General features: G+C 49.4%; 203 protein-coding genes and 1 other annotated feature (2 of these 204 only partly in view). Of the genes, 130 read left to right on the forward strand and 73 right to left on the reverse strand.

The genetic code is table 11. The features are described from left to right. A protein-coding gene (locus GW590_RS13925) for a TraB/GumN family protein (RefSeq protein ID WP_169403655.1) crosses the window boundary here: on the reverse strand, positions 1-1,192 show its 5' end (the start). It extends 1,376 nt beyond the left edge of the window; the window shows 1,192 of its 2,568 coding nt (coding positions 1-1,192); the start codon lies at positions 1,190-1,192; the stop codon falls past the left edge of the window. 537 nt (positions 1,193-1,729) lie between these two features. On the opposite strand from GW590_RS13925, the gene fusA reads away from it, so the two are divergent. Further along, complete coding sequence (fusA, locus tag GW590_RS13930) at positions 1,730-3,835, forward strand: elongation factor G (RefSeq protein WP_169403656.1); 2,106 nt, start codon at positions 1,730-1,732, stop codon at positions 3,833-3,835. Positions 3,836-3,893: 58 nt separating this feature from the next. Here fusA and GW590_RS13935 read toward each other — a convergent pair whose 3' ends face one another. After that, positions 3,894-4,808: a LysR family transcriptional regulator gene (locus GW590_RS13935; protein WP_328803075.1), complete on the reverse strand. Its 915-nt coding sequence runs from the start codon at positions 4,806-4,808 to the stop codon at positions 3,894-3,896. Between the two features lie 417 nt (positions 4,809-5,225). On the opposite strand from GW590_RS13935, the gene GW590_RS13940 reads away from it, so the two are divergent. The 3 genes from GW590_RS13940 to GW590_RS13950 all read left to right on the forward strand — a co-directional run bounded on the left by GW590_RS13940 (position 5,226) and on the right by GW590_RS13950 (position 7,681). After that, positions 5,226-6,005, forward strand: coding sequence for an SDR family NAD(P)-dependent oxidoreductase (locus GW590_RS13940; RefSeq protein WP_211186779.1), 780 nt, complete (start codon positions 5,226-5,228; stop codon positions 6,003-6,005). 288 nt (positions 6,006-6,293) lie between these two features. Further along, positions 6,294-6,563 carry a metal-sensing transcriptional repressor gene (locus GW590_RS13945; protein WP_169403657.1) on the forward strand — a complete coding sequence of 90 codons (270 nt, stop codon included), beginning with the start codon at positions 6,294-6,296 and terminating at the stop codon, positions 6,561-6,563. An 8-nt stretch (positions 6,564-6,571) separates the two neighbouring features. Then, the gene (locus GW590_RS13950; protein ID WP_169403658.1) at positions 6,572-7,681 is read left to right on the forward strand and encodes a nickel/cobalt efflux protein RcnA; all 1,110 of its coding nucleotides are present in this window, start codon (positions 6,572-6,574) and stop codon (positions 7,679-7,681) included. Here the strand turns inward: GW590_RS13950 and GW590_RS13955 are convergent. Then, positions 7,678-8,625 carry a LysR family transcriptional regulator gene (locus tag GW590_RS13955; protein ID WP_169403659.1) on the reverse strand — a complete coding sequence of 316 codons (948 nt, stop codon included), beginning with the start codon at positions 8,623-8,625 and terminating at the stop codon, positions 7,678-7,680. The two genes, GW590_RS13950 and GW590_RS13955, sit on opposite strands and share 4 nt — an antisense overlap. Positions 8,626-8,746: 121 nt before the next feature. Here GW590_RS13955 and GW590_RS13960 point away from each other — a divergent pair, with 121 nt between their 5' ends. Both GW590_RS13960 and msrA read left to right on the forward strand, forming a co-directional pair. Further along, complete coding sequence (locus GW590_RS13960) at positions 8,747-9,955, forward strand: MFS transporter (RefSeq protein ID WP_169403660.1); 1,209 nt, start codon at positions 8,747-8,749, stop codon at positions 9,953-9,955. 167 nt (positions 9,956-10,122) lie between these two features. Beyond that, positions 10,123-10,668: a peptide-methionine (S)-S-oxide reductase MsrA gene (gene msrA / locus GW590_RS13965; RefSeq protein ID WP_169403661.1), complete on the forward strand. Its 546-nt coding sequence runs from the start codon at positions 10,123-10,125 to the stop codon at positions 10,666-10,668. Positions 10,669-10,678: 10 nt separating this feature from the next. Here the strand turns inward: msrA and GW590_RS13970 are convergent, their stop codons facing one another. After that, positions 10,679-11,098, reverse strand: coding sequence for a winged helix-turn-helix transcriptional regulator (locus GW590_RS13970; protein WP_169403662.1), 420 nt, complete (start codon positions 11,096-11,098; stop codon positions 10,679-10,681). Between the two features lie 134 nt (positions 11,099-11,232). Here GW590_RS13970 and GW590_RS13975 point away from each other — a divergent pair, with 134 nt between their 5' ends. The 4 genes from GW590_RS13975 to ansP all read left to right on the forward strand — a co-directional run bounded on the left by GW590_RS13975 (position 11,233) and on the right by ansP (position 15,296). Beyond that, positions 11,233-12,093: an SDR family oxidoreductase gene (locus tag GW590_RS13975; RefSeq protein WP_169403663.1), complete on the forward strand. Its 861-nt coding sequence runs from the start codon at positions 11,233-11,235 to the stop codon at positions 12,091-12,093. Positions 12,094-12,196: 103 nt separating this feature from the next. Further along, positions 12,197-13,030 (forward strand): AraC family transcriptional regulator, encoded by an 834-nt coding sequence (locus GW590_RS13980; protein WP_169403664.1) that lies wholly within the window; start codon positions 12,197-12,199, stop codon positions 13,028-13,030. Positions 13,031-13,085: 55 nt separating this feature from the next. Then, a complete protein-coding gene (locus GW590_RS13985) occupies positions 13,086-13,523 on the forward strand; it encodes a DUF2000 domain-containing protein (RefSeq protein WP_169403665.1) in 438 nt (145 codons plus the stop codon). A 303-nt stretch (positions 13,524-13,826) separates the two neighbouring features. Beyond that, a complete protein-coding gene (gene ansP, locus GW590_RS13990; protein ID WP_169403666.1) occupies positions 13,827-15,296 on the forward strand; it encodes an L-asparagine permease in 1,470 nt (489 codons plus the stop codon). A 222-nt stretch (positions 15,297-15,518) separates the two neighbouring features. Here the strand turns inward: ansP and GW590_RS13995 are convergent, their stop codons facing one another. The 4 genes from GW590_RS13995 to GW590_RS14010 all read right to left on the reverse strand — a co-directional run bounded on the left by GW590_RS13995 (position 15,519) and on the right by GW590_RS14010 (position 20,436). After that, positions 15,519-16,217 carry a fumarylacetoacetate hydrolase family protein gene (locus GW590_RS13995; protein ID WP_169403667.1) on the reverse strand — a complete coding sequence of 233 codons (699 nt, stop codon included), beginning with the start codon at positions 16,215-16,217 and terminating at the stop codon, positions 15,519-15,521. Positions 16,218-16,390: 173 nt separating this feature from the next. Further along, positions 16,391-17,296: a helix-turn-helix transcriptional regulator gene (locus GW590_RS14000; protein WP_169403668.1), complete on the reverse strand. Its 906-nt coding sequence runs from the start codon at positions 17,294-17,296 to the stop codon at positions 16,391-16,393. 165 nt (positions 17,297-17,461) lie between these two features. Continuing rightward, entirely contained in the window at positions 17,462-18,658 is a 1,197-nt protein-coding gene (locus GW590_RS14005; RefSeq protein WP_169403669.1) for an MFS transporter, read from the reverse strand. 359 nt (positions 18,659-19,017) lie between these two features. Continuing rightward, on the reverse strand, positions 19,018-20,436 hold the full coding sequence (locus tag GW590_RS14010; RefSeq protein ID WP_169403670.1) for an aminotransferase-like domain-containing protein: 1,419 nt from the start codon (positions 20,434-20,436) through the stop codon (positions 19,018-19,020). A 153-nt stretch (positions 20,437-20,589) separates the two neighbouring features. Here GW590_RS14010 and GW590_RS24365 point away from each other — a divergent pair, with 153 nt between their 5' ends. Further along, positions 20,590-20,850 (forward strand): DUF1127 domain-containing protein, encoded by a 261-nt coding sequence (locus tag GW590_RS24365; protein WP_235955950.1) that lies wholly within the window; start codon positions 20,590-20,592, stop codon positions 20,848-20,850. A gap of 116 nt (positions 20,851-20,966) precedes the next feature. Here the strand turns inward: GW590_RS24365 and GW590_RS14020 are convergent, their stop codons facing one another. The 6 genes from GW590_RS14020 to csgD form a co-directional block, all read right to left on the reverse strand. Next, positions 20,967-21,914, reverse strand: a complete 948-nt coding sequence (locus GW590_RS14020; protein ID WP_169403671.1) for a glycosyltransferase family 2 protein — start codon at positions 21,912-21,914, stop codon at positions 20,967-20,969. Further along, positions 21,911-22,273 carry a GtrA family protein gene (locus tag GW590_RS14025; RefSeq protein ID WP_169403672.1) on the reverse strand — a complete coding sequence of 121 codons (363 nt, stop codon included), beginning with the start codon at positions 22,271-22,273 and terminating at the stop codon, positions 21,911-21,913. The genes GW590_RS14020 and GW590_RS14025 overlap by 4 nt, the downstream gene beginning before the upstream one ends. 173 nt (positions 22,274-22,446) lie before the next feature. After that, positions 22,447-23,277, reverse strand: coding sequence for a curli production assembly/transport protein CsgG (gene csgG, locus GW590_RS14030; RefSeq protein WP_169403673.1), 831 nt, complete (start codon positions 23,275-23,277; stop codon positions 22,447-22,449). A 23-nt stretch (positions 23,278-23,300) separates the two neighbouring features. Beyond that, positions 23,301-23,705, reverse strand: coding sequence for a curli production assembly/transport protein CsgF (gene csgF, locus GW590_RS14035; protein WP_169403674.1), 405 nt, complete (start codon positions 23,703-23,705; stop codon positions 23,301-23,303). A 10-nt stretch (positions 23,706-23,715) separates the two neighbouring features. Further along, positions 23,716-24,102 (reverse strand): curli production assembly/transport protein CsgE, encoded by a 387-nt coding sequence (gene csgE, locus GW590_RS14040; protein ID WP_169403675.1) that lies wholly within the window; start codon positions 24,100-24,102, stop codon positions 23,716-23,718. A 4-nt stretch (positions 24,103-24,106) separates the two neighbouring features. Next, positions 24,107-24,757 (reverse strand): biofilm master transcriptional regulator CsgD, encoded by a 651-nt coding sequence (csgD, locus tag GW590_RS14045; RefSeq protein WP_169403676.1) that lies wholly within the window; start codon positions 24,755-24,757, stop codon positions 24,107-24,109. A 688-nt stretch (positions 24,758-25,445) separates the two neighbouring features. Between csgD and GW590_RS14050 the strand changes: the two genes are divergently transcribed. The 3 genes from GW590_RS14050 to csgC are packed head-to-tail and all read left to right on the forward strand — an operon-like array spanning position 25,446 to position 26,818. Beyond that, the gene (locus tag GW590_RS14050) at positions 25,446-25,913 is read left to right on the forward strand and encodes a hypothetical protein (RefSeq protein WP_211186780.1); all 468 of its coding nucleotides are present in this window, start codon (positions 25,446-25,448) and stop codon (positions 25,911-25,913) included. Positions 25,914-25,967: 54 nt separating this feature from the next. Next, entirely contained in the window at positions 25,968-26,432 is a 465-nt protein-coding gene (locus tag GW590_RS14055; protein ID WP_169403677.1) for a curlin, read from the forward strand. A 59-nt stretch (positions 26,433-26,491) separates the two neighbouring features. Beyond that, positions 26,492-26,818, forward strand: a complete 327-nt coding sequence (csgC, locus tag GW590_RS14060; RefSeq protein ID WP_169403678.1) for a curli assembly chaperone CsgC — start codon at positions 26,492-26,494, stop codon at positions 26,816-26,818. Between the two features lie 256 nt (positions 26,819-27,074). Here csgC and metG read toward each other — a convergent pair whose 3' ends face one another. After that, complete coding sequence (gene metG, locus GW590_RS14065; protein WP_169403679.1) at positions 27,075-29,102, reverse strand: methionine--tRNA ligase; 2,028 nt, start codon at positions 29,100-29,102, stop codon at positions 27,075-27,077. A gap of 151 nt (positions 29,103-29,253) precedes the next feature. Between metG and apbC the strand changes: the two genes are divergently transcribed. From apbC to asmA, 4 genes are all read left to right on the forward strand, one after another. Further along, positions 29,254-30,366 carry an iron-sulfur cluster carrier protein ApbC gene (gene apbC, locus GW590_RS14070; RefSeq protein ID WP_169403680.1) on the forward strand — a complete coding sequence of 371 codons (1,113 nt, stop codon included), beginning with the start codon at positions 29,254-29,256 and terminating at the stop codon, positions 30,364-30,366. A 180-nt stretch (positions 30,367-30,546) separates the two neighbouring features. After that, the gene (gene udk / locus GW590_RS14075) at positions 30,547-31,188 is read left to right on the forward strand and encodes a uridine kinase (protein WP_169403681.1); all 642 of its coding nucleotides are present in this window, start codon (positions 30,547-30,549) and stop codon (positions 31,186-31,188) included. A 133-nt stretch (positions 31,189-31,321) separates the two neighbouring features. Then, positions 31,322-31,906 (forward strand): dCTP deaminase, encoded by a 585-nt coding sequence (gene dcd, locus GW590_RS14080; protein ID WP_169403682.1) that lies wholly within the window; start codon positions 31,322-31,324, stop codon positions 31,904-31,906. A 176-nt stretch (positions 31,907-32,082) separates the two neighbouring features. Then, positions 32,083-33,930 carry an outer membrane assembly protein AsmA gene (gene asmA, locus GW590_RS14085; protein ID WP_169403683.1) on the forward strand — a complete coding sequence of 616 codons (1,848 nt, stop codon included), beginning with the start codon at positions 32,083-32,085 and terminating at the stop codon, positions 33,928-33,930. 59 nt (positions 33,931-33,989) lie between these two features. Here asmA and GW590_RS14090 read toward each other — a convergent pair whose 3' ends face one another. Continuing rightward, positions 33,990-35,576: a TerC family protein gene (locus GW590_RS14090; protein WP_169403684.1), complete on the reverse strand. Its 1,587-nt coding sequence runs from the start codon at positions 35,574-35,576 to the stop codon at positions 33,990-33,992. Positions 35,577-36,054: 478 nt separating this feature from the next. Between GW590_RS14090 and galU the strand changes: the two genes are divergently transcribed. The 21 genes from galU (at position 36,055) to GW590_RS14195 (ending at position 62,635) form a co-directional block, all read left to right on the forward strand. Continuing rightward, positions 36,055-36,942 (forward strand): UTP--glucose-1-phosphate uridylyltransferase GalU, encoded by an 888-nt coding sequence (gene galU / locus GW590_RS14095; RefSeq protein WP_169403685.1) that lies wholly within the window; start codon positions 36,055-36,057, stop codon positions 36,940-36,942. Between the two features lie 860 nt (positions 36,943-37,802). Further along, complete coding sequence (gene rfbB / locus GW590_RS14100) at positions 37,803-38,870, forward strand: dTDP-glucose 4,6-dehydratase (protein ID WP_169403686.1); 1,068 nt, start codon at positions 37,803-37,805, stop codon at positions 38,868-38,870. A gap of 2 nt (positions 38,871-38,872) precedes the next feature. Further along, on the forward strand, positions 38,873-39,736 hold the full coding sequence (gene rfbA, locus GW590_RS14105; RefSeq protein ID WP_169403687.1) for a glucose-1-phosphate thymidylyltransferase RfbA: 864 nt from the start codon (positions 38,873-38,875) through the stop codon (positions 39,734-39,736). Between the two features lie 21 nt (positions 39,737-39,757). Next, entirely contained in the window at positions 39,758-40,630 is an 873-nt protein-coding gene (gene rfbD, locus GW590_RS14110) for a dTDP-4-dehydrorhamnose reductase (protein WP_169403688.1), read from the forward strand. A gap of 4 nt (positions 40,631-40,634) precedes the next feature. Then, a complete protein-coding gene (rfbC, locus tag GW590_RS14115) occupies positions 40,635-41,183 on the forward strand; it encodes a dTDP-4-dehydrorhamnose 3,5-epimerase (protein WP_169403689.1) in 549 nt (182 codons plus the stop codon). Between the two features lie 31 nt (positions 41,184-41,214). After that, positions 41,215-42,069 carry an ABC transporter permease gene (locus GW590_RS14120; RefSeq protein ID WP_169403690.1) on the forward strand — a complete coding sequence of 285 codons (855 nt, stop codon included), beginning with the start codon at positions 41,215-41,217 and terminating at the stop codon, positions 42,067-42,069. A 10-nt stretch (positions 42,070-42,079) separates the two neighbouring features. Next, entirely contained in the window at positions 42,080-42,826 is a 747-nt protein-coding gene (locus tag GW590_RS14125; protein ID WP_169403691.1) for an ABC transporter ATP-binding protein, read from the forward strand. Continuing rightward, a complete protein-coding gene (locus GW590_RS14130; RefSeq protein ID WP_211186781.1) occupies positions 42,823-44,196 on the forward strand; it encodes a phenylacetate--CoA ligase family protein in 1,374 nt (457 codons plus the stop codon). The genes GW590_RS14125 and GW590_RS14130 overlap by 4 nt, the downstream gene beginning before the upstream one ends. Continuing rightward, positions 44,193-45,767 carry a polysaccharide deacetylase family protein gene (locus GW590_RS14135; RefSeq protein ID WP_169403692.1) on the forward strand — a complete coding sequence of 525 codons (1,575 nt, stop codon included), beginning with the start codon at positions 44,193-44,195 and terminating at the stop codon, positions 45,765-45,767. The genes GW590_RS14130 and GW590_RS14135 overlap by 4 nt, the downstream gene beginning before the upstream one ends. 319 nt (positions 45,768-46,086) lie before the next feature. Beyond that, complete coding sequence (locus GW590_RS14140; RefSeq protein WP_169403693.1) at positions 46,087-47,268, forward strand: glycosyltransferase; 1,182 nt, start codon at positions 46,087-46,089, stop codon at positions 47,266-47,268. Continuing rightward, positions 47,265-48,242 carry a glycosyltransferase family 4 protein gene (locus tag GW590_RS14145; RefSeq protein WP_169403694.1) on the forward strand — a complete coding sequence of 326 codons (978 nt, stop codon included), beginning with the start codon at positions 47,265-47,267 and terminating at the stop codon, positions 48,240-48,242. The genes GW590_RS14140 and GW590_RS14145 overlap by 4 nt, the downstream gene beginning before the upstream one ends. 1 nt (position 48,243) lies before the next feature. After that, positions 48,244-50,361 carry a glycosyltransferase family 2 protein gene (locus tag GW590_RS14150; RefSeq protein ID WP_169403695.1) on the forward strand — a complete coding sequence of 706 codons (2,118 nt, stop codon included), beginning with the start codon at positions 48,244-48,246 and terminating at the stop codon, positions 50,359-50,361. A 16-nt stretch (positions 50,362-50,377) separates the two neighbouring features. Beyond that, positions 50,378-52,120, forward strand: coding sequence for an HAD family hydrolase (locus tag GW590_RS14155; protein ID WP_169403696.1), 1,743 nt, complete (start codon positions 50,378-50,380; stop codon positions 52,118-52,120). An 11-nt stretch (positions 52,121-52,131) separates the two neighbouring features. Continuing rightward, the gene (locus GW590_RS14160; RefSeq protein WP_169403697.1) at positions 52,132-54,867 is read left to right on the forward strand and encodes a glycosyltransferase family 4 protein; all 2,736 of its coding nucleotides are present in this window, start codon (positions 52,132-52,134) and stop codon (positions 54,865-54,867) included. Next, positions 54,851-55,903 (forward strand): glycosyltransferase, encoded by a 1,053-nt coding sequence (locus tag GW590_RS14165; protein ID WP_169403698.1) that lies wholly within the window; start codon positions 54,851-54,853, stop codon positions 55,901-55,903. Before GW590_RS14160 ends, GW590_RS14165 begins: the two co-directional genes overlap by 17 nt. Before the next feature lie 15 nt (positions 55,904-55,918). After that, the gene (locus tag GW590_RS14170) at positions 55,919-56,887 is read left to right on the forward strand and encodes a glycosyltransferase (protein ID WP_169403699.1); all 969 of its coding nucleotides are present in this window, start codon (positions 55,919-55,921) and stop codon (positions 56,885-56,887) included. Continuing rightward, positions 56,884-57,501 carry a histidine phosphatase family protein gene (locus tag GW590_RS14175; RefSeq protein ID WP_169403700.1) on the forward strand — a complete coding sequence of 206 codons (618 nt, stop codon included), beginning with the start codon at positions 56,884-56,886 and terminating at the stop codon, positions 57,499-57,501. The genes GW590_RS14170 and GW590_RS14175 overlap by 4 nt, the downstream gene beginning before the upstream one ends. A 3-nt stretch (positions 57,502-57,504) precedes the next feature. Further along, positions 57,505-58,545 carry a glycosyltransferase family protein gene (locus GW590_RS14180; protein ID WP_169403701.1) on the forward strand — a complete coding sequence of 347 codons (1,041 nt, stop codon included), beginning with the start codon at positions 57,505-57,507 and terminating at the stop codon, positions 58,543-58,545. Between the two features lie 104 nt (positions 58,546-58,649). Then, complete coding sequence (locus tag GW590_RS14185) at positions 58,650-60,062, forward strand: mannose-1-phosphate guanylyltransferase/mannose-6-phosphate isomerase (protein WP_235955951.1); 1,413 nt, start codon at positions 58,650-58,652, stop codon at positions 60,060-60,062. Between the two features lie 15 nt (positions 60,063-60,077). Next, a complete protein-coding gene (locus GW590_RS14190; RefSeq protein ID WP_169403897.1) occupies positions 60,078-61,457 on the forward strand; it encodes a phosphohexomutase domain-containing protein in 1,380 nt (459 codons plus the stop codon). An 89-nt stretch (positions 61,458-61,546) separates the two neighbouring features. Then, complete coding sequence (locus GW590_RS14195; RefSeq protein WP_211186782.1) at positions 61,547-62,635, forward strand: glycosyltransferase; 1,089 nt, start codon at positions 61,547-61,549, stop codon at positions 62,633-62,635. A 113-nt stretch (positions 62,636-62,748) separates the two neighbouring features. On the opposite strand, the gene GW590_RS14200 is transcribed toward GW590_RS14195, so the two are convergent. Then, positions 62,749-63,639 carry a hypothetical protein gene (locus GW590_RS14200; protein ID WP_169403704.1) on the reverse strand — a complete coding sequence of 297 codons (891 nt, stop codon included), beginning with the start codon at positions 63,637-63,639 and terminating at the stop codon, positions 62,749-62,751. 598 nt (positions 63,640-64,237) lie between these two features. On the opposite strand from GW590_RS14200, the gene gndA reads away from it, so the two are divergent. Next, positions 64,238-65,647 carry an NADP-dependent phosphogluconate dehydrogenase gene (gene gndA, locus GW590_RS14205; RefSeq protein WP_169403705.1) on the forward strand — a complete coding sequence of 470 codons (1,410 nt, stop codon included), beginning with the start codon at positions 64,238-64,240 and terminating at the stop codon, positions 65,645-65,647. Between the two features lie 92 nt (positions 65,648-65,739). On the opposite strand, the gene hisIE is transcribed toward gndA, so the two are convergent. The 8 genes from hisIE to hisG are packed head-to-tail and all read right to left on the reverse strand — an operon-like array spanning position 65,740 to position 72,907. After that, positions 65,740-66,354 (reverse strand): bifunctional phosphoribosyl-AMP cyclohydrolase/phosphoribosyl-ATP diphosphatase HisIE, encoded by a 615-nt coding sequence (gene hisIE / locus GW590_RS14210; protein ID WP_169403898.1) that lies wholly within the window; start codon positions 66,352-66,354, stop codon positions 65,740-65,742. Between the two features lie 35 nt (positions 66,355-66,389). Then, positions 66,390-67,163: an imidazole glycerol phosphate synthase subunit HisF gene (gene hisF, locus GW590_RS14215; protein WP_169403706.1), complete on the reverse strand. Its 774-nt coding sequence runs from the start codon at positions 67,161-67,163 to the stop codon at positions 66,390-66,392. Continuing rightward, positions 67,145-67,882: a 1-(5-phosphoribosyl)-5-[(5-phosphoribosylamino)methylideneamino]imidazole-4-carboxamide isomerase gene (gene hisA / locus GW590_RS14220; RefSeq protein WP_169403707.1), complete on the reverse strand. Its 738-nt coding sequence runs from the start codon at positions 67,880-67,882 to the stop codon at positions 67,145-67,147. The genes hisF and hisA overlap by 19 nt, the downstream gene beginning before the upstream one ends. A 5-nt stretch (positions 67,883-67,887) precedes the next feature. Further along, positions 67,888-68,478, reverse strand: coding sequence for an imidazole glycerol phosphate synthase subunit HisH (gene hisH, locus GW590_RS14225; protein WP_169403708.1), 591 nt, complete (start codon positions 68,476-68,478; stop codon positions 67,888-67,890). Further along, positions 68,478-69,545 (reverse strand): bifunctional histidinol-phosphatase/imidazoleglycerol-phosphate dehydratase HisB, encoded by a 1,068-nt coding sequence (hisB, locus tag GW590_RS14230; RefSeq protein ID WP_169403899.1) that lies wholly within the window; start codon positions 69,543-69,545, stop codon positions 68,478-68,480. The genes hisH and hisB overlap by 1 nt, the downstream gene beginning before the upstream one ends. 11 nt (positions 69,546-69,556) lie before the next feature. Further along, positions 69,557-70,690, reverse strand: coding sequence for a histidinol-phosphate transaminase (hisC, locus tag GW590_RS14235; protein WP_169403900.1), 1,134 nt, complete (start codon positions 70,688-70,690; stop codon positions 69,557-69,559). Further along, positions 70,690-72,003, reverse strand: coding sequence for a histidinol dehydrogenase (hisD, locus tag GW590_RS14240; RefSeq protein ID WP_169403709.1), 1,314 nt, complete (start codon positions 72,001-72,003; stop codon positions 70,690-70,692). Before hisD ends, hisC begins: the two co-directional genes overlap by 1 nt. 4 nt (positions 72,004-72,007) lie before the next feature. Next, entirely contained in the window at positions 72,008-72,907 is a 900-nt protein-coding gene (gene hisG, locus GW590_RS14245) for an ATP phosphoribosyltransferase (protein ID WP_169403710.1), read from the reverse strand. Positions 72,908-73,008: 101 nt separating this feature from the next. Continuing rightward, positions 73,009-73,132: a sequence feature (His leader region), on the reverse strand. A gap of 323 nt (positions 73,133-73,455) precedes the next feature. On the opposite strand from hisG, the gene GW590_RS14250 reads away from it, so the two are divergent. From GW590_RS14250 to GW590_RS14335, 18 genes are all read left to right on the forward strand, one after another. Further along, entirely contained in the window at positions 73,456-74,283 is an 828-nt protein-coding gene (locus GW590_RS14250; protein ID WP_169403711.1) for an SDR family oxidoreductase, read from the forward strand. Between the two features lie 1,408 nt (positions 74,284-75,691). Then, positions 75,692-76,036: a flagellar transcriptional regulator FlhD gene (flhD, locus tag GW590_RS14255; RefSeq protein WP_169403712.1), complete on the forward strand. Its 345-nt coding sequence runs from the start codon at positions 75,692-75,694 to the stop codon at positions 76,034-76,036. A 2-nt stretch (positions 76,037-76,038) separates the two neighbouring features. Beyond that, positions 76,039-76,620 carry a flagellar transcriptional regulator FlhC gene (gene flhC, locus GW590_RS14260; RefSeq protein ID WP_169403713.1) on the forward strand — a complete coding sequence of 194 codons (582 nt, stop codon included), beginning with the start codon at positions 76,039-76,041 and terminating at the stop codon, positions 76,618-76,620. A 157-nt stretch (positions 76,621-76,777) separates the two neighbouring features. Then, complete coding sequence (motA, locus tag GW590_RS14265; RefSeq protein WP_169403714.1) at positions 76,778-77,659, forward strand: flagellar motor stator protein MotA; 882 nt, start codon at positions 76,778-76,780, stop codon at positions 77,657-77,659. Next, entirely contained in the window at positions 77,656-78,804 is a 1,149-nt protein-coding gene (gene motB, locus GW590_RS14270) for a flagellar motor protein MotB (protein WP_169403715.1), read from the forward strand. Before motA ends, motB begins: the two co-directional genes overlap by 4 nt. Before the next feature lie 10 nt (positions 78,805-78,814). After that, positions 78,815-80,875 (forward strand): chemotaxis protein CheA, encoded by a 2,061-nt coding sequence (gene cheA / locus GW590_RS14275; RefSeq protein WP_211186789.1) that lies wholly within the window; start codon positions 78,815-78,817, stop codon positions 80,873-80,875. A gap of 40 nt (positions 80,876-80,915) precedes the next feature. Next, a complete protein-coding gene (gene cheW, locus GW590_RS14280; protein ID WP_169403717.1) occupies positions 80,916-81,413 on the forward strand; it encodes a chemotaxis protein CheW in 498 nt (165 codons plus the stop codon). 231 nt (positions 81,414-81,644) lie between these two features. Beyond that, the gene (locus GW590_RS14285) at positions 81,645-83,327 is read left to right on the forward strand and encodes a methyl-accepting chemotaxis protein (RefSeq protein ID WP_169403718.1); all 1,683 of its coding nucleotides are present in this window, start codon (positions 81,645-81,647) and stop codon (positions 83,325-83,327) included. Between the two features lie 105 nt (positions 83,328-83,432). Beyond that, complete coding sequence (locus GW590_RS14290) at positions 83,433-85,112, forward strand: methyl-accepting chemotaxis protein (protein WP_169403719.1); 1,680 nt, start codon at positions 83,433-83,435, stop codon at positions 85,110-85,112. A 196-nt stretch (positions 85,113-85,308) separates the two neighbouring features. After that, positions 85,309-86,175, forward strand: a complete 867-nt coding sequence (gene cheR, locus GW590_RS14295; protein WP_169403720.1) for a protein-glutamate O-methyltransferase CheR — start codon at positions 85,309-85,311, stop codon at positions 86,173-86,175. Further along, positions 86,175-87,224: a protein-glutamate methylesterase/protein-glutamine glutaminase gene (locus GW590_RS14300; protein WP_169403721.1), complete on the forward strand. Its 1,050-nt coding sequence runs from the start codon at positions 86,175-86,177 to the stop codon at positions 87,222-87,224. Before cheR ends, GW590_RS14300 begins: the two co-directional genes overlap by 1 nt. Positions 87,225-87,286: 62 nt before the next feature. After that, complete coding sequence (gene cheY / locus GW590_RS14305; RefSeq protein WP_169403722.1) at positions 87,287-87,676, forward strand: chemotaxis response regulator CheY; 390 nt, start codon at positions 87,287-87,289, stop codon at positions 87,674-87,676. Positions 87,677-87,684: 8 nt separating this feature from the next. Next, positions 87,685-88,329, forward strand: coding sequence for a protein phosphatase CheZ (cheZ, locus tag GW590_RS14310; RefSeq protein WP_169403723.1), 645 nt, complete (start codon positions 87,685-87,687; stop codon positions 88,327-88,329). Between the two features lie 211 nt (positions 88,330-88,540). Continuing rightward, on the forward strand, positions 88,541-89,692 hold the full coding sequence (gene flhB, locus GW590_RS14315) for a flagellar biosynthesis protein FlhB (RefSeq protein WP_169403724.1): 1,152 nt from the start codon (positions 88,541-88,543) through the stop codon (positions 89,690-89,692). Beyond that, positions 89,685-91,766, forward strand: coding sequence for a flagellar biosynthesis protein FlhA (gene flhA / locus GW590_RS14320; protein WP_169403725.1), 2,082 nt, complete (start codon positions 89,685-89,687; stop codon positions 91,764-91,766). Before flhB ends, flhA begins: the two co-directional genes overlap by 8 nt. 4 nt (positions 91,767-91,770) lie before the next feature. Continuing rightward, positions 91,771-92,196: a flagellar protein FlhE gene (locus GW590_RS14325; protein ID WP_169403726.1), complete on the forward strand. Its 426-nt coding sequence runs from the start codon at positions 91,771-91,773 to the stop codon at positions 92,194-92,196. Positions 92,197-92,390: 194 nt separating this feature from the next. Continuing rightward, positions 92,391-94,988, forward strand: a complete 2,598-nt coding sequence (locus tag GW590_RS14330) for a dermonecrotic toxin domain-containing protein (RefSeq protein WP_169403727.1) — start codon at positions 92,391-92,393, stop codon at positions 94,986-94,988. A 144-nt stretch (positions 94,989-95,132) separates the two neighbouring features. After that, positions 95,133-95,912, forward strand: coding sequence for an ABC transporter ATP-binding protein (locus tag GW590_RS14335; protein WP_169403728.1), 780 nt, complete (start codon positions 95,133-95,135; stop codon positions 95,910-95,912). A 54-nt stretch (positions 95,913-95,966) separates the two neighbouring features. Here GW590_RS14335 and GW590_RS14340 read toward each other — a convergent pair whose 3' ends face one another. The 7 genes from GW590_RS14340 to flgA all read right to left on the reverse strand — a co-directional run bounded on the left by GW590_RS14340 (position 95,967) and on the right by flgA (position 101,894). Continuing rightward, complete coding sequence (locus tag GW590_RS14340; protein ID WP_169403729.1) at positions 95,967-96,824, reverse strand: transporter substrate-binding domain-containing protein; 858 nt, start codon at positions 96,822-96,824, stop codon at positions 95,967-95,969. A 93-nt stretch (positions 96,825-96,917) separates the two neighbouring features. Further along, complete coding sequence (locus GW590_RS14345) at positions 96,918-97,643, reverse strand: ABC transporter permease (RefSeq protein WP_169403730.1); 726 nt, start codon at positions 97,641-97,643, stop codon at positions 96,918-96,920. Next, on the reverse strand, positions 97,643-98,359 hold the full coding sequence (locus GW590_RS14350) for an ABC transporter permease (protein ID WP_169403731.1): 717 nt from the start codon (positions 98,357-98,359) through the stop codon (positions 97,643-97,645). Before GW590_RS14350 ends, GW590_RS14345 begins: the two co-directional genes overlap by 1 nt. Positions 98,360-98,395: 36 nt before the next feature. After that, entirely contained in the window at positions 98,396-99,865 is a 1,470-nt protein-coding gene (locus GW590_RS14355; RefSeq protein WP_169403732.1) for a M20 family metallopeptidase, read from the reverse strand. Positions 99,866-100,084: 219 nt separating this feature from the next. Next, on the reverse strand, positions 100,085-100,522 hold the full coding sequence (gene flgN, locus GW590_RS14360; protein WP_169403733.1) for a flagellar export chaperone FlgN: 438 nt from the start codon (positions 100,520-100,522) through the stop codon (positions 100,085-100,087). Between the two features lie 6 nt (positions 100,523-100,528). Beyond that, positions 100,529-100,831 (reverse strand): flagellar biosynthesis anti-sigma factor FlgM, encoded by a 303-nt coding sequence (gene flgM, locus GW590_RS14365; protein ID WP_169403734.1) that lies wholly within the window; start codon positions 100,829-100,831, stop codon positions 100,529-100,531. Between the two features lie 364 nt (positions 100,832-101,195). Continuing rightward, positions 101,196-101,894, reverse strand: coding sequence for a flagellar basal body P-ring formation chaperone FlgA (gene flgA, locus GW590_RS14370; protein ID WP_169403735.1), 699 nt, complete (start codon positions 101,892-101,894; stop codon positions 101,196-101,198). Between the two features lie 273 nt (positions 101,895-102,167). Here flgA and flgB point away from each other — a divergent pair, with 273 nt between their 5' ends. The 12 genes from flgB to GW590_RS14430 all read left to right on the forward strand — a co-directional run bounded on the left by flgB (position 102,168) and on the right by GW590_RS14430 (position 114,833). Further along, complete coding sequence (flgB, locus tag GW590_RS14375) at positions 102,168-102,581, forward strand: flagellar basal body rod protein FlgB (RefSeq protein ID WP_169403736.1); 414 nt, start codon at positions 102,168-102,170, stop codon at positions 102,579-102,581. A 6-nt stretch (positions 102,582-102,587) separates the two neighbouring features. Further along, positions 102,588-102,992, forward strand: coding sequence for a flagellar basal body rod protein FlgC (gene flgC / locus GW590_RS14380; RefSeq protein ID WP_169403737.1), 405 nt, complete (start codon positions 102,588-102,590; stop codon positions 102,990-102,992). Between the two features lie 12 nt (positions 102,993-103,004). Further along, positions 103,005-103,703, forward strand: a complete 699-nt coding sequence (gene flgD / locus GW590_RS14385) for a flagellar hook assembly protein FlgD (protein WP_169403738.1) — start codon at positions 103,005-103,007, stop codon at positions 103,701-103,703. Between the two features lie 46 nt (positions 103,704-103,749). Next, a complete protein-coding gene (gene flgE / locus GW590_RS14390; protein WP_169403739.1) occupies positions 103,750-104,991 on the forward strand; it encodes a flagellar hook protein FlgE in 1,242 nt (413 codons plus the stop codon). 56 nt (positions 104,992-105,047) lie between these two features. Beyond that, entirely contained in the window at positions 105,048-105,803 is a 756-nt protein-coding gene (locus tag GW590_RS14395; RefSeq protein WP_169403740.1) for a flagellar basal body rod protein FlgF, read from the forward strand. A 72-nt stretch (positions 105,804-105,875) separates the two neighbouring features. Further along, positions 105,876-106,658: a flagellar basal-body rod protein FlgG gene (gene flgG / locus GW590_RS14400; protein WP_169403741.1), complete on the forward strand. Its 783-nt coding sequence runs from the start codon at positions 105,876-105,878 to the stop codon at positions 106,656-106,658. 255 nt (positions 106,659-106,913) lie between these two features. Then, a complete protein-coding gene (locus GW590_RS14405; RefSeq protein WP_408014942.1) occupies positions 106,914-107,558 on the forward strand; it encodes a flagellar basal body L-ring protein FlgH in 645 nt (214 codons plus the stop codon). A gap of 9 nt (positions 107,559-107,567) precedes the next feature. Then, positions 107,568-108,698 (forward strand): flagellar basal body P-ring protein FlgI, encoded by a 1,131-nt coding sequence (locus GW590_RS14410; RefSeq protein ID WP_169403743.1) that lies wholly within the window; start codon positions 107,568-107,570, stop codon positions 108,696-108,698. After that, positions 108,698-109,648 carry a flagellar assembly peptidoglycan hydrolase FlgJ gene (flgJ, locus tag GW590_RS14415; protein ID WP_169403744.1) on the forward strand — a complete coding sequence of 317 codons (951 nt, stop codon included), beginning with the start codon at positions 108,698-108,700 and terminating at the stop codon, positions 109,646-109,648. Before GW590_RS14410 ends, flgJ begins: the two co-directional genes overlap by 1 nt. A 217-nt stretch (positions 109,649-109,865) precedes the next feature. Next, on the forward strand, positions 109,866-111,521 hold the full coding sequence (gene flgK / locus GW590_RS14420) for a flagellar hook-associated protein FlgK (protein ID WP_169403745.1): 1,656 nt from the start codon (positions 109,866-109,868) through the stop codon (positions 111,519-111,521). 49 nt (positions 111,522-111,570) lie between these two features. Beyond that, the gene (flgL, locus tag GW590_RS14425) at positions 111,571-112,533 is read left to right on the forward strand and encodes a flagellar hook-associated protein FlgL (protein WP_169403746.1); all 963 of its coding nucleotides are present in this window, start codon (positions 111,571-111,573) and stop codon (positions 112,531-112,533) included. Between the two features lie 623 nt (positions 112,534-113,156). Then, positions 113,157-114,833, forward strand: coding sequence for a ShlB/FhaC/HecB family hemolysin secretion/activation protein (locus GW590_RS14430; RefSeq protein ID WP_408014940.1), 1,677 nt, complete (start codon positions 113,157-113,159; stop codon positions 114,831-114,833). A gap of 43 nt (positions 114,834-114,876) precedes the next feature. Here GW590_RS14430 and GW590_RS14435 read toward each other — a convergent pair whose 3' ends face one another. The 5 genes from GW590_RS14435 to GW590_RS14455 form a co-directional block, all read right to left on the reverse strand. Further along, the gene (locus GW590_RS14435) at positions 114,877-115,572 is read right to left on the reverse strand and encodes a CidB/LrgB family autolysis modulator (protein WP_328803079.1); all 696 of its coding nucleotides are present in this window, start codon (positions 115,570-115,572) and stop codon (positions 114,877-114,879) included. After that, positions 115,569-115,964, reverse strand: a complete 396-nt coding sequence (locus tag GW590_RS14440) for a CidA/LrgA family protein (RefSeq protein WP_169403749.1) — start codon at positions 115,962-115,964, stop codon at positions 115,569-115,571. Before GW590_RS14440 ends, GW590_RS14435 begins: the two co-directional genes overlap by 4 nt. A gap of 212 nt (positions 115,965-116,176) precedes the next feature. Next, positions 116,177-117,007: an ABC transporter permease gene (locus GW590_RS14445; RefSeq protein ID WP_169403750.1), complete on the reverse strand. Its 831-nt coding sequence runs from the start codon at positions 117,005-117,007 to the stop codon at positions 116,177-116,179. Between the two features lies 1 nt (position 117,008). Then, positions 117,009-117,857, reverse strand: coding sequence for an ABC transporter ATP-binding protein (locus GW590_RS14450; protein WP_169403751.1), 849 nt, complete (start codon positions 117,855-117,857; stop codon positions 117,009-117,011). Next, the gene (locus GW590_RS14455) at positions 117,841-118,890 is read right to left on the reverse strand and encodes an ABC transporter substrate-binding protein (RefSeq protein WP_211186783.1); all 1,050 of its coding nucleotides are present in this window, start codon (positions 118,888-118,890) and stop codon (positions 117,841-117,843) included. The genes GW590_RS14450 and GW590_RS14455 overlap by 17 nt, the downstream gene beginning before the upstream one ends. A gap of 210 nt (positions 118,891-119,100) precedes the next feature. Between GW590_RS14455 and GW590_RS14460 the strand changes: the two genes are divergently transcribed. Then, a complete protein-coding gene (locus GW590_RS14460) occupies positions 119,101-120,261 on the forward strand; it encodes a PQQ-dependent sugar dehydrogenase (RefSeq protein ID WP_169403752.1) in 1,161 nt (386 codons plus the stop codon). 53 nt (positions 120,262-120,314) lie between these two features. Here the strand turns inward: GW590_RS14460 and GW590_RS14465 are convergent, their stop codons facing one another. Beyond that, on the reverse strand, positions 120,315-121,601 hold the full coding sequence (locus GW590_RS14465) for an MFS transporter (protein ID WP_169403753.1): 1,287 nt from the start codon (positions 121,599-121,601) through the stop codon (positions 120,315-120,317). Then, entirely contained in the window at positions 121,598-123,037 is a 1,440-nt protein-coding gene (locus GW590_RS14470; protein ID WP_169403754.1) for a M20 family metallopeptidase, read from the reverse strand. The genes GW590_RS14465 and GW590_RS14470 overlap by 4 nt, the downstream gene beginning before the upstream one ends. Positions 123,038-123,191: 154 nt before the next feature. On the opposite strand from GW590_RS14470, the gene GW590_RS14475 reads away from it, so the two are divergent. Next, positions 123,192-124,115, forward strand: a complete 924-nt coding sequence (locus GW590_RS14475) for a LysR family transcriptional regulator (protein ID WP_169403755.1) — start codon at positions 123,192-123,194, stop codon at positions 124,113-124,115. Between the two features lie 8 nt (positions 124,116-124,123). On the opposite strand, the gene GW590_RS14480 is transcribed toward GW590_RS14475, so the two are convergent. Then, positions 124,124-124,462 (reverse strand): GlpM family protein, encoded by a 339-nt coding sequence (locus GW590_RS14480; protein ID WP_169403756.1) that lies wholly within the window; start codon positions 124,460-124,462, stop codon positions 124,124-124,126. A 285-nt stretch (positions 124,463-124,747) separates the two neighbouring features. Between GW590_RS14480 and GW590_RS14485 the strand changes: the two genes are divergently transcribed. After that, positions 124,748-126,013 (forward strand): serine hydrolase, encoded by a 1,266-nt coding sequence (locus GW590_RS14485; protein ID WP_169403757.1) that lies wholly within the window; start codon positions 124,748-124,750, stop codon positions 126,011-126,013. A gap of 215 nt (positions 126,014-126,228) precedes the next feature. Here GW590_RS14485 and ybjG read toward each other — a convergent pair whose 3' ends face one another. Together ybjG and GW590_RS14495 are read right to left on the reverse strand one after the other, a co-directional pair. Further along, entirely contained in the window at positions 126,229-126,834 is a 606-nt protein-coding gene (gene ybjG / locus GW590_RS14490; RefSeq protein ID WP_169403758.1) for an undecaprenyl-diphosphate phosphatase, read from the reverse strand. Between the two features lie 268 nt (positions 126,835-127,102). Further along, the gene (locus GW590_RS14495; protein WP_169403759.1) at positions 127,103-127,657 is read right to left on the reverse strand and encodes an isochorismatase family protein; all 555 of its coding nucleotides are present in this window, start codon (positions 127,655-127,657) and stop codon (positions 127,103-127,105) included. A 382-nt stretch (positions 127,658-128,039) separates the two neighbouring features. On the opposite strand from GW590_RS14495, the gene GW590_RS14500 reads away from it, so the two are divergent. Beyond that, positions 128,040-128,582, forward strand: a complete 543-nt coding sequence (locus tag GW590_RS14500) for a DUF1003 domain-containing protein (RefSeq protein ID WP_169403760.1) — start codon at positions 128,040-128,042, stop codon at positions 128,580-128,582. Between the two features lie 29 nt (positions 128,583-128,611). Here the strand turns inward: GW590_RS14500 and GW590_RS14505 are convergent, their stop codons facing one another. Then, complete coding sequence (locus GW590_RS14505) at positions 128,612-128,905, reverse strand: YciI family protein (protein ID WP_169403761.1); 294 nt, start codon at positions 128,903-128,905, stop codon at positions 128,612-128,614. Between the two features lie 151 nt (positions 128,906-129,056). Here GW590_RS14505 and GW590_RS14510 point away from each other — a divergent pair, with 151 nt between their 5' ends. The 4 genes from GW590_RS14510 to GW590_RS24375 all read left to right on the forward strand — a co-directional run bounded on the left by GW590_RS14510 (position 129,057) and on the right by GW590_RS24375 (position 133,168). Continuing rightward, complete coding sequence (locus GW590_RS14510; protein ID WP_169403762.1) at positions 129,057-129,407, forward strand: metalloregulator ArsR/SmtB family transcription factor; 351 nt, start codon at positions 129,057-129,059, stop codon at positions 129,405-129,407. A 57-nt stretch (positions 129,408-129,464) separates the two neighbouring features. After that, on the forward strand, positions 129,465-130,748 hold the full coding sequence (locus GW590_RS14515; protein WP_169403763.1) for an arsenic transporter: 1,284 nt from the start codon (positions 129,465-129,467) through the stop codon (positions 130,746-130,748). 43 nt (positions 130,749-130,791) lie between these two features. Continuing rightward, positions 130,792-131,220: an arsenate reductase (glutaredoxin) gene (arsC, locus tag GW590_RS14520; protein WP_169403764.1), complete on the forward strand. Its 429-nt coding sequence runs from the start codon at positions 130,792-130,794 to the stop codon at positions 131,218-131,220. 373 nt (positions 131,221-131,593) lie between these two features. Next, positions 131,594-133,168, forward strand: coding sequence for a methyl-accepting chemotaxis protein (locus GW590_RS24375; RefSeq protein WP_169403765.1), 1,575 nt, complete (start codon positions 131,594-131,596; stop codon positions 133,166-133,168). 297 nt (positions 133,169-133,465) lie between these two features. On the opposite strand, the gene GW590_RS14530 is transcribed toward GW590_RS24375, so the two are convergent. After that, positions 133,466-134,026 carry a hypothetical protein gene (locus GW590_RS14530; RefSeq protein ID WP_169403766.1) on the reverse strand — a complete coding sequence of 187 codons (561 nt, stop codon included), beginning with the start codon at positions 134,024-134,026 and terminating at the stop codon, positions 133,466-133,468. Positions 134,027-134,381: 355 nt separating this feature from the next. Here GW590_RS14530 and GW590_RS14535 point away from each other — a divergent pair, with 355 nt between their 5' ends. Continuing rightward, complete coding sequence (locus tag GW590_RS14535) at positions 134,382-134,981, forward strand: hypothetical protein (protein ID WP_169403767.1); 600 nt, start codon at positions 134,382-134,384, stop codon at positions 134,979-134,981. Between the two features lie 414 nt (positions 134,982-135,395). Here the strand turns inward: GW590_RS14535 and GW590_RS14540 are convergent, their stop codons facing one another. After that, the gene (locus GW590_RS14540; RefSeq protein WP_169403768.1) at positions 135,396-137,075 is read right to left on the reverse strand and encodes an aspartate:alanine antiporter; all 1,680 of its coding nucleotides are present in this window, start codon (positions 137,073-137,075) and stop codon (positions 135,396-135,398) included. 298 nt (positions 137,076-137,373) lie between these two features. Here GW590_RS14540 and ybjM point away from each other — a divergent pair, with 298 nt between their 5' ends. Beyond that, a complete protein-coding gene (gene ybjM, locus GW590_RS14545; protein ID WP_169403769.1) occupies positions 137,374-137,748 on the forward strand; it encodes an inner membrane protein YbjM in 375 nt (124 codons plus the stop codon). Positions 137,749-137,852: 104 nt separating this feature from the next. Here ybjM and GW590_RS14550 read toward each other — a convergent pair whose 3' ends face one another. Next, a complete protein-coding gene (locus tag GW590_RS14550; protein WP_169403770.1) occupies positions 137,853-138,119 on the reverse strand; it encodes a GrxA family glutaredoxin in 267 nt (88 codons plus the stop codon). A 330-nt stretch (positions 138,120-138,449) separates the two neighbouring features. On the opposite strand from GW590_RS14550, the gene cho reads away from it, so the two are divergent. The 9 genes from cho (at position 138,450) to rlmC (ending at position 147,876) form a co-directional block, all read left to right on the forward strand. Then, complete coding sequence (cho, locus tag GW590_RS14555) at positions 138,450-139,298, forward strand: excinuclease Cho (RefSeq protein ID WP_169403771.1); 849 nt, start codon at positions 138,450-138,452, stop codon at positions 139,296-139,298. Positions 139,299-139,423: 125 nt separating this feature from the next. Further along, a complete protein-coding gene (gene nfsA / locus GW590_RS14560; RefSeq protein WP_169403772.1) occupies positions 139,424-140,146 on the forward strand; it encodes an oxygen-insensitive NADPH nitroreductase in 723 nt (240 codons plus the stop codon). 17 nt (positions 140,147-140,163) lie between these two features. After that, the gene (rimK, locus tag GW590_RS14565; protein WP_169403773.1) at positions 140,164-141,066 is read left to right on the forward strand and encodes a 30S ribosomal protein S6--L-glutamate ligase; all 903 of its coding nucleotides are present in this window, start codon (positions 140,164-140,166) and stop codon (positions 141,064-141,066) included. A 239-nt stretch (positions 141,067-141,305) separates the two neighbouring features. Then, a complete protein-coding gene (locus GW590_RS14570) occupies positions 141,306-141,788 on the forward strand; it encodes a type III secretion system chaperone family protein (RefSeq protein ID WP_169403774.1) in 483 nt (160 codons plus the stop codon). 499 nt (positions 141,789-142,287) lie between these two features. After that, on the forward strand, positions 142,288-143,397 hold the full coding sequence (potF, locus tag GW590_RS14575) for a spermidine/putrescine ABC transporter substrate-binding protein PotF (RefSeq protein ID WP_169403775.1): 1,110 nt from the start codon (positions 142,288-142,290) through the stop codon (positions 143,395-143,397). 276 nt (positions 143,398-143,673) lie between these two features. Continuing rightward, on the forward strand, positions 143,674-144,822 hold the full coding sequence (gene potG / locus GW590_RS14580; RefSeq protein WP_169403776.1) for a putrescine ABC transporter ATP-binding subunit PotG: 1,149 nt from the start codon (positions 143,674-143,676) through the stop codon (positions 144,820-144,822). Between the two features lie 17 nt (positions 144,823-144,839). After that, positions 144,840-145,793, forward strand: a complete 954-nt coding sequence (potH, locus tag GW590_RS14585) for a putrescine ABC transporter permease PotH (protein WP_169403777.1) — start codon at positions 144,840-144,842, stop codon at positions 145,791-145,793. Then, positions 145,790-146,635 (forward strand): putrescine ABC transporter permease PotI, encoded by an 846-nt coding sequence (gene potI, locus GW590_RS14590; protein WP_169403778.1) that lies wholly within the window; start codon positions 145,790-145,792, stop codon positions 146,633-146,635. Before potH ends, potI begins: the two co-directional genes overlap by 4 nt. Before the next feature lie 110 nt (positions 146,636-146,745). Continuing rightward, positions 146,746-147,876 (forward strand): 23S rRNA (uracil(747)-C(5))-methyltransferase RlmC, encoded by a 1,131-nt coding sequence (gene rlmC / locus GW590_RS14595; RefSeq protein WP_169403779.1) that lies wholly within the window; start codon positions 146,746-146,748, stop codon positions 147,874-147,876. A gap of 543 nt (positions 147,877-148,419) precedes the next feature. Here the strand turns inward: rlmC and fliR are convergent. From fliR to fliF, 13 genes are all read right to left on the reverse strand, one after another. Beyond that, entirely contained in the window at positions 148,420-149,202 is a 783-nt protein-coding gene (gene fliR, locus GW590_RS14600) for a flagellar biosynthetic protein FliR (protein ID WP_169403780.1), read from the reverse strand. Between the two features lie 48 nt (positions 149,203-149,250). Then, positions 149,251-149,520, reverse strand: a complete 270-nt coding sequence (gene fliQ / locus GW590_RS14605) for a flagellar biosynthesis protein FliQ (RefSeq protein ID WP_169403781.1) — start codon at positions 149,518-149,520, stop codon at positions 149,251-149,253. Between the two features lie 18 nt (positions 149,521-149,538). Further along, positions 149,539-150,324, reverse strand: a complete 786-nt coding sequence (gene fliP / locus GW590_RS14610; protein ID WP_235955952.1) for a flagellar type III secretion system pore protein FliP — start codon at positions 150,322-150,324, stop codon at positions 149,539-149,541. Positions 150,325-150,326: 2 nt separating this feature from the next. Then, a complete protein-coding gene (gene fliO, locus GW590_RS14615) occupies positions 150,327-150,764 on the reverse strand; it encodes a flagellar biosynthetic protein FliO (protein WP_169403782.1) in 438 nt (145 codons plus the stop codon). Then, entirely contained in the window at positions 150,764-151,180 is a 417-nt protein-coding gene (gene fliN, locus GW590_RS14620) for a flagellar motor switch protein FliN (RefSeq protein ID WP_169403783.1), read from the reverse strand. The genes fliO and fliN overlap by 1 nt, the downstream gene beginning before the upstream one ends. Continuing rightward, the gene (gene fliM, locus GW590_RS14625) at positions 151,173-152,183 is read right to left on the reverse strand and encodes a flagellar motor switch protein FliM (protein WP_169403784.1); all 1,011 of its coding nucleotides are present in this window, start codon (positions 152,181-152,183) and stop codon (positions 151,173-151,175) included. The genes fliN and fliM overlap by 8 nt, the downstream gene beginning before the upstream one ends. 7 nt (positions 152,184-152,190) lie before the next feature. Continuing rightward, positions 152,191-152,685, reverse strand: coding sequence for a flagellar basal body-associated protein FliL (fliL, locus tag GW590_RS14630; RefSeq protein ID WP_169403785.1), 495 nt, complete (start codon positions 152,683-152,685; stop codon positions 152,191-152,193). A 457-nt stretch (positions 152,686-153,142) separates the two neighbouring features. Continuing rightward, on the reverse strand, positions 153,143-154,603 hold the full coding sequence (locus tag GW590_RS14635; RefSeq protein WP_169403786.1) for a flagellar hook-length control protein FliK: 1,461 nt from the start codon (positions 154,601-154,603) through the stop codon (positions 153,143-153,145). Then, positions 154,600-155,043 carry a flagellar export protein FliJ gene (gene fliJ, locus GW590_RS14640; protein WP_169403787.1) on the reverse strand — a complete coding sequence of 148 codons (444 nt, stop codon included), beginning with the start codon at positions 155,041-155,043 and terminating at the stop codon, positions 154,600-154,602. Before fliJ ends, GW590_RS14635 begins: the two co-directional genes overlap by 4 nt. A 151-nt stretch (positions 155,044-155,194) precedes the next feature. Further along, entirely contained in the window at positions 155,195-156,559 is a 1,365-nt protein-coding gene (fliI, locus tag GW590_RS14645) for a flagellar protein export ATPase FliI (protein WP_169403788.1), read from the reverse strand. Continuing rightward, a complete protein-coding gene (fliH, locus tag GW590_RS14650) occupies positions 156,559-157,284 on the reverse strand; it encodes a flagellar assembly protein FliH (protein ID WP_169403789.1) in 726 nt (241 codons plus the stop codon). Before fliH ends, fliI begins: the two co-directional genes overlap by 1 nt. Then, complete coding sequence (gene fliG / locus GW590_RS14655) at positions 157,277-158,269, reverse strand: flagellar motor switch protein FliG (RefSeq protein WP_169403790.1); 993 nt, start codon at positions 158,267-158,269, stop codon at positions 157,277-157,279. The genes fliH and fliG overlap by 8 nt, the downstream gene beginning before the upstream one ends. Next, positions 158,266-159,966: a flagellar basal-body MS-ring/collar protein FliF gene (fliF, locus tag GW590_RS14660; RefSeq protein ID WP_169403791.1), complete on the reverse strand. Its 1,701-nt coding sequence runs from the start codon at positions 159,964-159,966 to the stop codon at positions 158,266-158,268. Before fliF ends, fliG begins: the two co-directional genes overlap by 4 nt. A 312-nt stretch (positions 159,967-160,278) precedes the next feature. Between fliF and fliE the strand changes: the two genes are divergently transcribed. From fliE to GW590_RS14680, 4 genes are all read left to right on the forward strand, one after another. Continuing rightward, positions 160,279-160,593, forward strand: coding sequence for a flagellar hook-basal body complex protein FliE (gene fliE, locus GW590_RS14665; protein WP_169403792.1), 315 nt, complete (start codon positions 160,279-160,281; stop codon positions 160,591-160,593). Between the two features lie 19 nt (positions 160,594-160,612). Continuing rightward, entirely contained in the window at positions 160,613-160,876 is a 264-nt protein-coding gene (locus tag GW590_RS14670) for a hypothetical protein (RefSeq protein WP_169403793.1), read from the forward strand. A gap of 118 nt (positions 160,877-160,994) precedes the next feature. Further along, the gene (locus GW590_RS14675) at positions 160,995-162,527 is read left to right on the forward strand and encodes a GGDEF domain-containing protein (RefSeq protein ID WP_169403794.1); all 1,533 of its coding nucleotides are present in this window, start codon (positions 160,995-160,997) and stop codon (positions 162,525-162,527) included. Positions 162,528-163,375: 848 nt separating this feature from the next. Then, a complete protein-coding gene (locus GW590_RS14680) occupies positions 163,376-163,723 on the forward strand; it encodes a hypothetical protein (protein ID WP_169403795.1) in 348 nt (115 codons plus the stop codon). Between the two features lie 106 nt (positions 163,724-163,829). Here GW590_RS14680 and GW590_RS14685 read toward each other — a convergent pair whose 3' ends face one another. From GW590_RS14685 to fliD, 5 genes are all read right to left on the reverse strand, one after another. Next, positions 163,830-164,006, reverse strand: a complete 177-nt coding sequence (locus tag GW590_RS14685) for a GhoT/OrtT family toxin (RefSeq protein WP_072156493.1) — start codon at positions 164,004-164,006, stop codon at positions 163,830-163,832. Between the two features lie 162 nt (positions 164,007-164,168). After that, on the reverse strand, positions 164,169-164,990 hold the full coding sequence (locus tag GW590_RS14690) for a helix-turn-helix transcriptional regulator (protein WP_169403796.1): 822 nt from the start codon (positions 164,988-164,990) through the stop codon (positions 164,169-164,171). A 206-nt stretch (positions 164,991-165,196) separates the two neighbouring features. Further along, the gene (gene fliT / locus GW590_RS14695) at positions 165,197-165,559 is read right to left on the reverse strand and encodes a flagella biosynthesis regulatory protein FliT (protein ID WP_169403797.1); all 363 of its coding nucleotides are present in this window, start codon (positions 165,557-165,559) and stop codon (positions 165,197-165,199) included. Next, on the reverse strand, positions 165,534-165,971 hold the full coding sequence (fliS, locus tag GW590_RS14700; protein ID WP_169403798.1) for a flagellar export chaperone FliS: 438 nt from the start codon (positions 165,969-165,971) through the stop codon (positions 165,534-165,536). The genes fliT and fliS overlap by 26 nt, the downstream gene beginning before the upstream one ends. Before the next feature lie 2 nt (positions 165,972-165,973). Then, positions 165,974-167,395, reverse strand: a complete 1,422-nt coding sequence (gene fliD, locus GW590_RS14705; RefSeq protein ID WP_169403799.1) for a flagellar filament capping protein FliD — start codon at positions 167,393-167,395, stop codon at positions 165,974-165,976. A gap of 252 nt (positions 167,396-167,647) precedes the next feature. On the opposite strand from fliD, the gene GW590_RS14710 reads away from it, so the two are divergent. The 8 genes from GW590_RS14710 to tcyN all read left to right on the forward strand — a co-directional run bounded on the left by GW590_RS14710 (position 167,648) and on the right by tcyN (position 175,436). Beyond that, entirely contained in the window at positions 167,648-168,967 is a 1,320-nt protein-coding gene (locus GW590_RS14710) for a FliC/FljB family flagellin (RefSeq protein WP_169403800.1), read from the forward strand. Positions 168,968-169,085: 118 nt separating this feature from the next. After that, positions 169,086-170,291 (forward strand): flagellin lysine-N-methylase, encoded by a 1,206-nt coding sequence (gene fliB, locus GW590_RS14715; RefSeq protein ID WP_169403801.1) that lies wholly within the window; start codon positions 169,086-169,088, stop codon positions 170,289-170,291. A gap of 140 nt (positions 170,292-170,431) precedes the next feature. After that, complete coding sequence (locus GW590_RS14720) at positions 170,432-171,154, forward strand: RNA polymerase sigma factor FliA (RefSeq protein WP_169403802.1); 723 nt, start codon at positions 170,432-170,434, stop codon at positions 171,152-171,154. A 54-nt stretch (positions 171,155-171,208) separates the two neighbouring features. After that, positions 171,209-171,745: a flagella biosynthesis regulatory protein FliZ gene (fliZ, locus tag GW590_RS14725; RefSeq protein WP_169403803.1), complete on the forward strand. Its 537-nt coding sequence runs from the start codon at positions 171,209-171,211 to the stop codon at positions 171,743-171,745. 206 nt (positions 171,746-171,951) lie between these two features. After that, entirely contained in the window at positions 171,952-172,944 is a 993-nt protein-coding gene (locus GW590_RS14730; protein WP_169403903.1) for a D-cysteine desulfhydrase, read from the forward strand. A 242-nt stretch (positions 172,945-173,186) separates the two neighbouring features. Next, on the forward strand, positions 173,187-173,990 hold the full coding sequence (gene tcyJ, locus GW590_RS14735) for a cystine ABC transporter substrate-binding protein (protein ID WP_169403804.1): 804 nt from the start codon (positions 173,187-173,189) through the stop codon (positions 173,988-173,990). A gap of 28 nt (positions 173,991-174,018) precedes the next feature. Further along, on the forward strand, positions 174,019-174,687 hold the full coding sequence (gene tcyL, locus GW590_RS14740) for a cystine ABC transporter permease (RefSeq protein ID WP_169403805.1): 669 nt from the start codon (positions 174,019-174,021) through the stop codon (positions 174,685-174,687). Then, a complete protein-coding gene (gene tcyN, locus GW590_RS14745) occupies positions 174,684-175,436 on the forward strand; it encodes an L-cystine ABC transporter ATP-binding protein TcyN (RefSeq protein WP_169403806.1) in 753 nt (250 codons plus the stop codon). The genes tcyL and tcyN overlap by 4 nt, the downstream gene beginning before the upstream one ends. Before the next feature lie 73 nt (positions 175,437-175,509). Here tcyN and putA read toward each other — a convergent pair whose 3' ends face one another. After that, positions 175,510-179,481 (reverse strand): trifunctional transcriptional regulator/proline dehydrogenase/L-glutamate gamma-semialdehyde dehydrogenase, encoded by a 3,972-nt coding sequence (gene putA, locus GW590_RS14750; protein WP_211186785.1) that lies wholly within the window; start codon positions 179,479-179,481, stop codon positions 175,510-175,512. Between the two features lie 363 nt (positions 179,482-179,844). Between putA and putP the strand changes: the two genes are divergently transcribed. From putP to efeB, 4 genes are all read left to right on the forward strand, one after another. Then, complete coding sequence (putP, locus tag GW590_RS14755; protein WP_169403807.1) at positions 179,845-181,329, forward strand: sodium/proline symporter PutP; 1,485 nt, start codon at positions 179,845-179,847, stop codon at positions 181,327-181,329. Positions 181,330-181,640: 311 nt separating this feature from the next. Beyond that, a complete protein-coding gene (gene efeU, locus GW590_RS14760) occupies positions 181,641-182,489 on the forward strand; it encodes an iron uptake transporter permease EfeU (protein WP_169403808.1) in 849 nt (282 codons plus the stop codon). A gap of 58 nt (positions 182,490-182,547) precedes the next feature. Next, positions 182,548-183,684: an iron uptake system protein EfeO gene (gene efeO, locus GW590_RS14765; protein ID WP_169403809.1), complete on the forward strand. Its 1,137-nt coding sequence runs from the start codon at positions 182,548-182,550 to the stop codon at positions 183,682-183,684. Positions 183,685-183,738: 54 nt separating this feature from the next. Next, positions 183,739-185,070: an iron uptake transporter deferrochelatase/peroxidase subunit gene (efeB, locus tag GW590_RS14770; RefSeq protein ID WP_169403810.1), complete on the forward strand. Its 1,332-nt coding sequence runs from the start codon at positions 183,739-183,741 to the stop codon at positions 185,068-185,070. 61 nt (positions 185,071-185,131) lie between these two features. Here the strand turns inward: efeB and GW590_RS14775 are convergent, their stop codons facing one another. After that, positions 185,132-188,311, reverse strand: a complete 3,180-nt coding sequence (locus tag GW590_RS14775) for a hypothetical protein (protein WP_169403811.1) — start codon at positions 188,309-188,311, stop codon at positions 185,132-185,134. 1,110 nt (positions 188,312-189,421) lie between these two features. On the opposite strand from GW590_RS14775, the gene phoH reads away from it, so the two are divergent. Continuing rightward, complete coding sequence (gene phoH / locus GW590_RS14780; RefSeq protein ID WP_169403812.1) at positions 189,422-190,210, forward strand: phosphate starvation-inducible protein PhoH; 789 nt, start codon at positions 189,422-189,424, stop codon at positions 190,208-190,210. Between the two features lie 101 nt (positions 190,211-190,311). Here phoH and chaA read toward each other — a convergent pair whose 3' ends face one another. After that, entirely contained in the window at positions 190,312-191,412 is a 1,101-nt protein-coding gene (gene chaA / locus GW590_RS14785) for a sodium-potassium/proton antiporter ChaA (RefSeq protein ID WP_169403813.1), read from the reverse strand. Between the two features lie 474 nt (positions 191,413-191,886). Here chaA and chaB point away from each other — a divergent pair, with 474 nt between their 5' ends. The 8 genes from chaB to GW590_RS14825 all read left to right on the forward strand — a co-directional run bounded on the left by chaB (position 191,887) and on the right by GW590_RS14825 (position 201,613). Beyond that, the gene (gene chaB / locus GW590_RS14790; protein ID WP_169403814.1) at positions 191,887-192,114 is read left to right on the forward strand and encodes a putative cation transport regulator ChaB; all 228 of its coding nucleotides are present in this window, start codon (positions 191,887-191,889) and stop codon (positions 192,112-192,114) included. Positions 192,115-192,544: 430 nt separating this feature from the next. Beyond that, complete coding sequence (locus tag GW590_RS14795) at positions 192,545-193,249, forward strand: gamma-glutamylcyclotransferase (RefSeq protein ID WP_169403905.1); 705 nt, start codon at positions 192,545-192,547, stop codon at positions 193,247-193,249. 514 nt (positions 193,250-193,763) lie between these two features. Further along, complete coding sequence (locus tag GW590_RS14800; RefSeq protein WP_169403815.1) at positions 193,764-196,313, forward strand: bifunctional diguanylate cyclase/phosphodiesterase; 2,550 nt, start codon at positions 193,764-193,766, stop codon at positions 196,311-196,313. A 256-nt stretch (positions 196,314-196,569) separates the two neighbouring features. Further along, positions 196,570-198,138 (forward strand): ABC transporter substrate-binding protein, encoded by a 1,569-nt coding sequence (locus GW590_RS14805; RefSeq protein ID WP_169403816.1) that lies wholly within the window; start codon positions 196,570-196,572, stop codon positions 198,136-198,138. Further along, positions 198,138-199,190, forward strand: coding sequence for an ABC transporter permease (locus GW590_RS14810; protein ID WP_169403817.1), 1,053 nt, complete (start codon positions 198,138-198,140; stop codon positions 199,188-199,190). The genes GW590_RS14805 and GW590_RS14810 overlap by 1 nt, the downstream gene beginning before the upstream one ends. Positions 199,191-199,198: 8 nt before the next feature. Next, positions 199,199-200,065, forward strand: a complete 867-nt coding sequence (locus GW590_RS14815) for an ABC transporter permease (protein ID WP_169403818.1) — start codon at positions 199,199-199,201, stop codon at positions 200,063-200,065. A gap of 46 nt (positions 200,066-200,111) precedes the next feature. Next, a complete protein-coding gene (locus GW590_RS14820) occupies positions 200,112-200,936 on the forward strand; it encodes an ABC transporter ATP-binding protein (RefSeq protein ID WP_235955958.1) in 825 nt (274 codons plus the stop codon). After that, positions 200,933-201,613, forward strand: coding sequence for an ABC transporter ATP-binding protein (locus GW590_RS14825; RefSeq protein ID WP_169403820.1), 681 nt, complete (start codon positions 200,933-200,935; stop codon positions 201,611-201,613). The genes GW590_RS14820 and GW590_RS14825 overlap by 4 nt, the downstream gene beginning before the upstream one ends. Positions 201,614-201,736: 123 nt before the next feature. On the opposite strand, the gene GW590_RS14830 is transcribed toward GW590_RS14825, so the two are convergent. After that, positions 201,737-202,486 (reverse strand): SDR family oxidoreductase, encoded by a 750-nt coding sequence (locus GW590_RS14830; RefSeq protein WP_169403821.1) that lies wholly within the window; start codon positions 202,484-202,486, stop codon positions 201,737-201,739. A 95-nt stretch (positions 202,487-202,581) separates the two neighbouring features. Between GW590_RS14830 and GW590_RS14835 the strand changes: the two genes are divergently transcribed. Continuing rightward, complete coding sequence (locus GW590_RS14835) at positions 202,582-203,499, forward strand: AraC family transcriptional regulator (RefSeq protein WP_169403822.1); 918 nt, start codon at positions 202,582-202,584, stop codon at positions 203,497-203,499. Positions 203,500-203,522: 23 nt separating this feature from the next. Here GW590_RS14835 and GW590_RS14840 read toward each other — a convergent pair whose 3' ends face one another. Beyond that, positions 203,523-204,461 carry an Rpn family recombination-promoting nuclease/putative transposase gene (locus tag GW590_RS14840; RefSeq protein ID WP_169403823.1) on the reverse strand — a complete coding sequence of 313 codons (939 nt, stop codon included), beginning with the start codon at positions 204,459-204,461 and terminating at the stop codon, positions 203,523-203,525. 311 nt (positions 204,462-204,772) lie between these two features. On the opposite strand from GW590_RS14840, the gene GW590_RS24550 reads away from it, so the two are divergent. Next, complete coding sequence (locus GW590_RS24550) at positions 204,773-205,045, forward strand: putative quinol monooxygenase (protein ID WP_169403824.1); 273 nt, start codon at positions 204,773-204,775, stop codon at positions 205,043-205,045. On the opposite strand, the gene GW590_RS14850 is transcribed toward GW590_RS24550, so the two are convergent. Together GW590_RS14850 and GW590_RS14855 are read right to left on the reverse strand one after the other, a co-directional pair. Continuing rightward, complete coding sequence (locus GW590_RS14850) at positions 205,046-205,696, reverse strand: DsbA family protein (protein WP_169403825.1); 651 nt, start codon at positions 205,694-205,696, stop codon at positions 205,046-205,048. Continuing rightward, entirely contained in the window at positions 205,684-206,565 is an 882-nt protein-coding gene (locus tag GW590_RS14855) for an MBL fold metallo-hydrolase (protein WP_169403826.1), read from the reverse strand. The genes GW590_RS14850 and GW590_RS14855 overlap by 13 nt, the downstream gene beginning before the upstream one ends. A gap of 107 nt (positions 206,566-206,672) precedes the next feature. Between GW590_RS14855 and GW590_RS14860 the strand changes: the two genes are divergently transcribed. The 12 genes from GW590_RS14860 (at position 206,673) to GW590_RS14915 (ending at position 222,510) form a co-directional block, all read left to right on the forward strand. Continuing rightward, complete coding sequence (locus tag GW590_RS14860) at positions 206,673-207,581, forward strand: LysR family transcriptional regulator (RefSeq protein WP_169403827.1); 909 nt, start codon at positions 206,673-206,675, stop codon at positions 207,579-207,581. Between the two features lie 491 nt (positions 207,582-208,072). Continuing rightward, on the forward strand, positions 208,073-210,133 hold the full coding sequence (locus GW590_RS14865; protein ID WP_169403828.1) for a sensor domain-containing protein: 2,061 nt from the start codon (positions 208,073-208,075) through the stop codon (positions 210,131-210,133). A gap of 641 nt (positions 210,134-210,774) precedes the next feature. Then, a complete protein-coding gene (locus GW590_RS14870) occupies positions 210,775-211,407 on the forward strand; it encodes an RraA family protein (protein ID WP_169403829.1) in 633 nt (210 codons plus the stop codon). 69 nt (positions 211,408-211,476) lie between these two features. Then, positions 211,477-212,817 (forward strand): MFS transporter, encoded by a 1,341-nt coding sequence (locus tag GW590_RS14875; protein WP_169403830.1) that lies wholly within the window; start codon positions 211,477-211,479, stop codon positions 212,815-212,817. Between the two features lie 51 nt (positions 212,818-212,868). After that, positions 212,869-214,956: a hydantoinase/oxoprolinase family protein gene (locus GW590_RS14880; protein ID WP_169403831.1), complete on the forward strand. Its 2,088-nt coding sequence runs from the start codon at positions 212,869-212,871 to the stop codon at positions 214,954-214,956. After that, a complete protein-coding gene (locus tag GW590_RS14885; protein ID WP_169403832.1) occupies positions 214,956-216,638 on the forward strand; it encodes a hydantoinase B/oxoprolinase family protein in 1,683 nt (560 codons plus the stop codon). Before GW590_RS14880 ends, GW590_RS14885 begins: the two co-directional genes overlap by 1 nt. A 1-nt stretch (position 216,639) precedes the next feature. Continuing rightward, positions 216,640-217,470 (forward strand): SDR family oxidoreductase, encoded by an 831-nt coding sequence (locus GW590_RS14890; RefSeq protein WP_169403833.1) that lies wholly within the window; start codon positions 216,640-216,642, stop codon positions 217,468-217,470. A gap of 35 nt (positions 217,471-217,505) precedes the next feature. Next, the gene (locus GW590_RS14895) at positions 217,506-218,663 is read left to right on the forward strand and encodes a pyridoxal phosphate-dependent aminotransferase (RefSeq protein ID WP_169403834.1); all 1,158 of its coding nucleotides are present in this window, start codon (positions 217,506-217,508) and stop codon (positions 218,661-218,663) included. A 77-nt stretch (positions 218,664-218,740) separates the two neighbouring features. Then, on the forward strand, positions 218,741-219,358 hold the full coding sequence (locus GW590_RS14900) for a TetR/AcrR family transcriptional regulator (RefSeq protein ID WP_169403835.1): 618 nt from the start codon (positions 218,741-218,743) through the stop codon (positions 219,356-219,358). A 186-nt stretch (positions 219,359-219,544) separates the two neighbouring features. Next, positions 219,545-220,816, forward strand: a complete 1,272-nt coding sequence (locus tag GW590_RS14905) for a Glu/Leu/Phe/Val family dehydrogenase (RefSeq protein ID WP_169403836.1) — start codon at positions 219,545-219,547, stop codon at positions 220,814-220,816. A gap of 122 nt (positions 220,817-220,938) precedes the next feature. Continuing rightward, on the forward strand, positions 220,939-221,820 hold the full coding sequence (locus GW590_RS14910; RefSeq protein WP_169403837.1) for a DMT family transporter: 882 nt from the start codon (positions 220,939-220,941) through the stop codon (positions 221,818-221,820). A 270-nt stretch (positions 221,821-222,090) separates the two neighbouring features. Then, on the forward strand, positions 222,091-222,510 hold the full coding sequence (locus tag GW590_RS14915; RefSeq protein ID WP_169403838.1) for a hypothetical protein: 420 nt from the start codon (positions 222,091-222,093) through the stop codon (positions 222,508-222,510). Between the two features lie 66 nt (positions 222,511-222,576). On the opposite strand, the gene GW590_RS14920 is transcribed toward GW590_RS14915, so the two are convergent. Continuing rightward, positions 222,577-225,582, reverse strand: a complete 3,006-nt coding sequence (locus tag GW590_RS14920; protein ID WP_169403839.1) for a bifunctional diguanylate cyclase/phosphodiesterase — start codon at positions 225,580-225,582, stop codon at positions 222,577-222,579. A 193-nt stretch (positions 225,583-225,775) separates the two neighbouring features. Continuing rightward, complete coding sequence (locus tag GW590_RS14925) at positions 225,776-226,759, reverse strand: sensor domain-containing diguanylate cyclase (protein WP_169403840.1); 984 nt, start codon at positions 226,757-226,759, stop codon at positions 225,776-225,778. A gap of 705 nt (positions 226,760-227,464) precedes the next feature. Here GW590_RS14925 and GW590_RS24555 point away from each other — a divergent pair. Continuing rightward, entirely contained in the window at positions 227,465-229,408 is a 1,944-nt protein-coding gene (locus GW590_RS24555; RefSeq protein ID WP_169403841.1) for a methyl-accepting chemotaxis protein, read from the forward strand. Positions 229,409-229,820: 412 nt separating this feature from the next. Then, a protein-coding gene (locus GW590_RS14935; RefSeq protein WP_169403842.1) for a bifunctional diguanylate cyclase/phosphodiesterase crosses the window boundary here: on the forward strand, positions 229,821-230,686 show its 5' end (the start). The gene runs 2,194 nt beyond the window's last position; 866 of the gene's 3,060 nt are visible here — the first part of the coding sequence; its start codon is at positions 229,821-229,823; its stop codon lies beyond the right edge, outside the window.

The following is a 230,686-nucleotide window of genomic DNA, read 5'->3' on the forward strand; positions in this document are numbered from 1 at the left end:
CCTCCCGTAATTCGGCAATTCCCTGGAGAAAGGGAATAAAGCCCGTGGCAAAATTCAGCGCTTTTTCGGCGATCTGCTCGGTAGTGGTTGGCTGCATTGCCGCCTGTAATAAAGGGTCTGTCAGGCGATCAACTTCTCGTTGTGCCGTTAATAAGGCAATTTGCCCGATATTATCGCTGGCAGAAAAAGCCTCTCCCGCAGCAATCAACCTAATGCGCGGGCCAAGTCCGGTTTTTTGCTTAAAGAGTTGTGAAAAAAAAGCCTGGGTTTCGTTCTCACTGGAGAAAACGCGCAGCTTTGGCTCGGTGGCATTTTGTGGTGCGAGCGGCATTACAAACCAGCGTGTTTGCCCCGGCCTGGCGGCTTTAACCACCAAGTGGCGATCGTTAAGGCTGGTGCCGATATCTGGATAACCGGCTTGCTGCGGGGACAGGCCAGTTGGGAGACGGTTAGCGGCGTACCTGAGATGGGGGGTGAAAATTTGTAACTGGCCGGCGCGTAACAGGGCAGACTCAGACGCCGGCAGGGGGGCGATCAGTTGTTCAAACCTGGCGTCATAGTTGCGAATCACCCCCGGGTAAAGCTTCTGGGCGCGCTGCTGGATAAATTCCTCTCTGAATTTGGCCGGATCGGTGCTTGAGCGCACAATATCATGTTTAAACAGTCGGCCAATCAGCGTGAAGTCGCGGAACAGACGGCCGACCAGCGAGTTATTTTGGAAATTTATTGCCCCGTTTAACAGTTCCTGGATAAAGGAAGGCTCACGCTTGGGTAATGCTTGTATATTTTGCTTAACAGGGGAAAAGCTGCGTTGTACCAGCGCGTACTTTTTTGCCAGCGTTTGTAATTGCCGAAAACTCCCCTCTGGATCGTTGAATTGCGGATGATCTTTTTTTACGCTGTTAAGAATTTCATTGCCCAGGGCGGTATGTCGGGGGCGCGCCGCCCGCCATTCTCTGGCGGTCATCGGCGGACGGTCACGCGTCAGTTTTTTGTACTGTGAATAGTCCCAATAGCGAAACAGCAGAAACTCCAGCGTCAATGCTTGTAGCTGCTGTGAACTATACTGCAACGGATGGTCACTGTTTCTGGCGACCAGGGCTCTGCCTAGTTGGACGGACAGCGCCGCCAGACTGTCAGGCGCCTGGACCGCGTTGTCCGTAGTGGGCGTATTGGCAGCAGCAGGTCTCACCGCTGCGGGACTGGTTTGTCTGCCTGGCGCTATTTTTGCGGGAGGGCTGGCTGTCGTTGCCGGGTAGGACGCTGAGGGTTGGGTTGCAGGTGAAAGTAATATCATGTTGTTAATGAATGCATCCTGTTTGCCGCAGGTCGTGAATACTGACGTCAATCTTTCTGCATCCACCCTTTTTATAAGCATAATTAATGTTCAGCACCTAACGGTCAGCAACGGCGGCGGCTAAGGCTGTTATCGGTAAAGTAACCCGCCAACCCAGATTTTTCTGGCGTGTTACAGCAGGTGAGTGATGTTCGCTGGTTGCCCGGTTCCTTTTAAATTCAACAATAAAACTGCCATCAGGCGAACACCGATCAGGTGATTTAATGCGAACAGTGATCATTGATTCATCGCTTAGACTTATTATTTAAATAGAAAAGCACTATTGTACGTATATACTCGTACAATTGTAGTATAATGGCGTTTTAGCAACACAGACAGACGAGAAAATAGTTTCCGTCTTATACCTTGGCCATCCTCTATTAAGGACATTATATGGCTCGCAAAACTCCTATTGAGCGCTACCGCAATATCGGTATCTCAGCACACATCGACGCCGGTAAGACCACCACCACCGAGCGCATCCTGTTCTACACTGGCATGAACCACAAGTTGGGTGAAGTGCATGACGGTGGGGCAACGACGGACTGGATGGAGCAGGAGCAAGAGCGGGGCATTACCATTACGTCGGCAGCGGTGACCTGCTTCTGGCGGGGGATGGATCATGGTTTTGAGGCGCACCGCATCAATATTATCGATACCCCGGGACATGTGGATTTCACCATTGAGGTGGAACGTTCCATGCGTGTACTTGACGGCGCGGTGATGGTTTATGACGCGGTGGGCGGCGTGCAGCCGCAGTCGGAAACCGTCTGGCGGCAGGCCAATAAATATAAGGTGCCACGCCTGGCCTTTGTGAACAAGATGGACCGCTCGGGTGCCGATTTTTTCCGCGTGCGACAAATGATGGTCGATCGCCTGAAAGCCAATCCGGTGCCGATTGTGATCCCGATTGGCAGTGAAGAACATTTCACCGGCGTAGTCGACTTGCGCAAAATGCGCGCCATCCTGTGGGACGATGCCACGCAGGGTATGACCTTCAGCTATGAACCTATTCCGGCTGCGTTACAGGCCAGCGCCGAAGAGTGGCGAGAGAAAATGGTGGCCGCAGCGGCGGAAGCCTCTGATGAACTGATGACCAAATACCTCGAAGAGGGGGAGCTAAGCGAAGACGAGATCACCGCCGGTTTACGTCAGCGTACTATCCGTGGCGAGATCCAGCCGATGCTGTGTGGCAGTGCATTTAAAAATAAAGGCGTGCAACGCATGCTGGATGCGGTGGTGGAACTGATGCCTTCGCCGCTGGATATCCCACCGGTGGTGGGTACGGATGAAGACGGTAATGAAGTCCATCGTCATGCCGATGACAGCGAGAACTTCTCGGCGCTGGCATTCAAACTGATGACTGACCCCTTTGTCGGCCAGTTGACCTTTGTGCGGGTCTATTCGGGGGTTCTCTCTAAAGGCGACAGCGTCTATAACCCGGTGCGCGGTAAAAAAGAGCGCATTGGCCGTATCGTACAGATGCATGCCAATGAGCGTCATGAAGTGGATGAGATCCGCGCCGGGGACATCGCTGCCTGTGTCGGACTGAAAGAGGTGACTACCGGGGAAACACTTTGCGATCCCAAGGCGATTATTACCCTGGTGCGCATGGAGTTCCCTGATCCGGTTATTTCGCAGGCTATCGAGCCCAAGACCAAAGCGGATCAGGAGAAAATGGGTATTGCCTTGCAGCGGCTGGCGTCTGAGGACCCATCGTTTCGCATTCGCACCGATGAAGAGTCGGGGCAGACTATTATCTCCGGGATGGGCGAGTTGCATCTGGAGATTATCGTCGACCGCATGCGACGGGAATTTGGCGTAGAGGCCAATATCGGCAAGCCACAGGTAACATACCGTGAAACCGTGCGCAAGAAAGTCGAAGACGTCGATGGAAAATTTGTTCGCCAGTCCGGGGGCAAAGGCCAGTATGGTCATGTTGTGTTTACCCTCGAACCGCAGGAATCGGGTAAAGGCTTTGCCTTTGTTGATGCAACCAAAGGTGGTGTCGTGCCACGGGAATTTATTCCGGCGGTGGAAAAAGGCGTTAACGAAGCCTTGAACAACGGTGTGCTGGCGGGTTATCCGGTGGTGGATGTCAAAGTGACGCTGACGTTTGGTTCCTACCATGAGGTGGACTCCTCCGAAATGGCGTTTAAAATGGCGGCAATTTTTGGTTTTAAAGAAGCCGCCAAATTGGCCAGTCCGGTGATCCTCGAACCGATAATGCGTGTTGAAGTCGAAACGCCGGAAGATTATGCCGGTAGCGTGATGGGCGACCTCTCTTCCCGCCGTGGTACGGTGCAGGGGATGGAAGAGATCCAGGGCGGCGGCGGTAAGCTGATCAAAGCCGAAGTGCCGCTGTCGGAGATGTTTGGCTATTCCACGGTACTGCGTTCCATGTCACAAGGGCGCGCAACCTACTCGATGGAATTCCATCATTATGCCGAAGCCCCACGCAATGTCGCCGAGGATATTATTGCCTCTCGTGGCAAATAATGGGCTAACAGCCTGATAGACAAACGGCCTGTTATTATGCAGGCCGTTTTTTTTTGTATTAACGCAGTGAAATATTGGCAGTTGCGGTGCCTATTCGTTCGACAATAAAGTCGACAAAGGCTTTTATTTTTGGCAACGGTTGCCGACTCGAAGGCCACAGTATGCACACACTGCGATAGTCATGGATAAACTTATCCAAAAGTGCCACCAGACGTCCTTTGGCAATGGATCTGGCAACAATAAAGTCTGGTAACAAAGCAATGCCCAATCCGGCTTCGGCCATGGCTTTGAGCGGATCAATGGCATTGGCGACGGAGGATTGCGGAAGCTCAATGCTAAAAGGGTTGCCGTTTTCCATTAACGGCCAGTGGTCAAGTTTGCCGCTGCTGGGGAAACGGTAGCGCAAGCAGGCATGAGAGGTTAAATCATGCGGGTGTGCCGGTAGCCCCCATTTCGCCAGATAGCCAGGTGTCGCGACCAGCCGGTGCTGGTAACCGGCCAACTGGCGTATTGTCAGGCGTGAGTCGTGGATCATACCAATACGGATCACGGCATCGAATCCCTCATCAATAATATTGACCAGACGATCGCTAAAATCCAACTCCAGTTCTATCTGCGGAAATTGCTGCTGAAACTCCACAAGATAGGGCATCAGATAGATGCCAAGCTGCGGCAGGGCAACGCGTAATTTCCCCTGTGGCTCAGCCCTGGCCTGATTTAACTCATCCCTGGCAACTTCAAACTCGGCTAATATCCGTTGGCAGCGATCTTCGAATAGCTGTCCTTCGGCTGTCAGGGTCATGGCCCTTGTTGAACGGTGAAATAATCTGACGCCCAATTCCTCTTCCAGTCGCACCACGGCTTTGCCCACCGCGGAGGACGAAATTCCCAGTCGGCGACCCGCCTCGGTAAAACTGCGTGTTTCGGCGGCATGAACAAAGGCTCCTAACGCACTAAAATAATCCATTGCCATTTGACATCCTTATTACAGCTTATTATTCCGATATATTGTGAATATAAGCCTATTTTTCTTTACATGAAAGCGCATTACAGTTTCTAGCTTGTAACTTGTGAAAATCTCCTTTTACACCAGCGTTACTTATACTTCTGCCTTGCTTAATACAGACCTCTCGCTGGGCGCGCCGGCCACTTTATTAATTTGATGAATAATATCATGAAGATTTATTGATTGCGGAATATCAGGAATAAATGTTCGGAGGGTTACCCGTGTTATCTGACGATCGGCGATGGGATATTCTTGAGTTAACGCATTCAGTAATAGCGTTAATAGTGAGGGACCTGCCGTATCCTGCTTTATGCAGCGAAAAGGCCGCTGTGCGTTACGCGTTTTCCTCACTTAACAAATAATTAATTTTATTTTAAGGAGAGCATGATGTCTCTTGAAGGGAAAAAAGCACTGGTAACCGGTGCTTCTCGTGGGCTGGGCCAGGCAATCGCGATTGCTTTGGCTCGCGCCGGTGCTGACGTCGCCATTGCCGATATTTCGCTGGATTCTATCACCGAAACGGCTTCGCAAATTCGCGCACTGGGCAGAAAAGTGGTCGAGCTGACCGTTAACGTTGTCGAGTACGACCAGGTACAGGCGATGGTGAAAAAAGCCGCCGCAGAACTTGGTACCCTGGATATTGCCGTCAACAACGCCGGTGTCCTCGGTTTATATAAAGTCAGCGATATGCCACCGGAAGAGTGGGACCGCGTGATGAATATTAATGCTCGCGGTGTGTTCTATTGCTGCAAGGCCGAACTGGAAGTCATGCAACCACGTAAATTTGGCCGCATTATCAATACTGCTTCCATTGCCGGTAAGGTGGGCTTGCCGGATCTGGCGCATTATTCCGCCTCCAAATTTGCTGTAATTGGTTTTACCAATGCTCTGGCCAAAGAAGTCGCCCACGAAGGCATTACCGTCAATGCGGTTTGCCCTGGTATTGTCGGCACCGGTATGTGGCGTGGACCTCAGGGTATTGCCCAGCGATGGGCCAATCCTGGCGAAACAGAAGAGCAGGCCTGGGTGCGCTTACAAGGATCTTTATTGCCCCAAGGGATTGCACAGACCCCGGAAGACATTGCCGATATGGTGATTTACCTGACAACAGCGGCCCATGTCACCGGACAGGCGCTGGCCGTTGACGGCGGTTTCTCTCTCTAAGTCCTCTTTTGCAGGTTAGTAAGCTAACGCGACGACCAATGCTGGTTTTCCAGATGCCAGGTTGTCGCGTTAACTGTTGTTTTTCGTATTTTCCTTTTTAAATAATCTGTTGTGTTGATTCCGTTATCTCGATTTTTTGGAGATAACATGCTCTTTATGTGCTTGCTCTGCTCTGCGGGAGCATTAATCAAGCGATCCACTTAGTGGTTAAGCGGGCAGTTAATAATTTTTTGCCAGCGGCCCCCCAACTCAGTATGCTTATCCTATCCCCCCCGATAGGATATCTTTATGCATGCTCATACCAAACACCCCGAGATTATCAAACGCCTTAAGCGCGCCACCGGCCATCTTAATAGCACCATCAAAATGCTCGAAGATCAGCGCAGTTGCCTGGATATTGCCCAGCAGTTGCAGGCGGTAGAAAAAGCCGTAGCCAATGCCAAAAAAGTGCTGATCCACGATCACCTCGATCATTGTCTCGATCACGCCATTCTTGCTGACGGGCAGGTTTCCCCTGATGTTATTCGCGAATTTAAAGAAATTACCAAATATCTCTGAGGTTATGCATGCCTGATTTCACGGTTTTACTGCAACAAGGCGGGGCCAATGCCTGGCTATTTATTCCCAGCGCCATTTTGCTCGGCGCATTGCATGGGCTGGAGCCGGGTCATTCCAAGACCATGATGGCGGCCTTTATTGTTGCGGTTCGCGGGACGATCAAACAGGCGATACTGCTTGGCCTGGCGGCGACCTTTTCCCATACCATTATTGTTTGGGTGATTGCCTTTGGCGGTATGATGATCAGTCGTAAATTTACCGCCGACGCCAGCGAGCCTTACTTTCAGCTGATCTCGGCGCTGATTATTATCGCCACGGCAATATGGATGTTTGGGCGCACCTGGCGCGGTGAGCGGCAGTGGAAGAGAGAGCAACAGTTGGCGGCAGAACACGCCGCCGAGCACGATGCGCGGGTGATCGATACCGGCCACGGCCAGGTAGCCTTGTCCATTTATGAACAGGGCATGGCCCCGCACTGGCGTCTGGCCACCTTAAGCGGCCAGTCCTGGTCGGCGAAATCAGCAACGGTTACCGTCTTTCGCCCAAAAGGTTTTGCGCAGATTTTTGAGTTTGAGCAGCATGACGGTTTTCTGCAATCAGTGCGTAGTATTGCCGAGCCTCATCAGTTTAAAGCCAGGCTGTCACTGGGACACGGCGGCCATTCGCATGATTATGATGTGGAATTTCATGAGCACGACCATGCGCAGCTTGCCGGGTTGGATCCCGCTTCGGCGGAGTATCAGGACGCCCATGAAAAGGCCCATGCCAATGATATCCAAAAGCGTTTTAGCCATCGTGAAGTGACCACCGGACAAATTGTACTGTTTGGACTGACCGGTGGGCTGATCCCTTGTCCGGCAGCGATCACCGTCCTGTTGCTGTGCCTGCAGGTGAAGGCATTTACTCTGGGAGCGGCGCTGGTACTGTGCTTTAGCATTGGCCTGGCATTGACCATGGTCACCGTTGGCGTTGCCGCCGCCTATAGTGTGCAGCAGGCCAGCAAGCGTTGGGGTGGCTTTAGTACCCTGGCGCGCCGTGCTCCTTACTTCTCCAGTCTGTTGATTGCCGCTGTTGGCCTGTATATGGGCATTCACGGCTGGACCGGCTTGATGCGTTAACGGCTGGCTTTACCCGGCGGCTGCGTGCCGCTGAGTTCGGGCATGATTTTGCGGATCAGTTCCAGAAACTTCAGCAGCCGCGCCGGGTAGTAGCTGGCATAGGGATAGAACAGATAGACCGGCAGAGGTTTGGCGCGCCACTGCGGTAAAATATTCACCAGGCTGCCGTCGGCAATGTTGTCATTGACAATCCAGGCGGAAACGATGGCCGCACCCAAGCCTGATTCGGTGGCCTTGCGCGCTGCATACAGGCTATCGGTGCTCATTTTCGGGGCGATTTCGAACTGATAGTTTTGCTGGGTAGTAGCATGGTGCAAAGTGACTTCATTACGATAATAGGTGCTGAGCGCCACCCAGGGCAGTGCGGCGAGATCCTCAACCTGGCTGATTTGCGGATAGCGGGCCAGCAGGGCAGGAGAGGCCACCACAATGCGCGGGACCTCGGCCAATAATATCGCCACCATCGAGGGATCGGTGATTTCACCGACCTGGATCGCACAATCAATATGTTCGGAAATAAACTCCGGGGTGCGGTCGTTCAGCATCCAGTCTACCGACATATTGCTGTAGCGCTGCAGATACTCGGTCAGTGGTGCAATCAACTGGTCCTGGCCAAAGGCATGAGGCGCCCGCACGCGCAGAATACCCGCAGGTTGATCGCCAGCTCCCCGCAGTTCATCTTCCAGCGCTTCCCAGCGTTCAATCAGCAGCTTGGCATGGCGGTAACAGCGTTCACCGTCGTCGGTAAGCTTCATCTCGTGGGTGGTACGCATAATCAATTTACAGCCAAGCAAACGCTCCAGCGTCTGCAACCGTCGACTGACGGTAGGCTGGCTGGTGGCCATTTGCGCGGCAGCAGACGACAGGCTACCGCTTTCTTTGATGCGCACAAAAGTTTGCATCAGCTCTATGCGGTCTATGCCGCCGGAAGAAGGTAGGTTCATACGTAATACGTATAACAGTTTTACCTTTCAGCTGGCTACCACTTATTACCGCTTCGGATAAAAATGCCTGCATTGAAACGACGGCCATTACGGCCATCTTATGACCAGCAGGGCACATATCATGTCAGAACAAAGTATTCAGGGTGTGACAGTACGGGAACCGGCAGCACTTCCGGCTAAAATGGTTTTTACCCTGGCGGCCGGGGCCGGGCTCAGCGTGGCTTCTATCTATTACAGCCAACCGATGTTGGGCATTATGGGTAGCGGGGTGAACGCCAGCCTGAGTCAAACCGGTATGGTACCGACTTTGACCCAAATCGGTTATGCACTGGGGATCCTGTTTCTGGTCCCGCTGGGCGACCGTTTTGATCGTCGCAATATTATTTTATTTAAAAGCCTGTTGTTGACGCTGGCTCTGCTGCTGTGTGGCTTTGCTCCCGGCATCCACAGTCTGCTGATCATCAGCTTACTGATTGGTGCCGCAGCGACGTTGGCGCAGGATATTGTCCCGGCATCGGCAACTCTGGCACCGGTGGCGGTGCGCGGTAAAACGGTAGGCACGGTGATGACCGGTCTGCTGGTGGGGATTTTGCTCTCGCGGGTGGTCAGCGGTGTCGTGGCGGAATACTTCGGCTGGCGAGCTATGTACCAATTGGCAGCACTGAGCGTAGCGTTGATTGGTCTGGCGTTGTGGCGGGTATTGCCACGTTTTACCCCCGGTACCGAGATGTCATATCCCGCGTTGCTGCTGTCGATGCGTCATCTGTGGCTGCGTTATAAAACGCTGCGCCGTGCTGCACTGTCGCAGGGGCTGCTCTCTGTGGGCTTTAGCGCCTTCTGGTCTACGCTGGCGATTATGCTTAGTGACACATATCATTTGGGCAGCGGCGTGGCCGGGGCTTTTGGTCTGGCCGGTGCCGCCGGTGCTCTGGCTGCCCCTCTGGCCGGTAAACTGGCTGACAAACAAGGTCCGGCTCGTGTCACTCAGTTGGGTTCGGCGCTGGTAATGGTTTCCTTTGCCGCCATGTTCCTGCTGCCCTGGTTATCTCCCCATGCGCAGCTGGCGCTGATCGTGCTTAGTGCCATAGGTTTTGATCTCGGGGTGCAGGCAACGCTGGTTTCTCACCAGACGCTGGTTTACGGACTGGAACCTGCCGCTCGCGGTCGTCTAAACGCCTTGCTGTTTACCGTGGTATTTATCGGTATGGCCGTTGGCTCGGCGCTGGGCAGTAAAGCGCTGGAGTTGGGCGGCTGGTCTGGCGTGGTTGCCCTGGCAACCCTGGCCGGTGCCGCCAGCCTGCTGGTGCGGATGATGAGCCGCAAGCTTTAAAGCAGTTCAGGTAGTGAACAGGGCGCAGGCGTTTAACGGCTGCGCCCTTTGTTATTTAGCAGCGCAAGGCACAGAGTGATCATGCCCGAGCTGGTTCAAATTGTTTTAAAAGTGTAGCCTGTTGCCAGGGTGGATCCACCACTGCTTTTTTAGAGAAGGAAAAGAGAATGACCATCGAATATGCAATCATCGCGGGTGGCTGTTTCTGGTGTACAGAAGCGGTGTTCAAAGATGTTATTGGTGTCGAAACCGTAGAAAGTGGTTATACCGGCGGTAAAAATGCCAATCCAACCTATGAACAGGTGTGCAGTGGCGAAACCGGCCACGCCGAAGCTATCCGCATTGGTTTTGATGCCGACAAGCTAAAATACGGCGATTTGCTGGATATCAGTTTTGCTACCCACGATCCAACGCAGTTAAATCGTCAGGGGAATGATATCGGCACTCAGTATCGTTCAGCGATATTTCCAGCCAATGAGCAGCAGAAGCAAGAGGCCGAAGCGGCCATTGCTCGTGCGCAGGCGGATCTCGCTGAGCCTGTCGTGACCACCATTGAACCGCTGGGCGCATGGTATCCTGCGGAAAATTATCATCAGGATTACTGGGACGGTGCCGGTCAGCGCAATGGTTACTGCCTGGCGGTGATCCCACCAAAATTGCAGAAGCTGCGCAAGAGCTTCGCCAAACGCAGTAAAACCCTGCAAGATCAGTAAACCTTCGCTGTTATTCAGCCAATGCCGTTTCACGCGGCTGGCGCTGAGCCATAATACGATGCAGGTTGCTTTCGAGCCAATCGGCCAGCCCGACAACCTGCTCTTTTACCTCGCTGCCCAGTGGCGTCAGACTATAGTCGACGTGCGGTGGCACCACCGCATGCGCCACGCGATGGATAAAGCCGTCCTCTTCCAGCGCCTGAAGGGTTTGCGCCAGCATTTTTTCACTGACCCCGCCAATTTTTCTGCGTAGTTCGCTAAACCGCAACGTCTCTTCACTTAAGGCAATGAGTACCAACAGGCCCCAGCGGCTGGTGATATGGCGCAATATCTCCCGCGAGGGGCAATCGGCGCTCATCAGTTCACCGCGGCGCATCTGTTCAATCAGCGAAGGGGCAGCGGGTTGGGCAGGCAATAAATTATTTTTCATACTAACCTTTAGGTACGTACTTACGTAAAGTTAGTATATCGCATAACATGATCTTAAGGACGACTTTTACTACTGATTTTAAGAACGCTTGGTCCTGAAAGAACATTGCTTATAACCTGATTTGGAGAATAAAGATGATTGCAATTACCGGTGCGACCGGCCAGCTTGGCCGTTTAGTGATTGAGACACTGTTAAAAACCCTGCCTGCGGATCAGCTGATTGCTGCGGTGCGCAACCCGGAAAAAGCCAAAGATCTGGCGGCACTGGGCATTGAAGTGCGCAAGGCAGATTATAGCCAACCCGCTACCCTCGACAGCGCATTTCAGGGTGTGGACAAGCTGTTGCTGATCTCCTCCAGTGAAGTTGGCCAGCGTGAAGTACAGCATCAGGCGGTAATTGATGCGGCCAAACGCGCTCAGGTCAAGCTACTGGCGTATACCAGCCTGCTGCATGCCGATACCTCTCCGTTGGGATTGGGCGTTGAGCACCGCGCCACTGAAGCGGCATTAAAGGCCTCGGGCTTACCGGTTGTCTTGCTGCGTAATGGCTGGTACACCGAAAACTATGCAGCCAGCATTGCTCCGGCCCTGGCACACCATGCCTTTATTGGTGCTGTAGGGGAAGGGCGCATCGCTTCTGCTGCTCGCGCCGACTATGCCGCTGCTGCCGCTGCCGTACTGCTACTCGATGATCAGGCAGGCAAAGTTTACGAACTGGCAGGGGACCAGGCCTATACGCTGACCGAGTTTGCTGCCGCCATCTCCAGCCTGTCGGGGGAAACGGTAAACTACGTCAACCTGCCAGAGGCCGAATTTGCCAAGGCGCTGATTGGCGCAGGTTTGCCGGAAGGGCTGTCGTTGATGCTGGCTGACTCTGATGTGGGTGCCAGCAAAGGCGGCCTGTTTGATGACAGTCATAGTCTTAGCAAACTGATCGGTCGCGCGACCACCGACTATCAGACGGTGATTGCCGACACCCTGGCCGCACTGCGCTAAGATGCGATCGCCACAGGGTGCCGTTTATTTGCCCGGCCCCCTGTTATAGTATGGACGTTATCCTGGCTTTCGGGCCGCTAACGTCCTGCTACTGAGGTGCAAAATGAGCAATGACTGGATCGATGTTCGCCATTCGGCGAAATACCAGATCGAAACCATTCAGGCGCATTTTGAAGGTCATGCCTATGATGCCCACTGGCACGACAGTTACCTGGTAGGCTTGACGCGGCAGGGAACGCAGCAGTTTCACTGTCGACGCCACAAAATAACCAGTCAGCCAGGTGATATTTTTTTGCTGGAACCTGGCGAAATTCACGATGGCGATGCGCCAACCGCCGGCGGTTTTACCTATCAAACCTTCTATCTGAGTCCGGCCTGGCTGGATAGCCAGATGCGTCAGCTGTTTCACGACACGCCAAGTAGTTATCAACTGTCATTTGCCAAAACCCTGAATAACGATCGCCCGCTTGCCAGGCAAATTGCCAATGCTTTTCAGTCTGTGCATTTTGGCGAATTGACGATGGTACAGCAGAGCGCGCTGGATAACCTGTTGGCCAGCCTGGCCGTACATAGCCATTGGCGTGCCCGGGTGGATAATGCCCGCTTGCCTTTGGCCAGCGCTCATCGGGCGCGTGAGGTGATCCATAGCCAGTTTAATGAAGATCTCTCATTACAGGATCTGGCCAACGCGGTGCAAACCGATCGCTTTAGCCTGACCCGGGCGTTTAAAAAAGCCTTCGGTATCGCGCCCCATGCCTATTTAATCCAATTGCGTCTGGCGCAAGCGCGTATTCGTCTTGCCCATGGCGAGCGTCCTGCACAGGTTGCCGCCGAGCTGGGTTTTGCCGACCAGAGCCATCTCGGGCGCTGGTTTCGTCGCGCTTATCGTTTATCCCCGGCACAATATCGGCAAATCTGCACAAATCTTCCAGACTGAGCGCTGCCCTTCACTGACAATCAGCTTTTATCCCGTTAAATGGAGTCCTGCTGCTATGTCAGTTTCACCTGCAATTATCGCAACACAATTACCCGACCGTATTGTCATTGTGCTTAATCAGCATTTGCCCGCCGGCAAGGCCGCCAACGCCGCTGCGGTATTGGCCATGACCTTGGGTCAGCGCCACCCGGATCTGATTGGTGAGCCGTTGCAAGATGCCGACGGGCAACGCTACCCTGGGCTGATCCCTTTAGGTATCAGTGTGCTCAGCGCAGCGGATGAGGATCTGAAACTCCTGCTACGGCAAGGTGCCGAACGCGGCTGCGATATCACTATCTTTCCGGTTGACGGGCAACAGACCACTAATTATGCCGATTTTCGTCAGGCAGTCGCTACCCAGTCAGAGCAACAGCTGCAATTGCTGGGCATTGCCGTGGCGGGGGAGAAGAAGACGGTAAGAAAACTGGTGGCCAGTCTTAAGCTTTTTGCCTGATACCGGCAAAGGAACGCTGACCTCCCCAAGAGAATTGGGGAGGTTTTGCTTAATTATTAGCCTAATTGGCAAGATATTGTACTGATAAGGGGAGGGAGAGCGATTTAAAATGAGGTTTTTTTTGCCAGGCTCCAAGAGAATAGGGTAGCATCTTTCGCCGTTAGCGGTGTTAACCAACACTAAACGCCAGACAGGTTAAAAATAATACAGTGACGAAAAGTCACGAAAGGCATCGGCAGTTGCAATCGTTTGCTTGTATTGGACGTCGAATGCGAAAGATTTCTTTTGGAGAACAGGAACGAAATGAAACGACATAAAAAAACTGCGGAAGAACAGCACGCAGCGAAACGGCGTTGGCTGGATTCTCACGAAGACGGTTATCACAAAAGCATGGGCAATCGCCAGGTTCAGATGATTGCCATCGGCGGGTCTATCGGTACCGGTCTGTTTTTGGGTGCCGGGGCACGTCTGCAAATGGCTGGGCCGGCATTGGCCCTGGTCTATCTGGTTTGCGGCATTTTCTCTTTCTTTATCCTTCGCGCATTGGGTGAACTGGTTCTGCACCGTCCAACCAGCGGCAGCTTTGTCTCTTACGCTCGCGAATTCCTCGGTGAGAAAGCGTCTTATGTTGCCGGTTGGATGTATTTTCTTAACTGGGCAATGACCGGTATTGTCGATATCACTGCCGTAGCGCTGTATATGCACTACTGGGGTACGTTCGGCGATGTGCCACAGTGGATGTTCGCCCTCGGTGCTTTGGCGATTGTCGCGACCATGAATATGATCGGCGTGAAATGGTTTGCCGAAATGGAGTTCTGGTTTGCGCTGATCAAAGTTGCCGCCATTGCCATTTTCCTGATTGTCGGTGTGATATTCCTTGGCACCGGCAAAGAGCTGGCGGGTAACCCGACCGGTTTACATCTGATCACCGATAATGGCGGTATCTTCCCGCACGGTTTGCTGCCTGCCCTGGTACTGGTGCAAGGGGTAGTCTTTGCCTTTGCCGCCATTGAGCTGGTGGGTACTGCCGCAGGCGAAACCAAAGAACCGGAGAAAGTGCTGCCTAAAGCCATTAACAGCGTTATCTGGCGTATTGGCCTGTTCTATGTCGGCTCTGTGGTACTGCTGGTGCTGTTGCTGCCATGGAATGCCTATCAGGCGGGGCAGAGCCCGTTTGTAACCTTCTTTAGCAAGCTGGGTGTGCCTTATATCGGTACCATTATGAATATCGTGGTGCTTTCTGCTGCCTTGTCGAGCCTGAACTCGGGCCTCTATTCTACCGGCCGTATCCTGCGCTCGCTGTCCATGGGCGGTTCAGCTCCTAAATTTATGTCAAAAATGAGCGCGCAGCAGGTGCCTTACGCCGGCATCCTGGTTACCGTCGGTATCTATATCATCGGTGTGGTGCTCAACTATTATGTCCCATCACAGGTGTTTGAAATTGTACTGAATATCGCCTCGCTGGGTATTCTTACCTCCTGGGGCTTTATTGTGGTTTGCCAGATGAAGCTGCGCAAGGCAATCAAGGAAGGCAAAGCGAAACCTGTCTCCTTTAAAATGCCGGGTGCCCCGTTCACTTCCTGGCTGACGTTGCTGTTTTTGTTTAGCGTGTTGGTGCTGATGGCCTTTGATTTCCCGAATGGCACCTATACCGTGGCTACCATTCCGGTGCTGGTCATTTTACTGATGCTGGGTTGGTTTGGTCTGCGTAAACGGGCAGAGGAAGTGAATGCCCTGAAAGCGGAACACGAAGAGAATTTTATCGGTAAGTAATCTTTGCCTGTAATATTTGACCGGCCTCCTGGTAACAGGGGCCGGTCAAACTGCTGACAAAGTCCGTTATTAGGGAGAGTGCACCGTTGGGGTCGTAGCGGGCTTGCCCGCCGGAGCGCCCCTAGGTGTGCTATGCCCGGGTATCTCGATCATCAAGACGACTTTGTCATCAAACGCAACGGCCTCCTGGTAACAGGGGGCCGTTTTTTATTGCGCGCAACTTTAGGCTTTGGCACCCAGCGTAAAGCTGAATTCACTCAGTCCGGCAATACCACCGGTGATCACATCCCCCGGATTGATCGCCCCGACACCCGCCGGTGTTCCGGTATAGATCAGATCGCCGGGTTTCAGTTCGATAGCCTGGGACAGATGGCTGATTACCTCGGCGACCTGCCAGATCTGATCGGATAAATCACCGCGCTGACGGGCTTCACCATTGACGTCGAGCCAGATTTTACCTTTTGCCGGATGACCGATTTGGCTGACCGGCAACAGGGGATTGGCCGGGGCAGAATCATCAAAGCCTTTGGCAAAATCCCAGGGACGACCCAATTTTTTTGCTGCGGCCTGCAAATCACGACGGGTTAAATCGACACCCACGGTGTAACCCCAGACATGCTCCAGCGCTTGTTCAGCGGCGATATTTTTGCCCCCTTTGGCGATGGCCACCACCAGTTCCACTTCATAGTGCAGGTCAGCGGTCAAGGTAGGGTAAGGCACCACACCGCTGGCGGGGATCACCGCGTCTGCCGGCTTGGAGAAAAAGAATGGCGGTTCGCGATCGGGATCGTGGCCCATTTCACGGGCATGTTCAGAATAATTACGGCCTACGCAATAAACGCGACGCAGTGGGAAACGGGCCTGTTGACCGGCAATGGCCAGCGAAGGCGCGGCCGGTGCGGGAATAACGAATTCAGTCATATTCACTCTGCCATGGGTTGATTTAAAAAACGGAGGTGCCTGTCTCGATGCTACTCGAATGACTGCGGATATCAAATACCCTCCCTCCTCACTGCTATTCAGTGTGGCAGAGCCGCGCGGTTTTGGGTTTGGACAAAACCACGCAGTTTCTGGATAAAACCCTTTTCTGCCTGTTATTCAGCCCGCTGCTCACGACGATACTGGCCCGGCGGCATACCGTAGGTTTGGCGAAAGCGCCGTGAAAAATAGGCATCATCGGTATAGCCGCAGCTGCGCGCGACGCTGGCAATGCTGTCGCCGGTATTAAGCAAGCGGGTACAGGCCAGGCGCATACGGCGCTCAAGTACCAGCTCCGAAAAGCTTTTGCCGACCGATTTGCGCAGCAGATGGCTAAGATAATTCGGTGACAGAAAGGTAGCGGCAGCAGTATCGGTCAGATTGAGGTCGGGGCTGGCCAGGTGCTTGCGGATATAGCGCAGCGTACGCTGTAATGCCGCCTGCTGGCCGCGTTTTTCGGCGCGGTTGGTGACCATTTCACTCAGCGGTTGCTGATAGCGCTGGCATACCAGGCCAAAAAGTTGCAGCAACAAGCCGCGTAACTGCAGCTCGACACCAAATTCCCGTTGCCGATCGACCTGATGCATTTGCGCCAGCAGCGCTTTGACCTGAGCAAAATCCTGGTTATCCAGCCGGAAATCGATAAACTCCTGAAAGCGAAACAGCGCCAGTTCCGGAGCAACATCCAGCGGGACATCATCGAGATCCAAAGCATCATAGGGCAGATGACGCAGCAAAAAACCGCTGGAGAAATTGATCACCATAAAGCGGCCTTGTGGCGGGTGGGGAATAAAGTGCAGGCGGTGGGGCTGAATAAAGGCCAGCGTCTGGCAAGCAAAAGGTCGCACCGCACCGCCAATATGCTGCACGGTATCGCCACCAAAATTGATTTGCACCTGAAAATAGTCGTGGCGGTGGGGCTGCATCAACGCCGGGCGCTCCGACTGATCGCGGATATAAAAATCCGCCCGGTCGCTGCGTTGGTGCATGGCATAAGTCACATTGGCCGAGGATGCGGGCATGGATCTGCGCCTGAAATAGAGTTAATGAATTGTTATTGTTCCAAAGCCTTGCCCACAAGGCCAGCACTATTCACCAATTTGTTATAAATACCTGTGTTCAGGTAAATCATTTTGCGCCGGGAAATCCCATACACCATGAAATGTTTATCATCTAAAAAATTTATCTCACTCATTTTCGGTGGGTTTTTCATAGTGTTCACTGTTTTGTTTAGAAAAAAATAACATATAGACAAAGGTCATCAGTAATAAAAATAAAATAATACTGGTTAGTTGAAAAGTAATGTTAAGTGAGTACGCGCTGGCAATATAACCGCCCATAAGCGGCATAGTTACAGCCACCACTGAAGACAGCATCTGTATCATTCCGGTAGCTTTTCCTACATTCTGATACCCGATAATTTGACGAACGCCAAATCTTATGGCAAAGAATGTGATACCAGATGACATTCCTACCATAATAACTCCACCGTAGTATATAAAAATAGAGGTTAATTCGTGCTTTATAAAACCGAATATAAAGAATGCGAATGTGTTTATCATCATTGAAGTCATCAGTATTGCAACCGGTCGTAAGGTTGTATTTAATATTGAAGCGATTTTTGTTCCAATAACTCCACCTACACCCAGTAAGGAAATAATCATCCCAATACTGTTTTCGCTCTCACCCGCAGCTTTAAAAAACAGGCCAAGCATATCATTGCTCAGAAAGAATGCAAAATTAGCAATGGTATAGCCTGCCACTAAATAAAAGAGATCTTTATGCTTCTTTATCTCAAGGATAAATGAGTAATGCTCTTCCGATTTTTCAACCAATTCAGTCTTCTGAATGAGTGAATTACCTTGTAACTTGAGACTTATCTGTGAGGTGGTGAGACTGATAAGGTTTAGTGCGGAAGAGAAAATAATTATCATCCAAATTCCTGATAAATCATAAAGATATATAACGGCAATCGGCGCGAGCACTCTGCTGAAATTAATTAAATAACCATAAATTTCGAAAAACCTTTTTGAATCCTCATCATTTTCATTAAGTTTGACGTTTGATATGTTTAAGCCGCATCTTGACCATGTTTTAATAAAAGCGATTGCGAATAAACCATATACATTTCCAGTGAGAATGAATATTGGCGTGGTTATAGTGTTTATTCCAAACAAGAATGTTCGCCATTGATATAATTTCCCACTATCAAATATTTTGCCAAAAAAGTGACTTGAAAATAAAAATGGTAAGGCAAAGCAAGCTCCTATCCCACCCATCTCAGAGGGGGTTGCATTATACATATATATTGCAACTATACTTACAAGAGCATAGTCAAGATATGTGTCGAGCTCATTGGTTGCCAGGCTAATATATTTTATCATAATAATTCTTCCTGAATTACTTATCAAACAGCCGGTGGTTGATACTCCATAAATCCTCCTGATTGAATAGTTGGTATTTTTTATCTGCTGCCTTGCAAGGTGATTAAAACATAGCAGCAGTGTTGACCGCTGTAAAATATTTTTTATAATTACTGGTAAATGGTCAGTAGCATGAACGTATATATATTCAGATGTTACATCCCTGGCCTTGTATTAGTTGCGGCAATTATTAATGTTGCTAATTATTGTTTTTGTATGCCATCTTATTATTAGCATCATCGGTAAGATGGCAGATTTAGTTATTTTACTATTAATCGACAAAAGTTTGTCGGGCTGTGAGGCAGCCTGTTATTGCCGCCTTAACTGTTGGCCATTAACTGATGGATCAACTCTCCCATGCGTTTGATAGCCGGTTTATGAATTTGGCTATCAAGCTGGGCATAATTGAGGCGTAAACAGTTACGATACTTGCCCGAGGCAGAAAAAATCGAGCCCATGGCAATATGAATATTTTCCGGCTCCAGCAGACGGTTAAGGCGCTGGGTATCCATTTTTTCATCCAGTTCGACCCACAGCATAAATCCACCCTGCGGACGACTAACGCGCACCCCGGCGGGAAAGTATTCCCTCACCCAGTCAGTGATCAGGCACAGGTTTTGCTGATACTGATAACGCATGCGACGCAGATGGATCAGATAGTCCCCCTGACGGATAAAGTCGGCAATGGCCAGCTGCGGCAGGGTGGCGGTGGCACCGGTGCCGATATACTTCATATGAATGGCGCGGTCGCGGTAACGTCCGGGGGCGATCCAGCCAATACGCAAGCCGGGGGCCAGCGTTTTGGAAAATGAGCTGCACAACAATACGCGGCCATCGTCATCAAAAGAGGTAATGGTTCTTGGTCGCGGATATTGATAGGCCAAATCGCCGTAAACGTCATCTTCGATAATGGCGATATCATAGGCCTGTGCCAGCCGCAGCAACGCGCGTTTGCGATCGTCAGGCATATTATAACCGAGCGGGTTATTACAGTTTGGCGTTAACTGTATGGCTTTGATCGGCCACTGTTCCAGTGCCATCTCCAGCGCCTCGAGACTGATACCTGTCACCGGGTCGGTGGGGATCTCCAGCGCCTTCATCCCAAAACCCTTCAGAGTTTGCATGGCGCCATGAAAGCTCGGTGAGTCGACGGCGACAATATCTCCTACCTGACAGACCGAACGTATGGCAATAGACAGGGCTTCATGACAACCGGTGGTGATCACCAGATTCTCGGCACCCATATGGCTACCGCTGTCGATCATCAAGCGGGCAATTTGGTCACGCAGGATTTTTGAACCATCAATACTGTCATAGCCCAGGGTGCTGAGATCCTGGCGCTGCGCCATTCTGGCCAATGCCCGTGTTAATGGTTTAAGACTGGCCGGGCTAATATCGGGGGTGCCACCACCAAAAACTATCACTGCGGGGTTGATACGGCTGTTAATCAGTGCCAGCACCGGTTCCCACTGCGAGATATCTACCGGACGCTGTGGGGTGCGGCATACCGCGGGCAGCGCCGCCTGGGGTTTACTGGCAGAGACAAAATAGCCGGATTTGGGGCGCGCCTCCACCAACAATCGATCTTCCAATACGCGATAGGCTTGCTGGACGGTACTGACGCTAACGCCATGTTCACTGCTTAGCATTCTTACCGAAGGTAAACGCTGGCCGACAGGGTATAAACCCTGCTCAATACGACCACCAAGGATATTGGCCAACTGTTCATAACGATTCATTTTTTTACCTATCACCGATACAGATGCCGTTAATTTACCCTTAAATCTGTACTTATGGCTATATCTGTATGCTTTAAATAATCAATGACTGAATCTGTACTGTTTTTGGTAATTATCTCATCCTGTAGCTCACGGGTTAAAGGAGAGTTCATCATGAAAAGAATCAGCGAAAGCGAACAATTTACCGGCTATCTGCCGTCTGCTGTAGCGGCGCAATGCAATGGCGGGGAAGCGCCACAACTCACAGTGGAACCTTTGCTTCCGCCGCCAGCAACCATCAACTGGAAACGTAGCGCCATTGCTATGTTTCAGCACTGGTGGCAGCGCCGGAAAACCGTGAAAATTTTGCGTGCATTAAACAGCGATCAGCTCAAAGATATCGGACTGTCCCGCAACGATATCGATAAGCTGTAAGCAGGGTGCGGACAATAAATAGCGAACGGGCGGTGGCAGCAGGGCGCGGCCGTCCCTTGTAGCACTGCCGCAAGCAGCGCTACAAGGTGAGGCAATAAGAGGGGGGACTGTCGCGATCAGTTATCTGTTTTATTATTACGACCAACCGCGTTGGTACGCTTAACGATATAGCGTGGGCGATGTTTGCTTTCCATATAGATCCTGCCGATATATTCCCCCAAGATGCCTATGCCGATCAACTGTACCCCGCCGAGAAACAGGATGGCGGTGATCAGCGACGGATAGCCTGGCACGCTATTACCAAACATCAACTTGTCGATCACCATATATCCGGCATATATCAGCGAAAAGAAAGCTATAGTGCTGCCGATATAGGACCATAAACGCAGGGGCAGGGTGCTGAAAGAGGTGATCCCTTCCAGTGCCAGATTCCACAGTTTCCAGATATTGAACTTGCTATTGCCCGCCAGTCTTTCAGGGCGGGTGTATTCAATAATGGTTGGTGTAAAGCCGACCCAGGCAAAAATACCCTTCATAAACAGTTTATTTTCCGGCAGCTGCTTTATTGTTTCTACGACTTTTCTGCTTATCAGACGAAAATCACCGACGTTTTCTTCGAGGGTGATATCAGCAATCTTGTTATGGAAGCGATAGAACAGGGAGGCGGAAATTCGTTTGAAACTGCCGTCTGCAGAACGGTCAACGCGTTTCGCCAACACCACTTCCGCGCCTTTCTCCCACTCCTGGATCAGCAAAGGCACAATATCGATAGGATCTTGCAGGTCAACGTCAATTGGGATAACCGCATCACCGCTGGCGTAGTCGAGTCCGGCAAACAATGCCGGCTCCTTGCCAAAATTACGGCTGAAATGGATAACAACCACATCAGGATCGTGCTGGGCAAGCCGATCGAGTACCGACTCGGTGTTGTCGGTGCTGCCATCATTGATAAAAACCATCTCTATCGGATAACCCTGCAACGCCGTTTCGTTCTTTACCGCCTGATAAAAAAGATCGATAGCCTGTTCTTCGTTAAAAACAGGAATAATCAAGGAGATTGTCATGAGTTGTTTTCCCTGAAAATGACCAGTTTTGAGTACAGAAAGCCGAGGGTCAGGCTGACTGCCGAAAAAATAACTAATGTCACAAACGAGTTTAGTGCAAGTTTATCACTCATATAGCCAATGCTTAGGCTCATCAGGCCCATAAAAATGACAAACAGAAAATACTTGCGGCCTGTTAACTGGCTATTAAAGTTGTAGCGGGCGTTGGCCCAAAAGGAAAAGCTGACGGCAATCAAAAACGCAACGGTATTGCTGGATGCCTGACTAAAGGCGAACCCGTTATGCATGATCAGAAATAATGACCAGTGGATAGCGGTATTGACGACGCCGATTGAAACGTATTTCCAAAAGTGTTGCATATAAAATCTTTAATCCGGTTTCTGGTTTGCTGCACATGATAAAAGGATAGTCACTCAATGCAACTTTTATATCGGCGAGTGCGGGGAGCTTGCGCGGGAGGTGACGGTGATCACAGATCCTTTGCCTTTCAACCCGCTGAAAGGCAAAGTTTATCACTATGTCATGGCTGCATTTACGATGCCGGTGCCACCATATGCTTATATTGTTCAAGAATAGGCGAGTTGGCATCTTGCGGGTTCTGCAATTGCCATAAATTACGCGAAATACCGTCATTAACCAGATAAATGACCCCGGTTTCAATTGCCGACATCAGGCAGAGCATAACCGGTTCATTGGTGGTATAACCGACTTCTCCTTCCAGCAGCCGCTGATAGTCAATAAAGCGAAAGACCCCTGCTTGTGCTTCATAAGATAAAATGGTTTTGCTGGTGTTAACGGAAGACAACACTTCGCCGGTATTGACATCTACCGCACGCAAATTCACGGCAATCTGGTCTAGTTGATATTGCGTACTGGCCCCGATCCCAAAATATCTGGCACCGACGCCCCCGGATTTCACGTTACTTTCATAGCCGATAATTGACCCCTCAATTAAGATATTGGCGGCGACCAGTGACGAGAGTGGGCGCAGATTATTGACTGCGACGCTGCCATTTTCCTGTGCGGATCGAATGATTTTTCTTTCATTCAATAAATTCTGTAATCCTTGCCTTTCCAGCGGAATAAACCATTTGGAGTCTTTTAGCGCTGTCACCAGCATGGCTGTGGCACTTTGTGGCACCGCCGTGGAAAAGTTACTGGCGGGATAGGCTTTGAACTGACCTGTTTCGTCCTGAATATTATATACCGATACAAATATCCGCCCCTTTGCCGGCGGCAAATGAGTCAGATCCTGATAGCTTTGTGCTCGTGGCAACAGGGTAGGCTTAGCCGCTTCTTTGGGCGGCGTAGTGATACAACCACTGAGCATGAGAATGGCAATTAACACAAGAAATTTACGCATAGTCTGGTTATCCCGCTCAGCTATCAGTTAGACGCGCTTAGGCCCTGGACCTGAATTGTGGAGACTTTACCTGTGGATCGGTCGGTGACGTTCATCACTAACTGACCATCGGTATTCTGGACATCGACAATAAAGTCCTGGGTCACCATCCGCCCTGGTTTCCCTTGGCTGATATTGCCCATCAGACTGCCAAGCAGCTGTGATTGCAGCGCCGAGCTAAAAGTTTCCAGTGCCGTGGGGGTAGAGGAATCAAAATTATAGGCAGAGGGATCTTTATAGGAATTTTGTGCGTTAGCCTCATTGAGTAGAAAAGAGCCGTTATTGGGGTTACCACCAAAGTTGGGGTTAACAAACTGGAAGACCATATTTCCCCCCCACGACAGCGGCGAAAAGAGTATGGCGGACAAGATAATCAGCAAGATTTTCATTGTATTCTCCTTAGAATTCATCGCCGGACAAGTCGCCGGTGCTCAGCAGTGCTTTGTCGATTTGTCGCCGCGCCAATTTTTCAGAGACTTTCTCAATAGCGACGTCGACTTCTTTGTTAAAATTACGACGGTTAGGGAACAACAGGGTTTGGTACAAGGCGTCCTGGCCAATCTTTATGGTGATCCAACTGCCCCATCTGGCGCTGGGTTTTTCACTAATGGTGATGGTTTCGGGATAGACTTTTTCCCAGCGGTCGCTAAATAACCGGTAAAAGTCGTGACCGACAGCGCTGACGGTATGGTCGGTAATCAAACCGGGATCTTTAATATCTGCTGCCCGGCAGGGCAGGCAGGAAAGCAATCCCAGAATAAGCATCAATAACACGGACGTTTTCATAGTATTAACGCCTGAGATTATCGTTAGCCCAGGACACGGCCTGAGTACGATTTTTTACCGAGATCTTTCTAAATAAATTATATAAATGGGTTTTTACTGTGTTTTCGCTGATAAATAGCAGTTGCGCTATTTCAACGTTTGAAGCACCCATGCGTAATTTATTAAGAATTTCTTTTTCACGCTGGGTGATCCCTGACTCTTCATAGCTGAGATAGCGATATTGTCCAGTTTGATTGAGTAAATAACTGGTGAATCGCTGCGTGAAATAACATTCGCCCCTGGCGACACTATTAATCCCTTCAACTAATTGCATTTCTTCCATTGAAGGATAAAAGACAGCGCTAATTTTTGGCCAGGCCTGTATCTCCGGATAAGGATAGTCCTCGGGAGTATTCAAGAGTAATATTTTCAGATTATTGCGATATCGACCAGAGAGCGATTGCCAGCAAGCCAGCAGCTTTTTGTCTGCCTGCATCATATCGAATAAAATCAATGTTTCGCCATGAGTTAGTGTCTCAAGAGGCTTATTAATATTATGCAGCCTGATGGCCAGGTTAACTGAGTTCTCCAACTGATGTAATAAGGCTGTTGCCTGAAGAGAGGGCTTAGTAACAAGCAACAGCATTTTGCCTTTAACAACCGTTTCTGTACCCATATGTGAACCTGCCATGATGATATAAGTAATCTGTCAGCCTGCTTGCATTGGTTAACAAGGATTACGAATCCACTGCTGGATGTGGCTTGTGTACAAAATGCCACGGGAGTAAAGCTCGCACTTTGAATAGCCCGCTGTGCGTTGTGTAATCAATTTAGCTGGGGGGGAATTGAAAGCAAGGACCATTTATGTTTCAAAATGTGAATGAAAATATATAAATATTTCTTTATCTTTCTCAGGGGATTAACTGAGAATTAAGGCAGTTTGACTTAGGGATCTTAACGAAATCCTGACGTTTGTGCTTGTAACTGTTAAGAATTTTCTCATAAGGAATTTTAACGATTTCTCTCGGGAAAGTTAAAAAATCTACGGATAGGTTAAATACTTCATTAATTATCTTAATGCTGTCGGATTATTCCTATGGGGTTATTTTTGATATTGCTCACAAACTCGCTGTTTTTATCAATTTAAAAAACGTGAGCGAGGTGTCGTTATCTGGAAAATGAAATTCCATTTTCAATACTTGACTTAATTGTCACGTTTTTTCATTAAAAGACAGGGTGAAAAATAGCTGGCTAATACTTTATGGTGAGCACGTCAAAAAAATACAACTTGTAGTTGAGTTAATAATTTTTATCAGCATGCATACTGTGAATACTAACCCGTAATTATGTACAAGGGTGGGTAAATGAAAACATTAACGCAATGCAGTCAGCGATGGATAACATCCGTTATGTTGCTAACGATATTATCAATTCCATCGTTAAGTCTGGCGCAGCAAAGTGATTTGGCCTATGCAGATGTTTTGACAGGCCAGAGTGAAATGGCAAACCTTTCATTTGACCAACTAGCTGCAGGGGCAGGAAATAAGGCAACCGTCGTACAACGAGGAAATAATAATACAGCAAGTATCAATCAGCGAGGAAGTGGTAACAATGCGGCTATTCATCAAACCGGTGATGATAATACCGCCTATATCTCGCAAACCAGCAATGGCAGCTCAGCTTCCATTGAACAACAGGATTTTGGCAACACCGCGCTTATTGTCCAGCGAGGCAAGATGAACGTGGCGCAAATAAGCCAAAGTGGTACGGATCGGTCTGCCGGTATCGTGCAAAACGCGTCAGGGATGGCAATTAAAGTGACGCAGCATTAATACAACGTCTGTAGATGTGTTAACCAATCAGATCTCAAACTATGAGGTAGCATCATGAAACTGTGGAAAATTATGGCAGTATCCGCGTTGGTTTTTAGTGGTAGTGCGTTGGCAACAACTTACAATGGCGGCGATAACCATGGTGGTGGCGGCGATCCGAGCACTCCGGTTTTCCAAACCACTTCCTGGAACTCTGAAATTCAGATCTATCAGAGCGGTACTGCCAACGTGGCCAATGCGACGCAAAATACAGCGCAGAACTCATTAACCAGTATCGGCCAATATGGTTATAAAAATAATGCGTCAACCACGCAGGACGGCAACAAGAGCTCCCTGACTCTTGGCCAATATGGTGATTACAACAATGCCAGCCTGCTGCAAACGGCTGACAAGAGTAAATTGCAGGTTAGCCAGAATGGTAGCAGTAACTACGTGAATGCCACCCAGACTGCTAATGGCAGCCTGGTTAGTATTCAGCAATATGGCAACGCCAATCAGGCTTACGCCGCACAGCACTAAGTTTGTTTTGGATAACTTAAAAAACAGGGCGCTGCCCTGTTTTTTTTGGGGGAAATAGTATGTATTCCTTACTTCTTGTTGCAGCAATGGCTAATCCGCTGTGGTTTGATAACCAACAATTGCAGCCCGAGAGTTATGCCATTACCCCGATGGTACGTCTTGAAACCCGCTGTCAGTGCCGGTTGCAGATCAATATTAGCAAGAGCAGTGAACAAGGCACTACTGTGAGTCGGCAACAGAGTGCGATAACTATCCCGGCCGGCGCGGATACGGCGCTGGCCAACTTGCGTTTTACTCTGCAGCAAGGCGACCGGGTGTTGATCCATATTGCGTTGACCGATGGGCAACGGCAACACTATGAAAATAGCCTGAGCTTGCCGCAGTAATAACATGTTGCACTGTATGCCGGCATTTCGCTTATCAAGACCACTTTACCAGCAAATAAAAAAGGATGCCGAAGCATCCTCAGATTGCTGACCAAGTCCGATATTAGGGAGAGTACACCGTTGGGGTCGTAGCGGGCTTGCCCGCCGGAGCGCCCCTGGGTGTGCTATGCCCGGGTATCTCGATCATCAAGACGACTTTGTCATCAAACTCAAGGATGCCGAAGCATCCTTTTGTGACTGCCAGCGTTCGGCAGGATTATTTAACTTGCATACCTGGTTGTGCACCGCTGTCAGGGCTAAGCAGGAAGATCTCTTTGCCGCCAGGCCCTGCAGCCATCACCATCCCTTCCGAGATACCAAAGCGCATTTTACGCGGTGCCAGATTAGCCACCATAATGGTTAAACGTCCTTCCAGCAGTTTAGGGTCTGGATAAGCAGAACGGATGCCCGAGAAAATCTGCCGCGTTTCGCCACCCAAATCCAGCTGCAGTCGTAACAGCTTGTCTGAGCCTTCGACAAAGTCAGCTTGTTGAATCAAGGCAATACGCATATCCACTTTGGCGAAATCATCAAAAGTGATGCTTTCCTGGATAGGGGCTTCCGCCAACGGACCCGTTACCACTTTGCTGGCCGCGATATCTTCTTTCGATGCATCAACCATTGCCGTCACTTTATCCAGCTCAATACGGTTAAACAGCGCCTTGAACGGACTGACTTTATGACCAAGCAGCGGCTGCTCCAGAGTATCCCAGCTCAGTTCGCCGTTAAGAAAGGCTTCGGTGCGCTCTGACAGGGCAGGCAACACCGGCTTGAGGTAGGTCATCAGAACGCGGAACAGGTTGATGCCCATAGAGCAGATAGCCTGCAGGTCGGCGTCACGGCCTTCCTGTTTTGCTACCACCCAAGGGGCCTGCTCGTCGATATAGCGGTTGGCAATATCGGCCAGCGCCATAATCTCACGGATAGCACGACCGGATTCGCGGCTGTTATAGGCTTCACTGATGCTGGTTGCCGCATCGGTAAAGGTTTTATACAGCTGTTCATCAGCCAGCTTGTCGGCCAGCACGCCGTCGAAGCGTTTGGTAATAAAGCCGGCATTGCGTGACGCCAGATTAACCACCTTATTGACAATATCGGCGTTAACTCGCTGGATAAAGTCTTCCAGATTGAGGTCAATATCATCAATGCGCGAGGAGAGCTTGGCGGCATAGTAGTAGCGCAGACAGTCGGCATCCAGATGCTGCAAATAGGTGCTGGCTTTGATAAAGGTGCCACGCGATTTCGACATTTTTGCGCCATTGACCGTGACATAGCCGTGCACAAACAGGTTTGTCGGTTTACGGAAACCGCTACCTTCAAGCATGGCTGGCCAGAACAGGCTGTGGAAATAGACAATGTCTTTACCGATAAAATGGTAAAGCTCGGCATCTGAGTCTTTTTTCCAGTAATCGTCAAAATTCAGATCAGGGCGTCGATCGCACAGGTTCTTAAACGAGCCCATATAGCCGATAGGCGCATCCAGCCAGACATAGAAGTATTTACCTGGCGCATCGGGGATCTCAAAGCCAAAGTAAGGGGCATCACGGCTGATATCCCATTGTTGCAGGCCTGATTCAAACCACTCCTGCATTTTATTGGCCACCTGTTCCTGCAACGCACCGGAACGTGTCCAGGCCTGTAACATGGCGCTGAACTCGGGCAGGTCGAAGAAATAGTGTTCGGAATCACGCATCACCGGCGTGGCACCGGATACCGCCGATTTAGGATCAATCAGTTCCGTCGGGCTGTAGGTTGCACCACAAACTTCACAGTTATCGCCGTATTGGTCCGGAGATTTACATTTAGGACAGGTGCCCTTTACGAAACGATCGGGCAGGAACATGCCTTTCTCGGGATCATAAAGCTGAGAAATAGTGCGATTTTTGATAAAACCGTTTTCTTTTAAACGGCCATAAATCAAATTGGAAAACGCGCGGTTTTCTTCGCTATGCGTCGAATGATAGTTGTCATAGCTGATACCGAAACCGGCGAAGTCTTTCTGATGCTCCTGGCTCATCTCGGCAATCATTTGCTCCGGTTCAATGCCCATCTGCTGTGCTTTAAGCATGATTGGCGTACCGTGCGCATCGTCGGCGCAGATGAAGTGGATTTGGTTGCCGCGCATTCGCTGGTAACGGACCCAGATATCTGCCTGGATGTGCTCGAGCATATGTCCGAGATGAATTGAACCGTTAGCATAAGGGAGTGCACAGGTTACCAAAATTTTTTTCGCGACTTGAGCCATAGTAAGAGCTTGCTTTCTTTTGTTGATATGGGGGCATTGATGTTAACCGATTGCGCCGCCCCACGTAAACAAACAGGGATTCTGTTATGCTGTCCAGAACAGTAATACCATGACCAATTCCCATAAAATATCTGTCCTTCAAGGAGTCGGGATGAAATCACAATCCCCTGAAAACACGACGGCTGCAGAGCTGCATGCGGCGGTAAATGCGGTACTGGCGGGCTTTAGCCACATCACGCTACAAAAAAATTTGCTGGCGATGAAAGCATTGCATCAGTGCGTGCTGCTGGATAAGGTTTTACATATTGAACTGACCCTGCCTTTTGCCTGGAAGTCGGCTTTTGAACAACTGAAGCAGGAAACTACCGGCGATTTGCTGCGCGTTACCGGTGCCGAGGCTATTGAATGGCGGCTGTCGCATAATGTTGCCACCTTGCGCCGTGCCAACGATCAGGCCGGTATCAAAGGCGTGCGCAATATTCTCGCCGTCAGTTCCGGCAAAGGCGGTGTTGGCAAATCGACGACTGCGGTTAATCTGGCGCTGGCGCTGGTTGCCGAAGGGGCGAAAGTGGGCCTGTTGGACGCGGATATTTACGGTCCGTCGGTGCCAAATATGTTGGGCACCGAGGACGAGCGTCCTACCTCGCCGGATGGCCAGCATATGGCACCGATTATCGCCCACGGTCTGGCGACCAACTCTATTGGCTACCTGGTCACCGACGAAAACGCCATGGTCTGGCGCGGTCCGATGGCCAGTAAGGCACTATTACAGATGCTGCAGGACACGCTGTGGCCGGATCTGGATTATCTGGTCCTCGATATGCCACCGGGAACCGGGGATATTCAGTTGACGCTGGCACAAAGCGTACCCGTTACCGGTGCACTGGTAGTGACTACGCCGCAGGACATTGCGTTACTCGATGCCATGAAAGGTATTGTGATGTTCGAGAAGGTCAAAGTGCCGGTGCTGGGTATTATCGAGAATATGAGCCTGCATATTTGCAGTCAGTGTGGCCATCATGAGCCCATTTTTGGCACCGGCGGGGCGCAAAAACTGGCGGATAAATATCATTGCGAACTGTTGGCGCAAATGCCGTTGCATATCTCCTTGCGCGAAGACCTCGATCGCGGTGAGCCAACGGTGGCCTCCAACCCGGATAGCGAATTTACGGCGATTTATCGTCAACTCGCTGCCAGAGTGGCTGCGCAGTTGTACTGGAAAGGCGAGGCCATTCCGACCGAAATTGCCTTTCGGGCACTGTGATCGCGGCCGGATAAGCGAGAGAAACGGGCAATTGCTGGATATTCACCCCATGTCTGGCCATTAATTTAATGAAGCTGGCCTAAAGGCTGGCTTCATTAACAGGTTGTACCTATAATTGGCGCGATCAAAGCGCCTTCAGGCTGCTTGCCCTTCAAACCTCCAAATCAGGTCGTTAATTTTATGTCTGACAAGTTCCATCAGTGTGTCATCGTGGGTATCGCTGGCGCATCTGCCTCTGGAAAAAGCCTTATCGCCAGTACCCTTTACCGTGAGTTACGCGATCAGGTCGGTGATGAGCATATCGGTGTTATACCGGAAGATTGCTATTACAAAGATCAGAGTCATCTGACCATGGAGGAACGGGTTAAAACCAACTATGACCATCCCAGTGCGATGGATCATAATTTACTGTTTCAACATTTGCAGGCAATGAAGTCAGGGAAGGCGATTGAACTGCCAAGCTATAGTTTTCTTGAGCACACGCGTCTGCATGAAACGGTGACACTGGCGCCCAAAAAAGTGATCATCCTTGAAGGGATCCTGCTGTTGACCGATGTGCGTTTGCGCGAAGAGATGAATTTCTCGATTTTTGTCGATACGCCGCTGGATATTTGCCTGATGCGCCGCATGAAACGTGACGTTAACGAACGTGGCCGTTCCATGGATTCGGTGATGGCGCAATATCAGAAAACGGTGCGCCCAATGTTCCTGCAATTTATCGAACCGTCCAAACAGTACGCTGACATCATTGTGCCGCGCGGTGGCAAAAACCGTATTGCCATTGATATCTTAAAAGCAAAAATCAGCCAGTTTTTTGAATAAGCCGGCCTGAAAACCGCGATAAAGTTTCGCCTTGAGATACCCGGTTTATTGGCGTTACCCGCGATGCTGAGGTAACGTCAAAGAGTACCGGTATCGCCATTGAATAAAATTTGTGCCAAAGGAGTAGTAAAGCATGAGACTGTGCGACCGTGATATAGAAGCCTGGCTGGACGACGGCAAACTGGGTATAGAGCCGCGTCCGCCCGTTGAGCGTATCAATGGCGCGACGGTTGATGTCCGTCTCGGTAACGGCTTTCGCGTCTTCCTGGGGCACAATGCAGGTTTTATCGATTTAAGCGGCCCGAAGGATGAAGTGGGTGCCGCCCTCGATCGCGTAATGAGCGACGAGATTGTTTTACCAGAAGGTGAAGCCTTCTTCTTGCACCCTGGCGAACTGGCATTAGCCGTCACGTTAGAGACCGTGACGCTGCCAGACAACCTGGTGGGCTGGCTGGATGGCCGCTCGTCACTGGCAAGACTGGGGCTGATGGTACATGTTACCGCGCACCGCATCGATCCGGGCTGGCAGGGGCGCATTGTGCTTGAGTTCTACAATTCCGGTAAGCTGCCTTTGGCCTTGCGTCCGGGCATGCTGATTGGTGCGCTGAGTTTTGAGCCTTTATCCGGTTCTGCCGCGCGACCTTATAATCGTCGGCAGGACGCCAAATACCGCGATCAACAGAGTGCAGTTGCCAGCCGGATAGATAAAGACGACTGACCCATGCGTTCGGGGAGCGGTAACCGCCGCTACCCGAAAAATGACGATGTTACCCAACAGTTTTCAAGATTATGACATGGCGACATTCCCGGTAGCTGAGCTCGCTAAGTGACGGGAGGAGTGAGGACAATCCAGGCTCCTGCAGCTTGAAAGACGACGGGTAAAATGAGGATGGCATGAAAAGATTAGTGACAACGTTGGTGATTCTGCTGGTGGTGATCGTTGCCGGAATGACCTCGCTGGTATTTCTTATTAACCCCAATGATTTTCGCGATTATATGGTCAATCGCGTTGAGCAAAAAAGCGGTTATCAACTGACGATTGACGGCGACCTTCGCTGGCATGTATGGCCCCAACTCAGTATTCTGGCCGGTCAAACTTCCATTACAGCACCTGGTGCCAAGGCCCCGGTGGTCAGCGCCGAAAATATGCGGCTGGATGTCCGTCTACTGCCTTTGCTTTCGCATCAACTTTCCATTAAACAGGTGCTGCTGAAAAGCGCTGTTATTCGCCTGACACCAGATAGCGAAGCCAATGAGCCAGACGCGCCCATCGCCCCCGCCAACACTGAAAACCAAAATATTGCTGATAGCAGCAACGGTTGGAAGTTTGATATAGGCCGCCTGAGCATTAGCGACAGCTTGTTGATTTGGCAGCGTGGTAAAAGTGACCCGATCAATGTACGCGATCTCAATTTGCAAATGGACCAGGACGATCATCGTCAGGCCACGCTGCAACTTTCCAGCCGTATTAATCGTGACCAGCGTGATTTGACGCTAAATGCCAATGCGACGTTGAATTTACAAAATTACCCACATCAATATTCTGCCAATATCAGCAATCTCACCTATCAGCTTAGCGGTGCAGATATTCCGGCAAAAGGGATTAGCGGGCAAGGCAGCTTGCAGGCCAGCTACCAGTTGAGTAATAACACCCTGACGCTAAGCCAGTTGGCCTTGTCGGCCAATAATAGCCAGTTGACCGGCAATGGGCTGGCAGTACTGGATAGCTTGCCGAATTACCAGCTCAATCTGCAATCCGACAATATGGATTTTGACGCTATCTCCGGATGGCAGCCCAATGTTAGCGACAGTACGCAGCAAAAAGCCCAGGCAGTGACCTCCGCGCCGGTTATCGCCCGTGATCTCGATGCCCAGCCAAACGGCCTGAGCATACTCAATGATTTTAATGCGCAGCTGGCCTTAAAGGCAGGAAATGTTACCTATCGCGGGTTAAAAATTCAGAATTTTAATTTGCAGGCGGTTAATCGTAGCGGCCAGGTTCAGCTCACTGCGCTCAGTGGTGCCATGGGCAAAGGTAACTACTCGCTACCGGGTACGTTAAATGCCAACGGTGAGCGGCTACAGGTAAAACTTGAACCGAACATCAACGATATCGAGCTAGGAGATCTGCTGCGCGCCTACAATTTGCCACAGGTATTAACCGGCAGCTTCAGTATGCAAGGGGCGATGAAGGGGGCCGGTTTGTCGCTGGATGATTTTAATACCCGCTGGCAGGGCGATGTACAAATGTCGATGGTGGACGCCAGACTGAATGGGCTGAATATTCAACAACTGGTGCAACAGGCAATCGCTCGCAGTAATAATCGAGTGCAAGGCCAGCAGCAATACGAAATTTTCAGTGAGATCAAGAAAATGCAGGCTCATGGTCAGTTGAACCAGGGCATGTTGAGCCTCACTGAACTAAATGCTGATTCATCGATGATTGCGGTCAGAGGCGGAGGTGTGGTCAACTTCCCGCAACAACAGGCTGATATGAATCTGCTGGTCAAGATCCTCGGCGGTTGGCAAGGGGATAATGACCTGGTTACCACGCTGCAAAATAGCGAGATCCCACTGCGGGTGTTTGGTCCCTGGAGTCAGCTTAACTATGAGTTGAAGGTGGATCAGGTATTACGTCAGCAATTGCAGAAAGATACCAAAAACGCTATTCAGAACTGGCTTGACAGAAATAAAGACAATAAAGAAAACAAAGATATAAAAACCTTTATCAACAAGCTTTAATCAGCCGTACGCGCAGGGGTAACCTTTAATCATGGGGTGCCCCTGCGCCGTTGCTTTGATCAGACTTCGTAGTCCTCTTCCGGTACGTTAAGCGGGGTGATTTTTACCTTTAATATACGATGACTGCTGACTTCCAGCGGTTCAAAAAGGTAATGATCAATATGCAATTGTACTCCTTGTTGCGGAATGTTTTGCGCATATTCCATTAACAGCCCGGCCACCGTATGATACTCACGCTTCTCATCAAGGGGCAGCGGCAAGTACATCACCAGATCATCCAGCGGCATATAGCCGTTAACAATCCAGCTGCCATCTTCCTGCTGGCTAATATCGTGACGCGCGTCGAGCGTGGCCGAAGATTCCGGCAGATTGCCGGCAATGGTTTCCATCACATCAGTCAGGGTAACAACCCCCTCGACCGAACCAAACTCATCCACCACAAAAGCAAAATGGGTTTTTGCTTGTCTGAACTGCTCCAGTGCCGCCAACAGCGAGAGTTGCTCCGGGAAAATCAACGGTTGTTTGACAATGGCTTTCAGATCCAACGCTTTATGCAGCAACTGCTGCTTAAGTAAATCGACAACGTGGATAACACCCAGCGGCGCATCGGTGGCACTGTCTTCGGTAACCAGGATGCGGGTATGCACATTATTGGCGATCAGCTGTTTTTGGCGGTCTGGCGGATCGTTAAGTTCAAGATTATCCACATCGTGGCGCGAGGTCATCACACTGCTGACGGAACGCTGGGCAAGGCCAAGCACTCGTTCAATCATATTGCGTTCCTGCTGATTGAAAATGGCATCCTCTTCGTTGCCGCTGTCGGCGATCATATTGGATAAATGGCTATCCAGCTCAGCTTCTTCGTGCTTACCGCGCAGTACCCGTAACACCGTTTCTGCCGTACGCTCACGCAGGGAGCGTCGAGAAGATAAAAACCGACGACGGTTAAACTGCGCCAGCTGGTTTAACATCTCGATCATCACCGAGAAACCAATTGCCGCATAGAGATACCCTTTGGGGATGTAATAACCAAAGCCTTCAGCCACCAGACTAAAGCCAATCATCAGCAAAAAGCTCAGACAGAGGATGACAATAGTGGGGTGATCGTTAACAAAGCGGGTCAGTGGACGGCTGGCCAGCAGCATCAGTCCGATAGCGATACATACCGCAGCCATCATCACCAGTAAGTGATCGACCATACCCACCGCAGTGATCACCGAATCCAGCGAAAACACCGCATCCAACACCACAATTTGTGCCACTACCGGCCAGAACCGGGCGCGGTTATGCTGTGCGGTACTTTCCTCATCCTTGCCTTCCAGCCGTTCATTAAGCTCGGTGGTTGCTTTAAACAGCAAAAAGATCCCTCCGGCCAGCATAAGAATATCTCGTGCACTGAAAGGCTGATTAAACAGAGTAAGCAGGGGACGGGTGAGAGAAGAGAGCCAGGATATTGAGGCGAGTAGCAGTAAGCGCATTACCAGCGCCAATAGCAGGCCAGTGACGCGGGCGCGATCACGTTGCTGCCTTGGGAGTTTATCGGCAAGAATAGCGATAAAAATCAGATTATCGATTCCCAAAACTATTTCGAGAATCACCAGGGTTGCCAGCCCGGCCCAAATCGACGGATCGGCGATCCATTCCATTTCGCTTTCTTACCTTTTATCGCGCGGCGTAGTCCGCAAAAGGCATAATGGCTGCAGTGGCGGTAAATTTCAAATCTAAATCCGGGGCAGGGTGACGGCGCTGGCGAGCGAATGAAAGACCGGTTGCCGATAAAACCGCCAGGATCGAAAAAAAAAGTCAAAACTGGGTAACAATCTTATTTTTCAAGGATTAGGTTACTGTCATACTAAGCTTACTGGTATCGTATTAAATGTCGCTATACGTTAAGGCGAGAACACATAGACTAATTACGCCGGTTATAAGCCAATAATCGATTCATACCAGGGCTTATAAGATTTGAACTGCTAAAAGCAAAGCCAGGGTCTATACTTTGCCTAAGTGATTTAGGGCGCAGTTGCAATTGCTTAAGTATCTTCAGTTTGCGCCAGCGTGTTTCGACGCGCAGCATAAAGCGCTGACTGAAATTTAATCTCATGGTGTCGAGGAGTATCTTTTACAATGTTGAAAGCTGTTATCCCTGTAGCCGGGCTAGGTACGCGTATGCTACCTGCAACAAAGGCCATTCCTAAAGAAATGCTGCCGATTGTTGATAAGCCACTGATTCAATACATCGTTAATGAGTGCGCTGCCGCAGGTATCAAAGAAATCATTCTGGTTACTCACTCATCTAAAAATGCAATTGAAAACCATTTCGACACATCGTTTGAACTGGAAAGCATGCTGGAATCTCGCGTTAAGCGTCAGCTGCTGGAAGAAGTTCAGTCTATCTGTCCAAAAGGTGTGACCATTATGAACGTGCGCCAGGGTCAGTCTAAAGGCCTGGGCCACGCAGTGCTGTGCGCACGACCATTAATTGGCGATGCTCCTTTTGCCGTGATCCTGCCCGATGTTCTGATGGACGAAGTCTCCTGTGACCTGCGTAAAGATAACCTCGCAGCCATGTTGACCCGTTTCCAGGAAACCGGTAATAGCCAGGTAATGGTTGAAGAAGTACCAGAAGAAGATGTATCAAAATACGGTGTGGTTGACTGCAACGGTATCGAGGGTGAACCAGGCAAAAGTACACCGATGAAAGCCATTGTTGAAAAACCTGAACGTAAAGATGCACCATCAAATCTTGCAGTAGTTGGGCGCTATGTCTTCTCTGAAGATATTTGGCCATTGTTGGCTGTTACCCCTTACGGTGCAGGCAACGAAATTCAGCTCACCGACGCCATCGCGTTGTTGATGAAAAAGAAAACCGTTGAAGCATTCACCATGACTGGCCGTTCCCACGACTGTGGCGACAAATTGGGCTATATGAAAGCCTTTGTCGAGTATGGTCTGCGTCACCCTACACAGGGTGAGGGTTTTACCGAGTGGTTGAAAGCGTTAAAAATTGATTGATATTGGTAGATAAATTGCATTAGTCAATCCTGATAAATAATCCACAGTGATACTGTCGCTGTGGATTTTGTTTTATTTTTAAACGATTTTTATCCTGATGGTAATTTAATCCATATTTGAAATGACCCTCATTCAAACGGTGAGGTTTTAAGGAATATAGCCAAGGACGTAAACTGCCGAAACGTTTACCTGAAACCAGTGGATAGATATATGATAGGGCAGCAAAAAATCCGACCGGAAATTTGCTGCAATGCAAAGTAAAATACCTTAATGATGATAACTCGACCAATTACAGCACGTAAATTCATCCAGTGCTCTATATAGACAGTGATTGCGCATGGCAACACGACATTTAGTATGTTGTGCTAATAAATTCATTCTGAAGATCCTTCATTATTCCTTATTTTTCAACAAGTAATTCACATCTTGTGCTTTTCGCTAACCATGGTTGCACAGGGCTACAGGCAAATAACCCGATTAGCTATAGAAAATCCTGCCCTTGCTTCTATGCAAGTTGCTGCTTTTATCGACAATTATGAATATACAGGCTATTAAAAGGTCAAGTAACAAATTGATTTTAAAAGCATGTTTTTTTATGCAGTAGTGGATGAGATAAACCTGAAATCAATACATGATTCCTAAAGTGAACTATCCTAGCTTTCTTTAAACATGTATAATCTGCGCTATATTTTAAAAGCATTTCGCTGCTGTCGGTTATTATAGCGTTCTAAATTCGCGGCTTATAATCATTAGGGGATCCTAAGGGCGGTAGCGTGGATCAAATTTATCCGAAATGTTGAATTTTAACATTACATTTGTTCATTATTCATTCTGTTATTTGATGCTCAGGTAGTCATACTATGAAAATATTGGTTACGGGCGGGGCTGGCTTTATCGGTTCTGCTGTAGTTAGACATATCATTGAAAATACTGAAAATTCTGTAGTTAATGTTGATAAGTTAACCTACGCAGGCAATCTGGAATCTTTGCAACAGATAGAAAGCAATGCACGTTATTGCTTCGAACAGGTTGATATTTGCGACAGCGCAGCACTGAATAGCGTGTTCGCAGCACACCAGCCAGATGCGGTGATGCACTTAGCGGCTGAATCGCACGTCGACCGCTCGATTGATGGTCCTGCTGCGTTTATCGAAACGAACATTGTCGGTACCTATACGCTGCTTGAGGCAACTCGCGCGTACTGGAACGGTCTCGACGAAACAAAGAAAAAGGCCTTTCGCTTCCATCATATTTCAACTGATGAAGTTTATGGTGATTTGCACGGAACAGAAGATCTGTTCACTGAAACAACACCTTACGAACCTAGCAGCCCTTACTCTGCCTCCAAGGCATCGAGCGACCACTTGGTCCGAGCCTGGAACAGAACCTATGGTTTGCCGACTGTCGTCACCAATTGCTCTAACAACTATGGCCCATATCATTTCCCGGAAAAACTGATACCGCTGATTATCCTGAATGCTCTGGAAGGTAAAGCGCTACCTGTCTATGGCGATGGCATGCAAATTCGGGATTGGTTATTTGTTGAAGACCATGCCCGTGCGTTGTATACCGTGGTTACTGAAGGGGTAGTGGGTGAAACCTACAATATCGGTGGCCATAACGAAAAGGCAAACATCGAAGTAGTCAGAACAATCTGTAAATTACTCGAAGAGCTGGTACCTGCCAAGCCCAAGGGTGTAGAACACTATGCTGATTTGATTACCTTTGTAAAAGATCGCCCTGGCCATGATGTTCGCTATGCGATTGATGCCAGTAAGATCTCGCGCGAGTTAAACTGGAGACCAACTGAGACTTTTGATTCTGGGATCCGCAAAACGGTTGAATGGTATTTGGCAAATAAATCCTGGTGGCATCGAGTCCTGGACGGCTCATACAGCAGAGAGCGACTTGGAACAGGAAATAAATAATTATGAAAGGTATTATTCTTGCGGGTGGATCTGGTACCCGTTTGTATCCAATTACTCTTGGAACATCAAAACAGCTTCTCCCGGTGTACGACAAGCCAATGATTTACTATCCGCTATCTACGCTAATGTTAGCCGGTATTCGGGAAGTACTGATAATTACCACGCCTGAAGATAATGAAAATTTCTGCAGAATGCTAGGCGATGGCAGTCATTTTGGCATCCATATTAGTTATGCCATCCAGGCTAGCCCTGATGGCCTTGCTCAAGCCTTTATCATTGGCGAGAAATTTATTGGTGATGATCGTTGCTGCCTGGTGTTAGGGGATAATATTTTCTACGGGCAATCCTTTAGCAATACCTTGCGAAAGGCTGCGCAACAGGCTTCTGGGGCAACAATATTTGGTTATCAGGTCAAAGATCCGGAGCGTTTTGGCGTGGTTGAATTTGACCAAAATATGAAAGCCATTTCGATCGAAGAAAAACCGACAAATCCAAAATCAAATTATGCGGTAACCGGCCTGTATTTTTACGACAACCAGGTTGTTGACTATGCGAAACAAGTCAAGCCATCTCATCGTGGCGAGTTGGAAATAACGTCAATTAACCAGCTTTACCTTGAAAACGGCACACTGCAGGTAGAACTATTAGGTCGCGGTTTCGCCTGGTTAGACACCGGTACACATGCCAGCCTCCATCAAGCTTCTTCCTTTGTGCAAACTATCGAAAGTGTACAGGGCCTAAAAGTAGCCTGTCTCGAAGAGATAGCTTGGCGTAATGGCTGGTTGACAAAAGATGAGTTGATCACATTGGCTAAACCAATGTTGAAAAATGAGTACGGTCAGTATCTATTATCTTTGACAAAATAATCTTTACATAGGTGTTATGCGATGCGTATTTTGATCACGGGTAGCCAAGGGCAAGTCGGCTCATTGTTGGTATCTAAACTAAGTGCTACATGTGAGGTTTTAGCCTTAGCGCGCAGCGAATTAGATATTAGTGCGCGTGCAGCGGTAATTGATACTGTCACTCATTTTAAGCCTCATTATATTATCAATGCTGCTGCTCATACGGCAGTAGATAAAGCCGAAGATGAGGTTGAACTTTCATTTGCCATTAACCGCGATGGTCCTGCTTATCTTGCTGAAGCAGCAAAACAAGTTAATGCAATATTATTACATATCTCAACCGATTATGTCTTTGACGGTAAGGGTGCAGATATTTACACCGAGTCAATGGCAACAGGTCCGCAAGGGGTCTACGGACAAAGTAAACTTGCCGGTGAGATTGCTATTGCTGAACAGACTGATAAATTCATTATCTTGAGAACTGCCTGGGTATTTGCCGAAACTGGTAATAACTTTGTAAAAACTATGTTGCGCCTTGGTGAAACCCGTGATGCATTATCGGTTGTTGGCGATCAGTTTGGTGGTCCGACCTATGCCGGTGATATTGCTGATGCATTGATCACTATCGTTAAATCGATAGAATCGGGTAAACAACCTCAGTGGGGGGTTTACCATTATTCTGGTCTGCCTCACGTGAGTTGGTTTGAATTTGCTGAATCTATTTTTGCCAAAGCACAGGAAAAGTCGATCCTTACTAAGGTTCCGGCCTTGTCGTCTATTCCTACTTCGGCTTATCCCACTAAAGCTAAAAGGCCGGGCAATTCCAGACTGGATTGCAGTAAAATAACCTCACAGTTCGGCATTAAACCGAGTGACTGGCAACTTGCCTTAGAAAACATTTCAAAATATAAGTGATATTATGAAAATTGTTAATACTAATATTCCTGATGTTAAAATTATAGAACCCGCTGTATTTGGTGATGATCGCGGTTTCTTTATGGAAACCTGGCAACAGAAAAAATTTGAGGAGTTGGTTGCTCTTCAGCCATGCCAGTTTGTTCAGGATAACCATTCAAAATCCAAAAAGGGAATACTGCGCGGTCTGCACTATCAGACAGTGAATACGCAAGGAAAATTAGTTCGTGTGATTTCTGGCGAAGTATTTGATGTTGCCGTGGATGTGCGTAAAGATTCGCCTACTTTTGGGCAATGGGTCGGGGTTTATCTTTCAGCGGAAAATAAACGTCAGTTTTGGATCCCGGCAGGTTTTGCGCATGGTTTTTATGTGACCAGTGAAGATGCTGAGTTTGTTTACAAATGCACAGACTATTATAATCCAAGCAATGAATGCTCCATTTTATGGAATGATCCGGCACTGAATATTGATTGGCCAATTATTGATGGCAATGTTCAATTGTCTGAGAAAGACAAGAATGGCGTGTTGTTTAGTCATGCTATACATCTTTAAGTGGAAATTAATAACTATCCATGAGTAAAATATGAAAAATAATACGAATTCTGCAGAGGGTATAATTAAGTCCTCAAACGATCAGTTGATGAATGATGAATGGCATCATCATACAGGCAAAACTGATATCTATGTTGGTTTAAAACGAATTGATGTTTGGACTGCATTAGGTTGGCATGATATTAAACAACGCTATCGGCGTTCTGTACTTGGTCCATTTTGGTTTACGCTAAGTACCATGATTATGGTTGGTGTGCTGGGTTTTCTGTACTCCACATTACTAAATCAAAAAATAACCGATTATTTGCCATACCTGGGTATTGGTCTGATTATTTGGCAGTATATTAGTACCTGTGTTAACGAAGGATGTGTTGGCTTTATTGCTTCCGCATATATCGTTAAGCAAATACGCATGCCGTTAACGGTACATGTGGCCAGAATTGCATGCAGGAACTTTATTATTTTACTTCACAGCCTTCCTGTTGTGATCGTTTTAATGCTTTTCTTTGGCACCTATCCAACCGCAGAATTTCTTATGGTTTTCCCTGGACTGCTTATCCTGTTCTTGAATAGCGTCTGGATTTCTCTTGTACTCAGTATGCTTTGCGCCAGATATCGTGATGTATTGCCGATTGTTGGTAACGTTTTACAAGTTGCATTTTTCTTTACCCCTATTATGTGGCAGAAAGATCTGCTCAAGGGCAGAGAGTGGGCGGCAGATTTCAATCCTTTTTATCATTTGATTGAGCTAATCAGAGCGCCCATTCTAGGGCATCCCATCGAAATAGAGTCGTGGGTATATAGTCTGATATTGCTCGTTGTGGGATTTGTTCTTTCTCAAATTCTGATGATCCGTTTTAGAGAACGAATTCCTTATTGGTTATAGGGGTAAGAAAATGTCTACAGTTATTGCTGCTAAAAATTTGACCGTCGAATTTCCAATTTACGAAAATTCGCATCGTTCTTTTAAAAAGTCGATCCTTAATTTATCGACAGGGGGACGAATTGGTAAAGATGCCGGTAAGCATCCTATAGTGCGCGCTCTTGATAATCTCAATTTTGATTTTAAAGAGGGCGAGCGTGTTGGTTTAGTGGGCCATAATGGTTCTGGTAAAACAACATTGCTGCGTGTCTTGGCTGGTGTTTATGCCCCGGTAAAAGGTACGTTGACCAGCAGAGGAAGAATCGCATCACTGCTTGATGTCTCTATGGGCCTTGACCCAGATGCAACAGGATTTGAAAATATCTATCTCCGCGGCATTATGGATGGTTTAAGGCCATCGGTGATTAAGTCAAAAATAGATGAAATTGCAGATTTCACAGAGTTAGGTGAATATTTAAATTTACCCGTAAGGATCTACTCCAGTGGTATGATGCTGCGTCTTGCTTTTGCGATTTCAACAAGTGTAGATGCCGATATCATTATTATGGATGAATGGCTAAGTGTCGGCGATGAGGCTTTTAAAGACAAAGCCAAAGAACGACTGACCAGATTAATTGAGAAAGCCTATTTGGTTGTACTGGCAACCCATGATCCTGTTTTAATAAATAAAGTTTGTACTCGTAAATTACATATGGAACATGGTGTTATTATTTCTGACCTTCCAGTTGACAAACTTGTTGAGAATGAGGCAATAAAATGATCCGCGCAGACCATCCGCTGTTAACTTATGGTGAAAGGATTCTCTGTCAACAGCCATTCAAGCTGTTAAAAGGAATAACCAGCGCCTCTTTGGCCTACCCAATAGCAGAGCGGATGGAGAAAAGGTCTGTCAGACCAAAACTCCAGGAATTACGAGATTATTATCAGTTACCATACCAGCAACGCCAATCCATTATTGCTAAACGTTTGGCAGAAACAGTTCGTTATGCGGGACTACATGTTCCTTATTATAAAGATCTGTTTGCAAGTATAGGGTTTAACCCCGATCGTATTGAAAATGATATTAATTTTTTGAATGATATTCCTTATCTCACCAAGGATATTATCCGGGAGCAGGGGCACAGATTATTATCACGTCCACTGGCAGAAGTCCGACATCATGTCTGTAAAACAGGGGGGTCTACGGGGCTTTCTTGTTTTATTTATTATGACCAGACTGGTGCTGATTACTCTTCTGCAGTTACTTTATATTGCCGCGAGGCGATTGGTAAGAAAAAATATTTATCAGAGTTACATTTCGCCTGTCGCTTCCCGGATGCTACAGTTCCAGAATGGCCAAGTAGAGAAGATTTTAAATGCTTTGCCATGAATCGCAGTAATATCTTCTTTGACCGTATAGATGATATCGGTTTGGAAGAAATGTGGCAAACTCTACGCTTAAGAAAACCCTATTTGATCCACTCGCATCCTTCAACTATATATGCTTTGGCATGCTATATTGAGCGGAAATATGGTGGCGGCAAAGCATTTAGCGTATTTGAATCCAGCGGTGAACTGCTTGAACCTTATATGCGTACCAAAATCGAAAAGGCTTTAAATTGCCGTGTGGTGAACCGTTATGGTCTGGCCGAATTAGGTGTGATGGCTTATGAAACTAATCCTCAGTCAACAGATCTTTATGTTCTGGATTCGGAGGGCGTTTGTGAAAATCGAGATTTAGATGGCAACAATGAGTTGATCTTTACCGGTTTTCATAATCAGTTAATGCCGCTTATTCGTTATGCCACGGGAGATCTGGCAACCATTGACGAGCGTGATGATGGTGTATATTTGACAAATATCGTTGGTCGTATACACGATATTGTTAACTTGGCTGGCGTTGATTATCCAACTCATCATATTCAGGACATATTGGATCATCGTGTTGGTGGTATTCAGGAATTTCAGATAGATGTTCGCGGAGATAAACCCATTCTGCGCGTCGTTCTCGAGCCGAATGCTGATCAGGCCACAGTACAAGCCAAGCTGGAACATTTTTTCCCGGACGCTTTTATCCTTGAATTTGTCAATCATGACAGTTTTATTCTGGTTGGCCATCGCGCAAAATTCAGACATGTGGTGACAAAATGATTGCGGTATTATCAAGACAAACCGATTTAGCATCGGCAAGATTGGTGGAAGCAGCATTATGTCGTTCAGTCTCCAAGTCGCAGGTACAGCGTGTCTCTGCCACTGGGCTTGCTGATAACATCCAAGATATCGATATAGCAGTATTTATAAATCCTGATGATTTTTTGGCAATGGTACTGAAGAATTACATCAGTAATGGCAAAGTGAAAGTCATTATCTTGGGTTCCTTGCCAGAAACGCTTTATTCTAAATTACAAATAACGCGCTCTGACAAGCCCATAGATAATAACTGGTGCAGAAGCCTTCCAGCTCAAGCAGGTGCATTTGCTGAAAGTCCTGCAAGCATTAATTATACAACCGAACAGCCTTTACTCGGTGATTTCTGCTGGGATCGCGCCCTTGAAAGATTTGATTTTGCTGATGAATGGAACAACCTGGGATTTGGGGCAGTTCGTGCAGATGGAAGCCAATGGTCACTTAGTTCAGCGATAACTGTTCCAGAAGCCAATTGCCTGGCGCACATTAAAGTGGGAGGCGACAGTATTTGCAGTTATGCAGCCCTTTATGATGAGCCTGATTCTAGTATTCTTTGGTTCAACCGTGCAGTTGGGCCAATAGACTCTTTTGAATGGCATATTGTTGAGCGTTTTATTGCTTCATGGCGCGCTGAGACATTACCGGTATTGCCGGTGTTGTTGGATATTCCATGGGGCCATGATGCAGCAGTAACTATGCGACTAGATTGTGATGAGGATATCTCGTCTTCACGTGACCTATGGCATATGTATCAGCAGGAACAGGTTCCTTTCTCCTTGGCGATTCATGCTGCAAATCTGCACGATCACCAGCATGATGAATGTATGAAAGAGATGTTGTCCGCGGGTGTTGCCTTCCTTTCGCACAGTCTTACCCATGCACCCAATTGGGGGGGAAGCTATGAGAATGCACGTCATGAGGCTGCGCGTTCAGCGCAAATGATTAGCGAAGTGTTGCAACAGCCAATCCGCTATGCCGTATCTCCCTTTCACCAAAATCCAGACTATGCACTGAATGCGCTCTGTGATGTCGGTTTTCAAGGATGTATTGGCGGGATCATTCGTAATGATCCGGAGTTTCTTATCGCCAGGGGAGGCGAGTTGGCTAATATGCCAACCGGTTTTGTTGGTCATAGTCAGCAATCCATGCTGCATGGTGACTGTTTGCTAAATGGCTCCGATGCCATGACAAGCTTTAAAAAAGCCTTTGATCTTTCTCATCGCTGCAAAATGCTGTTTGGCTATTTGGACCATCCTTTCTCACCTCGCTATCAATATGGCTGGATATCAGAGGAGCAGCGCAGCGGTGCTCATCAGGATTTGATCCACTATATTCGCGAACAGGCACCAAAAGTTTTGTTTATGTCAGAAAATGAGGCAATGGATTTTATTGTCGATAAAACACTGGTTAAAATAAGCAAAACAGTAAATGGCTTCAGTATTAAATTTTCTGGCACCAAAAAGACTAACCTGTGGCCGACCATTTTGCTGGGTGATAAGTTGTACTCAACTGCAGATGTAATATTGATGACGTAAGCCGCCATATGGTCTATCGACTTCATCGAAAAATAACAATAGACCGCTTTGCAAATTGCTACCATAGCAATGGTTTTTAGTTGATTTACATCGATTAGCTCTGACGCTTACCTCAACAATATTATATTACCTAAGCTATACAATTTAATATCTTGAACTAATAATTCATTAAAAGCCTAAATATGTCGGACGCAGCAATGTTCCAACTCAGCATATTGAGTTCAGTAAAAAACAGCAGAGATATCATTGTTGTTTTTGATGTATGACTGGATATACTCGGTGATAAATTTTAATTTTATGTTCTTCAGAGACTGGTTTGATGGCTGAATTTATTGTATTTGCGACAGCAGACTGGAACGAACCTTATTGGACAAACAAACAACATACTGCCAAGTCGTTTGCCGAATTAGGTCATAAAGTATTGTATATTGAAAGTGTCGGCTTGCGTTCGCCAAAATTGTCGAGTAAAAAGGACATATCCCGTATTATCAATAGACTGAAAAGTGGTATCAAGACGCTACTGTTCGGCGCTGTGCGTAAAGAAGCAAATATCTGGGTCCTTGCACCACTATTAATACCAGCGGCACACAGATATCCGATGATTAAACGGTTAAACAGATGGATGCTACGTTGGTTAATTGAACGCCATTGTCATCTCAATTCTTTTGAGAACACTGTAATCTGGACGTATCATCCTTACATTCTGGATACCATCGAGACCTTAACTTATCAACAACTAGTCTATCATTGTGTCGATGATCTCTCGTCGATTCCTGGTATCGATAAAGATTATTTTCTTCAACAAGAAAATAAACTATTGGCGTTAGCAGACAAGGTGTATGTAACTACTGAGTCATTAGAAAAACGCTGCAAAGAATACCAGGAAAACACAGAATATCTGTCAAATGTTGTTGATTTTGAACATTTCAGTCAGGCATTAAGCCCTCAACCGTTGCCAGAAGACATCAAGCATATACCAGGGCCACGTATAATCTACCATGGTGTATTATCAGATTTTAAAATTGATTTTTCGTTGTTGCTGCAGGTAACTACTGCAAACCCGGATTTTAGCTTTGTCTTACTTGGCGATGAGCGAGAAGGCCAGCATAATGAAACCCTGGAAAAAGTGAAGGAACAACCTAATGTCTATGCATTAGGTTATAAAAAGTATAGTGATTTACCTCAATATCTGGCGCATATGGATGTGGCGATTTTACCGTCGTTGATGAATGAATATACCAACTTTATGTTTCCGATGAAATATTATGAATATCTGGCAGCTGGTATACCTGTTGTCAGCACAGCGTTAAAATTTACTGAATCAGTATCTAATGGGCTATATATTGCTCACAGTTCAGATGAGTTTTCCGGGCTTATTAAACAGGCAGTTATTAATGGTCGCCTCAGTCTTTCTCAGGCTAAAGAATTTGTCGGAGAGAATACCTGGAAGGAGAGAACCAAAAAAATGCTTGAACGTATTCATTTAGGAGTTAGTAATTGAAAATATTATTTGCAACCTACCCAATGGCATTTCATACGCCAGGTGGAGGAGAAATTCAATTGCTTGCTTATAAAACTGCACTTGAGCAGAAAGGGATCACTGTTGATTTAATGGACCAGTGGAATCCTAATTTTATGAGCTACGATGTAGTGCATTTCTTCTCTTGTATGGGGGGTTCAATTCATTTCTGCAATTTTATCAAGCAACTCGGTTTGCCTTTGGTTGTGTCATCAAGTTTATGGATGACGCCCGAAACCCGACATTTATATCCTGCTGATGAGATCAGAGCACAATTGGCACTCACTGATATGGTGATTACTAATTCTGAAATGGAAAATGAAGCTCTGGCTAATGTGCTTGATTTGCCACGAGAAAAATTTGCGGCAGTATATAATGGCGTCGAGGATATTTTCTTTGATGATAAACCATCAGCAAGTCTGTTTAGAGATGCACATAATATTAGCGGGGACTTTATCCTTAACGTTGCCAATATTGAACCTAGAAAAAATCAGTTAAATCTTCTTAAGGCAATGGAGTCTTTTCCAGACAAGAAACTGGTAATTATAGGCCATGTAAGAAATCAGCATTATTATGACGAGATTAAAGCCTTAACAAATAGCGAACAGTTATACTACGCTGGACCTATGGACCATCACTCTCCTTTGTTGCGTTCGGCCTATCAGGCATGTGAGTTATTTTGCCTGCCTAGTACCCTGGAAACTCCAGGTCTTGCAGCTTTAGAAGCCCGGGCGCAGGGAGCAAAACTGGTGGTTACAGAAGAAGGCTCAACTAAAGAGTACTTCGCAGATACAGGCTATTATTGTGACTTTCAGTCGGTTGATGACATAAAAAATAAAATCACAAACTGTTTGAAGAACGACTTGTACGTTAATTCTGATGAAAAAGTCATGAATTGGCCGGATGCAACAGAGTCGCTGGTAAATATCTACAAGAAAATTTCACGAAGAGATTAATATGAACTTTAAAGTCGTCCCTATTTTGAATATAAAATCGAGCGATAATAGCAATTATTCATGGTTATCAGAGAATATTGATCCGCAGTGCGCAATCTTAGGCTGGGAGCAATTTATTGGTAAAGTAGTCAAGATTTCATTCAAAATTGATATTGAAGCCAAAAAACCAATTCTCTGTGTGCTTTATTCTGATACCGGTAGTGGCTTTAGAGAAGAAACTTCAATAATACTCAATGCTGATGATCACGGTAATGTTTGTGACGAATTACAATTTCCATCGTCCTTAAAAGCAATAAGACTCGACCCAATTTCCTGTGAGGCTTATTTCACTTTAACTGACTTGAAAGTTGAGATTCTTGCAAATACAGATAAAGATATCCAAAAGGTTATCCGCTTATCCAAGTTCAAATCTATAGCCTATAATCACGATGAAGGTTATCATTTTGCTGAAAAAACAAATAATACATATTGTTATTTAGAGCCACGTCAGGGGAAACAAGTTGAAAATCGGCTTGTTGAATTAGAGAAAAAAGTCGGCCTACTTTCGATTATAGTACCAACATATAATACTGACCTTATTCTGCTGGAAAGGTTAATTAGTTCTGTTAAGTCACAATGGTATAAAAATTGGGAATTGGTATTTGTTGATGATGCCAGTCCACTTGCAGCTACTACTAATTATCTTGATGCACTAGTGTCTCCATCCATAAGAGTTAAAAAACTAGAGAAAAACTTAGGTATCGCTGGTGCTACAAATGAGGCTATTAAACTAACTAAAGGTGAATACGTTGTTTTCCTCGACCACGATGATGAATTTACCCCTGATTGCCTTTATGAATTAGCCTGTGAAATCGAACGAAATGCACCTGATTTTATTTACAGCGACGAAGACAAAATAGCGGCCGATGGTTCTTATACAGAGCCCCATTTTAAACCGGACTGGTCGCCTGATACCATGATGAATACGATGTATACGTGTCATGTTATGTGTATTAAAAAAACGATTTTAGATGTACTAGGTGGACTTAGGTCTTTTTATGATGGTTGCCAAGATTGGGACCTCGTACTGCGTATCTCTGAAATAACTAAAAAAATAAGTCATATTCCAAAGGTTCTTTATCACTGGCGCATAATACCTGCTTCTATTGCTGCCGACCTTGCAGCAAAGCCATACGTAATTGAAGCAACTCAAAGAGTAAGACGCGATGCACTTACGCGACGAGGGCTTGAAGGCTCAGTTGAACCAATAGATAATTATCTAGGGTACTACCGCGTAAAATATTCTATTAGCGGCAACCCGTTAGTTTCTATTATTATCCCGACAAGAGATAATCCGGAAGTACTTGGCCGAGCTATTGACTCTATTTTTGAGAAAAGTACATATAAGAATATTGAAATTATTATTATCGATAACGGGTCGATGAAAGCAGGTACCTTTGATTTCTTTGATGAAATTAAAAATAATGACCGAATTAAAATTATCAGACATGATATTCCCTTTAATTACTCCGAACTAAATAATGTTGGGGTTACGCATGCAGCCGGCGATATCTATATTTTCCTTAATGATGATGTTGAAGTTATTACACCTGACTGGATTGAAGATTTATCTGCATATGCGCAGTTAGAACACGTTGGAGCCGTGGGGGCCAAACTACTCTATCCTAACAGTGAAACAATTCAACATGCTGGAGTTTTGAGTTTGGAATGTGGTCCATCACATGCATTTCTTCGAACAGATGCCAAATCGCCAGGCTATTATATGCGTAATCAACTTGATTATAACTGGCTGGCAGTTACCGGCGCCTGCATGGTAGTAGAAGCATCAAAATATAAGTTGATTGGAGGATTCGATGAGTCATTTCCAATCGCTTATAATGATATGGATATTTGCATACGGTTACATAAAGCAGGTTTTTACAATTTAGTCTGTCAATCTGTTCGCTTATATCACCACGAATCAATAAGCAGGGGAGTCGATGATATCGATCCTGAAAAGTTAATAAGACTCAAAAAGGATATGCGCCAGTTATATTGTGTTCATCCTGATTATTTTCAGTACGATCCTTTTTATAATATTAATTTGCATCCAAATAGTGTGAACTTTGATCTTATTTGATTTTGAGAAAATCCCTATGAGCTTAATTGACCTTGCATTGAAAATAGAAGAATTTAGTGTTATTTCTTTTGATTTTTTTGATACTTTATTTATTCGGAAGCTTGAAGAGCCTGAATCTGTATTTGATCTTGTTGGAGAAAAATTCAAGATCGATCAATTTAGAGCTTTAAGAAAGAGAGCTCAACAATTAGCATTTGTTGAAATGCACAATAAAAATAAAAAAGAGATCTCTCTCGATGATATCTATAATAATTTTCATGAATTAGATGAAGATAAGAAGCATGCCGTCAAGGCATATGAGCTTCAGTTAGAGTTAGATGTTATTTGTCCTAATCAGGAAATGATTCCAGTATTTCTAAAAGCAATAGAATTGGGCAAAAAAGTAGTTATTACTTCTGATATGTATCTTACTTCTCATTATTTTAAAGAGTCTTTAAGTAAATATAACCTTCCTCAGGTTCCCTTATTTATATCGGCTGACTGTGATGCAACAAAGCGTGATTTTGGGGATATTTTCGATATTGTAAAAAATGAGATGAAAGTTGTTGCAGAGCAAATTTTGCATATTGGAGACAATCAACTTGCTGATGTGGATAAAGCACAATCAAAAGGACTGTCCGCCTATCATTATCAAGCAGACTCGATTACACAGAGGAAAAATGTTCCTATATCAGAATCTATTGTAAACGGGTTAACTGATTCGAGAATAAACTCATTTAGTAATGGTAGTGGTGAGCAGTTTGCCTATCAATATGGTGGGCCCACATTGATAGGTTTTAGTCAATGGCTGAAGAAAATTACTATCAATGATAAAATAGATGCTCTATTATATTTAGCCAGAGATGGTTATATGATAAAGAAATATTCGGATAGAAGTTGTAAAGATGATGTTTCTGGACCTGTTGAGGTTTACTTTAAAGGTTCTCGAACTTCATTTATTTTATCTTCCATAAATGATACGAATTTCAACGAATATATTCCATATTTCCTATCAGGTGCATATGAACTTTCTGCGCATGAATTATTAGAACGTATTGGTGTCGTTCCTCCTGCCCAGCATTTATTACATGCATTAGGGTTTGCTGAAAATAAAGCTATCAAAGAAATTAGTTACGACAATATCTATAATCTTCTTAACTCAATGAAGAAAGACATCCTTAAAGTTTGCCGAGCAAATCGGAGGGGGTTGCATCAATTATTAATTGATTTGAACCTTCCTGATAATGCTAATATTGGACTTGTTGATGTTGGCTGGAAAGGTACAACTCAGGAAGCATTCGAAAATGCTATTAAACCTTTCTTTAACTATAAAGTATTTGGGTATTATTTCTGTCTGATTAGTAATACAAGCAGCACTAAAAAATCGATGCTTGATTCTACTACTGTAGGGGAAGAAACTATTAATAAAGTTTATGAGAATAGGGTCGCTTTTGAGTTGCTATTCTCTGCCCCGCACGAAACAATTATTGGTCATGTTCTATCTAATGAAAAAGTGAAGTTTATAGAAGATGAACGTCAAGATAAGGCTCGTTCCTTCTTTGCTCCTTTAGAAAAAGGCATGTCTGAATTCTTTGATATATATGATAATCTAACTTTCAAAATACATCATTTGCCAGAAGATAATGTTCTGATTAAACCGTTTGTTGATTACGCAATTAGTGGTATGTGGAAACAGAACAAGTATATTTTAACTATGCAAAATTTTGACGCTTGGTCCGCTACCAAGAACAAGACTTTTTCGCCAGGACAATATATCTAGGTTGAGGCCGTATGTATAAAAAAAATCAGATTAATAGCAGGATATCTTGGCTTACTGAACAGAAGGATCCTTCGGTATCTGTTTTTTTTGAGATACCGAAAGCTATCCAGTTTTTAATTTCAATTGATGCTGAAGCTCGAAATTTTTATCCTTTAAATAAAGAAAACAGAATTTTAGCTTTTTTTTGGTGGGCAAAAATAAAAGATAAAAATAAAGAGGCAAGTTCAGTTGAATGGCACCTGAATTATAAGGAGCAAGATTACTTAAAGACGCTATCTTTAGATAGTTGGAAGACTGAATTTAAAAAATCACTGCATCAGTATTTGCAAATAAAAAGTGAACTAATTCCAGTAATTGACAATAATATGGAGGCAATATTTCCTCCAGTTTCATTTGGGGACGGTGATTTTTCAATTGCAGTCCCTGGAGAATTGTATTTTTTAGTTGAGTGTAGAGAAGACCTTAGAAGGGCCTTTGATTTAACGAAATTTTCTGGTTTATATGCCATGATTCAATGGTGGAAAAGTGATGGTGCTTCACTATACGTAAAACTATCCTTTTGCCCTGAAGAGATTCTAAATAAGCTACATAGTAAAATTGTTATAAATGAATACAATTCTCTTCCTTTATTCTCTTATTTAATATTGTCCGAAAGGGAAGATCTAAGAAATATTTTTGATCTTAGAACTATCACAGGTCTCATTGGATTCATAGAGTGGTGGAATCTTCATGGTCAAATGAGCTATCCATTATTGAAATGGAGTGGACATGAATTAATTGATAGCCTGAATGAAATTATTTTTTATGGCTCTGGATTGAGACTTCCGCGTTTTATTTCCTTGCTTCTTTTGGAACGAAATGACCTTCATTTTGATATCAGAACATTAAGTGGGATCACTGGGTTAATTAAGTGGTGGAACCATTACGGTAAGTTTAATTATCCACAACTTGGTTGGAATACTGAAGCAACCATTAGCGAGTTGAATGAATTTGCTGATGTTGGCGAGGGGTTCAAACTACCAAGATTTATTTTATTAGTTTTAGAAGAAAGGAAAGACATCCGAGAAGCCTTCGACCTCAAGAAAGTAGCAGGTCTTGATGGATTTTTAGGGTGGTGGCAGTTATACGGTAAGGTAGATTATCCTCAGTTTTATTTTGATACTGAGTTAGCCATGGCGTATAAACAAGAAATGGTTACACTCCCTGTTGGCATAAGTCTTCCACGTTTTCTTTTAGAACTTCAGCAACAACTTCCTGAGTTAACCAGTAGCATTGATATTTCTGATGTTGCAAGCATTTTAGCTTTGATAAGTTGGTGGCAAGAATATGGCTTTAAAAAAATTCAGTGTTTTGATGCTTACTTAGACCTAAATAGCTTAAGGTTGTTTGCAACAGTTCTTAAAAATGGTAGAAAAATTCCCTTAATTCTTGATGCTATTTTTGAAAGTAGAAAAGATTTGCAGGCTATTTTTAAGAATGAAGATGTTGTCAATTATAAAGAATTGGTTGCTTGGTGGAACATGCATGGACGGTTTGAGTATTCTATACTCGGAAATGCATTGCTTGAGATTACAGCTGAAAATAACGTTGATATAACGCTTAGTACCATTAGTCATAAACCTCTTGGCATTAATATTGTGGGATTTCCTCAAGGTACTCTTGGGTTGGGCGAGGATGCCAGGCTTGCAGGTCAAGTCATTGAAAGTCTAGGGTTAGATGGTGTTTATATCAATGCCCCTATACCTGGACCTGCAAAAACGGTTATGCCAGAAGGTAAGTTGCCTATCGTAAAAAATTGTAGATTTTCTACAACATTATTTTGTTTGCCTCCTACTGAAATGATTCGTTTGGCAATTGAAGGCGGGCAACATTTAATCGATAATGATGAATATAAGATTGGTGCATGGCCATGGGAATTACCGCATTGGCCAGCCTCTTTTGCTCGAGTAAGAGATTTTGTAGATGAAATCTGGGCACAGAGTGAATATGTAAAGGATTGTTTTCTAAAAGAAGGGCATACGCCAGTACATAAAATGCCAATGGCGGTTACTATTCCTCAACCTGATGCAGATCTCCGCGAGCAACTTGGTATTACGGATAATTCTTTTGTTTATTATTTGATGTTTGATGGCAACTCTTGGCTTTCTCGCAAAAATCCAATTGCTGGTGTGTTAGCATTTCAGCAAGCATTTGCGGCATCAAGTGAATATCAGAATGTTAGATTATTGATTAAAGCAATGAATATCAATGCAAATGATCCTATGTGGCAGAAAATTGTGCATATGGCGAATCAGGATAGTCGTATTATCATCATTACAGAACGAATGGATAGACAAACGCTAATAAATATGATGAATGCATGCGACTGTTATATTTCACTACATCGTAGCGAAGGATTTGGACGAGTTATTGCGGAAGCGATGCTGTTAGGTCAACCGGTGGTAGCAACCAATTTTTCTGGTAATGTTGATTTTTGCAAAAAGGATACCGCTTTCCTGGTTGATGGTGATCTATTACCTTTGCAGCAAGGTGATTACATATTCTTTGAAGGTCAGTATTGGTGTGATCCTGACATCGATACCGCTGCAATGCAGCTATTGAAAATATACGAAGATAACTCACTGCGTCAAGAAGTTGCCTTGTCGGGGCAGTCATTGATTCAGCGGAATTATTCAGTTTCGGCAGTTGCTGCTTTCTACTCAGAACGATTTCAGGAAATAAGTAAATATAATGGCTATAAACCGTAATATTTTCATATATGCCCCAGATATCCATGAAGGGGATGCAGTAGGAAACCATTGTCTTGGGCTTGCACAAGTTTGTAGCCGTTTGGACTATAACGTGTATATCTATGCCCAACGTTACAGTACACAGATGCAAGCAGTCTCTATTCTCAATGCTTCTGAGTTGGTTACCAGTATATCGAGTGATGATATCCTTTTTGTGAGTTATTCTATTTATGACTCATTGCTTGATGAGCTGTTGCTGTTGCCTTGCAACAAAGTATGCTATTACCATGATGTGACGCCGTATGAACTTCTGGAAGCATATGAACCTGTGACGGCTGAGCTGTGTAAAAAATCATTGCAGCAGTTGCCATTACTTGGCAAATTTAATCGACTAGTGGCTACATCTCATTTTTCGGCAAACCGATTGAGTGAGTTTGTGCGTGATCACAATTTTGATATCGTCCCACCTGTCTTTGAAGATTTTGGATTGCTTAAATACGACAGCAAACCCAATCCTATAACTAATTCAAAGTATTTTGATTTATTATATGTCGGTCGTATAGTACCTCATAAGAAAATTGAGGACCTTATCAGCTGCTTTAGTCTGCTTCCAGCAAAAGATGATATCCAATATAGGCTATTCATTGTCGGCAGCATGCCAAATTACGAATATAATAAAATGCTGTTTAATTATGCCAGGCAGCTCGGTGTTTCTGCAAAAGTGACCTTTACCGGGACTTTGTCAGAAGCAGATTTGTTATATCGCTTCCAGTCTTCCGACGCCTATTTGACCATGAGTTTACATGAGGGTTTCTGCATACCAGTTCTTGAGGCTATGCACTTTGGTATCCCTGCGATTATACGTTGTGGAACAGCAGCCGATGATTTACCTTCAGATACAACCCTGATTGTGGACTCGGTAGATGAAGCCGCTGCTATTATTCCTACGTTACGTGAAAAAACACCATCCGGTACCGCTTATACCCAGCGTGCTGAACAAATCCTTGCGCAAACCCGAGATGAAATATGGGGCGCTATTTTTTCTGATCTTTAATTAGAAGCTGTCAATATGTCCTATCCAAGAGTGCTTATTACTACTTACCATCACGCTTTCCTTGTTAAAGGTGGCGGTGAATATGAAATATTCTCTATCGCAGATACATTGAAGCAACAAGGGCTAATTGTTGATGTTTATGGCCCGTATTCTCGTTCCTTAGATGATTATGATGTGGTCCTTCATTTTTCCGTCCATGGCGGTGGTCTGGAGCTTTTGGAGCAGGTTAAAGAGGCAAATAAGCCAATTATTTTGTGGCCTAACTTATGGGTCCGGGAAGGCGATAGCGTTTCACCTGATCTAATCAGCTCATATTTAGCACTGTCTGATGCTGTCGTGTTCAAGTCTGTCGCTGAGAAAAATAACTTTTCTCGTTATTTTGAACTACCGGAAGAGAAATGTCGCGATATCAATATATGTGTCGATGGCTCTTATCTTAACGCTGCACCGCCCGATCTATTTAAGACCTTATACGGACTGGATAAATATGCTATCTGGTTTGGGGTTATCGAAAGTAATAAAAACCAACTACAGGCCGTTCAGGTTCTTCGCGAGAAAGGCATTAAATTGGTATTGGTCGGCAGTGCGCGAACCAAGTCTTATCTCCAGGCTTGTCTGGATGCCGGTGGTGAGGATATTCTGGTTATACCTAATTTACCTTACAAATCTGAAATCGTGCGTTCTGCGTTACAAGGCGCAATGTTCTATATTGAGGTAGGTCATGAACCGGCTGGATTATCAGCCATTGAAGCTGGTTTGTCAGGATGTAAACTCGTTTTAAGTGACTCAGAATGGTCCAGAGAGCATTTCGGTGACAATGCATTTTATGCTGACCCAAAAAGTAAAGAAAGCCTGAGTAATGCTGTAGACGCAGTCCTTGCCGCTGACTTATCTTCAACAGCTTTGACGGATTCGCTACAGCGTTTCTGTCTGCCTAAAGCGGCAGATCCACTGATTAATATTCTGCAGAGTTTTACGCGATGAGATTATTTCTATTTCGTCATGGTCTATCAAATGCGAATAAGGCCCGTTTGGTTACCGGGACACCAGAGGACTCCTTGTCATTTGAAGGAATCGTACAGGCAAAACGTTTAGCTACCTGGGTTGAAGAAGTTAACATTAAGGCTGATTTCTATACTTTCAGCCATTGGCAACGTGCACAGCAAACAGCAAAATGTATTTTTGCTGATGTTAGTTGGTATGAAGATAGGCGGATCGGTGAAACATTTGCCGGTAGTGTTGCCGATTTACCTCTGCAGCAGTTTTTACACGAACAACCTGATTTCTACCTTAATCCTGAGAACCACTATCCTGATGGCGAATCCCATCTTGATTTACAGCAAAGGGTGAAAACCTGGTTTCATGAGTTGGTTGATAGCTCGTACCGTAATGTGGTGGCCGTGACCCATGCCGGTCCGATAGCTTGTATACTGCATGACATCTTAGATATTCCTATGTCGCGCTTTCCTGCCATACTTCCGCAGAATGCGACCTTGACTGTTATCGATGCCGAACGCAAAGGCGGGAAAATTGTCACAAAGTTGATCGGATTATCGTTAGGTGCAACTGAAAATCTGCATGCTTCTCTCAAAGGATAAATAATGCGTGTTGTTGCTTTACAGCGGGAATCTCATGTTGCCGTAGGTGTTCCCTCATTATCCGTCTCTGCGAGGATCACTGAGGTGCTTGAATATATGCAGTTTCAGGGCAAGCTTGTCTATGCATCAATTTCCGAGTCTGATCCAGTAGCTTTAAATGCTATTGAGTGGGCTGATGTACTGATACTGAGTAAGCACAGTTCACAACAAGCTCTTGATATTACTCGTGAGGCGAAAAGAAAAAATGTCAAAGTCATTTATGATATCGATGACTGGATTTTTTCATTTCCAACATATAGCGCAGCAGCTCAGCAGAGTCAGCGTCTGCCAGTAATACATGAAATACTTTCTTTAGCTGATATTGTTACGGTTGCAAACGATTATCTATTAGACCGTGTTGCCAGTTTTTTGCCAGATGTCGTTCTGGTACCGAACGGAATGTGGGTGGATAAATATGCAACTCGTGAATCTGTACTATCGCGTGACAATAATACACATAAAATTATTTTCACTAATGCTGATATGATTAAAATGCAGGCTTCCAAAGAGATGCTCTTTACGGCACTGCAAGTTTTTTTCACCAAGAATAAAAATTATACTCTTGATTTTTATGGTGATCCTTTCCCAGAAATGCATTCTTTACCATTTTTATATTTTACCAACAGAATGCCTTATGACAGCTATATGCGTGCATTAGTGTCTGGTAAATATGAGTTTTCTATTTCCCCACTGGGAAGTTCCGAAGACACCGAGGCGGTGAGTTTTAATCAGTGTAAAAACCCATTCAAATATCTCAATTATGGTTGTGCGGGTGTGCCAGGTATTTATTCTAATGCTACTATTTATGAGAATGCCGTTGATGACCGTCAGACCGGTATATTGATCGAAAATGATTACCTTTCATGGCTTGATGCACTGCAAGTCATGGCAACAGATCGTAAGTTAAGAAAAAATATAGCAAAAAACGCATTCGATGACGTGAACAACAACTACCATATTAAAACAAGTGCTGATGTACTGGCTGATATTATATTTAGTCGCTAATGTTTTTGTATTTTTAGTTAAAGAAACTAATGTTGGTTTTCATTGATTCTCCACTCTGTATTATTTGAATGATTTCTGGAAGAATTTTAAGCCGAGAGCGAATTATGACATCACTTATATTACCCGTCATCATGGCGGGTGGTGCCGGGACGCGTCTGTGGCCGCTTTCTCGCACGCATTTTCCTAAGCAGTTTCTTTCACTTACCAGTGAAAATACTTTATTTCAAGATACCTTGTCACGTATCGATCAAGATAATTATGCCGATCCACTTATTGTCTGCAATAACGATCATCGTTTTTTAGTCGCCGAACAATTACGCCAGCAGGCTCTTTCACACAGTGGGATTATCCTGGAACCCGCAGCCAGGAATACTGCACCAGCAATTGCTTTGGCAGCACTAAAAGCTATTCAGGATAATCCTGACGCTATTCTTTTAATTCTTGCTGCTGACCACTATATTGATGATATTGCTAAATTTAATAATACCGTAAACAGTGCCTTACCGTTAGTTGAAAAAGGCAAAATGGTTACGTTTGGCGTTTGCCCGACTGCCCCGGAGACCGGATATGGTTACATCAAAAGTGGTGAGCCTGTCGAGGACGCTTTTAGCGTAGCAAGCTTTGTTGAAAAACCAGTTAGATCTATTGCTGAGAGTTATCTGGCGGCAGGTGGATATTATTGGAACAGTGGTATATTCCTGTTCAAAGCATCCCAATATATTGCTGAATTAGAAAAGTACTGTCCAGAAGTATTGAGTGCCTGTCAAAATGCGCTGCAGAATTCTCACCAGGATCTGGATTTCATCCGACTGGATAGCAATGAATTTGAAAAATCACCTGATATTTCAATTGACTATGCGGTCATGGAGCGTACGACTGATGCTGTAGTTATGCCTCTGGATGTCAAATGGAACGATGTTGGTTCATGGTCAGCCCTGTGGGAAATCGGTGATAAAGACTCAAGCGGCAACGTAGTACGTGGCGATGTGCTTCTTGAAAATACGCAAAATTGTTATATCAATGCAGGAAGTAAACTTGTAACAACTGTTGGGCTCAAGGATATTATTGTCGTTGAGACCAGGGATGCTGTTCTGGTGGCCGATAAACAACAAGTACAACAGGTAAAGTTAATCGTCAACAGACTACAACAGGAAGGTCGTAAAGAAGCGTTGCAGCACAAAGAAGTCTTTCGTCCCTGGGGATATCATGATGATATCTCAGAGGGGGACCGTTATCAGGTTAAAAGAGTTTATCTCAAACCTGGTCATAAAATTTCACCTCAAATCCATTATCATCGCACAGAGCATTGGATTGTTGTTTCGGGTACTGCCAGAGTATTAAAAGGGGACGATGTTTTCGTTTTGGCCGAAAATGAATCAACGTATATCCCTGTCGGCGTTGCTCATTCACTTGAAAATCCTGGTAGTGTGCCATTGGAATTGATTGAGATACATTCTGGTCTCTATTTGTCGGAAGATGATATTGTGCGATTGGATGGAAATAATCCTGTTAAGTGAATCTTGGAAGCGATGATGAACAAATCATATGATATGCCATGCTTTAAACTTTATGATATTCGCGGGAAAATTGGCCAAGAATTAAATACTGAAATCGCCTACCGTATTGGACGTGCTTACTCGCAGTATTTAAAACCTAAGAATATTGCCATTGGCGGTGATGTTCGCTTAACAACAGACTCATTAAAGTCTGCCCTTGCTGAAGGGTTGATGGATGCGGGGACCAATGTCATTGACCTTGGATTGACGGGTACCGAAGAAATTTACCACGCCGCTTTTTCCATGGCTGTTGATGGTGGTATTGAAGTTACAGCCAGCCATAATCCAATTGATTATAATGGTATGAAGTTAGTGGGTAAAAATTCAGTGCCCATTAGCGGCAGTAATGGCCTTCGTGAAATTCAGGAACTTGCCGAACAGGGAATTTTCCCCGAGATATCGCATCGCGGGACTTATACTAAAGTCTCTAATCTAAATAATTATATCGACCATCTATTCACTTATCTTTCCCTTGATTCCCTTAAGCCGATGCGTTTGGTTGTCAATGCCGGGAATGGTGCTGCGGGGCATGTTATCGATGAGATTGAAAAGCGGTTTCATCAGCTTCAGATTCCCGTTGAGTTTATCAAGATTCATCATGAAGTCGACGGTACCTTTCCTCATGGTATCCCCAACCCACTATTACCTGAATGCCGGGCTGATACCTCACGCGCAGTGATTGAGACCGGTGCGGATATGGGCATTGCCTGGGATGGCGATTTTGACCGCTGCTTCCTCTTTGATGAGGGCGGAAATTTTGTAGAAGGCTACTACATTGTCGGGTTACTTGCAGAAGCTTTCCTGCAAAAAAATCCTGGCGAAAAAATAATTCACGATCCGCGATTAGTCTGGAATACCCAAGATATTGTTTCCCAAACCGGTGGCATTCCAGTTATGTCTAAAACCGGTCACGCATTTATTAAAGAAAGAATGCGTGCTGAAGATGCGATCTATGGCGGAGAGATGAGCGCGCATCACTATTTCCGCTCTTTTGCTTATTGTGATTCGGGAATGATCCCTTGGTTACTGGTTGCTGAATTATTATCAATCAAGAACTTAAAACTTTCTGAAGCTGTGGATTCGCGTATTAAATTATATCCGTCATCGGGTGAACTAAACATGACGTTAGCTGATCCGCAAACTGCAATAGATAGTTTACAACAACATTACCTCAACCAGGCTATTGCCACCAACGACATTGATGGTTTGAGCATGGAGTTTGCTGACTGGCGCTTTAATCTTAGAAGTTCCAATACTGAACCCGTTGTAAGACTAAATGTTGAATCAAGACATCAGCCTGAGTTGATGCAAAAGAAAACGGACGAGATTATTAATATTTTAAAATCATTTAGTTGATTGGTTATTTGTTGTTTTGAGGTCAGGGGATATGGCTGCTTGACACTTTTAAAAATATAGTTTATTCGTATATAATGAAAATCTTACACGTGTACAGAACCTGCTTTCCTGAAACGAAAGGTGGACTTGAACAAGTCATACGTTTTATTACTCAGGGAGTTCAGCATTATGGTATTGAGTCTAAAATTTTATCTCTTTCTGATGAAGCTGATAAGAATTTTTCCTTCGAAGGTACCGAGATTATCTTAAAGAAGAAAAGTTGGGAAATTTCATCAAATGGCTTTTCTTGGGGTTTAATTAGCGAGTTTCGTAAATTAGCTGATTGGGCAGATGTGATTAACTATCATTATCCATGGCCAAGTGGTGATGTGCTTAGCTTGTTTGCTAAAAGCGACAAGCCTTCCGTGGTCACCTATCATTCGGATATTGTTAAACAGCGACTTTTAAAACATCTTTATAAACCTCTTGAACGTCATTTCCTTACTAATGTCAGCCGTATTATTGCTACCTCTCCGCAATATGTCGAAACCAGCCTTACATTAAGACCCTTTAAAAACAAATGCTCGGTAATTCCCTTAGGTATTGAACCCGATTCATACCCACCTGCAAAAACCGATAATTTAGCCAAATGGCAGCAAACCGTTGGGACGGGATTTTATTTGTTTGTTGGTGTTTTACGTTATTACAAAGGCTTGCACTACCTGATTGATGCGGCAGAAATATCAGGTCTTCCGGTTATTATTGCAGGTAATGGCCCGTTGCGTGAAGAGCTCGAAGCACGGGTGTCACAAAAGAAACTGCAAAACGTACGTTTTGTTGGACATATTAGCGATGAGGATAAAATCTCACTGCTGACCCTGTGCAAAGCATTTGTATTTCCTTCTCATCTGCGCTCCGAGGCGTTTGGGATTTCTTTGCTTGAGGCTCAATTATTTGCCAAACCTATAATAAGCTGTGAGGTTGGCTCTGGATCGAGCTATGTAAATAGCAATGGTGAAACAGGTTTTATTGTGCCCGCTGGGGATGTTCGAGCCATTGCGGATTGCATGATGCGCCTTGAAAGTGACCCACAACTTTGCAAGGCCATGGGTGATAAAGGACGCCAAAGAATGTTGTCAATGTTTACTGCAAAAGAAATGGCGCGCCGTTACGCGGAAGTTTATCAAGAGTTAGTTTAGCCGGTGGCCAAGCGGCTTTTCCCTTGTTGCCATGTTTTGATTTAACGCTTTACCTATAGAATGAGGCTGACTGACCATCATACTCTTTACATGGCCAGTTAGCCCATAAGCCGTTATGGCTTTTTAAATAACTTCGCGGTATATCCAGTATGCGGGTGGGGATGCGTTGAATAATATTCTGAGAAGTAATGCTTGTACAAACGGGTATATACTTCTTGTGTCTGCTTGAGAAGTGGAGGGTAGTTATCCTCGGCATCTGCTTTATCTATTACTTCTCCAATTCCCGCGACTACTTCACGTTCAAAATCATTCAAGCAGTAAGTTAAGCTCTTGATATGATCCTGAGAGTAAGCGACTACCTTAATATCATGTCTTAGGGTAATAAAAGTGCTAAGCAATCTTTCAATGATAAAGGGTAAAAAGGGGGCTGGGTCTGTGTGGGTGGTATTTTCGAGCACGCCTTTGCTAATGGCACTATCTGGATTGTTCAGTAAGTAATTTTCTATCGGTATCAATATTTCTTCAGCATACAGCTGCCAGAAGCGAGGTGCCCCGAGCCAAAAATTAGAATAACAAAGTGTACTGTGGTTCTGACGTGGCAATGAATATAGATTAATATCAATATTACAGGCAGTAAGCAGATCTTGCGCACGTCTTGTGATGCCAGGATGAAAAACTTCACCATGCATCCAGACATTGTAAGAAATATAAGCCAAAGGCGGGAATGCATTAATTATATATATATCAGCTTGTTCAGATTCGTTGATGAAATCGATCAGCTTTTGTCCAGATATCATTGTCTTAAGAGTGAACTTCGGCGAAATCACTCCTGAGTAATCATATTGTTGATACTGCCTGCTTTTATAAAAATCCAGTAAGATTCTGAATTCTCGCCACTCTGCATGGTTGTTATTATGTAATTTCAGCGCCTGAAAAGCAGCCTCATGTAGGGTTTGCCCTTCCGCATACAGTGGCTCAAAAATCCCCAAGGTTTTTTCATTCATTTATCAACTCCAACATTTAATGCCGATGATTTCTAAGTAATTTTGTATCATCGGTCATTTCGCTGTACATCTCGGTAATCGATGATCTCCCCGATTTTGGTTTGCATTGTAGTCATCCACTATGCTGAGTACCAGCGCTAGTTTTAAGCAGATGAATAGGGTGGTTACGAAATATCCAAAAAGTATTGCCATGCATTAACAGGCTATTGCAGGTTTGTTTTGAAGTGATGCACCGTAGCAGTAGAATAAATCATAATATCATCAAGAGATTTATAAGACTGCATGGCTTGTTGGAGATTACAGCAATTTCAGCACCGCTCTTTTTGACCTGCAATCCCCCTTTGTTACCGGTAAAGTGTCGATTGCACAGAAATCCGCCGTGGAGAGGGATCAGGCTGGGAGAGATGCTGGTGTGAGATGCCCTCCATACCCGCCAGGCCAATTAATTTGCCGAGAGTTATGGCTGTGATAGGTACACCCTTGGTGATTCTGATGTACAATGTTTAAGTTCATTTGTATGGCGCGGCATGTATAAACCCACTAACAACAGGGGCTTGAGGCTTGCCGGGCTATCGACTATTTCAGACAGGAGTTGCTAATGTCCAAACAACAGATCGGCGTCGTTGGTATGGCGGTCATGGGCCGTAACCTGGCGCTCAATATTGAGAGCCGTGGTTATTCCGTTTCCATTTTTAACCGTTCTGGCGACAAGACCGATGAAGTCGTTGCCGAGAATCCGGGTAAAAATCTGGTTCCGTACAAAACCGTCGAAGAGTTTGTTGAGTCACTGGAAAAACCACGCCGTATTCTGCTGATGGTGAAAGCAGGCGAAGCAACGGATAAAACCATCGCCTCGCTGACCCCACACCTTGATAAAGGTGACATCCTTATCGATGGCGGCAACACCTTCTATAAAGATACCATCCGTCGTAACAAAGAACTTTCTGCTCAGGGCTTTAACTTTATCGGTACCGGCGTTTCCGGTGGTGAAGAGGGCGCACTGAAAGGCCCATCCATTATGCCTGGTGGTCAGAAAGAAGCTTACGAACTGGTTGCGCCTATCCTCGAGCAGATTGCTGCTCGTGCAGAAGACGGCGATGCCTGTGTAGCTTACATTGGCGCAGACGGTGCCGGTCACTATGTGAAAATGGTACACAACGGTATCGAATACGGCGATATGCAACTGATTGCCGAAGCCTATTCACTGCTTAAGCAGTCTCTGGGTCTGAGCAATGAAGAGCTGGCAACGACTTTCGCCGAGTGGAACAAAGGCGAGCTGAGCAGCTACCTGATCGATATCACCAAAGATATCTTCACCAAGAAAGACGAAGCCGGTAAGTATCTGGTTGACGTGATCCTGGATGAAGCAGCAAACAAAGGCACCGGTAAGTGGACCAGCCAAAGCTCGCTGGATCTTGGCGAACCGCTGACGCTGATTACTGAATCTGTATTTGCCCGTTACCTTTCTTCGCTGAAAGACCAACGCGTAGCCGCTTCCAAAGTATTGAGCGGTCCTGCGGTCAAAGCCTTTGCCGGTGATAAGGCAGAATTTGTCGAAAAAATTCGTCGCGCTCTGTACCTGGGTAAAATCGTTTCTTATGCTCAGGGCTTCTCACAGCTGAAAGCAGCTTCTGAAGAAAATAACTGGGATCTGAACTACGGCGAAATTGCCAAGATCTTCCGCGCCGGTTGTATTATCCGCGCCCAGTTCCTGCAGAAAATCACCGACGCCTATGAAGAAAACGCGGCTATTGCCAATCTGTTGCTGGCCCCTTACTTCAAAAACATTGCTGACGAATATCAGCAAGCGCTGCGTGATGTGGTGTCTTATGCCGTGCAGAACGGTATTCCAACGCCAACCTTCTCTGCTGCGATCAACTATTATGACAGCTACCGCAGTGCGGTGCTGCCAGCTAACCTGATCCAGGCACAGCGCGATTACTTTGGTGCTCATACTTACAAACGCACTGATAAAGAAGGCGTATTCCATACCGAATGGATGGAATAATCGTCAACGGCGGGTGAGTGATATCACCCGCCAGATAATAAAAAACCGCTGAGGTGTGATACCTCAGCGGTTTTTTTGTGTCTAAAGCCCGCTTATTTGGCGTGGCGTTGACGCAGATTCTCAATCACTGTACTAAGATCCAAATCCTGGTCCTGCAGCAGCACTAACAGGTGGTAAATCAGGTCAGAGGCTTCGTTTTTCAGTTCAAAGCGATCGTTAACCGTGGCCGCCAGGGCGGTTTCAACCCCTTCTTCACCCACTTTTTGCGCAATACGTTTGGTGCCGCTGGCATAAAGTTTGGCGGTATAGGAGCTGGCCGGATCGGCGGTTTTACGCTCTGCCAGCAGTTGTTCAAGCTGATAGAGGAAACCCCAGTCGCTGCTCGCCGGGTGGAAGCAGCTGTTGGTACCTTTATGGCAGGTCGGGCCAACCGGGTGCACCAGGATCAGCAGTGAGTCATTATCACAATCCGGGGTGATGCTGACTACGTTCAGGAAGTTGCCGGAGCTTTCGCCCTTGGTCCACAGACGTTGTTTGGTACGCGAGAAAAAGGTCACTTTCGCGGATGACTGCGTTACGCTCAGTGCTTCCTGGTTCATATAGCCCATCATCAGTACTTCACCCGAAACGGCATGTTGCACAATGGCCGGCATCATATGGTCGGTTTTTTCCCAGTCCAGCTGACTAAGTTGTTGTTCGCTCAACATCAGCGGTTGTACCACGGGTTTTACTTCTTGATTACTCACAAGCGGATCTCCACGCCTTGATCGGCCAGATAGCGTTTAAGCTCGCCGATATTGATAATTTGTTTGTGGAACACCGAGGCGGCCAGGGTGCCGTCGACTTTTGCCTGATCGAAGGCATCAAAAAAATGTTCACGGGTGCCGGCACCGCCGGAGGCGATCAAGGGCACGTGGCAAACTTCGCGGATCATCTTCAACTGTTTAAGATCATAGCCGTTGCGCACGCCATCCTGATTCATCATATTGAGCACAATTTCACCGGCTCCGCGTTCCTGCACTTCTCTGACCCAGTCCAGTGTCTGCCAGCGGGTGATTTTAGTGCGCGCTTCGTCGCCGGTAAACTGATGCACCTGATAGGTATCGCTTACCGCATCGTGCCAGGTATCGATACCTATCACGATACATTGTACGCCGTAGCGGTCTGCCAGACGACTGATCAGCGTGGGGTCGGCCAGCGCCGGGGAGTTAATAGAGATTTTGTCGGCACCAAATTGCAGGATATTGCCAGCATCTTCAATACTTTTAATACCACCGGCGACGCAGAAGGGAATATCGATCACTTCTGCCACGCGGGAGATCCAGCTTTTATCCACCACGCGTCCGTCCGAAGAGGCGGTGATATCATAAAATACCAGCTCATCGGCACCTTCTTCGGCGTAACGTTTGGCCAGCGGCACAATATCGCCGATGATCTCATGATTACGGAACTGCACGCCTTTGACTACCTGACCGTCTTTTACATCCAGGCAGGGAATTATCCGTTTTGCCAGCATGAAATTGCCTCCGTTACGTTAAATTTGCCATCGAGCAGGGCGCGACCGACGATCACCCCTTTGACACCGCTGCCGCGCAGGGCGGCAATATCGTCCAGGCAGCCAATGCCACCAGAAGCCTGAAACGCCACCTGTGGGAAACGCTGGCAAACCTCACGGTAAAGCTCAACGTTAGAACCGGCAAGGGTGCCATCACGGGAGATATCGGTGCAGAGTACGTGTTTCAGGCCAAAAGGCAGAAACTGTTCCACGACCTGCTCCAGCGTCGAGTCAGAGTTTTCCTGCCAGCCGCTGACTGCGACCTGTTTGTTGCCCGCGTTATCAATACGCACATCGAGCGCCAATACCAGAGCGTCGGCACCAAAGCGGGTGAACCATTGTTGTACCATTTCCGGCTGCTTAACGGCGGTGGAACCGACCACTACGCGTGCTACACCGGCCTCCAGCAGTGCCGCCACGTCTTCTTCGCTGCGAATACCACCCCCCACCTGCACCGGAATATTCACGCCAGCGACCAATTGCTTAAGTAACGGGATCTGGCGGGCTGCCGGATCTTTGGCACCGGTAAGATCCACCAGATGCAGCACCTCGGCCCCTTGCGCCTGATAATCCTGTAAACGCGGCAGTGGCGAATTGCCATAATCACGTTGCTGACCGTAATCGCCCTGATGCAAACGCACCACACTGCCTTCGATTAAATCCAAAGCGGGGATAATCATGCTGTTTACATCTCCAGAAAGTTTTTCAACAACTGCGCACCGGCGGCCCCCGAACGTTCCGGGTGGAATTGCACGCCAAAGAAGTTATCTTTCGCCACCGCCGCGGTAAAGGGTTCGCCGTACAGCGTCTGCGCGATGGTGTACTCGCACACCGGCATCGCAAAGCTGTGCACAAAATAGAAGTAGGCGTCTTTATCAATATTGCGAAACAGCGGGTGACCCGCCTGGGCGGATACTTTATTCCAGCCCATATGGGGTAACGGCAAGCCGACGTCAGGCATTCTTTTAACCGGCACATCGATAATGCCGAGGGTATCAATGCCGCCGCTCTCTTCACTGGCGGCCGCCAGCAACTGCATGCCCAGGCAAATACCCAGCACCGGCTGGGTACAGGCTTTAATCAGGCTAACCAGCTCACGCTCTTGCAACTGGTCCATGGCTGCCTGGGCAGTACCTACACCGGGCAGAAACAGTTTGTCGGCGCGCAGGACAATCTCGGGATCCCGGCTGATAGTCGGCGTATAGCCCAGACGTTGCACGGCGTAATTGACCGAGGAGAGGTTGGCACAGCCGGTATCAAGGATCACCACGTTCATCACAGCACTCCTTTTGAGCTGGGCAGGGTGTTGCCATCAACGCGGATCGCCTGACGCAGTGTGCGGCCAAAGGCTTTAAACAGGCTTTCAACACGGTGATGATCGTTTTTACCTTTGGTTTTCAGGTGCAGGGTGCAGCCCATGGCGTAGGAGAGCGAACTGAAAAAGTGTTCTACCATTTCGGTGCTGAGATCGCCGACGCGTTGATAGCTAAACTCGGCTTTATATTCCAGGTGCGGACGACCGGAAATATCCAGAGCACAACGGGCCAGGCATTCATCCATTGGCAGCACAAAGCCGAAGCGCGCGATGCCACGTTTGTCACCCAGGGCTTTATTCAGCGCTTCGCCCAGTGCCAACGCGGTATCTTCTACCGTGTGGTGATCGTCAATATAGAGGTCACCACCGACCTGGATATTCATACGAAAGCCGCCGTGGGTGGCGATTTGATCGAGCATATGGTCAAAGAAACCCACGCCGGTTTTGATTTTGCTGCCGCCTTCGCGATCCAGCCAGACTTCGACCTCAATAGCGGTTTCGCGGGTCACGCGATTGACTTTGGCATAGCGGTCACGTTGTGTCAGCTGCTTGGCAATGGCCGCCCAGCCCAGATTTTCACGTTGATAACGTAAACCGGCAATGCCCATATTTTGCGCCAACTGGATATCGGTATCGCGGTCGCCGATAACATAGCTGTTCGCTACGTCCATCACCGGGTTTTCCAGATACTCTTTGACCAGCAGGGTTTTTGGCTTGCGGCAGGCGCAGTGATCGGCCGGCAGATGCGGACAGATCAGCACCTCATCAAACACCACCCCTTGCGAGGTCAGCACCTGCATCATCAGGTTATGCGGGGGATCAAAGGTCTCCTGAGGGAAACTGTCGGTACCCAGGCCATCCTGATTGGTGATCATCACCAGTTTAAAACCGGCACTTTGCAGCGCCAGCAGCGCCGGGATCACCTGTGGTTCAAAGGCCAGTTTATCCAGGCGATCGACCTGGAAATCTTCAGGTGGTTCGGCAATCAAAGTACCATCGCGGTCGATAAAAAGAATTTTCTGCAAAATTGGCGGTTGGCTCACATTGGCTCCTTACTGGCGCTGACGGTTTCACTAATGGATGAGTTGGCGCCCGGTAAAGGACGTAATGCGTCAACCACGCGCTGACACTCTTGACGTGTGCCAATAGTAATACGTAAACAGCCGGAAAGTCCCGGTTGTTTATTCTGGTCGCGCAGGATAATACCTTGATCCCACAGTGTTTTAAAAACCGCACTGGCAGCGCTGAATCGGGCCAGCAAATAATTGCTTTCGCTGGTGAATACCTGCTCGACGCAGGCGGTCTGTTGCAGCTGTTGTTGTAGCCACAGACGATTTTCACTAATTTCAGCCACGCGGGCGCGCATCAGTGCCAGTCCCTGATCGCTTAACGCCTGGGCGGCAATATCTGCAACCGGCGTGGAGAGTGGATAGGGGGCGATTACCTTCATCAGAACATCAATCAATTCAACGTTAGCCAGGGTAAATCCGCAGCGCAGACCGGCGAGAGCGAAGGCTTTAGACAAAGTGCGCAAAATGGCCAGATGCGGATAGTCCTGCAACCAGCCAGCCACTGTGGCCTGCGGGCAAAACTCGATATAGGCTTCATCGACGGCCACAATGGCTTTGCCACGAGTGGTTTCCAGCAGAGAGCGAATATCGTCAGGATTAATCAGATTACCGGTAGGGTTGTTTGGGCTACAAACATACACCAGCTTTACGCCGTCCAGCGCTTGCTCAATGGCCGGCAAATCCAACTGCCAGTCGGCTTTGGCCATGACGGTACGGCCTTCTACGCCAAAGGTTTCGGCACTGACGCTATACATGCCGTAGGTTGGCGGGCAATAAAGAATGGCATCTTTACCCGGTTCGCAGAAGGCGCGGATCAGCAGTTCAATGCTCTCATCGGCACCGCGACACACCAGCACCTGCTCCGGCTGCACACCGGCGTAGGCGGCATAACGGCGGATCACTTCCACCGGTTGACACTCCGGATAACGATTGAGGTTTTGCGAAGTCAGGGCAAAGCTCGGCGGCAGCGGGTACTCATTGGCATTCAGCCAGACGTCGCCGCTACCACCCAGTCGCCGCGCAGATAAATAGGGCGTCAGTTGCTGGACATTATCCCGCGCCAGCGTCATGACGGAGGCAGTGTTATTGGTGGTCTCGCTCATCATTTTTGCTCCATCAGGGCGGCAACGCGCAGAGTCACGGCATTTTTATGGGCGGTGAGCTGCTCGGCCTGGGCCAGGGTTTCAATGGTCGGTGCCAGTGCCAGTAAACCGGCTGGAGTTAACTGTTGTACCGTCATGCGTTTTTGGAAATCCGCCAGACCCAGGCTGGAACAGGTGGCGGTATAACCGTAAGTCGGTAACACATGGTTGGTGCCCGAGGCATAGTCTCCGGCAGACTCCGGTGACCAGTCGCCGAGGAATACCGATCCGGCGCTGGTAATGCTGTCAACCAACGCTTCTGGCTCGCGGGTTTGCAGTATCAGGTGCTCAGGTCCGTAGGCGTTGCTGATTTCAATACACTGCGCCAAATCACGGGTGACGATCAGGCGGCTGCTGGCCAGCGCCTGGCGGGCAATGTCGCTACGCGATAGCGTTTGCAGCTGGTTTTCAACCGCAATGGCGACTGCCGTGGCCATGTCGCGGTCTGGGGTCAGCAAAATGACCTGGGAATCGGGTCCATGTTCCGCCTGTGACAGCAAATCAGATGCCACAAAATCAGGGGTTGCCCCGGAATCGGCAATTACCAGCACTTCGGACGGTCCGGCAGGCATATCAATGGCTGCGCCGTTCAGCCGCTGGCTGACCTGACGTTTGGCTTCGGTGACATAGGCATTACCCGGGCCAAAGATTTTGGCCACTTTGGGCACACTTTCGGTGCCAAATGCCATGGCGGCAATGGCCTGCGCACCACCGAGCTGATAGACCTCGGTGACACCGCACAAACTGGCGGCATAGAGAATTTCGTCGGCAACCGGCGGTGGTGAACAGAGGATCACCTTATTGCATCCGGCAATACGCGCCGGCGTAGCCAGCATCAATACGGTAGAAGGCAAGGGGGCGGAGCCACCGGGGATATACAGCCCTACCGAGGCAATCGGTCGGGTGATCTGCTGACAGCGCACGCCAGGCTGCGTTTCTATATCTACCGCGGGCAAAATTTGCGCCCGATGAAAGGTTTCTATATTACGGACAGCATTGGCCATCGCCTGTTTAACGTCGTTACCCAGGCGTGCTGAAGCTTGTTCAATCTGCTGCGCCGTCACACGTAACGATGTCACTTCGGTTTTATCAAATCGCGCGCAGTATTCACGCAGCGCAACGTCGCCTTCATTAAGAACCCGCGTGAGGATCTCGTTAACCGACTCGGTAATGCTGCCTGAGGCGGCAATCGCCGGGCGAGTCAGTAAGCTGCGACGCTGTTGCTCATCGCATTGCTGCCAGTCAATGGGGGTTGAGAAACCGGTGGCTTGCATGGTCTTACTCCATCATCTTTTCAATTGGCAGTACCAGGATCGAGCTGGCACCCAGTGCTTTCAGTTTTTCCATGGTTTCCCAGAACAGTGTTTCGCTGCTGACCATATGCATGGCAACACGTTGTTTGTCATTGGCCAGTGGCAAAATGGTTGGACGTTCGGCTCCTGGCAGCAGAGCAATGATTTCATCCAGACGTTCACTTGGCGCATGCAGCATGATGTATTTTGATTCGCGGGCCTGAATAACACCCTGAATACGGATCAGCAGTTTGTCGATCAAGGCTTGTTTTGCCGCTGGCATTTCGCCGTCGCGCTGGATCAGACAGGCTTTGGAGCGGTAAATCACTTCATCTTCTTTCAGGCCATTGGCTTCCAGCGTGGCACCGGTAGAAACCAGATCGCAAATCGCATCGGAAAGACCGGCGCGCGGGGCAACTTCTACTGAGCCGTTCAGCAGGCAGGATTTAAAGTCGATACGCTTGCTGTCAAAATATTTTTTAAGGATATGCGGATAAGAAGTGGCAATACGTTTTGAATCCAGGCTTTCTGGCCCCTGGTAATCAAAGTCCAGCGGTGTTGCCAGCGACAGGCGGCAGCCGCCAAAATCGAGACGACGCAGGGTAAAATAGCGCGGGTCATCCCCTTGTGCGCGGCGGCTTAGTAGCTCTTCTTCCAGAACGTTTTCGCCGATAATGCCCAGGTCAACGACGCCGTCCATCACCAGTCCCGGAATATCGTCATCGCGAACGCGCAGAATATCGATATCCATATTTTCAGCAAAGGCAATCAGGCGCTGCTCTTGCAAATTGATTTTGATCCCGCAGCGTGCCAACAACTCACGGGAATCATCGCTCAGGCGACCGGATTTCTGCATGGCGATACGTAAACGATTTTTGTCCAACATGATGACCTCTATCCTTTCTTATATTCTGGGTATTTAGTGATAAAATAATTAATAAAATCTTAATATTCAATGAATTAACAGTGAGCTGTGAAATCAGGGATAAAAAAAAGCCCCCGGAAGAAATCTTCCGGGGGCTCTCTGCTACATTCTGCGCCACTGGAAGATCTTAAAAGTCTTCCAGCATCAATCTGCCTGAAAGACTAGTCAGGATGATGATGATGACGGTGGTTAATCAGAACGTTAAGCATGATGATGTCTCTTAATAAAGTTTTTGTGTTCTACCGCTGTTTGATATTGCGCAGACAGCCATAGATTGCAAATCAGTTGCTGGTTAAGCTAAACCACCAGGCCGGACGGCGCAACCTTTTTTTCGGCTAATGAGAAATTTTAATATATTCATCGATGAGATGATCTTCTTGAATGAATTGTATAGAAGACCGACCAGCTTTACCCCCTGACGCAACCTATTATGGCGTTGTTTCGCGAAGACAGCAGGGGTAGCCTGCTAGAATGAAAACGGATAATTAAAGTAAGAAGGGGAGAGCAGTATGAAAAAGGTATCGATTATTGGTTTAGGCTGGCTGGGAATGCCGCTGGCCATGGCGCTTAATGCCAAAGGGTACAAAGTGGTCGGCAGTAAAACCACCCTCGATGGCGTTGAAGCAGCAAGAATGAGCGGTATTGAATGCTACCCACTTAATTTTACCCCTGAGATGGTGTGCCAGGCTGAAGATCTGGAGACATTGCTTAACGTTGATGTGCTGATTATCACCTTGCCCGCCAGAAGGACGGTCGAAGGCAGTGAAATCTATTTCCAGGCGGTGCAGCAGTTGGCCGATAGCGCATTGGCACATAATATCCCGCGGATTATTTTTATCAGTTCCACATCTATCTACGGCGAAGGTGAGGGCACGGTTCGTGAAAACTCGCCACTGGAACCAGTGACAGTCAGCGGCAAAGTGCTTAAAGAGCTGGAGAGCTGGTTCCATAAGTTGCCGCATACTTCGGTCGATGTATTGCGTCTGGCGGGGCTGGTGGGCGTAGATCGCCATCCCGGACGTTTTCTGGCGGGAAAAACTGAGGTCAAAGGTGCCAGCCACGGTGTCAATCTGGTGCATCGTGACGATGTGGTCGCGGCCATTAGCCTGTTACTGAGTTTGCCACGGGGTGGTCATACTTATAATCTTTGCGCCCCCGGGCATCCGCAGAAACAGCACTTTTACCCGCTATTGGCCAGGCAGCTGAATTTGCCTGAGCCGCAGTTTGCTGTTGAGCCACAGGTTGCAACCGGCAAACTGGTGGATGGCAGCCGGATTGTCAAAGAGTTGGGGTTTGAATACTTATATCCGGACCCATTACGTATGCCCCTTAGCTAGGCTGCTGGCCAGAGCGTTCAGCCGCAGTATCAGGTTGGGGACGTTTTAGACTGCGCCACGAGCACGAAAAACGCCGTCATTTGCTTGCTGACGGCGTTTTTTTTAGCCAACTTCCGGAAATACAAACAAAAAGGCCAATTCTGCGTGTAGAGCGGGTAAATAAAAAGGCGATAGAACCCTGATATTATCTGCCAGGAATGCAATTATCTCTCATTTCAATAATGAATTGTTTATTTATTACTCACCGTTTTTAACTTATTTTTCCCTGCTCACTATTTTATACATTCGGTCCTTACGACTCTTCTTTCTTATATTTGTCACTAAAGATTCATCTTATAACCATGAAAGATCAATAATTATAATTGCCAATTAGTTAAAGTGGGTTGTCAAAAATATAAAAAAAGGTGGTTTATGCTGCTTTTTATCTGATTATCAGCTCAACACGCTTAAAATTTTCGATTGTGACTGTTCTCAAATTTTTTAGCTGCCAACCCTAAAGTTTTCCCCAGTTTCGCCGATAGTTACCCAAGCAACTTCTGGTCCATCCTTTCAACAGTAATGTTTATGTTTCCTGTCAGCCGACTGGAGGCATTGTTTCATCCTCACATTTAGTAACACCTCTTGTCTTTTCCACCATTCAAAACTGCTAGACATAACCTAAAACCTACTTTAACCGCCTTGTAGGTTTCTCACTCCTAAGTCAAATTCGTTTTCCTTAACTCAATCCTTACAGTTGTTTCTCATTTTTTCTTATGCTTTTTATTCTTGATAAATCAGATTTTTATACTAGCAATTATGCTTTTAAACGATCTTTTATACGGAAATCGTTGATAAGTCGAGCTTTGTTGAAAATGTTCTAAAATAGGCATGAATTTGGGTTTCGCAATGGCTTTTTAAGACGGATTTTTACTTTTGCTTAAATTTTGTGCGTGTTTTTAAGGAAATTTACGCTTTCTGTGCTTAAATAAATTTTATTTTTGTGACTTGCATCACATTTCGCTTAAAATGCAGTACGGGTCAGATTGTATGTATGAATGGTTAAGGGGTAGAGTTGCTTCGTCCTAAGATTAATCCTAATAATGTATGTGAAAGCGTTTCATAGAGTGGAGCGTGAAGTAAGCAACGGACCCTGCCTGCACCGCACAATTGATTAATTCTTAAATTTAGTTAGCAGTGAAATTGTTCTACTTTTGGTAGTTTACATCAGGAACAAATTTGTATTGGTGTTGAATAGAACTCTGCATCGAGCAGCGAGACTGACCGAGCAAGATTATATTTCTCATCCAGTGAACCAATTGTTTTGATAGTCATAAAATATCCTGATTATTTTGGTTTTGAGACCTATAACAAGGAATTTTTCTATCAACCAGCTATGCAACACATAGCTGTCGGTATGGGGTAATGAAGAATGTCTGAATTGCTTAAACATATTTATGATATCAACTTGTCATATTTACTGCTGGCACAACGTTTAATTAATGACGATAAAGCCTCTGCCATGTTTCGGTTGGGGATTGATGACGTCATGGTTGATACGCTCGGCCAGTTGACGCTGCCACAGATGGTCAAACTAGCTGAAACCAATCAGCTCTTGTGTCAGTTTCGTTTTGACGACCATAAGACCATTGAGCGTCTTACTCAGGAATCTCGTGTTGATGACCTGCAACAGATCCACACCGGTATCCTGTTATCCAGTCATCTGCTGAAAGGGCTTTCAGCAAAAGGCGTTAGCGCACCGAAGAAAAGGGCCTGACTATGGCTGAAAAAAGTATTGTTCAGGAAGCGAGAGATATTCAGTTGGCAATGGAGCTGATTACACTCGGCGCGCGTTTGCAAATGCTGGAGTGTGAAACGCAACTGAGTCGCGGTCGTCTGATCAAGCTATACAAGGAGTTGCGTGGCAGTCCGCCACCTAAAGGGATGCTTCCCTTCTCCACAGACTGGTTTATGACCTGGGAACAGAACATTCACTCGTCGATGTTTTTTAATGCCTACTCCTTTTTAATGAAAACAGGCCATTGCAACGGTGTAGAGGCGGTTATCAAGGCTTACCGTCTCTATCTTGAGCAATGCCCTGAAGAACCCGGTCAACCGCCAATCCTGGCCTTGACTCGAGCATGGACATTAGTTCGCTTTGTTGACAGTGGTATGTTGCAACTTTCGTCTTGTAACTGCTGTGATGGCTCATTTATTACTCACGCCCATCAACCACGTCACGGATTTGTTTGTAGTCTTTGCCAGCCGCCATCGCGAGCGGTAAAAAAACGTAAACTTTCCCCGCAAGTTGCCGATATTACATCTCAAGAGCTGGACGAACAGGTCAAGCTTGCGGTCTGAGATGATGTTGGCGGTAAAACTGATATCCTGAGTGGTGGTCACACCACTCACTATCCTTCCAGCATCCATAGGTTTCCCGGTTGATTAACCTGGGTTTTCACCTAATCACTCCGCATGTCTTCCTGGCCCTACAACCACATCGAATTAAGGAATTAACGTGTTAGTACTAATTGGCTATATCGTGGTCACAGGGGCGGTAATCGGCGGCTACTTGATGGTTGGTGGCGAAATGGGCGCGTTGTATCAACCGGCCGAACTGCTGACTATCGCTGGTGCAGGTATCGGTGCCTTTATCGTCGGTAACAACGGTAAAGCGATTAAATCAACGCTGCGCGCGCTGCCGACATTGTTTCGCGGGTCTCGCTACAACAAAGCGTTGTATATGGATTTGATGGCGCTGCTTTATCGCTTACTGGCGAAGTCGCGTCAACAGGGCATGCTGTCTTTGGAAAATGATATCGATAATCCAAAGGAAAGCGATATTTTTGCTAATTATCCGCGCATTGTTGCCGATAAACAGATAGTAGAGTTTATTACCGACTATTTGCGGTTGATGGTGAGCGGAAATATGAATGCCTTTGAAATCGAAGCCCTGATGGACGAAGAGATCGAAACCTTCGAAAGTGAAAGCGAAGTACCGGCCGGCAGCGTGCAATTGCTGGGCGATTCACTTCCTGCTTTCGGGATTGTTTCGGCTGTTATGGGGATCGTTCATACGCTCGGTGCCGCAGACCGTCCAGCAGCCGAATTGGGCTCCTTGATTGCCCATGCCATGGTCGGTACTTTTCTCGGGATATTGCTGGCATACGGCTTTGTCTCACCGCTGGCCGCCGTGTTGCGTCAGAAATGTGCCGAAAATACCAAAATGATGCAGTGCATCAAAGTGACATTGTTATCTAGCTTGAATGGCTATGCACCACAGATTGCCGTCGAGTTTGGCCGTAAAACGCTTTATACCAGTGAACGTCCGACCTTTGTGGAATTGGAAGAGCATGTTCGCCAGGCTAAATCATCGAACAAGCAAGAAGAAAAAGTATGAAGCACCAAAGCCACCCGATTATTGTCGTACGCAAAAAGAAGCATGGTCATGGCGGACATCACGGTGGTTCATGGAAAATCGCTTATGCCGACTTTATGACAGCGATGATGGCTTTCTTTCTGGTGATGTGGCTGATTGCGATATCCAACCCTAAACAGTTGGTCCAGATAGCCGAGTATTTTCGTACCCCGCTGGCCGTGGCCATCAACCCTGGCAAGCATACCAGCGATGCAACCAACCCAATCCCGGGGGGAGGAGCAGATCCCACCATGAAGGAGGGGGAAATACATAAAGCCATTGCTGCAGAGGGCGAAGTAAAAGAATCCCGTGAATTGCAGCGGCTTAAGGATCAGTTGGAACAGATGTTGGCCTCCGACCCGCGTTTACGGGCATTGCGTCCACACCTGATGATTAACCTGACGGAACAGGGGTTACGGATCCAGATTATCGACAGCAAGAATCGCCCGATGTTTCAGCTCGGCAGCGCCAACGTTGAGCCTTATATGCGCGATATTTTACGCGCCATAGCGCCGATTCTTGATGCGTTTCCCAATAAAATCAGCCTGGCGGGCCATACCGATGATATGCCCTATGCCACGGGTGAACGAGGTTACAGCAACTGGGAGTTGTCAACCGACCGTGCCAACGCATCGCGGCGGGAAATGACCAGCGGTGGACTTAGTGATGGCAAAGTGATCCGCGTGATGGGCATGGGCTCGACCATGATGCTCAAAGACCATCCGACAGATGATGCAATCAACCGTCGTATCAGTATTTTGGTGTTGAACAAGAGTGCACAAGAAGCAATTGAACGTGAAAACAGTGAAGGCGAATCGCTCATTATCAATGACGCTGGCGAGCTGAAAAAGATGGCACCAACCGGAAGCAGCAATACAAACAGTACTACCAATGATACCGGCAAGACTGCTGCTCCGGTGAAGGGATCGACAGATTTACCCTCAGGATCGGTTGTGCAAAACCGGTTACCACCACAACAAGCAACGAATGAGCCAGTGAAACCGGCTACGCCCGTCGCTGCTAAACCGGCAGCTCCAGGCGCAGACAAAGCAACAACGGCACCCGCCGGCGCTGCGGTAACGGTCACACCGACCTCATCGACAAGCCGCGATTCACAGCAGAGGTGATCACGTGAGCATGGACATTAGTGATTTTTATCAAACGTTTTTCGATGAAGCCGATGAGCTGTTGGCGGACATGGAACAGCATCTGTTGTTACTTGATCCTCTGGCGCCAGACATTGAACAGCTAAACGCGATATTTCGCGCTGCGCATTCAATTAAAGGCGGTGCTGCGACTTTTGGTTTTACGGTTTTACAAGAAACCACCCACTTGCTGGAAAACCTTCTGGATGGTGCACGACGCGCGGAAATGAGCCTCAGCACTGATATTATCAACCTGTTTTTGGAAACCAAAGATATTATGCAGGAGCAACTGGACGCCTATAAATCTTCTCAGGTTCCCGATGCGGAAAGCTTTCAGTATATCTGCGCTGCCCTGAGACAACTTGCCCTTGAAGCCCAGCAAGAGAAGGATGCGGCGTCAGCGCCGGATCTTCATGTTGTGGCTACAAGCGCGGCAAGTGCAACTAACACCCCAGCCAAGGCACCTGCCAGTGGCTCACCTTCGATCCGCATCCGTTTATCAGGCCTGAAGACGGCCGATATTCCCTTGATGCTCGAAGAATTGGGCAATCTTGGTGAGGTGACCGATCCCGTACAGACGGACAGCAGCGTTGAAGTTACGCTGTTAACCACGGTATCGGAAGACGATATCAGTGCCGTACTGTGCTTTGTGCTCGAACCTGACCAAATCAGTTTTACTCGTCCAGGGGCTGCGGCCGCTGCCGAGAGTGAAACTGTCCCCACTGAAACTGTAGTGGCAGCTGCTGCGCCAGTCGAGGCTGTTGCGGCCGCCCCGGCACCTGAAGTGGCAGCGCGCCCGGCACCGGTCTTGACCGCCGTGCCAGCCAGCGAACCACCGAAAGCGCGTGGCGCCAAGGCGGCGGAGTCTACCAGTATCCGCGTTGCGGTAGAAAAAGTGGACCAATTGATCAACCTGGTCGGTGAACTGGTGATCACTCAGTCCATGCTGGCCCAGCGCTCCGATCAACTGGATCCGGTAGCCCACAGCGATTTGCTCAACAGCATGGGTCAGTTGGAACGTAATGCCCGCGACTTGCAGGAATCGGTAATGTCCATCCGTATGATGCCGATGGAGTATGTATTTAGCCGCTTCCCGCGTCTGGTACGTGACCTGGCCAGCAAGTTGAACAAGCAGATCGAATTGACCCTGCTTGGCAGCTCAACCGAACTCGACAAGAGCCTGATTGAGCGCATTATTGACCCGTTGACACACCTGGTGCGCAACAGTCTCGATCACGGCGTGGAATTGCCTGAGGTACGTATCGCCAATGGCAAGGATCCGGTCGGTAACCTGACGCTGTCTGCGGAACATCAGGGCGGTAATATCTGTATCGAAGTAATTGATGATGGTGCGGGGCTTAATCGCGAGCGCATTATCGCCAAGGCGATTTCCCAGGGCATGAACGTCAACGAAAATATTTCCGACGAAGACGTCGGCATGTTGATCTTTGCGCCGGGCTTCTCCACTGCCGAAAAAGTGACCGATGTTTCGGGTCGCGGTGTCGGTATGGATGTGGTGAAACGTAATATCCAGGAAATGGGTGGCCATGTCGAAATCCACTTCCAGGCGGGTAAAGGCACGACTATTCGAATTTTGCTGCCGTTAACGCTGGCAATCCTCGATGGCATGTCGGTTAAAGTGGGTAAAGAGGTGTTTATCCTGCCGCTTAACGCGGTGATGGAATCTCTACAGCCTCTGTCTGAAGATCTGCATCCGCTGGCTGGCGGAGAACGCGTTCTCCAGGTGCGGGGTGAATACCTGCCGCTGGTAGAGCTCTTCCAAGTCTTTGATGTGACTGAGGCGAAAACCGAAGCCACGCAAGGTATTGTAGTGATATTGCAGAGTGCAGGACGCCGCTACGCACTCTTGGTCGATCAGCTTATTGGTCAGCACCAGGTAGTGGTGAAAAATCTGGAAAGCAATTACCGCAAAGTGCCGGGGATTTCTGCCGCAACAATTTTAGGTGACGGTAGCGTTGCGCTGATTGTTGATGTTTCAGCACTGCAGGCACTCAACCGGGATAAACGGGCAGTGGACGCTACTGCCGCTTAACAACGAAAATCTTAAGCCGATTGATTGAAAGGTGAACAATATGGCAGGACTTGCATCCGTGTCTAAAATGGCAGGTGAAACAGTGGGTCAGGAATTTCTGATTTTTACACTGGGTGATGAAGAGTACGGCATTGATATCCTCAAGGTGCAGGAAATTCGCGGTTACGATCAGGTAACGCGTATTGCCAACACCCCGGCGTTTATCAAAGGCGTAACCAATCTTCGCGGTGTCATAGTCCCGATCCTCGACTTGCGGGTGAAATTTGCCCAGGAAGATGTGATCTATAACGAAAACACCGTGGTGATCGTGCTTAACTTTGAAAACCGCGTAGTGGGTATTGTGGTTGATGGCGTGTCAGACGTGTTGTCACTGATCCAGGATCAAATTCGTCCTGCACCAGAGTTCGCCGTCACCCTGTCTACCGAGTATCTCACCGGGCTGGGTTCTTTGGGGGATCGTATGCTGATCCTGGTCGACATTGAGAAGTTGCTAAGCAGCGAAGAAATGGCGCTGATGGAAAGCATCACCAAGATGTAATCTGCATTATCCGCAACGGCAGTGTGATAAAAGGCTACGGGCAACCCCGCAGCCTTTTTTATTGTCTGTTGATCCCGTTTTTGCACTGCCTGTTTCATCGCGCCACGGTTGATCAGCCATGGCTTGCCATCCCCCGGCCGCTACGGCCAAACCGCGGATATTTCACTTATAAAGTTATTCATCGCTCTGCCGATAACTCTTCTAGATGAATCAAATAGAAAAAGGGACAACATGTTTAACCGTATGAAAGTGGTCACCGGTGTCGTGACCTTGCTCGTTGTATTCGGTGTATTACAGTTGCTATCCGGTGGGCTGTTCTTTAACTCGCTGAAAAATGACAAAGACAACTTTGCCAGTGCGCAAATTATTCGACACCAACAATCAGAACTCAATCAAACCTGGGCCTTGTTGCTTCAGGCGCGCAATGATCTTAACCGTGCCGGTATCCGTTTTATGCTGGATGCCAATCAGATGGGCAGCGGGGCGACGGTAGAAGAACTCCGTGGCACAGCGCGCACTGAACTTGATGCCGCGGCAAAACACTTCGCGCTATATCAACAAGAACCTGTGGTTGTCGGACAGGATGCCAAGAATCTGGCGGACTTGAAGAAAACTTACGATGTGCTGTTCGGTGCCTTAAACGAGCTGCATGAACTGATTGGCCTGGGCCGTATCAATGATTTTTATGAACAGCCGACTCAGAGCTATCAGAACGACTTCCAGAAAGTGTATGACACCATCAATACCGAGAGCGACAGCATCAATGGTCAGGCGGTTGCGCGCAATCTCACGGCTTATCAACAGGCCCTGATGACCCTGGGGATCCTTATTGCCCTGGTCATGGTGTTTATCGCTATTGCCTGGATTGGCGTGCGCAAAGTGCTGGTTCGTCCGCTGGAAGGGCTGGTGCTGCATATCAAACAGATCGCTACCGGTGACCTGACACAAGAAATAATTGTCACCAGCCGTAATGAAATTGGCCAATTGGCCGATAGTCTGAAAGAGATGCAAAGCGAATTGATACAAACCGTCTCTGGAGTTCGCCACGGTGCTGAAGTGATCCACAGCGGGGCCAGCGAAATTTCTGCCGGTAACAGTGACTTATCCTCGCGTACCGAGCAACAGGCTTCCGCGTTGGAACAAACGGCAGCAAGCATGGAGCAACTGACGGCCACGGTGAAACAAAACGCCGAAAATGCCCGTCAGGCCAGCAAACTGGCATTGAGTGCCTCAGAAACGGCACAGAAGGGCGGCAAAGTGGTGGCGAACGTGGTGAATACCATGAACGAAATCGCCAGCAGCTCGAAGAAAATTACTGATATTACCGGGGTGATCGACGGTATTGCCTTCCAGACCAATATTCTGGCCCTCAACGCCGCCGTTGAAGCAGCGCGTGCCGGTGAGCAAGGCCGAGGTTTTGCGGTAGTTGCCGGCGAAGTACGCAGTCTGGCACAGCGCAGTGCCCAGGCAGCCAAAGAGATTAAGAGCCTGATTGAAGACTCGGTAAGCAGGATCCATACCGGGGCAGTGCTGGTAGAAAGTGCCGGCGAAACCATGACAGATATGGTCGGTGCAGTGACTCGCGTTACCGACATCATGGGGGAGATTACCTCGGCATCTGATGAACAAAGCCGCGGTATTGAACAGGTAGCACAGGCGATCACCGAAATGGACCGTGTGACCCAGCAGAACGCCTCGTTGGTTGAGGAGTCCGCTTCCGCCTCTGCGGCTCTGGAAGAGCAGGCAAGCTTATTGACGCAGTCAGTCGCTGTGTTTTCACTATCAAATAATAATAACAGCCAGCAAAGAAGACTCTTGTCCACGGTTCAAGCGCCTTTACTGACTCCAGCTATCTCCGGACCGAAAGGAGAAGCCGCAGGAAGTAGCTTGACTGAAAATTGGGAAACCTTCTGAGCTGGATAAATAGCAACGCTCTCCCAGGGGAACGTTTTTCACCAGCAAACGCCGCTCACCCGGTGTGATAGTGCGCCGGTTTAGCCGGCGCCAAGAGGTTTATCAATGTTTAAGAATATCCGCGTTTCGACCTGTTTGTTTCTGTTGATGCTGGTGTTTTTTGTTATGCAATTGGCGAGCAGTGGACTGTCGCTTTTCTCATCAAACAGGGATTATCAGAGTCTGACGTTAGTCACTAACGCCAGTGAACAACGCGGAAATTTGAGTAAAAGCTGGATCGCTTTGATTCAGACGCGTAATGCGCTTAACCGGGCTTCAACCCGGCTGGCCCTGAATCAGCCAGATGAAAATATCGCACCGTTGCTGCAAGAAGCCGGAAAAAGTCTGACTTTGGCCCATAGCTACTATAAAGCCTTTCTCGATTTGCCGCGCAGAAGTCAGGCGGGGATTGAGTTGACGCAAGCTAACAAAGTGTTGTTCGACAAGCTCGATGCCACGTTGGCCAACCTGATTGATGTGCTGGGTCATCGTGATTTGACCACTTTTCTGAATGGCAGCGCGCAGCAGGATCAGGATGCATTTGAACAAAGTTATCTGGCGTTTATTGCCCATATTGACAGTCAGTTCAACGACGCCAGGCAGCAAACCGAGATGGCCTACCAGCAGGCGGTGATGATAGCCATAGTGGCGATTGTAATATTAGTGCTGATCACGCCGATTGCTATTACCATCATCCGGCGGATACTGTTTAAGCCATTGAATATCATGCGTGAACATTTCGACCGTATTGGTGCCGGGGATATTTCAGGCGAAATTGTTGCCGAGGGCCGTTACGAAATCAAAATGATGCTGGCCAGCCTGCAACAGATGCAGCATTCGCTGGCAACGACAGTACGTACGGTGCGTCAGGGGGCAGATGTGATGTTCAACGGCTTAAAAGAGATTTCTGCCGGTAACCACGATCTTTCCGCGCGCACTGAGCAGCAGGCCTCTTCTTTGGAAGAAACCGCTGCCAGCATGGAGCAGTTGACCGCCACGGTGAAACAGAATGCCGAGAACGCCAGTCAGGCCACCCAGCTGGCAAAAGATGCCTCCAACACCGCCAGTAAAGGCGGCGAGATCACCGGTAACGTGGTGCAGACCATGCAGGATATTGCCGGTAGCTCCAAAAAAATCAGTGCCATCACCAGTGTGATTGATGGTATCGCCTTCCAGACCAATATTCTGGCGCTCAATGCGGCAGTCGAGGCGGCAAGGGCCGGTGAACAAGGCCGCGGGTTTGCCGTGGTCGCCGGTGAAGTACGTACCCTGGCGCAGCGCAGCGCCCAGGCAGCCAAAGAAATTAAAGAACTGATTGACGAGTCTGTCAGTCGAGTTACGCAAGGGACGGTATTAGTGACCTCTGCGGGAAGTACCATGGATGACATTGTCCGTGCGGTAACACGAGTCAGCGACATTATGGGGGAAATTGCCTCGGCGTCAGCTGAACAAAGTCAGGGTATCGAACAGGTATCGCTGGCAGTGACGCAAATGGATCAGGTAACGCAGCAAAATGCCGCATTGGTTCAGCAAGCGGCCGCCGCGACCCTGTCTCTGGAAGAACAGTCATTGCGGTTAACGGAAGCTGTTGCGGTATTTCAACTGGCAGCAGAACCCTCTTCACCGCGACGGAGCGGGCAGTACCAGGCCAGGGCAGCGGCGGGTGCGGTCGCTTTCACTCCAAGACAAACGGCATTGGCTGCAGGTGACCGCAGTGAATCGTCAGGTGGCTGGGAAACCTTTTAATCGGCAGATGAAATGGAAATTGCAGACAGGTGTTGGCACCGATAAAGGGGACAACAACCTGATTTACAGGGCAGTGGGCCAATCACAAAATGCTCAGACGATCCGGCACGCAAAGACCTCTGACGCAGATGTGACATAAAAGGAATAAGCAATTGGATAAACATAATACTGTCTGTCTGTTTACAGGAGCCTCAAAATGACGACTCCAAACTCGAGTCTTGAAAGTACCTCGATCATGGCTCAGATGATCCAGCGTTTGCCGCTCTCCGATACGCATTTTCGGCGTCTCAGTGAGCTGATTTATCAGCGCGCCGGTATTGTCCTTGCCGACCATAAACGTGAGATGGTGTATAACCGTTTGGTTCGCCGATTAAGATTGCTTAATATTCATGATTTTGGCCATTACATCGCACTGTTGGAGAACGATACCAGCAGCGCAGAGTGGCAGGCCTTTATCAATGCGTTGACCACCAATCTGACGGCATTTTTTCGTGAAGCTCACCACTTTCCGATTTTGGCTGAGCACGCGCGCTCGCGGCCTAATGGTTATAGCGTGTGGAGTACGGCAGCTTCGACCGGTGAAGAGCCTTATTCCATCGCCATGACGCTCAGTGAAACGCTGGGACCCAAGATGTCGTCGTGCAAGATCACTGCCAGCGATATTGATACTCAGGTGCTTGAGAAAGCCACCGCCGGTGTTTATCGCCAGGAAGAGCTGCGTACCTTGAGTGCCCAGCAGATGCAGAAGTTCTTTCTGAAAGGGACCGGCCCTCATGGCGGTCTGGTGCGTGTCAGACCAGAGCTGGCGGCGATGGTGCAGTTTCAGCAGCTAAATTTACTGGCACATCAATGGCAGCTTAATGGACCCTTTGATGCCATCTTTTGCCGTAATGTGATGATTTATTTTGATAAAGAAACCCAGGAAAAGATCCTGCGCCGTTTTGTTCCGTTGCTTAAACCAGGTGGATTAATGTTTGCTGGACATTCAGAGAACTTTAGTCAAATCAGCCGGGAATTCTATTTGCGCGGCCAGACAGTATATGGATTGGCTAAGGAGAAGTAATGAGCAAAATCAGAGTGTTAAGCGTCGATGACTCGGCGTTGATGCGTCAGTTGATGACCGAAATCATTAACAGCCATAGCGATATGGAAATGGTCGCTACTGCACCAGACCCTTTGGTTGCCCGTGATTTGATTAAGAAATTTAATCCGGAAGTTCTGACCTTGGATGTTGAAATGCCACGCATGGATGGTCTCGATTTTCTTGAGAAGTTGATGAGACTGCGGCCTATGCCGGTGGTGATGGTGTCATCACTTACCGGTAAGGGCTCGGAAATTACGCTGCGGGCGTTGGAGTTGGGAGCAATAGATTTTGTTACCAAGCCACAGTTGGGTATCCGCGAGGGGATGCTGGCGTATAGCGAGTTGATCGCCGATAAAATCCGGACCGCCTCCAAGGCGCGGTTAAATAAACCTCTGGATCAGTCGCAGCCGCGGATCTTAAGTCACGCACCTTTGCTCAGTAGTGAAAAACTGATTGCCATAGGTTCGTCGACCGGCGGTACGGAAGCCATCCGTCATGTGTTGCAGCCATTACCGCCAACCTGCCCGGCGCTAATGATCACTCAGCATATGCCGCCGGGTTTTACCCGTTCTTTTGCTGAACGGCTGAACAAACTTTGTCAGATCACCGTGAAAGAAGCGGAAGACGGTGAACGTGTGTTACCGGGCCATGCCTATATTGCGCCAGGTGACAGACATATGGAGCTGGTGCGCAGCGGCGCAAACTATCAGGTCAAGTTAAACGATGGACCGCCGGTGAACCGCCACCGTCCTTCGGTTGACGTGTTATTCCGTTCAGTTGCGAAGTTCGCTGGACGCAATGCCGTCGGGGTGATCCTGACGGGAATGGGCAATGACGGCGCTGCCGGCATGCTGGAGATGCACCAGGCCGGGGCTTATACCCTGGCACAAAATGAAGCCAGCTGTGTGGTGTTTGGTATGCCTCGCGAGGCAATTGCCACCGGCGGAGTGAATGAAGTGGTGGATCTCAGCCAAATCAGCCAGCGTATGCTGGCACAAATATCAGCCGGACAGGCTTTACGTATTTAATTTATCAGTAACTTGATTCCCTGCACTGGGCAAGAACAAGAACCTTAGGAGTAATAGTAAAAATGGCCGATACAAATCTCAGATTCCTGGTAGTGGATGATTTTTCTACTATGCGCCGCATCGTGAGAAACCTGCTTAAAGAGTTGGGCTTCAATAACGTGGAAGAAGCGGAAGATGGCGTCGATGCCATGAACAAACTGCGTGCTGGTGGGTTTGACTTCGTGGTCTCCGACTGGAACATGCCTAATATGGACGGTCTGCAGCTGCTGCAAACTATCCGTGCCGATGCAGCATTGAGCAAACTGCCGGTGCTGATGGTTACCGCCGAAGCAAAAAAAGAAAACATCGTGGCCGCCGCGCAAGCTGGTGCCAGCGGTTACGTAGTAAAACCTTTTACTGCGGCAACCCTTGAAGAAAAACTGGGTAAAATATTCGAAAAACTGGGCATGTAGGAGCGAATATGGCAGAGATACGTATGCCCGCAAATGATGCGGCAGCAGCGGGCGAAATCATCGCCCGAATTGGTCAACTTACCCGTATGCTGCGTGACAGCATGCGCGAACTTGGCCTCGATCAGGCGATTGCACAAGCCGCGGAGGCCATTCCGGACGCGCGTGACCGTCTGGATTATGTCGTCACCATGACGGCCCAGGCCGCTGAACGTGCGCTTAACTGTGTAGAAGCAGCGCAGCCCCGTCAGAATAAGCTGGAATCTGGTGCTAAAAAACTGAGCAAACGCTGGGATGAGTGGTTTGCCAATCCTATCGAGTTGGCTGATGCCCGTGAACTGGTGACGGATACGCGCCAGTACCTGGGTGACGTCCCGGATCATACCTCCTTTACCAACGCCCAGTTGTTGGAAATCATGATGGCGCAGGATTTCCAGGATCTGACCGGTCAGGTGATCAAACGTATGATGACCGTGGTACAGGAAATTGAAAATCAGCTGCTGATGGTGCTGATGGAAAATATTCCTGAACAGCCTGTGAAAGTGAAACGCGAGAATGAAAGCCTGCTTAACGGTCCACAACTCGACACCAACGGTGTTGGCGTGGTGGCCAGTCAGGCACAGGTCGACGATCTGCTGGACAGCCTGGGCTTCTAAACGGTACTGCTTTATTGATGTGGTACTGTTATCCCGGCGTCAATCGCCAAGAAATACCTTTCTAATGCGGCTATTGCACAAATAGCCGCGTCTTTTCCCTTCTTTTCCTCCTATGAGACTTCCGGGTTTTTGTCATGCTATACCTGTGGTACTTGCCTCTGTTTTGATGGCGCTTGCCGATCGACATTTATAGCGAACAGGAATACTGCCGGTGGCTGAAGAAAGCGATCTCGAAAAAAGCGAGGCCCCCACAACCCACAAGCTTGAAAAAGCCCGTGAAGAGGGGCAAATTCCCCGTTCGCGTGAATTGACCTCAATTTTAATGTTGCTGGCGGGTCTGTGCCTGCTGTGGATGTCCGGCGAATCGATCGCGCGCAAGCTGGGTGTGATGATCAGTCAGGGGCTGAATTTTGACCACAATGTGGTCAGTAACGACCAGCAGATGTTGCAGCAGATAGCCTCATTACTCGGCCAGGCGATTTGGGCCATGTTGCCGATGATCGGCGGTATGATCCTGGTGGCGTTAACGGCACCGCTGCTGCTGGGGGGGCTCAACTTTAGCACCCAGTCTTTTGCCCCCAACTTTGGTCGTATGAACCCGATTGCCGGCTTAGGACGCATGTTCTCTATGCAGGTGTTGGCCGAGTTGCTTAAAGCCGTATTGAAAGCGGTGATTGTCGGTTGGGTATGTGGCCTTTATTTGTGGCATAAGTGGCCGCAAATGCTGTTGCTGATTGCGCAACCGACTATTCCGGCCGTTGCTGAAGCGCTGAACATGATCGCTTTTTCCGGTATTTTAGTGGTACTCGGTCTGGTGCCGATGGTGGGTTTCGATGTGTTCTGGCAGATCTTTAGCAACACCAAAAAACTGCGCATGAGCAAACAGGATGTACGCGACGAGCATAAAAGCCAGGAAGGGGATCCGCAGGTTAAGGCCCGTATCCGCCAACGGCAACGCGCGATGGCCAAACGGCGCATGATGTCCGATGTTCCCAAAGCCGATGTTATCGTCACCAACCCGACCCATTACGCCGTCGCCCTGCAATATAGCGAAAGCAAAATGAGTGCGCCAAAGGTACTGGCCAAAGGGGCGGGCAATGTGGCGCTGCATATCCGCAAACTGGGCGAAGAAAACCGAATTCCAATGCTCGAGGCTCCGCCATTGGCCCGTGCGCTTTATCGACATAGTGAAATTGGTCAGCAGATCCCAGCCGCGCTCTATGCAGCGGTAGCGGAAGTGCTGGCGTGGGTATATCAACTCAAGCGCTGGAAGCGCGAGGGTGGCATACTCCCTAAAAAACCTGAACGTTTACCGGTGCCTGAAGCACTGGACTTTGCTGGAGAAATTGAAAACGATGGCTAACCTGGCCCAACTGCTGCGTTTACCCAATAATTTTAAAGATACACAGTGGCAGGTGCTGGCCGGGCCTATCCTGATCCTGATGATATTGTCGATGATGGTATTGCCATTGCCGCCTTTTGTTCTCGATCTTTTGTTTACCTTTAATATCGCCTTGTCAATCATGGTGTTGCTGGTGGCAATGTTCACCCAGCGAACCCTCGATTTTGCGGCGTTCCCCACCATCTTGCTGTTTTCTACCTTGCTGCGTCTGTCGCTCAACGTAGCTTCTACCCGTATTATCCTGTTGCAGGGTCATACCGGCGAAAGCGCTGCCGGTCAGGTTATTGAGGCTTTTGGCCACTTCCTGGTGGGCGGTAACTTTGCCATCGGTATTGTGGTCTTCGTCATCCTGGTACTGATCAACTTTATGGTTATCACCAAGGGTGCCGGGCGTATCGCCGAAGTTGGTGCGCGCTTTGTGCTTGACGGTATGCCCGGCAAACAGATGGCTATCGATGCCGACCTTAATGCCGGACTGATTGGCGAAGATGAAGCCAAAAAGCGCCGTTCCGAAGTGACGCAAGAAGCGGATTTTTACGGCTCAATGGACGGTGCCAGCAAGTTCGTGCGCGGTGATGCCGTCGCCGGTTTGATGATTATGATCATCAACGTAGTGGGTGGCTTGATCGTCGGTGTGGCACAGCATGGCATGGCGTTGGGCCATGCGGCAGAAAGCTATACGCTGTTGACCATTGGTGATGGCCTGGTCGCGCAGATCCCGGCGCTGGTTATCTCTACCGCGGCGGGTGTTATCGTCACCCGCGTAGCGACCGAACAGGATGTGGGCGAACAGATGGTTACCCAACTGTTCAAAAACCCGCGAGTCATGATGCTCAGTGCCGGTGTTCTCGGGATGTTGGGTCTGGTACCCGGTATGCCTAATCTGGTGTTCCTGCTGTTTACTTCCGCATTGCTGGGGCTGGCCTGGTGGATCCGTGGCAAAGAGCAACGTGCCGGTGCCGTGCCCGCCGCAGCGCCGCAGACCCATGAAACCAAACAGCTGGTAGAAGCCAGTTGGTCCGACGTTCAGCTTGAAGACCCATTAGGAATGGAAGTGGGTTACCGCTTGATCCCATTGGTGGATTATCAGCAAAACGGCGAGCTGATTGGTCGTATTCGCAGTATCCGTAAAAAGTTTGCCCAGGAAATGGGCTATTTGCCACCGGTGATCCATATTCGTGACAATCTCGAACTGCCGCCAGCCGGCTATCGTATCATGATGAAAGGAGTCGAAATCGGTAGCGGTGAAGCCCATCCCGGCCGCTGGATGGCAATCAATCCGGGTAACGCCATTGGTGAATTGCCTGGCGAGAAAACTCAGGATCCGGCATTTGGACTGGCTGCGGTATGGATTGAACCGGCAATGCGTGAGCAGGCGCAAATCCAGGGCTTTACCGTGGTGGAAGCCAGTACCGTGGTGGCCACACATCTTAATCACCTGATTGGCCTGCATGCCCAGGATCTGTTTGGCCGTCAGGAAACGCAGGAACTGCTCAACAGAGTCAGTAAAGAGTTGCCGAAGCTGACTGAAGACTTTGTGCCGGGTGTTGTCACCTTGACCACCTTGCATAAGGTGTTGCAGAACCTGCTGGCTGAACGTGTTTCAATTCGCGATATGCGCACCATTATTGAAACGCTGGCCGAGCACGCCGCCAGCCAGACCGATCCGACTGAATTAACCACCGTGGTGCGTGTGGCGCTGGGTCGTGCCATTACCCAGCAGTGGTTCCCGGGCAGCGCCGAGGTTCAGGTTATTGGGCTGGATACTGCTCTCGAGCGACTGTTGCTGCAAGCCTTGCAGGGCGGCGGTGGACTGGAACCTGGTCTGGCAGAACGCTTGCTGACTCAGGCGCAGGCCGCACTGGCCCAGCAGGAGATGCAGAATGCACCGCCGGTATTGCTGGTTAACCATGCGCTGCGGGCTCTGCTTTCTCGCTTCCTGCGTCGTTCATTGCCGCAGATTGTGGTGATGTCGAATCTGGAAATGAGCGACAACCGCCAGATCCGCATGACGGCGACCATTGGTGGAGAATAAACCAATGCGTTCTGTGCAACTTGCTTTGCTAACCACAGTCATGTTGTGTGCGCTTCCCTGCCTGGCGGTTAGCGGCAGTTGGTCAGATAGCCAGATGGGGGTCACTTTGCAAAATCGCGGGGTGATCGCCACCTCGTCAGCACTTAATTCACCGGCCCATGCGCCGGTCAATCTGACCAGCAGCACCACTATCACCACACTATCGTGGAGCTATAAGCTGATGTCGCCACCTCCAGAAGGATTGCAGGTCAAGCTTTGCACGGCCAGCAATCATTGCGTGAACATTGATGGTGCCAACGGACAGACGCGATCTTTTTATGGGCAATCTGCCCAGACCTCATTTCGCTTTATGTTCTATATCGCCGGTAAAGGGGTAGTCTATCCGCCACTGCGAGTACTGAGTAATCAGGTGTTGGTAAACTATCAATAAAGCAGCCAACTGCCGGTGGGTATAACCCTGCTGGCAGCGTATGACATTTTTTGCCGTGTTTTTTCGATCCCCTCCTTCTGGCTTTACAAAATTCCCAAGTTAAATGAAACCGGCACCCGCCTGTTGCCACATAGCAGTATGTGGGAAGAATTTTCCTCTGCATTATGTGCCTGATTTGACTAATGGAGAGTACGATGTCATCAATATTACCGCCTGTTATCCCCTCCAGTTTGCCACTTGCTTTTGTTGACCCGCAATCCGCGCCCGTCACTGCCACGGCCACCGGCGAAAGCAAAGTCCAGCCTGATTTCAAAAGTTTTGATAGCCTTGCCCAAAATGAAACCACGCTGTTTGTTAACAAGCTTAAGAGCGTGGCGCAGCAATCCCCCCAACTTAGGGAACTGGCCAAAGCGTCTTTGCAGGAACAGATAAAAAATATCACCGGTCAGGATGTCGATACCGATAAATTATGGCTGCATACTTTTCAGGGCGGGCAAAGTTCCACTACCAGTTTTACCGGCTGGGAGCATATCAACCAGCCGCCCAGTTCTTCAGTCACTCTGACCGAGCTGGTGTTGAAAAATTTTAGTGCCCAGGCACAACGACTCTTACCCGGTGGACTGAACGCCTTGGCCGGTATCTATCGTCAAGGCCCCGGGGCTGACTATTATGGCGTGCGTAATGAATTCCCATTAACCCCTGAGCAGTTAAGAACCCTTATTTGGGATATGGACTTTCAGAAAACTATAAAAGATAAACTGGAAGACTTTTGGGGACAATATTCATTAGATATACGGGCGTTAGCCAAAGCACAATTTGTACTGGCAGCTCGGCAGGCGAGAATTTCAGGTAACTTATCAGAAGAAGATTATCACAGTGTGATGACCGGTGCAGCGCCTGGCATCTCCAAAACAGAGCCTTTAAAATTCGCCAATTTATATAGTCAGGAAAAACAGACCGCGCATATTAAAGTCATGCCTTTTAATGTCAATAGCCATGACTCCACGGATATTCTTTACTTTGAGGTCAATAAGCGCATCATTTTATATATTCCCGGTGAGCAGGGTGCTTTTTATACCTTTCAAAACAATAGTGAATTAAATAAATGGATCAACCAGCAAGCCGCCGTGCAGCAGACAAGAAGCCTGCTTGGTCGTCATTTCGCTTTGCAGGACAGACAAAACGGCATCCTGCTGGGGGTTGATGAAGTATTAAAGAAAGTCAGTGATGCGGAACTAACCACGGTAAAATATCGCAGCAAGCCTATTCGCGGCGATGTCTTTACGCAGATCATGGAAGCAATGCGGCGGCGCAGTTATCAGGATGCCGCGACACAAATCACCTCCAATAACGAAGTGTTACGTAATATCTGGTTAAATGATCTCAGGGCTTTTAACACTATAATCTCCCCCTTGTTGATGCTGGTACCTGGTGGCGCGGTAGCCCTGGCCTCATTGGGCGCTGTCGCAGAGTTGGCGCTGGATATTAATAAAGCCTTCACTGCCGATTCTTCGCAACAGCGTCGGCAAGCTTTAATGGATAGCGCTTTTTTTGTTTATAATACCGTGTTGTTTCATTCCCTTTCCTATGCCGCCAGCAACCTGGGGGAAACGTCTGCTTTATCGCAAAAAATTGCCGAGTCTTCAACTATCGCAACACCGCGCTTTCAACCGCATCCGCCGATAGAAAAGCCTTCTGTCGAACTCGTCCCGGAGACAGCAATCAACGGGCCGGAGCTAACCAAGCTGGATAGGGTAATAAATGTCGTTAAAGATAGCCGTAATAGCGCCAGTCACTATATTGAAACTTTACGTCAACAGTTAAACCACGAAGCAACGGGAACTATTGGTTACAAAGAAATAAGTGACGAAATAGCCATCGAGCAAGAGATCCTGCAGCAAATAGAATCTGCGGGCAGCGCCCTTGAGAAAGAGCGGCAAGAGCTGTTTTTAACACAAGAAGGCTATGAACAAACGTCTTTAACCGTGCCTGCCGACGTGCAGCATAAACATATCGTCTATGCCAAAAAGGCGCAAGGCAGCGATAATTTATATGAGCTTTTTTATTGGGATGAGAGCAGAAAAAGCCTGCTCCCGTGCGGCAGCGCCGTTAAATCGGCCCAGGCCGAGTGGATAAAAGTTGGTCTGGAGGGGGGAGGTAGCCTGCAGTCAAAGAATAACCGGCCACCACCGGAAGAAATTGAAATGCAAGAAATCCGCACGACAGTTAATAATCACCTTCAACAGGTGATAACCACCGACCGCCTGGAAGATAACTTGCAGGCTCGACAGCAAATGATCCCCCTCGCTGCTGAAAAAGGCGTGCCGCAAGTTAATGCCAACAAAAATGAAATGTTTGAATTAAGACTCTCAACCGCTGAACCGGGAAAGTATATCAAGAAGAATTTCCATAGCGGTGAGGAAACCGCGATCGATGGGCCATTTATGTTTGTTGTCAGGGTCGATGAGCCGAATACCCTAAGAATTGCGCCGTTCACCGGCGATATCGGCCATACCTCATTAACCAATATTGGCAAAAAGCCAACCCCGATCGCCGCTGGCAAATATAAACCTGTAGCAACCAGTAAGCCTGAGCCAATGCCGTTGGGTTATGAACCGATCGAGGTTTATTATGCCGGCGAAATGCATTTCAAAAACGGAGAGTTGCAAAGCTGGAATAATGCCAGCGGCCATTATAAACCAGCAAAAGCGTTATCTCGCGGCAATTTGACTCCCTGGGTGCAACGACTTCTGCCGCAAAGTAAATTTGTCGACTATGCCGACAGTATTTAGTCCCCAGACTGGCAGCACCCAACAAGGCAATGGTGATATCGCGTTAACACTGGCCTTATTCTTGCTTACTTGTTAGAGAGTATATTCGGCTGCACCCCACGATGGCAGCCCGAGACGATATCTTTAACATGGAGTACGTTAGCGATGGCCAGGCCCATAACCCTGTCAATGATCGATATCCGCAAGTCCTTTGGTGAACATCTGGTGCTGAAAGGCCTTTCTCTGGATGCCCGCCAGGGGGACGTAATTTCCCTTCTCGGGGCCAGTGGCTCAGGGAAAAGTACCTTTTTGCGCTGTATTAACCTGCTGGAAACCCCGGATTCTGGCACGGTAGCGGTGAGCGGTGAAACTATCCATATGACGCGACTTGCCAATGGGCAGCAACAAGCAGCCAGCCGCAGACAGGTAGAGCTGATCAGGGCAAAACTGGGGATGGTGTTTCAGGAGTTTAATCTTTGGGCTCATATGACCGCGCTGGAAAATGTGATGGAAGGGCCACGCTATGTGCAGAAGAAAAACCGGCAAGAGTGTCTGGAAAAAGCCCAGGCTCTGCTGGCGCGTGTTGGTCTATATGAGCGGCAGCATTTCTATCCGGCGCAGCTTTCCGGCGGACAAAAACAGCGGGTCGCCATTGCACGGGCGTTGGCCATGGATCCGGAGGTGATGCTTTTTGATGAACCCACCTCGGCGCTGGATCCGGAACTGGTGGCAGAAGTCTTAAAGGTTATGCGCAGCCTGGCCGAAGAGGGACGCACCATGCTGGTGGTCACCCACGAAATGGGGTTTGCCCGCCATGTCTCCAACCAGGTGGTGTTTTTACATCAAGGGAAGATTGACTGTCAGGGAACGCCGCAAGCACTGTTCGCTGACGGAGGAACGGCCCGTTTTCAGCAGTTTATTGCCAGTCATTTGCAAAGCGCTTAACCAACCAGCGCCAGGATAAGCGCTGGTTGCCCTGCATAACCGCAGATAGGAACTTTATTGTGGCACGGTGTCGGTACCAAACCACTTAAGGGCCAGCTCTTTTAACGAACCATCTTGCTTCATTTGGCCAATGGCCTCATCAAACATTTTTTTCAATTCCGGATCGCTCTTACGGATCCCTACCGCTGAGCCTGAACCGAGAATGCCACCAATAAATTGTGGCCCGGTAAGACGGATGTCCTGATTACCGGGTTTGGCGATGGCACCAGTAAGATAGGTCGCCGAAGCAAATACCAGATCGATACGGCCAGATTTCAGGTCGAGATCGTGTTCTTCGGTGGTTTTATATTCCCGAATAGTGACCAGCCCTTTCATATATTTTTCGAGGAACTGCTGGCCTATCGACGAACCCTGTACGCCGACAACCTTACCTTTCAGTAAAGGGGCCAGTTTTTCCACTTCCGCTTTGGCTGCAGCCTCATCGTTGCTTAATGAAAAGCGCGTAGCCAGATCCGGCAGGGTGGCTAACGGACTATCTTTTAATACTGCAAAGGTTTGGCCCGCGCTGCTATAAGGGATCGAGAAGTCGATGATTTTTTTGCGCGCTTCGGTGGCTGAGAGTCCATCAATAATGGCATCAAACTTACCGGCGTTAAGTGCGGGGATAATGCCGGCAAAGGGTTGCACTACAATGTCGCATTGCACCTGCATCTTTTGACACAACACCTTGTACATATCTATTTCAAAACCGTCGAGGGTGCCATCAGGTTTAGTAAAGTTAAATGGCCGGAATGCGCCTTCGGTAGCGATTTTTACCACTGTCCATTTTTTACCCTCTTCTGCATAGCTGCCAAAGCTGGCCACCAGCGTTGCGCCAAGACATAACGCACTAACCAAACTTGCCAATTTCATGTTGTTGAACCCCTTAAGTCATGCAAAGTTAAAACACCTGGATGATTGCCATTTGGCAGTAAAAATCTTGTGAGTACGCCGAGCTCCTGGCGCTTAGTGAACCTCACCGAGCGGTTTTTCTATGGTCACTGCAGGTTGCGTCCGCAAATGTGGCGTAAGGCGATATTCCAGCAACATCACCAGGCGGCTGATCAGCAGATTGATCAGCAAATAAATTAACCCGGTCACCAAAAATACCTCCAGTGCGCGATAGGTCTCGGAAATGATTTTTGCGGCGATGCCGGTGATATCCATCAAGGTGATAATTGAACAGAGCGAGGTAGACTGCACCATGGAGATCAACTCATTGCCGTAGGCAGGCAATGCCTGACGGATAGCAATGGGAAAAACAATGCGTCGCATCATTAACAGTCGCGACATGCCACAGGCGCGGGCTGCTTCTATTGCGCCATGGGGCACCGAGAGCAAACCACCGCGCAGGATCTCACTGCCATAGGCGGCGGTGCACAGTGACAGCGTCAGCAGCGCGCAGCCGTAAGGCTCGCGTAACATCGGCCATAAAAAACTGTGACGCACAGCGTCGAATTGCCCCAATCCGTAGTAGATTAAAAACAGCTGTACCAGTAGCGGAGTTCCGCGAAAACAGAAGACATAGCCACGGGCCAACTCGCTAAGCCAGCGATAGGGTGACAGGCGGGCCAACGCCAGCAACAACGCCAGGCAGAAACCTGCGGCCACCGAATAGAACGCCAGCTCGAGGGTGAGGGGGATGCCGGGAAGCAGTTGCAGCAGCGTTTGCCAGAGAAATTCAACGTCCATTAGCGTTTCACTCCCCGCGAATAATGGCCTTCTGCCTTTTGCAGCGACCAGCCGGAGACCGCCGAGATCAACAGATAAAGCAGCGCGGCAGCACAGTAAAAATCAAAGGGTTTACCGGTAGAACCGGCCCCGGTTTGCGCCTTGTTCATTAATTCCGCCAGACCGGTGACCGAGACCAGCGCCGCCGCCTTTAATACCACTTGCCAGACATTGCCCATTCCCGGCAGCGCATGACGCAGCAGCAGCGGAATAATAATGCGGCGAATACGCACCGGTGTACTCATGCCAAAGGCTTTTGCCGCTTCCAGCTCACCCGGTGCAATAGCATAAAACGCGCCGCGAAACACCTCGGTCTGCTGAGCCCCGGCAGCAATGCCTACCGCCAGCATCCCGGCCAGAAAACCGGGAAAACTGACAAACTGGCCGTCACCAAAAACTTTGCCCAGCGTGGTCAGCAACTGGCTGCCACCAAAATAGAGCAGGTAGATGATCAGTAAATCGGGAATACCGCGAATAACCGTGGTGTAGGCGTCCGCCAGATAGCGCAACGGTCGATTGCCACAGATTTTTACCCAGCAAACCACACCGCCAATGGCACCCGCCAGTAGAAAACCCGACAACGACAGGGCGACAGTCATTAATGCCCCGGCCAATAACATCGGCCCCCAGCCATCAGGGCCAAAGCTGAGGGTTTGTAAAAAGCCCAGATCAGCCATCTCTCTCTCCTTGTCTGTCAGCAAGTCGCGACACTATTAGTGGCTACCGGGAAAGGGTGGCTGCACATCATCGGGAATGGGATTGATAAAGGGTGTGGCGGCCAGCTTGCTGGCATGTTCCGCTTTTGCCTGAGCAATCAGCTCCGGTTGCGTGAACAGATCCATTGTGGTGCTGGCCATCAGTTTTGCGGCGTGAATCAACCCCTTGTGCGCCAGCGACGATTTGCCCTGAGCGACCAGTTGCCATGAGTGGCCAGGGGTACCAATAGTGTAAGTGGCAATCCGCGCCTGTACCGTCGGCACCACCCAACTGACCGAGCCGACATCGGTCGAACCAAGCATTGAGCTTTCCGGGCGATCCAGCGGCAGGACATAATCACAGAGCATTTCCCCCTGTTTGGCAGGCAAACCGACCCGCTGGTAAGCGCTGCCAATCTCTTCCTGATTCATAGTCTGCTGAAAACGCGCGGCATAGGCATAATCGGCATCGTTAAAACCCGGACCGCCAAGTTGCTCAAGATGTGATTGCATCAGCGTTTCCAGTACTCGGTTGCCAATCAGATTGGCATCACCGCTGAGAATATGGCGTTGCATCGTGGTTTCGGTCATCAGTGCCGCACCGGCAGCCACATTATCGACGCGCTTAAGCAGGGACAACAGTTCCGGCAAGGTGCGCGTACGCACCAGATATCGCACAGTGGCATGGGCCTGCACCACGTTAGGGGAGAAACCGCCGCTGTCGGTAATGGCATAGTGAATACGGGCACTGCTTGGCATATGTTCACGCAGATAGTTTATGCCGACATTCATCAGTTCAACGGCATCAAGGGCACTGCGGCCAAGGTGAGGGGTGGAGGAGGCATGGGCGGCGCGACCATGAAAATGGTAGTTGATTTCGTTACAGGCCAGGGAGTTGGCATCCATAACGCAGTTAAAAGCTCCGGGATGCCAGCACAGGGCAACATCGACATCGGCGAAAACACCGGCACGAACCATAAAACCTTTTGCCGAGCCACCTTCTTCTGCCGGACAGCCGTAATAACGCACGCGACCGGGTAAGCCATTGGCAGCCAGATAATCTTTTACGGCGGTTGCAGCCAGCAAGGCCGCCGAGCCAAGCATATTGTGACCGCAACCATGCCCGTTGGCGCCGGCCTGCAGCGCAACGGGTTCGGCGATATCGGCCTGTTGGCTCAGTCCCGGCAAGGCATCATATTCGCCGAGAATGGCAATTACCGGGCCGCCTTCGCCTGCTTCACCCATCATTGCGGTCGGCAGGTCGGCCAGCCCTTCAGTCACGCGAAAGCCCTGTTGTTTAAGGAGTTGCAGATGCGCCTGAGAAGACTTGAATTCGGTGTAATTGACCTCTGGTGTTTCCCATATTCGATCGCTGAGATCGCAAAAAATGTTTTTTTTCTCATCGATTAACGCCCAGACGTGCTGAAGCAGTGCCTGGTCCGGGGTGGCATGGGCTGGTTGGGCATCAGTGGCGGGTGTCGGCTGCATGGCAATAGTCCTTATTGGCTGGGGATAAACTTATCTCTACAGATAGATCTATCAAGCAATAAGGATGCCAAACATTTCAATTGCTTAGAATTGGCAACTGTTCAGGAAAATCGCTGTTTTAATACCATGGGCAATAGAGAGCCAAAGGATCATTTGAACCAAAATGATCCATTTTCTCTCAAGGCTGAAAGCGGCTGGTGCGGTAAAGCAAGGAAACGGTTAAACCGAGATTTTGCGAGCCAGCTGTTTAGGCTGCATCGTCTGCCCATTCGGGCCATAAAACTTGTTGGTTTGGCTGGCTTTAAGAATAGACAGGGCCTGGGTATTATAGGTCAGCTGTTTATCCAGCAACAATCCATTGTGTCTGTTGATATTACTGAGTTTCTGCGTCAGCGTCACGATAGACTTCCAGCGATCGGCAATCTCTGGTTGGCGTGAATAGGGTGCGGTTTGTTTTAAACGCACATCGTGCTGACGACGTTGCCCATCAAGATAATCTACGGTGGTCAATAACGAACTTTTCTGTTCGGTAATCGTCTGCAATGCCATTCCGTTTACCCGACCGGAACATAATAACGTTTGCTCGTGCTGGATAACCAGATCGAGTGCCTGCAGTGTTTCAACCAACGTATCCATTGTCTTGATAAAGTTTTTCATTGGGCGCTAGAAACCTTTCAAATAATCCTGAGTATCCGCTATCAACGCATCGGCAATTTTACCTGAATCCATTGTGAGCTTGCCGTCACGAATAGCCTGTTTTATATCACCCACACGTTGGGTGTTGATGTCGCCTGTGCTCGATTGTGTTAATGTCGCCTGAGCATTACTTAGTGTCACCGCGGTGCCGCTTGCCGGTGTGGTGCTGACCGCAGTCTCTTTACGTGCTGACTGGACTGCAGGCTCGCTGGTATCACGCTGTTGAATAGATGTCACGCCTGATAACGCTTGAGTACGATCGATACTCATATATAAATCTCCGCTAAAAACTGTTTGCCGTTGCTGGTTCAGATTAAATAATTGATTGCTTAATCAACAATTTAGCCACCTTCAGATAACTCATAGCAGCCGAATAGTCGCTGCCTCATTTATAAGTTATCGTCAGTCGTGAGATAAACTTTAGTGTTGATCACGTTATTTAATGCCGAATCTTACAGAATTTCGGGCTAGCCCGTTGATCATCTGGTATTCCGGGCAGTCCAGCAATGGCTCTGTGTTTGCTGCTTTACTGAACAGCTATCATTATTTACTGACTGGAAATAAATTACCAGCCGTTATCGAAAAACTGCGCTAAATCAGATTACCGCTACCAGCAACCTTATGACTTTGGTGGTTAGATCATTAAACTGACACTGCCGTCTTGCGCTACCGTCCCGTTAACAATCTGGCCGGAAGGCATGCGCACTCTGACACTGTCATTGGCTGCGGCGTTATTCATGGCTTTACCGGTACTGGTGATATTGAAGCCGCCACCGTTAGCCGAAACCTGGACCTCTTGCCCGGCATGCACCATCCAGGGACGACGCAACATGTTCAGGGTCAGCGGTTGACCGATATTGATATTGCGCAGCGAAATGGCGTTAAGCGCCTGCTTCTCATCCATAATGGTGTGCGGCGGCAACTGATCAAGTCTTCCTTTATGCCGTTCGATATCCTCAGTGGTAATATGACCACCGCTGGTGATATTGCGTGCTGCCACCCAGTAACTGCCGCTAACCTGCACACTGGCCTGAATAAAACTCTTTTGTCCGTTGCAGGTAACCCCTACCGACACGTTGCCCCAGGGACGAGCATTTGGCATTAACGAAAAGTTGGGGGCCGGGCAATTGGGTTGCCGCTCTGCCGGGGTGTTTATCACCGCGTTTACCTGCATATCGCTGCCACTATATTGTTGCAGAAAAAATTGCTGCAGCTGGGTGGTCAACGCTGACGCGGCCGGAGCAGCAAATACGGGCAAGGCCAGGACCATCAGCAGGCCACTCAATAAGAGTTTCGCTAACAGGCGTAAACCAGACTGACCACGGTTATTCATTGCTTTCCCCTCCGAACCTCGGTTTATGTGCCGCCACATGAGCCGCGCAAGCAGCCAGTGTGCAACACATATCCTGTTTAATAATTCCCGTCTTGTTCAGGCTTGGACCAGATGCCGTTATCGCCTGTGACTTTGGGTATAGCGGCAAGTCTACGCGCTAATGACAATTCCTAAGCGGACAAATAGCGGCGCATTTTGCGCTTATTCCTGCGATAGGTTGTTGTGCGCTCATTTTATGCTGTCGACTCCAAATTCTAACTTTGCGGAGGGCGCATGCTCGACAAATTGAACGCCGCACTGCAGTTCCAACAGGAAGCGCTCAACCTGCGCGCCCAGCGGCAAGAGATCCTGGCAGCAAATATCGCCAACGCGGATACCCCAGGGTTCCAGGCGCGTGATATCAACTTTGCCGGCCAGTTACAGAAAGTGATGGAAAAAGGTCGCGCCAGCGGCAGCGGTCTGGCGTTGTCATTGACCTCGGATCGTCATATTGCAGCCGAAACGGTGCAGCCACCGGATCTGGATTTGCTATACCGCGTGCCCGATCAGCCTTCGCTGGATGGCAACACGGTGGATATGGACCGCGAACGTACTAATTTTGCGGATAACAGTGTGCGATATCAAACCGACCTTACCGTCCTTGGCGGCCAGGTTAAAGGGATGATGTCAGTGTTGCAACAAGGATAATCCCTGATGTCAATGCTCAGTATTTTTGATATTTCCGGCTCTGCACTTCAGGCGCAGTCCCAGCGTTTGAACGTCGCGGCCAGTAATATGGCCAACGCCGACAGCGTCACCGGGCCAGACGGTCAACCCTATCGTGCCAAAGAAGTGGTGTTTCAGGTTGATGCAGCAGCAGGCCAGGAAACCGGTGGCGTCAAAGTCTCAGGCGTCGTGGATTCTTCAGCACCGGAACGCGTGGTGTATCAGCCGGGTAATCCCCTGGCAGATGCCAAAGGCTATGTGCGTATGCCAAACGTAGACGTGGTGAGCGAGATGGTGAACTCCATTTCTGCCTCACGTAGTTATCAGGCCAACGTCGAGGTGCTCAACACGACCAAAACGTTGATGATGAAAACCCTGACTTTAGGGCAGTAACCGGAGGTTTTTATGTCAGTTCTTGCGTCGTTGAATGATACAACCAATAACAGTGTTGCTTCCACCAGTAGCACCAGCAGTACAACAAGCACCAGCGGAACCAGTGCTGCCGATCTCTCTAGTCAGTTTTTAACCCTGTTAGTGGCACAGCTTAAAAATCAGGATCCCACCAATCCGATGGATAACAGCCAGCTGACCAGCCAATTGGCGCAGATTAATACCGTAAGTGGTATTCAGCAGCTAAATACCACTTTGGGTAGTATTTCCGGCCAAATCACCAGTAACTCGTCTGTACAGGCTTCATCACTGATAGGTCATGGTGTGATGGTGGCAGGTAGCGCGATTCTGGTGGGGACCTCCAGCGGTACCACCAGCACTACGCCTTTTGGTGTCGAACTCGAACAGGCTGTTGATACCTCAACGGCCACCATTACCGATGCCAGTGGCAAGGTGGTGAAAACCATCAATCTGGGAGCGCAGACCGCCGGCGTTCACAGCTACACCTGGGATGGCACCGAAGATGATGGTTCCACAGCACCTAATGGCAGTTATACCTTCAGCGTGAATGCCACCAACAACGGTCAGCAAATGGTCGCAACAGCGCTGAATTACGGCTATGTCAACGGTGTTATCAACAATACTTCAGGGACTTCATTGGACCTGGGTGTTCGCGGGACCACCACGCTGGCTAATGTGATGCAAATCCTGTAACCCGGCAATCTCGTTATACGATAACCCACAATTTTCGGAGTAAATTATGAGTTTCTCACAGGCAGTCAGCGGTTTGAGCGCAGCGTCATCGAACCTGGATGTGATTGGTAATAACATTGCCAACTCCGCGACCGATGGTTTCAAGGCTGGCAGCATCTCTTTTGCAGATATGTTTGCCGGTTCGCAAACCGGTCAGGGCGTAAAAGTGGCGGCGGTCACCCAGGATTTTAGTGATGGCACCACGACCACCACTAACCGCGCGCTGGATGTGGCGTTGAGCGGTAATGGCTTCTTCCGTCTGACTGATTCTACTGGCGCAGTGTACTATTCGCGCAATGGGCAGTTTTCAGTGGATGCCAACCAGAATCTGGTCAATGCCCAGGGTCTGCATATCACTGGCTACCCGGCAACAGGTACACCACCGGCCATTGCCGCTGGCGCTCAGGCAGTACCGTTAACCATTCCGACCACCCTGATGGCGGCAAAAGCCTCCACCACCGGTACCATGGTTGCCAACCTTAATTCAACGGATAGCGTGCCGACCACCACCACCTTTAGTAGCACCGATAGCACCAGCTACAACTACAACACCACTTACACCACCTATGACTCCCTGGGTAACTCGCACGATAACGACGTTTACTTCGTCAAGACTGCAGCCAACACCTGGGATGTTTACTCCAAAGACAGCAGCGTAACTGGTTCTACCGCCGCGAAAGTGGGCACCCTGAACTTTAATACCAACGGTCAACTGGCCAGCACCACTGATGCTACCGGTGCCGCAACGGCAAATAACACGCTGAATCTGACCATGAACGTGGCCACCAACGGTGCCACCGCACCGCAGACTGTCGCGGTTAACTTTACCAACAGTATTCAGCAGAATACCGGTGCTTCCGCTATCGGTTCACTGACGCAAAACGGCTATGCCGCAGGCTCAATGACCGGCTACACCATCAATAATGACGGTACTATCACCGGTTCTTATTCCAATTCACAGACGCAACTGCTGGGGCAGATTGTATTGAGCAGCTTTGCTAACAACGAAGGCCTCAAATCTGAAGGGGATAACGTCTGGTCAGCCTCTGCGGCATCCGGCCAGCCGATCACCGGCGTTGCTGGTTCTGGCGGTCTGGCAAAAATGACCAGTGGCGCGCTGGAAGCTTCTAACGTCGATACCAGTAAAGAACTGGTTAACATGATCGTCGCGCAGCGTAACTACCAGGCTAATGCGCAAACCATCAAGACCGAGGATCAGATCCTCAACACCCTGGTCAACTTGCGCTAATTTTCGCCGACAACAGGCTTCCCGTGCGATTCGGGAAGCCCTAATGGGAAAGCACTATGGATCACGCTATCTACACCGCCAGCGGTGCCGCCAGCCAGACGCTTAATCAGCAGGCGGTCACGGCCAACAACATGGCGAATACTTCAACACCGGGTTTTCGTGCCCAATTGATGGCGCTGCGTGCGGTACCGGTTAATGGACCGAGTCTCGAAACACGCACGCTGGTAACGGCTTCCACTCCGGGAGCGGATATGACCCAGGGACAGCTGAATTACACCGGCCGTCCATTAGATGTCGCGTTACAACAAGACGGTTTCCTGGCGGTGCAGATGCCTGATGGCAGCGAAGCCTATACCCGCAATGGTGATATGCAGGTATCACCGAACGGACAATTAACCGTTCAGGGTAACCTGGTGCAGGGCACTAATGGGCCAATTTCGGTACCGCCGCAATCGGAACTGACCATTTCTGCCGATGGCACTATCTCGCTTCTTGGGGCTGGCAATACGCCGAATACCATGGAAGCGGTGGGTAAGTTGAAACTGGTAAAAGCAACCGGCAGAGAAGTGGTGCGTGGCGACGACGGTATGTTCCGTGTCAGTCCCGACGCGGTAGCCACCCGGGGAACCACTTTGCAAGATGATGCCACCATTCACGTTATGCCCGGTACTCTGGAAGGCAGTAACGTCAAACCGGTGGAAACCATGGTCGATATGATCGCTAACGCCCGCCGCTTTGAAATGCAGATGAAAGTTATTCATAGCGCGGATGAAAACGACCAAAAAGCTAACGAACTGCTGTCAATCAGCTAACCCCTTTTAATAACGCCTGTAGGGTTATTAAACACGGCTTGTCGTTAACCGCGACAGCAGAGGAGTCACAACATGATCCCATCGCTTTATATTGCGAAAACCGGTCTGGATGCACAGCAGACCAATATGGACGTTATCGCCAACAACCTGGCCAACGTCAGCACCAACGGTTTTAAACGTCAACGCGCGGTATTTGAAGATTTGCTGTATCAGACCGTTCGTCAGCCTGGTGCCCAGTCTTCTACGCAAACCAGCCTGCCATCGGGTCTGCAGATTGGTACTGGTGTACGTCCGGTTTCTACCGAACGTATTCAGGAGCAGGGCAACCTGACGCAAACCAGCAACAGCAAAGATATTGCCATCAAAGGGCAGGGATTCTTTGGCGTCCAGTTGCCGGATGGTACCACTGCCTACACTCGCGACGGCTCTTTCCAGGTCGATCAGAACGGTCAGTTGGTCACATCAAGCGGCTATCAGGTGATCCCGGCGGTAACTATTCCGGCCAATGCCCTGACCATTACCGTGGGACGTGATGGTATTGTCAGCGTGACTACCCAGGGGCAAACCGCTGCCACGCAGGTTGGTCAGTTGACATTAAGCACCTTTATCAATGATGGCGGTCTGGAAAGTCTCGGTGAAAACCTCTATCAGGAAACGCAAAGTTCCGGCACCCCAACGGAAAATACCCCGGGGCTGAACGGCGCAGGCTTGCTGTATCAGGGCTATGTTGAAACCTCTAACGTCAATGTGGCGGAAGAGCTGGTGAATATGATTGCCACTCAACGTGCCTATGAAATTAACAGTAAGGCAGTATCAACCTCTGATGCCATGCTGCAAAAACTGACTCAGCTCTAACAGAAAGTTCAAGTAATAGGGATCAGGTGGCATTAAAAGTGACAAGGTAACCGATTGGTTGCCTTGCCGCAGGGGCAAACCTGCTGCAACCTGAAGAAAAATAGTGAAGATCGGGGTACACCCACAGTGACCCCTGTCTTTCAGATTGATCTTTTTAAGGCTATATCCGTGGTGACCATGAAATTTACGTCGGCCAGCGTTAACTCGCAAAATAGAGCAGTAGTGCGTGCATTGCCGTTACTACTCACAGTGTTGATGAATGGCTGTGCCTATTTTCCTCATACCAACCTGGTGGAAGGGAAAACCACAGCGCAACCGGCACCCGCGGCACCACCGGTACCTAACGGCTCGATCTTTCAGAGCGTTATGCCAATGAATTACGGCTATCAGCCACTGTTTGAAGATCGTCGACCACGTAACGTCGGCGATACCCTGACCATTGTGATGCAGGAAAACGTCAGCGCCAGCAAGACATCCAGTGCCAGTGCCAGTCGCGATGGCTCCTCAACCTTTAGTATGGCCACTGCGCCGCGTTATTTAGCCGGACTGTTCGGCAACGCACGAGCGGACGTCGACTCGACCGGTGCCAATAAGTTTGCCGGCAAAGGTGGGGCAGCAGCGAATAACACCTTCAGCGGTACCTTGACGGTGACCGTCAGCGAAGTGCTGGCCAACGGCAATATGCGGGTTGTTGGTGAGAAGCAGATTGAAATTAACCAGGGTACCGAATTTATTCGTTTCTCTGGGGTAGTTAACCCGCGCACTATCAGTGGCTCGAATACGGTGATTTCTACCCAAGTCGCCGATGCGCGCATCGAATATGTGGGTAACGGCTATATCAACGAAGCGCAGAGCATGGGTTGGTTGCAGCGGTTCTTCCTTAATGTTTCTCCGTTTTAGAGGCGACAAATGAAAAAATTCACTGATTCATTGTCAAGGTTGGTCCGCTCGCTAGCCGTGGCGGCGACCCTGATAAGCCTGTGCTCGCCCCCGGCGTCCGCGGACCGCATCCGTGACCTGGCCAGCGTTCAGGGCGTACGTGATAACGCCCTGTTGGGCTATGGGTTGGTGGTCGGCCTGGACGGTTCTGGTGACCAGACGACGCAAACGCCTTTTACCACGCAAACCTTGACCAACATGTTATCCCAGTTGGGGATCACCGTGCCGGCCGGGACCAATATGCAGTTGAAAAACGTGGCTGCGGTGATGGTGACGGCGAAACTGCCGCCATTTTCTCGTAGCGGACAGGCAATTGATGTGGTGGTGTCCTCCATGGGTAACGCCAAAAGCCTGCGCGGCGGTACTTTGTTAATGACGCCGCTTAAAGGCGTGGATAACCAGGTCTATGCCCTGGCACAGGGTAACGTGCTGGTCGGCGGTGCTGGTGCGTCTTCCGGGGGCAGTAGCGTCACCGTTAACCAGCTTTCCGGTGGTCGTATCACCGGCGGTGCCACGGTTGAACGTGAATTACCCACCACCTTCGGTACGGATGGGGTGATCAATCTGCAGCTTCATGAAGATGATTTCAATATGGCACAGGCAGTGAGTGATGCCATTAACCGTCGTGGCATCGGTATGGCCTCCGCCCTCGATGGACGAAATGTGCAGGTTCGCGTTCCGCGTGGCGGTAGTTCTCAGGTGCGTATTTTGGCCGAAATCCAGAATATCGACGTCGTGATCGGACCTATGGATGCAAAAGTCATTATCAACTCACGTACCGGCTCGGTGGTAATGAACCGCGATGTTACCCTCGATACCTGCGCGGTTGCCCAGGGTAATCTGTCAGTAGTGGTAAATCAGTCCAGTAATGTCAGTCAGCCAAATACGCCATTGGCCGGTGGACAGACGGTGGTTACACCAAGCACGGATATCTCGGTACGCCAAAATGGTGGCTCCCTGCAGCGCGTGCAGTCCAGCGCCAGCCTGAATAATGTGGTACGTACCCTCAATGCGCTAGGTGCAACGCCAATCGATTTAATGTCGATTCTGCAAGCGATGAAAACCGCAGGTTGTCTGCGTGCTGACCTGGAGATTATCTAATGGGCGATCTTATGTCGATGTCAGGCGCCGCCTATGACACGCAAAATCTGGACAAACTCAGACTGGCGGCGAAAAACGATCCGCAAGGGCAGATCAAGACGGTTGCCAAACAGTTTGAGGGGCTTTTTGTGCAGATGATGTTGAAAAGCATGCGTGCCGCCTTGCCGCAGGATGGCATACTCGACAGTGAGTCTACCCATCTGTATACATCGATGTACGATCAGCAAATTGCCCAGGATATGTCCTCCAAAGGTCTGGGTATGGCCGATATGATGGTCAAGCAACTGACCGGCGGCAATACCGAACCATCAGAAACCGCCGGTACTGTACCTATGGCGCTGGATAAAGAGATGATCCAGAGCCTGCCGGTGCAGGTGATGGAGCAGTATCTGCGTAAAGTCATTCCAACGGCACCGGACCGCACCACCGGTGGCGCACCTTTGGGCCTGGACAGCGGACAGTTTGTTTCCCAGCTTTCCGGGCCGGCGAAAGCGGCCAGCGAGGAAAGCGGTATTCCACACCAGTTGATCGTCGCCCAGGCCGCGCTGGAATCAGGCTGGGGTCAGCGCGAAATCCCCACCGCCGATGGCAAGCACAGCTACAACCTGTTTGGTATCAAGGCGGGATCGAGCTGGGATGGTCCGACTACCAGTATTACCACCACAGAATATGTCGATGGTGTGGCGAAAAAAGTCCAGGCCAGTTTCCGGGTCTATGGTTCTTACCTGGAAGGTATCGCCGACTATGTGAAAATGCTGACTACCAATCCGCGTTATGCCCAGGTCGCAGCAGCCAATACGCCGGAAGAGGCCGCACACGCCTTGCAAGACGCGGGCTATGCTACTGACCCGGCCTATGCACAAAAGCTGGTCAGCGTGATCCAGAAAATCAAGGGTGCCGGTGAGCAGGCAGTCAAAGCCTACAGCAGCGATTTAAGTAAAATTTTCTAATCTCTGGCACCTTTTTGTGGGCCCGTTTTTATGCCGCGAGCCTGTCTGTTTGATAACAGAAGTAATTTGCTTTTTTTCCTCAAGTAATGACCAGGCTTGCCGATAATCATTTCAGGCTGACCAAAGCTGTACCGCTTAACGTTGGCAACTTAATTAAACCAGAGGGTGGCAGGGATCCTGATAATGGACAGTCCCCACTGAAAGAAAAGGGTCACTCATGAGTAGCTTAATTAACTCCGCCCTGAGCGGATTGAATGCAGCGCAAGCAGCGCTCAGCACGGTCAGTAACAATATCAGCAACGTCAGCGTTGCCGGTTATAACCGTGAACAGGCTATTCTGACAGAAGCCAACGGCACCAGTACCCCTGCCGGCTATCTGGGCAACGGCACCAATGTCACCGGTATTAACCGCGAATATAACGCCTTTGTGGTCAATCAACTACTTAGCGCCAGCACCGTCAATAGCGCCTTGACCACTCAGTCAGGCCAGGCTTCACAGATAGACGATTTACTGTCAAGTACCACTACCAGTCTTGATACTACTATGCAGACCTTTTTTACCAGTCTGCAAACCTTGTCCAGTAATGCCAGCGACAGTGCAGCGCGCCAGACAGTATTGGGCGATGCCCAGGCTTTGACCTCACAGCTTAATAGCGCTGCAAAATATCTTAATGATATGAACAGCGGTATCAATCAGCAGGTTAGCGATAATGTCACGCAGATTAATAACTATACTGCGCAGATCGCCAACCTCAATAGCCAGATTTCGCAAACCCGCAGCAGCACCGGTCAAGAACCCAATGCGTTACTTGACCAACGTGATCTGGCGGTGAGCAATCTTAACGCTATCGTTGGCGTGACTGTGACCCAGCAAGACGGTGATGCCTATAACGTCTCTTTTGCCAATGGTATCCCTCTGGTGCAGGGCTCCACAGCGGCCACATTGGTAGCGGTGCCATCAGATGCCGATGCCAGCCAAACTACCGTTGCCGTGCAGTCAAAAGATGGTACTCAGTCGCAAATCAGTGAAAGTCGTATCACTACTGGTAGCTTGGGCGGGGCATTGTCTTTTAGAAGCGACAACCTCGCACCGGCTGTTAACCAACTGGGGCAATTAGCCCTTAACCTGGCATCGAGCTTCAATACTCAGCACGATAAAGGTTTCGATCTTACGGGCACCGCAGGGACTGACTTTTTCTCCTATACCGGCGCCTCAGTGGTCGGCAACAGTAAAAATACCAGTACGGCGACATTGAACGTCAGCTACAGCGATACCACGGCAGTAAAAGCCAGTGACTACGCCATGACTTACGACGGTTCAAACTGGAAAGTTACTCGCGTCTCCGATGGTGCCAATATTACGCCAACGGCGGGAACCGACAGCAGTGGCAATGCCACCCTGAACTTTGATGGCTTGTCGGTCGGAGTTTCCGGTACGCCAAACGCCAATGATCGTTTCACCATTAAAACGGTGAGCAATGCAGCCAGCAGTATTGATGTTGCTATCACCGACCCGTCTAAAATTGCGGCAGCCAGTACGGCTACTGCCGGGGTAAGTGATAATACCAATGCCCAGGCATTGCTAAACCTGCAAACAGCCAAACTGGTCGATGGCAAAACGACGTTGAGCGGTGCTTATGCCAGTCTGGTGAGTAGCGTGGGTACGCAAGTCAATACGCTGCAAACCAATAGTACGGCACAGACCAATATTGTCACTCAGTTGACCGCGCAACAGCAGTCAATTTCTGGGGTCAACCTCGATGAAGAGTACGGTGACTTGCAGCGTTATCAGCAATATTACATTGCCAATTCGCAGGTGATTCAGACCGCTTCGACGATCTTTAATGCCATTATTAGTGCGGTATCGGCGTAACTTGGCCTTTTTGACTTTTTTTACCTTGAATTAGTAAGGAACTGATGCCATGCGCCTTAGTACCAATATGATTTACTCACAGAATATGAGCGGTGTGCTGAATAATCAGAACCTGATGCAGGCAAGTGCACTGCAGCTCTCTACCGGTCAGAAAGTCAATAGACCTTCAGACGACCCGTTGGCTGCCTCGCAGGCGGTGATGGTTAAGCAATCTGAGGCGCAAAACACGCAATATGGTCTGGCGCGTACCTTTGCCACTCAGAGCCTGAGTCTGGAAGACAGCACGTTATCAAGTGTGGTGTTGACCATTCAGTCTGCGCAAACTGTGATTGTCAGGGCTGGTAATGGTACTCTCAGCGACTCTGACCGTGCGTCACTGGGGACGGAATTGCAGGGACTTAAAAATCAGTTGGTTACTCTGGCTAACACCACTGACGGTAATGGACGTTATATTTTTGGCGGTTATAAGACGGATACTCCTCCTTATAGTGTTGATGCCACCACCGGTGCAGTGACTTACAATGGCGGTAGTTCGCCGATCACCCAGCAGGTGGATGCCACCCGTACTCTCACCATTGATCACACAGGGACGCAGATTTTTAACTCATTGACCAGTGATCCTGTTGCCGAGCCGGATGGTTCAGCCAGTGAAACAGATATTTTCAAAACGCTGGATAATGCTATCACTGCACTGAATACGCCGTCAGCGAGTTTTACCAATACGACGGATTACACTGCAGCCATTGATAAAGCCAACCGTGGCTTGAGCAATTCGCTGAACAATGTTCTGACGGTGCATTCTGAGGTGGGTACCAGCATGAACGAGGTTGATACCCTGGACAATTTGGGTAGCGACCGCGACGTGACCAATGCGAGCACCCTGAGCTCACTGGTTGACACCGACTGGACCAAGGCCATTTCTGACTACAGTTTGCAGCAGGTGGCTCTTCAGGCCTCGTATAAAACTTTCTCCAGTATGTCGCAGATGTCGCTGTTCCAGCTTAATAAATGATTTGTCATTTTTATTCTTGAGCGCGACTTTGAAATAGACGCAATCCGCTTTGACTCCCGGTCAATTCGGATTGTGTACCGGAAACATTATTCTGCTGCTTCTTACGGCTAACCGTCATGCCAGTGGCCAGATGATTTTTCTGACTCTATAGCTACCATCTTTAATAGCCTTTCCAGGTTATTAATATTGCCATACACTGCCATTCAATTATTTGAATGGACTGCTTTCTGAACGTACTTAAACCGGGTGCGGTCAGCTTTGTATGTCACTCTTTATACTAAGGTTTAGAGTGACATACACTTTTTCAATAAGATCCCGCCTCGCTTATAATCTGGAATATAATTAGCACTCCTCGTAATAACCTCGCCGTTTAATAGTGCAATATAATGACACAGCATGCTAATTAAATAAGCGGCCAGTTGTTTTGTTTGAGACTGTGACTTTCAGATAGAGTGCTGTCTACAAAAATATTTATGGTGCTACACTGCCTGTAACTGATTGCCAAGATATTGTCAGATGGCATACCTCTGCTCCGGGCAGTGCACGCCAGGATTGGTGATATATTTCTTACCCGTAACACTAATAACCTGGGGTTATATCCTGGGTTGGAATAAGGATATTCCGTGAGAACAAACAACATAACGTTGCAGTTGGCAATTTTTTTATTATTTTTTTTCGCGTTTGTATGTCTACCGTCAGTAGCTAACCAACAGCTTATCTATCAGCGTGTTCGCCAACAGGCGTTAGAGAAAAAATTAACAGTACGCCCCCCTGAAGTGTATTTATTACTCCGTAATAAACGCAGTGCCAAAATAGTTTTTCCTCACGAGATCCCCTGTTTTTTTATCACTAAAATAAAATTAGTGGACCGAGAGAAATTACCCTTTTGGCTGCCGCTGCAAAATATCGCCAATCAGGGGGCAGGGAAATGTCTGGGGATCACCAGCATCAGGCTGTTGGCGGATATGCTGCAACAGCAACTGGTCACCAGCGGTTATACCACCAGCCAGGTAGTGGTTCTACCGCAGGACTTGAGGCAGGGTACTTTGTCTCTGCGACTGAATGTTGGTACGGTAGGCCGGTTGCAGCTTACCGCAGACAGCCACCGCGCCATTACGCTTTATAACGCTTTTCCCCTTGCCAGCGGAGATCCCCTTGATCTTGCCGATATAGAGCAAGGTCTGGCTAATCTGCGTCGTTTACCAACGGTAACAGCCGATACCGCGTTGGTTGCCACCACAATACCTGGGGTGAGCGACGTTGCCGTACATTGGCAGCAGGAAAAAATGTGGCGATTGGGGGCGTCACTGGATAATTCGGGGCCGGCCAGCAGCGGACGCTATCAGGCAGGGTTAAGCCTATCGCTAGACAATCCGCTGTTATTTAATGACTTGTTTTATTTATCAGCCATCAACGCTGTGCAGCGTGGCAGTAAACAGGGCAATAGCAACTTTACGGGTCACTACTCGCTGCCCTTTGGCTATTGGTTGGCCGGTATCACCGTCAGTCGCTACGATTATCATCAGCATCCGGCCGCACGACCGCGAGACGATCGATATCGCGGCAACAGCAAAAACGTCAATTTTCAGCTAAGCCGGGTATTACAGCGCAACGGCAGCCAGAAAACCTGGTTGGATTTTATGGCGTTGGCCCGCGTATCCCATACTTATACCGATGACAGCGCTATTGACAGCAAACACCGACATAGCTCTGCCTGGCGACTCGGTCTGCGGCATCAACAGCAGCTTGGCGCTGCTACTCTGCACGCTGGTATCAGCTATCAACAAGCCACGCAATGGTTTGCCGCCCGTGAGATCGACTATAACGCTGACGGGCAGGCCGCCGCGCTGGGTAATATTATGCAGATGCACGCCGAGGGGCGTGTGCCATTACGGCTATATGGACAAAACCTTGACTATACCATCGGCTATTTCCGTCAGCAGGCGTCGGCGGCGGTAATGTCGCAAGATCAGTTTGCCATCGGTAATCGCTGGACGGTGCGCGGCTTTGATGGCGAGCAAACCCTTAATGCCGACAGTGGCTGGTGGCTGCGCAATGATCTGGCGTGGCATACGCCAGTGGCAAACCAGCAACTCTACCTGGGTCTGGATTATGGCAAAACGGGTCGTGGCAGTCGGGATTGGCCGACAGCCAGCGCCCTGGCGGGAACAGTGGTGGGACTACGTGGGAAGGTATTGGCAACCGACTATGATCTGTTTGTTGGCCTGCCGCTGGTCAAGCCGGCAGGTTTTGCTGCCAGCCCGGTAATTCTGGGTTTTACCCTCAACTGGCAGTACTGACGCTTGCTGACGCCCCATATTGAGCGTCAGCAAGCGACATGGATTAACCAAAAATATGCAGTAAGACCGGAAATAAGAAAGGAGCCAGTAGTGAGGTGATAATGCCGCAAATCACCAGGGCTAACGAACTGAATGCGCCTTCCTGATAGTCCATCTCGGCACAGCGCGCCGTGCCCAGGGCATGGGAGGCGGTACCCATTGCCAGCCCACGCGAGGCCTTGGTGCTAATCTTTAACAGGTTAAGCAAGGTATGGCCAAACACCGCCCCGAGAATACCGACAAAAATAACGCACACCGCACTGATGGCCGGTATACCGTTAATTGACTGTGCCGTTGCCATGGCAATAGGGGTGGTCACCGATTTAGGTAGCACAGAGGCGGCAATTTCCGGCGTCGCTCCCATCCATAAGGCAATGGCGGTGCCGGTGGTCATTGCCACCACGCTACCAATAAAACAGATGCTGATAATGGATTTCCAGCGGGCGCGAATCTGATGCAACTGCTCATACAGCGGAAACGCCAAAGCCACCACCGCCGGTTGCAGCAAATCGTTAAGGATCTTGCTACCGGCAAAATAGCGGGCATAGGGAATATGGGTCAGCAGCAGCAGCGGGATAATCACTACCATCGACATCAGCAGCGGATTAAGCAGCGGCATTTTAAGCTTCAGTGCCAGTTTGCGGGTGGCAAAAAACACCAGCAGGGTCAACGGCAGAGACCACCAGATATTTGTCATTATTTTTCCTCCGGCTCGCCAATCACTGGCCGTTCGCGATGAACATAGTGGGATGAAAAGGCCACCACCAATAAGACAACAAGCGTACTGACCAGGCAGGAGACCACTAACGGCCCAAACTGTGTACGCAATTCATCGTAATAACTCATCACCCCGACGCCGATGGGCACAAACAGCAGCGCCATATAGCGGATCAGTAAACTACAGCCTGGTTTAACCCATTGGTAGGGCAGGATCTGCGTCGATAACAGCGCAAAGAGGATCAACATGCCGAGGATACTCCCGGGGATAGTGATGGGTAATAGCATGGAAATGGTGTTGCCGACGTATAAACAGGCATAAATCAGCACAAATGCCCGGATATATTGTAAAAGCAGTGATATTGCGGAGCGCATGGCGTCTGTCCCAGTGGAAATATGCAATCATCATACAATTAAGTTGTGATCTGCGCCACATAATGAAGTATGAAATTTCGGAATACAGGTTATGCCATATTGCTTGGGTAGTGTAAACGACAGCTCATATATAAAGTTGATTTAACCTGCCGCCAGTACCGCGGCGGATGCACTAATCCCGGTGCAGACTGGCTGGCGCGACTTACTAATGTCTAGCATTGCCGCTGGTTATCCGGCTGCCATTTCAACAGTTTTCTTTCCAGCAGACTGACCAGGCTATCCAACAGCAGGGCACAAAGGGTCAAAACAATAATCCCGGCGAAAATGGTATTAATATCAAAACTGCCTTCTGCTTGCAGGATCAGGTAACCAATGCCGCGCGCAGAACCGAGGTATTCGCCGACCACCGCGCCGATAAAGGCCAAACCAATAGCATTATGCAAACTGCAAAATACCCAGCTTAGTGCCGAAGGCAGGTAGAGTGTTTTGATGCGCTGCCAGGAATTGGCACCCAGCATATTAAGGTTATTGACCCATGCCGGATTTACTTCGCGCACTCCCTGATAAACATTAAAGAACACGGTAAAAAACACCAGGGTAACCGCTAGCGCTACTTTGGACCCCATGCCCAGCCCAAACCACATGGAAAAGATCGGAGCTAATACTACGCGAGGCAGGACATTAGCGGCATTGATAAAGGGGCGAAGCACTCGCGCCAGCAGCGGTGACAAACCCAGCCATAAACCGCTGACCAATCCGGCGAGGGTACCCAGAATAAATGCCAGCAGGGTTTCGCTAAGGGTGATCAGCAGATGGGGATAAATTTCTGCCGGGAAGTGCCACTGCCAGTGGATGTTATCTCCCCAGCTGATCTCCAGCTTGCCGCTGCCTTGCGTAAACCAGCGCAGCAGGCAAGCTGCGACCTTAGCGGGTTCACCGAAAAAGAAAGCCACCTGGGCATCACGTGATGCCAGTTGCCAGAGCAGCAGCAATAGCGCCAGGATCGCCAATTGCCAGCCAATGGTGGACCCATATTTATGCATATTATCCTCGCTGCTGCTGTTGTTGGTAGCCGGTGAGTACTTCGTTGCGCAGCACATCCCATATCGCGGCATGCAAGGCAATAAATTGTGGCTGATGGCGGATCTCATTGACATCCCGTGGTCTGGGCAAGTTGATACTAAATTCTCCCACAGGGTGACTGGCCGGCCCGGCAGACAGCACGATAACGCGGTCTGACAGTGCGATGGCTTCGTCGAGATCGTGGGTAATAAATAGCACTGCCTTTTTCTTTGCCTCCCAAAGCGCCAGCAGTTCATTTTCCATCAGATAGCGGGTTTGAATATCCAGTGAGGAGAAGGGTTCGTCCATCAGGATGATATCCGGATCCAAGATCAGCATTTGCGCCAACGCCACGCGCTTGCGCATCCCCCCTGACAGCTGATGGGGATAACAGTCGGCGAATGCTGTTAGCCCGACCCGCGCCAGCCAATAGCGCGCCTGTTGCCGTTGGCTCTGTTTGTCGACACCGCGATATTGCAGACCGAGCAGAATATTTTCGCTGGCGGTTCGCCACGGTAGTAACACTTCGTTTTGGAACATATAACCTGCCCGGGTATTCAACCCACTGAGCCGCTGGCCAAATACCTGGACTTCACCGGCCGTTGGCATTAATAAACCGGCCGCCAAATTAAGCAACGTTGATTTGCCACAGCCGGTAGGGCCGACCACAGAAACAAATTCTCCGCCCGCAACAGATAATGAGGTATCGGCAATGGCAAGATAATCGGCCCCTTGTTGATGACCACCGCCAAAGTGATAACCTATCTGCTTTAATGACAATGCAGGCGGAATTTCCTCTACCGGTAGATAACGCTTATTTATATTTGTCATTAGCATGCGCTGCAAATTGATTGGTCCAGGTGGTCGCCAAATGAATATCGGCAGCGGCAAAGTCCGGATCATAGCTTTTCAGCACCGCCAGCAGCGTTTCCGGGCCCGAAGGGGAAAAGTAGCCGTTGCTGGAGAGCGTTGCCCGGTTTTTGGCAAACGCCTGCTGGTAAAGCGCTACGTCGTTTAATAAATAGCTGGCAGGCACCACGCGACTGACTTCCTGTGGTGATGCCTTTTGCAGCCAGTGCAAGGCACGTACCATAGCGTTGGTTAATGCCTGGATGGTGTGTGGATTGGCTGCAACAAATTCGCTTTTGCCATATAACGCACCGGCGGGCATCTGGCCACCAAAGATCGCGTTGGTCCCTTGCTCGCTGCGCGTATCGGCAATCAGGGTGATCTCATGGTTTTGTTCAAGTAGAGCAATAACCGGATCGGTATTGACAATGGCGTCAATTCGCCCGGCACGTAACGCCGCTACCGCCCCGGCCGAGGTACCAACGCCAATATAAGAGACATCGTCTGGCGTCAGTCCCGCTTTGGCCAGTACAAAGTTGGCCAGCATATTGGTGGAAGAGCCCGGGGCGCTAATGCCGATCTTTTTGCCCTTCAGATCGCTAATCTGTTGGTAATTGGGCAGGGTTTTGCGTGAAACCGCCATGACAATCTGCGGTGCCGTATTCATTAAAACAAAGGCAGTGAGCGACTGCTTTTTAGTCTGCATCTTGAGGGTATGTTCATAGGCTCCGGCCACCACGTCGCTGCTGCCGCCAATCATCGCCTGCAAGGCCTTGCCACCTCCGGCAAAATCGGAAATTTCCACCGTTAATCCCTCATCGCGAAAATATCCCAGCCGATCAGCAATGGTTAGCGGTAAATAATAAAACAGATTTTGTCCGCCAACGGCGATGGTTATTCTATTTTTTTCAACAACAGGATGTGAAGGCGGGTTATTGGCAATGGCCGGGTGCGAAATAGTCGCCATTATCAGGCCATAAAATAGAGTAAATAAATGCAGGTATTTTTTAATCATAAATAATTAATATCCTGTTGATAAGCTGAGTATCTATTATTAAATAATTTAAATGTTTACTAATTTCATAATAAAGGGCAGGCGTAAAGAATCTAGCCTATATAAATAATAAGGGTCAAGGAATTATCCCCGGTTGAGGACTGGTCTACACTTAGGCTTTTATGTCATCAGCAACAGCAATGGCCATTACAACAGCGAGGGAACCCCGCCATGCGGCATTTATTTGCAAAAAGAAAAACCCAGTGGCTAAAGCTGCTGGCAGCAGGGGCGCTGGCTGCACCAGGTTTTGTGCTGGCACAGGCCGCGCCGGAACCGGCAGCCAGGGCAACAGTCAAGGTCGAAACCTTGCTAAGCGAGCTTGATCACCCCTGGTCTTTGGCCTTTTTACCCGCCTCACAGGGCGCACTGATCACCCAACGCAGCGGACAATTACTTCTGTGGCGCGGGGGACAGTCCGGGCCAACGCCGGTCACCGGTGTTCCTGAGGTCTGGGTCAACGGCCAGGCGGGTTTGTGGGACGTACGGTTGTCACCTGATTTCGCCAAAAATCATCGTGTATACCTCAGCTTTGCGCAACGTGACAGTCAGGGACAGCCCCATGCCCAGCTTGGTTATGGCACCTTGTCGGCAGACGCTGGGCATCTGACAGATTTTAAAACGATTTTTGTACAGACGCCGCCACTGCAAAGCGGCATTAACCTCGGAGGACGGCTGGCGTTTGATACAGCGGGTAATATCCTGATGTCCCTTGGCGATAATAACCAACGTATCGAGGCACAAAATCTGCGTTCGCTAAATGGCAAAATTATTCGCCTGACCGCTGAGGGCGGGATCCCGGCAGATAACCCTTTTGTCGGCCGCCAGGATGCCCGCCCGGAGATTTGGTCTTATGGGCAACGTAATCCCCAGGGATTGGCTTTTAACCCCTGGAATGGACAACTGTGGGAAACCGAGCATGGCCCGCGCGGTGGCGATGAAATTAATATTATTCAGGCAGGTAAAAACTACGGCTGGCCTCTGGCCACCTATGGCATTGACTATTCTGGTTCGCCGATCCCGGAAGCTAAAGGCACACAGATGAACGGGGCACAAGATCCACTTTATTACTGGCGGGTGTCACCGGCGATCAGCGGCATGGCCTTTTATCATTCTGTCCGTTTCCCGCAATGGCAAAACAGCCTGTTTATCGCCGCACTCAAGGAAAAATCGCTGATTGTACTCAAGGTTAAAGACGGTAAAGTCAGCGGCGAGCAGCGTTTGTTAAGCGATTTTGGTCAACGCATTCGCGAAGTGCAGGTGGGACCCGATGGCTATCTCTATCTGCTAACCGATGAAAAGGCGGGGAAATTGTTAAAACTGTCGCCGCCATAAGTAGTCCCTCCATCGCCATGTCTGTTGGCGAGGAGGGACAGGGACAGCGCAGGTTAGCGCTGGCTTTGCTGTGACTTGATCAGCGCCCATAGGCTGAGCAAGGCCACAATCATCAGATAATAACTGGGTGCCAGGCTGGTGCCGGTGGCGGTGATCAACAAGGTACAGATAAAGGGAGCAAAGCCGCCAAATACCGTGACCGCAATATTATAGCCAATGGCCATACCGCTGGCGCGGGTGCTGACCGGGAAAAGGTCGGCCATCATTGACGGTACTGCCGAAAAATAGACTGATTTCAGTAACGCCATCCAGCAAACCAGCGCGATCAGCGAAGAGGCCGTCGTATAATGAGTCATCAACCAAAATCCGGGGTAAATGGTGACCAACAGCAGCACCAGTGCCCCCCACATCAACGGCAATCGACCGACTTTTTCGGCCCACAAGCCCATCAATGGTGTCGCCACCGTGAGGATCACCCCGGCCAGCAGTGTGGCGGTAAAGGCCACCTGACCGGAGAAGTGCAGGGTCTTGGTGGCATAAGTTGGCACATAGTTAAGCATATAGTTAATCGCGGTCGAGACCACCATCAGGCCAACGGCCATGCACAGCAGCGACTTTTGCGAAGCAAAAAGGGTCTTGAGAGGGGATGAGGTTTTATCGGATTTAACAAAACTCTCAGCTTCCTCAATATTGCGGCGGATATACAACCCGACAGGACCGATTAACAGGCCAAAAGCGAAAGGGATACGCCATCCCCAGTCCTGAAGCTGCGTTTCTGACAACCATTGTGACAGCCCGAGGCCGAAAGCCGAGGCCAGCAGCGTGCTGGCACCCTGGGTGGCAAACTGCCAGCTGGCAATATAGGCTTTGCGTTCCGGGAAATGCTCCACCAGAAAGGCGGTGGAACTGCCAAACTCGCCGCCAGCCGAGAACCCCTGGATCAGGCGAGCCAGCAAGATCACCAGCGGTGCGGCCAGTCCCAGCGTGGCATAAGACGGGGTGATCACGATCAGCAGGCTGCCGACCATCATCAGGCTAATGGATGCCAGCAGCGAGGCTTTGCGCCCGGCGCGGTCGGCATAGGCACCCAGCACAATCGCGCCAAGCGGACGGATCAGAAAGGAGACACCAAAGCTGCCAAACGCCAGCAGCAAAGAAACGGTCTGATCGCTGGTGGGGAAATAGGCGCGGGCAATATAAGCGGCAAAAAAGCCATAAACGGCAATATCAAACCATTCCAGGGCATTACCAATACAGGTGACGAACAGTGTTTTGGTCAGGCTGGGTTTAACCGCGCTTTGCGCGGCATCAATGGATTTAAGGGTGGAGATCTGGCTCATACGACACCTTCCTGTATTGCACTGTTGGCAGCATGCTGGTGATGAGCTGCCAGCAACTCATTACCGCGTTCACCGAGATCCCAAAACAGACGCAGCATAATTTGCAGTCCTTCGCGGGCAACGGAAATCAACATATGTTCATCCACTGCATGTTGACCGCAGGCGGGATAGGAGTGGGGGACCCATAGCGTAGGCAGTCCGAGAATGTCGGCAAAGACTTCATTGGGTAGTGAGCCGCCAAGGTTTGGCAGCAGGGCCGGCTTTTTGCCGCTGCTTTGCTGCATGATTTCCAGCGCCCAGTCGACCAGCGGATCGGTGGGATCAAAACGTGTTGCCGGAGAACCACGCAAGAATTCAACTTCCACCATCGGCAAGCCCAGAGCATCCAGATGGTTGCGGATGTGTTGTTGCAGATTTTGCCAGTCGGTGCCGACCACAAAACGTAACTGGCAAACGGCCGTGGCGCTGGCTGGGATGGCATTCATTGGCCGTGCCGGATCGCCGGTCAGAAAAGAGAGCACTTCCATCTGATTAGAGGCAAACAGACGCTCTGCCGGTGTCAGGCCAGCGGTACCCCAATGCGGATCAATCTGTGGATCCCCTGGGGTGCTGGCTACCTCGATATCACTGAGGATCTGCCGAATGGCGGGACTGACGGCCGGGGGATTCAGTGCGGCTACTTGCATCTGGCCGTGCTGATTAATCAGACAGGCAATTGCATTGGCCAGCAGGGTACCGGCATTCGGCAACAAGCCCCCCCAGTTACCCGAGTGATAGTCTTTTTCACGGGCGTTAACGCTAAGACGGAAATTTACTGCCCCGCGTGAACCGAGAAATAGTGTAGGGCGGTCTGCACTCAGGCGGGGGCCGTCAGAGGCCAGCAGCAGATCGGCGCTTAACGCCTGCTGGTGCGTTTGGCAAATCTCGGCCAGCCCCGGGGAACTGATCTCTTCACCCATTTCAAACAGCAGTTTGCAGTTAAAGCCCAGCTTGCCGCCACGGGCAGCAAAAACCTGCTCCAGCGCCGCCAGATTAACGCTGTGTTGGCCCTTATTATCGGCGCTACCGCGGCCATACCAGCGATCGCCGTCTTCAAACAGCGTCCAGGGCGTCAGGCCTTCACTCCAGTTGGCATCGTCGCCAAATACCACATCACCATGGCCATAGCTCAGCACCGTCGGCAGGGCCGGATCTTCAATACGGGTAGCAATCAGAAAAGGGCGATGGGCAACATGAGGATTGTCGAGCTGTTGCACAGTAAAGCCCATGGCGAGTAAGGCGGGATTAATTTCTTGTTCAAAATAGCCTGACAACACTTCGTCACGCTGGTTTGACTGGCTCTCGGTTGCCAGCGCAATGCGTCGTGCCAATACGGTTTTGAATTCACCGCTGTCAAACCAATTCATTGCCTGTTTCAGGGCCTTTTCCACTGTCATAGAAAGTCTCGCTGTTGTGTCGATTATTTTTTTATCACTTTCTATCTAATAGAAAAGCCAGCTTTGCTACAATCATAATAATTGCAAGAGACCTTTGCTTTAATTGGAATGCTGGCATGCACAAAATAGAGGCATGCACTTATTTGGAGCAATTATGCACAGTAACGAAATTCGCTATTTTCTTGCCGTGGCCAATACGGGGTCGCTAAGTGCCGCCAGCAAACAGTTGTTTGTTGCCGTTTCGGCCATTAGCCGTCAGATCCAGCAATTAGAAGCACGGATGGGAGCGACCTTATTTGAACGTCATGCGCGGGGGATGGTGTTAAATGATGCCGGGCAAATTCTGGAAAATCATGTGCGTAAAAGTATGCGCGATATGGAGTTTGCTATTGCCGAGATCCAGGGATTGAAAGCAGTACGACGCACGGTGATCCGCATGGCTTGTACCGACGGTCCGGCGTTTGATTTGTTACCGCAGGTGTTTGCGCGTTTTCGCGCGATCAACCCCGGCGTTATGTTTTACCTGAATGTGGTTACCGCCTCGCAGATCCCGGAAATGGTGCGTAGCGGCGACTGTGACCTGGCATTGCAGTTTAGTTTATCGCCGGAACGCGGCGTTGATGTGCTGGCGTCATATGCCGCTCCAGTCAGAATGGCGATGCGTCCCGATCACCCGCTGGCAGACGCCGAGGTGCAGCTCAGCGATTTGCACCCTTATCCGTTGGCGTTGAATGAGCAGGGCAGCACCATCCGCCAGTTATTTGATTTATCCTGCCGGATGAGCGGCATTTTTCTTGAACCGGCATTAAGCTGCAACCGGTTTAGCACCCTTTATGACTTTATGCTCAGCACGCCGGGGGCCATTGTGGCCTGCAGTCACTACTCGGTGCTGTTTAAAGCGCGCCGCGACAATCTGGTGATAAAAAGCATCAATATTGAACAATTGAGCCAACGTACATTACAACTGCAAACCCAGGCGGGTAGACATCGCTCGGCGGCACTGAGTCAGTTTATCGATTTTATCTGCCAGCAGCTGGAAACCGAAGGCCGCGCCTTTATACGGGATTTTGCTTTGTAGTCAGGGTATCAGCTATGCCAACGGCCCCATAGCGCGATCAACAACCAGGCTGCCAGCGCCCAGCAACCGACTGCACTAAGCAGCGCATAGGGTAGCTTCATTGAGCCGACCAGCAGATAGAGGGAGATCAGATAAACTATATAAGGGATCACCGCCCAGAGACCAAAAATCAGCGTCGTGCGCAATGCTTCCACCGAGCGCTCACTGCCGACGATATAGTGGGCAATCAGGGCAAAGGTGGGGAACAGTGGGATCAGTCCTGCCAGATAGTAGCTTTTGCTTTTTGACAGCATGGCGATCAGAATGACTACCAATGCGCCAATCAGTGCTTTAATAAAGAGTGCCATTTTCCCTGCTTAACTGAATAATTATCAAATTTTTTAGATTTCTGCCCCGGACAACCGTTAATCTGTGCACTCGCAAGGAACGACAGCATTTTTTTCTGCCTCATCCGCAAAATGCGTGATCTAAAGCAGACAAAAGCGCAATTATGTCCCCTTGTGGAAGAAACTTTACATTGGAACGGTTTCATATCTACGAAGAAAGCGGTAGTTTTTATATCGCCAGATATCACAACCTGATTGAAAGATAACATAAATGTCAGTTACACGGACAGAAGCGCTAAAAAACCTATGACAATCTCTTTCTTATCCAAACGAAACCTTCTTTGTGCGTTCAGCGGCACCGCGCTGTTGCTAACGTTTCCTGCTGCCCAGGCTGAGAATGCCGCGGCAAAACCAGTCGAACTGGCAGCCCCTTCCACCGCCGCCACGCCGGGGGCACCTGCTGCGCAACAAATTGACGCCAAGTCCTGGGTGCTGATGGATTACGGCAGCGGCAAAATTATTGCCGAGTCCAATCCCGATGCGCGCCTTGACCCTGCCAGTCTGACCAAAATCATGGTTAGTTATGTCGTCGGTCAGGCGTTAAAGTCTGGAAAAATTCACTCCACCGATGTGGTCACCGTAGGTAAAGATGCCTGGGCGACCGGCAATCCGGTGTTGCGCGGTTCGTCACTGATGTTTCTCAAACCCGGCGATCAGGTACCGGTCTCTGAGTTAAACAAAGGTGTTGTTATCCAGTCGGGCAATGATGCCAGCATTGCGCTGGCCGACTATGTTGCCGGCAGCCAGGATGCCTTTGTCGGGCTGATGAATCGCTATGCGCAGCAGTTAAAACTGAATAATACCCAGTTTAAAACGGTGCATGGCCTGGATTCCGAGGGTCAGTACAGCTCGGCGCGTGATATGGCGCTGCTTTCTCAGGCGCTGATCCGCGATACGCCAGATGAATATGCAATGAATAAGGAAAAGGAATTCACCTTTAACCGTATTCGGCAGATCAACCGCAACCGCCTGCTGTGGAGCAGTAACCTCACCGTTGACGGCATTAAAACCGGTTATACCTCGGGGGCTGGCTATAATCTGGTCTCTTCGGCAATAGATTCCACCGGTATGCGCCTGATAGCCGTGGTGATGGGCGCGCCAAGCGACCGTGTACGCTTTAGCGAAAGTGAATCGCTGCTGAACTGGGGTTTCCGTTTCTATGAAACCATTACCCCGATCAAAGCGACTGACGCCTTCACTACCCAGCGTGTCTGGTTTGGTGACGAGAAAAACGTTGCTCTCGGTGTAGAAAACGATGCCTCGCTGACCTTCCCTAAAGGCCAGTTAAAGAATCTTAAAGTCAGCTTTACGCTTAATAACTCACAGCTTGAAGCGCCGATTGCAAAAAATCAGGTGGTGGGGACTATCAACTTTACCCTTGATGGTAAAGTGATTGACCAGCGCCCGCTGGTCGCCAAGGCAGATGTTAAAGAGGGCGGATTCTTTAGCCGTATGTGGGACTTTGTGATGATGAGGATCAGCGGGATTTTTGGCGGTTTGTTCGGTAAATAACCACTGTTTTTCGTTAAAGATAAAGGCGAGGCTGATGTCCTCGCCTCAGACTGCTGACAAAGTCCGTTATTAGGGAGAGTGCACCGTTGGGGTCGTAGCGGGCTTGCCCGCCGGAGCGCCCCTAGGTGTGCTATGCCCGGGTATCTCGATCATCAAGACGACTTTGTCATCAAACTCAGGCGAGGCTGATGTCCTCGCCTTTTTAATGGCGCTGCTTAACCGCGAACCCAGCCTTTGCGGATCGGGATGGCAAAACAGGCATGATAAAGTTTCTCGAGTCGCAGGCTCATTGGGGTACCAAACAGGTTCCACAGTAGCTGCGAGAACAGACAACCGAGCAGGGCGACCAGAAAGGCTCCCAGCATATCTAACGGCCAGTGGACACCAACATAGACGCGTGACCAGGCAATGCCCAACCCCAACAGCAAAAACAGTGCCCCCGACCATAAGCGATGCCAGAACAGAAACGCCAGCGCAAAGGTGAAAATAGCCGTGCCGTGATCGCTGGGGAACGAGCTGTCTGCGCTATGCTGCAAAAACGTATAGCCAAAACTTTCCATAAAAGGGCGTGGATGTGGAAAGACGACCGACAGTGTTTTTGCGCAAGCCATGGCAAACAGCAAGGCGATAACTGTTTTGCTAACCACTTCTCGCTGGAAAGCCATTTTTTGGTGCTCACCCCATAGCCATAAAGCGGCGATGGTCACCGGGACAATCAAAATCATGTCGTTTGCCAAAATAAAAGCAACGGAAAGCAACCACTTGGGGGATGCCGGTGTTGCATTTATCCAGGTAAACAACAGATGGTTTAGCTGCTCCATAATACCCTCATCGTTTGTCGGCTAAAAGTTGCCGAAAATAGTGTTCTCTGACTTACTGGCTAGCAGTAAAAAGCCGTGCAACGGTAAGGCGAGTCACGCCACCGGTAAAGAGGACTTTGCTGAATAAATGCATCTTATTTAACAGCGGTATAGTTTTCACAAGTTAGCGATCTTAGGGTGAGTAACTTAAGAAATACTTAAGCCCATAGAGGAGAAAATGCGGCAGTTAATAAGCGCCAGGTCAACGGCGCTCATAACTGGTGCGGGCTTAATGTGCTGCGGGGTAACAGAAATCCTGCGTAGTCATTACTCTGGCGACGGGCCCGTGCAGACAGGCATTATGATGAGCAATAATATCGGCGGCGGCTAGCTGTTGGCTATTGGTACAACTGTGGGCGTCGGCGATCAGGATGGGATTAAAACCAAAGGCTGGCGCGGTCCGACAGGCGGTATCGACACAATATTGCGTTTTCATGCCGACAATCACTACGTCAGTGATTTGCTGTTGTTGCAATAGCCCCACCAGCGGCGTTTCGACAAAGCAACTGGCGCGTGATTTATCAATCAGGATATCGCGCTCGCCATCAATATTCAGTTCTGGTATCAGGTGCCAGATCTTTTCACCCGCAGCAAAAGGCGAGCCTTGCGGACCCGCATGACGAATAAAAAATACCGGGAGATCCGTGTGATGAAAATGCTCGATAAGCTGATTAATATTGCTCAGCAAATTTTCACGCAGATAAGGCAGGGGATCGACAGAACATTGGCCGATTTGCATATCAATAACTAATAGTGCCTGGCGTGGCGAGAGTTGAGAGGACATGTTTTCTCCTGGTTAATACCGCTACGGCCAGGATCAATTGCCCGGCCGTTGACGGCGGGGCTTGAGTTATCAGCTTAACAGCATGCAATAGCTCGCGACCCACCAGCAGAGCGGGTCGTGGTGCGAGTTGTTGAACTATCAGGCTGATAAGTATTCATAAAATAAATATGACAGCTGCTTTTATCACGGTCAAGTGTCCTCAGAGGCAATAGTAGTGAAATATTTACTTAATATAAAAGGTCATTATGCTTCTGATTCAACCAATTAACTCAGCGTAATCAGGCCGTTAATTTGAGATAATCACCGCCGGTTCGCCATCAAGCTCGATATCCTGTTATGCGGATAACGCAATGAGCATATCAATTCACTCCAGGACGTTAATATGAAAGAAACGGAACCGCAGCCCGCCAGTCAGGCTAAAAGAATAATCGGCGATCATTTACGCTTTCATCGCCAATATCATCATTTATGGCCGACCTTTGGCGAAAATTGGTTTGCGCTTAAGGCCGAGGCTTTTGCCCGCTTTTTTGGTACACCCTTGTTTCTTGGTGCCCAGACGCTAATTGTTTTAGTCTGGATTGTGTTGAACGTTGTGGGGTGGGTGAAGTTCGATGTCTATCCCTTTATTTTGTTGAATCTGGCTTTCAGCTTGCAGGCAGCCTATGCCGCGCCGCTGATTTTGCTGGCACAAACCCGGCAGGCGGAACGAGACAAAGCCAGCGCCGAGGCCGATGCGCTGCATCGGGAAGATATCGCCAGCATTAACGACCAACGGCTGCAAATTGCCGCGCAGCAAAATGAACAGATGCTCCATTTGCTGCAGCAAAATACCGAACTGACCACCATGACCAAGCAACTGACCGAAAGGGTCGAGCGCTTAACCATTGAATTACATAATAAAATTATCGAAAACGCCAAGGGATAAGCATTCTTTTGGCAAGAGAGTAGCAAAAATCAGAGGATCCCTTGCAACATTTGGGCGCACTTGCTGGCTTCAAAAGGAATAATTTCACAGCTGGCAAGGCCGTGTTGCTGAAAGGGATCCCGGCTTAATCGCAGTTGTAGGTCTTCAATACTCTCTCCGCGCGCAAGGATAACCCCGCCTACCCGTGGCACTCGTCGTCCGGAAGCCAGAAACACCCCCGCCTCATATCCCTGATTAAGCCATTGCACATGGTCAGCAATATGCCGGTCAATCTCCTCCAGGGGTTTTATATAATTTAATACAATGACATAGGTGATACTCATGGCTGACTCCTTTTGTTGCGGGATAAGTTAAGCGTATTCCCCTCTGATACCGGGATCGGGACTGATGCATAATTACATATGCGTTAAAGCGAATATGTAATTGACTCCCGCTCTGGCCGAGCTAAGATAGCGGAAAAGATAAGGAGTGCGGATGACGCCACTAGACCCTTTACAGTTTTTTAAATACTTATCAGAAGATACGCGGCTGACTATCATACTCCTTTTACGCAGTAGCGGGGAGCTCTGTGTCTGTGAGTTGGTTGCCGCGTTAAATGAGACCCAGCCAAAAATATCCCGCCATTTGGCCATGTTGCGTGAAGGTGGGGTGCTTGCCGACCGTCGGCAAGGGAAGTGGATCCACTACCGTTTATCGCCACATTTGCCGATGTGGGCCGCCAATATAATAGAACAAGCCTGGCAGTGTCGCATGGCCGAGATCACCGCTATCAGTAAACAGTTAGCGCAGGATCCCTTGACTGCGGACGGCAAATCCCGCTGCTGACAAGACGATTTTTAATTCTATATATATGTTAAAACATATTTGTTAACAGGGTGTCATATGCTGCTTGCGGTTGCGATTTTTATTTTTACTCTGCTGCTGGTAATTTGGCAGCCCAAAGGCTTGGGTATCGGCTGGTCGGCGAGCATTGGTGCGCTACTGGCACTGTTGACCGGCGTGGTGCAAATTAACGATATCCCGGTGGTCTGGCATATTGTCTGGAACGCCACTGCTACCTTTATCGCCGTGATCATTATCAGCTTGTTGCTGGACGAAAGCGGTTTCTTTGAATGGGCGGCTCTGCATGTGGCGCGCTGGGGGCAGGGTAAAGGTCGTTTGCTGTTTACCTATATTGTGTTACTGGGTGCCTGCGTTGCCGCGTTGTTTGCCAACGATGGTGCCGCATTGATTTTAACGCCGATCGTCATTGCCATGCTTGCGGCGTTGGGCTTTAGCCATCGCTCCACCCTGGCTTTTGTGATTGCTGCCGGCTTTATTGCCGATACTTCCAGCTTGCCGCTGATTGTTTCGAATCTGGTGAATATTGTCTCTGCCGATTACTTTACACTTGGCTTTAATCGCTATGCCTGGGTGATGGTACCGGTAGATATGGTGGCAATTCTCGCCACGCTGGTGGTCTTGCATCTGTATTTTCGCCGTGATATTCCGCAAATCTATGAACCAGGCAAGCTGAAAAAGCCCGCTGAGGCCATCACTGACAGCGTCACTTTTGCTACCGGCTGGCTGGTGCTGCTATTGCTGCTGTTTGGCTTTTTTGTACTTGAACCCCTTGGCATCCCCGTTAGCGCGGTGGCGGCGTTTGGTGCATTGGCACTGTGGACTATTGCGCGGCGCAGAAACATCATTGATACCCGTAAAGTGTTGCTGGGAGCACCATGGAAAATCGTGGTGTTCTCACTCGGCATGTATCTGGTGGTGTATGGACTGCGCAATGCGGGTTTGACCGACTACCTGTCCATGCTGCTTAATCTGTTAGCACCCCATGGTGTCCTGGTGGCAAGTCTGGGTACTGGTTTTATTAGCGCATTTCTTTCTTCGCTGATGAACAATATGCCGACGGTGTTGATTGGTGCCTTGTCTATTACCGGCAGTTCAGCGACGGGTCTGGTCAAAGAGGCAATGATCTACGCCAATGTTATTGGCTGTGATCTTGGCCCGAAGATCACGCCTATCGGCAGTCTGGCGACCTTGCTGTGGCTGCACGTACTGGCGCAGAAAAATATTACCATTTCATGGGGGCAGTATTTCCGGGTGGGCATTGTGATGACCTTACCGGTGCTGTTGATGACCTTGTTGGCCCTGGCGATCAGACTGTCACTGTAGATCATTTGTCGAAACTTATTCTTTTCCCTAAAAAGGCGGCGCTATGTCAGCTATTACCATTTACCACAACCCGGCTTGTGGCACCTCGCGCAATACATTGGAAATGATCCGAAACTCCGGTGTTGAACCCGATATTATTTTATATCTGGAAACACCGCCTTCCCGCGAGCAATTACTGACGCTGATCGCCGCTATGGCTATCACTCCACGGGCACTGCTGAGAAGCAATGTTGAGCCTTTTGCCCGTCTGGCTCTGGATAATCCTGCCCTAACTGATGACCAGCTGATTGACGCCATGCTGGCAGAGCCGATTCTGATAAATCGACCCATTGTGGTTACCCCGCTGGGTACCCGTTTGTGCCGTCCCTCAGAAGAAGTTTTAGCTATCCTGCCAAACAGGCAGCAAGCCGCATTTAGCAAGGAAGATGGCGAGGCCGTGGTGGATCAGCAGGGTAACAAGCTAGTTAAATAATTCTAAGGCAGGGGGTTAAGAAATTTTTATTTCGGGTGGCAAAAAAGCCGATAATAAAAGCTTCCTCCCTGTGTCCTGACATGCCCGCGCTTCCTGTTGTGCGGGTCCTGCACGCCGCAATGGCGCTTATCGAAATCCCCCTTTGCCGTAACCGCAAAATCCAGGCCTTTCATTGGACCACCTTTTGATATGGTCAAAATCCCACCTTAAGCACTGCGAGATAACGTTAATACTAAAGGATTATTTTTTTATGTCGTTATATTACTACCAGGATACCCGGCGTAAGCAAAAACAAAGCAGGTGCAGAAAATCGAGTTGACTTGACATAAAAATAAACGGCATTCGTTCCTAAATTAGCTCAAGGTAATTATTAATGAAGAATATTTCAGTACGACTTGCGTTAACAGGCGCAATTTCCATTTTTGCGCTGATGATTCTGTCGATTTCCTGCGCAGGCATGTTCGCGCTGACACGCGCAAATGACACCACTGAGTTCGTTCATCAAGCTGATAGCCGGGTGATACTGATCAACGATGTCTACAAAGACTCTGCTCGTACTCGTGCAGGACTGGCCTTGGTTTATGCCAGCTTGTTGAAAGATGGCAATGCCGAACCCTGGATTTTTAAAAACATCCAGACTACCCATGGACGTCTGCTCGCCAATATCCAAATATTCAAAGATCTCCCGGTGATGACCAGTAGTGACGAGGCCATAAAAACGGAGTTGGTTGACTCAACGAATGCATTAAGCCTGCTCCTTGACCAGGCTGAACATCTGTTGCAGGCCGGTGATGTGAAGGGTTACTACGATCTCAACATTAAGGATATCGACAAAGCCGGTGGGCGGTTTTCTTCCTCACTGGAGAAGTATCAAAAAAACACCCGTGAAACGGTAAACACGCTGGCTCAGCTGCGAAACAGTGAATATCGCCAGTTGCTGTGGACGATGAGTATCGTATTGCTGATTGCCATCATGATCATGATTACCGTGTTGTATGTATTACGTAACATCATACTGCGACCATTGAACTACGCTATCGAGCAGCTAAATGCGGTGGCAAAAGGCGATCTGACCGCCAACATCCTGATAACCAGCAAAAATGAAATAGGTAAATTGCTGTCCGCGATCAGTGGCATGCAGCAAAGCCTGATACATCTGGTCAAGCAAGTCCGCTCGGGGGTTGACGAGATAAATATCGGTTCCAGAGAAATTGCAGCAGGGAACACCGATCTCTCTTCTCGCACCGAAGAGCAGGCCTCTTCGCTGGAAGAAACCGCTGCCTCGATGGAGCAACTGGCGTCGACCGTCAAGCAAAATGCTGACAATGCCCGTCAAACCAGCCAACTTGCGGCCAATGCTTCGCAAATGGCCGAGTCGGGCAGCAACGCGGTATCAGAAGTTGTCCAGACAATGAATGAAATTTCTACCAGCTCCAGCAAAATTGCCGAGATTATATCGGTAATCGATAGTATTGCTTTCCAGACTAATATACTGGCACTCAATGCAGCGGTAGAGGCGGCACGTGCCGGGGAGCAAGGGAAGGGGTTTGCGGTGGTGGCAAGTGAAGTACGCACGCTATCAGAACGATCTGCCTCGGCAGCCAAAGAGATCAAATTACTGATCGAAAACTCGGTATCCAAGGTCAACATCGGGGTCAAGCAGGTAGAGCGGGCCGGTGAAACCATGTACGAAATCGTTTCGTCAGTGAGGCGTGTTACTGACACTATGGCTGAGATCTCCGCGGCATCGCAGGAGCAATCCACCGGTATCGATCAAGTCAATCTGGCGGTTTCGCAAATGGACGGTGTAACGCAGCAGAATGCTTCGCTGGTGGAACAGTCTTCTGCGGCCAGCGCCTCGCTGATAGAGCAAGTAAGTTTGCTTCTGGAAATTGTTCAGGTATTCAAATTAGCCGAACCAACAGGCAGGCAGCTGGAGTACAAGTAAAATAGGGCCGAGGTGTTGGCCTCGACTCTTAAATAACTATTTTATTGATCTATAACGAGTTTTATTTTAGGCAACAAAAAAACCGATAATGTCATCGGGTCTTTAAAATTAATAAATCACATAATTTTCATAATGTTGATTACGTGACTAGTGGTGACAAATTAGGACGATTGCCTTCCGCCGTCGCCACTTTGTCACCACTTTTCATTGTGGCCATTGACCAGGTAGGGTTGGCCTTGTCAGGCACAGATGGAATTATGCACACAGGAAAGGCACCTTTCCGGTTGCTGGTAAAAATTAGCGAACAAGCAGATCCAGCCAATCTGGGTTCTCAATTTTACGGGAGTAGGGTAGCATCGCACGATTAATCAGCTCAAAGAATTCTGACTCCTCCATCCTTACTACTTCGCTTGTACCAGGTCCCTCCCATTCATCAAAGAGATGCCAGTAAAGCGATTTCAGGGTATCTACCACCGCCGCGAAAATTTTTACGTCAGGTTCAAGCCAATGACACACCAGAAAATACATTTTCTGTTCTGCATCATGGATGGACGCACACTGAGAAAGTTGGCTCATAAATAGCTTGAGCCAGACCAATGCTGCTGTTTTTAGCGATGGTAGATCTATCCGCTGCTCTGCCATATACCGTGACATATATAATTCAATCTCAGCTCTTTCAGGTTGATTATCAAGCCCCAGTGAAGCGAGAATTAAAAGAGTCTCCGAATCATTTCCTTCGGTGATTTGATCTTCAGCCCAGGCAATGATCTGGCAGTCCAGATCATTTTTGAGAAAGTGATATTTCCGTGAAAAAACAAGCAACCCGAGCAGGTCCTTGAGTGTGTATAGAGAGGGCATCTGATATTCCTTTACCTGTATTGTTTGCATGAACCCTGGCAGTCATAATTTCTGAGTCCATCATTCATTGAACGGTGGGTCTGTATAACCGAATCAAACCCCCACTAACCTTAATTTTATCTTAACTATTGATATAAATTCTATAAAGTATAGGGGTATACCGATTTTGGCCACATAAGCAGAAATGTGAAATGTCCGCTTTGTCACTCAGCAGACGCTGTGAGAATCTGGCTGTGTGTGCTCACAAAAGATCACGAAACGCTATCAAGACCCGGTATGCAGTGTTCACATTTAATGTAGATCAATATGTAGGTTTACCAAAAGAGCCGCAAATACATTGCAAAGAATGCTTACCATGTCATTACGCACTTCATTCTGCTTACTGGCCCTACCGCTGTTAACTGGTTGCCAATATCTCCCTCATACGAATTACTTTACGGCACCTGCGAATGAGCCAAATCCAGCCTGGGTTCGTATTGTCAACTACACTCAGCATGCGGCTATCTACCAATATGAAGATGGGGTCCGCTCAGGAGGTGTCGTGCGGACAGGTCCCTTACCATTCATCAACACGCAGGATGTGGGCATGCCCAAAGCAGGGCAAAATTTGACCTTCGACTACTTTGAAACACGCGTGCGGCCCGATATAAAAACAGAGGTGTCGATGATGTGGGAGGGGCCACGTACCAGGTATTGCTACATCTCAATCATTTTCACCCCCAAAGCAGGGCGCTATTATCAGTTTAAGCTGAACGAAGGTCCGGGAGACTCTTGCACCTCGGACGCCTCTCTAATCGAACGAGGCAAAGACGGCATTTCATGGCATCTCACTCCCAACCCTGACGTGACTTACAAACACAATGGGCCAACCGCAAAAAAACGATTCAATAACGCCAGGTTCGAAGATCCCAACTTCCACCCTGATCCTGAACTGTATCCCGGTACAGCGCTTTAGTTCGTCGTGATATTGCTATTAACTTTTAATAAGAACGTTGCAGGCATGCGAATTTCAAAAGTGTCGAGAGATCGTAAAGTGGACTTAACGCAAGGAGTAACCCAAGTCCCAAGAAATTATCTCATAGCTTGAAATGCAGACAGTCAGAATTGCGTCGCCAGTTAGTCGCCATCGATTAAGGTGATGCGTTTTAACTATCTGTTTTGTAAGGAGGTTTTATTCAGGCAACAAAAAACCCGATAATCTTGAACCTAAACAGGCGGGACTATCGGGCTCTCCAACTTGGGGACTTCAAAGTAAAGCAGTGGCACTAATTAAGACTGCCTTATGTAAAGAAAGTTCTCGTCAGTTCAAATAAAATACATTTTTTTATTGATTTTTCATAAGCTCATTAAAAATCAATAAGTTATCCACTCAACCCGGCCAGATAATAACGATCAGGGTACCGGCCAGCGTCAGCAGTACGTTGGCAATGGCGTAAGTGCCAGCGTAACCCAGCGCCGGAATGTTACTGCGCGAGGTATCACTGATTATTTCCATGGCCGGAGCGCAGGTGCGGGCACCCATAATGGCGCCAAACAGCAGTGCGCGGTTCATGCGTAAAACATAAGCGCCAAAAATAAAGCAGATCACCACCGGTACCAGGCTGACCAGCAGACCCGAGATCAGCATCTGGGCACCCACGGTACCCAGACCGTGATTAATACCTGCGCCGGCACTGAGGCCGACACCGGCCATAAACACCATCAGGCCGAACTCTTTTACCATATTCAATGCGCCCTGCGGAATGTAGCCGAAGGTCGGATGGTTGGCACGTAGAAAACCCAGCATAATCCCGGCAAACAGCAGGCCGGCGGCATTACCGATACCAAAGCTAATGGTTTTAAACTGGAAGGTAATTAAGCCAATCATCAGCCCGACAATAAAGAAGGCACAAAAAGCCAGTAAGTCGGTGAGTTGACTGTGAATCGAGATAAAGCCGATACGCTCGGCCACGCTTTTTACGCGACGTGCATCGCCGCTGATCTGCAGTACATCCCCTTTATTGAGCACCACACTGTCATCGATAGGCATTTCAATCTGACTGCGGATCACTCGGTTAAGGAAACAACCGTGATCGGTCAAATTGAGCTGACTAAGCCTTTTACCTACCGCGTTATTATTTTTGACCACCACCTCTTCGGTGACAATGCGCATATCAAGCAAGTCGCGGTCAAACACCTCTTTACCGTTACGGAAGCTGGGATCGAGGCGGGAGTGGGCATCGGGATAGCCGACCAGGGCGATCTCGTCTCCGGACTGCAATACCGCGTCTCCGTCCGGTGTTGCCAGGATCCCGTTGCGGCGGATACGCTCTATATAACAGCCGGTTTGACGATAGATACCCAACTCGCGCAGGTTTTTACCATCGGCCCAGGCCACCAGTTCCTGACCGACGCGATAGGCGCGGATCACCGGCAGATAGACCTTGCGCTGACTGTCGGTATCCAGGCCACGCTCGCGGGCAATTTGCTGGGCACTGGTGGAAAGATCCTGATGCTGAAGTTTGGGCAGGTAGCGAGCACCAAAAATCAGGCTTACCAGGCCAATCAGGTAGGTCAAGGCATAGCCCAGACTAAGGTTATCCAGCTCCGGACCCAAAACCTTGGTGCTGCCCAGCGTGTTGCGTAGCGTATCGCCAGCGCCAACCAATACCGGGGTTGAGGTCATTGAGCCGGCCAGCATACCGGCAGTCAAGCCGATATCCCATCCAAAGAAGCGGCCAAGACCCAAGGCCAATAGCATGGCGCTGCCGACCATCACCAACGCCAACATCAGATAGTTTTTACCGTCGCGAAAAAAGATGGAAAAAAAGTTGGGCCCGGCTTCGATGCCGACGCAAAAAATAAACAGCATAAAACCAAGATTCAGCGCTTCGGTATTGATGCTGAAGTGTTGTTGGCCGAGCAGCAGCGAAACCACCAAAACCCCAATGGAATTACCTAATTGAACCGAACCGAGTCGTATCTTCCCCAGGCACAAACCCAGTGCCAGGACAACAAAAAGCAGCAGGATATAATTTCCATTTAACAAACTAGCGACATTTATATTCACAGAGTATTACTTATTGGTTACCAGCAATTTATTGAAATATATAACAGTAAAAGATAAATTCATTCACTCTACCAATTGAATCACGCCGCAGAGTCGTGGTTTACCCACTGTTACTGTTTATCCGAAATCACGTGCAGTATTCTAATCGTTGAAGGGGCTGACAGCCAGTCTTAGCCGGGTTTAAACAGCAAAAACAGACCTGGAGTTGCCGGGAATGGCGCTAATGGCCTGCGCTAACGTTATCAGTCGCAATAACAAATGCAGAAGCTCAGGTTAACACTAACAATGGAGAGAGGATATGAGCAGGCGTTCATCTCTAAAGACTGCAGCGATCAGCAGCCTATTATTTATATTTGTTTTTATTGTGTTAAAAAATAACACCATTGTTGTTAATTTTATTGACCCACAAGGGAATTTGGGTCTGTTGTTGTATATGCTGCCGGGAATAATTACCTGTTTTATTAATCGCGGTAACAATGTGCTGGCATTATTGATTGGCGCACTGATTGGTGTGCCGCTGTGCTTATTAATTCGCCATTATTTTATGCCGGAAGTGCGCGGTTATGGGCAAGAATTGGCTTATTTGGGGAGCGCGGTATTTTGGACCATGTTGGGAGCAATGTGCGTGTTGCTGTATCGCATCTGGATCATGCAGTTCCGCCATCGTGATTGACAGCCGGGCAGTCAGCGAGGGTAGGTAAAAGGTTAGAAACGCGGGCATCGAAATATAAAAAAGGCGCCTGATTAAGCGCCTTAACATTCTGTGTTCAGAAACAATTATTGCTGATACAGCGACAGGTTTTCTTTGGCATAAGCTTCAAAATCGGTGCAACCGCCAATATGCTTTTGATCGAGGAAAATCTGCGGCACTGTCTCGACAGGTTTACCGACAGTTTTTTCCAAATCCGCTTTACTGATGCCTTCCGCGTGGATATCTACATAACGGAAGTTGAAATCATCACGTTCTTCAGTGAGTTTTTCAGCCAATTCTTTTGCACGCACACAATAAGGACAGCCAGGACGCCCGAAAATTACTGCAAACATGGAGACTCCTTAGATTTAAAACATCTGAAAACATAAATTAGTCATTTTGCAAAAGCTTTCGCGGGAAGTTTTATCTTTTAGCGCAACGCTCTCGTTGATGGCGTTACTATGCCTGTCTCAGATAAGAAAAAAAAGCAGGAATTACCTGTCGCTTTGATGGGCTGCACCTATCTCATGCCAGCGACCGTGCTCAGCGCTTGCCGGGAGCGCCACTCAGGCAACCGCTGTGCTTAAACAGACTTCACAACGCTTGATGACTGTATGGATATTCAGTATTATCGCAAGTGTCTATTTATTATGCGCTAACGCCTCGCTGTTATTGATACTTCTATGCCAAATGAAAATACGTCTCTGCCTTATCAGTACCCGGAACACCTGCGTTATACCCTCGAAACCCTGCCGGCATGTTGCGGGGTGTATATTTTTTATGGCGAGGACCAGACCTTTCCGCTGTATATCGGCAAAAGTATTAATATCCGCAGTCGGGTGCTGGCCCATTTCAGAACCCCGGCAGAAGCAAAATTATTGCGTATGACCAGCAGGATCGACTGTGTGGAAACCGTAGGGGAAATTGGTGCCTTGCTGCTCGAGTCGCAGATGATCAAAAATCAGCGCCCGCTGTTTAATAAACGGCTGCGGGTAACGCGTAAGCTCTGTTCGTTGCGGGTCAGCGAGAGCAGTACGCGGATTGTTTTCAGCAACGAAACAGATTTTTCCTGTGCCGAGGATCTGTTTGGGCTGTTTAAAACCCGCTATGCTGCCATTGAACAGATCCGCGACATTGCTGATCAGCAACGACTTTGTTATGGCGCCTTGGGTCTGGAAAAATTGTCGAGCAACCGGCCCTGTTTTCGTTACTCTCTGGGACGCTGTACCGGCGTGTGCTGCGGCATGGAGAGTCTGTCAGAACATCAGCAGCGATTAAAAAATGCCCTTGATGCCATGAGAATTCGCAGTTGGCCTTATCCGGGGCGCATCGCCATTGAAGAGCATTCCGCCAGCCATAGTGAGTTCCATGTGCTGAAAAATTGGTTATATCTTGGCACGGTAAAAACGCTGGCGGCGGCGAAGGCATTGCAGATGTCGACGGCGCATTTTGACCGCGACAGTTACAAGATCCTCTGCCAGCATGTTTTTAAGCAAAAAGGGCTGGCCATTACCCTGTTGGATGGTGAATAACCTGATTCAACCTTATGAATAATTAACATATTTTTACAATTCCGTCAGTGCTGTACGCTAAATATGCATTCCGCTTTTACCCAGAGTGGGTATAGTGCCGCCAATTTCACCAAGGAACTCCCATTATGACGCCAACTATTGACCTTCTGCGCGCACATAGCTCAGTGCGTTCTTTTACCGGCCAGGCTATCAGCGACCAACAACGCGAGGCGATTTTGGGCGCTGCCCAGGCCGCGTCAACCTCGAGTTTTTTGCAGTGTTCATCCATTATTCGTATTACTGATACTGCGCTGCGAGAAAAACTGGTGCAGTACACCGGCGGCCAGCAGTATGTGGCGACGGCGGCCGAGTTCTGGGTTTTCTGCGCGGATTTTAATCGTAACTGGCAAATCAATCCGCAAGCGCAATTGGGACTGGCAGAGCAACTGCTGCTGGGGTGCGTCGATACGGCCTTGATGGCGCAAAATGCCATGGTAGCGGCCGAGTCGTTGGGGCTGGGTGGCGTCTTTATCGGCGGCATTCGTAACCAGATTGAAGATGTTATTACCCTGCTGAATCTGCCAAAATTTGTTATGCCGCTGTTTGGTTTTTGTCTCGGTTATCCCGCACAGCACAATGCCTTTAAACCGCGGATGCCGCAGAGCATGCTGGTGCATGAAAATAGCTATCAACCGCTGGATAAAACCCAGTTGGCCAGTTATGACGCCGAGCTGGAAGCTTACTATCTGTCACGTGACAGCAATGCCCGTCGCGATAACTGGAGTGATTTGATTATCAGAACGCTGAAAAAAGAGCAGCGTCCTTTTATGCTCGAAGCGTTGCACAAACAAGGTTGGGCTACGCGCTGACAGACATGGAGTGTCGGATGAAAATTGCCATTCTTTCCCGTGACGGATCGTTGTATTCCTGCAAACGCCTGCGTGAGGCGGGAGAAGCACGGGGTCATCAAATTGATGTTATTGACCCGTTGTCTTGCTATATGAATATCAACTCGGCGGCACCGAGTGTTCACTATCGTGGGCGACAACTGGACAAGTACCATGCGGTGATCCCACGCATTGGTTCGGCGATCACTTTTTATGGTACCGCGGTGCTGCGTCAGTTTGAAATGCTGGGCAGTTTCCCGCTAAACGAATCGGTGGCCATCACCCGGGCCAAGGATAAACTGCGTTCCATGCAGATCCTGGCGCGTGAGGGCATCGATCTGCCGACTACCGGCTTTGCCCACTCGCCGGATGATACCGCCGATCTTATCGATTTAGTTGGCGGCGCGCCGCTGGTGGTTAAACTGGTTGAAGGTACCCAGGGCATCGGCGTGGTATTGGCGGAAACCCGCCAGGCGGCGGAAAGCGTGATCGATGCCTTTCGCGGGCTGAATGCGCATATTCTGGTGCAGGAGTTTATCCGTGAAGCCAACGGCTGCGATATTCGCTGCCTGGTGGTAGGTAAACGGGTGGTTGCCGCTATTGAACGTCAGGCCAAGGCCGGGGATTTTCGTTCCAACCTCCATCGCGGTGGTACCGCACGCAATGTGGCGATCACTCCCCAGGAAAAAGCGATGGCGGTGAAAGCCGCGTTAACCCTCGGGCTGGATGTCGCCGGGGTAGATATTTTGCGCGCTGCACGTGGCCCTTTGGTGATGGAAGTTAACGCGTCGCCGGGGTTGGAGGGCATTGAAAATACCACCGGGCTGGATATCGCCGGTATGATGATCGATTATATCGAAATGCGCGCCAAGCCGGGTTTTCGCTTAAAATCCGGTGGCTAAAACCGCAGTCAATATGGGGATACTGCAGCATTTTGCGGTATCACCCGCCATTATTTCGGCCATTCACTGATAATATCGCCATTGATCGTGGCGCTGGCGGTGAAATTTCCGTAAGCTATCCCACTTAACTATTTCGATTAAAAAGACCGATAACGTAAAAAGTCCGATCAGACTCTTTTTGTGTTCCTACATTTTTACGAGACGTCACCATGCTTTACCGACACCCTGAGGCTGATTATATGGATTCACTCACCGTCCCTGATTTGGCGTTATTACGACGCTGGCTCGATCAGTTGGGCATTTCTTTCTTCGAGTGTGATTCCTGTCAGGCTCTTCATCTGCCACATATGCAGAACTTTGACGGTGTCTTTGATGCGAAAGTGGATCTGGTGGATAACGTGATCCTATTTTCTGCGTTGGCTGAAGTCAAACCCACTGCACTGATCCCGTTAGTTGCCGATCTAAGCCAAATCAACGCCAGCTCACTCACCGTGAAAGCCTTTATCGATATCCAGGACGACAATCTGCCAAAACTGATTGTTTGCCAGTCATTGAGTGTTGCTGTCGGTGTTACGCAAGAGCAATTTGCCCACTTCCTGCAGCAGGCAGAAGAGCAAATGTCGATGATTATCCTCGAAGCCCATGCCAATGATTTGCTGTTTGTCGGCGATGAAGAAGACATGAGTCCGCCAATAAGTCTGAATATTCCGCTGTTACACTGATCCGCTGTTTTCCTGCCGCGGCTATAACCCTATAGCTGCGACAGCGTTATCGTCATTTAACTCTCTTATGCTGCAAATTATCCTTGTTGCCAATGATTTCCCTTGTCGACGGGTAAAATGACGCAGGGTATAGAGATTACTGCATAAATAATCGATGAATGCTGTTTTTTTGCTATAGATCTGGTGTCATCTGTTGCAGGGGGTTATGCTTCACACTCTGCGCAGTACACAGGATACCTTGATAAACCAATTGGTTATTTCACAGGCTGCGCAGCGGTTGGCAATATGCATGTCTATGCATCCTGCTCGCCAGGCAGGGCAGGCAAGTGTCAGGCAAATAAAATGTTCTGATTAGTAAATAACTGACTAATCTATTTAATTACGGGTTATTCGACGTCGTTGTTTATCGATTCGCACGGCACCTGCCGTTGCTGATCAAAACAGAGACCGGGAAGCCGCGCATATTTCTTTTTATCACTCCTGTTGGAGGTAATAACGGATGTTTACCCTGCGTAAAAAGTGGTTATCGGGCGTTATCGCCGGTGTGGCTATGGCCGCCTCTGTTGCCGCCTCTGCGGAAGACAAAACGCTGCATATTTATAACTGGTCCGATTATATTGCACCTGACACCGTCGCCAATTTCCAGAAGGAAACCGGCATTAAAGTGGTGTACGACGTATTCGACTCCAACGAGGTGCTGGAAGGCAAATTGATGGCGGGCAGCACAGGTTTTGATCTGGTGGTCCCTTCTGCCAGTTTCCTGGAGCGACAAATTTCCGCTGGCGTGTTTAAGCCGCTGGATAAAAGCAAACTGCCAAACTACAAAAATCTCGATCCCGAGCTGCTAAAAATGGTGGCCCAGCACGATCCGGATAATAAATACGCTATCCCTTATCTGTGGGCAACCACCGGTATTGGCTACAACGTAGATAAAGTCAAAGCTGTGCTGGGTAAAGACGCACCGGTCAATAGCTGGGATCTGGTACTGAAACCGGAAAACCTGGAAAAACTGAAAAGCTGCGGTGTCTCCTTCCTTGATGCACCGGCCGAAATTTATGCCACCGTGCTCAACTACCTGCATCTGGATCCTAACAGTACCAATGCCAGCGATTACAGCACCACGGCCACTGATCTGCTGCTGAAACTGCGTCCAAGTATTCGCTATTTCCACTCATCGCAATATATCAATGACCTGGCAAATGGTGATATCTGCGTGGCCGTTGGCTGGGCAGGGGATGTGATCCAGGCTTCCAACCGCGCCAAAGAAGCAAAAAATGGCGTTAATATCGCTTATAGCATTCCCAAAGAAGGGGCGCTGGCGTTCTTTGATGTGTTTGCCATGCCGGCAGATGCCAAAAATAGCGATGAAGCCTACCAGTTCCTTAACTACCTGATGAAACCGGAAGTGATGGCTGGCATCAGTAATACCGTGTTCTATGCCAATGGTAATGCGGCAGCAACGGCGTTGGTCAAGCCGGAGATCCGTAATAACCCAAGCATTTATCCACCGGCTGATGTGCGCGCCAAGCTGTTTTCTCTTAAAGTTCAGGATCCGAAAATTGATCGCGTGATCACTCGTTCCTGGACCAAAGTGAAAAGCGGTAAATAATGTTTAGCTAACCTGGACAATATCCTCTCGTGGTCGCTGACGCACTATTATGCGCAGTAGCGGCAAGGGAGCCGGGTATCCTGTCCTTTGGCGGCTCCGCAGCAATCTGCGGGGCCGCTTCGCTTTTAGTTGTTTCGCTGATTTACCTGGCAGACCTGCGAATTTTGCGTGGGCTGTTATGCTTAAAAGGCATAATCTGGGTATCTTTGCGTTGATCGTTTTGCGAGCCGGCTGTCTGACGGCTTTTTGACCTGCTTCTGTCGGAGAGATTTCTGAGTGAATGATGTTATTCCACGCCCTCAGCCGTTAAATAAAGGCGAAAAATCCCTGAAAGGTTTTTCCCCTCTGCTGGAAATCCGTAATTTATCCAAATCCTTTGATGGTCAACTGGCCGTAGATGACGTCAATCTGACCATTTACAAAGGCGAGATTTTTGCGCTGCTGGGCGCATCTGGCTGTGGCAAATCTACCTTGCTGCGTATGCTTGCAGGATTTGAGGCGCCAAGCCGCGGGCAGATTGTTCTCGATGGCCAGGATTTATCCCATGTGCCGCCTTATCAGCGACCGATCAATATGATGTTCCAGTCCTATGCGCTGTTTCCGCATATGACCGTGGAGCAGAATATTGCCTTTGGCCTTAAGCAAGACAAATTGCCATCAGCCGAGATTAAAAACCGGGTTGCAGAAATGCTGACGCTGGTGCATATGGAAGAGTTTGCCCGCCGTAAACCGCATCAGCTTTCCGGTGGTCAGCGTCAGCGCGTGGCCCTGGCGCGCAGTCTGGCGAAACGTCCAAAATTGCTTCTGCTCGATGAGCCCATGGGCGCGCTGGATAAAAAACTGCGTGACCGTATGCAGCTGGAAGTGGTGGATATTCTTGAGCGCGTGGGTGCCACCTGCGTGATGGTGACGCACGATCAGGAAGAAGCCATGACCATGGCCGGACGTATCGCCATTATGAACCGCGGTAAGTTTGTGCAAATCGGTGAGCCGGAAGAGATTTACGAACACCCCAACAGCCGCTTTAGCGCCGAGTTTATCGGTTCGGTTAATGTGTTTGAGGGCCTGTTGGTCGCGCGAGAAGAAGATGCCTTGATTATCCGCAGTCCTGGCCTGATGCATCCGCTCAAAGTGGATGCCGATGCTTCGGTGGTCGATGGTGTGCCGGCCTTTATTGCCCTGCGTCCGGAAAAAATCATGCTGTGCGAAGAGGTGCCGGAAGATGGTTGCAATTTCGCCGTCGGTGAAGTGGTGAATATTGCCTACCTGGGGGATTTGTCGATTTATCATGTCAAATTACATAGCGGCGAGATGATCACTGCCCAGTTGCAAAACGGTTTCCGTTTCCGCAAAGGGATGCCGACCTGGGGCGATGAAGTGCGTTTGTGCTGGCAAGCCGATAGCTGTGTGGTATTGACCGTCTAGGTCAGGAGTTAACGAAAATGACAATGCTGACTAACGACCCTGCGGCAGCGCCGGTGGGTAAAGTGCGCCGGGTGGTGGGGAAATTGCAGCAGGCACATGGCAAAAAGCTGGTGATCCTGCTGCCGCTGGTGTGGTTTATGCTGCTGTTTCTGCTGCCATTTCTGATTGTTTTTAAAATCAGCTTTGCCGATATGGCGCGGGCGATCCCCCCTTATACTGACCTGATGACCTGGACCAGCGGGGTGCTGGATATTGCGCTGAATTTTGGCAATTATATTCAGCTTACTCAGGATCCGTTATATATCGAGTCCTATCTGCAGTCGCTGGAAGTGGCAGCCATTTCCACGCTGCTGTGTCTGCTGATTGGCTATCCGTTGGCCTGGGCGGTGGCACACAGTGCCCCCTCGACGCGCAATATTTTGCTGCTGCTGGTGATCCTGCCTTCCTGGACCTCGTTTCTGATCCGCGTCTATGCCTGGATGGCGATCCTTAAAGATAACGGCGTACTTAATAATGTGCTGCTATGGCTGGGGGTTATCGATCAGCCGCTGGTTATTTTGCATACCAATCTGGCGGTGTATATCGGTATTGTCTATTCCTATCTGCCGTTTATGGTATTGCCTATCTACACGGCGTTGACCCGTCTCGATTACTCGCTGGTGGAAGCCTCTCTCGATCTCGGTGCCAGACCTTTCAAAACTTTTATTCAGGTGATCGTGCCCTTGACCAAAGGCGGCATTATCGCCGGTTCCATGCTGGTATTTATTCCGGCAGTGGGGGAGTACGTAATTCCGGAACTGTTGGGTGGGCCAGACAGCATTATGATTGGCCGTATTTTGTGGCAGGAATTCTTTAATAACCGCGACTGGCCTGTGGCCTCGGCGATTGCCGTAATTATGTTACTGCTGTTGATCATGCCAATTTTGTGGTTCCACAAATACCAGAATAAAGAGTTGGGAGAGAAAGAATGAATCTGCTGCCGGTTGTGCGCTCGCCATGGCGCATTGTGATCCTGGTGTTGGGATTCACTTTTTTATATGCCCCAATGCTGATGTTGGTGATCTACTCCTTTAACAGCTCCAAGCTGGTCACCGTCTGGGCGGGCTGGTCCACCCGCTGGTATAGTGAGCTGTTTCACGATTCGGCGATGATCAGTGCGGTCAGCATGAGTTTAACCATTGCCACCGCGGCGGCCAGTATGGCGTTGGTGGTCGGCACGTTGGCGGCGGTGGTGATGGTGCGTTATGGCCGTTTTCGCGGCGCGACCGGTTTTGCTTTTATGCTTACGGCCCCGCTGGTTATGCCGGATGTGATCACCGGGCTGGCGTTATTGCTGCTGTTTGTCGCCATGGGACATACCCTGGGTTGGCCGGGAGAGCGCGGGATGTTCACCATCTGGCTGGCACATGTCACCTTCTGTAGCGCCTATGTGGCGGTGGTGGTGGCTGCCCGCCTGCGCGAGCTGGATCGATCCATCGAAGAAGCCGCCATGGATTTGGGCGCAACGCCGCTGAAAGTGTTTTTTATTATCACTATTCCGATGATTGCCCCGGCGCTGATTTCCGGCTGGCTGCTGGCCTTTACCCTGTCGCTGGATGACCTGGTGATTGCCAGTTTTGTTGCCGGTCCGGGTTCCACCACGCTGCCGATGCTGGTCTTTGCCAGTGTGCGTCTGGGCACTAACCCGGAGATTAATGCCCTGGCCAGCCTGATCCTGCTGGTGGTCGGCATCATTGGAATTATTGCCTGGTGGTTTATGTCGCGAGCAGAGAAACAGCGCGTTAAAGATATGCAGCGTGCGACTCGCCATTAACCCGGATTTTCCGTGCTGATAACCGCGTCTTTGCCGCCTGGCGGTGGTAAACTTCGCGGCAACTTTTTCACCCTGCGCGCTGGCGCGCAGCGATAACGGTCACTTTTTATATGCATTGCCCACAATACACCGCCGGAACCTGCCGTTCCTGCCAATGGCTGGAAAAACCCTATGCCAGTCAGCTCGCAGACAAACAGCGTGAGCTAACCGATTTACTTGCGGGTTTTCCCGTGGCGCAATGGCGTGAACCGGTTGCCGGAGAACAACGAGGTTTTCGCAACAAGGCCAAAATGGTGGTCAGCGGCAGCGTTGAGCGGCCGTTGCTTGGCATGCTGCATCGCGACGGTAGCGCGGTTGATCTCTGTGATTGCCCGCTTTACCCGCCACGCTTTGCCGAGATTTTCCCGCTGCTGAAAACCTTTATCGCCCGCGCCGGTCTTACTCCCTATAACGTGGCGCGTAAACGCGGTGAGTTGAAACATTTATTGCTGACCCAGAGTCAATATAACGGCGGATTGCTGCTGCGTTTTGTGCTGCGATCGGAAAGCAAGCTGCCGCAACTGCGTGACGCTTTGCCCTGGCTATTGCAACAGTTACCAGACTTACAGGTGGTTTCTGCCAATATTCAACCGGTGCATATGGCCATTCTTGAAGGGGAGCAGGAGATTGCGCTAACAGAACAGCAGGCGTTAGAGGAGCAGTTTAATCAGGTGCCGCTGTTTATTCGTCCGCAAAGTTTTTTCCAGACCAATCCTCAGGTCGCGGCAGCGCTGTACGCCACGGCTCGCGACTGGGTGGCAGAGCGTCATATCAGCAGCATGTGGGATCTGTTTTGCGGCGTCGGCGGATTTGGTCTGCATTGCGCGACCGCCGAGACGCAGTTAACCGGCATTGAGATCAGCGCCGAAGCCATTGCCTGTGCCCGCTTATCTGCACAACGTCTGGGGCTGCAACACGTCGAGTTTAAGGCGTTGGATTCCACCGGCTTTGCCACTGGCCACGACAGTGTGCCGCAACTGGTGCTGGTCAACCCGCCGCGTCGCGGTATTGGTCGCGAACTTTGTCACTATCTCGACCGTATGGCTCCGGGTGTTTTGCTGTATTCCAGTTGCAATGCCCAAACCATGGCGAAAGATATTGCCGAGCTAAAAAATTACCGTATTGCCCGCGTTCAACTGTTTGATATGTTTCCCCATACTGCGCACTACGAAGTACTGACGCTGCTGATCCGCGCGGTTTAAGCTCACCCTGCTGTTTATCCTCTCCGCCAGGGAACTTGCCCCCTGGCGCGGCCACTTATTTTTATTCGTCGTAGCTGGGGCTGCGCGACAAAAGATATGTGCCTTCACTGATTTGTCAGGATGCGGAAAAATTATGATAAACAGTATTCAGCAGGCGGGGACGGGTCAGGAAAATTCTACTGCGGTGGCCAATGCCGGGCAGGGGACGAGCAGGCAGGACACGACAGCGGCTGGCAGCAAATCAGTCAGCCTACCCCGGCCATCTGCTGAGGCGTTACCCGCCGGGCAAACAGCGATCAGCCTGGTAAAGCATTCACACTCGCTATTACATTATTGCAAAAGGATCGCGCGGCGATTACGTTGTCGCTGCCGAAAACATGCCATCCCGCTGGTGGTATTTATCACTATGCCGGGGATGCGATCAATATCCAGGCGCCGAGTGCGTTACCGCTGGGGGCGCAAACGCTATTGCCGTCCGCCCAGCGTGGATTATCGCAGCTTATAATTGTTTCACGGCAACTTACGGCGCAGGGTAAGGCGATCTCAGCCGGCGATATCACCGACAATGGTGGTCAGCCGGAACAGCACCTCGCTAAACAGGCGCTCACAGAAAGGGGCCATCAGCGGCATCATTAAACCGATCGACAGTATGCCCACTGTCAGGGTGATGGGGAAGCCAATAACAAACACTGACAGCTGCGGCGTTACACGGTTGAGCAGGCCCAGTGACAGGTTAATAGTTAACAGCAGGGTAATAATCGGCATCGCCAGCATCAGACCGCTGCTGAAAATCATGCTGCCAGACTGTGCCAGCGCCAGAAAACCATTGCCATTAAGCGGTTCGGCGCGGATGGGTAGCACCTGGAAGCTGTCCGCCAGCAGCGAAATCATCCACAGATGGCCGTTAAAGCTCAAGAACAGCAGTACGGCCAGCATATTTAACACCTGAGCCAGTACCGGAGAGTTAAGGCGGTTGCTGGTATCAAAGAAGGTGGCGAAGGAGATCCCCATCTGCAGGCCCATAATTTCACCGGCCATACGCACGGCGGCAAATGCCAGCTGCATGGTCATGCCCAGGGCGGCACCAATCATCACCTGCTGGATCGCCAGCCAAAATCCCATGGAAGAGAACAGGGGGACGTCGGTCGGTGGCAGATTGGGAGCGATTAAAAAGGTCATCATCAGACCGAGACCAATTTTCGCCCGTTGCGGGATCGATCTTTCACTGAGTAACGGGGCGGTGTTAAATAGCGCCAGGATACGGATCATTGGCCAAAAAAAAGTGGTGATCCATAAGGTAAGCTGGTCGGTGCTCAGGTGCAGCATGGGGCGCTCTTTATCATTATCAGCGGTGGTGGCGACGTAATGACCGGGTTAACCAATAATCGTCGGTAAGCTGGTAAACAGATTACGCATGTAGTCGAGCAGCAGATTCAGCATCCACGGACCGGCGATAACGATAGTTGCAAACACTGCCAGAATTTTAGGAATAAACGACAGTGTCATTTCATTAATCTGTGTCGCCGCCTGTAGCAAGCTCACCACCAGACCGGTGATCAATGCAGCCAACAGTAGCGGAGCCGCTACGGCTAATGCAATTTTCATCGCCTGGTCGCCCATGGCCATCACGGATTCTGGAGTCATCGTCTACCTTATATTTCATTAGCTATAAAAGCTTTGTGCCAGTGAACCCAGCAACAATTGCCAGCCATCCACCAGCACGAAAAGCATCAGTTTAAACGGCAGTGAGATGGTGGCCGGTGGCACCATCATCATCCCCAAAGCCATCAGCACACTGGCAACCACCAGGTCGATGATCATAAAGGGAATAAAAACAGTAAAGCCAATCTGAAATGCAGTTTTCAATTCGCTGGTGACATAAGCCGGCAGCAGCACACGCATTGGCACCGCTTCTGGACCGGCGAGCGGTGGCAGATGGGCCAGACGTGCATAGAGGGCAAGGTCGGTTTCGCGCGTCTGCCGCATCATAAATTCGCGCAAAGGCTGTGCGCCTTTATCCATGGCGACTTCCATGGTGATCTTGTCCTGGCTAAACGGCTGATAGGCATCGCTGTAAATTTTGTCGAACACCGGTGACATTATAAAAAATGTCAGAAACAGCGCCAGACCCAGCATCACCTGATTGGGCGGTGCCGAAGGGGTGCCCAGCGCATTGCGCAGCAGGCCGAGCACAATAATAATGCGGGTAAAACTGGTACACATCAGCAGCAGGGCGGGCAACAACGTCAGAGACGTCAGAAATACCAGCGTTTGTACCGGTAACGACCAGTTTTGCGAGCCGTTGGCGAGCTGATGAGTAACAATACCAGGCAATTGCGCAAAGGCCGCCGGACTGGCTAGCAGTAACAGGCTGATAACCGGGTAGCGTCCCGCGCGGAAAAGACGCGCCGTGCCGCGTGCAAAGTGAGCAACTTTAAACCAAGACATGCTTATTTTCCCGGACGTTTAAGAACTTTTTGTAACAACTGCACAAAATCAGCGGGTTTTTCGCCGCTGTTTTCATCGTCTGTCGGTAGCGACGTCGGTGGCGCACTCAGTTGATGCAACGGGGTAATTTGTGTGGCAGTCACCCCTAACACCAGCCAGGTGTTGTCGACTTCAACGATCACCACTCTTTCACCGCGACCCACCTGGCAACTGGCGGTCACTTTCAGCAGTTTGTTATTTTTGGTCTGCGGCGCAAAACCGGCGCGTTTAACCAGCCAGCCAATAAATACAATCAGCAGTAAAATAGCACCCAGCCAGCTACTCACTTGCGTTAATGCCGTACTCGGCGCCACGACGGGTGGCGCACTCTGCTGCATGCCGGCATGACTTCCGGCAACAGGCGAGCTGTACAGATTATCGGGTGTAGCAGGGGTAGCCATTAGCGGCTCAAACGACGCATGCGTTCGGATGGGGTGATAATATCGGTGATACGTACACCGTATTTATCCGCAACCACCACCACTTCACCCTGGGCAATCAAATAGCCATTGATCAGGATATCCAATGGCTCACCCGCCAGACCGTCAAGGGAGACGACCGAACCCTGTGACAGGCGTAGCAGCTCTTTGATGGTCATTTTGGTGCGTCCCAACTCTACGGTCAGCTTTACCGGGATATCGAGGATCATGTCGATATCTTGCAAACTTCCCTGAACTTCCTGGGCACCCAGCGCGGCGAAAACACCTTCGGTAGAGGATTTATCTCCGACCGAAGCTTGCTGTTCGTTGAACGCATCAGCCCATAAATCGTCAACGTTATCCGAGCTCGCGTCAGACGGTTTATTGGTATCACTCATGGGGCTGTTCCTCATCTAGAGAATTTAAAATTGGGTTAATCAAATGTTCAACGCGCAGTGCATACTGTTCGTTCAAGGTGCCGTATTTACTGGTGAGCACCGGCACACCATCAACGTGGGCAATCAGGCGGTCAGGTTTCTCAATCGGCAAAACATCACCGGGTTGCAGCTTGAGGATCTGTGATAGACGCAGCGGAATTTCAACAAAAGTGGCGATCAGCTCCAGCTCAGACTGCTGAACCTGATGTACCAGATTATCACGCCATTGACTCTCTTCGTGACGCGAGTTCTCAACCGGCGGGTTGGTCAACAGTTCCCGTATTGGCTCAATCATGCTAAACGGGATACAGATATTAAAATCACCGCTCAAGGCACCAATTTCCACATGGAAAGGGGTGGTGACCACGATATCGTTTGGCGATGAGGTAATATTGGTAAATTTGACCTGCAACTCGGCGCGGACGTATTCAACACTGAGTTTGTAGACGCCACTCCAGGCATCCTGATAGGCGTCCAGTGCCAGGGTCAGCATACGCTTGATCACTCGTTGTTCGGTATGAGTGAATTCGCGGCCTTCTACCTTGGTAGGAAAACGACCATCGCCACCAAACAGGTTATCCACCGCAATAAATACCAGGCTTGGGGCAAACACAAACAGTGCTGAACCGCGCAATGGCTTGAGATGGATCACGTTCAGGTTGGTCGGCACCGGCAAGTTACGGGCAAAATCATGATAAGGCTGAATTTTTATCGGTCCAACCGTGATGTCCGGGCTGCGGCGCAACAGGTTGAACAACCCCATACGGAACTGACGAGCAAAACGCTCGTTAATGATTTCCAGCGCTTGCAAACGCTCACGCACCACGCGACGTTGCGTAGTAGGGTCAAAGGGTTTAACGCCATCATCGTTAGCGATGGGGGCGTTATCTGTCTGTTGGCTACTGTCGCTATCGCCGTTAAGCAATGCGTCAATTTCGGCCTGTGAAAGAATGCTATCGCCCATAGTTTGATTATCGCAGTATGAAAGCAGTGAACAGCACGTCGCTGATCTCTAGATTAGGTTGTCCCTTGACAAAAGGTGCACTCAGGGTCTGTTTGATATCTTGCACCAACTGCTGTTTGCCAGCTTCGTTGGCAATACTTTCAGATTTTTGGCGCGAGAGCAACAGCAGCAAACGGCTGCGTACTTCCGGCAAATACTGAGTTAAGGTGGTGCGATTCTCTTCATCCGGCAAACGCAGCGTCAGCCCAACGTAGAGCACGCGGTCTGGGTTGTTGTCCGGGGTTTGCAGGTTAACGGTAAAAGTGTCCAACGCCAAAAAGACCGGCGGTGCAGGTGGCACCTCTTTTTTCACCTGAGCTGTATCACCGGCTGCCTGGTTATGATGTGTCCACCAGTAATATCCGCCCGCGCCACCGCCAGCAATCACTATTAACAGCAGCAATATCATCAGTAGCGGTTTTTTACTTTTTTTGCCCTTGGCCGAAATAGCATTGTCTGACATGAATAAGACGATTCCCTATAAGTAAAAAGCGGTTGGCGAGAGGAATGACACTTCCGCTATATTATTTCTTACCATGATTATCGGCTTTATCTCGCTGTTCAATAGTCAGAATAGGCGAGAAAAATGACTTCACCTCTGCCGTTTAGCTTTAATCACTTTCGGTTTTACGGGGAGCGTTGCGTGGGGGGCATAGAGTGAACAACAGATTGAGTCAGGCTTTATGCATTATTATTCGCATAAAGCCTGCATTGACTTAGACTCTTTGTGCTAATAAAAGCCATTTTTATCAATGACTTCAGACGGCTGACAAAGTCTGTTATTAGGGAGAGTGCACCGTTGGGGTCGTAGCGGGCTTGCCCGCCGGAGCGCCCCTAGGTGTGCTATGCCCGGGTATCTCGATCATCAAGACCACTTTGTCATCAAACTCAAGTCATTTTTATCAATGGCTTTTTAATTATCAGGCGAAAATATCAACGGCGCTGTTACCGCTGGCCAGTGACTGGATAGCGGCCGAAACCGGTAAAGCAGAGCCGACGGAACCGCCAGAGTTAAAGGCAGCCCAACTGGCGCTACTTCCCTGATTTGCTGACGACTGTTGACCGGCCTGTTGATTTGCCTGTTGCCATTGCGACGCGTCACTGCCGACGCTGCTTTGGCCCAGACTGATGCCATTATCCGCCAGCGCAGTACGCAGTTCCGGCATGGCAGACTCAATGGCAGCACGTACCTGGCTGTGACCGGACACAAAGTGGATTTGTGCCTGATTATCTTCAATTTTCAAGCTGATCTGGATAGAACCCAGATCCTGTGGATGCAGGCGCAGCTCGGCGGTCTGCTTGCCTTGGCTGCTGAACATCATCACTTGCTGACCCAACGCCTGTTGCCATTCAGGGCTACCGAGTTGTGCGTTGAGTGCCGAAACTGCCGGGGCGGTAACGGTTGTGCTGGTAGTCGGCAGGCTTTGCGTCACCGGAGTGGAAACGGCTGATGCGGCGCTTTGCGACTGGGCCAAGGCTTGCAGCGCGGCGCTGCCATCCTGTGAGGATTGGGCATTATCCTGGCTGGCCCCGGCGTTGGTAGCTGCGGCACTTACCTGGCTGGCGGCAAGGGCAGCGCTGGTGTTATCGACGGTCTGCGCACTATAAGTCGCAGCGGTTTTCGGCTTGGCAGTGTCCGTTTTTCCGTCGCTGACGGTAGATGTGGTGACGCCAGTGGTTTTGTCATTGGCAGATAACAGGCTGGCTGCGGTGGTACTCAATCCAACCGCCGTCGTGGCGGCCTTATTGCTGAGTTCAGCTGCATCTGTCAGTTGGGCAGAGCTGGCCGAGGCGGTTGCAGCCGTCGTTTGCGTCGGCTGGGCAGCCAACATGGCAAACAGGGCCTGCACCGGCAAGGTGGTGGCATCGCTGGCTTTATCGTCTTTGCTGTCAGTCTTATCCGTCAGCAGCGAGGATTTCAGCGCGTTGGTATCAAGCACCGGATCGCTCTGCGTACCTGGCGATAATTTATTTACCGCACTGATCAACTGGCTCATTTGCGCATCATCAAGCTGCAAAGTACCGTCGCTTTGACCTGCGGCAATCGCCTGGGTAAGGGTGGTTTTATTGACCGCCTGCCCCTTGGCCAGGATCTGGCTGGATAATTTTGCCAGCGTTTTGCTGGTATCCAGGCTGGACTGCGGGTTGACCTGTGAGGCCAGCAGAGCAGCAAAGCCCTGTGGACTGTCGCTGTTATTGCTGGTATCCGTGGTGCTGGCGGTATTATCGGTACTGCTTTTCGCTGTCGTGGTGCTATTGGCAGTGGCAGTGGCAGTGGCGCTGGCAGTCGTATTGCTGTTGGCGCTGCTGGCAGACGAAGCGGTGCTGGTGGTTGTCGCTGCCGGAGTGAACGCGGCAGTGATAACAGGAAGCGTTGTCATGATTTTTTCCTTTGTGCGCCACGCTGGGCAAACTCATCATTTAATTTTTGATCCAGCTTGTTTTCCAAATGCTTCTGCTGGTCGCTTGCTCGCTGTTGCAACGTTTGATAAGCATTCAGCCGTTGCTGTTTTTCTTGCCATAGGACGAGCGCCGAATCAAGCCGCTGATTCCACTGCATTAACTGCTTGTTATGCTGATCAATAGCCACCTCGAGGGTGGTGATAAATTGCTGATAGTTTTGCCAGGTGTTGGCGGCAATACCATCACTCATGGTGCTGTTAAGCTTTTCTCGATACTCCTGTTGGTAATTCAACAGCATCGATAACTGTTCCTGAGCCTGGGTTTGCGACTTTCTGACCTGGCCCAAATGATTGGTCGCCTGGTCCAGTGCTTTTTGCGCCAGTGAACAAAGCGTGACTAACGGCGATGAGCTTTCCATTTATCTTCCACCTTCTACAACACCCTTACCAGCTCTCTTTAGCACCGGACAACGGTGTCAAAGACAGGGCTACGGATAATCTTTATCTGCCGGTAATGTTCACGACAGCCCGAACTCACTGTGCGGCATCCCACGGGTGGGAGCCTTGCTACTAACCAGGCAACATCATTTTCAGTTGCAGACAGGCATCTTCGTAACTGCTGCGTTCCATAATGTCCTGCTGCAAAAAATCTTCCATCTGCGGATAGAGGCGGATGGCCTTGTCGAGCATCGGGTCACTACCCGGTGCGTAAGCGCCGACGCTAATCAGATCGCGGTTGCGCTGATAACTCGACATCATCTGTTTGAAATCTCTGACACGGTTATATTGCTGGGAGTCAATCAGCGACGTCATGGCACGGCTGATCGAGGCTTCGATATCGATTGCCGGATAGTGTCCGGCTTCCGCCAGACGGCGTGATAACACCACGTGTCCGTCGAGAATGGCGCGCGCCGAGTCGGCGATGGGATCCTGCTGATCGTCCCCTTCGGTCAATACGGTATAGAACGCGGTGATTGAGCCACCCCCAGTGATACCGTTACCTGCGCGTTCAACCAGCGCCGGTAACTTGGCAAATACGGAAGGCGGATAGCCTTTGGTTGCCGGTGGTTCACCAATCGCCAGGGCGATTTCACGCTGTGCCATGGCATATCGAGTTAGTGAGTCCATAATCAGCAGCACATGCTGACCGCGATCGCGAAAATCTTCGGCGATGCGCGTGGCATAAGCGGCCCCTTGCATACGCAGCAAAGGCGAAACGTCGGCCGGGGCGGCAATCACTACCGAGCGAGCACGACCTTCAGCGCCGAGGATATTCTCAATAAAATCTTTAACTTCACGACCACGCTCGCCAATCAGTCCAACGACAATAACGTCGGCCTGGGTATAGCGGGCCATCATGCCGAGCAGCACACTTTTACCTACGCCGGAACCGGCAAACAGTCCCATACGCTGTCCGCGTCCAACGGTGAGCAGGGCGTTAATGGCCCTGACGCCGACATCGAGAACATGTTCTATCGCAGTACGCTGCAGGGGGTTAACCGGCGGTGTGATCAAGGCGGCGCGATAGCCGGTATCCGGTGGCGGCAAACCATCCAGGGGTTTGGCGCTGCCGTCGAGCACGCGGCCCAAAAGTTGCGGCCCCAACGGCAACTGTTTGCCTGCGGTATGGCCTTCGGCACTGATGCGTGCATATACGCGCGCGCCAGGCAGTACCCCTTCGACTTCTTCAAGAGGCATCAAAAACAGGTGTTGGCCATTAAAGCCGACCACTTCACTTTCCACTTCCTGGATGTCGGTGCCGTTGTAGCGCTCAATCAGGCAGGTGGCACCCAAGGGCAGTTGCAAACCGGTGGCTTCCAGCACCAGACCGGTGGCACGAGTCAGACGGCCGTAGCGGCGCAGGGCGGGTGCCCGCTCCATACGCTTCTCTGCTTCATCCAGCGTTTTTAGCAAGCGGCTCAGGCGGGCTGTCATCAGAGATCTCCCGGTGCGGCAAGACGGCAAAGCTCGTGCCAGCGTGTAGCCAGCGAGGCATCCATATCACCATCCTCAGCGCTGACTTTGCAGCCGCCGCTGTGGATCTGGTTATCGGCCAGCAGACGCCAGCCGTGCAGACTTAAGGTCACGCCCAACTGATGCTCGACCCGTTCAAAATCTGCCGGGTTAACGCGCAACTGCGGCTTGCCCTTAAACATTGGCTCAAGCTGAATAAGCTGCTGGATCTGATGCAGCAGCGCCGAACCATCACAAATCGGCGCCTGGCCAAGCACCTGTTTGGCTGCGGTCAGGGCCATTTGCATCAGACGGGAAGCAATAACGCTGTCCAGGGCATCCAGAGTTTGTTGAAAGTCGGCCACCAATAATTGCCAGTGATCGGTCAATAGTTGCTGCTGCTGTTGGGCTTCCTGTAAGCCCTGGGCTTGTCCGGCTTCCTGTCCGGCGGTAAAACCCGCCTGATAACCTTGCTGTTGCCCCTGATCATAACCCTGTTGGTGACCCTGCTGCTCCGCCCGTTGAAACAGGCGTTGCAGTTCAGTCTGGTCAACCACCATTTCACTGCGTACTTCGCCTGTGTCGCTTTGGCTCTCAGGAAACAGTGGCTCAATGGCAGTTTTGGCCAGTGGCTCAGTTAAATCCTTGAGCTTCCACGGCTGCCAGGGCAGGCTTTTGATCTTGTCGGAGAACGGTTTATCAGACATAGGAGTCCTCGCCGCCGCCAATTACCATTTCGCCGGTTTCCGCCAAACGACGGACGGTTTGCAAAATGGCTTTCTGTTCGTTCTCGACCAGAGACATACGTAGTGGACCACGGCTGGCCAGGTCGTCGCGCAGTATATCGGCCGCACGTGCCGACATGTTGCGCAGGAATTTCTCGCGCAGTGGCTCGTCGGCCCCTTTCAATGCAATAAGTAGCGATTCGCCTTCGATTTCCTGCAACAGGCGCTGGAGACTGCGGTCGTCGACATCCACCAGGTTTTCGAACAGGAACATTTCGTCGATGATTTTCTGTGCCAACTCGCCATCGTACTCGCGCATAGCGCCAATGACCGCTTCTTCCTGCTGAGTTTTCATCAGGTTGATAATTTCGGCAGCAGTACGAACACCACCCATCTTCGCACGCTTGAGGTTCTGACCATCGAGCAGGTTGTTCAGCACTTCGGTCAATTCTGCCAACGCCGACGGCTGTACACCACCGAAGGTAGCGATACGCAACATCACGTCATTACGCAGACGTTCATCAAACAAGGCAAGAATATCGGCCGCCTGACCACGTTTGAGGTGCACCAGGATGGTGGCAATAATCTGCGGATGCTCGTCGCGAATAAGGTCGGCGGCGATCTGCGGTTCCATAAAGTTGAGCGTTTCCATGCCGCTGGTGCTTTCCCGCGATTCGAGAATATCTTCCAACAGGCTGGAGGCACGTTCTTCGCCCAGTGCCTTGGTCAGGACCGAACGCAGGTAATCGCTGGTGTTGACGCTCAGCGCAGCATACTGTTCGGATTCATCCTCAAACTCGGTCAGCACTTCTTCCAGTTGCTTATTGGAAATTTGATGGATATTGGCCATCGCCGCACTGATTTGCTGAACCTCACGCGGGGAGAGGTGCTTGAACACCTCAACCGCACGGTCTTCGCCCAGGGTCACCATCAGAATGGCGCTTTTTTCTGTTCCGGTCATTGTCATAGTTCAGTACTCATCCATTGGCGAATAACCAGGGCGATGATACGAGGATCCTTATCAGCCAGCTCTTGAACACGTTGCGTTTGTACTTCAACACTGACGCGCTGTTGTGAACGCTTATGTTTGACCATCTCTTCACCACTGAGCTTGGCAGCCTGGCCACCAGTAGCATCAGGAGAATTGGCAGCAATAGCGGCGGCGGCAGCGGCTTCAACCGAAGCTTTCTGGTTGAGAACCAGAGGACGAACCAGTTTGCGCCACAGGATCAGGGCGATAATCAGTACCAGCAGATAACGTCCACCGCTCATCAACAGGTCGATAAAGGCCGGCGTTTTCCAGAATGGTATCGCGGCATCCTGGTTAGAGGTGTCATTAAATTGGGTATTGACCACATTTAGCGTATCGCCACGATCGGCTGAGAAACCCATGGCTTCACGGACCAGAGAGTCAATCTGCTTGATTTGGGCATCGTTCAACGCTCTTGGCTTGCCGTCCGGACCCGTTTCATAATTGACCACCACCGCAGCGGACAGACGCTGTATGGCACCCGGCTGATGCTGGGTGTGCATAATGGTGCGATCAAGTTCGTAGTTGGTAGTTTCATCGTGACGCGTATTTGACGGCCCCGATGAAGTTGCCGCTTTGCTGCCGGTTTGTGTTTGCGCATTTGCCGCTGCGTTGGTTCCGGCGTTAGCGGCTGGTGGAGTAGTAATAGGTCCGGTAGCCGGAGTGCTTGGCTGATTGGTCAAAGCCCCAGGCACGCCACCGACACTGCCACCACCGAGTTGTTGATTGTCGCTGGCCTGACGTGAACGCACGGACGCTTTTTGCGGATCGCCATTCGGCTGATACTGTTCGTCGGTCTGCTCGCGGGAGGCATAATCGATTTGCGCAGTAATTTGCGCATGCACATTGCCGTTACCAACTACAGGTTGCAGGATAGATTCGATGCGACGCTGCAGACGGCCTTCAACTTCATTGGCGTATTTCAACTGGGAGGCATTGAGATCGCGACCGTTGCTATCTGATTGCGTCAGCAGGTGACCGCTCTGATCGACGACTGTCACGTTGGCAGGCGGCAGACCGGAGACGCTGCTCGATACCATATATACGATGGCGTTAATCTGGCCATCATCCAGTGCTCTTCCCGACTGCAAGTCCAGGGTCACCGAGGCGGAAGGATTTTTCTGTTCACGCACAAATAAAGAAGGCTTCGGGATCGCCAAATGTACGCGAGCGGTCTGTACCGGACCCAGCGTTTCAATGGTACGCGACAGTTCACCTTCCAGGGCGCGCTGATAGTTGATTTGTTCACTGAACTGACTGATACCAAATTTTTCCTGGTCCATCAGTTCAAAGCCGACGGCGCCACCTTTCGGTAAGCCGGCAGATGCCAGGCGCAAACGGGTTTCATAGACCTTGTCAGCAGGAATAAGCAACGCAGTACCGTTACTATTGAATTCATAGGGGATATTCATCTGCGTCAACTGTGTGACGATCTCACCGCCATCTTTATCGCTCAGATTGCTAAACAGTACGCGATACGTCGGGCTTCTCGCCCACAGCATCATAACAACAACAATCGCCACGGCGGCAGCAGCAGCAATGGCGATAGGAATTTTTGGGTTGGCGCGCAGTCGATTGATGAACGCAGTCAATCCGCTTTCACGAGTCTCTGCGCCGGCTATTGCGGAACTCATACAAGATCCCTATTCAGCTGTTGAACGATGTTGTTCGTGTTGTGTCGTGACAAAACAGACTCCCAAGTGCGCAATCAAACAAGCGTTAAATTTTTCAGTACCTGCTCAACGCGTGGTGACTTTTTGCGATGCCCGTTGAGCGGTGCCTATTTTCTAGGTAAGCCATTATTTGCTTCTAAAGGCAAAGTTAATGGGTCAATAAGCCATGGTTTTTGCAGTCAATTAGCCGCTTTACCCGTGAAATGATGTGTTAGTGTTTCCACCTATAAGATATCCATGGTGGGTATCTCCCCTGGTTAAAACGGAAAAATCATGTCAATTCAAGGTATTGAGGGCGTTTTACAACAGATGCAGGCCACTGCGTTGCAGGCGGGAATGAAACAGCCCGCAGAACCTTTGCAGGAAACCGGTTTCGCCAGTGAAATGAAGGCAGCTTTAGGTAAAATCAGTGATACCCAGAACACGGCGCAGGTGCAGTCGGAGAAGTTGGAGCTGGGCGTCCCTGGCGTGGGTCTCAATGATGTGATGGTTGATATGCAAAAATCGGCAATTTCTCTGCAACTGGGTGTCCAGGTCAGAAACAAGCTGGTTAGCGCTTATTCAGAAATTATGAATATGTCGGTGTAACCGCAGACAGGGAGACATCATGAATGAACAAGAACTTCACCAGTTGGTGTTATCTCTGAATCAACAAGTTGAAAACAACGCCATTCAAAATTTGGTAATGCGTAATTTGCTGATTACGCTTTGTAACACGCTAACGCCTGTGCAAAAACAGCAGGTGATGGTGCAGATGCGGGCAATTCATCAGATTTCTGACCGTGAAAGAGCGGTGGGCGATAAGCAGCAGTTAGCCATTTTGGATGCCTCACGTCGCGAAATGGAAGTTATGTTGCATCTGATTTCATAAAGATTTTGCCACAAAGTGAAAAATCGGATATGCCACTGTAATCTCGCTGTTAAATCTATAGGCTTAACTAATCCTATAATGTAATCTTGCTGGATAAAGCCTATTAGATGAGGTGCTTATGCGAGCACTTAAACGCTCTTATGTTCAGATCGCCAACAAGCTGGTATCACTTGGACTGATAGTGAGCGAGCCGGATGCACCCTTGGCCAGTATTTTTAACAATCGCCAGAAATTGCTCTCTGTGGTGTTGAAATCTTCAGTTATTTTGCTGTTGACGTTGTTACTTTCCTATCTGGGCATTTCCTTACGGCCTTTTGACGCCTTGTCAATTTTTTGGCCGGTGAATGCCATTTTGCTCGGATTTCTTATCCGCTATCCTTCTTACGATAAAAGTTATCAGTTTATCGTAATGTACTTGGCAATGGTGCTGGCGGATTACACCACCGGCAATTCGATAAACAACGCCATTAATATCAATGTTGCCAATATCATTTATATTCTGGTGACGCGCGCGCTGCTGTTGATGCGTGTTCCCGGGGAGTCGCATCGTCGCACATTACAGGCGTTGATCCGTGTGTTCCCTGCCAGCTTTGCCGGAGCTGCCTGCTGCGCACTTTGGGGGGCGGCGGTTAGTACCCCCTATAATGAGGACAGTTTTTTGGCCGGGTTGATCTCCTGGTTTACGGAACAGTTTTCTACCAGCATCCTGTTTCTGCCGGTGATGTTAAGTATTCCCAAAAGTAAGAATATTGATGAATTTAACCAGATTATTCGCCGGAATAATCTTTTACCGCTGTTGTCGTTAGCGATTACCTTGCCCTGTGCCATTGTGGTAGGCGGCGGTGGGAGCCTGATTTTCCCGCTGCCGGCATTAATGTGGTGTGCGATCACCTATCCATTGTTCATCACCACCTGTCTGACGCTGGTCGTCGGCGCGGTGGAGATTATGTTGGTCTCGGTGAATATTTTGCATATCCAGGGGGCGGTGGTTTTTACCGTACTGGATTCATTAACGTCAGCCCGTTTAGGCATTGCCGCTATGGCCATCAGTCCGCTGATTGTGGCGATTAGCCAGACTTCAACGGTGAAGTTGCTTTCCCGATTAACTCAGCGTGCTGACTTTGATTATCTGACCGGAACCCTGACCCGCGGCGGTCTCTATGAGCGTCTTAATTACTTGAGCGATGCGAAAACCTTAAAGGGCCATTTTCGCGGTGCGGTAATGATGATTGATATTGATAATTTTAAAAAGGTCAACGATGCCTTTGGCCACTCGGTGGGCGATCAGGTGTTAATCAATATTGTTGCCCAAATCAAGTCATGCCTGCGTTCTGATATCCTGGTTTGCCGTATGGGGGGGGAAGAATTTCTGGTGGTGATGTTTGATTTATCGCCGTTGGGCGCCTTAACCATTGCCGAGAGAATTCGTCATACCATTGAGGTCAATCCGCTGGATATTCATGGCGAGTTATTAGGTGTAACGGTCAGTATCGGTGTCGAATTTATTGGCGGCAAAGGTGAATCTGCACTGGCCGAGGTGATCAATCACGGCATTGAGCAAGCGGATATGCAGGTTTATCGCGCCAAGCGGAAGGGTAAAAACTGTGTCTGCAGCCGGGATAGTGCCGGGGCACTGGGATATGAGATCTGATTTTAATTACAAATTTGCTTTTAACTTCAAGGTCAAGGTCAAGGTCAAATTCAAGGTCAACGTCAACTGCATTCGCTACGCTCACTGGGCAGCGGCCCAGACCGCCTCTCTGGCTTAAAAGTCAATTGGCTATGTAGTAAGGGTTTCGGTTTTAGCTTAAATGGCAATTGTTGTTTTAAAACCAATGGGCTATGAGGAGCTGTTTCGGTTTTATAATAGTGATGGCAACTTGACCCGCTGTGCCGAACCGAGTTAAGGAGCGCTGGCCCGCTCCTTAACAATCCTGGGCCTTTTGGTGTTGTTGATGCGTCTGCTGCCTATTACCGGCTATGTTTCAGTGACTCCGAGCGTGGCACGAGCCGCGCTGCTCCGCAGTCCCCTTGCTCGGTCGGGAGCCAAAAGCGTCTCCCTCCTCTTCGCGCGGCGCCGTCTCTGAATGTGCCAGTCAGCATGTCTTAAATGGCAATTGTTGTTTTAAAACCAATGGGCTATGAGGAGCTGTTTCGGTTTTATAATAGCGGTGGCAACTTAACCGACTGTGCCGAACCGAGTTAAGGAGCGCTGGCCCGCTCCTTAACAATCCTGGGCCTTTTGGTGTCTTTGATTCGTCTGCTGCCTATTACCGGCTATGTTTCAGTCACTCCCAGCGTGGCACGAGCCGCGCTGCTCCGCAGTCCCCTTGCTCGGTCGGGAGCCAAAAACGTCTCCCTCCGCTTCGCGCGGCGCCGTCTCTGAATGTGCCAGCAAACTATCTACACCGTGCCGTTTCAGACAAAGATTTTTGTCTTTTTGTCTTTTTGTCTTTCGCAGTTGACCTTTGATGTTGCCGGTTTTGCAGTAAATGCCGCTTGGCCGATTCAAAACCTACGCTGAGCGGCGTGGAGCGAGACGCTTTTGGCTCGCGACCGAGTGAAGGGACCGCGAAGCGGCGTGGTTTAGGCCACACACCGATGTCACTGGAAAGAACTACAACCGAGGGCACGACACTTATCAATTTGGACAAGGCGCAGGATTCCAAAGGAGGCGCGCCTTCGCCTCCTTTGGGCGGTCTGGGCCGCTGCCCAGTGAGCGCAGCGAATGCCCTTGACCTTGACCTTGACCTTGACCTTGACCTTGAAATTGAAGTTAAAAGCAAGTTTGCAATTAAAACCCTTTCCTCACAGCCCATTGGTTTTAAGACAACAATTGCCATTTAAGCCCAACCCGATACAGCTCCTCGGAGTTAATTGACTTTAAGCCATAAATTGCCATTTAAGCCAAAATCGTCCCTGCCGCCAGGCAAAAAAACCAAAATTTCGCGCTTTAAAAAAGCGAAAATAACATCACGACCGGCAGGCTCATCGGCCAGGTCAACCCGATTATCCCCGAGGTCAGTAAGCGTATTTTTATACTGTCTCGACTGACTAACAATGTAAACAACGCAGCAATGCCCAGTCCACCCCAATAAATCGTTTTAATTACTTCCCACCACAAATGCACAGAATCCCCTGAAATTGTAAAAATTAATGCAACAGGGGGTAGTGTAATTGGTTAACATTTTGCAATCAATTGATGAGTGATTTTGTTCACAGATTTGCAATGTAAATAAGCATGCAAACATGGCGGGGTAGAAGACAGAAGACGGCTTGGTGTGTGTGCGATTTACGCCTGACGTAAATGGCCGCGAATTGCCGTTGGTGCAAAACCGAAACGCTTACGAAACCGTTCAGCAAAACGTGAACCGCTCTCATAACCCACTTGCTGGGCAATATTGGAAATAGCTAAATCAGTACATTGCAGCAGTTGCAGGGCAAATGTCATGCGTACATCAATAATCAGATTACGTAATACGGTATTTTCCGCGGCCAACCGACGGCGTAATGTGACCTCGTTCATCTGAAGTTGTTCTGCTACCTCAGCCGCAGTAAACGAACGGTGCAGTTGGTTTACCAATAAATCGCGCACATTTTGCGTGATGCTGTTATCTTGCGGGCAGGCAAAACGTATGCCCAAATGTGACAGCCAAATCAATTGCTCAATCATGCGATGACGGGCAATTAACGGTGGCAGACCGCTTGAAGACATTAAAAATTGATGTGTTTCTTCAAAAGAAGATTTAAAAGCATAGGGCATATGCGGAACAACGTGCAGACTGTCAACAACGGTGATCGCCGGTTCAATGGCGCAAGACAGACGTTTTGCTTCGTCGAGCAAAGTCGGGTCCCAGGCCAGCCTGGCACAACTAAAAACGCCAGATTCTGACGGGCAGTTGGTGGTCTCAATACTTTGTCCACAGCTAACGACCAGTAATTCACCGGGTCCGATCAAGGTGTCATGGCTGCCGTGATGAACAATTTTATGTCCCTGGTGAATATACAATACGCAAGGCTTATCAATATAAATATCCTTGATAAATAACTCGCTGTGTTGGATAAGCAGAGATGCAGAACCTATCCCTGACGAGACTTTAATTTTTCGAACCATTGTGCTGAATTTGCCTGATATCATTACTGCTGTTGTTTATCTACTAACCAAAATGGCAATATTCACTTCAGTAATGCAGATATTGATCGTGCGATAAAACCAAAAATTACAAAGCAGAGAATAGCTATCGTGAATCATCTATTCTCTGCCTGGAAATATGTAATAAACGCAGAATTATTATTTGAAATTTATTTAAAATTACGATGCTACTGCTGGTCACGCATGGCGACTGCACGTTGCGTAAAGTGTCCATAAGTGGTATTAACCGCTTGTTGCTTTACTGATTGGCCAATAAGTTCAGACAAGGTATTCATACGTGCCTGCAACAATTTTTTAATCTCGGTTTCATTGTCGAGAATTTTTTGCAACACTTTGCGTATCTGGCTTTGGATATAGGGCGATATCTCTTCGGCAATAGGTAATACCGTAGTAGCTTCTACCGCTTTAAGATAGCTTACCTCGGTCTCGACAAGCTCATCCCATTTCTCGTTATGAGCGAGCGTTAACATGTGCTCGCTTAAGGTCAGGATCAGCGCATATTCATTAACCAGGGACTGATGTCGATCCATTATATTGGTCCTGCAAAGGGTTATAGTGAGGGCCGGTCTGCCGCCAGGCATCGGCAATATCTTCAAGCAAGGTCAGCACCTCGGTAATAGCCTGCTGATCGTTATGTAAATTGGCATGTAATAACCGGCGGATCATATAAGAATAAAGTGCCTCAAGGTTATCCACTAACTCGGGGTCCCCTTGATCTCTGCTCAGGCTGGCCTTAAGTCCATTATCAATGATACTAATGGCTTTGGTTAATGCCTGCCCCTTACCGGCAATATCTTTGCTGTTCATTAAAATACGTGCGCGGATAAGGGCGCTGCGCGCCCCGTCAAAGAGCATAACAATCAACTGATGGGGGGAGGCGCTCATCACCGCGCTTTCAACTCCCACCTGGGCATAAGCCTTGGTTGCTTTATTGTTGTACATAATTACGATCCTGTCGTGCTGCTAGTGGTGGCGAACTGCTGCGTCAGATAAGAACTGGTGCTGTTCAGTTTCTGAATGGCCACATCCAGAGCGGTAAACTGGGTTTTATAACGGGCAATGGTATCGGTGATAATGCTATTGGTGTCGTTATACTGTTTGGTCAGATCTTTTAGTGTGTCATTAACACCGGTTGTTGCCGATGTCAGCGTGCCTGAAGTTGATAAGAAACTGGTATTTAAATTGTTAACGATGGTGGCGACACCGGTAGTTTTACCATCACCAACAATCATTTGCGATACGGCAGTGCTATTGGTGCTTAAAGCAGTGCTCAATTTGGTGCTATCAACCGTCAGCAGCCCGGTAGTTGGGTCGGTAGTAATGCCAATACTGGCCAGTGAAGGGTAGGCTGATGAACCTTGTGAGCTGGTGATAGCCGATGCCAACTGCGTCTGAATACCACGCAAGGTACTATCGCCAATCAATGCGCCATTTGAACTGTCCTGAGTTACCCCTGTTGCCACCGGGGTATATTTAGTCAGGGTGCCCATGCTGGTGACCAGCGCATTATAGTTGGTCACAAAGGCATTGATCGCCGAGGTGGCAGCACTATTGTCTTTGGCCACCGTCAGGGTCTGTGTGCCAGAGGTCAACCCGGTGAGATTAAGCGTTACGCCCGATGGTGCATTGGTGATGGTATTGCTGGCACGCTCAATGGAGACATTATTGACTGTTAATAGGGCGTTTTTGGCGGCAACAGACTCGGTCATACCATTGGTCGTGCTGGTGGAGTTGTAGCCAATTTTGCCCTGCAGCGTATCGTCACCGGTAACACTAACGGTCATATCATTGGATGTACCGGTACTGTTTGAGGTCAATACCAACTGATAGCTGGTATCAGATGCTTGAATAACGCTGGCAGTCACCCCGCCATTAGCGGCATTGATGGCATCACGAATGCCACCCAATGAGGTCTGCGAATCCGTCAGGTTAACAGTCAGTGGCGTGGTGCCGGTGCCCTGGGAAATGGTCAGGGTACGGCTACCGCTGGTGGTGGTGGCACCAATCGCCGTGGTGCTATCGGTCTGTACGCCAGAGATCAGCGATTGCGCCTGTGCCAACTGAGTTACCGCAATACTATAGGTACCAGCCGCAGCCGTAGCATCGGTGGTAGCACTAAATGATGAGGTGCTGCTGGATGTGGCAGACGTGGTTTTAAACAGGCTGGCACTGCCCAGCGCCGTGCTTGAATCAGCAAAAGTTTGCAGCGCACTTTTTAAGGTGCCGTAAGCGGTCAGTTTCGCACTATAAGCTGACTGCTGCGTAGAAATTGGGGTCAGGCGAGCGTTTTCCGCCGTGGTCAGGTTACTAAGTAATGTGGTGAGATCCAACCCTGAACCAATGCCTAAAGAAGAGATAGTGGCCATATAAATCCTTTACAGTGTGAAAGTGTCTTTAAGCCCTATCGGCACGACGGAGGAAAAGTTTAATAGAAAGCGTGAAAAAGTAATGGCAGGAATAGCTGCAATAAGGAGGGGTATTTCCCGCGCTAAGAAATTTTAATTATTTTGCATTTTTTTCTAAAGGTTGTGGGGTATAGCGCCGATACATGGTTTGACGGTGAAGAACGCCGTGGGCAGTAAGCCCAAACCCTTAACCAGTTTTGAAGGAATACTCTTATGTCTATGGTAATCAACACAAACACACTGTCCCTGATGACTCAGCAGAACCTGAACAAATCCCAGTCTGCACTGAGCACCGCCATTGAGCGTCTTTCTTCAGGTCTGCGTATCAACAGTGCGAAAGACGATGCTGCCGGTCAGGCGATTGCAAACCGTTTCCAGTCTAACATCAATGGTCTGACTCAGGCGTCAAGCAACGCCAACGACGGTATCTCCGTTGCCCAGACCACTGAAGGTTCACTGGATGAAATAAACAACAACTTGCAGCGTATTCGTGAACTGTCAGTTCAGGCTGCCAACGGTACCAACTCAAGCTCTGACTTGACCTCAATCCAGGACGAAATTACATCACGTCTGTCTGAAATCGACCGCGTATCTGGTCAGACTCAGTTCAACGGCGTTAAAGTTTTGGCTTCTAACCAAACCATGTCTATCCAGGTTGGCGCTAACGATGGCCAGTCCATCAATATCGACCTGCAACAGATTGACTCTTCTACTCTGGGTCTGTCAGGCTTCTCTGTATCTGGTAGCGCACTGAAAACCAGCGATGCTGTTACTCAGGTCGGCGATACTACTGCAGCACCTAAGACTGTTGACCTGTCAGCAGCAGCAACTGCTCTGACTACTGCTACCGGCTCAACTGTTGCCGCAAGCAGCCTGTCTCTGGTTAACATTCAAGACTCTACCGGCGCAGCAACTGCTAACTATGCCGTTAAATCTGGTAGCGATTACTACGCAGCCTCTGTTGACTCTACCACTGGTAAAGTTACTCTGAACACCTCTGATGTTTCTTTCACCGACCCATCAAACGGTGTAACCACTGCAGCTACTCAAAGTGGCGTTCTGGTTAAAGTTGGGACTGATGCTACTGGCAATGCTGAAGGTTTTGTGACCGTTCAAGGCCAAAACTACAAAGCTGGTACTACTGGTGTTGATGTGTTGGCTAACAGTAATGCTGCAACACCTACTTCTACTGTAGGTACAACTCTGGTTCTGAGTGGCGCATCTGCTACTGCAACTTTCTCTGGTGCAGCAACTACCAACCCACTGGCAAAAATCGATGCTGCGATTGCCAAAATTGACACCTTCCGTTCTCAGCTGGGTGCCGTGCAGAACCGTTTTGACTCTGCTATCACCAACCTGAGCAACACCACCACTAACCTGCAATCTGCACAGAGCCGTATTCAGGATGCCGACTACGCAACTGAAGTTTCTGCAATGAGCAAAGACCAGATCCTGCAACAGGCCGGTAACTCCGTACTGAGCAAAGCCAACTCCAGCACCCAGGGTGTATTGACTCTGCTGCAGAACGCATAAGACTCTTTACCGAGTTAATGCCGTCAAAAGGCGACCATTCGGTCGCCTTTTTATCACATGGTATGACTATTATTTATCGCTTCTTTAATCCAATGGTAAATAAACCGTAGGAAGTAATATGAAAGAGATCCTGGTTAGTCAGCCTGCTTATGTCACACGCTTTAGTTGTATTGGTGCGGCTTGCCGCGATCACTGTTGTAAACGTTGGGAAATCACCCTCGATAAAACCACATATAATAAATATTTAAAGAGTGAAATTCCCAATATTAGAAAGATTGCCCAGGAGCATATTAAAGTGGGCAAAAAAAGTTTCCAACATTGGGCAAATATGTCACTGGATAGTGAAGGTAACTGTTTTTACCTTAATGAACAGCGCTTATGTGAAGTTCATAAACAATTAGGGGCGGATGCGCTTAGCTACACATGTACTATTTATCCGCGAGTCAATCAGGTTTATAAAAATGAAGAATTAAAAAGCCTGAATATGTCTTGCCCGGAGGCAAGTAAACAGATCCTGTTTTCCCCTGATGCACTATTAAATCAAACCAGTAGTTATATTAAAGACAGTTATCATTCGCAACCTGCTGCGGATAGTGAAGGGCGTTTGATTAACTTGTTTTGCGCCAATTTAATGTTGGTGCCTCAGCCTAGAGTTGAACATAATATCTACGCTATCATCTATTTTATTCTTGCTGCTGAAAAAGCTCAGGGCACGCTGGATAACAAGTTGCAGAGTATGGAAGCCGCCTATCAGGCGATTACGCTGCAAATGCAAAACGGACAGTTGGCAGCATCATTGCAAAATATCAATGAGATGCAAACTCTTGAGTTACAACTACTGATGAATTTACAAAAGCATATACTTATCATTAAAGGCTTACGCGGTCAGGCCAAATTGGTTAGTTATATGATTACACTCAATGAATTCTTTCCAGGTGGTTTGTCTGAGCAACAATTAAGCACCAACTTATCTCGCCTAAAATCTGCCTGGGATGAGATAGCGCTGCCGTGGCTAAATCAGCGGCCTTATATTCTGCGTAATTTTTTTCAATATCGGCTTTATCACGATCAGTTTGGCATTAAGCGTACAGGCTCTTTGCTAAAAGATTTGTATTTGATTATGGCGGATTATTTCTTCATCAAATCAATGCTCTCCGCCACAGCCCTTGTCAAGGGGGAGCTGACCGATGACGATATTATTGACGTAATGTATAGCTATTCGACTTTTCGTCAGCATGAAATGACGGCACAGCAAAATTTTTCGGATGAGATCGATCTGTGCAAACGTGGTGATGACTTGTCGGTGGTACGCCTGCTGGTTTAAGCAGCGGCGAGCAATGCGCGCGGTGGGTTGAGGATCACATAAATCAAATAGCCGCGCTTTTCAGTCCTTATTCTGGCGATTGGATAGGTCTGAGGTTGTGATAATAGGGACAATACCACTACTAAACTAGGTTTGGCCCTGTGAGCGATTTCTATACAGCCGAAGGCACGATAGACAAAAATTCTTTATGGCAGCGCTATGTTCCCTTAGTGCGCCATGAGGCTCTGCGCTTGCAGGTAAGGCTTCCCGCGAGCGTGGAGTTGGATGACTTGTTACAGGCGGGAGGTATTGGGCTTTTAAATGCCGTAGAACGTTACGACGCCATGCAGGGCACTGCATTTACCACTTACGCCGTCCAGCGTATTCGTGGCGCCATGCTCGATGAACTGCGCAGTCGTGATTGGGTGCCTCGCAGCGTGCGGCGCAATGCGCGTGAGGTGTCTCAGGCCATGCACCTGGCCGAACAAAAGCTCGGGCGTGTGCCGAGTGAAACCGAGATTGCGCAGGCCCTGGCGATCCCCATCGAGGAGTACCGTCAGATCCTGATGGATACCAACAGTAGCCAGTTGTTTTCGTATGACGAATGGCGAGAAGAGCATGGTGACAGTGCAGAAGCATTGATGGAAGGGCACGAAGAGGCCAACCCGTTACATCACTTGTTGGAAGGCAATTTACGCCAGCGTGTGATGGATGCCATTGAGGCATTACCAGATCGGGAAAAAATGGTATTGACGCTTTACTACCAGGAAGAGTTGAATTTAAAAGAGATTGGCGCAGTGCTTGATGTGGGTGAGTCCCGTGTGAGCCAACTGCATAGTCAGGCAATCAAGCGTTTAAAAGCTCGGCTTGCCAATGACCACTGATCCGCTTTTCCCTGGCCGGTTAGTCCTTTTATATCCCATTAGAGGAAATAAATTATGCCAGCGGGAATCAAAACACGGCCTCTGAGCCGTTATCTTAAAGATTACAAACACAGCCAAACGCATTGTTCGCAATGTGGTAAAGAGCTTGACCGAATGGCGTTGGTTTTTCGCGGTCAGGTCATCAATAAAGAGGCGATTGCCAAGATGGATCAGCCTATTGATGAAGAGCTCTGGCGTAATCTTACACAGGAACTGACGGCATTGTGCCGCTTCTGTAGTGAGATTTCTTTTAACAGTAATTCTTCCTATTTCGACATTATTGCTTTTAAGCAGTATTTGTTTGAACAGACCGAAATGAACCACAGTACCGTACGCGAGTATGTGGTGCGTTTGCGCCGGCTGGATGAAATTTTGGCGGCGAATAACTATCCTCGTGACAGAATTGCCGGGGAAAGTATTCATCAGCGCATTATGGACGATGTTCCGGTGGCGGCAGGTGATAACTACCGAATTGCGCTGCGCAAATATGATCAGTATCTCGCCTGGCAGAGAGAATCTACGCCGGGTAATGTTTATCTCGAGCGGGCATAGACCCCGCGTGATAGACAGAATAATGTCATAGTCAGCAGGGTGGGCGTCTTTCGACGCCCGCTTTTTTTGTGCATAACCACCGCTCATCTGTACGACATTCACTGATATACTAAAATCTGCATTTTTCCACTCCGACCCAGCCTATCATCCAAAAAACATTGCTTTGGGGGAACACCGTGCCTGCAACTTTATCTGACTCATCTTCATTGGCTTATTTAAAACATCAGCTACAAAATTTTGCCCGTCTTGACCTGGTTGGTAACAGTACGCCCCTTGAGCGGCTGCATCGCCTTTCCGACTATGTCGGACGCGATATCTATATTAAACGTGATGACGTCACGCCCTTGGCGCTTGGTGGCAACAAACTGAGAAAGCTTGAGTTTTTAGCCGCTGCCGCTATGGCAGAAGGGGCCGATACGCTGGTGACCGCCGGTGCCATTCAGTCTAATCATGTCCGTCAAACTGCGGCCGTGGCGGCGAAACTCGGCCTGAAATGTCTGGCGCTGTTGGAGAATCCGATTGGCACCGATGCGGCAAATTACCTTGGCAATGGCAATCGTCTGCTGCTGGATCTGTTTAATACCGAAGTCGTAATGTGCGACGAGCTGCATGACCCTATGGCGCAGTTGGCCGAACAGGCTACCCGCCTCGAAGCCCAGGGCTTTCGTCCCTATGTGATCCCGGTGGGCGGATCCAATGCCCTCGGTGCCTTGGGTTACGTACAATGTGCCATTGAAATTGCCGAACAGAGCTCGGCCGGTTTTGTTGATTTCAGCGCCGTGGTGGTGGCTTCCGGCAGTGCCGGTACCCACGCCGGACTGGCAGTGGCGCTACGGGAGCTGATGCCGGAAACCCAACTGATTGGCGTCACCGTCTCGCGCCGCGCAGAGGACCAGTGCCCTAAAGTTGAAGCCCTTGCCGGACAGTTGATGCAGGCTTTATCGCTGACAGGGCCGACACCGGACATTACCCTGTGGGATGAATACTTTGCGCCACGCTACGGCGAGCCCAATAAAGCCGGTCTGGCCGCGATCAAACTGCTGGCCGAGCAGGAAGCGATGTTGCTTGACCCGGTATATACCGGCAAAGCCATGGCTGGCTTACTTGATGGTCTGGCACAACAGCGTATCCCGGGTGAAGGACCGGTGTTGTTTGTACATACCGGTGGTGCGCCTGCGCTGTTTGCCTATCAGGGCTAATTACTTACCCTGGCTGGCAATGGCGGCTTGGCTAAAGATGATATAACCTTATCTTATAATAATTAGTGATAAGGTTATGGGATGATATTCCATTGTTGGTTGAGAAAAATGGCCAGCTTAATGCTAATGTGCTGACATACGACCAGATTATCTCTCTGCAATCTGTTGAATAGACAGCGCTGTTGGCCATAGTCTGGTCAGGCAAGTTATTCCTGAACCTATAAAAAAAGAATGAGGTGAGTATGGCTTTTTCTACATTGCGTCGTCGTTTACTTCTGGGAGCGATGGCGGTGACCTTAACCACCGGTATCATCGGTCACGCTTCTGCAGCTTCTGAAGATGTGTTAAGCAAAGTCAAACAGCGTGGCACGCTGATTGTTGGACTGGAAGGCACCTATCCTCCGTTCAGTTTTCAGGGTACTGATGGCAAGCTGACTGGCTTTGAAGTCGAGTTTGCCGATGCCCTGGCACAGCATATGGGCGTCAAAGCCAAGCTGTCGCCAACCAAATGGGACGGTATGCTGGCAGCACTGGAATCAAAACGTATTGATGTGGTGATCAATCAGGTGACCATCTCCCCTGAGCGCCAGAAAAAATATGATTTCTCAACGCCTTATACCGTTTCTGGTATTCAGGTGCTGACCAAAAAAGGCAATGAAGGCCAATATGCCAACGCCGATGCGCTGAAAGGCAAAAAAGTCGGCGTCGGTTTGGGCAGTAACTATGAACAATGGTTGCGTGCCAATCAGCCTGGCGTTGATGTGCGTACCTATGATGATGACCCAACCAAATATCAGGATCTGCGTGTAGGCCGTATTGACGCCATTCTGGTCGACCGCCTGGCAGCACTGGATCTGGTGAAAAAGACCGGTGATACGCTGGCGGTAGCCGGTAAGCCATTTGCCCGTCAGGAATCTGGTATTGCTGTGCGTAAAAATAACCCTGAGCTGTTGGCTGCCATTAACCAGGCGATTGCCGATATGCAAAAAGACGGTTCACTGGCGAAAATCTCCAACAAGTGGTTTGGCGCCGACGTCACTAAATAATACTCAATACTGCAAGGTCATTATCCTGATGCAAGAGAGTCTTCAACTGGTGCTGGATTCAGCACCTTTTTTATTAACCGGAACCCTGTTTACCCTCCAGCTCAGTCTGGGAGGCATGGTATTCGGTTTATTGCTCGGTTTTCTGCTGGCGCTGATGCGTCTGTCGCATTTCTGGCCGCTGTCATGGCTGTCACGTGTTTATGTCTCCATTTTTCGCGGTACGCCGCTGATTGCCCAGCTGTTTATGATTTACTACGGTCTGCCGCAGTTTGGTATCGAGCTTGATCCTATTCCTTCGGCGATGATTGGTCTGTCGCTCAATACCGCAGCCTATACATCCGAGACGCTGCGTGCGGCGATATCCTCGATTGATAAAGGGCAGTGGGAAGCCGCCGCCAGTATCGGCATGAATGGCTGGCAGACTCTGCGTCGTGTGGTATTGCCGCAGGCGGCACGCACCGCATTGCCGCCGTTGGGCAACAGTTTTATTGGCCTGGTGAAGGATACCTCTCTGGCGGCCACCATTCAGGTGCCTGAGCTGTTTCGCCAGGCGCAGCTGGTCACCTCACGCACGCTGGAAGTGTTTACCATGTACCTGGCGGCGTCGGTCATTTATTGGGTGCTGGCCACTTTGCTGTCCTTCTTGCAAAATCGTCTCGAAGCCCGCGTTAACCGCCAGGATCAGGAGCCATCATGAGTACCATTGACGTGAAAAAGCTGGTGAAAAAATTTCATGGTCAGACGGTGCTGCATGGTATCGATCTGCAAGTTAACGCCGGGGAAGTGGTGGCGATTATCGGGCCAAGTGGCTCGGGTAAAACCACGCTGTTACGCAGTATCAACCTGCTGGAAGTGCCGGATTCAGGCACCATCAGCGTCGGCAGTATTGAAATTGATGCCAGCATTGCGATCAGCAAGCAGAAAGAGAAAGTACGCCAGTTGCGCCAGCAGGTGGGATTTGTATTCCAGAACTTTAATTTATTTCCCCATCGTTCGGTGCTCGATAACATTACCGAAGGTCCGGTGATAGTCAAAGGCCAGCCGCGCGCCAAGGCTGAGGAAAATGCCCGGCAACTGTTGGCTAAAGTCGGCCTGGCGGGTAAAGAGAATGCTTATCCGCGTCGCTTGTCCGGGGGACAGCAGCAACGTGTGGCGATTGCCCGGGCGCTGGCCATGGATCCGCAAGTGATCCTGTTTGATGAACCGACCTCGGCCCTCGATCCCGAGCTGGTGGGGGAAGTGCTTAGCACCATCAAGGCGCTGGCCCTTGAGCATCGCACCATGGTGATTGTCACCCATGAAATGGGCTTTGCCCGCGACGTGGCCGATAGGGCGATTTTTATGGATCAAGGCCAAATTGTTGAACAAGGCCCGGCGAAAGCGCTGTTTGCTGCGCCACAACACCCGCGTACCCAACAGTTTCTGGAAAAATTCCTACAAAAATAGTGCCTATTTTTTCCCCGGCGACGATCGCTGCCGGGGAGAAAGCACTGCACAATAGCCGGTCGGTCAACCTGACTTAGCCGATGGTCATCAAACTGGCATTACCTCCCGCCGCTGCCGTATTGACGCTTAGCGACCGCTCCAGTAGCAGACGTTCCAGCAGAATATTGCTCTCGCCGCGGGCAAAGCCCTGCACCGAAACAATCGGCCCCGCGCGCTGGGCGACACTTTGGCACAGGTCGCGCAACTGATCGGCATCGCCGTGAAATATTACCGCATCAAACGCCAGCTCGGCCTGCTGCCAGTCGGCGGTAAAATCAATGCGTGCCTGCACACTGGCCGGCAATTGTTGATATAACTGGCGTTGCAGCTCGTCCTCTGGCCACAGCAGGCGACAGCCGGTGGCAGTGACGGCAGCCAGTTGGATCAACGCATCCTCGACGTTGTCGGCCAGCGCCAGCACCCGCTCTCTCGGCAGCAGGGCATAGGTATTGCGCTCTCCGGTGGGGCCCGGCAGGGTGCGCACTGTCCCGCCCTGACCCTGTTGTGCAAACTGGTTACACAATGCCACCAGGCTCGGTTTATCGACCGCCCAGGCGCTTAATGCCTGGTGTGGCAGCAACAGAGTTTCACGCAGGCTGCTATCTACCGGCACTGAGTCAATATTCGCATTTAACCGCTGACTGACGGCCTGCGTCGGACGCTGGGCCAGCAGACGGTAGAGATACAGCGGTCCGCCGGCTTTTGGCCCGGTACCGGATAATCCTTCCCCGCCAAACGGCTGCACGCCGACTACCGCGCCGACCATATTACGGTTAACGTACAGATTGCCTACTTTGGCACCCTGGGTAACGCGAGAAATGGTTTCATCGATACGGGTATGGATCCCCAGCGTCAGGCCGTAACCGGCGGCATTGATTTGCGCGATCAGGGCGTCAAGATCCTGACGGGCATAGCGCACCACGTGTAATACCGGGCCAAAGATCTCTTTTTGCAATTCATCCAGGCTATCCAGTTCAATTAATGTTGGGGTGACAAAGCTACCAAATGGCCACTCCTGGCTGTCCTCGAGGTTATCCTGTACTGCCTGGTAGATCTTTCTGCCTTTTAAGCGCATCGCCTCGATATGTTGTTCGATATTGCTTTTGGCTTCGCCGTCAATCACCGGACCAATATCGGTGGACAGGCGTTCCGGGTTGCCCATACGACACTCAGCCATGGCACCGCGCAGCATCTGCAACGTATGTTCTGCCACCTCTTGCTGAATACAGAGAATACGCAGGGCGGAACAGCGCTGACCGGCGCTGTCAAACGCCGAGGCCAGCACATCGCTGACTACCTGCTCGGTTAATGCCGAAGAGTCGACAATCATCGCATTGAGACCACCGGTTTCGGCAATCAACGGCGTGGGATGACCTTGCGCATCGAGGCGACCGGCGAGCGTGCGCTGCAATACAGCCGCTACCTCGGTAGAGCCGGTAAAGACTACGCCGGCGACGCGGGAGTCTTCGACCAGACGGGCCCCCACGGTTTCGCCACGTCCAGGCAGCAGTTGTAACACGCCGGCAGGAACACCGGCCTGATGAAAAATCGTCACTGCCAGCGCGGCGACCAATGGTGTTTGTTCCGCCGGTTTGGCCAGCACGCTGTTACCCGCAGCCAGCGCGGCGGCAATTTGCCCGCTAAAAATCGCCAGCGGAAAGTTCCACGGGCTGATGCATACCACCGGTCCCAGCGGACGATGGCTATCGTTGCTGAAATCATCACTGATCTGCGCGGCGTAGTAATGCAAAAAATCTACTGCTTCGCGTACTTCGGCAATGGCGTTATTAAAGGTTTTTCCCGCTTCCCGCACCAGCACGCCGATCAGATTTTGCATTTGAGCGGTCATTAACTCCGCCGCGCGCTGCAAAATCGCCGCACGCTCACCGGGGGGCGTGGCATCCCAGATTGCACCAGCTTGAGTGGCACAGGTCAGCGCCAAATCAATTTCATCTTCGCGGGCTTCCCGTACTCTGCCTATCCGATCGCGCGGGTCGGCGGGATTAACCACTGCACTAAAGGCGGCATCATAGTAGTCTGGCGGCGGCAGGGTGACGCCAAGCATGGGTTGGGCATAGAGCATCTGGGCACCGCTGGTCAACAGCGCACTGGACAGGGAGGCCAGGCGATGTTCATTGGACATATCCAGCCCGGCGGAGTTGCGGCGATAATGCCCATACAGGTTGTGCGGCAGCGCGATACGCGGGTGCGGCATACCTACCTGTCCCTCTTCAGCGGCCAGTCGCTCCACTCCCTCGACCGGATCGGCAACCAGTTCTCCCAGCGGCAGGTTGGCATCGGCAATACGATTAACGAACGAGGTGTTGGCACCGTTCTCCAACAGGCGACGTACCAGATAAGCCAGCAGCGTTTCGTGACTGCCTACCGGGGCATAAATACGGCAAGGGCGGTTGAGTTTGCCTTCGGCCACTTTGCCTACCACCTGCTCATACAAAGGTTCGCCCATACCGTGCAGGCACTGGAACTCATACTGTCCCGGATAGTAATTATTGCCCGCCAAATGATAAATCGCCGCCAGCGTATGGGCATTATGGGTGGCAAATTGCGGATAGATCAGATTGGGCACTGCCAGCAGTTTGCGAGCGCAGGCCAGATAGGAGACGTCGGTATACACCTTGCGGGTATAGACCGGATAGTCTTCCAGACCCTCCACCTGCGCGCGTTTGATTTCGCTGTCCCAGTAGGCACCTTTGACCAGTCGCACCATTAAGCGACGGCGGCTGCGCTGGGCAAGTTCACTGAGGTAGTCGATAACCAGCGGGCACCGTTTCTGGTAGGCCTGGATCACAAAGCCGATACCGTTCCAGCCGGTCAACTGTGGTTCAAAACAGAGTCTTTCCAGCAGATCGAGGGAAACCTCCAGCCGATCGGCTTCCTCGGCATCAATATTAATGCCGATATCGTACTGCCGCGCCAGCAGCGTCAAGGCCAGCAAGCGGGGATAAAGTTCATCCATTACACGCTCGTACTGAGCGCGGCAATAGCGGGCATGCAGCGCAGAAAGCTTGATTGAAATACCTGGCCCTTCATAGATGCCACGCCCGTTGGAGGCTTTACCTATTGCGTGGATCGCCTGCTGATAGGAGAGCAGATAAGCCTGGGCATCTTTTTCGGTCAACGCGGCTTCGCCAAGCATATCGTAGGAATAGCGAAAGCCTTTATCTTCATGCTTGCGCGCGTTCGCCAACGCCTGGGCAATGGTTTCACCGGTGACAAACTGCTCGCCCATTAGCCGCATCGCCATATCCACCCCTTTGCGGATCAGCGGTTCGCCGCTTTTGCCAATAATCCGGTTAAGGGAGCTGGAGAGCGTGGCTTCATTATGGGTAGCCACCAGTCGGCCGGTAAACAGCAATCCCCAGGTGGCGGCATTAACAAACAGTGACGGGCTGCGACCAAGATGAGCATGCCAGTTGCCGGTACTGACTTTATCGCGGATCAGCGCATCACGCGTTGGCCGGTCAGGAATTCGCAGCAAGGCTTCCGCCAGGCACATAAGCGCGACACCCTCGAGGGAAGAGAGCGAGAATTCTTGCAGCAGACTTTGCACCATACCGGCACGACCATTGGCACTTTTCTGATTGCGCAGACGATGGGCAAGATCCCAGGCCAACTGGTGAGTGTCGAGTTTTAACGGCTCCGGCAGGCGTGCCTGCTCCAGCAGCATGGCAACGGCGTCGGTTTCCGGCCGGCGATAGGCGGCAGTTATCGCCGAACGACTCACCGACTGCGGATGGATTTGCTCGGCAAAATCAAGAAAGGGTTGCTGCGTAGCGGTTGGCACGGCGATAAGGTCATCAACTTTATTGCCGGCACCTGCGGGCAATTCCGGCAAAGTATCGCCGCTTTCCAGCTGTTGCAGATAAGCGTAGATCGCCTGTTTAATGAGCCAGTGGGGAGTGCGGTCGATAGCCTGTGCTGCTGCTTTAATCCGGTCGCGCGTAGTTTCATCCAGTTTAACGCCCATCGTGGTGGTGGTTGCCATAGCTGAAAGCTCCGTGAATCAGTCAAGTTGCCAGAATTTCTGTACTATCGGTTAAGTTGCAACTTTGTGCAACCATGTTAAAACAATGTGCAAAATTAAAGTTGCGCCTACTGCTATCTAACAATAAATTAACATTGACTTTTTCGGTCTGGCCTGGGTGTTCGAACGGTAAGTGAGTACAACTTTTAACATTTTTAACGCCATAGCTGACACTCGGGCCAGCATCGGACGGAATAAACTGGTTAAAAAACTTGGCCTCAGGCGAGGGAGCGACTAGTATCCTCGCGCCGGGAAACGCGGAGGACAGGGCGCACTCCTGGTGTGGTAGAGCAAAAAATAATAACAGTAATAGGGAGAACGTGGATGACCATGAACACACCGATGTTGGTGACTTTTTGTGTTTATATTTTTGGCATGATCCTGATTGGACTCATTGCCTATTTACGTACCAAAAATTTTGATGATTATATTCTCGGTGGACGCAGCCTTGGCAGCGTGGTGACGGCACTTTCTGCCGGGGCTTCAGATATGAGTGGCTGGTTGCTGATGGGATTACCCGGAGCGATTTTTATCTCCGGTATTTCCGAAAGCTGGATTGCCATTGGTTTGACCATAGGTGCCTATCTTAACTGGAAGCTGGTGGCCGGACGTTTGCGCGTACATACCGAAGCCAATCATAATGCCTTGACCTTGCCAGACTATTTTACCCATCGCTTTGAGGATAGCAGCAAGCTGCTGCGCATTATCTCTGCGCTGGTGATCCTGGTATTTTTTACCATCTATTGCGCATCGGGAATTGTCGCCGGAGCGCGTCTGTTTGAAAGCACCTTTGGTTTAAGCTACGGTACTGCGCTGTGGGCTGGTGCAGCGGCTACCATCATTTACACCTTTATTGGCGGTTTTTTGGCGGTTAGCTGGACCGATACCGTACAGGCTACGTTGATGATTTTTGCGCTGATCCTCACCCCGGTGATCGTGATTATCGCTGTCGGCGGTGTCAGCAGTTCCATGCTGGTGATTGCGGCGAAAGATCCCCAATATAATGATTTGTTTAAAGGCATGGACTGGGTAGCGATCCTCTCGCTGCTTGGCTGGGGTCTGGGTTATTTTGGCCAGCCGCATATTCTGGCGCGTTTTATGGCAGCGGATTCCCATCGTACTATTCGTCAGGCGCGTCGTATCAGCATGACCTGGATGGTGTTGTGTTTGGCAGGCACAATTGCCGTCGGTTATTTTGGCATTGCCTGGTTTGCCAATAATCCAGGGCAGGCGGGTAATGTCAGCCAAAACGGCGAGCGCGTATTTATCGAGTTGGCCAAACTGTTGTTTAACCCATGGATAGCCGGGGTATTACTTTCGGCGATCCTGGCGGCAGTCATGAGCACCCTCAGTTGCCAACTGCTGGTGAGTTCCAGCGCCATTACTGAAGATTTATACAAAGCCTTTCTGCGCCAAGGGGCCGGACAAAAAGAGCTGGTATGGGTGGGCCGCTTGATGGTGTTGCTGGTGGCGTTAATCGCCATTGCCATTGCCGCTAACCCGGAAAATCGGGTGTTGGGATTGGTTAGCTACGCATGGGCCGGTTTTGGTGCCGCCTTCGGGCCGGTGATCCTTATTTCTGTTATGTGGTCGCGGATGACCCGCAACGGCGCGCTGGCCGGTATGCTGGTGGGCGCGGTGACGGTACTGGTGTGGAAGCAGTACGCCTGGCTGAATTTATATGAAATTATCCCCGGCTTTATTTTCGCCAGCCTGGCGATTATGGTGGTCAGTTTGTTGGGGCGTAAACCTTCACCGGCCGTTGAGCAACGTTTTACCCAGGCCGAAGCTGAATTTAAAACAATTTAAAATTCAATAGCTTAATGAGGTTCTGTGATTGTCAGTACGCGTCTTTCCTGTCGGGGAGGACGCGTTTTTTTTAATAATTTCAACTGCTCTCCCCGGGAAAGGTGAGTTTTTTGTCAATTTTGTTGCATTTTCATTTATTCTGTTACTCTCTGAAACACTTCTCTTTACGCAAATCGCAGCAAATTTACTTGTATTTATTTTCAATGGAATGATAATCACAATCGTTTTCATTTTAGCTGTCTTTATCGTTACGCCTACCGTGAGATAGCTGAAGTTTTGTCGTTCATATCAAGAATTTTGGAGTTGCCACCATGTTTGTTCCCTTTCTGATTATGTTCCGTGAAGGGCTGGAAGCCGCCCTGATCGTCAGCCTGATCGCCAGTTACCTCAAGCGCACGCAGCGCGGACATTGGCTTGGCACAGTATGGATTGGCGTATTTGCAGCGGCGGGACTCTGCCTGGCGCTGGGCATTGCCATTAACGAAACCAGCGGAGAGTTTCCGCAAAAGCAGCAAGAGCTCTTTGAAGCGCTGGTCGCGGTGGTTGCGGTGTGCATTTTGACTTATATGGTGTTCTGGATGCGCAAAGTCTCCAGATCGATCAAGGTGCATCTGGAAGGGGCGATTGACAATGCTCTGAACTCCGGGCGTGGTCAGGGATGGGCGTTGGTGGCCATGGTGTTCTTTGCCGTGGCCCGTGAAGGGCTGGAATCGGTATTTTTTCTGCTGGCGGCTTTTCAGCAGGATGTCGGGATCCAGGCACCGATTGGTGCGATCCTTGGCCTGGTGGCGGCCATTATCCTCGGCTTTTTGCTGTACTTCGGCGGTGTCAAACTTCAGTTAGCTAAATTCTTCAAATGGACCAGCCTGTTTATTCTGTTTGTCGCCGCAGGTTTGGCAGCAGGCGCGGTGCGTGCCTTCCATGAAGCAGGTTTATGGAATGGTCTGCAGGGTATTGCCTTCGATTTAAGCAACGTACTGTCAAACCATTCCCTGCTCGGGACGCTGCTTGAAGGGATGTTTGGTTATCAGGAAACACCAAGTGTGAGTGAAGTCTGTGTCTATTTCCTTTATCTGATCCCGGCGCTGTTCTTTTTCTTTATGCCGGCCAAGCCGCAGGGCAGGGTTCCCACGGTAGTGGGCCAAAAAACACCACGTTAAATTTGGCTTCTAGTCGCCAATTAATTTACAGAATTTACTATCGTCAGGGAGTCTTAGCATGTCTGATTTACGCACCACTTTCCGCCGCAAAGCGTTACAGGTTGCCTTATTGTCACTGCCGGCGTTCTCGTTTAGCGCCAGTTTGTTTGCCGCTGATATTCCTCAGGTCAACATCACTGTTACCGATAAGCAGTGTGATCCTATGCAGTTGACGCTGCCTGCGGGTAAAACGCAGTTTGTGATCCACAACGCCAGTCAGAAAGGACTGGAGTGGGAGATCCTTAAAGGGGTGATGGTGGTAGAAGAACGTGAAAACGTGGCTCCGGGCTTTACCCAGAAAATGACCGCTACGCTGGAGCCGGGTGAATATGATATGACCTGCGGTTTGCTGAGCAATCCGAAAGGTAAACTCACCGTCACCGCAGCGGGTGACGCCAGCAGCAAGCCTGATGCCATGGCGCTGGTGGGGCCGATTGCCGAATATAAAGTCTATGTTACGCAGCAGGTGGCTGAACTGGTCAGCCATACCAAAGCCTTTACCGACGCCATTAAAAAAGGCAATTTGAAACTGGCGCAGCAGCTGTATCCATCAACACGTGTGTATTACGAACGTATTGAGCCTATTGCCGAGCTGTTCTCCGACCTCGACGGCAGTATTGACGCCCGCGAAGATGATTTTGAGAAAAAAGCCGAAGATCCGAAATTCACTGGCTTCCACCGTTTGGAAAAAATCCTCTTTGCCGATAAAACCACCAAAGACACTGGCGCATTGGCTGACAAGCTGTACAGCGATACCCTTGATCTGCAAAAACGTATTACCGATCTGACCTTCCCGCCGAGCAAGGTGGTGGGCGGCGCGGCCGGCCTGATTGAAGAAGTGGCTGCAAGTAAAATCAGCGGCGAAGAGGACCGTTACAGCCGCAGCGATTTGTGGGATTTCCGTGCCAACCTTGATGGTGCACAAAAAATCGTCAACCTGCTGCGTCCATTATTGGTGAAAGCCGATAAACCATTGTTGGACAAGATTGATACCAACTTTAAAACCGTCGATGCACTGTTGGATAAATATCGTACTAAAGACGGCTATGAAAGCTATGAAAAACTTTCCGACGCCGACCGTACAGCAATGAAAGGACCGATCACCACATTAGCCGAGGACCTGGCCAAACTGCGTGGCGTATTGGGGCTGGATTAATTTTACGTTGATATTACACCCGGTGGCCGCCACCGGGTGTTTCGAGGCACAGCAATGAATAATAAAGCTGACCCAAAACAAGGGTCACAGGTTAATGATGCCGCAGTTGATGCAGCTGATGTTTCTTCTTCACGCCGTCGATTACTTAAAGGCGTGGGTTTATTGGGCGGGGCGATAGCCTTTGGCCGAGCCGCCAGCACGCAAGCCGCCGAGGCCCCCGGGGCCAAGGCAGAATATACTCCCGGTACCGTTTCCCCGGATGAACGCAATAGCAGCCAGCCTTTTCACGGTGCCCATCAGGCCGGGATCCTGACGCCGCAGCAGTCTGCCATGTCACTGGTCGCCTTTGACGTGCTGGCAGGCAATAAAGCCGATCTTGAACGCCTGCTGCGTCTGCTGACTGCGCGTTTTCAGTTTTTAACCACCGGCGGTGTGGCGCCCTCCGTTGACGCCCGCTTTCCGCCGATGGACTCCGGTATTATGGGCCCCGAGATCTATCCCGATAATCTGACCTTGACCTTGTCGGTGGGCGATACCTTGTTCGATCAGCGCTTTGGCTTGCAGACGCAAAAGCCGAAACATCTGCAGCCAATGCAGCGCTTCCCTAATGATTCGCTGGATGCCAGTCTGTGTCACGGGGATATGCTGCTGCAAATCTGCGCCAATAATACCGACACCGTGTTGCACGCGCTGCGTGATATTATCAAGCATACGCCGGATTTGCTCAGCGTCCGCTGGCGCCGTGACGGCTTTATCTCCTCCCATGCGGCGCGTAGTCAGGGCAAGGAAACGCCGATTAATCTACTGGGATTCAAAGACGGTACGGCCAATCCCGATACCCAGGATAAACCATTAATGGATAAGGCCATCTGGGTCACCGCCGACCAGGGTGAACCGGCCTGGACTTTGGGGGGCAGTTATCAGGCGGCAAGGATCATTCCTTTCCACGTCGAGTCCTGGGATCGTACTCCGCTGCATGAACAGCAAACCATTTTTGGTCGCCATAAAGCCACCGGCGCACCTTTGGGAATGGAAAAAGAGCATGATGTGCCAGATTACAGTAAAGATCCCGAAGGCAAGGTGATCCCGCTCGATGCCCATATCCGTCTGGCGAATCCTCGCACCAAAGCCACAGAAGAGAACCTGATGCTACGCCGCGGTTACAGTTATTCACTGGGAGTAACGCGTTCCGGGCAACTGGAAATGGGGCTGCTTTTTATCTGTTACCAGCACGATCTGGAAAAGGGTTTTCTGACCGTACAAAAACGGCTTAACGGCGAAGCGCTGGAAGAGTATATCCGTCCGATTGGCGGCGGCTTCTTCTTTGTGCTGCCGGGGGCGGTGGATGAAAACCATTACCTGGGGCAGGGGTTGATCGAGGCCTGAGTCAGCGTTGTTCTACATCGCCCACGGCCAAGACTGTGGGCGATAATGATACCCGTATATCTTATTTGGCGTCGCTGTCTTCTATATCGCTAAACCCATCGATATCGTTATCTTCACTGTCCGTCACCGGTGCGCGTTCAACATCGCTTGCTGGTTCCGGCAGGTGTTTTTCTTCAGGCGGAAAAAATTCTTCAAATTTATCTTTGTATAAATCAGCTAGCGCCTGGGTCACTGTTTCCGCATTGAATATAGCGATAGCACTACGCTTTTCCGGATCAACAATAATTGATTCAAGAATACGGTCGAAGGGCTGATTCCAGTCCATGGGGATATGTAAAGCCGCCAATGCACTCCTTAATCCTTCCTGGAAAAAGGCCAACTCATCCGGGTCATGTTTTATTTTTTTATAGGTTTGCAGGATATTTTTTCTAAACTCTTCCTCCGTTAGTTGGGCGGAAATATTTTGTTCGGTCATAATATCTACATATTCACTTATCGTGGTGGATATGGTTTCGGCGTCGTTACTGTAATAAATTTCCCTGTATTCAGGAAGGTTTCTTTGCGAGGCATTGTCATACCAAAAATCATGGGTGGCAAAACGTCGTTGCACCCCGTTAGGGGTAATGGCATTAACCTGCCCCATATGGGTAAACTCATGGAACACGGTTTCTACAGCGTTGAGATTAGGCAGCGCTCGTTCGGTCGAGAAATCCGTTTTACTAAAGGCAAGTAAAGGCTGCGCCAGATTTTTACCACCAATATTGGCTGCTGCAGCATGGCTCTCCGCGGCATTAAAATCGACCAACGACATCAATTTTTCATATTCTCCGCCAGGATAATATTTATGAAAATTCTCCCAAACATTATTGGCAATATTCTTCATCGCTTCAGCTTTGGTCGCGACATTTTGTTTGCCAAAATGCTTCTCTGCGATTTTCTGGAAATCATTATCGGTAAAACTGGCCGCTTCCCCGGAGATGTTTTTCAAAATTTCAAAGGCCTTGCGCAATCTGGGGCTTTCAATAAGCGCATCTCTGCCTCTGGCATAAATAATATCTCTTTCGTAATGCATATTATAAAATTCCTGTAGCTCCGCATGATTTAACTCCTTATTTAATATTGGCGGATAGTCATCCACTGCGGATTGCCTGGCGGCTGGTTCTGTCTGGCGAGAGCTACCGGGCTGTGGCGAGGTGCGTTCATTCGGGTTAATCCCTCCGGCCAGGCCGATAACCCGGCCGTTGGCATCCACCGATTTACCGCTGAGACGAAAACTTCGCGTTGCAGGATCAAACAGGTACAGCCCTTTGACGGCATTATTGCCTGGTTCCACGTAGCCACGGCCTAGGCTGCCGTCGCGATGGCTAAAGGTGATGGCTTGCACATTGCGTTGCGACAACTCTTGCGCCGTCGGTTGCTCTGCCCGGTAGGCCTGCATCTCGTCTGCTGTCATCTCACGCAGTTTACCGTCAGTGCCTTTGGTGAAATGGCGGCCTTCGCCTTTATCCGCCGGACGCCACTCGCTAAATGTCAGGCTATTTTCTTCAATCAACGGCAAATACTGTAATTGTCGGTCGTTCTCTTTCAGGTAGATTTTGCCATCCGGATGCCGCCACAGATTGCTGTATCGCCAGTCTTGCTGCAGGGACGGAGCATCCACCACTTTTGACTCCAGCCAGTGGACGCCGGGGATCGACTGTTTTGCTCCCGCTATTTGTCCTTGTCCTTGCACGGGAGTTTCTACGGTATAACGCAGATTCTGCAGCGACTGATAGGACCCCAGCATTTCTTCGGCAGTTAACTCCTGGTTAAGCAAAGCCTTGCCAATGGCGGTGGTGATCCAACTGACAACCTCGGTGGCCACTGCTCCTTTCGGTGACTGATTAAAAAAGACGGTGCTAAAGGCATTATCTGCCCCCCTGGCGAATTTTCCGCCAGTGCTGTTATCCTGGTCAGAGACGCCGGTCTGGATCAATTGTCCCAGCCTTTGCTGGGCGGCAGCATCACCCAGGGTGGCTTTGATCAGATCAACGGAAGCATGAATCGGATCGCGGATCATCATACCCAGTACCAGCAGGCGTATTCCCCAGGTCTCTCGTTCGGTATAGGTCGGCCGGGTAAAGGACTGTGGATCCGAAAGGATATAATACCTTTTATGCAGATTGTCCCATGCCAGCGGCACCGGGGGTAGCCGGCCGCGATGGTGTATTGCCGCGGGCAGAGAAACACCCGGCAGGGTAACTGTCGTATTGTTGGCCACGCGCAGGGTGTTGTTACCGACCTGCAGCTGCGTATAGCCCGACGGCAGGCTCTGTTGGCGGGGCGCGGTATGCTGGCTAATGCCATATAGCCCGGCGTTGCCCAGCAGGCCAAGCAGGCTATTGATATGAGCAGGAGTCAGCACCGGCGTCCATTTGCCGCTGGCGCGGTCTCTGACGACCGGCAACGGTGGCCAGTCGATGATATTTTTATCCGCCGGTGTTTTAATAAAATATTCGTTTACTTGCTGACTCAAGGTTTTTTGCTGGCCACCGGTGGCAGTGCCGAGACTGCTTCGGCTTGACGGAGGGGTGATATGCACAGTTTTTTTCTGTTCGGCCACCGGAAATAACCTGCCGTTGATATCTACCCAAATCATCTCCCCCTCTCGGCGCAGACCGGTTGCTTTATCTAAAGAGGCGGCCTCAGGCCCGCCGCGATAAAAATAGATATTCTGTGCCAGGGTGCGAAGAAAATCGTTAGCTTCTACCGTCCAGCCGCCGTTTTGCGGATTAGCCACGACTTTCAGCGGTGGATACCCCGGCTGGATTAGCGCCTTTTCCCAGGTTTCCTGGATAGGAAACTCGCGCCATTGCACCAGATAGCGCCGGGTTGACTGTAGCTGGTGGCCGGTTATCGGGTCGGTCTTTTTACTGGAGACATTAAATACCGACTCTAGCTGGTTGTTACCTAGCGGGCGATCCTGTACTGCGCGTGACTCTCTTTCCCCGGATTGCAATGCGTAAGCGGACAGGGCGATATTATCGACATGGGCAAAGTGTAAGCGGCCATCCGCCTGGCGGGTAAGAAAATGGGGGCCGACGGTATCCGTCCAGGTATTATTGCTTGTTGATTGTTCGGGAGCTGTTGGGGCTACTTGCGGAGAGGGTAGCTGATCGATCTTTTGCGGTACTGCCGGATTATTATTTGCGGATAAATAAAAGATATTTTGATTACTGGCTGATGGGGGTGATAAAGACATACTCCACTCCTGAGGTGTGCAAAAAAAGCTAAAAATAAGCGAAAGCACTAAGTGGATTTCTAAAAATAAGAAGTTCCTTTTTTGGGAAGACGTGGATTGATATTGATTAACCATCTGATTTTAATGTTAATTTATTGAGTGCAGCATCGCTTCCATGACCAGAGAAGTAGATCTAAAAAACAGTAAATAAAATTTTTTGCAGAGGGTCATGGCTTATACAGCCCAGAGTTAACCTGTAATCCCGGTTAAAGGTGTTTCCTTCTACTGCTGCAATGTCTGACTGAGTTGCTTAATTAATAACCAGCATCCTGTCGCTGCGAAGTGTGAAAATAATGATCCTTCGATCCCAAAAAGGATCCCTGATCCTATTGACTCCTTAAAATAAATTTTTTACATTCAAGTAACACCGCTAGCAAAGTTGCGATATGTCATTATACTGAAATTAACTGGCGGCATGATAAGCAGCAGAATTTAGTAAAGCGGATGTTTATACACCCAGTGAGTTACGATAGCAGCAGGGCGGTAAGTGGATGATTTTCTGGCATGAGAAACCTTATGCAGCACGCAGAACCTCATACCAGCGCCTTAGCAGCGGTCATAGCGAAGTGTATAACCGAGTGCACGGCCAAGGTCGTAAATAACACTGCGGGGATGGCGAATGGTAAAGTCCAGATTTGGGCTAGGTTGTAAAAATAAAGCTTCAACAAATACCACGTGTTGTCCTGATTTATCAGCAGACGAGGGTCAAGCCGCCGACTCTCTTTTATCTACCCGGTACAGTTCTTCTTTCTTCTCTTTTTCCACGACTGCTCAGCTACCCTGTTCTTTAACTGACCTGAAACTTTCTCTGAATGCAGCATACTTCTCCTGTGGTTTTTCTACTGGCTTATTGACTGGCAAGGTCAGCGGTTTGTCATTAATGGCAATGCCTCCACGTGAAAACAAATGGAGCAGCAGGTTATTTATTAACCTTATGTCTTTATTTTCCTCTTCACGTTATTCATCGGCTCATCTTGGTCTAAAAGGAGACCAAAACCTCATCTGTATGTGAAACATAATCGCGCGGGTCTATGCCTTGGCGTTAAGTGAAACAAACTGTAAGGTGCCACTATGGGAAGACAGAAAGCAGTGATCAAAGCTCGTCGTGAAGCGAAACGTGTTATTAGACGCGACTCACGCAGTCACCGCCAACGTGAGGAAGAATCAGTCACCTCACTGGTACAAATGGGCGGTGTGGAATCCATCGGTATGGCTCGCGATTCTCGCGATACCTCAACTATCGAAGCGCGTACGGAAGCTCAGGGTCATTACTTATCAGCCATAGAGAATAAGCAGTTGATTTTTGCCACCGGCGAAGCAGGCTGCGGTAAAACATTTATTAGCGCAGCAAAAGCCGCCGAGGCGTTAATACATAAAGAGATAGACAGGATTATTGTCACCCGTCCGGTGCTACAAGCCGATGAAGATCTCGGTTTCTTGCCCGGCGATATCTCGGAGAAATTCGCGCCTTATTTCCGGCCGGTATACGACATTTTAGTTCGTCGACTGGGTTCTTCTTTTATGCAGTATTGTCTGCGACCGGAAATAGGTAAGGTAGAAATTGCGCCATTCGCTTATATGCGCGGACGCACTTTCGAAAATGCGGTGGTGATCCTGGACGAAGCCCAGAATGTTACCGCCAGTCAGATGAAGATGTTTCTGACTCGTCTTGGCGAAAATGTCACAGTTATTGTAAACGGGGATATCACCCAGTGCGATTTACCGCGCGGTGTGGTATCAGGGCTTAGCGATGCATTAACTCGCTTCCAGGAAGACGAGATGATTGGCATCATACGCTTTACCAAAGAGGACTGCGTGCGTTCGGAGCTGTGCCAGCGCACGCTGAATGCCTATGCGTAGACTGAAATAAACCCATAGCAGCCGATAGCTCGGCTATGTTTAAAGGCCACTCCATTGAGTGGCCTTTATTATTTGGCGCTGCGCAACCGGCTGTGGCGCGGTCAGAGCATGATAATCATCATATAGGCACAAAACAGCGCCAGGTGGGCAGTACCGTTAAGCACATTGGTGCGCCCCGTCGAGAAAGAGATCTGACAAAGGATCAGCACCGCCAGCATAACGACAATATTGGCCGGATCCAGGCTGAACAGCAACTGCTGGCCAGTCAGGGTGGCAATGATGGTCACTGCCGGCACGGTGAGGGAGATCGTCGCCAACACTGAACCAAAAAACAGATTCATCGCCCGCTGTACCTGATTTTTTAATACCGCTCTTAATGCCCCCAACCCCTCTGGCGACAGGATTAACAAGGCCACCAGGAACCCGGTGAACTGCGCCGGAGCGTGCAGATCGGTCAACAGCGTTTCCAATGGAATAGCGTTGAACTTGGTCACGGCGATAACCAGTACCAGATGAATAATCAGCCAGATAGCATGGGTCAGGCTTTTATGGGACGAGGGTTTACCGTGCGGTGTTGATTCATCTTCGTCTTCGTGTTCATACACAAACAGGCTTTGGTGGGTTTTGGTTTGGATCAGGAGAAAAACACCATACATGGCGGCAGAAATGGCCGCCACAAACAGCGCCTGTCCGGTAGTGAAATTACCTCCCGGCAAGGCAGCGGGTAGCACGAGGACAATCACCGCCAACGGGAAAATTGCCATCAGATACTGCTTGATACCACCGAGATTGACATACTGGGTAGCGAATTTTTGGCCACCGAGCAGCAGTGCAAAGCCGACCAGACCGGCAGAGACAATCATAATGATGGAAAACAGGGTATCGCGCATTAGCGCCGGGGCGGCATCACCGGTAGCCATTAATGCGGAAATCAGGCTGACTTCGAGGATCACCACCGACAAACTGAGGATCAGTGAGCCATAGGGTTCCCCCAGACGGTGGGCCAGAACGTCGGCGTGACGGACTACGCTAAAGGCACTGGCCAGAATACCGACCAGTGCCAACAGATTGATAGCGACCACGAATGAGAAATCGCTGCTATTACCCCAAAACTGCAAAACGCAAAGGGCAGCAATTGGGAATACCAAAGAATACTCTTTATGACGGGATTTTTGCTTGTGTGGATCCTGTGATGACACCATGGCGATTATTTTCCTTATAAATGATGTTGATAATCAAGGTATAAACTTGACGAAGAACATTGCGTCATTCCGAAAAGATACGGTGATACCTCTATAAAAACTAACAGTAATATTGCGCGGATTATAGATGATAAAACGTACAAATGATACAAAAATATAACTTTAGTTGCTTTTTGTATCATGATGAGTGTTTGTTGGTGTTATCTATAGGAAATGCATAATTAATCAAGGGCTATTTTTTGTAATATTTTATTAAAATTATAAGCAAATACATTGGGTTGTATGTTCTTATCGCAGTAACTGCCAATTGAAAAGCTATGTAAATTTTATTGCCAGTTTTTCCATGAAAATCTTAACTCTTTTTTTGCTGCTGGTGTGGCGCTGTTCCCTTTTATCTGCCGCTAACTTTAAGCGTAGCCGCTAGACTTACTTTGCCAACAGGTGAAATCGTCAAACCTTCAGAAGGAGAACGCTATGCCTTATAAAGACAACGCTTCACTGCCTGATGCTGTGCAACATGTCTTGCCTGAACACGCGCAGGCCATTTACCGGGAGGCATTTAATCATGCCTGGGAAGAGTACAAACATGCCAGTGACCGCCGTGGCGATCAGGGGCGCGAAGAAACCGCGCATAAAGTTGCCTGGTCCGCAGTTAAACAAACTTATAAAAAAGGGGATGACGACAAGTGGCACCCCAAATAATCTCAAACGCATTAAAAAGGAAGTGATATGCCTGATGCATCGCTTCCCCAGGTCATAATGCGCCCAGTCAAACTGGACTACCTTGCTGTCTGATCTCATGTGCCAGAGGCGTCTTTGGCACCATTTTCACCCTGCCGGTGATGGCAGGGCATAGCCGCTATAGCTTCCTCTCCTGGTGCCTACTCTGGCTCGCCGCATACCCCGTCTGGCCTGTATTACAGCTGAATGTGTGATTTTTGACATTTTTATGCTTTATTTTTGTTTTGTGATCAATATCAATCTTGATTGCTGGTTAAGAAACGAATAAGGTTTGTTCTATATCAGCCTGATCTATGTGTGGGCTTGTTATCATCGTATTTCTAATGATTCAGCGACGAGGGAGATGAAGCGTACAAAGAATGGCAAGGTTAATGAGTGGAGGAAATGAATGATGTTAACCCGTGATTTTCTGCGAAACGCAGACTGTAAAACAGCATTCGGCAGCATTGATGAGTCAATGTTATTGACCTCTGAACAACGCTCGGCCTCGCTTGATTGCACGCTGGCGAAACGGCCTGACAACAGTCCGGTGTGGATTTTCGGCTATGGTTCGCTGATGTGGAACCCGGTCTTTGAATCGGTAGAATCCTGTCCCGCCACCCTCCACGGTTTTCATCGTGCCTTTTGCCTGCGTCTAACCGCCGGGCGCGGAACGCAGGATCAACCTGGTCGTATGCTGGCGCTGAAAGAGGGGGGCAAAACCACAGGTCTGGCGTTTTGTCTGCCGGAAGAAAAACTGCGCGAAGATCTTGAGCTGCTGTGGAAGCGCGAAATGCTGACCGGCTGCTATTGCCCTACCTGGTGTGAGCTGGATCTGAACGATGGCAGAAAAGTCACTGCCCTGGTGTTTATTATGAATCCACAGCACCCCCTGTTTGAGGCCGATACCAGTTATCAGGTAATTGCGCCACTGATTGCCAAAGCCAGCGGACCGCTGGGGACCAATGCGCAATATCTCTTTGCCCTGGAAAAAGAGTTAAATAGCTACGGGATGAGCGATGACTGCATGAGTGAATTGGTTAATCAGGTGCGCATATTGTTAGGCCTTAGCGGAAATAGCGTGGGCGGTTTGCAATTTGGTGGCATTACTCCCTAGATATTTTAAAAAAACGCTTAACCGCAATGGGTGTGAGATTCACTGCCATCAAAGCCCAAAAGGTTGAGATGGCAAAGTAAAAGTAATACAGACGGCTGACAAAGTCCGTTATTAGGGAGAGTGCACCGTTGGGGTCGTAGCGGGCTTGCCCGCCGGAGCGCCCCTGTGTGTGCTATGCCCGGGTATCTCGATCATCAAGACGACTTTGTCATCAAACTCAGTAATAGCCACTTTTTGCCAGTACGCTTGCTACCAGCCTCATCAGCACGCCTGAATTTATTGATAAAATATACAATTTTGTCGTCACAGCATAATTATCCCGATTAATTTACATTTAGCGATTAAATCCATATCCGTCATCGGAAACAGCACAGGCTATCTGGAATAGAATTAAAGAATTAGCATTTACTGCCGACATAATAGAGATACTGTATCTGAATAACTGGCTGAGACTTTTAGTGAGTTATTTAGACACGCCCCTTTAATCGGGCCAAATTGTCGGACAGCTATCATCATGCCGGAAACCAAAGACCAAAAGATCAATAGAAGTCAAATCGCCAAGAAGTTTGTACTGAATTTCACTTTGCTGGCTATCGCTATGTTTAGCCTGGCAGTCATTGCGCTCCTGTGGTTTGCCCATCAGCAGAACGTACATCAGGTTAATCACAGCCAGAAAGACGCACAACATGCTATAAATTCAGATATCGAGAAGCTGTCAACGGCCCTCAAAGACTATGCGTTTTGGGATGATGCCTATCAGTATGCCGGGCGTTCACCCGTAGACCTCGACTGGGCATTCAATAGAGACAATATCGGCCCGTCCCTCTACGCCAACTACTCACTGGAGGGCGTATTCATTCTCGGCGATAATATGCAAACTCGCTATGCCATAGTCAATGGAGCAATCAGTCATATAAAGGCTGACGAGTTTATTAGCGGAGATATAAAGAAACTGTATGCGGAAGCTCTCAACCAGGGTAAAGATGAAAAAACAGCACATGGTTTCTTTCTGGTAAAGGGTGCTCCGGCAATTGTATATGCTGCCCTGATAAAACCTAATAAGTTGGCCGCGGGAGAAACCCTTGAGAAGCTATCCATACTTATTTTTGTGGATGTTTTAGATCCCGCCAAACTGCATAAGATTGGACAAGATTTTGAGCTGCAAGATCTGCATGCCGATGTTTTCGATAATCAACAAGCCACTCCGCCATTCATTATTCTTAAGTCGGATTTTGGCAAGCCATTTTATTTGCTGTGGACAACATCAAAACCAGGTGACGATCTGTTAAAAGTGGTGCTGCCTTTATTTTTAATAACGGCAACAATATTTGGGCTATTTATTTTTCTATTACTCCGGCGCGCTGTTTTAGTCGCAAGCGTACTGGACGAGAGCCAGGCTGCGTTGGCCAGTAGTGAGGAGCGCTTCAGAGCCGTTGCCGAAGCTGCATCGGATTGGATATGGGAAACGGATCGTGATGGCATCATTCTCTACCTTTCCGAACGATTCAAGACCGTCGTTCAAGTTCCGACAGAGTTTTGGATTGGCAAAAAATTTACCGACCTGATCCGCTACAGCGCCGCGGATTTCAAAGATAAAATGCTGGAAGATACGCATAATGGCCCAGACAGAAAAATACTATCGGGTGAGTATATTGATGGGCTGGGACGCAGTCGCTATTGCAATATTTCGGTACGACCTGTTTTTTTAAAAAATAAAATCAAAGGGTATCGCGGAACCGTATCGGATATCACCGCCGAAATTGAAGCGAAAGCGCGCATCGAGCATATGTCGCAGCATGATTCGTTGACTGGACTTGCCAATAGAAACTACTTGCATAGCTATCTCATTGAAAAATTGAATGGAAATACCTCGTGCTCACCGCCCATGTATGTTTTAAGTTTAGATTTGGATCGTTTCAAACCGGTCAATGACACCCTGGGACATTCAGCTGGCGATGCTGTGCTTTGCGAAGTAGCGTCAAGATTGAATAAATGCATCCGCGAAAACGATCTCGTCGCCAGGCTTGGGGGAGATGAATTTCTCATCGTTACGCAAAACCTGCTTGAGCAACAGGATATCGCCAATTTTTGCAGCCGTATTTGTGCAGCAGTGAACAATATTTTTGTAATAGGCGAACATGAAATCTCTTTGGGCGTCAGCATCGGTGTTGTCTTTGTATCGGATAACGCAACGACGGTTGAGGAATTGATCAGGCTCGCAGATATTGCTCTTTACGAAGCAAAATCGGCCGGACGCAATAATTGGCAAGTTTACGCAGAAGAGATGAATGAACGCGTACAACAAAAGAGAAAGCTGGAAACCGATCTGCGCGCGGCGATCCGCTACCAAGAATTTTTCCTCGAGTTTCAACCCCGTTTCCAAATTGATGACAATACGCTTTGCGGGGCAGAGGCGCTGATAAGATGGAACCATCCGGTTAATGGGCGTCTGGAACCTGACAGTTTTATTCCTATCGCGGAGCAAACGGGCCTCATCGTTCCCCTAAGCGACTGGGTACTCGATAAGGCATGCAAAACGGCGCTCACCTGGCCAGAAACAATGTTTGTATCAATTAACCTATCACCTTCTGAGTTTGAGCGGGGCGATATTGTATCGAGAATCGGTGCTGCATTAACAAATTCCGGGCTTGCTCCCCATCGTCTGGAGCTGGAAATTACTGAATCAGTGCTTTTGGACGATGCTGCAAAGGTTCTGGATATTATGTCCAGCCTCAAAAAGATCGGCGTGCGATTGAGCATGGACGATTTTGGTACCGGCTATTCTTCGTTAAGCTATTTGCGAACCTTTCCTTTTGACGGTATTAAAATCGATAAAAGTTTTATTGCCGATTTTGTTGAATACGATACCAGCCACGCGATCATCGAATCCATTGTCGGATTAGGGCGTGCGCTATCGATGACAGTGACGGCGGAAGGGGTAGAAAACGTTAACCAGCTTAATCAACTTCATAAAGTCAAGTGCGATCAGGCACAAGGTTATTTTCTGGGAAGACCCATGTCGGAAAGGCAATTTTTTGACAGCTGCATTACTGATCGCCAGTAAACGTCATGACCTCGTAATATGCCCCTGGTTTACGTATTTTCCACGAACCAGGGCGCTCTTAATTCCCTGCTAACAGTATGTCTTTACTCTTTTTTTATAAAAATACGCCGATTTTTTGCTCGTTATGCGCGACTTATAATCGTTCTCACTGTGTTATGCAAAAATTGCATAACCATAGTTGCTAAATGACTTTATTGTCTATTCACAACTGCCATACACTTCTGTGTACCTTGCTGAATTCTAAGAGCGTTTATCAATGAAAAAAATCATCCCATCCGTGCTTTTTGCCGCTATGGCGGCCACCTTTACCGCTCAGGCAGCAACGCCAGCGAATACGCTGGTTATCGCGCAGTCTCTTGACGATACCTCCAGCTTTGACCCGGCGCAGGGCTTTGAACTGACTACCGTGCAGGCGTTTAACAATGTCTATCAGCGTCTGGTGCAGTCGGATCCAACCAATCCTGTCAATCTTAAACCGACGCTGGCCAGTTCCTGGCAGGCCGGTAGCGATAACAAGAGTCTGGTTTTTACGCTGAATGCCAAAGCGACCTTTGCCAGCGGTAACCCGCTGCGCGCGGATGATGTGATTTATTCCCTGGCCCGTGTAGTGAAACTCAACCTCGAACCTTCTTTTATTCTTACGCAGCTGGGCTGGAACGCGAAGAATGTCGATAGTTTCCTGACCCGAGTAGATGATCAACACGTTAAAATCAGTTGGACTGAAAACGTCAGTCCCAACTTTGTGCTTAGCCTGCTTTCGGCACCGGTATCGTCCATTGTTGACGCCAAACTGGTGCAGGCCAATGCCAAAGGCGACGATTTCGGCCACCAATGGTTGAGCGATCACTCTGCCGGTAGCGGTCCTTATAAAATTCGCACTTATGTGCCGCACGAAGTACTGGTTCTGGATGCCAACGCCAGTTCACCGGAAGGTGCGCCAAAGTTGAAAACCGTGCTGATCAAAAACGTGCCTGACGCGGCGGCGCGTCGTTTGTTGATTGAGCAGGGCGATGCCGATATGGCGCGCAACCTGGGCGCTGACCAAATGGCTGGTCTGGAAGGTAAAAAAGGCGTCAAACCGCTGGCTGTGCCTTATGCCTCACTCTATTTCCTGCAGTTTAATGCCAAAGCTTCACCGGCATTAAGCAACCCGGCATTCTGGGAAGCCGCACGTTATCTGTTCGATTACGACCATATTGCCAAAGACCTGCTAAAAAATCAGTTCCAGGTCCATCAGTCATTTTTACCCGATGGCTACCTGGGGGCGATCAACGACACGCCTTATCACTTTGATCCGCAAAAAGCGAAAGCCATCCTGGCAAAAGCCGGACTGAAAAATGTCAGCTTTACCATTGCCGTCAACAACCAGCCGCCGTATCTGGATATTGCCCAGGCATTGCAGGCCAGCTTTGCCCAGGGCGGGGTAAAAGTGCAACTGGAGCCGGGCCTGAGCTCGCAGATCTCCACCAAAGTGAAATCGCTGAACTATGATGCCACTCTGGCTTCATGGGGGCCGGATTATTTTGATCCCAATACCAACGCTTCAGCCTTTGCCTTTAACCCGGAAGATGGCAGTAAAACCCTGGCCTGGCGGGCCAACTGGAGCATTCCGGAGCTGAATAAACTGACGCTGGCGGCAACGGCAGAAAACGATACCAGCAAACGTATTGCCGATTATCGTCAACTGCAACTGGCGGTACAAAAAAGCTCACCTTTTGTTATCGGCCTGCAGGCGCGCAGCCTGATTGCGGTGCGTGACAATATTCAAGGCTACGTACAGGGTATTAATCCTGACATGGTGTTCTACAGTAAGGTCAGCAAGTAATGATAGACAGCACTCCCCCGGTCGGACTGTTCCGACAGGGTTGGCGTTGGACAGGCCGCCTGCTGGGCGGCCTGATTTCGTTATTGCTGACTCTGTTTGGACTATTGGCTTTTACCTTTGCACTTTCGCATCTCGCGCCTATTGATCCGACGTTACAAATTGCCGGCGATCACGCCAGCGAAGCCACCTACGCCCAGGTGCGCCAGGACTTGGGTCTCAATGACGCCATGCCGGTACAATTTTGGCACTATCTGCAGCACCTGGCTCAGGGCGAAATGGGCATTTCGCGCATTACCGCGCAACCGGTAGCCAGCGATTTGATGCATACCTTCCCGGCGACCGTCGAACTGGCCACCTGCGCGATTATTCTTGGCGCAGTACTGGGTATCAGTCTGGCATTGCTCTCGGTGTATAAACCCGGCAGTTGGCTGGATAACCTGGTGCGGTTTGTGTCGCTGCTCGGCTATTCAGTGCCGATATTCTGGCTCAGCTTGCTGGGACTGCTGCTGTTTTATGCCGTATTACACTGGGCAGGCGGGCCCGGGCGGCTGGATGACGCCTATCTTTACAGCATGGAGCCACGCACCGGCTTTGTGTTGATGGATACCTGGCTTTCTGGCGATCGCGAGATGTTTTTTAACGCCATTCACCATCTGTGGTTGCCAGTAACGGTGTTGGGGCTACTGTCCATGGCGGGCATCACCCGACTATTGCGCGCCTCGATGCTGGGCGAAATGAATAAAGAGTATGTGATCCTCGCTCGCTCAAAGGGAGCAGGGCGCGCACGCGTATTGCTGCGTCATGTGTTTCCAAATGTCTTGGGGACGCTGATCACCGTGTTGAGTCTCTCCTATGCCAGCCTGCTGGAAGGTGCAGTATTGACCGAGACGGTTTTTGCCTGGCCTGGCGTGGGGCGTTATCTCACCACCGCGCTGTTTGCCGCCGATACCCCGGCGATCCTTGGCGCAACCTTGTTGATTGGCACCTGCTTTATATTGCTTAATGCGCTGGCGGATGCGCTCACCTATTTACTCGACCCGCGAACCCGGTAAGCCGATTTATGACTCAACTTATTCCTGAACAATCCCCTCTGGCGGGCGTACTACCCGGCAGAGGGCCACGACGGGTGACTACGCTGACGGTAGGGGGGCTGCTGGCGGTTATCTTGCTGATTGCAGCCCTCTGTGCGCCTTGGCTGGCACCTTTTGATCCCAATATTCAGCATATTGATATTCGCCTGCTACCCCCTTCTTCAGCCCATTGGCTGGGGACCGACGGTTTTGGCCGTGATCTGCTCTCACGGGTGATTTATGGTGCGCGGCCCACTCTGCTGCTGGTGTCGTTAATTTTGATCCTCACCATCCCTTTTGGCCTGTTGATCGGTATAAGCGCCGGTTATCTCGGTGGCTGGTACGAACGCGTGCTGATGCGGTTTACCGATATTGTCTTGTCTTTGCCCAGCCTGGTGATTGCCCTGGCGTTGGTGGCGATCCTCGGACCTGGTCTGATGAACGGTGCTCTGGCGCTGGCCTTTACCAGTTGGCCCTCTTTTGCCCGCCAGGCACGCGCCGAGACGCTGGCTCTGCGCCGCAGTGATTATCTCGCCGCCGCTCGTATGCAGGGGATTGGCGGTCTGCGCCTGATGTTTGGCCATATCTTGCCGCTGTGTTTACCCAGTGCCGTCGTACGAGCAGCCCTGAGTCTCGGTGGTATTATTCTCTCCTCTGCCGGACTGGGCTTTTTAGGCATGGGCATCCAACCGCCCACGGCGGAATGGGGCTCGATGGTGGCCGAAGGCAGCAAGGTGATATTTGACCAGTGGTGGGTAGCGGCAGCGCCGGGCGGGGCGATCCTATTCGCCAGCCTGGCGTTTAATCTGATCGGTGATGGTCTGCGCGATAAAATGGATACCCGCAATGGAAATTAACTCACAGTCTGCACAGCGCCAGGCGGATTTGCTGGTCGCCAAAGAGATGACCGTGTATGTGCCCGGTCCGCAGCCCATTGAATTGGTAAAATCTGTCTCCTTTAGTGTTGGACAAGAGCGAGTGGCCTTGGTGGGCGAGTCGGGTTCCGGAAAATCGATGACGGCCCGGGCACTGATGGGGCTGCTACCGCCCCCTTGTGCCGTGCATGCCCGTCAGCTGACGCTGGGTGGCCAGGATTTGACGCACCTGAAAGAGCGCCAGTGGAACCAGTTACGGGGCAATCGTATCGCCATGGTGATGCAAGATCCCAAGCATGCCCTTAATCCGGCGCAGCCAATCGGTCAACAGGTGGAAGAACCTTTGGTTTTACATCAGCGTCTGAGCCGCAGCGAACGTAAGGAGCAGCGACTGGATATGCTTAATGCCGTGGGATTAGCGCATCCGGCACAGCTGAGTAAACTTTATCCACATCAGCTGTCCGGCGGGATGGGGCAACGGGTAATGTTGGCCATTGCGCTGATTAACCATCCGCAATGGCTGATTGCCGATGAACCCACCTCGGCGCTGGATTTCGATATGCGTGAGCAGGTGCTGAAACTGATTGAGCGGCTGGTGGAAGAACGCAATATGGGGTTGATTCTGATTAGTCATGATTTACAGCAGGTTGCGCGCTATACCGAACAGGTGATGGTGATGTACAAGGGGCAGATTGTTGACCGGCTGGCATCGAGCCAGTTGGCCCATGCCACTCATCCTTATACCCATACGCTGTGGTCATGTCGTCCTGGCAAGGCTACGCAGGGGCAGGTGTTACCGGTTTTGGACCGCGAACTGCTTAGCCGTCTGGATGGTAAGGGAGACATCGAATGAGCGGAGAAATTATAGCTCAGTTGCACAATCTCGATGTATCACACCGCCAGGGCTATGACGTGCGTACCGTGGTGCACAACGTCGAACTGACCATTTATCAAGGTGAATGTTTTGGCCTGGTGGGTCCCTCGGGCTGTGGCAAATCCTCGTTGCTATGGGTACTGGCGGGGCTCAATACCCAGTGGAGTGGCGGCATGACCCTGTTGGGCCATAAGATCACCCCTGGCAAGCCGTTTACCGGTTCGCTGCGTCGCGATGTGCAGATGGTGTTTCAAGATCCCTACGCCTCGCTGCATCCCAAGCATAAGCTGCTGCGTACGCTCAGTGAGCCGCTTAAACTGTTAAAAGAGCAGGATATCGAACAGAAGGTGGCTGAGGGTTTTCGTCAGGTTGGCCTGGATCCGGCGTTAATGACCCGTTATCCACATCAACTCTCCGGTGGTCAGCGCCAGCGGGTGGCGATTGTCCGTGCGTTACTGCTTAAACCCAGATTATTGCTACTGGATGAGCCAACCTCGGCGCTGGATATGTCGGTTCAGGCGGAGATCCTCAACTTGCTTAACGAGCTGAAAGCTTCCGGGGAACTGACCATGATCCTGGTCAGTCATGATGCGGATGTGATTGATCATATGTGTGACCGTCAGGTGCTGATGGCCAAGGGCTTTGTGCTGGGATAAGTCCAGTCTTTGCCTGCTGTTGGCATGAAGATCGGTGAGGGTAAGTAAAGCCGCAGAAAAAGGGCAAGTGTCTAACCATACTTGCCCTTTTTAGCGTTTGGCAACGATGATGAACAAAACACCCTATTTTTGGCGCGACTCGAACAAGGCGACAGCATCGGCACCGGCAGCCAGACGGACAGCAGTGGACGGCTCGGTAACGGCGCGCCATATTGCTTCGGCAACATCTGCGGCTTCGGTAACCGGTGCCGGTTCTGCCCATTCGCTAAAAATCTGTTGTGCCAGGTCGGTGTAAGCTGGGTGGATACCCTGTTCCATGCGTGAGCTGGCATTTTCCCCAAAACGGGTATCAGGTGCCCGTCCCGGTAATACCAGGCTGACACGAATGTTGAATTGCTCGAGTTCCAGGGCCAGTGATTCGGTAAAGGCATTGATTGCGGCTTTGCTCGCCGTATAGACCGATAACAGAGGCAGCGACTTGAGGGTTACAGTCGACGTCACGTTGACGATCACCCCCGCCTGACGCTGCCTGAACTGCGGCAGTACCGCCTGAGTCATTGCCATTGTGCCAAATGTATTGGTCTCGAAAATTTCGCGGATGGTGGACATCGATAAACCTTCCAGCGCACCCAGCAAACCAATTCCGGCATTGTTGACCAGCACATCAATCGGTCCTGCCGCCTCTATCGCCTGCCTAATACTGTCTGCATCGGTAACATCGAGGGCGAGCAGGCGCAGGTGCGGGGAAGCAGGGAGTATCTCTTGATTGGGAGTTCGCATGGTAGCGATCACCTTCCAGTTACGGGCAAGGAAATATTTCGCGGTTTCGAGCCCAAAGCCGGAAGAGCATCCGGTGATTAACAGAGTTTTCATAAGGATCCTTGGTGGGGGGAGTAGAACAACTTTAGCTTGCCACCTTCGGACTTGCTATAATCAAAAGTCCAGTTTTCATTTGCAGGAGTCCATAGATGATCGATCCGCTCGCCGAGATGGTCATGTTGTTGCAACCCCAGGCTTCGTTTTCAAAAGTGGTTAGCGGCGCTGGCCATTGGCGGGTGCACCGTACTGACCATGGGCAGCCTTTCTATTGTGTGGTGCTTGAAGGTAGCTGTCAGCTTGATGTTGTCGGACAAGAATCCATAATATTGCAAGCGGGCGACTTTGTGCTTATCCCCGCAGCGCATGACTACACCACATCGAGTCTGCTGCCAACGACCTCGGCGCATCTGGTTACGGCTCCCGTTGCATTGGCTAATGGCGAATTCCGGCTCGGGACAGCAGACATACCGCATGATGTGCGATTACTTATTGGTCATTGTGCTTTTGATTCAGCCGATACCGACCTGCTGGTCTCACTATTGCCACAACTGATACATATTCGCGGTGAGAAGCGACTTTCTACATTAGTGCAACTTGTTGTGGATGAGTCGAGAGCAACACGGCCAGCGCGTGAGGTTATTTTGGCCCGCCTGCTTGAGGTTCTGCTTATTGAAGCGTTGCGATCGACACAAGAAACCAATGCGCCTCCTGGTCTGTTACGTGGACTTGCCGATGAACGCCTGGCGGTGGCAATACGAAAAATGCATGAAAGGCCAACTCAACGTTGGACGGTGGCGCAGTTGGCGAAAGAGGCCGCGCTTTCCCGTTCAACATTTTTTGCACGATTTAGTCAGGCAGTCGGGGTGGCGCCGATGGAATATCTACTCGCCTGGCGAATGGCACTGGCAAAGAAATTATTGCGCACCAGCAATGCGGGGATTGTCGACGTTGCAGGACTTGTCGGTTATAGCTCCGCCAGCGCATTTAGTGTTGCCTTTAGTCGCCATATCGGGCTGTCGCCAAGGCAGTACGTTCGCCAACAGCAGGCGCTGTCGGTGCTGCAATGAATTATTGTGTTTTAAGCGGCTAATTAATGCTGAATTTTTACCATGTCCTCTTCGGAAATACCGGTCATCTTGAGTACCGTCGAGCGGTCCATGCCATTAGCCAATAGAGAACGGGCAATTTTAAGGGCCGCAGTATGCTCGCCTTCTTGCAGTCCTTCCCTACGACCTTCCATGCGACCTTCCTGTTGCCCTTCTAAACGTCCTTTCTGTTCGAGTTTCTGTGCAATAGTCATAAGTCTCTCCTCATGCCGAGGGGTTCGCCGCGCCAACTCACGAAGAAAAACCTCCGGGGCCGCAGTGTCTCCCACCTGTAGCATATAATTAATCAATGAGGTCAGTTGCTCTTGGGTAGTGTAACCTTCCAGTAACAAGGTGACCAGTTGTTCCAATAACTCCGCGAGATCGCGTTGTCTTATGTGTTTTTGCAGCAGTTCAAGTATGGCTATGCGCCGATGGGACATGATCTGATCGTCGGACATAACGGTGATATCGATCAGTGGAAAATCGTTGCTGTACAACTGTTGGGCAATCTCTGGGGTGGAGAATTGCTGCAGCCAGTTCATGGAATAGGGGTAGGGTGCTACCAGACCGTGATAAAACAGCAAGGGGATCACCAGGGGTAATGCTGTATTACCTGCCTCGAGATGGCGCTGCATGGTGGCGATGGCATAGCGCATCAGACGAAAAGCCATATGTTTGTCGGGAGAACTCTGGTGCTCGACCAGGCAATAGACATAGCCGTCACCATTTCCGGTTTTCAATGAATAAAGTACATCGGAATAGCAGGCATGAAGATTTTCCTCAATAAAACTGCCTGATTCCAGCTTTAAGGTATTGAGGTCGCAGAGACGCAAGAGTGTTGGGGGCAGGTGCAGCTCAAGAAAATCTCTGGCGGTGGGGGGATGCGTCAGGAATTGTTTGAATAAGGCATCATGGGGGGTGGGTGTGAGATTGCTCTTCATGGGATCCTTCCCTGAATCTGATAAAATCCGATGCTATCACGGGCAACTTGTGGTCATCATTAGCGATAAGCCCAAGATGCGTGATGTCTTCAGACTAAAAATGCAGATTTACATGGAGCAGGTAGCTACCTGAATAGTTACAACATCCTATTATTAGCCCACAATTGGCATCTGTACCTCCGTGCGAAATCAACCTGTAACACTCTCTAAGATCTAATACTGTCTATCAATGATATAAACTAAGCAGCCATCTTGGTGATTAGAACGTAAAACTCCCTTTATTATCGACAAGCACAAGCAGTGAGGTTTCCATGGTTAAGCTTAGTGGGCAATTAATATGTAAAAGTCTGGAAGAAGCAGAAAAAGTCCGCCATCTACTACCCGAGCATAAAAGATTAACCCGAGAGGAGTCAGGGTGCATATCTTTTGACGTAACTGCAACCGCTGATCCTCTGGTCTGGAAAGTTGAGGAATTATTTGTCGACCCAAAGACGTTTGCAGCTCATCAGGCAAGAACAAAAAACTCACTATGGGGCACTGAGACTCGCTCAATACTAAGGGAATATACGATCAGTGAGCATTGATTAATGCTCACTGACCCACTGGGTTAACAGTTGACGCCACTGCTCGCTACGCCCTGAATATTGCTCGACCGGCAGCAGACGAAGGTTACCCTGGACATCCTCGATAGCAAAAGTTGGAAAACCGCTGCCTCCGACTTTTTGCAATAGTTCTCGACTGGCGTGAATATGCTGCGACAGGCTTTCCGCACGAATAAACAGAAACTCACAGGTAAAGTCGTCGCTGTTCAGGCCTATTATCTGGGCGCAGTGGCGCAAAACCGCGTTATTTGAAATCTCCAGCCCTTCAACATAATGGGCGTGCTGAAGTTGATGCAGCATAGCCAGCCCTTTGCCGTCTATCTGCTCTGCGGCCAGAATAGCGGCTATCGGCGGTGCCGAATCCAGCAGTATACGAGTATCTCGCAGTAAACCTTCGTAATAGGCCACACCAAAAGGCTGCCCGGTAATTTCGGCAATACGGCGATCGTGAGGCTCGACATAGTCATGCCATTCTGCAGTGATTTTACGACTGTTGCTGCCGGTCATCATGCCACCGCCGTGTAATACCAGTGTCAGTCCACTGATTTCCTGAGCCACTCGCGTTAAAGGTATGGCGCCGTAGCACCAGCCGCAAAGTGGATCATAAATATAATGTAATTTTACTGCGGCCATTTCATTTCCCCTTTCAGAACCCTGGCACTTAATTCGAGACTGGACTGCTCCTGCAACTGTGGGTAGTGAGTTTTCATCGCCGCAATCAAGGCTGCCGAATTTTTACTTTTAGGCAGCTCTTTTTCCAGGGTATCGAGATACTGCAGACTAAAATTGACACTGTTCAGCTTGTAGTCCGTTGGCGGTAAAAAGTGCCCTGGCACAACCATTTCAGGCTTGAGTGCCGCAATCTTTTTCAGTGTTTCACGCCAGTAACGACGGGATGTTGGCGTCTGTGTATCCGCGACCCACAAATGAATATTTTCTGCTACCGCAACACCACCCACTACTGCTTTAACTGACGGGATCCAAACGAAAGTACGTTCTGGCGCTGGGCCATCGAGACCTTTGACTTCGAGTTTCTTGCCATCAATAGTGAAACTGTTGCCGTCCAACGGTTGCGGCACAATAATCGATTGGGGTGCATTTCCTTTAAGAATGGGTCCCCAATAGGCCTTTTTGCCGTCCTTTGTCGCCGTGATTGCCGCGATAGTGGCCTTGGTGGCAATGATTTTGGCCTGCGGGAAGTTGGCTTTAATCACATCCAGGCCAAAATAATAATCGGGATCAGAATGGCTAATATAAACGGTCGTCAGTGTCTTGCCCGTTGCCTTGATTCTCGCTACCAGCGTTTGTGCATCATTGCGCTGAAACTGCGCGTCAATCAATGCCACTTGGTGGTCACCACTAATGATCTCCGAAGAAACAGGAAAAATACTGGCTGCGCCAGGATTAAACACTTCAATGTTCAGGTTTGTGGCATGGGCGTTTGCCATTAGCCCCAGAGAAGAAATGAGCAATGAAGCGGTAAATAAGCGAGGTGTGGGCATGGTGATACTCCATAAGCATGACAGGATGTGGGGGACATGTTATGTTGCATTAACCGCACGAAAAACCGCAAAATCGGCAATTGTTTGTTGCATAAATCGAGCTAATTATGGATCGTCTGACCGCTGCCAAAGTCTTTGTCGCCATTGTTGAACGAGGAAGTATGATTGCTGCCGCTGACTCGCTGAATATGTCGCGGGCGATGGTCAGTCGTTATCTGGCAGAGATGGAACATTGGGCGGCAGCGCGTCTGCTGCACCGTACTACGCGTAAGCTGGGGTTGACGGGGGCAGGCGAGAAAACCTTGCTACGCTGTCGTGAGCTATTGGCACTCACTGAGGATATGCGCGTAGAAACCGCGACCGACGACGCAGAGTTAAGCGGTTTGCTGCGCCTGAGTTGTTCACAATCGCTGGCGCAAGTGGCTTTAGGCGTAGCTATGGCTGAGTTTTTACAACGTTACCCTAAAGTGGCGGTAGATCTGCAAATCAGTAACCGCACGGTAAATTTGGTAGAGGAACGTATCGACCTGGCACTGCGTATCACCAGTACGTTGGATCCCAATCTGATCGCCCGATCGCTGACCCGTTGTGAGTCCATCTTATGTGCCGCCCCGGCGTATTTGGTAATGCGTGGTATACCCAGGCAGCCTGGCGATTTGTCCATTCATAACTGCCTGACCTATACCTATTTCGGCAAAAGTTTGTGGCATTTTTCGCAGCAGCAAGAAAAGTTCTCAATCCCGGTGAGTGGTAACCTGAGCGCCAATGAGTCACAGGCATTGCTCTCTGCTGCTTTGCAAGGAGTTGGGATCACCTTGCAGCCGCGCTACGCTGTTGCTGATTATATTGCCAAGGGGCAGTTGGTTATGCTTTTGCCGGAATATTCTCCGCAAGAGATGGGCATTTACGGTATTTATACCTCACGCCGTCAGATGCCACCTGCGCTGCGGGCTATGATTGATTTTTTGCACCAGTGGTTTGCTCACAGCAGCTATTGGCGAGCGATCACGCAGTGACCTGCATTATTTCTCGCATAGTTTTACAGTAAGCCAGCGTCGATTCCCCTTTTTGCCTGCCTTAAAAGGTCCTTCAGTCAATACCCCCCAAGTCAGATAATGTCGTGATTTATGCGCATGTTCACACTTATAGGCCAACGAGGATGGAACACTGCCACTTTGCTGTAAATTATCTGTCTACGCTCGGCGATATAGATGAAAAACATAGAGATAATCTATGTAGCCGTGCGATCAGGTTCTTTAATAGCGTAGTGACCAGCCAGCTTCGGTCAATTAGCTATTTTTGCCATGCTTTATGGCAGTATCAAATTTGTAAAAAACCTGAAGTTAAGGGCTTACGTTGCCGATATGAGTAATCATCGTCCTAACTAAAATTTAGTGATGATTCCAGCACCTCTACAGACGAGTCATTGACTGATGAAAGGGCTATTTATCAGCAAAATCGACCTCGTTCAGAGTAGTCAAAGTCAATATTGACAGTGAGGTAAAGAATGGCAGACGCGAATCGCGACACAGACAGCTTATTTCAAGCCATTCTTGACCGCTGCCCCATTGGCATTGCGGTTATAGATTATAACGGTATCTATCTCACGGTTAATCCCGCCTATTGCGCTATTTATGGCTATACGCAGCAACAAATGCGTGGCAACTCGTTCAAGATGATTTTTCCACCTGCTGACCAGCAAAGCTTACTGGAGCGACATCAACACTTTCTGGAGTTCGGGGGCGATCTGCGTGGCGAGTGGCCGGTAAGAAAAAGCGATGGCACAGCCCTGACGGTGCTGTCGGAATCGGTGCGATTTTCTCCCTTGGGTGGAAAAGCTGACCGGCTGGTTTATGTTCTGGATATTACCGATCGCAAACAAGCTCAGGAACAGATGAAAATTGCTGCTGCTGTCTATGAGAGCAGTCATGAAGCCATTGTCGTGACCGATGCCGATAACAAGATTATTTCAATTAATCCGGCATTTACCACCCTGACAGGCTATCAGTTTGATGAGGTAAAAGGCTGCAATCCTGGCGAGTTTAAGTCGGGGCGACATTCCAGTTTCTTCTATAGCGAAATGTGGCGGGTGCTAAATGAAACTGGACTGTGGATTGGCGAAATCTGGGACCGTCATAAAAACGGCAATGATTTTTTAAAAGCCTTGACCATTACCCTGATTAAGGATGTAAAAGGCAATGTCATTAAGCATGTTGGCATGTTCTCCGATATTACGCTGCGCAAAGAGCATGAGGAGCAAATCTGGCGGCAGGCAAACTATGACGCCACCACCGAGCTGCCCAACAGACATCTGTTTCAGCAGAAACTTGAGCAAGTAGCCCACAGTATAAAACGTACAGGGCGCGTTATGGCGCTGATGCTGATTGATATTGACAACTTCAAGTCAGTAAATGACAGCATGGGGCATCGAGCGGGGGATATATTGCTGGCGAGTCTGGCCAGAAGGCTTTTTAACGCGCTGCCGGAAGATGGCACTCTTGCACGCATCGGCGGCGACGAGTTTGCGGTGATCATTACCTGTACTAACCATCCGTGCAAATGTGAAAACGTGGCCAAATATTTGCTGGAAAGCCTGTCTAATCCTTTCACGATTGATGACGAAAGCGTCTTTGTATCGGCCAGTATAGGCATTTCCATTTATCCTACCGACAGTGAAAACCTCGAAGAATTGTTTAAAAACGCCGATCAGGCGATGTATTCGGTAAAGAACTCCGGTCGTAACGGTTTCAGTTATTATTCTCCGGCGCTACACAATGCGGCACTGGTACGTATGCGGACCACCAACGATCTGCGTGTGGCACTGCGCGAAGGGCAGTTTGAGGTCTATTATCAACCTATAGCCACATTGGATACCGGGAAAATCGCCAAGGCCGAAGCTCTGGTGCGCTGGCATCATCCTACCCGAGGATTGGTTAGCCCGGACGAATTTATTCCGCTGGCGGAGGAGAGCGGACTTATTGTTCCTCTTGGCAACTGGGTTGCCTGCCAGGCCATCAGCCAGTTAGCCTGCTGGCAACAAACTTACGATCCCAACTTTAAAATGAGCATTAATCTTTCTCCTGTGCAACTACGCAGTCAGGATTTTGTCGATATGACCTGGGTAAAAGAACTTAAACACCATGGATTGCAGGGTAACTCAGTAATTGTTGAGATCACCGAAGGGTTATTATTGAATGCTGAAAACAGGGTTAACGAGAATCTGCATCTGTTGCACCAGGCGGGTATCCAAATCGCCATCGATGATTTTGGCACCGGTTATTCTTCGTTGGCCTATTTAAGGAAATTCAATATAGATTACCTGAAAATAGATCGCTCCTTTGTTGCCGATCTTGATGGTGTCGGTTACGAATTATGCCTGGCGATTATTGCTATGGCACATAGCCTGGGGGTGATGGTGATTGCCGAAGGAGTGGAAACCGTTCAGCAGAGCCAGACCCTTTCTCGTATCGGGTGTGATCATATCCAGGGCTATCTGCTTTCACGGCCGTTGCCTGCCGATGATATTAGCCGCTTTTTAAGCGGATGCTCAGATGTGGTGATCAATTGAGGCCATTGTTGACAGTTGCTTTTTAAATTGCAGATTAACCAGAGGGTCTTTATCGGGTCCTTTTGTTATCCTCCTGACTCCCAGACTGATCCCTCTATTCGCCCTGCCGCACAGCGGCAGTGATCTTGTCTCTGTGCAGCATTTTGAACGGCGATAAACGCCTGCCCTGACTGTTTCAAGCCTGTCAGACTCCCTAACCGACTTGCATTAAATTGGTGCGTCTTTTTGATAAAGTCACATTTTATTTCCCCAGCAAAAATATAATCATGCTCAAGTAATAATTTATTGCACACCAATGGTGCAGTGGGTTTATGTTTTTTATGACATATTGCACCAAAAAGAATTTATATTTAATGGAAATTCTTATGGAGGCATAAGAAAGTAGAATGCCTGCTTGTATTCCTCTCAATAACTTCTTGTTAACTGTCATTTTGAGCGCGTTATCATCATCTAACCTTATGAATTTTATTGAATTAAATAATTCAATAGTACAGAGTGAACATCGTTATTTTCCTTTTGAGTATTTTTATTTGACCAATTGGTATGGAAATAGATATTGATGTCTTTAATTTTAAAATGATAAAACATTCTCATTCGATAATTGTTTTTCATTTTTTTTTTGATAATCAAGAGGTGATGAGATGGCTTTGGAAACTGCTGATATTCGTATTGCTCAACGTTGGTCACGACCACCCAAAAAGTGGCTCGATGCATTTACACCTTTCCCGGTCGCCAATATTGGCGATGCGATGGAACGACTGAATATGTGTGATGCCGGGATTATACCGCTGACCACCAATACCTCATTCACCGGTTTTGCCTTTCCGGTGCAGGTGACGGCGGGTGATAACGCGGCAGTCATTAAAGCGCTGGATTACGTCGAAGAGGGTGACGTAATGATGATTAACGGCATGGGCCACATTGACCGTGCGCTGGTGGGGGAGCAGTTGACGCAACGTTTTCAACATGCAGGTGCCCGTGGCCAGGTGATTGACGGTGCGGTGCGCGACAAGAAAATCATCGAATCCACCGACTTTCCCACTTATTCACGGGGTACCTGTCCTGCGGGGCCTTATAAAAATGGTCCAGGGGTGATTGGCGAGCCGGTGGCAATTGGCGGCGTGGTGTGTTGTGCCGGTGACATTGTGGTCGCTGATGATGACGGCATCATCATTATTCCCTTCTGGAGGGCTGAAGAGATTTTAGAAAAAGTTAAAGAAGTCGCCAGACGTGAAGCTGAGATGACCGCAGAAGTCACCCGGCAGTATCAATAAATCACAACGTACAAGACCGGCCAGGCAATAAAACGCCGGATAACCTCAATACTGTAGCAGGGCAGAACAATGAATAAATCACAGGTTGTATCGATGGATTACGCTTTGCCAGCAAAAGACTTAACAAAGAATAACGTCGTAAAACGCGCCTCTCTGGCAGGCGGCGTGGGTTCTTTTGTTGAGTGGTATGACTACGGCATTTATGGTCTTTTAGTCAGTACGTTGGTGCTGGTTTTTTCCGCCAGTGATATGAAGTCTACCGACGCCGGTTTGATGCTGACTTATTTAGGTTTCACCGTCAGTTTTGTCGTCCGTCCCTTTGGTGGCGTAATTTGTGGATACCTTGGCGACAAAATGGGTCGCCAGAAATTACTGGCCATCCTGCTGTTAATGATCTCGTTGGCAACCGCCGCCATTGGCCTGCTGCCCAGTTATGAAAGTATTGGCTGGGCGGCACCGGCATTACTGATTTCGTTACGTATCGTTCAGGGCTTTTCGGCTGGCGGTGAAGTCTCGGGGGCCGGTTCATTTGTGGCAGAGTACGCTGAAGATGAGCGCCGCGCCGTCGTTATGTCGCCACTGGTCATGGGGTCGTTTATTGCCTTGCTGTTTGGCAGCCTGTTAATTAGCAGTCTGATCAATATTTATGGTGCGGAGGCGATGAAAGCCTGGGTATGGCGGGTGCCATTTTTGCTGGCGATACCTATGGCGTTGATTGGGGTTTATATCCGTACCCGTATTCAGGACACCCCACATTTTCAAATGGTGAAAAAGAACAAGGCCGTGGTGCGTAATCCGATCCGCGAAGTCCTCACCTCCAAACGCCATTTGAAAGCCATTGCTTTGGCCATCACCTTGCCTGCCGTCAATGGGCCTGGCTACTACGTACTCTTTGTTTATATGCCCACTTACCTGAATAAAGTGATGCACTTTGCTCAGGTACAGAGCCTGATGGTTACCGCTTGCGGCTTGTTGACCATTATTGGCGCTATTCCAATGATGGCCTGGCTCTCCGATCGCCTTGGCCGCAAACCCTTGCTGATTGCCTCGGCAATTGCCATGGCGCTCCTCGCTTATCCCTGCTTCTGGCTGTTGACGTTGGGCATGATGCCGCTGGCATGTATGGCCGCCATGCTGTTGGCTTTTGCTTTCGCCGGTCACGCAGCGGTTATTCAGGCCACCTTGGCCGAAATGTTCCCGACCAATGTGCGTTACAGCGCCTACAGCATTGGTTTTAACCTTTCCACGGTGATCTTTGGCGGCTCGGCGCCCTTGCTGATGACCTGGCTTATCGGTCTGACCGGTATGGCCAGTATCCCCAGCTATATGGTGATGTTGACTGCAACATTGACCCTAATCAGTACCCTGTATTTGCAAGAAACGGCCGGAAAACCGCTGCGTGCGGAATAACAGGCACATGAATGCGTTATCTGAGCAATTTGAACTTCTGTCGAGGTAATTATGAAACACGCGTCAACATGGCGAATGGGATTTGATATTGGCGGCACCTTTACTGACCTGGTTTTATTAAACGATGAAACAGGCGTTGCACTTCGCCATAAAACCTTGACGACGCCTCAGGATCCATCCGAGGGCGCTTATACCGGTTTAACGCAGTTAGTGGCAATGGCTGGCTTGGCCGCGAGTGATATTCATACCATCACGCATGGCACCACGCTGGCGATTAACGCCTTGCTTGAGCGCCGCGGCGCCAAAACGGCACTGGTTGTCACCCGGGGATTTCGTGATGTGCTGGTATTGGGTCGTGAATATCGATATGACATTTATGATCTCAACGGTGCCCCGGCAGCACCGCTGATCCCGCGTTCTCAGGCCTATGAAATCAACGAACGCGTAACCAGTAAAGGCGAAGTGATCGTCCCGCTTGAGGATGCCGAAATTATTGCGCTGGCCGCTAAACTTCGCGCCGAGGGCTATGAGGCGGTGGCGGTACTTTGTATGCACGCCTACGCCTGGCCGGAGCATGAAAACCGCATTGAAACCCTGTTAGGCAAAGAATTGCCGGGAGTCTCCATTTCGGTATCACATAAGGTTTCGCGCGAAATCCGCGAGTACGACCGCGGTATATTAACGGCAATGAATGCCTTTGTGCAGCCAAAAGCCCGTCACTATATGGCCCGGCTGGAGCGAAAATTGCGCGAAGGCGGATTTGTCTGTGACTGGCTGGTTATGGGATCTAACGGCGGCTTGATGGCACCGCAGGTAGCCGCCGATTATCCTACTCGTATTATTGAATCAGGCCCGGCAGGCGGTATTGTCGCCACTGCGGCGTTTGCCCGCAAAAATTGCCATGAGCAGGTGCTGGCGTTTGATATGGGCGGTACCACGGCTAAGGCTTGCGTGGTTCGTAACGGTATCCCTTCGATCACCACCGATTATGAAGTTGGTCGCGCGGATCGCCTGCTGAAAGGCAGTGGTCTGCCGGTGAAACTGCCTGTGGTGGATATGATTGAAATCGGCGCGGGGGGTGGCAGTATTGCGCGCGTTGATTCTCTTGGCCTGTTGGAGATTGGCCCGGAAAGCGCCAGTGCCTATCCTGGGCCTGCCTGCTACGGGCGCGGCGGCGAACTGCCAACGGTGACCGATGCCAATCTGGTGCTTGGCCTGCTTGATGCAGATGCATTTCTTGGGGGACGTATGACCCTTGATGTTGCCGCTGCACGTAAAGCCATTGCCCGTATCGCCGATCCCCTGGGGCTGAGTATTGAGGATGCAGCCTGGGGGATCCATGAAGTGGCCAACAATAAAATGGCCGAAGCATTGCGCACCCATTCTGTTGAAAAAAACGTCAGTCCGCATCAGATGATTATGCTGGCGTTTGGTGGCGCTGGTCCCAGCCATGCCTGGTCGCTGGCAAAATTACTCGGCGTAAAACGCGTCTATTTCCCGAATGGTGCCGGCGTCTATTCCGCCTTTGGTCTGTTGACTGCGCCACCCAGTGCCGACTTTGTGCGCAGCGATCGTTGTCGTCTCGAAGCCGGTATTGCCCTGGATGCCATTCAGCGGATCTTTGCCGAAGGTTTTGATGAAGCCTTTACCACCCTGGCGGCGGCCAACGTCGATCCTGCCACCGCCAGCATGCAGAAACTGGCTGATGTGCGCTATGTAGGCCAGGGCTCTGAACTTACTGTCACACTACCCGCAGCCTTTGAAAAAGAGGGCAATGTCGAATCTCTTATTGCCGCGTTTGAACAGGCACATTTTGCCCGCTTTGGTCGTACATTACCGGGACAGGGTGTTGAGGTAGTGAGCTGGCGTGGCCGTGTGCAAACTACACCGCCACTGATGAACACCAGCGACCAGCAAAGTCATTCGGACACAGAGGCCAAAGAGAAAATGCTCTCTGTCTATCTTGGACGAGAAAGCGGCTTTAGTGATTGTCGCGTAGTGCCCCGCAGTTTGTTGATTACCGGTGAGTGGATTACCGGACCGGCTTTATTGCAAGAAAAAGAGTGTGCAATTTATGTCGGACCCGGTGCATCCGCCATGCTTGATGAACAAGGCAATATCCTGATGGAGCTGAAATAATGACCACTTCAATCCCTGATAACCTGCATTTTCTCAACGATCCGATTAGCCTGAGAATTACCTGGGACCGCCTGGTCAGTATTTCTGAAGAGGCGGCAGCCACGCTGGTCAATATGGCTTTTTCCAGCATTATTCGCGAAGTTGGCGACTATTCCTGTCTGTTGATGGATGCCAGAGGCAACTCGTTGGCGCAACCCAAAACCAGCGTGCCGGTGTTTATCGGCACCTTACCGGCGACGGTGCGTCATTTATTGGCAAAATATCCGGCGGAGACGTTAAAGCCTGGCGATAGCCTGATTACTAACGATCCGTGGTTAGGCACCGGACACCTCAACGATGTCACCATCGTTACACCAGTGTTTCGCCATGGGCAACTGGTGGCCTTTACCGGTTCGGCAGCGCATATGTCCGATATCGGCGGTTCGCTGAATATGGGCTCATCCCGCGATATGTTCGAGGAGGGTTTTCTTATTCCGCCCAGCAAGCTGATGCTGGAAGGTGAGGTTAATCAGCAACTGCTCGACTTGCTGCTGGCCAATGTGCGCTCACCGGACCAGGTTGAGGGGGATTTGCACGCCATGCTGGCTGCTAACCAGATTGGGGCCAATGGCTTGCTGGGCCTGATGGATGACCTGAAACTGGACTCGCTGGAGCCGCTGGCTGAAAAAATTCATTCACTGACTGAAAATGCCATGCGCAAGGCAATAGATGCGGTACCGGACGGGCGCTATGAAGCCACGGTGGATATTGGCGACTATGAAGGCGATATCCATCTTAAGGTGGCAGTGATAGTCGCAGGCAGCAATATTACTATCGATTATGCCGGTTCCTCCGCCGAGTCGATGTTTGGTAGCAACTGTCCCATGTCATTTACCTACGCCTATAGCGTCTATCCGCTGAAGTGCCTGCTTGAACCGCATTTGCCCAATAACGAAGGCTGTTTTAAATCAATCACTGTGACTGCACCACTAGGTTCGATCGCCAATGCCCGCCCACCTTGCGCTGTTGAAATGCGTAACCGCGTGGGACATATGGCCCACGCTGCCATCTTTACAGCGCTTGCCGATATTATGCCTGGGCGGGTGATGGGGCATTCCGGCAGTGCGCCTGTGACCTGCGATGTGTTTGCCGGACAGTTTGATGATGGACGCCGTTTTGTGGAAAGTCTTTGCGTCAACGGCGGTACCGGTGCTCGTCCGGCAGCCGACGGCATTGTTACCGGTTTCCCCGGCAATATGTCATCCACCCCGGTAGAGCTTATCGAGTCGGCGACGCCGCTGTTGTTCCTCGAAAAATCCATCGTCCCGGACTCCGGCGGGGCTGGCCGCTATCGCGGCGGCGTTGCTCAGCGCATGGTGATCCGTAATACCAGTAAATTCACCTTGTCACATAGCATGTTCTATTCACGCCAAAAGCATCCTGCTCAGGGGGTGTTGGGCGGTGCCGCGGGTGCCCCGAACTTTATTGCCATTAATGGTCACTCCCTGGCCAAACCTGTTGGTCGGCATGACGTGTTGCCCGGCGATGAGATCACTATTCAGATGCCTGGCGGCGGGGGTAAAAGCCCGGTCGGCGAGCGCAGTAAAGCCGCCATTCTGTTTGATTTGCAGGAAGGCTACATCACCGCTGAAGGTGCACTGCGCGACTATGGTGTCACCATTGAAGAACTGACAAGAGGCTAAAATGGATACTTTACAAGGCAAGGTAATCGTTGTTACTGGGGCGGGCAGTGGTATCGGCAAGTGTTCAGCGCAGTTGTTAGCCGCCAAAGGTGCCAAAGTCGTTCTGGTGGGTCGCCGTCTGCCGATACTCGAGGGCGTAGCACAGGAGATCCGTGAAAACGGTGGCCAGGCCTGGAGCCGCGCCGTTCATATTGAAAACAAAAAGGAAGTCCTCGACCTGATCGACTGGGTTAACGGCGAGCTGGGGTCGGTGGATATGCTGATCAATAACGCCGGTAGCGCCAGTAAGACGCTGAACGCACGCTGGATTGAAGAAGACGAATGGCAACAGGTACAGGATGTGAATCTTAAAGCCGTGTTCCTGCTTACTCAGGCCGTTCTCCCCGCGATGCTGGCCAAACAAAGCGGGACCATTATTACCGTTTCTTCACTGGCGGCGCTGCGCCCCAATCTGCTTGGCGGGGCGGCTTATGGCGCCGCCAAGGCGGGGGTGCGTAACTTTATGACCTATTTGCATAATACCTATCGCAATGACGGTATTCGTGCAACCTGCATTCTGCCGGGGGAAGTCAATACGCCGATTATGGACAACCGCGCCAATCCACCGCGCCAAAGCGTCCGCGACCATATGGTGCAGCCACAAGACGTTGCCGAAGCCGTGCTGCTGTGTGCCGGTTTGCCAGCACGCACGGTAATTGAAGAGCTAATTGTGGCGCCGACCTTGCTGCGCGATATTTCAACTGACCTGGAGATCAGCCGCTGGCAAGGTGCCCCTGAGTCGCTGCTTGCCGAAAGAGAGAACCGCAGCGAATTGAGTAGTAATAAGCGTTAATTTTTTGTCGATGACAGCATAAATCAAGGTGAAATATGTCCTCTTTAATTAAAAGATTCGTCTCGGCAGAAGCCGTCTTACGTATTGAACGTACTTCGTTGCGTGTGCAGCAGCCAGCATCCAACGGTGATATGATCTCTCTCGCCATGGGGGAACCGGACTTTGCAACACCACCGCGCATTGTGCAGGCGGCGGCCGACGCGCTAAAAAACGGATTTACCCATTACGCGCCGCTGCTGGGAGACAAACAGCTGTGCCAGGCATTAGCCGAAGAAGTTGCTGCCCAATCCGGTTATCCGGTAAAACAGGGCGAAATAGTCGTCACTCACGGCGGAACGGCGGGATTAGCGGCAGCAATCTTGTCGATGGTCAATCCGGGCGATCGCGTGGTGATTCCCGATCCTACTTATTCGTTATATGCCGATTTAGTCAATATGGCGGGAGGTATTTGTGTAGCGATGCCATGCAAGGAGGATTTGCATTGGGATCTGGATCGTCTGGCGAGCAGTCTGGAAGGTGCAAAACTGTTTGTTTTCTGTAACCCCGGTAACCCGACCGGTATCGTACATACCCGCCATGAAATTGAAACACTGGCGCGACTGGTTAACCAGCATGATGTGTTGGTGATCGCCGATGAGGCTTACAGTGACCTGGTGTTTAACGACAAGCCATTTACCTCGGTGTTGCAGGTGCCTGCTTTCCGTAGCCGGACACTCTATTGCCAGACTTTTTCCAAAAGCTACGCCATGACTGGCTGGCGGGTTGGCTATCTGGCGGGGCCGGCAGAGATGATTGCCGCCGCCGCTCGAGTGCATAATACAGTTAACGGCTCGGTGAATACTGCCGTACAACGTGCAGCTGTGGTGGCCCTGAAGGAGTGTCATGATGACGTCAAACGTATGTATGATGTCTACCGCGAACGGCGGGTCCTGATGATGGATGGGCTGTTGTCGATACCCGGCTTGCAACTTAATCAGCCTGAGGGGGCATTTTACTGTTTCCCGTCTTACTCATTGCCTATTCCGGCGATTGATATGGTGGCGCTGTTGCGAGAACACGGCATTGCCGTGCGTCCGGGCAGCGAGTTTGGTGCAGCAGGAGAGGGGCATTTGCGCCTCTCCTACGCGGCTGGCAATGAAGCGATCATCGAAGGTGTCAAACGCCTCAAACACGGGTTGGCTTCCCTGGGCTAAGTCAGGATTAAATAGTGCATAACGACAAATGTTGACAATGCACTACTCAAAGACAGAAATCATAGGCAGAGAGTGTGATGGCAAAAACGATGCGCAGCGATACAGAAAGGAACCGCAAAAACCTGATTCAGGCGGCTGCGCGACTGTTTGAAGTCGCAGAAAACCCTATCAGTATGACCGAAATTGCCAATGAAGCCGGGGTTTCCGTTGCCACCGCCTACCGTCAGTTTGCTTCGGTTGAAGAAGTATTGAATACCTATCGGCAGGAGGTGGGGCAACTGCTGCTGGAATATAGTGAAAAACAGACTGGCAGTGGGCTGGAAAGGTTGGAAAAAGTCAGTCGCTACTGGATAAAACTGGTGCGTCAGCGCGGTGCGGCCATGGTGCCGATGCGAAACCGCCGCGGCTATCTCGAACGTTTATGGGAAGGTGCCGAGTATCTGTTGGTGCAGGCTAATGCAGTCAGGCCCGCTTTGCGTTTGGCCATGGAAGAGATGGATCTCCCTGATATCGGCGATAAGGCAGTATTCCTGTGGAATATTCTGTTTGATCCCCGCGAGATATTTGATCTGATTGATACTGTCGGTCTTAGTGAAAAACAGGTCGGGTCGCAGTTGATGTCGGTGCTGATTGGTGGACTACAGGGTTTTGCCCATGCCAATGTATTTTCGGTAGAAGATTTTCGAGTAAAATAATCTATTACCGCACTGTATGACATTCAGTGCGGTAATAATTTTTTCTTATCATTAATCGTCAGCAATTTATTTATCACAAGTGCAGCAGTAATTTTTATTATCGCCTTCAGGTGAGAGTGCTGTTCGTTCAAAAACCGCACAGGCGCAACGTTAATAAATAATATACAAGTCTCAAGGGGTTATTCGATGACCGTACTTTCCTATGTTTCGGACCAGGCTGATTCGGCCTGGTCGACCTATTTGGCCCAGGTTGAGCGCGTATTGCCTTATCTTGGCGATCTGACCCGCTGGGCGGATACTTTACGCCATCCCAAAAGGGCGCTAATTGTGGATATTCCCCTTGAAATGGACGACGGCACAGTGCGTCATTTTGAGGGCTACCGCGTGCAGCATAATCTGTCGCGCGGTCCGGGCAAAGGCGGCGTGCGTTTTCATCCTCAGGTTACGCTTGAGGAGGTGATGGCACTTTCGGCATGGATGACCATTAAATGTGCCGCCCTCAACCTGCCGTTTGGCGGTGCCAAAGGTGGGGTACGTGTTGACCCGCGCGAGCTATCCATTAAAGAACTCGAGCGCCTCACGCGTCGCTATACCAGCGAAATTGGCAGTATTATTGGGCCGCAGCAGGATATACCGGCACCCGATGTCGGCACCAATGCCCAGGTGATGGCGTGGATGATGGATACCTATTCCATGAATGTCGGAGCCACCACCACGGGGGTGGTCACCGGCAAGCCTGTTCATCTTGGTGGTTCGTTAGGCCGGGTTAAAGCTACTGGCCGCGGCGTGTTTATTACCGGCGTGGCCGCTGCTCAGCGTATTGGGCTGGAGGTTAAACAGAGTCGCATCGCTATTCAGGGGCTGGGGAATGTCGGCAGCATTTCTGCCGAGCTTTTCTATCAGGCGGGGGCGCAAATTGTCGCGATACAAGATCATAGCGGTACTCTCTATCGTGAAGACGGTATTGATATTCCCGCGTTATTAGCCTGGCAACGTGAGCACGGCAGTATTGCCGGTTTTACGCAGGCACAGGCGATTCGCCATCAGGATTTCTGGCTGAAAACTTTTGATATCCTCATCCCTGCGGCGCTCGAAGGGCAGATCACCGAAGATCGCGCCCGGTCACTGACTTGCCGCCTGGTGTTGGAAGGCGCAAACGGACCCACGTTACCTGGTGCTGATGATATTTTACGCAACCGCCAGATCACCGTAGTACCGGATGTGATTTGCAATGCCGGTGGCGTGACGGTCAGCTATTTCGAATGGGTGCAGGATTTTTCCAGTTTCTTTTGGAGCGAGAGCGAAATTAATCAGCGACTCGACACTATTATGCAAGAAGCCCTGGACAGTGTATGGCTCAAAGCCGACAGCCTGAAGGTGACTTTACGGACTGCGGCCTATGCGGTTGCCTGCGAACGTATTTTAATGGCACGAAAGGATCGTGGACTCTATCCCTAGAGGTACCGGTTTAATAAACTCTGGCAAAACGCTTTGCCGAAAGCGGTAGCAATATACCTGTCATCCGCTGCTTGTTTCACTAAATTGGCGGGTAGTTTATATTTATCTAACGAGATCCTATTGTGTTGTTAAAACATCTGTTACTTATTATCTTTATCGTTGGCTGCTGGGCCTTCAATGCCGTGGCCATCAAAATGGGTGTCACTGAGTTACCGCCGCTATTTATGACATTGTTAAGGTTTATGGTTGTAGCCATATTGGTGGTACCTTTTACCCGTATCCAGCGAAAACATTTACCAGTATTATGTTATTTGGCCTTTACCTTTGGATTTATGCATTTCTCGTTGCTATTTCTCGGTATGACTTATACCGATGCTGGAACAGCAGCGATTATTGTGCAACTGGGTACCCCGATGGCGATGTTACTTGCGGCCACATTATTAAAAGAAAGACTCAGTCTCCTGCAAAGCGGTGGGATCGTCATTTCACTGGCAGGAATGTTTATCCTGACGGGGAGTCCTACGCTGGCAAGTGGCAGGGGGGTTGTTATCTTGTTAACCAGTGCCCTTGGCTGGGCATTAACCACGGTAAAAGTAAAAAGCGTCACTGATTTGGATCCTGTCACCATGGCCGGTTGGATGTCATTAATTGCTATACCATTGGTTGGATTGACAAGTTTTCTATTTGAGAGTAACCAGTTACCGGCTTTGAAGCATATTTCCTGGAAAGGGGTTTTTGCGGTGCTATACAGTGCTGTGATTTGCTCCATCATCGCTTACTCATTGTGGTATGCCTTGCTAAAAAAATACCCTGCCAACCAGATTATTCCCTTCTCATTACTCAGTCCGGTCTTTGCCGTAGTGATGGGCGCTATTTTTATGGGGGATAGTCTCAATTTTTGGAAAGTTTCTGGTGCACTGACTATCGTCGGCGGGGCGCTGATTGCCATTCAAGCAGGTAAAAAAACTCACGATTCGTTACAACCCAGTACGGCAAGACAATAAGCCTATAATTATAATAATAACACTGCCTCCCCAGCAGAAGTTGTGTTTTTACCCGCCAGCAATGGCGGTTTTTTAACTTTAGTTTTTGGGTGAGTTGTTAAATAGTATTCATTTTGTTTATTGTTATTTTTTAATAGATAGATAATTAATATATTTAAGAAGCTTATTTTATGATCTAACTCAAATTTTTAGTTGCTGGCTATTTATTATCTATTCATCTGCCGACTATTATTCAGTTTCCCTGTTTTGAATACATAAAAAGGAAATATCTTGAAACTGATCATTTTTTTATTTTCTTTGCCCGTGGTTTTTACTTCTATCACTCATGCCGCTGAAGGCGAAACATGTAAAGACCTGGCCGGGAAGTGGTCGGCAGTAGCTAATGCCCACAAATATACCCTGTATATTTCACCCACGCAGGATGACTGCGGAACTCACTGTGTGGTTCATAAAGTCAGTTATACGCTGAATAGCCCACAGCAGAACAAATTGTTCTGCTATGAAGGGCAGGAGGGTGTTGTCGGGCAAGGCCCTATGGTGATTGCCTTTGAAGGCAGCTATGGCGGCCATTCCATTGGCACTTATAACCGGCAGCTAAAACTGTTGTGGACCGGCGTAGTGCCAAAAAACAGCGATGGCAAATGGCTTGCTCATATGGATAGCTACTGGTTTAAAAAGGTGAGTGAATAGTTCTCGCTATTCACTCATCCGCACTTATATGCTGAAAAAGTTTAGGCTCGGTCAACGAGGGGGGCATCAATAATTCCGCCAAATAGCGGGCATCTGCCATTGTGCGACCCATTCCTGGACTTTATCCGCACTCATGGGGCGAGCTATGCCATACCCCTGCGCCAGATAACAGCCCATACGCAATAATGGAATACCGTGTTCCAGGCTTTCTACACCTTCAGCAATCACTTCGCGCTCGAGACTTTTGCCCAGGCCGACAATGCCTGCCACTAGCGCATGGTCCATTGAGTTCGACAGCATATCTATGACAAATGAGCGGTCAATCTTCATGGTTTGGGTCGGCAAGCGGCGCAGATAGGTGAGGGAAGAATAGCCGGTCCCAAAATCATCCAGGGCGAAATGTACACCCAGCTTCATGCAGTCATCCAGCAACTGGGCGATGCGGTCCAAATCTTCCATCGCCGTCGTTTCAAGAATTTCCAGTTCCAGCCAGTCCGACGGTACCTGAGGAAATTCATTGAGGACTTTCGCCAGTCGCCTGACAAAATCAGCCTGCTGCAGATGGTAACCCGAAATATTAATACTAACAGGCAGCACCAGACCCGCCGTTGACCATTTACCCATTTGTTCGAGTGCCTGACGCATTACCCATTCTCCGAGGGTAACGGAAAATTCGGTGTTCTCTACCAGCGGCAAAAAGACATCGGGCGGGATCATGCCTTGTTGCGGATGGATCCAGCGAATCAATGCTTCGGCACCGATCACCTCGCCGGTGTGCATATTGACCTTAGGTTGGTAGTAGAGCTGAAATTCATTCTGCTCATACGCCTTTAACACGCGCGTAAGTAACGTATGATTTTCACGAATATGGCGTTCATTCACAATATCAAACATATGTGAGCGGTTCTTGCCATTCAATTTGGCAATGTACATCGCCTGGTTGGCATTACGGATCAGTGCTTCCGGCGTATCCCCCCCATCACGAGGATAGAGTGTGGCACCGATGCTGATAGTCAGCTTGGCGCTAAGTTGTTCCACCACAAAAGGGTCAGTAAATGCATTGTGTAATTTGGTGATCGCCTCTTGCAGGGCATGTTCATCATGCAGATGCATCAGTAATAAAACAAAATCATCGCCGCCAATGCGTGCCACCAGGTCATCTTCTTTGGCACATTCCGTTAAACGCTGTGCGACCTGGCGCAAGATATCGTCGCCGGCATGGTGCCCCCATTCATCGTTCACCTGCTTGAATCCATCGAGGTCCAGATAGCAGACACCAAGGGACTCAATGTCCGGCTTAAGGTTGATGATCGCTTGCTGCAGGTTGTCTATAAAACTGGTGCGATTGGGTAATTCGGTGAGCTTGTCAAAATATGCCAGGTACTCGATTCGCGACTGCATTTCACGCAACTCAGTGATATCAGAAGCCATGCAGATAAAACGGGAAATATTGCCCTGGCTATCACGTACCGAAGAAATACGTGAGTACTGGGTATAGTGGCTACCATCTTTGCGACAGCAGAGTTGTTCCCCTTCCCAGTGGCCCGTTTGCAGCAGTTGTTGCCATCGCTGCTGCAAAAAGGTTTCCGGATATAATCCCGGGTCAAGAATGCGTGGTGTCTTGTCAGTTACGTCCTCAAGACGGTAGCCCGATATTTGAGTAAAAGCCGGGTTGATTTCCAAAAATCGTCCCTGACTATCCGTAACATAAATACCTTCGCTGGTATGCAGGAAAACCTCCTGCGTCAGGCGTAATCTCTCCTCGGCCAGCTTGCGCTCGCCGACATCCTGAATGACGCCACTCATCCGTAACATGGTGCCTTCGGCGGTATATTCAATCTTGGCCAGATCTGCCACCCAACACACTAAACCATCAGTTTTTCTGACGATGCGATATTCGATGGAAAAGTTTGATTCCCTGGCTTGCAAGGCACGCCCCAAACGCAGCCGCACTCCATGCTGGTCCTCGGGGTAAATAATATCTTGCAGCATAACGATGGAGAGATTAGTACCAGGGGGTAGGCCAATAATGGCATACAGCGAGGCTGAACCTATTCCCTTGTCCTGGATAAAGTCATAGTTATAAGTACCCAGGTGGCCGACCGCTTGTGCGCTATCCAATTGATCGAGGCTATCTGACAACGAGTACATGGCATGAAGTTGTTTACGCCAGTAATGAAAGACCACACCGACCAGAAAAAGACTGAGCAGCAGGAATAACACCAGAAATCCCACCGTTTGCCACAACTGGCGATACCAGGGCTGCAAAAACTCTCTTTCTGCCACATCCGCAATAATGATAAAAGGGGCATTATTTACACGATGGAAAGTGTTAATTCTTTTAACCTGATCTGACGGTGTTATCGAGTCAAAGACACTTTCCATGACGCCTGACGCCGCGATTTGCTGCAAATCGGCGGCAACATCAAGACTTCCGCCATCAGGTTTCACATTTTCCAGACGCGGGGGATAACGCGCAATCAGGCTAAGGTCACTGTAGCGTAAGGTGGTGGAATCGCTTGAACTGAGGTCAAAGTGTTGCATCAGCTGACTAAAATAGTCAATTTTAACCGGCACCAGTACCACGCCGGCAAAGTTGCCTTGATTGTCGTTATAGCGCCGAGAGAAAAGAACCGCCCATTGGTGTGAAAAGAGACTGAAAATCGGTCGGCTAATATGCAGTTTATTATCGGCATCGGATTTTGGCTCGAGAAAATAGGATCGCTGTGAAATGTCCAATCCTGGATTGGCAGGCGTACCAATAGCCGCCACAAGGTGCCCACTGGCGTCAATAATTCTACCGCCAGCAGATTCAGGCAGCATCAGTTGCAGGTGCTTCAGCTCCTGAATCAATATATCCGGCTGTAATGCGCCTTGAGCCAGCCGCGCTTCAGTTTCCCTGGTGAGGATCTGCAAGGCGATATCTATCTTGTTGACATTGCTGGTAATGGTTTGGTCTAAAGCGCGTGCAATAGTACGGCTACGGGTTTGTGCCGCCAAAATAGACTCACCCCGGCTGGAATACAGCGTTGACCCCGCATAAATTATGGCCAGCACATTGGTCAGTATCACACTAATTATCAGTATAATAATAAACCGACCAGCTTGTTTTTGCCGTTTTGGTGTGAAGTTCGATGCCGATGTCTGGATCATGGTTGCGCAGTATCCTTGTTCCTGTTGATAGCGACTTGGGTATTTTTATACTAATTAGCTGGCTTCGATCATACCTGTATCCGCGCAAACGTTTTCTGAATGGTTATCAGCCTCAAGAGGCTGAAGTGGTATTTGCCAATGATTCAAGTTGTTTTCTGTTTCTTTTCACCAGATACATTCTGTCATCGGCATCTTTCAGCATTTCTCCAAGGGTTTGATGTTTTTTTTCGTCAAATTCCACGGTGCCAGCCGAGAAGGAGAGCTTGTGGGGTTTATTTGAGGTCATGTTGTAACTCGCCAGCGCTGCTGAAAGATCATTAATAAATTTATTGGCCCCCCGGATAGCTGTATCAGGCAGTAAAATACCGAACTCATCACCGCCCAATCTGGCAATGATATTATGATCATGCGCTAAGTCATCGAGAATATTGGAAAAGGCGATAAGCGCAGCATTGCCTTCGCTATGTCCCCAGGTATCATTAATACGCTTGAAATTATCGAGGTCGATAAGGCTAATACTGAATTTTTTCTTTCTCTTTTTGGCTTTTCTGAGCGTTTCTTCAGCGATCATACTGAATGAACGACGATTGCATATCCCGGTCAGGGAATCTATGGTTGCCAGGGCAATAATTCGAAACTCATCCTCCACAACTTCAGCCAAATCTTTCAATAAGCCAAATTCTATCTCGGAAAGACTCCGCGGATGCGTATCGATAATACAGATAGCTCCGGCAATTTCACCATCAGGTAATTTAACCGGATAACCGGCGTAAAAACGGATGTAGGGTTCCCCGGTAACCAGCGATTTTTCGGAAAATCGATAGTCCTTCATGGCATCGTTAACTACCAGGGCTTTGCCTTCTTCGACGACAACCGTACAAAATGAATCAATCCTTGGGGTCGAATTGATCGTTAACCCGAATTTCGATTTAAACCATTGGCGGTCTTTGTCGACCAGCGACACCAGGGTGATGGGGACATCGAATAACTTGGCAGCGATGCGAGTTAAACGATCAAATCTTTCTTCTGCTCTGGTATCGAGTATCCCCATCGCGTAAAGAGCATGCAGGCGTGTATCTTCGTTATTGTCTGTCATATATGCTCCCGGAAATGAGCGTGAGAGTAGAAGGTGATCTGGTTATCGGCATGGGTTTTTTAAGATTTAGCCGAGGTCCATTTTCTTGACCATATACAGCCGCTTTTTTCTATTTTTGTGGGGCAGGTCACTGCCTGTCGAGGGAGAAACCTCTTTCAAGGAGGGAGAATTAAGAGCTGCATCTTATTGCCATTTACTTAAATAGCTTGCTAAGGTTTTTTATTTCCGAAATAAGGAGATACGTCAGGTTACGAATGCTAAATATAAGCATGTTTAAACTATTTTAGCTGCGATTAGCCATGCGCAATTTATCAAAAATATATAAGATTATTTTCATTAAGCGTAATGACGTTTTCTATTATTGGCTCATAAAAAAAAAGCAATAGGCGATGGGTGACAGCTTGACGTTTTCTTGTTGCCTTGAAATACAACAATAGTTGACTGTCTTCTGGGCATTAGTCTTTACCTTAGGAGAAGATTAGCAGGCTAATCTTTTGGGTGGATGTAACAAGATTTTTTATACTTGCTTTTTATAAGGTTTTAATTCCTTATAAATCAATTGGTTAAAATAAGTTATAAATTCACAATAAATATATTAAGGAAATGACATTTCTTGCCGATAGATAACAAATGTACAAAAGTGCCAACATCGCGGATTGAAAAATTAAGAAAAGGCATAATCATATATAAACAAGGATTTTCTGTATGATACTCAATGGGCTAACGTTACGTAACTACTCGATTGGCAAGAAACTCTTTTTTGGGTTCTTTGTTTTGATCATTATTACTTCGGCGGTATCACTTTACAGCATTTACTCATTGAAGATCATCAGGGATCAGGCTACCCAAACTGCGCTAACCAATAAGGTGGGTAACTTGTTGGATGCGGCACGGCGAAATCGTTTGGTTTATCTCTACACCGGTAATGAACAGGCAATAAAGGCCAATGGTGATGCCCTGGAAGAGATACAGTCCCTTGTACACCAGGGGGATAAATTGGCCTGGCAAGGTGACGCAGGCAAATACTTTACTACGCTTAAAGAAAAGTTAGTGATTTACAAGCAGTTACGCGATATTTTCCATGCAACCAGCCTCCACAGCAATGCCCTGGCGGAACTGATAAGCCAGGATGAAGGCCGCAGCCAACTGGCCACCTTGCAAAATAAATCTGAAGAGCCAGCTTTGGATAGCGATGCCCGTGAGAAACTCCTCGATATATCCCTTAGCTTTTTTCAACTGAACGAGGCGGGGAACACCCTGCGCACTCAGCACAGCGATGCAGCATTCGCAAGTTTTCAGCAGTTCTATCAGAATGTGGAAAAGCGCTACACCACTACCTTCCCGCAACTTAGCGATCCAGGAAAGGCTTTATTGGCACCGGTATGGGATTATTTCCAAAAATTTAACGGCCGGGCAAAAGACTATTTTTCCGCCACAGTAGAAAGCCAAAAGGCAGCTGATGCGATGGGCGCAGGGGCTGATGCGCTGAACAACACCATGAGCGAACTGGATAAGGCTCAGGAAGATAATAATAGTTCCACGATTATAGCGACGATTATTCTTATCTCCGTGCTGACGGTGATCTCTATTGTGGTCGGTTTAATGGCCGCCTGGTACATCACCCGTCAAATAACGCGGCCGATCAACGAAAATCTGGCGCTGGCAGAGTGTATTACCCGTGGCGATCTCACCTCGGAGATTACCTCTGACTCCAATGATGAATTGGGTCAACTGACGCAGACCATGGGTATCATGAACGGCAAGCTCTGTGAAATGATCACCGGCATACGCGAGAGTGTCAGTCATCTGGCCACGGCATCGGCTCAAATTGCCGCCGGGAATGTCGACCTCGCTTCGAGAACGGAACAACAGTCTGCTGCAGTAGTAGAAACGGCTTCAAGCATGGAAGAGCTGACCTCCACCGTCCGACTTAATGCCGAGAATGCCCTGCAGGCCAGTAAACTGGCTACCAGCGCAACTCATGATGCGCGCAAAGGCGGCGATATTATCAATGAGGTCGTGCTGACCATGAGTGGCATTTCCGAAAGCTCAAATAAAATTACTGACATTATTAGTGTCATTAACGGTATTGCCTTCCAGACCAATATTCTGGCCCTTAACGCCGCTGTTGAAGCTGCCAGAGCTGGCGAGCAAGGACGTGGATTTGCCGTAGTCGCCGGGGAGGTCAGAACCCTGGCACAACGAAGTGCTACTGCTGCGAAAGAAATTGCATCTCTGATTAATGAGTCGGTCGCTCGGGTTGCCAAGGGGACGAGTCTGGTTAACCGCGCTGGTGAAGGTATGGTGGATATTGTTAACTCCGTGACCCATGTCAGCCTGATTATCGACGAGATATCAACCTCTTCAAATGAACAGAGCCAGGGCATTGAACAAATAGGTAAAGCCATGACTGAAATGGACTCGACGACACAACAAAATGCAACGCTGGTTCAGGAGTCTTCTGCTGCGGCTATTTCTCTGGAACAGCAGGCGAAAAAACTGAGTGATATGGTGGATATTTTTAAGGTTAAAACCCAATACCATAATCAGGCCGCTCCAGGACAAGTTCTGCTCGTCGACAAAAAAAGTCATGCAACACAACTTACCAGGGAAAATAAAATGCCGAATGAAGAGTGGACTTCATTTTAACTCTTTGATTACCTATGTAAATTTTAATAAAATTAAGTAGAATGTTCATGGTTGAACCCTCTACGTATTAGAGATCCTTACCGACAGTTGACAACATTATTGATCATGCTCATTAAAAGTCGTTTGTACATGTTCTCAAAAGCAGCAGATGTGTTAATCATTGCGCTTTTTTTGCAACTACAGTCAGACTGAATGTTTTTCTGGTATGAAATAATTTTATAAGATCATCATGTTAGTGTATGGGAAATGCATTCTGATGAGTAAGCTATATAGATAAGCTTTAAGTCGCTATCTCTATAAACAAGGATATTGCGCAAACATGCCCCAGACCGATAAGTCTCCCGCATCAGTTCTCACTCCTCAACAGGGGACTCGCTCTCATCGGTTTATTACAAGACTGATAATTAGTGTCGTGCTAATTAATATACTGGCGATAATTTATGCGGGGTCGACGCTGTATTCCAGCAAGAAGGAGTCTATTCTTGCAGCAGAAACCCGTAGCCGCACCATTGCGCGCGCGGTAGACCAAAGCATAACCAGTAATGTCGACAAGATAGATATTGCCTTGCAGATCCTGGTGCGGGAGGCAGAAGCGCAACTTGCGCAAGGCACATTACAGCCGAATACATTGCTTCAGAGTCTGAAGCAGCAGCAATTGATGTTGCCGGAATCAGCAGGCTGTCGAATTTTCGATGCCACCGGACATATTGTAGCGGCAGTGGGGATCCTCGCCACTGCCTTGCCTCAGTTGGATATTTCTCAGCGTAGCTATTTCCTCGATCTTAAATCGGGTAGCGCGAAAGGACTCTATATCAGCCCGCCGCTTCGTAGCCTGGTATCCGAAGAGGTCGCGGTGCTGTTTGTACGACGCATTAACAACCCCGCAGGGCAGTTTGCCGGGCTGGTTTTGGTTCCGGTCAAAGTTGAATACTTTAGCCAGCTTATGCAGCACTTTGATCTGACGTCGAGCGATGCCACTACGCTTCGCTATCGTGATCTTAGTATGATTGTTCGTTACCCCCCTTATCTCAAGGATGGCAAACCGGTAGACGCCAGTCCCAACTTATCTGATGAGCTACGTCAAACCGCTTTATCGGGAGTCACCGAGGGTGTGTTTCACTCGATTTCACCGTCTGATCAAATCAAGAGAATCAAAACCTTTCATCGGGTGAGCAACGCGCCTTTGGTCATTATTGGTGAAGTCTGGGAGAAGGAGTATCTGCGTCCCTGGTATCGACAGGTATGGCAAACCCTGGGCTTTTTGATCATGTTTATGCT

The organism is Rouxiella aceris (assembly GCF_012933545.1).
In the GTDB taxonomy this organism is placed as follows: Bacteria; Pseudomonadota; Gammaproteobacteria; order Enterobacterales; family Enterobacteriaceae; genus Rouxiella; species Rouxiella aceris.

Coding starts and splice junctions, on each gene's coding strand:
- GW590_RS14175 (WP_169403700.1), top strand. CDS start 56,884: ATGAGATTATTTCTATTTCGTCATGGTCTATCAAATGCGAATAAGGCC.
- GW590_RS14440 (WP_169403749.1), bottom strand. CDS start 115,964: ATGCGCTCCGCAATATCACTGCTTTTACAATATATCCGGGCATTTGTG.
- GW590_RS14325 (WP_169403726.1), top strand. CDS start 91,771: ATGCGTTCTGTGCAACTTGCTTTGCTAACCACAGTCATGTTGTGTGCG.
- GW590_RS14850 (WP_169403825.1), bottom strand. CDS start 205,696: ATGGCCGCAGTAAAATTACATTATATTTATGATCCACTTTGCGGCTGG.
- gndA (WP_169403705.1), top strand. CDS start 64,238: ATGTCCAAACAACAGATCGGCGTCGTTGGTATGGCGGTCATGGGCCGT.
- motB (WP_169403715.1), top strand. CDS start 77,656: ATGAAGCACCAAAGCCACCCGATTATTGTCGTACGCAAAAAGAAGCAT.
- fliG (WP_169403790.1), bottom strand. CDS start 158,269: ATGACAATGACCGGAACAGAAAAAAGCGCCATTCTGATGGTGACCCTG.
- tcyJ (WP_169403804.1), top strand. CDS start 173,187: ATGGCTTTTTCTACATTGCGTCGTCGTTTACTTCTGGGAGCGATGGCG.
- GW590_RS14285 (WP_169403718.1), top strand. CDS start 81,645: ATGTTTAACCGTATGAAAGTGGTCACCGGTGTCGTGACCTTGCTCGTT.
- GW590_RS13940 (WP_211186779.1), top strand. CDS start 5,226: ATGATGTCTCTTGAAGGGAAAAAAGCACTGGTAACCGGTGCTTCTCGT.
- GW590_RS14550 (WP_169403770.1), bottom strand. CDS start 138,119: ATGTTTGCAGTAATTTTCGGGCGTCCTGGCTGTCCTTATTGTGTGCGT.
- GW590_RS13995 (WP_169403667.1), bottom strand. CDS start 16,217: ATGACTGAATTCGTTATTCCCGCACCGGCCGCGCCTTCGCTGGCCATT.
- GW590_RS13970 (WP_169403662.1), bottom strand. CDS start 11,098: ATGAAAAATAATTTATTGCCTGCCCAACCCGCTGCCCCTTCGCTGATT.
- fliO (WP_169403782.1), bottom strand. CDS start 150,764: ATGGCTACCCCTGCTACACCCGATAATCTGTACAGCTCGCCTGTTGCC.
- flgA (WP_169403735.1), bottom strand. CDS start 101,894: ATGAATAACCGTGGTCAGTCTGGTTTACGCCTGTTAGCGAAACTCTTA.
- GW590_RS14885 (WP_169403832.1), top strand. CDS start 214,956: ATGACCACTTCAATCCCTGATAACCTGCATTTTCTCAACGATCCGATT.
- GW590_RS14160 (WP_169403697.1), top strand. CDS start 52,132: ATGTATAAAAAAAATCAGATTAATAGCAGGATATCTTGGCTTACTGAA.
- GW590_RS14290 (WP_169403719.1), top strand. CDS start 83,433: ATGTTTAAGAATATCCGCGTTTCGACCTGTTTGTTTCTGTTGATGCTG.
- GW590_RS14800 (WP_169403815.1), top strand. CDS start 193,764: ATGCCGGAAACCAAAGACCAAAAGATCAATAGAAGTCAAATCGCCAAG.
- GW590_RS14870 (WP_169403829.1), top strand. CDS start 210,775: ATGGCTTTGGAAACTGCTGATATTCGTATTGCTCAACGTTGGTCACGA.
- GW590_RS14495 (WP_169403759.1), bottom strand. CDS start 127,657: ATGTCCTCTCAACTCTCGCCACGCCAGGCACTATTAGTTATTGATATG.
- GW590_RS13975 (WP_169403663.1), top strand. CDS start 11,233: ATGATTGCAATTACCGGTGCGACCGGCCAGCTTGGCCGTTTAGTGATT.
- GW590_RS14860 (WP_169403827.1), top strand. CDS start 206,673: ATGGATCGTCTGACCGCTGCCAAAGTCTTTGTCGCCATTGTTGAACGA.
- GW590_RS14900 (WP_169403835.1), top strand. CDS start 218,741: ATGGCAAAAACGATGCGCAGCGATACAGAAAGGAACCGCAAAAACCTG.
- GW590_RS14455 (WP_211186783.1), bottom strand. CDS start 118,890: ATGATTAAAAAATACCTGCATTTATTTACTCTATTTTATGGCCTGATA.
- ansP (WP_169403666.1), top strand. CDS start 13,827: ATGAAACGACATAAAAAAACTGCGGAAGAACAGCACGCAGCGAAACGG.
- ybjG (WP_169403758.1), bottom strand. CDS start 126,834: ATGGAGCAGCTAAACCATCTGTTGTTTACCTGGATAAATGCAACACCG.
- GW590_RS14120 (WP_169403690.1), top strand. CDS start 41,215: ATGAAAAATAATACGAATTCTGCAGAGGGTATAATTAAGTCCTCAAAC.
- fliI (WP_169403788.1), bottom strand. CDS start 156,559: ATGACAGCCCGCCTGAGCCGCTTGCTAAAAACGCTGGATGAAGCAGAG.
- GW590_RS14670 (WP_169403793.1), top strand. CDS start 160,613: ATGAATGAACAAGAACTTCACCAGTTGGTGTTATCTCTGAATCAACAA.
- chaA (WP_169403813.1), bottom strand. CDS start 191,412: ATGGTGTCATCACAGGATCCACACAAGCAAAAATCCCGTCATAAAGAG.
- ybjM (WP_169403769.1), top strand. CDS start 137,374: ATGAGCAGGCGTTCATCTCTAAAGACTGCAGCGATCAGCAGCCTATTA.
- GW590_RS14005 (WP_169403669.1), bottom strand. CDS start 18,658: ATGATAAAATATATTAGCCTGGCAACCAATGAGCTCGACACATATCTT.
- galU (WP_169403685.1), top strand. CDS start 36,055: ATGTTGAAAGCTGTTATCCCTGTAGCCGGGCTAGGTACGCGTATGCTA.
- phoH (WP_169403812.1), top strand. CDS start 189,422: ATGGGAAGACAGAAAGCAGTGATCAAAGCTCGTCGTGAAGCGAAACGT.
- flgD (WP_169403738.1), top strand. CDS start 103,005: ATGTCAGTTCTTGCGTCGTTGAATGATACAACCAATAACAGTGTTGCT.
- GW590_RS14395 (WP_169403740.1), top strand. CDS start 105,048: ATGGATCACGCTATCTACACCGCCAGCGGTGCCGCCAGCCAGACGCTT.
- fliM (WP_169403784.1), bottom strand. CDS start 152,183: ATGGGCGATAGCATTCTTTCACAGGCCGAAATTGACGCATTGCTTAAC.
- GW590_RS14795 (WP_169403905.1), top strand. CDS start 192,545: ATGTTAACCCGTGATTTTCTGCGAAACGCAGACTGTAAAACAGCATTC.
- fliS (WP_169403798.1), bottom strand. CDS start 165,971: ATGTACAACAATAAAGCAACCAAGGCTTATGCCCAGGTGGGAGTTGAA.
- GW590_RS14010 (WP_169403670.1), bottom strand. CDS start 20,436: ATGAATCGTTATGAACAGTTGGCCAATATCCTTGGTGGTCGTATTGAG.
- GW590_RS13980 (WP_169403664.1), top strand. CDS start 12,197: ATGAGCAATGACTGGATCGATGTTCGCCATTCGGCGAAATACCAGATC.
- GW590_RS14875 (WP_169403830.1), top strand. CDS start 211,477: ATGAATAAATCACAGGTTGTATCGATGGATTACGCTTTGCCAGCAAAA.
- hisH (WP_169403708.1), bottom strand. CDS start 68,478: ATGAACGTGGTGATCCTTGATACCGGCTGTGCCAACCTCTCCTCGGTC.
- GW590_RS14500 (WP_169403760.1), top strand. CDS start 128,040: ATGAAAGAAACGGAACCGCAGCCCGCCAGTCAGGCTAAAAGAATAATC.
- flgM (WP_169403734.1), bottom strand. CDS start 100,831: ATGAGTATCGATCGTACTCAAGCGTTATCAGGCGTGACATCTATTCAA.
- GW590_RS14905 (WP_169403836.1), top strand. CDS start 219,545: ATGACCGTACTTTCCTATGTTTCGGACCAGGCTGATTCGGCCTGGTCG.
- GW590_RS14810 (WP_169403817.1), top strand. CDS start 198,138: ATGATAGACAGCACTCCCCCGGTCGGACTGTTCCGACAGGGTTGGCGT.
- apbC (WP_169403680.1), top strand. CDS start 29,254: ATGAAATCACAATCCCCTGAAAACACGACGGCTGCAGAGCTGCATGCG.
- GW590_RS24375 (WP_169403765.1), top strand. CDS start 131,594: ATGAAGAATATTTCAGTACGACTTGCGTTAACAGGCGCAATTTCCATT.
- GW590_RS14125 (WP_169403691.1), top strand. CDS start 42,080: ATGTCTACAGTTATTGCTGCTAAAAATTTGACCGTCGAATTTCCAATT.
- GW590_RS14775 (WP_169403811.1), bottom strand. CDS start 188,311: ATGTCTTTATCACCCCCATCAGCCAGTAATCAAAATATCTTTTATTTA.
- GW590_RS14925 (WP_169403840.1), bottom strand. CDS start 226,759: ATGACAGACAATAACGAAGATACACGCCTGCATGCTCTTTACGCGATG.
- efeO (WP_169403809.1), top strand. CDS start 182,548: ATGTCTGATTTACGCACCACTTTCCGCCGCAAAGCGTTACAGGTTGCC.
- rfbB (WP_169403686.1), top strand. CDS start 37,803: ATGAAAATATTGGTTACGGGCGGGGCTGGCTTTATCGGTTCTGCTGTA.
- GW590_RS13950 (WP_169403658.1), top strand. CDS start 6,572: ATGCCTGATTTCACGGTTTTACTGCAACAAGGCGGGGCCAATGCCTGG.
- GW590_RS13955 (WP_169403659.1), bottom strand. CDS start 8,625: ATGAACCTACCTTCTTCCGGCGGCATAGACCGCATAGAGCTGATGCAA.
- cheW (WP_169403717.1), top strand. CDS start 80,916: ATGGCAGGACTTGCATCCGTGTCTAAAATGGCAGGTGAAACAGTGGGT.
- flhA (WP_169403725.1), top strand. CDS start 89,685: ATGGCTAACCTGGCCCAACTGCTGCGTTTACCCAATAATTTTAAAGAT.
- fliB (WP_169403801.1), top strand. CDS start 169,086: ATGAAAGAGATCCTGGTTAGTCAGCCTGCTTATGTCACACGCTTTAGT.
- fliP (WP_235955952.1), bottom strand. CDS start 150,324: ATGTCTTGGTTTAAAGTTGCTCACTTTGCACGCGGCACGGCGCGTCTT.
- GW590_RS24365 (WP_235955950.1), top strand. CDS start 20,590: ATGAAAAGAATCAGCGAAAGCGAACAATTTACCGGCTATCTGCCGTCT.
- tcyL (WP_169403805.1), top strand. CDS start 174,019: ATGCAAGAGAGTCTTCAACTGGTGCTGGATTCAGCACCTTTTTTATTA.
- fliJ (WP_169403787.1), bottom strand. CDS start 155,043: ATGGAAAGCTCATCGCCGTTAGTCACGCTTTGTTCACTGGCGCAAAAA.
- cheR (WP_169403720.1), top strand. CDS start 85,309: ATGACGACTCCAAACTCGAGTCTTGAAAGTACCTCGATCATGGCTCAG.
- rfbD (WP_169403688.1), top strand. CDS start 39,758: ATGCGTATTTTGATCACGGGTAGCCAAGGGCAAGTCGGCTCATTGTTG.
- msrA (WP_169403661.1), top strand. CDS start 10,123: ATGACCATCGAATATGCAATCATCGCGGGTGGCTGTTTCTGGTGTACA.
- flhC (WP_169403713.1), top strand. CDS start 76,039: ATGGCTGAAAAAAGTATTGTTCAGGAAGCGAGAGATATTCAGTTGGCA.
- GW590_RS14470 (WP_169403754.1), bottom strand. CDS start 123,037: ATGACAGTGGAAAAGGCCCTGAAACAGGCAATGAATTGGTTTGACAGC.
- GW590_RS14825 (WP_169403820.1), top strand. CDS start 200,933: ATGAGCGGAGAAATTATAGCTCAGTTGCACAATCTCGATGTATCACAC.
- flgJ (WP_169403744.1), top strand. CDS start 108,698: ATGGGCGATCTTATGTCGATGTCAGGCGCCGCCTATGACACGCAAAAT.
- GW590_RS14200 (WP_169403704.1), bottom strand. CDS start 63,639: ATGAATGAAAAAACCTTGGGGATTTTTGAGCCACTGTATGCGGAAGGG.
- rimK (WP_169403773.1), top strand. CDS start 140,164: ATGAAAATTGCCATTCTTTCCCGTGACGGATCGTTGTATTCCTGCAAA.
- chaB (WP_169403814.1), top strand. CDS start 191,887: ATGCCTTATAAAGACAACGCTTCACTGCCTGATGCTGTGCAACATGTC.
- GW590_RS14505 (WP_169403761.1), bottom strand. CDS start 128,905: ATGAGTATCACCTATGTCATTGTATTAAATTATATAAAACCCCTGGAG.
- fliD (WP_169403799.1), bottom strand. CDS start 167,395: ATGGCCACTATCTCTTCTTTAGGCATTGGTTCAGGGTTGGATCTCACC.
- GW590_RS14335 (WP_169403728.1), top strand. CDS start 95,133: ATGGCCAGGCCCATAACCCTGTCAATGATCGATATCCGCAAGTCCTTT.
- GW590_RS14025 (WP_169403672.1), bottom strand. CDS start 22,273: ATGCAACACTTTTGGAAATACGTTTCAATCGGCGTCGTCAATACCGCT.
- hisD (WP_169403709.1), bottom strand. CDS start 72,003: ATGCAAGCCACCGGTTTCTCAACCCCCATTGACTGGCAGCAATGCGAT.
- GW590_RS14330 (WP_169403727.1), top strand. CDS start 92,391: ATGTCATCAATATTACCGCCTGTTATCCCCTCCAGTTTGCCACTTGCT.
- GW590_RS14835 (WP_169403822.1), top strand. CDS start 202,582: ATGATCGATCCGCTCGCCGAGATGGTCATGTTGTTGCAACCCCAGGCT.
- nfsA (WP_169403772.1), top strand. CDS start 139,424: ATGACGCCAACTATTGACCTTCTGCGCGCACATAGCTCAGTGCGTTCT.
- GW590_RS13985 (WP_169403665.1), top strand. CDS start 13,086: ATGTCAGTTTCACCTGCAATTATCGCAACACAATTACCCGACCGTATT.
- GW590_RS14480 (WP_169403756.1), bottom strand. CDS start 124,462: ATGGCACTCTTTATTAAAGCACTGATTGGCGCATTGGTAGTCATTCTG.
- metG (WP_169403679.1), bottom strand. CDS start 29,102: ATGGCTCAAGTCGCGAAAAAAATTTTGGTAACCTGTGCACTCCCTTAT.
- flgC (WP_169403737.1), top strand. CDS start 102,588: ATGTCAATGCTCAGTATTTTTGATATTTCCGGCTCTGCACTTCAGGCG.
- GW590_RS14300 (WP_169403721.1), top strand. CDS start 86,175: ATGAGCAAAATCAGAGTGTTAAGCGTCGATGACTCGGCGTTGATGCGT.
- cheZ (WP_169403723.1), top strand. CDS start 87,685: ATGGCAGAGATACGTATGCCCGCAAATGATGCGGCAGCAGCGGGCGAA.
- potI (WP_169403778.1), top strand. CDS start 145,790: ATGAATCTGCTGCCGGTTGTGCGCTCGCCATGGCGCATTGTGATCCTG.
- flgK (WP_169403745.1), top strand. CDS start 109,866: ATGAGTAGCTTAATTAACTCCGCCCTGAGCGGATTGAATGCAGCGCAA.
- fliE (WP_169403792.1), top strand. CDS start 160,279: ATGTCAATTCAAGGTATTGAGGGCGTTTTACAACAGATGCAGGCCACT.
- GW590_RS14190 (WP_169403897.1), top strand. CDS start 60,078: ATGAACAAATCATATGATATGCCATGCTTTAAACTTTATGATATTCGC.
- csgE (WP_169403675.1), bottom strand. CDS start 24,102: ATGAAAACGTCCGTGTTATTGATGCTTATTCTGGGATTGCTTTCCTGC.
- GW590_RS13945 (WP_169403657.1), top strand. CDS start 6,294: ATGCATGCTCATACCAAACACCCCGAGATTATCAAACGCCTTAAGCGC.
- cheY (WP_169403722.1), top strand. CDS start 87,287: ATGGCCGATACAAATCTCAGATTCCTGGTAGTGGATGATTTTTCTACT.
- GW590_RS14890 (WP_169403833.1), top strand. CDS start 216,640: ATGGATACTTTACAAGGCAAGGTAATCGTTGTTACTGGGGCGGGCAGT.
- GW590_RS14090 (WP_169403684.1), bottom strand. CDS start 35,576: ATGGAATGGATCGCCGATCCGTCGATTTGGGCCGGGCTGGCAACCCTG.
- flhD (WP_169403712.1), top strand. CDS start 75,692: ATGTCTGAATTGCTTAAACATATTTATGATATCAACTTGTCATATTTA.
- GW590_RS14805 (WP_169403816.1), top strand. CDS start 196,570: ATGAAAAAAATCATCCCATCCGTGCTTTTTGCCGCTATGGCGGCCACC.
- GW590_RS14050 (WP_211186780.1), top strand. CDS start 25,446: ATGAAAACATTAACGCAATGCAGTCAGCGATGGATAACATCCGTTATG.
- tcyN (WP_169403806.1), top strand. CDS start 174,684: ATGAGTACCATTGACGTGAAAAAGCTGGTGAAAAAATTTCATGGTCAG.
- GW590_RS14820 (WP_235955958.1), top strand. CDS start 200,112: ATGACCGTGTATGTGCCCGGTCCGCAGCCCATTGAATTGGTAAAATCT.
- GW590_RS14855 (WP_169403826.1), bottom strand. CDS start 206,565: ATGCCCACACCTCGCTTATTTACCGCTTCATTGCTCATTTCTTCTCTG.
- GW590_RS14340 (WP_169403729.1), bottom strand. CDS start 96,824: ATGAAATTGGCAAGTTTGGTTAGTGCGTTATGTCTTGGCGCAACGCTG.
- hisIE (WP_169403898.1), bottom strand. CDS start 66,354: ATGTTGAGCGAACAACAACTTAGTCAGCTGGACTGGGAAAAAACCGAC.
- fliL (WP_169403785.1), bottom strand. CDS start 152,685: ATGTCAGACAATGCTATTTCGGCCAAGGGCAAAAAAAGTAAAAAACCG.
- GW590_RS14840 (WP_169403823.1), bottom strand. CDS start 204,461: ATGAAGAGCAATCTCACACCCACCCCCCATGATGCCTTATTCAAACAA.
- GW590_RS14180 (WP_169403701.1), top strand. CDS start 57,505: ATGCGTGTTGTTGCTTTACAGCGGGAATCTCATGTTGCCGTAGGTGTT.
- GW590_RS14135 (WP_169403692.1), top strand. CDS start 44,193: ATGATTGCGGTATTATCAAGACAAACCGATTTAGCATCGGCAAGATTG.
- GW590_RS14460 (WP_169403752.1), top strand. CDS start 119,101: ATGCGGCATTTATTTGCAAAAAGAAAAACCCAGTGGCTAAAGCTGCTG.
- GW590_RS24555 (WP_169403841.1), top strand. CDS start 227,465: ATGATACTCAATGGGCTAACGTTACGTAACTACTCGATTGGCAAGAAA.
- arsC (WP_169403764.1), top strand. CDS start 130,792: ATGTCAGCTATTACCATTTACCACAACCCGGCTTGTGGCACCTCGCGC.
- csgC (WP_169403678.1), top strand. CDS start 26,492: ATGTATTCCTTACTTCTTGTTGCAGCAATGGCTAATCCGCTGTGGTTT.
- GW590_RS14635 (WP_169403786.1), bottom strand. CDS start 154,603: ATGACAACGCTTCCTGTTATCACTGCCGCGTTCACTCCGGCAGCGACA.
- efeB (WP_169403810.1), top strand. CDS start 183,739: ATGAATAATAAAGCTGACCCAAAACAAGGGTCACAGGTTAATGATGCC.
- GW590_RS14485 (WP_169403757.1), top strand. CDS start 124,748: ATGACAATCTCTTTCTTATCCAAACGAAACCTTCTTTGTGCGTTCAGC.
- flgN (WP_169403733.1), bottom strand. CDS start 100,522: ATGAAAAACTTTATCAAGACAATGGATACGTTGGTTGAAACACTGCAG.
- fliZ (WP_169403803.1), top strand. CDS start 171,209: ATGCCAGCGGGAATCAAAACACGGCCTCTGAGCCGTTATCTTAAAGAT.
- csgG (WP_169403673.1), bottom strand. CDS start 23,277: ATGCGTAAATTTCTTGTGTTAATTGCCATTCTCATGCTCAGTGGTTGT.
- csgD (WP_169403676.1), bottom strand. CDS start 24,757: ATGGGTACAGAAACGGTTGTTAAAGGCAAAATGCTGTTGCTTGTTACT.
- cho (WP_169403771.1), top strand. CDS start 138,450: ATGCCAAATGAAAATACGTCTCTGCCTTATCAGTACCCGGAACACCTG.
- GW590_RS14895 (WP_169403834.1), top strand. CDS start 217,506: ATGTCCTCTTTAATTAAAAGATTCGTCTCGGCAGAAGCCGTCTTACGT.
- GW590_RS14000 (WP_169403668.1), bottom strand. CDS start 17,296: ATGCCCGCATCCTCGGCCAATGTGACTTATGCCATGCACCAACGCAGC.
- GW590_RS14690 (WP_169403796.1), bottom strand. CDS start 164,990: ATGGTTCGAAAAATTAAAGTCTCGTCAGGGATAGGTTCTGCATCTCTG.
- GW590_RS13960 (WP_169403660.1), top strand. CDS start 8,747: ATGTCAGAACAAAGTATTCAGGGTGTGACAGTACGGGAACCGGCAGCA.
- GW590_RS14355 (WP_169403732.1), bottom strand. CDS start 99,865: ATGCAGCCGACACCCGCCACTGATGCCCAACCAGCCCATGCCACCCCG.
- GW590_RS14155 (WP_169403696.1), top strand. CDS start 50,378: ATGAGCTTAATTGACCTTGCATTGAAAATAGAAGAATTTAGTGTTATT.
- GW590_RS14150 (WP_169403695.1), top strand. CDS start 48,244: ATGAACTTTAAAGTCGTCCCTATTTTGAATATAAAATCGAGCGATAAT.
- cheA (WP_211186789.1), top strand. CDS start 78,815: ATGGACATTAGTGATTTTTATCAAACGTTTTTCGATGAAGCCGATGAG.
- GW590_RS14570 (WP_169403774.1), top strand. CDS start 141,306: ATGGATTCACTCACCGTCCCTGATTTGGCGTTATTACGACGCTGGCTC.
- hisG (WP_169403710.1), bottom strand. CDS start 72,907: ATGTTGGACAAAAATCGTTTACGTATCGCCATGCAGAAATCCGGTCGC.
- fliQ (WP_169403781.1), bottom strand. CDS start 149,520: ATGACTCCAGAATCCGTGATGGCCATGGGCGACCAGGCGATGAAAATT.
- hisC (WP_169403900.1), bottom strand. CDS start 70,690: ATGAGCGAGACCACCAATAACACTGCCTCCGTCATGACGCTGGCGCGG.
- flgL (WP_169403746.1), top strand. CDS start 111,571: ATGCGCCTTAGTACCAATATGATTTACTCACAGAATATGAGCGGTGTG.
- asmA (WP_169403683.1), top strand. CDS start 32,083: ATGAAAAGATTAGTGACAACGTTGGTGATTCTGCTGGTGGTGATCGTT.
- GW590_RS14515 (WP_169403763.1), top strand. CDS start 129,465: ATGCTGCTTGCGGTTGCGATTTTTATTTTTACTCTGCTGCTGGTAATT.
- hisF (WP_169403706.1), bottom strand. CDS start 67,163: ATGCTGGCAAAACGGATAATTCCCTGCCTGGATGTAAAAGACGGTCAG.
- GW590_RS14410 (WP_169403743.1), top strand. CDS start 107,568: ATGAAAAAATTCACTGATTCATTGTCAAGGTTGGTCCGCTCGCTAGCC.
- putP (WP_169403807.1), top strand. CDS start 179,845: ATGACCATGAACACACCGATGTTGGTGACTTTTTGTGTTTATATTTTT.
- GW590_RS14405 (WP_408014942.1), top strand. CDS start 106,914: ATGAATGGCTGTGCCTATTTTCCTCATACCAACCTGGTGGAAGGGAAA.
- GW590_RS14510 (WP_169403762.1), top strand. CDS start 129,057: ATGACGCCACTAGACCCTTTACAGTTTTTTAAATACTTATCAGAAGAT.
- GW590_RS24550 (WP_169403824.1), top strand. CDS start 204,773: ATGGTTAAGCTTAGTGGGCAATTAATATGTAAAAGTCTGGAAGAAGCA.
- GW590_RS14350 (WP_169403731.1), bottom strand. CDS start 98,359: ATGGCTGATCTGGGCTTTTTACAAACCCTCAGCTTTGGCCCTGATGGC.
- GW590_RS14675 (WP_169403794.1), top strand. CDS start 160,995: ATGCGAGCACTTAAACGCTCTTATGTTCAGATCGCCAACAAGCTGGTA.
- putA (WP_211186785.1), bottom strand. CDS start 179,481: ATGGCAACCACCACCACGATGGGCGTTAAACTGGATGAAACTACGCGC.
- flgE (WP_169403739.1), top strand. CDS start 103,750: ATGAGTTTCTCACAGGCAGTCAGCGGTTTGAGCGCAGCGTCATCGAAC.
- GW590_RS14465 (WP_169403753.1), bottom strand. CDS start 121,601: ATGAGCCAGATCTCCACCCTTAAATCCATTGATGCCGCGCAAAGCGCG.
- GW590_RS14535 (WP_169403767.1), top strand. CDS start 134,382: ATGTCATTACGCACTTCATTCTGCTTACTGGCCCTACCGCTGTTAACT.
- GW590_RS14250 (WP_169403711.1), top strand. CDS start 73,456: ATGAAAAAGGTATCGATTATTGGTTTAGGCTGGCTGGGAATGCCGCTG.
- fliF (WP_169403791.1), bottom strand. CDS start 159,966: ATGAGTTCCGCAATAGCCGGCGCAGAGACTCGTGAAAGCGGATTGACT.
- GW590_RS14530 (WP_169403766.1), bottom strand. CDS start 134,026: ATGCCCTCTCTATACACACTCAAGGACCTGCTCGGGTTGCTTGTTTTT.
- flgB (WP_169403736.1), top strand. CDS start 102,168: ATGCTCGACAAATTGAACGCCGCACTGCAGTTCCAACAGGAAGCGCTC.
- dcd (WP_169403682.1), top strand. CDS start 31,322: ATGAGACTGTGCGACCGTGATATAGAAGCCTGGCTGGACGACGGCAAA.
- GW590_RS14710 (WP_169403800.1), top strand. CDS start 167,648: ATGTCTATGGTAATCAACACAAACACACTGTCCCTGATGACTCAGCAG.
- GW590_RS14170 (WP_169403699.1), top strand. CDS start 55,919: ATGTCCTATCCAAGAGTGCTTATTACTACTTACCATCACGCTTTCCTT.
- GW590_RS14815 (WP_169403818.1), top strand. CDS start 199,199: ATGACTCAACTTATTCCTGAACAATCCCCTCTGGCGGGCGTACTACCC.
- GW590_RS13935 (WP_328803075.1), bottom strand. CDS start 4,808: ATGGCAATGGATTATTTTAGTGCGTTAGGAGCCTTTGTTCATGCCGCC.
- rfbC (WP_169403689.1), top strand. CDS start 40,635: ATGAAAATTGTTAATACTAATATTCCTGATGTTAAAATTATAGAACCC.
- potH (WP_169403777.1), top strand. CDS start 144,840: ATGACAATGCTGACTAACGACCCTGCGGCAGCGCCGGTGGGTAAAGTG.
- GW590_RS14345 (WP_169403730.1), bottom strand. CDS start 97,643: ATGGACGTTGAATTTCTCTGGCAAACGCTGCTGCAACTGCTTCCCGGC.
- csgF (WP_169403674.1), bottom strand. CDS start 23,705: ATGAAAATCTTGCTGATTATCTTGTCCGCCATACTCTTTTCGCCGCTG.
- GW590_RS14020 (WP_169403671.1), bottom strand. CDS start 21,914: ATGACAATCTCCTTGATTATTCCTGTTTTTAACGAAGAACAGGCTATC.
- udk (WP_169403681.1), top strand. CDS start 30,547: ATGTCTGACAAGTTCCATCAGTGTGTCATCGTGGGTATCGCTGGCGCA.
- GW590_RS14130 (WP_211186781.1), top strand. CDS start 42,823: ATGATCCGCGCAGACCATCCGCTGTTAACTTATGGTGAAAGGATTCTC.
- GW590_RS14880 (WP_169403831.1), top strand. CDS start 212,869: ATGAAACACGCGTCAACATGGCGAATGGGATTTGATATTGGCGGCACC.
- potF (WP_169403775.1), top strand. CDS start 142,288: ATGTTTACCCTGCGTAAAAAGTGGTTATCGGGCGTTATCGCCGGTGTG.
- rfbA (WP_169403687.1), top strand. CDS start 38,873: ATGAAAGGTATTATTCTTGCGGGTGGATCTGGTACCCGTTTGTATCCA.
- GW590_RS14475 (WP_169403755.1), top strand. CDS start 123,192: ATGCACAGTAACGAAATTCGCTATTTTCTTGCCGTGGCCAATACGGGG.
- GW590_RS14445 (WP_169403750.1), bottom strand. CDS start 117,007: ATGCATAAATATGGGTCCACCATTGGCTGGCAATTGGCGATCCTGGCG.
- GW590_RS14185 (WP_235955951.1), top strand. CDS start 58,650: ATGACATCACTTATATTACCCGTCATCATGGCGGGTGGTGCCGGGACG.
- hisA (WP_169403707.1), bottom strand. CDS start 67,882: ATGATTATCCCCGCTTTGGATTTAATCGAAGGCAGTGTGGTGCGTTTG.
- GW590_RS14055 (WP_169403677.1), top strand. CDS start 25,968: ATGAAACTGTGGAAAATTATGGCAGTATCCGCGTTGGTTTTTAGTGGT.
- fliR (WP_169403780.1), bottom strand. CDS start 149,202: ATGCTGCACCTGAGCACCGACCAGCTTACCTTATGGATCACCACTTTT.
- efeU (WP_169403808.1), top strand. CDS start 181,641: ATGTTTGTTCCCTTTCTGATTATGTTCCGTGAAGGGCTGGAAGCCGCC.
- GW590_RS14140 (WP_169403693.1), top strand. CDS start 46,087: ATGGCTGAATTTATTGTATTTGCGACAGCAGACTGGAACGAACCTTAT.
- flgG (WP_169403741.1), top strand. CDS start 105,876: ATGATCCCATCGCTTTATATTGCGAAAACCGGTCTGGATGCACAGCAG.
- GW590_RS14165 (WP_169403698.1), top strand. CDS start 54,851: ATGGCTATAAACCGTAATATTTTCATATATGCCCCAGATATCCATGAA.
- fusA (WP_169403656.1), top strand. CDS start 1,730: ATGGCTCGCAAAACTCCTATTGAGCGCTACCGCAATATCGGTATCTCA.
- GW590_RS14450 (WP_169403751.1), bottom strand. CDS start 117,857: ATGACAAATATAAATAAGCGTTATCTACCGGTAGAGGAAATTCCGCCT.
- fliN (WP_169403783.1), bottom strand. CDS start 151,180: ATGAGTGATACCAATAAACCGTCTGACGCGAGCTCGGATAACGTTGAC.
- rlmC (WP_169403779.1), top strand. CDS start 146,746: ATGCATTGCCCACAATACACCGCCGGAACCTGCCGTTCCTGCCAATGG.
- GW590_RS14865 (WP_169403828.1), top strand. CDS start 208,073: ATGGCAGACGCGAATCGCGACACAGACAGCTTATTTCAAGCCATTCTT.
- GW590_RS14830 (WP_169403821.1), bottom strand. CDS start 202,486: ATGAAAACTCTGTTAATCACCGGATGCTCTTCCGGCTTTGGGCTCGAA.
- fliT (WP_169403797.1), bottom strand. CDS start 165,559: ATGGATCGACATCAGTCCCTGGTTAATGAATATGCGCTGATCCTGACC.
- fliH (WP_169403789.1), bottom strand. CDS start 157,284: ATGTCTGATAAACCGTTCTCCGACAAGATCAAAAGCCTGCCCTGGCAG.